The sequence below is a fragment of the Streptomyces sp. NPDC000075 genome, from assembly GCF_040301925.1.
GTDB lineage: Bacteria > Actinomycetota > Actinomycetes > Streptomycetales > Streptomycetaceae > Streptomyces > Streptomyces polychromogenes.
In genome coordinates, this window is record NZ_JBEPFL010000013.1 from 1 (window position 1) to 189820 (window position 189820).

Genomic DNA, 189820 nt, shown 5'->3' on the forward strand with positions numbered 1-189820 from the left:
GGGGACGCGCAGGTGGAGCACGCCATCATCTCCGGAGTCGCTCACGACGTCTCCGAAGCCAAGATCACGGTCGTCGGCGTCCCGGACAAGCCGGGTGAGGCCGCGGCGATCTTCCGCGCCATCGCGGATGCCGAGATCAACATCGACATGATCGTCCAGAACGTGTCGGCGGCCTCCACGGGCCTCACCGACATCTCCTTCACCCTCCCGAAGGCCGAGGGCCACAAGGCCATCGACGCCCTGGAGAAGGCGAAGGGGCAGATCGGCTTCGACTCCCTGCGCTACGACGACCAGATCGGCAAGATCTCCCTGGTCGGCGCGGGTATGAAGACGAACCCGGGCGTCACCGCCTCCTTCTTCCAGGCGCTGTCCGACGCGGGCGTCAACATCGAGCTGATCTCCACCTCGGAGATCCGGATCTCGGTCGTGACCCGCCAGGACGACGTGAACGCGGCCGTCATCGCGGTCCACACGGCCTTCGGCCTCGACTCCGACAGCGACGAGGCCGTCGTCTACGGAGGCACCGGACGATGAGTCCGCACCGGTCGGCCCCGGCCCCGGCGCTCGCCGTGGTCGGGGCGACCGGGGCGGTCGGATCGATCCTGCTCCAGATCCTGTCCCAGCGGGCGGACGTCTGGGGCGCCATACGCCTGATCGCCTCCCCGCGCTCGGCCGGCCGTGTGCTGGCCGTGCGCGGTGAGGAGACCGAGGTGCTCGCCCTCACCGAGGACGCCTTCGAGGGCCTCGGCGCGGGCGACGTCGTGCTCTTCCTGACCCCGGCCGAGGTGTCGGCGCGCTGGGTTCCCGTCGCCACCGCGCGCGGGGCCGCCGTGGTGGACCAGTCCGCCGCCTTCCGGGAGGACCCCGAGGTGCCGCTGGTGGTGCCCGAGGTCAACGCCCACGCCGTACGCAGCCGCCCGCGCGGGATCGTCGCGGGGCCCGACTGCGTGACCGCCGCGATGATCGCCGCCCTGGGCGCGCTGCACGCCGAGTACGGGCTGGCCGAGCTGGCCGTCTCCTCGTACCAGGCCGCGAGCCGGTCCGGCCGGGCCGGCGCGGAGGCGCTGCGCCGCCAGCTGTCCCTGGTCGCCGGGAGCCCGCTGGGCGAGCAGCCCGGGGACGTGCGCCGGGCCGTCGGCGAGGACACCGGGCCGTTCGCCGCACCGCTCGCGCTGAACGTGGTGCCCTGGTCCGGTGAGCTGCGCGCGGACGGCTGGTCCTCGCACGAGCTGGCCGTACGGGCGGAGACCCGGCGGATCCTGGGCCTGGAGGCCCTGCCCGTCTCGGTGACCTGCGTCCAGGTCCCCGTGGTGACCGGGCACTCCCTGACCGTACGGGCCCGCTTCGAGCGGGAGGTCTCGGCGGCGCACGCCCGGGAGATCCTGGAGACGGCCCCCGGGGTGGTCCTCGTGGACGATCCGGCGGCGGGGGAGTGGCCGACGCCGGCGGACGCGGCCGGTACGGACCCGGCCTGGGTGGGCCGGCTGCGGGGCTCGCTCGACGACGCCAGGGCCCTGGAGTTCTTCGTGTGCGCGGACAATCTCCGCAAGGGTGCCGCGCTCAACGCCGCCCAGATCTCGGAACTGATCGCGGGTGAATCCGCGTAATTCGCTTTGTAGGATCGGGTTCGATCCCTTGATCAAGGTGATGGCCCGACTGCCGCCTGGATAAATGGGGCAATCGGGAAGAGCGGGTACGCATGAAGGCAATGGGGAAATTGCTGAATACTCTGCCTCGCGCGTACAACCCTGACGGGGGGACGCGTGTCCAACGGGCGTGGCAGAGGCACTCTTGGACTTCGCCGTCGTACCGGCGCGCTCGGGGATCGTTCCCCCGCGCCGGCGCACCGGCGCATACGGCGGCTTTCCTGTGATCGTGCCCGTTCCGCAGGCAGGCCCTCCCGCCGCCGCGCCGCCCGTCGGGGCGATTCCGGGCGGCCGCGTGCCCTCGCCCCGCGATAGCGCGGAGCCGGTCGCCGCGCCCGGTCCCACCGCAGGCGGTCCCGCCGTCTCCGTGCCCGCCGCCGTGCCTGCCGGGGCCGTGCCCGCTGCCGCCGTGCCCGCCGTCTCCGTGCCCGCCGTCGGTGAGGCCGACGCGCCGCCGGTCGTGGCCGGGACCACCGTCGACCACCTCACCGAGACCTACCGGGCCCACTACCGCTCGCTCCTCGGCCTGGCGGCCCTCCTCCTCGACGACACCGCCTCCTGCGAAGACGTGGTCCAGGAGGCCTTCATCCGCGTCCACTCCGCCCGCAACCGGGTGCGCGACCGCGACAAGACCCTGGCCTATCTCCGCCAGACCGTCGTGAACCTCTCGCGCTCGGCGCTGCGCCGCCGCATCCTCGGCCTCAAGCTGCTGTCGAAGCCGATGCCGGACATGGCCAGCGCGGAGGAGGGGGCGTACGACCAGCTCGAACGGGACGACCTGATCAAGGCCATGCGCGGACTCCAGCGCCGCCAGCGCGAGGTGCTGGTGCTGCGCTATTTCGCGGACATGACGGAGGCCCAGGTCGCCGAGACGCTCGGCATATCACTCGGCTCGGTCAAGGCGTACGGATCGCGGGGCATTGCCGCGCTGAGGGTGGCGATGGAGGCTGCGCAGTCATGAGGGACGACCACGGGAACCTGCCGGGTGCCGCCGCTCCGGCACCCGGCGACGAGCAGGTGCTGCGCAGTCTGCTCGCCGGGGCCGTACAGGGCCTGGAGCCCTCCGAAGGGGCCCTGGAACGGCTGCGCCACGCGGTGCCCGCCCGCCGGGCCCGTAAACGGCAGGCCCTCGTCGGGGCGGCCGTGGCGGTAATCCTGGCCGGTACCGCGATCCCGGCGGCGCTGCACCTGGGCGACGAGGACGAAGGCGGTACCGCCGCCGGGCACTCGGCGATGGCCGGCCACGGCGAGGCCCCCGGCGCCCGCCCGGACGACGTGCACCACGGCGGCGCCGACGGCGGGACCCGCCCGCAGCCGGCGCGGCCCCCGGGCAAGGGGCAGACGCCCGGCGGCCCGGGGGAGCGGCCCTCCCCGCAGCCCGGCGGTTCCCCGTCCGGCGGTGTGTCGGCCGGCCCCTCCGGCAACGGAGTGCCCACCGCCGCCGTAGGCAACGGCCCCCAGCCTCCGGCCGGGGCGGCCGCGCTGGTCCCCGAATGCACCGCCGACCAGCTCGGAGTCGCCGGCAGCGCCCGCTCCCCCGAGGCCGACGGCAAGGTGTACGGCGGCTTCAAGGTCACCAACGTCTCCGCCCGGGGCTGCACCGTCACCGGCCCCGACACCGTGACGGCCGCCTCGGTGGCCCACGGCCCGCCGCCCGCACAGCCCCGGGGGGTGACCGTGACGGGGCATACGGCCGGAGACCCGGCCAGCGGGCTGCCCGACCCGTCGGCGGAGGCTCCCGAGGTGCTGCTCCAGCCGAAGCAGGCGTACGAGGTCCTCTTCGCCTGGGTGCCCTCCGCGCAGTCCTGTCCGGCGGCGCCCGCCCCCACGGCCACGACGCGGCAGCAGGACGGCGCGGCGCAGCGGCCGGCGGACCAGCCCGGCGGAAGCCCGGCGAACACCCCGGCCGGCACGGCCGCGGACGCACCGGCGGGGACCGGGGACACGGCGGGCGGAGCGAAACTGCCGGGCGGACAGGCCGACCCGGACCCGGCCGGAGTGGCCGTCTCCCACGCCCCGGCCACCGCCACGGGAGCCCCCGTCACCCAGGCCACCATCCCGCAGGCCTGCGGCGGCACGGTCTACCGGACGGGCCTCATTCCGCAGCCGGCGCCGTAGCGGAGGCGGCCGGGGCGGGAGCCGCCTGCTCCCCGGTCCCGGGCGCACCCGCCGGGGCCGCGGCGGGCAGCAGCCCGGCCTCGGCGTCGCGCAGGGTCTCCACCTCGCGCCGGTAGAGCCGGAACCACATGAAGAGCACGAAGGCGACGAAGACGAACCACTCGCCGGTGTAGCCGAGGTTCTGGAAGGCCTTCAGGTCGAGCCCGGTGTTGCTCGGCGCCCGCGCCGGGACGGGAACCATCCCGTCGGCCGGGGTCTGGACCGTCAGCCAGGCGTCGTAGAGGGGGTCCTGCACCAGGTTGACCAGCGTGGCCGACCCGATCACCCCGAGCTGCCCCGCCGGCAGCCCGCCCTGCGCGTGCACGCCCTTGGTGCCGGCGTTCTCCGAGGCCTGCAGGGCCCCGGTCACCTCGACGCGCCCGGCCGGCGGGGCCGGGGCCTTCGCCGCGTCGGCCGTGCCCGGAAGCCAGCCCCGGACCACCGGGACCGTCTTGCCGGAGTCGGTGCGCAGCAGGGTCAGCACGTAGAAACCGCGCTTGCCGTCGAGGTCCCGCTCGGGCACCAGCAGCTGCCGCCCGTACTCACCGGCCGCGGAGGCCAGCCGTCCGGAGGTCCTGGTGTCCACCGGCAGCAGCGAGTCCAGCGGCGCGGCCGCCTGCTCGGCGGGCCGCCCGGCGCTCGCCTCCTTGTGGCTGCCGACGCGGTCCTCGAACCGGCCGAGCTGCCAGGTCCCCATGAACAGGCAGAAGGGGATGGAGAGCGCGACGAAGACGTTGATCCCCCACCAGCGCGGGGTCAGGAGAAACCGGTGCACCCCACCAACGGTACGGGGGGCGCACCGGGAGCCCGGTGCCGGGTCAGCGCGGGAGACCCTGAGGCAGGTGCTTGAGGGCGAACTCCAGCTCCATCCGGACCTGCTTGATCCGCTCCTCCACCACCAGCGATCCGTGGCCCGCGTCATAGCGGTACACCTCGTGGACCGCGCCGCGCGCCACGAGCCGGTCGACGTAGTTGTCGATCTGCCGGATCGGGCAGCGCGGGTCGTTCACCCCCGCCGCGATGTGCACGGGCGCCTTCACCGCGTCCACGTAGGTCAGCGGAGAGGAGGCCTCGAAGCGCTCCGGGACCTCCTCCGGAGTGCCGCCGAAGAGGGTGCGGTCCAGGGACTTCAGCGCCTCCATCTCGTCGTGGTACGCCGTCACGTAGTCCGCCACCGGTACGGCGGCCAGCCCCACCGCCCAGTCGTCGGGACGCATCCCGATGCCCAGCAGGGTCAGGTAGCCGCCCCACGAGCCGCCGGAGAGCACCAGCCGCGCCGGGTCCGCGAGGCCGGAGGAGACGGCCCACTCGCGGACCGCCGAGATGTCCTCCAGCTCGATCAGGCCGACCCGGTGCTTGAGGGCGTCGGTCCACTCGCGGCCGTAACCCGTCGAGCCCCGGTAGTTGACCCGGACCACCGCGAAGCCGTGGTCCAGCCAGGCCGCCGGGGCCGCCGCGAAGGCGTCGGAGTCGTGCCAGGTGGGCCCGCCGTGGATCTCGAAGACCGTCGGGAACGGGCCCTCGCCGTGGCCCGCCGGCCGCTGCGCGAGCGCGTGGATCCGCCCGCCCGGGCCCTCCACCCACACGTCCTCCACCGGTACCGAGCCGGGCGGCCGGAACCCCGGCGGGTCCAGCACCACCCCGCCCGCGGTGGACCGTACGGAGGCCGGCTCGGCGGCCGAGGACCACTGGTACTCCACCGTCCCGTCGGGGCGCGCCGTGGCACCCGAGACCGATCCCGGGGGAGTGTCCACCCGTACGAGTTCCCGCGCGGCCAGGTCGTAGCGCCACAGCTCGTCGCGGGCCTCGTGGCTGTGCTCGATGAGCAGCGCCGTCCCGTCCGGGTACCACTCGGCGCTCACGTCGCCCGGGAGGTCGATCGCGAGGTCCTCCTGGGTGCCGGCCGCGACGTCCCACACCATCGGCTCCCAGCGGCCGCGCCGCTGGTGGCCGACCAACAGCCGGGTGTCCCCCTCGACGGGGGCGAAGCCGAGCACCTCCAGGCCCAGCTCCTCGGTGCCGCCGCGCGAGTCGTCCAGCTCGGCGACGGTGGCCCCGTCGAGGGTGACCACGCGCAGCGCCGAGTGCATCGCGTCGCCGTGCTCGGTGTGCTCGATCGCGATCAGCGTCCCGTCACGGGAGAGGTCGCCGACGCCCGCCGACTCGCGGTGCCGGTAGATCACCTCCGGGGCGCCGCCGGGCCTCAGGACGTGGATCGTCGAGCCGTCCTCGTCGGTGGACCGGCCGACGACGGCCGTCCCGTCGCGGCCGATGGCCAGCCCGGCGGGGTAGGAGGGGTCCAGTCCCGGCGTGGCGGGCTCGTCGGGGCCGCCCGCGAACGGCTGGCGGACCCAGGTGCCGAACTCGTCCCCGTCGGTGTCGGAGAACCACCAGATCCACTCGCCGTCGGGGGAGAGGGTGCCCTCGGTCGTGCCGTTGGGGCGGTCGGTGGCCTGGCGCTGCGTGCCGGTGGCGCGGTCCCAGGCGTAGAGCTCGTAGGTCCCGGTGGCGTTCGAGACGAAGAGCGAGCGGTCCGGGGCGTCCTCGGCCCATTCGGGGAGTCCCACGCGCGGGGCCCGGAACCGCTTCTCCCAGTCGGGCATCTCGGAAGCGGGCGTCCCGCCCGGGGTCAGATCGCTGTCGCTGCTGGTCATGCCCTCCATTCTTGCCCGACGTGCCGCCGGGATGCCGACGGCCGCGAACGGGCGCATGGTGGAGGACGTACGCCGAACGCTCCCCGAGAAGGTGTTGATCATGGCCAAGAAGGCCCGTACCGGCCACCACAGCCATCAGGACTCCGAGCAGGCGATGGCGAAGAACACGGCGGCCGAGGCACGCGCCAAGGCCGCGGGCAGGGACGCCCAGTCCCTCTCGGCGAAGACGCGCGGCATGCACCAGAAGGCACAGGCCAAGCGCGGCTGAGCCACGGCACCGGGCCAGAGTCCGTGTCGCACGCGAGCTGTGTTTCACGTGAGCTGTGTTTCACGTGAAACAGGGCCCGCGTGCGCCTAGCCTGGCGGCATGCGGATGATCGTCCGGGGCGCCCGGCTGCTGCACGAGCACGGTCTGCACGACGTGGAGGTCTCCGAGGACGGACGCATCGCGCGCGTCCTCCCGTACGACGACCAGAAGGAGCCGCCCGCGACGGGGGTCCTCATCGAGGCCCACGGCGGACTGCTCAGCGCCCCTTTCGTCGAGCCCCACATCTACCTGGACACCGCCCTGACCGCAGGGCAGCCCCGGCCGAACGCCTCCGGCACCCTGTGGGAGGGCATCGCCTGCTGGAGCGAACGCAAGCGGACCCTCACCCGTGAGGACGTGATCGCGCGGGCCACCGAGGTACTGCGCTGGCAGGCGGCCCAGGGCGTCCTCCACGTCCGCACGCACTGCGACGTCACCGACCCTTCGCTGACGGCCCTCGACGCCCTGCTGGAGGTCCGCGACCGGATCCGGGACGTGATGACCCTCCAGATCACGGCCTTCCCGCAGGAGGGCGTGGTCTCCTTCCCCGACGGGGAGGCGCTGCTGCGCGAGGCCGTCGCGCGCGGCGCGGACGTCGTCGGAGCGATCCCGCACTTCGAGGACACCCGCGAGGACGGGATCGCCTCCCTGCGGACGGCCTTCGCGCTGGCCGAGGAGCACGGGCTGCGGGTCGACGCCCACTGCGACGAGATCGACGACGAACAGTCCCGCTTCGTGGAGGTGCTCGCCACCCTCGCCCTGCGCACGGGCCTGCGCGAGCGGGCCACCGCCTCCCACACGACGGCCATGGGCTCCTACAACGGCGCCTACAGCCTCAAACTCCAGCGGCTCCTGTCCCGTTCGGGCGTCAACCTGGTCTCCAACCCCTTCGCCAACCTCAACCTCCAGGGCCGCTTCGACGCCTATCCCAAGCGGCGCGGCCTCACCCAGGTGAAGGAGATGCTGGCCGCCGGGGTCAACGTGGCCTTCGGCCACGACGACGTGATGGACCCCTGGAACGCGCTCGGCACCGCCAACCCCCTCCAGACCGCCCTCGTCGGCCTGTACGCGGCCCAGCTCACCGGGGCCGAGGAGATCCCGCTCGCCTTCTCGATGGTGACGGAGCGTGCGGCCCGCGTGCTCGGCCTGGGCGCGGACGAGTACGGGGTGGTGGAGGGCGCCCCGGCGTCCTTCGTCCTCCTCCCCGCGCCGACCCCCGAGGAGGCCGTCCGCCGCCAGGTCCGCCCCCGGTACGTGGTCGCGCGCGGCAGCGTCCTCGCCGAGACCCCGCCCGCACCGACGCGGCTGTGGTGGCCGGGGCAACAGGACCCGTCCGACGTGGACTTCACCCCGCCCCTTTAGGGTGCGGGGCATGACGTGGACCCTGCACAACCTTGACTCCGCCGCCGCCCGCCGCGCCTTCGAGATCGCCTCGGAGTACGCGGACGCCGCCCTGCTCAACCACTCCGTCCGCTCCTACGCCTTCGGCGCCGAGTACGCGCGCCGGCACGGCCTCTCCTACGACGCCGAGCTCTTCTACGTCAGCGCCCTGCTCCACGACCTCGGCCTGACCGCGCCGTTCGACAGCCACACCCTGCCCTTCGAGGAGGCCGGCGGCCACGTGGCGCGGCTCTTCACGGCGGGCCTGGGCTGGGACGCGGCCCGCCGGGCGCGGGCGGAGGAGGTGATCGTCCTGCACATGCGGGACGACGTCACCGCCGCCGAGGACGTCGAGAGCCACCTCCTCCAGGTGGGCACGAGCGCGGACGTCTCGGGCCTGCGCGTCCCCGACTTCGACCCCGCCTTCCGCACCACCCTCCTGACCGCCTACCCCCGCCTCGGCTTCGGCCCCGCCTTCCTCTCCCTCGTCGAGGACCAGGCGGCCCGCAAGCCCGACTGCGCGGCGGCCGCGTACGTCGCGGGCGGCGCGGCGAAGCGCATCGCGGCGAACCCCCTGGACGCGTAACCCGGCCCGGCCGCCACCCCGAAGGGTCCGCACCACCGGCCGGGGCCCCGCACCGTCCGACGGGGCGCGCGAGGTCGAGGACCTGGCCGCCGCCATGGCCGAACTGGAGGGCGCCGTCCGGGTGATGGGCATGTCCTCCGGCGCCGTCCTGGTCCCTGGAGGCCGCGGCCGGCGGCCTGCTCGTCATGGAAATGGCCTTGTACGGGCCGCCGTTCGTCGTAGAGGACAGCCGCCCACCGGTCCCCGACGGCTACATCGAGCGGCTGGACGCCCTGCTGGCCGCAGGCCGCCGTGAGGAGACCGTCGCCTACATGCTCACCACGGCCGTCGCCCACACCCCCGCCCACGCCGCCCGCGTGGTCGGCGACACCATGAAGGGCCGCTGCCGGCGGACCCCCGGGCGTCGGTCGCCACCCTTGCCCTCGCGGGCGCCCGGGCCCCCGCCGGCCCGCTGCCCGCCGGCACCCACCACACACGCTGGAAGGCCAGACCCACGGCGCGGACCCGGCCGTCCTCGCCCCCCGCGCTCGCGGAGTTCTTCGGCCGGGATCAGGTCCGCTGACCGGCGGGCTCCGCCGGCTCCCGGCGGACCCGCCCCACGGGCAGCAGCTCGGCGGTGACCAGACCGGCGACGGTCGCCAGGATCACCACCGGCGTCATCGACGGGCTGCCGATCAGCAGCAGCGCCATCACCGCGCTGCTGACCGGCAGGCGCAGCACGCTGGCACCCGCCGCGGCCAGCCCCGCCGCCACGGCCGGCACCACACCCAGGCCCGGCAGTGGTGACGCCAGCACCCCGGCGGCGGCCCCCAGGAACAGGGCCGGGAAGATCGGGCCGCCGCGTAGGGCGCCCAGGCACAGCGCGTACGCCGCCGTCTTGCACAGCAGGACGGCCACCAGCACCCCGATGCCCCAGGCGTGCGGATGCCCGACGAGCGAGGCCATCATGGCCTGCCCGGAGGAGGCCACCTCCTCCGGGGACCGCCCCGTGACCAGGGCGTAGACCGCCGCACACACCCCGGCGCCGAGCGCGCAGAGCGCCGTACGGACCACGGTCCGCCTGGTCACGAACGCCGCCACGGCCTGCCCCGCGCCCACCGTCAGCCGCAGCACCACCGCCACGGCCACGGCCAGCAGCAGCCCCCAGCCCACGTCCGCCGCGTCCAGCCGGGGCACCTCGTCGGGGATCTTGACGGTCAGGCCGCCGGTCTTCAGCCCGGTCCATCGCCCGAACCCGGTGAACACCAGCGCCCCCAGCCCGCTGGACAGCAGCGCGGGCAGCATGACGGCGACCAGCTGCGGCCCGCCCACGCCCACCACCTCGATCAGCAGCACCGCCGCGATCAGCGGGCTGCCGAAGATCGCCGCGATGGCGGCGGCCGCCCCCGCCACCCCCATCAGCACGCTGGCCTGCGGGGTCCCCGGCCCGCGCGCCAGGTCCCGCAGCAGCAGCGCGAGCCCGCCGCCCAGCGCGATCAGCGGCGCCTCGGGACCCAGCACCGCACCCAGCGGCAGGCTCGCGGTCGCGGCGAGCACCACCCCGGGCAGCGCCGAGGTCGACGCCCCGCCCACGGCCAGCCCGGCCGCCGGGACGTGCCCGCCCGCACCGGGCAGCCGGGACGCCACCCAGCCCACGACCGCCCCCGCGACCAGCAGCAACGGCAGCGGCCACCACCACGGCGGCGCGTCCCAGCCCAGCCCGTGCGGCAGGCTCTCCCACAGCAGGTGCTCCAGCTCGTGCAGCCCGGCCAGGAACCAGAAGCACACGAGCGACACCGGGATGCCGACCAGCGCGCACATCACCAGCGTCTTCCGGTACGCCGGCGTCTTCAGGAGCCCCCGCAGCAGTTCGGCCTCCGCCGGCTGGGTCGCCGTCATGGCCCGCTCCTTTCGGGCTGCCGGGACAGCCCGGTCTGGACCGCGCCCAGGAGCACCTTGGCGACGAGTCCCACCACGATCAGATCGGCCACCATCTGCACGGTGGTCAGCGCCCGCGCGGCCCCGTCGGCCGGCGCGATGTCCCCGAAACCCACGGTCGCGAACACCGTCACCGCGAAGTACAGGGCATCGGTCCGGCTCAGGGGCTCCGAGAACGAAGCGGGACGGTCCCGCGAGAGCAGGACGTACGTCGACGCGAACAGCACCAGGAACAACGGCACCGCCGCCGCCATCGCCTCCATGGCCCGCAGCCGCGGATGGACCGACCGGGCGATCGCGCCGACCTGCCGCAGGACCAGCCACCCGAAGAGCACCAGCCCCCCGGCCAGCGCCACGACGGCGACGGCCCCGAAGCCGTAGTCGAGCGGAGCCAGGTAGTACAGCCAGGTGATCAGCGCCATCACCCCACAGGCCCGCAGCAGGTGCCCCAGCACCAGAGCGCGCGAGGAGCCGCCGTACCCCATGCCCGCTCCTCCTCGCCGGCCGCCGACCCCCCTCCGGGCATTGCAGCACCCCGGGCCCCCACCCGCACCTCACGCGCGGCCACCCCGGTACCCCGGCCACGTGGGGGAACGCACAACAGCGAAGGGCCTGATCCACTGATGTGGATCAGGCCCTTCGCCGCAGCTCGTCAGCGCTGCAAGTGGTCGGCCCATGCCGTCTTGATCCGTTCCCCCTGATCTGCCGTGATGACGCCGACATCCAGTGCCACCGACACAAGATCCGCTCCGACCGCCAGCTTCACACTGGTGAAGGCGTCGTTCATGCGGTCCACGTTTCGAGGTGTGCCCACGTGCCCCATATCAAGGTCGCCAGGAAGGAAGTTGGCCACCTCGCCGTCGTGGTTCTCGAACGCGGCCGTGTCCATCCGCACATGGACCCGCTTCGTGCCAATGGTGACGACGGTCCCGTGAGACCCATGGTGAAACAGGGGCCTGTCGCTCGGCGCCCTGACCGTGACCTTGTCTCCGACCTTGAAGTTGCTCAGGGTCTTACCGCTACCGAACACGTACGTCCTCCCTTGGGCGTGTGCCTCACTTGACAGGTTTCGTGCCGCATGAGCTCAGGCGCCAGTTTTGCGGTAGTGCGCCTTGCAGAACTCGACCAGATCATCCGCGTGGATCGCGCCGTACTCTTCGGGGCGCAGCTTCTCGACAGCGTCGATGATCTGGTGAGCTGAGGCCGATCGGAGGCCTCTCGCACTGGCGTCATCACTGAGCGAGACACCCCAGTACTTCACGAGGACCGGACTCTCCTGAAAGCTGCGACAGGTCTGCGTATCACGTAGATCGCGGTCAGTGATCTCTACGTTCAGCCCCTCGGAGAGCGCCTCACGGGCGTACTCCAGAGCGGCCTCCAGATCGAGCGTGTAGAGGGTCAGCGGGCGCCCGTTGGGCTCACGAGGTATGGCCATGCCTGCACTCTACGAACCTCCTCAGGCAGGCGAAGTGGCTTCGGTGGAAGATCGCGATCTCCGCTCCACTGCCCTATGACCTGCCGTCACCAACTCGACCGCCGTCCGTCCCCTTGGCGATCGCCTAGCGATCGATTGATCAAGCGACTGCCGGGATGACGATGCCCTCCGTCTCCATGGGCTGCCCTGGTCGCTGTGGCACATCCGCCGGGTGTGGGTCACGACGGAAACCTTCTGGATTCCGAGAAGCGACGCTTCTTCGGCGCTCGCGTTCCGCGGCTCCGGCTGCTCGACGGCATGGCTGACGGTGACGCCCATCTCTCCCAGGTGGTCACGACTCCGACCCCTGGGTCCGGCCCACCTTCGGAAGCACAGACATGGGCGAGGAGCCACCCGATCCGGCGGGTGATCACGGCCGTCGACGGGATCGAGGCGAAGGAGTGGACGCCGCGCGAGCTGCCGCACAGCTTCGTGTCCCTGCTGTCTGATGAAGAGGCCCGCTCGAAAGGATCTCGCGGTTCGTCGGGCACTCTGGCGCGGCGGTCAGGGAGGCGGTCTACCGGAAGCAGCTCCACCCGGTGATCCAGAAGCGGGCGACGATCATGGACGGCATCTTCAGGGGCGATCCACAGATGTAGTCACTCAGTCAGACACTCAGCAAAAACAGGTGAGGCACCTAGCGAAATGGTAGGCGCCTCACCTGGTCTTACTCTGTCGGGGTGGCGGGATTTGAACCCACGACCTCTTCGTCCCGAACGAAGCGCGCTGCCAAGCTGCGCTACACCCCGATCGTCACCCTCGGCGTTTCCGCCTGGCGACATCGATTACTTTAGCGGACCCGGCGCCGGAGACGAAATCCGGTTTTCACAGGGGGCCGGCGGCGGTCCCCCGGCCGGTCCTAGGCCTTCGGGGCCAGGGTCAGGAGGGTCGCCTCCGGGGGGCAGGCGAAGCGGACCGGGGTGAAGCGGTTGGTGCCGCAGCCCGCCGAGACGTGCAGGTAGGAGCGCTCGCCCCCGGTCTCGTACGTGGACAGGCCCTTCACGCGCTTCGTGTCGAGGTCGCAGTTGGTGACCAGGGCCCCGTAGAAGGGGACGCACAGCTGCCCGCCGTGCGTGTGCCCGGCGAGGATCAGCGGGTAGCGGTCGGCCGTGAAGGACTCCAGCACCCGCAGGTACGGGGCGTGCACGACGGCGATCGACAGGTCGGCGTCCGCCTCCGGGCCGCCCGCGACCCGCTCGTAGCGGTCGCGCTTGATGTGCGGGTCGTCCAGGCCGGTGAACGCCAGCTCCATGCCGTTCAGCTTCAGCCGCCCCCGGGTGTTGGTCAGGTTCAGCCAGCCCGCCGCGTCGAAGGCGTCCCGCATCCCCTCCCACGGGTTGTGGACCGCGCCGACGACCGGCTTGTTGCCGTTGAGGCCGTGCCGGCCCTGGGCCTTCTCGATCAGGTAGCGGCCGGGGTTGCGCAGCCGGGGCCCGTAGTAGTCGTTCGAGCCGAAGACGTACACGCCGGGGAACTCCATCAGCGGGCCGAGCGCGTCGAGGAGCTCCGGCACCCCCTCGGTGTCGGAGAGGTTGTCGCCCGTGTTGACGACGAAGTCGGGGCGCAGCCCCGCCAGGGACTGGAGCCAGGCGCGCTTCTTGCGCTGCCCGCCGACCATGTGGATGTCCGACACCTGGAGCACGCGCAGCGGACGGGCCCCGGCGGGGAGCACGGGGACGGTGACCCGGCGCAGCCGGAAGGAGCGGGCCTCGAATCCGGCGGCATAGGCCACTCCCGCGGCCCCCACCGCCGCGATTCCGGCGGTGACCTTCAGGGGTACTCCGTAACGCGCGCGCATGGCCCCATGGTCGCAGACGCGGAAAACCGATGGGCGCCACAGCCCCCGTACCTGGCAGACTCAAGGGCATGACCACGCTCAAGGCCAAGCTCCAGGAAGACCTCACCACCGCCATCAAGGCGCGCGACGAACTCGGTTCGTCCACGCTGCGCCTGACCCTCGCCGCCATCACCAAGGAGGAGGTCGCGGGCAAGGAGGCACGCGTGCTCTCCGACGACGAGGTCCTCAAGGTGATCGCGAAGGAGGCGAAGAAGCGCCGCGAGGCCGCGGAGGCCTTCGCCCAGGGCGGCCGCGACGAGCAGGCCGCGCGCGAGACCGCGGAGGGCGAGTTCCTCGACGCCTACCTGCCCAAGCAGCTCGGTGACGACGAGCTCGACGCGATCGTGGCGCAGGCGGTCGAGGAGGCCAGGGCCGCGGGTGCCGAGGGGCCGCGGGCCATGGGCGCCGTCATGAAGATCGTGAACCCGAAGGTGGCGGGTCTGGCGGAGGGCGGCCGCGTCGCCGCCGCCGTGAAGAAGCAGCTGTCGTAACGCTCTCGTACGCGCTCCCGTAGCCAGGAGCGGACGGAGAACGGGGGAGGCCCCGGCCGGATGATCCGGCCGGGGCCTCCCCCGTCGCGCTCCTACTGGGTCTCGTTGCCGCCGATCAGGCCCGGGTCGGCGGGGAGCCCGGGGATCGGGTTGGTCGGCGGGTTGACCGGGGTGCCGCCCGCGCCGCCGGCCGCGGTACCGGGGCGGGTGTCGCCCGGCTTGCCGTCGCCGCCGGGCTTGCCGGGCTTCCCGGGCTTGCGCGGGACCGTCGGCTGGTTCGGGGTGTTGCCCCGGCCGCCTCCGCCGTTGTTCCCGCCGTTCCCGTTCCCGTTGCCGCCGCCGCCCGCGACCGAGGGGTCGGGGATGTGGACGTTCGCGAACGGCGGGGCCTCGCGGCCGGCCAGCGCGCCCGAGACCGCGTCCTTCCAGATCGGGCCAGGCAGGCCACCGCCGAAGACCTTCGGGTAGTACTGACCGCCGATGGTGATGTCCTCCATCGTGATCTTCTTCGCGCCGCCCGAGCCGACCCACACCGCGCCGGACATGTTCGGCGTGTAGCCGACGAACCAGGCGTTGTAGCGGCCGTCGGTGGTACCGGTCTTGCCCGCGTTGTCGCGGTCGCTCAGGCCGGCCTTCTCACCGGTACCGGAGTCGACCACACCGCGCAGCAGGTTGTTGATCGTGTCGGCCGTGTCCTGGGACATCGCCCGGTCGCACTTGCTCTTCGGCACCGCGAGCGCCTTGCCGTGGGCGTCGGTGATCGACTCCAGGGCGATCGGGGTGCAGTACACGCCCCGGTTGGCGAAGGTGGCGTAGGCGTTGGCCATCGTCAGCGGGGACATCTCGGCGGAGCCGAGCGCGATGGACGGCTCCTCGGGCAGCTTCACGCCGCTGGCCGGGACCACGCCGAGCTTCTGCGTCATCTCCGTCACCGGGCAGAGGCCGATGTCGGAGATCATCTGCACGAAGTAGGTGTTGATGGACTTCTCCATCGCCGTCTTCAGTGCGTACGGGCCGACCTCGTCCGCCGTCTCGTTCTCGGCGGTCTGCATCTTCCCGCCGGCCAGCGGCAGGTTCTGCCAGGGCGGCGAGCCCTCGCAGCGGGCCACCGGGCTCGGGTACTCCATCTTGTTCGGCGCCGAGTAGACCTTCGTCGGCTCCATGCCCTTCTCTATGGCCGCGGCCGCGATGAAGGGCTTGAAGGTGGAGCCGACCTGGAAGCCGAAGTTGGAGCCGCCCATCCGCTTGTCGACGGAGTAGTTGATCTGCGTCTCGTTCTTCCCGAAGCCGTACGGCTTGGACTGGCCCATGGCCAGGACGCGGCCGGTGCCCGGCTGGACCATGGTCACGGCCGTGGCGATCGAGTCGTCCTGGTTGACGTGGTCCCGGATCGAGTTGTTCGCGGCGTCCTGGGACTGCGGGTCCAGGGTGGTGCGGATCGTCAGGCCGCCCTGGTTCCAGATCTTCGCCCGCTCCTCGCGGGTCTTGCCGAAGACCGTGTCCGACAGGAAGGTGTTGCGCACGTAGTCGCAGAAGAAGCCCGCGCCCTTGACCGCGGTGATGCAGCCGTTCTTCGGGCGGGTCACCTTCAGGGTGACCGGCAGCTTCTTCGCCTCGTCCGCCTCGGCCTGCGAGATGTCCTTCACGTCGGCCATCCGCTGGAGGACGACGTTGCGGCGCTTCATCGCCTCCTGGGCGTCGTTCACCGGGTCGAACCGGCTCGGCGACTGGACGACGCCGGCCAGCAGCGCCGACTCGTCCAGGGTCAGGTCCTTGGCCGGCTTGCTGAAGTAGCGCTGCGCCGCGGACTCGATCCCGTAGGCCGCCTGCCCGAAGTAGGTGATGTTGAGGTAGTTCTCGAGGATCTTCTTCTTTCCGAGCTCCTCCTCGACCTGGATCGAGTACTTCAGCTCGCGGATCTTGCGGCCCAGGCTCTTCTGCTGCGCCTCGGCGACCTTGGCCGGGTCGTCGCCGGCCTCCTCGACGAAGACGTTCTTCACGTACTGCTGCGTCAGCGTGGAGGCGCCCTGTGCGGCGCCGCCCTCCTGCGCGTTGCGGTTGACCGCGCGCAGGATGCCCTTGAGGTCTACGGCGCCGTGCTCGTAGAAACGGGAGTCCTCGATCGCGACGATCGCCTTCTGCATGTACGGCGAGATGGCCGTGAGCGGGACCACCTGCCGGTCCCGCGAATAGACCGTGGCGATCAGGCCACCCTCGGCGTCCAGAATGGTGGTCCGCTGGCTCAGCGGAGGCGTCTTGAGATTGGCCGGGATCTCATCGAAGCCCTCGACGGTGCCCTTGGCGGCGAGACCCAGCGCACCGGCGCCCGGGATCGCGATGCCGGCGAGAACGACTCCGGAGAGAACCGACAAACCGAGGAACCTGGTGGCCTGCTGTGGCCCCGTGAGCCCTGCGCCCGAGCGCTTCTTTCCCATAGAGGGCAGCCTACGTTCTCATTCGCCGGACACGCGCGAATGCCTTGGCCTAAGCTGTCCCCAACTGTCACAGCAGTGCGGTGCGACATCAACCCTTCGGCTTGATTTTCACCCTTCCCGAATGGGGTGGACGCATGTCCGAATCTCGTCCTTCGCTCTGACGGCCGCTCACCGGCGCTTCCCTGATTTCACCCGAATCGCCGGAATGGCCGGGCATGTCGCCGGATCACTCCGTCGGGTGATCTGCCGCTTACCCATAGTCCGTTCGGACCATTCAAGATTGGGCCCGTCGGGGGTGTTGCACCGTCCCCGCCTTCCGTAACGTCCTCAACTGGCAGCGGTGAATATGCCGCTACCGCCGTGGGGGAGCCTCGATTCGGGAGAGGACGGCACCGGGATGGGCTGGGTAACCGACTGGAGTGCGCAGGCAGCCTGCCGCACTACCGATCCGGATGAACTGTTCGTTCAAGGAGCGGCACAGAACAGGGCCAAGGCGGTGTGCACCGGATGCCCGGTGCGGACCGAGTGCCTGGCCGACGCGCTCGACAATCGTGTGGAGTTCGGCGTGTGGGGCGGAATGACCGAGCGGGAACGCCGCGCCTTGTTGCGCAGGCGTCCCACCGTCACCTCGTGGCGACGGCTGCTCGAAACCGCTCGCACGGAGTACGAGCGCAGTACCGGCATCCTCACCGTGGATGTCGGCGCGGAGATCGACGTGGCGTACGAGACCTACGCGGCAGCCGGGTAACCACCCCGGCGCCGCGCCGGCTCCCTCGTACGTACGCTCAAGCTCCGGCCGGAACCCCGGCCGCGAGTCGCTCACCGATGGCCCGCAGCCCGGCGAGGTCGTGCACATCGCCGGGCAGGGCGGCCACTTCGGCCACCGCCACCTCGGGATGCAGCGAGGTGAAGCGGTCGCGCGTGCGCTGTTCCCGCGCGATCACCTGCATCCGCTCCGCGTGCAGGCGCAGCAGCCCCGCGGTGATCGCGTCAGCATCACCGGGACCACTCACACCCTCCGCGACTCCCGCGCCGTCCACCGCGCTTTCCACGACGGCGTCTTGCGCGTTCTGTACGTCCTGCGCGTTCGGTACGTCCTGTACATCGTGCACGTCTTGCGCGTCGTCCACGGCGGGGGAGCCGTCGTCGGCGGCGTCACGAAGTCCAGCTTTCCCGGACTCCTGATCGACAATGCCGCCTTCTTCAAGATTCTCTGCGGCCGCCAGCGCCCGCTCCGCCGACAGCTGCCGCGCGTCGCTCCCGTGCACCCGGTTCAGCACCAGGCCCGCCAGCGGCATCTTCTCCGCGGCCAGCCGCTCCACGAAGTACGCCGCCTCGCGCAGCGCGTCCGGCTCGGGCGCCGCGACCACCAGGAAGGCCGTGCCCGGCGCCTGGAGCAGGCGGAACGTCGCGTCCGCGCGGGTGCGGAACCCGCCGAACATCGTGTCCATCGCCGCCACGAACGTCTGCACGTCCTTCAGCAGCGAGGCCCCCATCAGCTTGCTCAGCGTGCCGGTCATCATCGACATGCCGACGTTCAGGAACTTCATCCCCGCCCGCCCGCCGACCTTCGCCGGAGCCATCAGCACCCTGATGAACTTCCCGTCCAGGAAGGACCCGAGGCGCTTGGGCGCGTCGAGGAAGTCCAGCGCGGACCGGCTCGGCGGGGTGTCCACGACGATCAGGTCCCAGTCGTCCTTCGACCGCAGCTGGCCCAGCTTCTCCATCGCCATGTATTCCTGCGTGCCCGCGAAACCGGCCGACAGGGACTGGTAGAAGGGGTTCGCCAGGATCGCCCGCGCCCGCTCGCCGTCGGCGTGCGCCTCGACGATCTCGTCGAAGGTCCGCTTCATGTCCAGCATCATGGCGTGCAGTTCACCGCCGTCGCCGTCCACGCCCTCGACCCTGCGCGGGGTGTTGTCCAGCGAGTCGATGCCCATCGACTGCGCCAGCCGGCGCGCCGGGTCGATGGTCAGCACCACCGCCTTGCGCCCGCGCTCGGCGGCGCGCACGCCCAGGGCCGCGGCCGTCGTGGTCTTGCCGACCCCGCCCGCGCCGCAGCACACGATGATCCGGGTCTTCGGGTCGTCCAGCAGCGCGTCGACCGCCAGCCGCTGCGGCGTGTCCAGCCCCATGGTGTTCCCGCCCTCACTCATTCGGCGTCCGCCTGTTTGCGCAGCTCCGTCGCCAGCTCGTACAGCCCGGCCAGCTCCATCCCCGAGCCGAGCAGGGGGAGTTCGTACGTCGGTACGTCCAGCCCCGCCAGCACCGCGCGCTGCTCCCGTTCCAGCTCCACCCGGCTCGCGTGCTCGGCGGCCTGCGCCAGCAGCGGCTCCACCAGCCGTTCCGCCAGCCCGCCCCGGCGCGCCCCGCCGAGCCCGGCCCGGGACAGGGCCTTGGCGATCTCGGGCCGCCGGCCCTCCGCGGCCGCGCGCAGGGTGTCCTCGTCCAGGTGGTGCGGGCGCACCATGTTGACGATGACGCGCCCGAACGGAAGTCCGGCCGCGCGCAGTTCGTCGATCCCGTCGGAGGTCTCCTGGACGGGCATCTCCTCCAGCAGGGTCACCAGGTGCACGGCGGTGTCCGGGGACTTGAGCACCTTCATGACGGCCTGCGCCTGGTTGTGGATCGGCCCGAACCGGGCCAGCCCCGCCACCTCGTCGTTGACGTTCAGGAAGCGGGTGATCCGCCCGGTCGGCGGCGCGTCCATGATCACGTGGTCGTAGACGAACCGTCCGGCCTTGTCCTTGCGCCGCACCGCCTCGCACGCCTTGCCGGTCAGCAGGACGTCCCGCAGACCGGGTGCGATGGTGGTCGCGAAGTCGATGGCCCCGAGCTTCTTCAGGGCGCGCCCGGCCGACCCGAGCTTGTAGAACATCTGGAGGTAGTCCAGCAGCGCCCGTTCCGCGTCGATGGCGAGCGCGTACACCTCACCGCCGCCCCCGCCGGGCGCGACCGCGATCTTCCGCTCCTCGTAGGGGAGCGCTTCCGTGCCGAATAGCTGTGCGATGCCCTGCCTGCCCTCGACCTCCACGAGTAGAGTCCGCCTGCCCTCGCGCGCGAGGGCCAGCGCGAGTGCGGCGGCGACCGTGGTCTTGCCGGTGCCGCCCTTGCCGCTGACCACCTGGAGCCTGCTCACAACCTCCGAGCCTAACCACTCCCGCTCAGGCGTTACGCTCGCCCCCATGACCAAGAAGTTCGAATACGCGACGGTCCCCCTGCTGGTCCACGCCACCAAGCAGATCCTGGACACCTGGGGCGAGGACGGCTGGGAGCTCGTCCAGGTCGTGCCCGGCCCGAACAACCCCGAGCAGCTCGTGGCCTACCTCAAGCGGGAGAAGGCATGAGCGGCGCCGTCGACGCCCGGCTCGCCGAGCTCGGCCTGACCCTCCCCGAGGTCGTCCCGCCGCTGGCCACGTACCAGCCGGCGGTGCGCTCGGGCGCGTACGTGTACACCGCGGGCCAGCTCCCGATGGTGCAGGGCAAGCTCCCGCTGACCGGCAAGGTCGGCGCGGAGGTCTCGCCGGAGCAGGCCAAGGAGCTGGCCGCGACGTGCGCGCTGAACGCGCTGGCCGCCGTGAAGTCCGTGGTCGGTGACCTGGACCGGATCGCCCGCGTGGTGAAGGTCGTCGGCTTCGTCGCCTCGGCCCCCGACTTCACGGGGCAGCCCGGCGTGCTGAACGGCGCCAGCGAGCTGCTGGGCGAGATCCTCGGCGAGAAGGGCGTGCACGCCCGCAGCGCGGTCGGCGTGGCGGTCCTCCCGCTGGACGCGCCGGTCGAGGTCGAGATCCAGGTGGAACTCACCCCGGACGCCTGACCGGGCACCGGCGGGGCCGTGACCGGCCCCGCCGGCGTCTGAGGCGCGGGGACCGGGCGGAGCCCCCGGGAAACAGGGGCCCCTCCCAGCGGCCCCGGCCGGGAGGGCCTCGAACATCGGGCCGGATGGTCGTAGCATCCGGCCATGCCGAATGGTCAGCACGGTCAGCCCTCGCCCGAGCCCCCCGCCGGAGGCCAGTGGTACCCCCCGGAGTGGCCCGCCCGCATCCGCGCCCTCGCGGAAGGCGCCCTCACCCCGGCGGAGCCCAGGCGCGCCGCCACGGTGATGCTGCTCCGCGACACCCCCGCCGGCCCCGCCGTGCACATGCTGCGCCGCCGCGCCTCCATGGCCTTCGCCGGCGGCGCCTACGCCTACCCCGGCGGCGGGGTCGACCCCCGCGACGAGGACCACCGCATCGGCTGGGCCGGCCCGGACCAGGAGGCGTGGGCGGCCCGCCTCGGGACCGACGCCGCCACCGCCCAGGCGATCGTCTGCGGCGCGGTCCGCGAGACCTTCGAGGAGGCCGGCGTCCTCCTCGCCGGGAAGACCCCCGACACCGTCGTCGGCGACACCACCGGGGACGACTGGGAGGCCGACCGGGAGGCCCTCGTCGGCCGCGAGCTGTCCTTCGCCGAGTTCCTCGACCGCCGCGGCCTGCTGCTGCGCTCCGACCTGCTCGGGGCGTGGGCGCGCTGGATCACCCCCGAGTTCGAGCCCCGCCGCTACGACACCTGGTTCTTCGTCGCCGCCCTCCCGGAGGGCCAGCGCACCCGCAACGCCTCCACCGAGGCCGACCGGACCGTCTGGATCCGCCCCCAGGACGCCGCCGCCGGCTATGACGCCGGCGAGCTGCTGATGATGCCGCCCACCATCTCCACCCTGCGCTCCCTGGAGCCGTACGGGGCCGCCGCCGACGCCCTCGCGGCGGCCGGCGCCCAGGACCTCACGCCGGTCCTGGCCGAGGCCGCGCTGGAGGACGGCGTGGTCGTCCTCAGCTGGCCGGGACACGACGAGTTCACCAAGCGCGTCACCCTCGGAGGAGGCCCCGCATGACCGACGCAGCCGCCCTGCCCGGCCAGCCCCGTGGAACGGTCGTCTCCGGACCGGCGACCGCCCGCGCGGTCAACGTCCTGGCGCCCAACCCGTCGGCCATGACCCTGGACGGCACCAACACCTGGCTGGTCTCCGAGCCCGGCTCCGAGCTCGCCGTCGTCATCGACCCGGGCCCCCTCGACGAGGCCCACCTGCGCGCCGTCATCGCCACCGCCGAGCAGGCCGGCAAGCGCGTCGCGCTCACCCTGCTCACCCACGGCCACCCCGACCACGCCGAGGGCGCCGGCCGCTTCGCCGAGCTGACCGGCACCAAGGTGCGCGCCCTGGACCCCGCGCTGCGCCTGGGCGACGAGGGCCTGGCCGCCGGGGACGTGATCCGCACCGGAGGCCTGGAACTGCGCGTCGTGCCCACCCCCGGGCACACCTCGGACTCCCTGTGCTTCCACCTGCCGGCCGACCGGGCCGTGCTCACCGGCGACACGATCCTGGGCCGCGGTACGACGGTCGTCGCGCACCCCGACGGCCGCCTGGGCGACTACCTGGACTCCCTGCGCCGCCTGCGCTCCCTCACCGTCGACGACGGGGTCCACACCGTGCTGCCGGGCCACGGGCCGGTCCTGGAGGACGCCCAGGGCGCCGTGGAGTACTACCTGGCCCACCGCGCCCACCGGCTCGCCCAGGTCGAGACGGCGGTGGAGGACGGCCTCCTGACCCCCGAGGCCGTCGTCGCCCACGTCTACGCGGACGTGGACCGCTCCCTGTGGCCCGCCGCCGAATGGTCCGTCCGCGCCCAGCTCGAGTACCTTCGAGATCACGGACTGATCCCGGGGGGACCTGAATGAACACGCTCTACGTCCTGCTGGCCCTGCTCGCCGCAGCGGGGTGGATCACCTCGACCGTGACGCTGCGGATGCGGGCCCTCCAGGACCGGGCGGACCGGCTGGAGCGGCGGCTCGGCCTGGTCCTGGACCACCTGGGCATCGAGGAGCCGGAGCCGGCCGGGCTGGACGCCGTACGCGCGCTGATGCGCGAGGGCCGGACCGTCTCGGCGATCAAGGCCTACCGCGAGATCACCGGCGCGGGCCTGGCGGAGGCCAAGAAGGCCGTCGAGTCCCTCGACCTCAAGGTCTAAGCCTCCGGGCGCGGGGCCTTCGTGCCGTGCCGGGCCCCGTACTCGGCGGCCAGCCACGGCCCGAGGTCGTCCAGGTACCGGCGCGCCACGGCCGGGTCGTCGACCGGGGCCAGGGCCACGGCGGCCGCCTCCCGCAGCTGCGCGGCCCGCTCCGGGTGGTAGCGGCCGAAGACCTCGGCGGACTCGGTGAGGTCGCTCGTCCAGCCGCCCCACTCGGGCATGACCATGGTGAAGGCGGTCCGCACCAGGTGCCGGGAGAAGAACCGGTTCATCCGGCGGAACTCGGCCGGCTCCGAGGCGGCCTCGAACCGGGCCCGCCACCGGGGCAGCAGGGCGGCCAGGTCGCCGTTGGTCTCGCGGGCGAGCAGGCCGTCGGGACGGTACCGGGGCAGGTGCTCGGCCAGGTCGGGGCCGAGCAGCGGGGTGCACAGGCAGGCCAGGAACCAGCCCAGGTCGTATCGTTCCCGCTCGCTCAGCAGCCGTTCCTTGCCGTACAGCAGGATCCCGACGCCGTCGATCTGCGGGAAGTCCTGGTCGAGCCCGCGGCCCAGCACCTCGGCCGTGTCCCGGTCCTCGGCGGCGGGCTCCCGGTGCAGGGCGATCAGCAGGTCGAGGTCCGAGCGCCCGGGCCGGGCGGTGCCGCGCGGCACGGAGCCGTACAGGTAGGCGCTGTGCAGCCGGTTGCCGTACGCCTCCACGAGGCGGCCCCGCGCGGCGGCGACGAGGTCCGCGAAGCCGGGCTGGATCCGCCCGAGGGAACCCTCCCGCTCGATGTACCCGTCCGCGTCCAGCCCTCTGTGGTCCATGGGCCCCACTCTGCACGCCGTACGCCCCCGGTCCCACGCATTTACCGCCGGCGCCGCACAACGCGCCGAGGGGCCCCGTCCGGCAGCCGGACGGGACCCCTCGGTGAAACTCCGTGCCGCGTCAGCGCGAGCGCTTGGCGAGCCGCTCCACGTCCAGCAGGATCACGGCGCGCGCCTCCAGGCGCAGCCAGCCGCGGCCCGCGAAGTCGGCGAGGGCCTTGTTCACGGTCTCGCGGGAGGCGCCGACGAGCTGGGCCAGCTCCTCCTGCGTCAGGTCGTGGACGACGTGGATGCCCTCCTCCGACTGCACGCCGAAGCGGCGCGACAGGTCGAGGAGCGCACGGGCCACACGGCCCGGGACGTCGGAGAAGACCAGGTCGGACATCTGGTCGTTGGTCTTGCGCAGGCGCCGGGCGACGGCGCGCAGCAGCGCGGTCGCGACCTCGGGGCGGGCGTTCAGCCACGGCTGGAGGTCGCTGTGGCCCAGGCCGAGGAGCTTGACCTCGGTCAGGGCGGTGGCGGTGGCGGTGCGCGGGCCCGGGTCGAAGAGCGACAGCTCGCCGATCAGCTCGCCGGGGCCGAGGACGGCCAGCATGTTCTCGCGGCCGTCGGGGGAGGTGCGGTGCAGCTTCACCTTGCCCTCGGTCACGACGTACAGCCGGTCACCGGGGTCGCCCTCGTGGAACAGGGCGTCACCGCGTGCGAGGGTCACCTCGCCCATGGAGGCGCGGAGCTCCGCGGCCTGCTCGTCATCGAGCGCCGCGAAGAGCGGGGCGCGCCGCAGAACGTCGTCCACGAGTCTCTCTCCTATGTCGACCGGCCAGTGGGGACCGTTCCCCATTTTGCCGGACGGCTCAAACAGTGCGATCAATCACAAGGATGCCGGACGGAGGGGCGTGCTGTGCGGCGAGAGGCCGATCGGAGTGGTGTTACCCGAGGTCCGGGCGGGGTGTCAGGCCCCGGCCTTAGGCTGGCCGGGTGTCCAATATGCCGGTGAGAGCACAGGCCAAGGGGTCCGCGGGAGTGACGGCGGCCCAGAATTCAGCCGTGGGCGAACAAGCCCCCGCGGCGGTGCCCGAAAAGGGCCGACCTGCCCCCCAGGGCAAAGGTTCGGCCAAGAAACCGCGGGCCGTGAAGACGGCCGGGACCGACGGGGCCGCCGCGCCCGCGAAGCCCGCCACGCCCGCGAAAGCGTCCAAGGCGGCCAAGGCGTCCAAGGCGGCGGCCGGGGCGCCCCGGGCGGCGAAGCCGGAGTCCCGCCTCGCCATGATCCGCCGGGCCCGCCGCATCAACCGCGAGCTCGCCGAGGTGTACCCGTACGCCCATCCGGAGCTGGACTTCCGCAACCCCTTCGAGCTGCTGGTCGCCACCGTCCTCTCCGCGCAGACCACCGACCTGCGGGTGAACCAGACGACCCCGGCCCTCTTCGCCGCCTACCCGACCCCCGAGGACATGGCGGCGGCCGTGCCGGAGGAACTGGAGGAGATCATTCGGCCGACCGGGTTCTTCCGGGCCAAGGCGAAGTCCCTCCTCGGCCTCTCGCAGGCCCTGCGCGACGATTTCGGCGGTGAGGTGCCGGGCCGGATAGAGGACCTGGTGAAGCTGCCGGGAGTGGGCCGCAAGACGGCGAACGTCGTCCTCGGCAACGCCTTCGGGGTCCCCGGGATCACCGTCGACACCCACTTCGGACGGCTGGTGCGCCGGTTCAAGTGGACCGAACAGGAGGACCCGGAGAAGGTCGAGGCGGAGATCTGCGCGATCTTCCCCAAGAGCGAGTGGACGATGCTCTCGCACCGCGTCGTCTTCCACGGCCGCCGGATCTGCCACGCCCGCAGGCCCGCCTGCGGCGCCTGCCCCATCGCCCCGCTCTGCCCGGCCTACGGGGAGGGCGAGACCGACCCGGAGAAGGCGAAGAAGCTGCTGAAGTACGAGAAGGGCGGCCAGCCGGGCCAGCGGCTCTCCCCGCCCCCGGACTACCCGGGCCTCCCGGCCGCGCCCCTGGGGGCCCGTACGGAGCCCTGAGCGGGGCACGGGTGCCGCCCGGGGCGCGCGGCCGCGCCGCCGCGCGCCCCGGACGGAACGAATCGGTACCCGGGCCGCGTTCAGCGGACGGGGAGAACACGGACAGGGGTTGCCCATGACGCGCGGTACGCAGGACGACACGACGGCCGAGGCGGACCGGTGGGCCGCAGGCCCGGCCCTCACGACCGCCGGGCTGCCCGGCTGGCTCGACCCCGTCGTCGAGGCGGCCCGGACGGTCCGGCCCCGCCAGCTCAGCCGTTTCCTGCCGCCCGAGGACGGCGGGGGCCGCCAGTCCGCCGTGCTGATCCTCTTCGGGGAGGGGCCGCGCGGCCCCGAGATCCTGCTCCAGGAGCGTGCCGGCACTCTCCGCTCGCACGCGGGCCAGCCCTCCTTCCCCGGCGGCGCCCTCGACCCGGAGGACGGAGACCCGCACACCACCGGGCCGCTGCGCGCCGCGCTGCGCGAGGCCGAGGAGGAGACCGGCCTGGACCCGGCGGGCGTACAGCTCTTCGGCGTCCTGCCCCGGCTCTACATCCCGGTCAGCGAGTTCGTCGTGACCCCGGTCCTCGGCTGGTGGCGCGTGCCCTCGCCGGTCGGGCCCGTGGACCCGGCGGAGACCGCCCGGGTCTTCACGGTGCCCGTGGCGGATCTCACGGACCCCGCGCACCGGGTCACCGTGGTCCACCCGAGGGGCCATCAGGGGCCCGCGTTCACCGTGGAATCGGCTCTGGTCTGGGGTTTCACCGCCGGAGTCATCGACCGGATCCTGCACTACGCGGGCTGGGAACACCCGTGGGACCGCTCACGTCAGGTCCCGCTCGACTGGCACGCATGAGACGGTGACCCTCGTGAACGTGCTGGACATCCTGTTGCTGCTCGCGGCCGTGTGGTTCGCGATCGTCGGCTACCGCCAGGGCTTCGTCGTCGGCATCCTGTCGGTGATCGGGTTCCTGGGCGGTGGTCTCATCGCCGTGTCGCTGCTGCCGCTGATCTGGGACCGGGTGACGGACAACGGCACCCAGGTGTCCACCACGGTCGTGGTGATCGCCGTCGTGGTCATCATCATCTGCGCCTCGATCGGCCAGGCGCTGACCACGCATCTGGGCAACCGCCTCAGACGCCACATCACCTGGTCGCCGGCGCGCGCGCTCGACGCGACCGGCGGCGCGCTCGTCAACGTGGTCGCGATGCTGCTGGTGGCCTGGCTGATCGGCTCGGCCCTCGCCGGGACCTCGCTGCCCACGCTGGGCAAGGAGGTCCGCAACTCCAAGGTGCTGCTCGGCGTGTCCAGGGTGCTGCCCGACCAGGCCAACACCTGGTTCTCGGACTTCAGCTCCACCCTCGCCCGCAACGGCCTCCCGCAGGTCTTCAGCCCCTTCTCGAACGAGCCCATCGCCGAGGTGAAGCCGCCCGACCCGGCGCTCGCCGGCAGCGTGGTGGCCCAGCAGGCCAGGCTCTCCATCGTGAAGGTCGTCGGCACGGCGCCCAGCTGCAGCAAGGTCCTGGAGGGCACCGGCTTCGTCTTCGCCCCCGGCAAGGTGATGACCAACGCCCATGTCGTCGGCGGTGTCGTCGAGCCCACCGTGCAGGTCGGCGGCGAGGGCAAGCTCTACGACGGCAAGGTCGTGCTCTACGACTGGGAGCGCGACATCGCCGTCCTGGACGTGCCCAAGCTGCGCGCCCCGGCCCTGGAGTTCACTGAGAAGGGCGCGACGAGCAGCAGCGACGCGATCGTCGCCGGCTTCCCGGAGAACGGCGGCTACGACGTCCGCGCGGCGCGCGTCCGCGGCCGGATCAACGCCAACGGCCCGGACATCTACCACCGGGGCACGGTCCGCCGCGACGTCTACTCGCTCTACGCGACCGTCCGCCAGGGCAACTCCGGCGGCCCGCTGCTCACGCCCGAGGGCCGGGTGTACGGGGTCGTCTTCGCGAAGTCCCTCGACGACCCGAACACCGGGTACGCCCTGACGGCGGACGAGATCCGCGACGACGTCCGGATCGGCAGGATCGCCGACCGGCGGGTCGACACCCAGGGCTGCGCCCTCTGACCCCGGCCGCCCCCTCCCGTCCCGGGTCCGGCCCGGGGCAGGGGGAGAGCGGTGCGCCGCTACACCCGTGGATGGCGCAGGCGCGCCGACACCCAGCGGGCGCGGCGGCGCAGGATGCGCGGAATCCCGAGCCGGGGGTCGTGGCCTTCCCGGCCGGCCCCCCTGTCGTGCGTGCCCGGCACCGTGGCCGAGCGGCGTTCGCGTGCGGTGTCACCGTGGTCGTGCGTCCAGCCCATACAACGAGCTGTGCCCGGCCTCCAAGGTCGGTAACCCCGTCCGGGGCGGCCAATTGGCCTATGCGCCGGGCAATTGAACGACCGTAAGACGGTCGTACGAATAAACTACGGGCCCGTCAGAAACCGGTCACCGGCCCGTAAGGTACTGGCCAAAGCCCCGTCAGGGCCGGTCGGGCTCCGGGTCCTTGAGCCAGCTCACCAGCTCGGCGGAGAAGGCGGCCGGGTCCTCCTCGTGGGGGAAGTGCCCGAGGCCGTCGAAGAGCCGCCAGCGGTAGGGGGCCTCGACGTACTCACCGGATCCGGCGGCGCTGCGGGTCCGCATCACCGGGTCCAGCGAACCGTGCAGGTGCAGCGTGGGCACCCGTACCGGCCGCTTCATCCGGCGGTAGAACTGGAGCCCGTCCGGGCGGGCCATCGACCGCATCATCCAGCGGTAGGGCTCGATCGAGCAGTGCGCCGTGGACGGGATGCACATCGCCCGCCGGTACACGGCGAGCGCCTCCTCGTCCGCGCCGTCCTCCTGGAGCCGGGGCCCGGACCACTCGCGGATCAGCTCGCCCACTAGGGCCCCGTCGTCGGCGACCAGCTGCCGCTCGGGGATGAACGGCCGCTGGAAGCCCCAGATGTGGGAGCTCGCCCGGGTCTGGCCGAGGTCGCCCATCATGGCCGAGCGCCAGCGGCGCGGGTGCGGCATGGAGGAGACGACCAGCCGGCGCACCAGCTTGGGCCGCATCACGGCGGCCGTCCAGGCGAGGTAGCCGCCGAGGTCGTGCCCGACGAGGGCGGCGTCCGGTTCGCCGAGGGACCGGATGACCCCGGTGACGTCCAGCGCGAGGTTCGCCGGGTCGTAGCCGCGCGGGGTGCGGTCGCTGCCGCCCACTCCGCGCAGGTCCATCGCGACCGCCCGGTACCCGGCGTCCGCGAGGGCGGTCAGCTGGTGCCGCCAGGTCCACCAGAACTGCGGGAAGCCGTGCAGCAGGAGGACCAGCGGCCCGTCGCCGAGCTCCGCGACGTGGAACCGGGCGCCGTTGGCGGCGACGTCCCGGTGGGTCACCGCCCTGCCGTCCGGCAGGTCGATCCGTACCGCCGTGGCGGCGGTGGGCGGAGTGCTGGAGTCCGGCGAGGGGGCTGTCATGAGGACGAGCGTGCCACACCCACGGCCTGGTCACTCAACGGCCGCGGATGCGGCTTGACGGTTCCCACCAGCGCCGCCGTCTGCTTGACGGAGTCCATCGTCTTCACCGGCGGCTTGATCTTCTTGAACTTCGCCACCGCGAGCAGCCCGACCAGGCCCGCCAGCAGCCAGAACGCGCCGCCGACGATGAGGAAGGACCAGGCGAGCCCCAGACCGAGGTTGTGGATGCCGTAGGCCGCGGCGAAACTCAGTACGGGGAGGGAGAAGAGCACGAGCACGCCGGCCGCGATCGCGGCGCCGCTGCCGATGCCCGCGCGCTTGACGTCCTGCTTGATCTCCACCTTGGCGAGCGCGATCTCGTCGTGCACCAGGGCGGACATCTCGGCGGTGGCCGCGGCGACGAGCTGGCCCAGGGTGCGCTCGGCCCCCGGAGCCCCTTGGTCCACTGCGCTCATCTCTGTCTCCCTCTGTCGTCGTCTGCCGGCGGCTGTCCTCCGTCGTCAGTCAGATCATGCCGGACGGTCGGCCCGTGTGCTGGACCCGCCCGTGGCTTCGTCCGCGCCGTCGTGCGGCTCCGGGCCCGCGGCCAGGGCGGTGGCGGCGGCCCGGCGGCGGTGCTCGGCGGCCTTCTCCTCGTGGATCCGCGCCATCCGCAGGTGGTACTCCGGGTTGCCCTCCTCGTAGATGTCCGGGATCCCGTCGCGGTCCTCGTCGCGCTCCTCCGCCTCGGTCAGGGCGCGGTACTTGCGGTTGCGCAGCTTGAGCATGATGCCCGCGACGACCGCCGCGATGAGCGAGCCGAGCAGGACGGCGGCCTTGACCTCGTCGGTGAGGACGGGGTCCTCGGTGAAGGCGAGTTCGCCGATCAGGAGGGAGACGGTGAAGCCGATGCCGGCGAGCGAGGCCACGGCCAGCACGTCGGGCCAGGCGAGGTCCTCGCTCAGCTCGGCCCGGGTGAAGCGGGCGGCCAGCCAGGTGCCGCCGAAGATGCCCACCGTCTTGCCGACGACCAGGCCGAGGACCACACCGAGGGTCTCCGGGCGGGTGAAGACCTGCGCGATCGCGTGGTCCGAGAGGGAGACCCCGGCGGAGAACAGGGCGAAGAGGGGCACGGCCAGGCCGGCCGACAGGGGCCGGACCAGGTGCTCGATGTGCTCGCCGGGGGAGTGGTGCTCCCCTTCCCGGCGGGTGCAGCGCAGCATCAGGCCCATGGCGACGCCGGCGATGGTGGCGTGGACCCCGCTGTTGTACATCAGGCCCCAGATGACCAGGGCGAGCGGGACGTAGACGTACCAGCCGCGCACGCCGGAGCGCAGCAGGAACCAGAAGAGGACCAGGCCCGCCACGGCGCCGCCCAGTGCCGCGAAGTCGATGCTGCCGGTGAAGAACACCGCGATGATCAGGATGGCGAAGAGGTCGTCGACGACGGCGAGGGTCAGCAGGAAGGCGCGCAACGCGGAGGGCAGCGAGGTGCCGATGACCGCGAGGACGGCGAGGGCGAAGGCGATGTCGGTGGCGGTGGGGACCGCCCAGCCGTCGGTGGAGCCGCCGCCGAGGGTGTTGACCAGCAGGTAGACCAGGGCCGGTACGGCCATGCCGCACAGGGCGGCGATGACGGGGAGCGCGGCGGCCTTGGCGTCGCTCAGGTCGCCCGCGACGAGTTCGCGTTTGAGCTCGATGCCGGCGACGAAGAAGAAGACGGCGAGCAGTCCGTCGGCCGCCCAGTGCTGGAGCGAGAGGTCCAGGCCGAGGGCGGCGGGGCCTATGTGGAAGGACCGGACGCTGTCGTAGCCGTCCGACAGGGCAGGGATGTTCGCCCACAGGAGGGCGGCGATCGCCGCCACCAGCAGCAGCACGCCGCCGACGGTCTCGGTGCGCAGCGCGTCCGCGACGAAGCGGCGCTCGGGGAGGGAGAGACGTCCGAGGAGCTTGCGGCGGGGTGCGGGCGTGGCGGCCACGGGGGAACCTCCGGTCGGTCGACGGCATGACACATGCAGTTGCCGACCAGACTTCCCGGCGCACCCAGAGACGTGGAGACTTTTAGAGCGTCAAATCTTGACGCTTCTCATATTTTACAGGGTCCGTTCGGTCGTATCGGGTGATCTTCACCTTAAACGGACGGAGGGCGTCCGGCGCGCTGTGCGCCAGACGCCCTCCAGGGCGGTTCGAGCCCGCCGCGGGTCAGTCCTCGTCGGAGGCGCTGGGCAGCTTCGTCTGGATGAGGTCCATCACCGAGGAGTCGGCGAGCGTGGTGACGTCACCGACCTCGCGGTTCTCCGCCACGTCGCGCAGCAGACGCCGCATGATCTTGCCGGAGCGGGTCTTCGGCAGCTCCTGCACCGGCAGGATCCGCTTCGGCTTGGCGATCGGCCCGAGCGTGGCGCCCACGTGGTTGCGCAGCTCCGCGACCAGTCCGTCCGTCTCCGAGGCGCTGCCGCGCAGGATGACGAAGGCCACGATCGCCTGGCCGGTGGTCTCGTCGGCCGCACCGACCACGGCGGCCTCGGCGACCGCGGGGTGGGAGACGAGCGCCGACTCCACCTCGGTGGTGGAGATGTTGTGGCCCGACACCAGCATCACGTCGTCGACGCGGCCCAGGAGCCAGATGTCGCCGTCGTCGTCCTTCTTGGCGCCGTCGCCCGCGAAGTAGCGGCCCTCGAAGCGGGACCAGTAGGTGTCGATGAACCGCTGGTCGTCGCCCCAGATGGTGCGCAGCATCGACGGCCACGGCTCGGTGAGGACCAGGTAGCCGCCTCCGCCGTTCGGGACCTCGTGCCCCTCGTCGTCGACGACGGTGGCGCCGATGCCGGGCAGGGCGCGCTGGGCCGAGCCCGGCTTGGTGGCGGTGACGCCCGGGAGCGGGGAGATCATCATCGCGCCGGTCTCGGTCTGCCACCAGGTGTCCACGATCGGGCAGCGGTCGCCGCCGATGTGCTTGCGGTACCAGACCCAGGCCTCGGGGTTGATCGGCTCGCCGACCGAGCCGAGCACGCGCAGGCTCGACAGGTCGAACTTGGCGGGGATGTCGTCGCCCCACTTCATGAACGTGCGGATCGCGGTGGGCGCGGTGTAGAGGATCGTGACGCCGTACTTCTGCACGACCTCCCAGAACCGGCCCTGGTGCGGGGTGTCCGGCGTGCCCTCGTACATCACCTGCGTGGCGCCGTTGGCCAGCGGGCCGTAGACGATGTAGGAGTGCCCGGTGACCCAGCCGATGTCGGCGGTGCACCAGTAGACGTCGCTCTCCGGCTTCAGGTCGAAGACGGCGTGGTGGGTGTACGAGGCCTGCGTGAGGTAGCCGCCGGAGGTGTGCAGGATGCCCTTGGGCTTACCCGTGGTCCCCGAGGTGTAGAGGATGAAGAGCGGGTGCTCGGCGTCGAAGGCCTGCGGGGTGTGCTCGGTGGACTGGCGGCCGACGAGCTCGTGCCACCACAGGTCGCGGCCCTCGGTGAAGGCGGTGTCCTGGCCCGTGCGGCGGACGACGAGGACGTGCTCGACCTGCGGACACTTGGCGACGGCCTCGTCGATGGCGGGCTTGAGCGCGCTGGGCTTGCCGCGGCGGTAGCCGCCGTCGGCGGTGATGACCAGCTTGGCGTCGGCGTCCTGGATGCGGGAGGCGACGGCGTCGGCGGAGAAGCCGCCGAAGACCACCGAGTGCGCGGCGCCGACGCGGGCGCACGCGAGCATCGCGACGACCGCCTCGGGGATCATCGGCAGGTAGACGGCGACCCGGTCGCCCGCCTGGACGCCGAGCTCGGTGAGGGCGTTCGCGGCCTGCGAGACCTCGTCCTTGAGCTGGGCGTAGGTGATCGAGCGGCTGTCGCCGGGCTCGCCCTCGAAGTGGATGGCGACGCGCTCGCCGTTGCCGGCCGCCACGTGCCGGTCCACGCAGTTGTACGCGACGTTCAGCTTGCCGTCGGCGAACCACTTCGCGAAGGGCGGGTTGCTCCAGTCGAGGGTCTCGGTGGGCTCGGTGTCCCAGGAAAGCCGTCGGGCCTGCTCGGCCCAGAAGCCCAGCCGGTCCGCGTCGGCCCGCGCGTACGCGGCCTCGGTCACATTCGCGGTGGCGGCCAGCTCGGCGGGCGGTGCGAACCGCCGCTCCTCTTTCAGCAGGTTGGCCAGGCTTTCGTTGCTCACGACATCTCCCTTTCCCAGGGTGTCCGTTGTCCCCCGGGCATAGCTGAGTCCCCGGGGACAGCTCATCAGTCAGACGCCCAGGTGACAAGGGGTTGCCGAAAATTGGTTTAGACCTATACCACGACTGGGCCCGTGCCGGCCGCCGCGCGCACGGCGCGCCGGCGCCGGCCTGCGGCGTGCGGACGGCCCCTTCCGCGACTGGTGCGGGAAGGGGCCGACAGCTTGCACGGATACGGGAGGGTATCGGTTCGGGAGGGCCTCTGGTCAGGCGTTCTGGCCGACGGTGTCGAAAACCCGACAGTCGAAGAAGTCCTCCCCGGCGGACAGGAGATAGGCCTGGGCCTCCCCCACGTGGAAGTACATCCCGTGCAGTTCGAGCGTCCCTTCGGCGAGTCGCCGGGCCACCGACTCGTGGGCCCGCAGGTGCTCCAGCTGCTGCACCACGTTGGTCAGGCAGAGCTGCTCCACGGCGTCGGCCGGCAGCCGCCCCGAGATCCGGGCCCAGGCGTGGTGCCTGCTGCCCATCCGCTCCAGGCTGGGCAGGCCGTGCCTGAGCCAGCGGGTCAGCGGGGTGATCGGAGCACCCGGACGTGAGTTGAGCAGGGCCTGCATGGCCCCGCAGCCCGAGTGCCCGCACACGGTGATGCTGGCGACCTGGAGCACGTCCACGGCGTACTCGATGGCCGCCGCGACGGAGTCGTCGCCGGACTCCGCGCCGGGCAGCGGGACGAGGTTGCCCACGTTGCGCACGGTGAACAGGTCGCCCGGGCCGCTGGCGGTGATCATGCTGGTGACCAGGCGGGAGTCCGCACACGTCAGGAAGAGCTGCGAGGGCCGCTGCCCCTCGCGCGCCAGCCGGGCCAGCTCCTCGCGCACGTGCGGGGCCGTGTCCCGCTGGAAGGCGCCGATCCCGCTCGCGAGTTGCCCCGCCCCGGGCCGCACGGCGGCGGCCGCCGCGCCGCCGGGAGCCCCGGCCGCGCCGGGAATCGTACGGGCGACCGCGCCCTCGGCCCCGGCGGCGCCGCCCTCCTCCGCCCGGGCGGTGAGCGTGGCCGCGGCGGCCCGGTGGTCGCAGTGGTTCTGCCACGGCGTCCAGGGGCGGCAGCACTGGTGCGACCCCCGGCCCGCCTCGGCCCGGTGGCCGCCGGACGCCGTGCCCTCCCGCGCGCCGGGGCCCCCGTCCCCGCCGGGAGCGAGGCCGCCCGCCGCCTCCGGGGCTCCGCCGGAGAACGCCGCGCCGCCCCGGCCGGTCAGTTCGAGCGAACCCCCGTGCGCCAGGTGCGACTCCTGCCAGTCGTGCAGGGTCTCGTAGGCCGCGTGGTCCATGAACGAGCCGTCCAGCTCGACCACCGCGTGCCCGCCGTGCGGCACCTGGTTCAGCACCCGGCTCAGCCGGGGGACCGCCAGGAAGGTCAGCTGCCCGCGCGCGGTGATCCGGTGGACGCCCCCGGCCTCCTCCATCGAGATCCGGGTCCGGGTCAGCCGTCGCAGCGCCAGGGCCACGGCCACCGCGATCCCGACGGCCACGCCCTCCAGCACCCCGCCCAGCACCACGGCGGCGATCGTGGTCGCGTAGACCAGGACCTCGCGGTGCCGGGTGACCGTCCGCAGATGGGTGATGCTGACCATCTGGACGCCGACGAACATCACCAGCGCGGCCAGGGCGGCGAGCGGGATCAGGTCTAGCACCGGGACGAGCAGCCCGGCCGCGAGCACCACCCAGAGTCCGTGGAACATGGCTGATTTCCGGCTGACGGCGCCCGACTTCACGTTCGCCACGCTGCGCACGGCCACACCCGTGACGGGCAGTCCGCCCAGCAGCCCGGAGACGATGTTCGCCGCGCCCTGGCCGCGCAGTTCGCGGTCGAGGTCGGCGCGGGGCGGGCGGCCTCGCGTATCGCGCTCGGCGGCGATCAGCTTGTCGGTGGCGACCGAGGAGAGCAGGGACTCCACGCTGCCGACCAGGGTGATCGTGAGCACGGCGGCGATCAGCCCGAGCACCGGCCCCCGGGGCGGCTCGGGCAGCGCGTGGCTGCTCCAGGAGGGCAGGTCGACCCGGGGCAGGGCGAGCCCGGCCAGGGCGGCGAACGCCGTGGCCGAGGCGACGGCGGCCAGCGCGGCCGGCACCTTGCGCAGGGCCCGGCCCACCCGGCCGGGCAGCCGGTTCCAGCCGAGCAGGACGCACAGCGTCAGCGCGCTCACCGCCAGCGCGGCCGGATGGGGATGGGACAACTGGGCTGGCAGACCCGCCACATTGGCCACGGCCGAGCTCTGCGGGGTGCCGCCGAGCACGATGTGCAGCTGGGCCAGCGCGATGGTCACGCCGATGCCCGCGAGCATCCCGTGGACGATGGCGGGGCTCACCATGAGCGCGGACCGCGCGGTGCGCAGGAAGGCGAGCCCGAGCTGGCAGCAGCCCGCGAGGACGGTGATGGCGCAGGTGGTGCGCCACCCGTAACGCTGGATCAACTCGGCGGTCACGACCGTGAGTCCGGCGGCGGGGCCGCTCACCTGGAGGGGTGCGCCGCCGAGCCGCCCGGCCACGATCCCGCCCGCCGCCGCGGCCACCAGCCCCGCCTGGAGGGGGGCGCCGGTGGCCAGTGCGATGCCGAGGGAGAGCGGCAGGGCGATCAGGAAGACGGCCGCGGAAGCGGACAGGTCGGCCGGGAGGTCCTTGCGGAAGTTCCTCGCACCCGGTCGCTGCCGGGCGGCGGATGGGGCTGATGCGGTGGCTGTCATGGGGTCCCGTCTCCTCTGCGGAGGGATGAAGCGGCGGGAGTCTCAACACTCGGTAAATGGATGGTAATGGAGAGTAAAGAAGGGTGGGAGGGAATACGGGCAAACGGCCTAGAAACCCACCCTTGAGAGTGATTAAGCATTTTGTCTGGCTTGTCACACCTTCCTAAAACCGCACCGCATGGGACGTTGCCTCGCGAACGTCCTGCATCGGTACTGCGAGGGAGAGGTGTGCGGATGATGGCCGCCACGAAGAAGATCGCCGGCGGGCTGGTCGCCACGGCCCTGGTCCTGTGCGCCGCCGGGTGCAGCGGCTCGGGCTCCGCCGGGCGCGGGGCCCCCGGCTCGCCGAACGGGAGGAAGGGCGCCGCCGCCCCCGAGGCGCCCGGCAGTGTCAACCGGCCCATCGGCGACGGCTCGACCGCCTACACCGGTCCGCAGCCGAACGTGAGCAAGCCGCAGAAGCTGAAGCCCGGTGAGAAGCCGCCGCAGTTCGTGGTGTTCTCGTGGGACGGGGCCGGCGAGGACAGTCAGAAGCTCTTCTCGCACTTCCGTGAGGTCGGCAAGGAGTACAACGCGCGGATGACCTACTTCCTCAGCGGCGTGTACATGCTGCCGGAGGAGAAGCGTTCCCTCTACACCGCGCCGCAGCACTCGCCGGGCCGCTCGGACATCGGTTTCGGCGACCTCCAGGGCATCAAGGACACCGCCACCCAGGTCCGCGCGGCCTGGCTGGAGGGCAACGAGATCGGCACCCACTTCAACGGCCACTTCTGCGGCCCGGACGGCGGCGTCGGCACCTGGTCCGTCGAGGAGTGGAAGAGCGAGATCAACCAGGCCAAGTCCTTCGTCAAGAACTGGAAGACGAACGCCGGCCTGAAGGAGATGGACCCGCTCCCCTTCGACTACGACAAGGAGCTCATCGGCGCCCGCACCCCCTGCCTCGAGGGCCAGAAGAACTTCATGCTGGCGGCCAAGGACATGGGCTTCCGCTACGACTCCAGCGGGATCAGCAAGCAGGTCTGGCCCAAGAAGACGGACGGGCTGTGGGACCTGCCGCTCCAGCTGGTGCCGATGCCCGGCCGGGCCTTCGACACGCTGAGCATGGACTACAACTACATGGTCAACCAGTCCGGTACGACCACCCAGGGCGACCCCTCCCAGCACCAGTACTGGGGCGACCAGATGCGCGACGGCCTCAAGCAGGCCTTCGACCGGGCCTACCAGGGCAACCGCGCACCGCTGATCATCGGCAACCACTTCGAGTCGTGGAACGGCGGCACCTACATGCGCGCCGTCGAGGAGTCCATCAAGAGCATGTGCGGCCAGCCGGAGGTCCGCTGCGTGCCCTTCCGCGAACTGGCCGACTGGCTGGACGCCCAGGACCCGAAGACGCTCGACTGGCTGCGCGGCCTGGAGGTAGGCCAGGCGCCCAAGGAGGGCTGGACGAAGTTCCTCACCGCGGGGCCGCCGGCCGCCCCGGCCGCCCCGGCGGCGGGCAGGGTCAAGCCGGCTGAGGGGCCGGCCGGAGAGCCTGACGAGGGCTGACCAGGCCCTCGTGGAGGACGAAGCCGGGATCGACCTGCTCCGCCAGGTCGATCCCGGTCTTGGCGTTGCCCCAGCTCTCCGCGTTGCGCAGGTGGAAGTGGACCATCTGCTCGGTGTACTTGCCCCAGTCGCGGCCGGAGTAGGAGTCCTGCGCCGCTTCCCGGAGGGCCTGCAGGGCGATCCGGTTGGTCGCCTCCAGCAGCCCGAACGGGGCCGGCCGGCCCCGCTCCATCGCCCGCACCCAGTCCGAGTGCCCGAAGGTGACCAGCAGGTCCTCGCCCACCTCGTCCTGGAGGAACTCGATGTCCTCCGGCCCCTGCACCTTGTTGCCGACGACCCGCAGGGACACCCCGAAGTCCCGGGCGTACTCCTTGTACTGGCGGTAGACCGAGACGCCCTTGCGGGTCGGCTCGGCGACCAGGAAGGTCATGTCGAAGCGGGTGAACATGCCCGAGGCGAAGGAGTCGGACCCGGCCGTCATGTCGACGACGACGTACTCGTCCGGCCCGTCGACCAGGTGGTTGAGGCAGAGCTCGACCGCCCCGACCTTGGAGTGGTAGCAGGCCACCCCCAGGTCCGACTCGGTGAAGGGGCCCGTCGCCATCAGCCGCACGGGGTCACCGTCCAGCAGCACCGTCCGCGCGCAGGCCTCGTAGACGGGGTTGTCCTCGTCGACCCGCAGCAGGCGCGAACCGGTCCCGGGCGGCGTCGTCTTGATCATGCTGTCGGCCGAGGAGATCCGCGGGTTCGAGCCGCGCAGGTACTCCTTGATCAGGGGGAGGTGCGCGCCCAGCGCGGGCAGCGCGGCGGCCTCCTCCTCGGTGAGCCCGAGGGCCGCCCCGAGGTGCTGGTTGATGTCGGCGTCCACCGCGACGACGGGGGCTCCACTGGCTGCGAGGTGGCGGATGAAGAGGGAGGACAGCGTCGTCTTGCCGCTGCCGCCCTTTCCCACGAAAGCGATCTTCATGTTCACCAAGCGTAGTGGTTCGACAGCGGGGTGTGGTCAAGGTGAGTGAAGAAGACCACTCCAAGGAGGGGTCGGTGCTATGGGCCCGCAGTGCGTAGGCTCCCTACTTATGAGTAGCGCTTCCGACCCGCTGGCGGCCCTGGGTGCCCTCCCGGGCGTCGCCGAGTCCGTGGAATCCGTACGCAACGCCGTGGACCGGGTCTACGGGCACCGGGTCATGCGCCGGCGCGGCGGGGAGATCACCTCGGAGGCCGCGCTGCGCGGCGCCCGGGGCAGTGCGGCGCTGTCGGGGGCCGACTGGGCGCTGGAGGAGGTGCGCCGGCGGACCGACTTCGGCGCGGACCCGGAGGCGCTGACGGTCGGCGCGGCGCTGCGTCTGACGGCGGAGGGCGGCCAGCTGCTGAGCATCTGGCGGCAGTCCCCGATGCGCGTGCTCGCCCGGCTGCACCTGGTCGCGTCCGGCAGGGCCGAGGCGGGGGACGTGGTGGGCCGTCCGAGGCTGGCCGGTGAACCGGTGGACGAGCCCCTGGTGGACCTCCCGCTCCCGGACGCCGACGAGGTGGCGGGCCGGCTCGACGGGCTGTCCCGGGTGGTCATCGCGGGCGGGTCGGCACCGGCCCTGGTGACGGCGGCGGTGGTGCACGGCGAACTGCTGGCGCTGCGGCCCTTCGCCTCGTACAACGGCCTGGTGGCGCGGGCCGCGGAGCGGATCGTGCTGATCAACAGCGGCCTGGACCCGAAGGCGATCTGCCCGGCGGAGGTCGGTCACGCCGAACAGGGGGCGCAGGCCTACCTGGAGGCGTTCAAGGGCTACGTGTCCGGCAGCGCGGAGGGGATGGCGGCCTGGATCGCGCACTGCGGCCGCGCGGTCGAGCTCGGCGCACGCGAGTCGACGGCGGTGTGCGAGGCGCTCCAGCGCGGAGCGGCATAGGCCCGGCCGGTAGGGCCGGCGCGGCCCGTACGGCCGGTACGGGCCCGGACAAAGGGTTGCGGCGACACCGTACTGCTCTGGTGTCGCCGCTGGCATTCACGCCCAGTTACCAAGCGTCCTCGATGTTGCCCATCAGGCCGGGTACTTTGCCCGTGGCCTGGTGCGGCTGGCCCGTAATCGACGGGTCGACGTCGCGTGGGTGCTCGGCGTTCCTGCTTCGGTCCGTGGGCCTTACTGCGTTTTAAAGATGATCCTCTCGGATGTTCTTTGGTCTCGCGGGCCGTGACTCCTTTGTACCTCGCTTCGGAGCGGAGTGAAACCCCTGGCCCGGGTTCTTTACTTTCCGGGGCGATCCAGGGCTATTCGGACACCCCGTATCGCCCCAGGTCGGGGCAAGTCTCCTGCGGCTCAGGCCGATGCGAGAGCGGTCGCCCGCCGGCGGCTCGCGTACCAGACCAGCCCGGCGGTGGCGGCGGCGGCACCGACCGCCACGGCGGCGACGAGCGCGGGCCGCGCGGGCACGGACAGGCCGGGCAGCCGCTGCTTCAGCCGTACCGGCTTGCTGAACACCAGTACCGGCCACTCCCGCGCGACCGCCTCGCGCCTCAGGGCCCGGTCGGGATTGACCGCGTGCGGATGCCCGACGGCCTCCAGCATCGGTACGTCGGTGATGGAGTCGCTGTACGCGTAGCACCGCGCGAGGTCGTAGCCCTCGGACTCGGCGAGCTCCCGCACGGCCTCCGCCTTCGTCGGGCCGTAGGCGTAGTACTCGATCTCCCCGGTGAAGCAGCCGTCCTCGCCGACCACCATGCGGGTGGCGACGACCCGGTCCGCGCCGAGCATCTCGCCGATGGGCTCGACGACTTCGGCGCCGGAGCTGGACACGATCACCACGTCACGGCCTGCGGTGTGGTGGGCCTCGATGAGGGAGGCGGCCTCGTCGTAGATGATCGGGTCGATGAGGTCGTGCAGCGCTTCGGCGACGATCTCCCGCACCTGCCGGACGTTCCACCCCTTGCAGAGGGCGGACAGGTACTCGCGCATCCGCTCCATCTGGTCGTGGTCGGCGCCGCCGGCCAGGAAGATGAACTGGGTGTACGCGGTCCGCAGAACGGCCCGCCGGTTGATCAGGCCGCCCTGGTAGAAGGACTTGCTGAACGTCAGGGCGCTGGACTTCGCAATGACCGTCTTGTCCAGGTCGAAGAAGGCGGCGGTCCGAGGCGAGGAGTGCGGCAAGGGCTGATTTTCCACGCACCGAGCATATGCGCCCACCATTCGGCGTAAGGTGTGGCGCGTGGGTTTGCCTGAGAAGGCTCTCGGGTACACCATGGAAGTCACGGATCGTTCGCGACCGTGCTAACCCGGTCTGACTCCTCCCCCCCCCGAGTCGGACCGTGGGGACGACCCCCGCTCTCCCCCCCGGCGGGGGTCGTCGCATGTCCGGACGCGGTTTGCGCCCCCCATCCCGGTGCTCCGACGGACATCTTCCCGGCCCTTCCTCTTCGGCGGGCCCGCACGGCGCAGGCCCTCACCCCCTCCGACGCGTAACGCTGCGTAGTCGTTCCGCCGCACTCCGGAACTCACCCGGCTGGGTGGCGAAGATATTCACAGGCGCCTTCTCGTCCACAGTTTTCCAGCAAGATCCACTTCTTTTTCCGGATGCCTCCACCGTGATTCCAGCCGCGAAGTCCGCGGCGTGTGGATTTGCAGGGAGAAGGGGGCGGAGATCGTGGCTGGATCGAAGTCGTGTGAAGCGCTGGGGCCCGTCGTGGCGGGTGGGAGCGGGCCTGCCGCCCGTGCCGCGGGGGCGGGGGCCGGTGGCGGGCGGCCGCTGATCATCACCGAGGACCCGCTGCTCCTGGACGACCTGCTGCGGCTGTGTGCCGCCGCGGGCGCCGAGCCGCACGTGCACCACGCGGTGCCGGAGCAAAGCGGAGCCGGTGGTGACTCCGGTGGCGGGGGTGACGCCGGCGTCGCCGGCTCTCGGGCGGGCGTCGGCTGGGACACCGCCCCGCTCGTCCTCGTCGGGGACGACGCCGCCCGCCGGGTGCGCGGGGCGCCGCGGCGGGACGGGGTGTTCCTCGTCGGCCGGGACCTCGACGACCCCTTCGTCTGGCAGCGTGCGGTGGGGATCGGCGCCGAGGAGGTGCTGCGGCTGCCCGAAGCCGAGAACCGGCTCGTGGACCGCCTCGCCGACGTGGTCGAAGGGGCGGGACGGCCCGCCCTCACCGTCGGGGTCATCGGGGGCAGCGGCGGCGCCGGGGCCTCCACCCTCGCCTGCGCCCTCGCGCTCCGCGCCGCCCGCGCCGGGGAGCGCACCGTCCTCATCGACGGAGACCCCCTCGGCGGCGGCATGGACGTCCTGCTCGGCGGTGAGGGCGCCGAGGGGCTGCGCTGGCCGGACTTCGCCGCCTCGCGCGGCCGGGTTGGGGCCGGGGCGCTGGAGGAGTCCCTGCCCGAACTGCACGCACTGCGGGTGCTGAGCTGGGACCGGGGCGACCGGGTGGTGGTCCCGCCCGCCGCGATGCGGTCCGTCGTGGCCGCCGCCCGGCGCAGGGGCGGGGTGGTCGTGGTGGACCTGCCCCGGCGGGTCGACGAGGCCGTGGCGGAGGTGCTGGCCCAGCTGGACCTCGTCCTGCTCGTGGTCCCGGGCGAGCTGCGGTCCGTGGCCGCGGCGGGCCGGGTCGCCGCCGGAGTGCGGATGGTGGCCCGGGACGTCCGCGTCGTCGTGCGGGGCCGCTGCCGCCAGGGACTCGACGCCGACGCCGTCGCGGGGCTGCTGGGGGCGCCGCTGGCCGGCGAGGTGCCGGTGGAGGTGGGGCTCCCGGGGCGAGTGGCCGAAGGGGAACCGCCGGGTGCGCGGGGCGCGTTGGCCCGGTTCTGCGACGGGTTCTGGCAGCGGGCCCTCGGCCCGGCGCAGGGGGTGCCGGCATGAGCGCGGTTCTGCTCGACGCCGTGCGCCGGCGGCTGGCCGAGAGCGGCGCGGAGCCCACGCCGGCCCGGGTCGCGGCGGCCCTGCGGGCGCAGGGCCGACTGCTCGGGGACGCGGAAGTACTGGGCGCGGCCGCCGAATTGAGGTCCGAACTGGTCGGTGCGGGCCCGCTGGAGCGGCTGCTCGACGACCCCGGCGTCACCGATGTGCTGGTGGCCGCCCCGGACCGGGTGTGGGTGGACCGGGGCGGCGGGCTGGAGTTGACGGCGGTGACCTTCGCCGACGCCGATGCCGTGCGCAGGCTGGCCCAGCGGCTGGCCGCCGTCGCGGGGCGGCGGCTGGACGACGCCCGGCCCTGGGTGGACGCCCGCATGCCGGACGGCACCCGGCTGCACGCCGTCCTCCCGCCGGTGGCCGTCGGGTCGGCGTGCCTGTCGCTGCGGGTGGTGCGGCCCAAGGCGTTCACGCTCGACGAGCTGGTCGCCGCCGGGACCCTGCCGCCGGGCGGGCAGCGGCTGCTGCGGGCGATGGTCGAGGCCCGGCTGTCCTTCCTCGTCTCGGGTGGCACGGGCACGGGCAAGACCACCCTCCTCAGCGCCCTGCTCGGCCTGGTCGGTCCCGCCGAACGGATCGTGCTGGCCGAGGACTCCGCCGAACTGAGGCCGGACCACCCCCATGTGGTGCGGCTGGAGACCCGGCCCGCGAACCAGGAGGGCGCGGGGCTGGTCACCCTGGCCGACCTGGTCCGCCAGGCCCTGCGGATGCGCCCCGACCGGCTGGTCGTCGGCGAGGTGCGGGGCGCCGAGGTGGCTGACCTGCTGGCCGCCCTGAACACCGGCCACGAAGGGGGCTGCGGCACCGTGCACGCCAACGCCGCCGAGCACGTGCCCGCCCGGCTGGAGGCGCTCGGCACCGCCGCCGGACTCGACCGGGCCGCCCTGCACAGCCAGTTAGCGGCGGCGCTGACCCTCGTGGTCCATCTGGCCCGGGACCGGTCGGGGCGCCGGAAGGTGGCCGAGGTCCATGTCCTGGAGCGGGATCCGGCGGGGCTCGTCGTGACCGTGCCCGCGCTGCGCTGGGGCGCGCGCGGTTTCGTACGGGAGCGGGGCTGGGAGCGGCTCGGCCCGCTACTGCGGGGTGCGCGGTGAACGCCGGGGCGCTCGGGTCGGTGCCGGTGTTCGCCGGGGTGCTCTGCGCCGGGGCGGCCGCCTGGGGGCTGGCCGGGGGAGACGGGGCGGCCCGCCGGGCCCGGCTGGTGCTGGCCGGGGGAGTCCCCGTCGAGCGTGCCGGGCCGTCGCCCGGGTGGCGGCTGGCGGCCGGGGTGCGGGCGCGGGCCTCGCGGTGGCGGGAGTGGGCCGGTCTCGCGGCCGGTCTGGTGGTCGCCCTACTGGGCGGGTCGGTGATTCCGCTGGTGCTGGGGGCGGCCTCGGTGCCGCTGCTGCGCCGGTGGCTGCGGGCCCGGGAGCGCGAGCGGGCGCGGGAGGCCCGGGCCGCCGGGGTGGTGGCGCTGTGCGGGGCCGTGGTCGGCGAGTTGCGGGCCGGTGCGCAGCCCGGGCAGGCGCTGACGGCCGCGATACGGCGTACGGCGGACGCCCCCGGGGGCCCGGGCCCGGGCCCGGCGGAGGCGGCCGTGCTGGCCGCCGCCACCTTCGGCGGCGACGTGGCCGCCGCCCTCCATGAGGCGGCGCGGGAGCCGGGCGCGGAGGGGCTGGCCGGGATGGCGGCCTGCTGGCGGGTCTCGGTGGACGGAGGCGCCGGCCTGGCGGCCGGGCTGGACCGGCTGGAAGGCGCCCTGCGGGCCGAGCGGGACCGGAAGGAGTCGCTGCGCGCCCAGCTGGCGGGGGCGCGGTCGACGACGGTGGTGCTCGCGCTGCTGCCGCTGGTGGGGCTGCTGATGGGGACCGCGCTCGGCGCGGATCCGCTGAAGGTGCTGCTGCACTCCCCCGTGGGGTGGGGCTGCCTGGCGGCGGGCGGGGTGCTGGAGGCACTGGGGCTGCTGTGGTGCCGGCGGATCGTACGGACGGGGGAGCGGTGATGAGCGGGCCGGCGGTCCACAGGCTGGGGACGGTGCTCTGCCTGGCGGCGGCGGTCTGGTGCCTGGCGTCGGCGGTCGCGGCGCGACTGGGGCGGCGGGCCGCCCGGCGCAGGCTCGCGGCGGTCTTCGGGCCGGCGGGGCCGGCGCGGGGCGGGCCGGTACGGAGCCACCGGGTGCGGGCGGCGGTCGTCGCCTGGGCGGGGCCGGCCGGGGCGCTGCTGGCGGGCTGGGTGCTGATCGGCGGTGTGCCGGGGCTGTCGGCCGGGTGCGCCGCCGCGGCCGGGGTGAGGTGGTGGTCGGCCCGGCACAGGCCGGCCGCCGGGGTCGATCCGCGGGAGGCCGAGCGGCAGTTGCCGTTCGCGGGGGACCTGCTGGCCGCCTGTCTGGCGGCGGGGGCGGGCCCGGTGGAGGCGGCCGAGGTGGTGGGGGAGTCGCTGGGCGGGCCGGTGGGGGAGCGGCTGGCTCTCGCCGGGGCGGAGCTGCGGCTCGGCGGTGAACCGGGCGCGGCGTGGGGGAGGTTGGCGGGCATACCCGGGGCCCGGGGGCTGGCGGAGTGTCTGGAGCGCGCCGCGCGGACGGGGGCGCCGGCGGCGGAACCGGTCTCCCGGCTGGCGGCGGCCCTGCGGGCGGACCGCTCCCGTCGGGCCCAGGCCCGGGCGCAACGGGCCGCGGTGCTCGTCACCGCGCCGGTGGGGCTGTGCTTCCTGCCCGCGTTCCTCGCGGTGGGGGTGGCGCCCGTGGTGATCGGAATGGCCTCGGGTCTGCTGTCGGCCGGCTGAAAGCCCGGAGTCCTCCGGGCCGCGTTACGGAGTTCCGGAATCAAAACCTGAAATCACATCAAGAACGTAATCCCACAGGAGGTTGTCATGAGGATCATCTGGTTTCGGCTGCGGGCGGCCGTGAGCGGTCGCGGGGGCGACGCGGGAATGTCGACCTCGGAATACGCCATGGGCACCATCGCGGCCTGTGCGTTCGCCGCCGTTCTGTACAAGGTGGTGACGAGTGACGTGGTCTCCGCGGCCCTTCAGTCGACCATCGGGAAGGCGCTCGATGCGCCCTTCTGAGCGAAAGTCCCCGGCGATCGCGGACCGGGGCTATGTGACGGCCGAGGCGGCACTCGTCATTCCGGCCCTGGTGCTGTTCGCTGCGCTGCTGGTGTGGGCGCTGATGGCGGCGGCCGCGCAGATCCGGTGTGTGGACGCCGCCCGGGCCGGTGCCCGGGCGGCGGCCCGGTCGGAGCCGGCGGGGGCGGTGCTGGCGGCCGCCCGGCAGGCCGCCCCGCCGGGGGCGGAGGTGGAGGTGGAGCGGTCCGGCGACCTGTGGCGGGTGCGGGTGGCGGCGCCCGCCCCCGGGCCGGCCGGGCTGCCGGTGCGGATCGGGGCGCGGGCGGTGGCCCTGGCCGAGGACAGCGTGGGGCCGCCGCCGTGAGCCGGGACCGGGGTTCCGCGACGGTGTGGGCCGCCGTGGTGGCCACGGCGCTGGTGGCCGTGTTCGGGGGCGTGCTGCTGCTCGGGCAGGCGGTGGTGGCCCGGCACCGGGCGGGTGCCGCAGCGGACCTGGCGGCCCTCGCGGCGGCCGCCACCTGGGCGCACGGCCCGCAGGCCGCCTGTGCGGCGGCCGGGCGGGTGGCGGCGGCCCAGGGGGCGGTGGTGGCCCGGTGCGGCGTCGGGGGCGAGGTGGCCGAGGTCACGGCGGCCGTCCGGGCCGGGCCCTTCGCCCCAGCGGTCCGGTCCCGCGCCGGCCCGCCGGCCGCACCACGGCACAGCCCGCCGCCGGACGGCCCGGCACCGGCGCCGACGGCCCCGGCACCGGCGGCTCCGGCGACCGCGCCGATGGGCGGCCCGGGCCCGCCGGCGGGAGACACGTCGGCAGCGGGCACGTGGGCCGCAGGTACGTCTGCCGCCGGTCTGCCGGCTGCGGGTCGCCTCTTGGCGCCCGCGTCTCCCGGCGCCGCGCCGCCGGGGCCGGGGGTCAGGGGGGTGGGGTCAGGAGGCGGGTGAGGAGGCGGATCGCGCCGCGTTTGTGGAGGGGGTCGTTGCCGTTGCCGCACTTGGGGGACTGGATGCAGGAGGGGCAGCCCGCCTCGCACTCGCAGGCGGCGATGGCGTCCCGGGTGGCCGTCAGCCACTCCCGGGCCGTCTGGAAGGCCCGCTCCGCGAAGCCCGCGCCGCCCGGGTGGCCGTCGTACACGAACACCGTGGGCAGCAGGGTGTCCGGGTGCAGCGGGACGGAGACCCCGCCGATGTCCCAGCGGTCGCAGGTGGCGAACAGCGGGAGCAGGCCGATGGAGGCGTGCTCGGCGGCGTGCAGGGCGCCGCCGAGGATCTCCGGGTTGATCCGGGCCTGGTCGAGCTGGTCCTCGGTGACCGTCCACCACACGGCCCGGGTGCGCAGGGTGCGGGGCGGCAGGTCCAGCTTGGCCTCGCCGAGGACCTCGCCGGTGATCAGCTTGCGGCGCAGGTAGGACACGACCTGGTTGGTGACCTCGACCGAGCCGTAGCAGAGCCGGGCCGCACCCCAGGGGACCTCGGTCTCGGTCTCCAGGATGGAGATCGAGGTGGTGTCGCGGGCCGTCGTGGAGAAGGGCGGGTCGGCCTCCTCGACCAGGGCCACGGACTCCTCCAGGTCCAGGTGGCGCACCAGGTAGGTGCGGCCCTGGTGGAGGTGGACGGCGCCGTCGTGGACGGCGGTGTGGGAGGCGGACTCGTCGACGGTGCCCAGCAGCCGGCCGGTCCCGGCCTCGACGATCTGCACCGGGCGGCCCCCGCCGCCGCGGATGTCGGCCAGGTCCGAGGCCCGCTCCCGGCGGGTCCAGTGCCAGGCGGCGGTCCGCCGCCGCAGCAGCTTCGCCGCCTCCAGCTGGGGCATCAGCCCCGCCGCCGACGGGCCGAAGAGATCCAGGTCGGCTTCGGTCAGGGGCAGCTCGGCGGCGGCCGCGCACAGGTGCGGGGCCAGGACGTAGGGGTTGTCGGGATCGAGCACGGTGGCCTCCACCGGCTGCCGGAAGAGGGCCTCGGGGTGGTGGACGAGGTAGGTGTCCAGCGGGTCGTCGCGGGCGATCAGCACCGCCAGGGCCCCCTGCCCCGAGCGGCCGGCGCGCCCGGCCTGCTGCCACAGCGAGGACCGGGTGCCGGGATAGCCGGTGATCAGGACGGCGTCCAGGCCGGACACGTCCACGCCGAGCTCCAGGGCCGTGGTGGCGGCCAGCCCGAGCAGCTCCCCGGAGTGCAGGGCCCGCTCCAGGGCGCGGCGCTCCTCGGGCAGGTAGCCGCCCCGGTAGGCCGCGACCCGCCGGGGCAGGGACCGGTCGACCTCGGCCAGCCGCTCCTGGGCGATCACGGAGATCAGCTCCGCGCCGCGCCGGGAGCGGACGAAGGCCACTGTGCGGACTCCCTGGACCACCAGGTCGGTCAGCAGGTCGGCGGTCTCCGCCGTCGCCGTGCGGCGCACCGGGGCGCCCTTCTCGCCCTTCAGGTCGGTCAGCGGCGGCTCCCACAGGGCGAAGACGACCTCGCCGCGCGGGGAGGCGTCGTCGGTGATCCCGGTCACGGGGACCCCGGTCAGCCGGGAGGCGGCGGTCGCCGGGTCGCCGGCCGTCGCCGAGGCCAGCAGGAACACCGGCTCGGAGCCGTAGCGGGCGCACAGCCGGCGCAGCCGCCGCAGCACCTGGGCGACGTGGGAGCCGAAGACCCCCCGGTAGCTGTGGCACTCGTCGACGACCACGTAGCGCAGGGCCTTCAGGAAGGAGGACCAGCGGGGATGGGAGGGCAGGATGCCGCGGTGGAGCATGTCGGGGTTGGTCAGCACGTAGTTGGCGTACTGGCGCACCCACTCGCGTTCCTCGACGGGCGTGTCCCCGTCGTACACGGCCGGTCGCACGGCGTTCCCGAGGGGGGCGGCCAGCTCCCGCACGGCCCGCCGCTGGTCGGCGGCCAGAGCCTTGGTCGGAGCCAGGTAGAGGGCGGTCGCACCCCGGCCGTTCGGCGCCTCGGCGCCGTCGGCGAGGGCGGAGAGCACGGGGGCCAGGTACGCCAGGGACTTGCCCGAGGCGGTTCCGGTGGCGATCACCACGGACTCGCCGTCCAGGGCGTGCTCGGCGGCCGCGGCCTGGTGTGCCCAGGGATGTTCGATCCCGGCGGCCCGGATCGCGGCCACCACATCCGTTCGGACCCGGTGCGGCCAGACCGCATGACGGCCCTCCCGAGGGGGCAAGTGCTCCGTATGGGTGATGCGCGCAGCCCGGGAAGGCCCCCGTGACAGGCGGTCCAGAACGGTGCCGGGGGTGGGTCGTGGGTCCGCCGGTGCCGTGGCCGGACCGGGGCGATGAGTGTTGGCCATTGGAACCGAGTGTGTCACCGGCGTGCGGGACAATGGGCTCAAGGCGTCGTGCGCGCCTGCCGGTAAGTGATTGAATGCCATCGCGGCAGCCGATCCCTCCCCTACCTTCGGGTGGGAGGCCCCTGGGGGGCGCCGCTCGATAGCAAGGTGCTGGAGGATCCGTGGACCTGTCCCTGTCGACTCGCACTGTCGGCGACCGCACGGTCGTAGAGGTCGGTGGCGAGATTGATGTGTATACCGCGCCCAAGCTGCGCGAGCAGTTGGTGGAGTTGGTGAACGACGGCAGCTACCACCTGGTCGTCGACATGGAGCGAGTGGACTTCCTCGACTCCACCGGCCTCGGTGTGCTCGTGGGAGGCCTCAAGCGCGTCCGCGCGCACGAGGGCTCGCTGCGTCTGGTCTGCAACCAGGAGCGCATCCTGAAGATCTTCCGGATCACCGGTCTGACGAAGGTGTTCCCGATCCACACCTCTGTGGACGACGCCGTCAGCGCCACCGACTGACGGCTCCCGGCGAGCGCCGCCCGGCGGCGCGGGAGCCGATGAGGAGCAGGGGGTACCGGACCACGCGGTGGTCCGGGCCCCTGTCAAGGCATGCCTGTAGTCCGAGGGGGACGCACATGGCCACCGTTGAACTGCGATTCAGCGCCCAGCCCGAACACGTCCGCACGGCCCGCCTCGTCGCCGCCGCCGTGGCGCGCCGGGCGGGGGTGGAGGAAGCCGTCCTCGACGAGGTCCGCCTCGCCGTGGGAGAGGCCTGTTCGCGTGCCGTCGGACTGCACCGCAGCAACGGGCTGACCGCGCCCGTCAGGGTGGTGCTGACCGAGGAGGAGAAGCTGTTCTCCATCGAGGTCGGCGACGAGGTGCCCGGACCGGCCGGCGGCTCCTCCGAGCCGGTGCCCGGCATGGACGCGGCCCTGGACCCGGATGCCGACGGCGAGGACGAGATGGGCCTCGCCGTGATCAGCGGGCTCGTCGACGACGTCTCCGTGACCAGTGGGGAATCGGGCGGAACGATCCGGATGCGGTGGCCCGTCACCGGGGTCTCCGATCTTCCGTAAGCCCGCGCCCGTCCTATCTTCCGATCTTTATCAAGGCCCTGCTGAGCAGGGCCTTTTCCATTTCCCGGGAAATCCTCTAGATCGCTGATCAACCGTCAATGCCTTTGTCCCATTACTTCTTTCGGGGGTAAAGGAGTGACGTGATCTATTGCTGAGGAGCAAGAGCGCGCCAATTCCGTTTCACGCCCACTGTTTTGATCAGGGCGCGCTCCCTACAATCCGTCCACATCTTGAGCTCATCACGTCAAGGAGGACGAATGACGGGGCTCTTCACCCCCAATGCCGCGGATCACGCCGGTGATCTGGCGGCCGCAGTACTCACGGATGACAACCGGCTCATCGTGTTCGTCATCGCGGGCATCGCACTGGCCGCACTCGTCGTCGCGCAGATCCTGGTCCGCCAGGTCCTCGCGGCCGACGAGGGCACCAGCAGCATGAAGAAGATCGCCGCGGCGGTGCAGGAGGGCGCGAACGCCTATCTGGGCCGCCAGTTGCGCACCCTCGGCATCTTCGCCGTCGTGGTCTTCTTCCTGCTCTTCCTGCTCCCCGCCGACGACTGGACGCAGCGCTCCGGGCGCTCCGCCTTCTTCCTGGTCGGCGCCCTCTTCTCGGCCACCACCGGCTACATCGGCATGCGCCTCGCGGTCCGTGCCAACGTCCGCGTCGCGGCGGCCGCCCGCGAGGCCACCCCCGCCGAGGGCGAACCCGCCAAGGACCTGACCGACGTCGCCCACAAGGCCATGAAGATCGCCTTCCGCACGGGCGGCGTGGTCGGCATGTTCACCGTCGGCCTCGGCCTGCTCGGCGCCTCCTGCGTCGTGCTCGTCTACGCCGCCGACGCCCCCAAGGTGCTGGAGGGCTTCGGCCTCGGCGCCGCGCTCATCGCGATGTTCATGCGCGTGGGCGGCGGCATCTTCACCAAGGCCGCCGACGTGGGCGCCGACCTGGTCGGCAAGGTCGAGCAGGGCATTCCGGAGGACGATCCGCGCAATGCCGCGACCATCGCCGACAATGTGGGCGACAACGTCGGCGACTGCGCGGGGATGGCGGCCGACCTCTTCGAGTCCTACGCCGTCACCCTGGTGGCCGCCCTCATCCTCGGCAAGGCCGCCTTCGGCGACCTCGGCCTCGCCTTCCCGCTGATCGTGCCCGCCATCGGCGTCATCACCGCCATGATCGGCATCTTCGCGGTGGCCCCCCGCCGCTCCGACCGCAGCGGGATGACGGCGATCAACCGCGGCTTCTTCATCTCCGCCGTGATCTCCCTGGTGCTCGTCGGCGTCGCCGTCTACGCCTACCTCCCGGCCACCTACAAGGAGCTCACCGGGGTCGAGGACGCGACGATCCTGGGCCACGACGGGGACCCGCGCATCCTGGCCGTGGTCGCCGTCGCCATCGGCATCGTGCTCGCGGCCCTGATCCAGCAGCTGACCGGCTACTTCACCGAGACCAACCGCCGCCCCGTCCGGGACATCGGCAAGACCTCGCTGACCGGCCCCGCCACCGTCGTCCTCGCCGGCATCTCCGTCGGCCTGGAGTCCGCCGTCTACACGGCGCTGCTCATCGGCCTCGGCGTCTACGGGGCCTTCCTGCTCGGCGGCACGTCCATCATGCTCGCGCTCTTCGCGGTGGCCCTGGCCGGCACCGGCCTGCTCACCACCGTCGGCGTCATCGTCGCGATGGACACCTTCGGCCCGGTCTCCGACAACGCCCAGGGCATCGCCGAGATGTCCGGCGACGTCGAGGGCGCCGGCGCCCAGGTCCTCACCGACCTCGACGCCGTCGGCAACACCACCAAGGCCATCACCAAGGGCATCGCCATCGCCACCGCCGTCCTGGCCGCCGCCGCGCTCTTCGGCTCGTACAACGACGCCATCACCAACGCGGTCAAGACGGTCGGCGCCAAGGCCGGCGAGATGAACCTCAGCCTCGCCATCGCCCAGCCCAACAACCTGGTCGGCCTGATCCTCGGCGCGGCCGTCGTGTTCCTGTTCTCGGGCCTGGCCATCAACGCCGTGTCCCGCTCCGCGGGCGCCGTCGTGTACGAGGTGCGCCGCCAGTTCCGCGAGCACCCCGGGATCATGGACTACACCGAGCAGCCCGAGTACGGGCGCGTCGTGGACATCTGCACCAAGGACGCCCTGCGCGAGCTGGCCACCCCCGGCCTGCTCGCCGTGCTCACCCCGATCGCGGTCGGCTTCACCCTCGGCGTCGGCGCGCTCGGCTCCTTCCTCGCGGGCGCCATCGGCTGCGGCACCCTGATGGCGGTCTTCCTCGCCAACTCCGGCGGCGCGTGGGACAACGCGAAGAAGCTCGTCGAGGACGGCCACCACGGCGGCAAGGGCAGCGAGGCGCACGCCGCGGTCGTCATCGGCGACACCGTCGGCGACCCGTTCAAGGACACCGCCGGCCCGGCCATCAACCCGCTGCTGAAGGTCATGAACCTGGTGGCCCTGCTGATCGCCCCGGCCGTCGTGCAGTTCAGCTACGGAGCGGACACCAGCGCCACCGTACGCGCCGTGGTCGCGGCGATCGCGCTGCTCGTCATCGTCGGCGCGGTGTACGTCTCCAAGCGCCGCGGCATCGCCGTCGGCGACGACGAGGCGGGGGACGCGGCCGCGGAGCGCGTGGCCCAGTCCGCGGACCCGGCGGTCGTCTCCTGACCTCGCGGAGCCCGTGAGGACGGGCCGCGGCCCCGGGGGCGACCGGCCCGGGGATGCGCCCGAACGGCGGACGGGCGGCGCGTACTGACGCGCCGTCCGTCCGCCTTTGTGTGTGCTCGGAAGGCGGGCGTGTATCTTCCGGCCGAGAGCCTTCGAAGGGACCAATCCGGTGAACAAGAAGCTTGCGGCCGCGGTGTCCTGCGGTGCGGTACTGATGCTCGTGCTGTCCGGCTGCGGCGGTGACGACGACGGCGACAAGAAGGCTGACGCCTGGGCCAAGAAGGTCTGCGACAAGTGGGAGCCCCAGCTCACGAAGATCAAGGACACCAACGACGAGCTGAAGCGGGTCGCCTCGCAGAGCAGCAAGCCGGAGGAGGTCCAGAAGACCGACTCGGCCGCGTTCCAGACGCTTTCGGACTCCTACAAGAGCATGGCCGGCTCCCTGACGGCGGCCGGTGAGGCCCCGGTCAAGGACGGCAAGGCCGCCCAGGACGCCGTCGTGAAGAGCTACGGCGAGATCTCCAAGGGCTACACCGACCTCAAGACGAAGATCGACGCGCTCGACCCCAAGGACCAGGGGAAGTTCGCCGACGGGCTCCAGCAGGTCGCCGGCGGGCTCACCGAGGTCGCGGCCAACGAGACCGCGAGCAAGGAGAAGCTCAACTCGACGGGCCTGAAGGTGATCTACACCCAGAAGGGCTGCCAGGTCTCCGCGCCCAAGTGACCCCCGCCGCGCGCGGGGCGGGCGGGCGTACGCCGTCCGGGGCGGCCGCGACCCCGGACGGCCCCGGCGGCCCCGTCGCGCCCCGGCGGTCGTACGGATCGGCGGTGCCAGCGGCCACAATGGACGTGTGAGTACCACCAGCCTCCCCAAGCCCGACCGTGCCGCCGAGCTCCGCGAAGCCTTCCTCGCCGCCGGATTCACCGCCGACGGGCTGCTCGACCTGCTCGGCGCCCCCGCCTACGCCGCGCTCGCCCGCAGCGAGACGGTCCCCGCCCTGCGCGCCACCCGCAGCCACGGCGACGGCCCCCTGGCCACCCTGGTCCGGCTGTTCCTGCTCCAGTGCCCCGTGCCCCACGTGCACGCCGCCGAGGCCCTGCCCGTCGGGGCCGCGCTCGACGACGGCTGGCTGCGCCGTGAGGGCGACGAGGTGCACGCCACCGTCGACGTACGCCCGTACGGCGGCCCCGACGGCGAGGACTGGTTCATCGTCTCGGACCTCGGCTGCGCCGTCGGCGGGGCCGGCGGCATCGGGAGCCGCGAGGAGGGGGTCGTCCTCGGCGTCGGCGGGGCCTCCACCACCCTGGCCGGGATCACCGTCCGCGTCCCCGTCGGCACGGCCCTCGACCTGGGCACCGGATCCGGGATCCAGGCCCTGCACGCCGCCCAGCACGCCACCCGGGTCACCGCCACCGACGTCAACCCGCGGGCCCTGGAATTCACCCGGCTGACGCTGGCGCTCTCCGGGGCGCCGGAGGCCGAGCTGCTCACCGGGTCCCTGTTCGAGCCCGTCGGCGACGCCACGTACGACCTGATCGTGTCGAACCCGCCCTTCGTCATCTCCCCCGGCGCCCGGCTCACGTACCGCGACGGCGGGATGGGCGGCGACGACCTGTGCCGGACCCTGGTCCGGCAGGCGGGGGAGCACCTGAACCCCGGCGGGTTCGCGCAGTTCCTCGGCAACTGGCAGCACGTCGAGGGCGAGGACTGGCACGACCGGGTCCGCTCCTGGGTCCCGGCCGGATGTGACGCGTGGATCGTGCAGCGTGACGTACAGGACGTGACCCAGTACGCCGAGCTGTGGCTGCGCGACGCGGGCGACCACCGCACCGACCCGGCCGAGTACGCGGCGCGTTACGAGGACTGGCTCGACGAGTTCGAGTCCCGGAAGACCAAGGCCGTCGGCTTCGGCTGGATCACGCTGCGCCGCACCGACGTGGCCGAGCCCTCGATCGTCGTCGAGGAGTGGCCGCACACGGTGGAACAGCCGCTCGGCGAGACCGTCCTGGCCCACTTCGCCCGCCAGGACTACCTGCGCGAGCACGACGACGCCGCGCTGCTGGCCGGGTACTTCCAGCTGACCGAGGAGGTCGTCCAGGAGCAGGTCGGCGCGCCCGGCGCGGAGGACCCCGAGCACGTGGTGCTCCGGCAGAACCGCGGTATGCGGCGGGCCACGAAGGTCGACACGGTCGGCGCGGGCTTCGCCGGGGTGTGCGACGGCTCGCTCAGCGCGGGCCGGATCCTCGACGCGATCGCCCAGCTGGTCGAGGAGGACCCGGTCCTGCTGCGGGACCGGACCCCCGAGGCGATCCGGATGCTGGTCGAGCAGGGCTTCCTGGAGCCCGTCCAGGGGCCGGGCCGGTAGCCCCTCCCGGGCCCCGGCCGCGGGCGAACCCGTGATGTAACCCGGGGTTCGCCCGCCGTATCCCCACGGGTGGCAGGCTCCGGGCAGCGGGGGATCCGGGGGGGTCCCCCGAGCGGCCCGGGGGCAGAGGGGGAACGGTATGGAACGCGGTCCGGCGGTCTTCGCGGCGGGCGTGTTCCTGCTGTTCGGCACGGCACTCCTGGTCTGGACGGGGGCGCGCGCCGGCCGCCGCGCGCCGGTGGCGGAAGGCGTGCGCCCGGCCGTGGCCGTACCGCTGGCGCTGCTCGCCGGCGCGGGGTCGCTGGCGCTGGGAGTCTGGTGCCTCCAGCGGTTCTGAGGCGCGGACCGGCGATGATCTCCACCGGTGTGTGAAACCCGACGTCGCGACGGGTGCGGGGGCGGGGCCAGACGGCCCCCGGGCCACCCGGCCCGGTGACCGGGAGGGGCCCGGCGCGGCATCCGGGCGGCAGAAATGGCACTTGTCGGGTTACCGTTCGAGTGGCCGTTGCGGGCTTGTGCCGTTTGACACGGGGGCGGGTTGTACCGTCACACTCCGCAGCGTCGCCGTACCGCGACCGAGTGCCGACCGGAGAGAAGAGCCAAGTTGTCCCCGACTAGCGAGACCGCAAAGGGCGGCCGCCGACTCGTCATCGTCGAGTCCCCTGCCAAGGCGAAGACGATCAAGGGCTACCTCGGCCCGGGATACGTCGTCGAGGCGAGCGTCGGGCACATCCGCGACCTCCCGAACGGCGCGGCCGAGGTCCCCGACAAGTACACCGGCGAGGTGCGCCGCCTCGGCGTGGACGTCGAGCACGACTTCGCGCCGATCTACGTCGTCAACGCCGACAAGAAGGCCCAGGTCAGGAAGCTCAAGGACCTGCTGGCCGAGTCCGACGAACTCTTCCTCGCCACCGATGAGGACCGCGAGGGCGAAGCCATCGCGTGGCACCTCCAGGAAGTCCTCAAGCCCAAGGTCCCGGTCCACCGGATGGTCTTCCACGAGATCACCAAGGACGCCATCCGGGACGCCGTCGCCAACCCGCGCGAGCTGAACCAGCGCATGGTCGACGCCCAGGAGACCCGCCGCATCCTCGACCGCCTCTACGGCTACGAGGTCTCGCCGGTCCTGTGGAAGAAGGTCATGCCGCGGCTGTCGGCCGGCCGCGTCCAGTCCGTCGCCACCCGTCTCGTCGTCGAGCGCGAGCGCGAGCGCATCGCCTTCCGCTCCGCCGAGTACTGGGACCTCACCGGCACCTTCGGCACCGGCCGCGCCGGTGACGCGTCCGACCCGTCCTCCCTGGTCGCCCGCCTGAACACGGTGGACGGCAAGCGCGTCGCACAGGGCCGCGACTTCGGGCCGAACGGGCAGCTCAAGGGCGAGGTGCTGCACCTCGACGAGGCGAACGCGCGGGCGCTCGCCGCCGCGCTCCAGGGCGCCGACTTCGCCGTCCGCTCGGTCGAGTCCAAGCCGTACCGCCGCTCCCCGTACGCCCCGTTCCGCACGACGACCCTCCAGCAGGAGGCCTCGCGCAAGCTGGGCTTCGGCGCGAAGGCGACGATGCAGGTGGCGCAGAAGCTGTACGAGAACGGCTTCATCACGTACATGCGTACGGACTCCACCACGCTCTCCGACACCGCGGTGGCGGCGGCCCGGGCGCAGGTCACCCAGCTCTACGGGGCCGACTACCTGCCCGAGAAGCCGCGCGTCTACGCCGGCAAGGTCAAGAACGCGCAGGAGGCGCACGAGGCGATCCGGCCTTCGGGTGATCGTTTCCGCACCCCCGCCGAGACGGGTCTGACCGGCGACCAGTTCCGCCTGTACGAGCTGATCTGGAAGCGGACCGTCGCCTCCCAGATGAAGGACGCGACCGGCAACTCGGTCACCGTGAAGATCGGCGGCCGGGCGGCCGACGGGCGCGACGCCGAGTTCAGCGCCTCCGGCAAGACGATCACCTTCCACGGCTTCATGAAGGCCTACGTCGAGGGCGCGGACGACCCGAACGCCGAGCTCGACGACCGTGAGCGCCGGCTGCCGCAGGTCGTCGAGGGCGACGCGCTGACGGCCGAGGAGATCACCGCCGACGGCCACGCGACCAAGCCCCCGGCCCGCTACACCGAGGCCTCGCTGGTCAAGGAGCTGGAGGAGCGAGAGATCGGCCGCCCGTCGACGTACGCGTCGATCATCGGCACGATCCTCGACCGCGGCTACGTCTTCAAGAAGGGCACGGCGCTCGTCCCGTCCTTCCTGTCCTTCGCCGTCGTGAACCTGCTGGAGACCCACTTCGGCCGGCTCGTCGACTACGACTTCACCGCCAAGATGGAGGACGACCTCGACCGCATCGCGCGGGGCGAGGCCCAGTCCGTGCCGTGGCTGAAGCGGTTCTACTTCGGCTCCGAGGACGCCTCCGAGGTCGTCCCGGCCGACGGGGACCACCTCGGCGGCCTGAAGGAGCTGGTCACGGACCTCGGCGCGATCGACGCCCGGGAGATCTCCTCCTTCCCGGTCGGCGACGGCATCGTGCTGCGCGTCGGCCGCTTCGGGCCGTACGTGGAGAAGGGCGAGAAGGGCGAGGAGGGTCACCAGCGGGCCGACGTCCCCGAGGACCTGGCCCCCGACGAGCTGACCCTGGAGCACGCGCAGGAGCTGCTCGCCGCGCCGAGCGGGGACTTCCAGCTCGGCAAGGACCCCGTCAGCGGCAACGAGATCGTCGCCAAGGCCGGCCGCTACGGGCCGTACGTGACGGAGATCCTGCCGGAGGGCACCCCGAAGACGGGCAAGAACGCGGTCAAGCCGCGGACGGCCTCGCTGTTCAAGACCATGTCCCTGGACACGGTCACCCTCGACGACGCCCTGCGGCTGATGTCGCTGCCGCGCGTCGTCGGCGCGGACGCCGAGGGCGTGGAGATCACGGCCCAGAACGGCCGCTACGGCCCGTACCTGAAGAAGGGCACGGACTCGCGGTCGCTGGAGACCGAGGACCAGCTCTTCTCGATCACCCTGGACGAGGCCCTCGCGATCTACGCCCAGCCCAAGCAGCGGGGCCGCGCCGCGGCCAAGCCGCCGCTGAAGGAGCTGGGCACGGACCCGGTCAGCGAGAAGCCGGTGGTCGTCAAGGACGGCCGCTTCGGCCCGTACGTGACGGACGGCGAGACGAACGCGACGCTGCGGCGGGACGACGACGTCGAGACGATCACGCCGGAACGGGGCTACGAGCTGCTCGCGGAGAAGCGGGCGAAGGCGCCGGCGAAGAAGACGGCGAAGAAGGCCCCGGCGAAGAAGGCCACCGCGGCGAAGAAGGCCCCGGCCAAGAAGGCCACGGCCACGGCGGCGAAGAAGACGGCCGCCGCCAAGAAGACGACCACCGCGAAGAAGACGGTGGCGAAGAAGACGACGGCCGCCGCGAAGAAGGCGGCGGCAGCCGCCCCGGCGGACGAGTAGCGGTCAGGGGCGGGGCCGGATCCGTCCGGCCCCGCCGCGATCGAACCGATGCGGGCGGGGTCACACGGGGCCCTGTCCACAGGCCACGGCAACGGCCCGGCGCAGCGGATAGGCTGGGCGGATGACGCGAGCCGAGCAGCCGACGGTCGTGACCGACTCCGAGAACCCCACCTACGACGAAGCCCTGGCCGCGGACTCCCGCGAGCGAGCGGTGCGCGCCCTGGTGCGCACGCCCGGGCTGCGCCGGCTGTGGAGCGCCCAGCTGGTGAGCGGCATCGGCGACGCCCTCGCCCTGCTGGTCCTCGTCCTGCTGACGCTCCAGGCGACCGTCACCACCGCCTCCGGAGGCCTCTTCGGCGGCGGGTACCGGGGCGCCGCCTTCGCCGTCGCCGCCGTGTTCGCGGTGCGCGTCCTCGTCACCGTCCTGTTCGGCGCCGTCCTGCTCGGCCCGCTGGCCCGGCTCACCGCCCCCGGCGGCAGGCTGGACCGCCGCTGGACGATGGTCGGCGCCGACGGGCTGCGGATCGTGCTGTTCGTCGTCGCCCCGCTGTGGCTCGACTGGATCCCGGCGCACGCCACGACCGCCCTGCTGGCCACCGTCTTCGTCTCCGGCGCCGCCGAGCGGGTGTGGACCCTGGCCAAGGAGAGCGCGGCGCCCGCGCTGCTGCCCGCCCCGCCGCCGGAGGGGGCGACCGTACGCCCGCTCCCGGACCACCTCGACGCGCTGCGCCGTCTCAGCCTGCGCACGGCCTTCGCGGCGATGCCCGTGGCGGCCGCCGCGCTGCTCGTCGCGACCCTGACGGGGCGGGCCCTCGGCCTGGGCGTGGGCTGGTTCGCCGCCAACCAGTCGGCGCTCGGCTCGTACGTCGCCGCCGGCCTGTTCGCCGCGTCCGTCTCCCTGCTGCTGCCGCTGACGCTGCCCGCCGTGAAGACCCCGCGGCCGCGTTCCCCGCTGGAGGGGCTGCGGGCCCCCCGGGCGGGCGACCGGCCCGAGAAGGGCCGTACGGGCGCGATCCCGCTGCTCGTGCTGGCCTGCGCCGCCGTCGCCGGAGCCGTGGCCTGCGCCGCCTCCGTCGGTGTGCTGCAGGCCTTCGACCTGGGCGGCGGACCGTCCTCGTACGCCCTGCTGGTGCTCGCCCTCGTCGGCGGCACCGCCGCCGGGATCCGCGCCAACCAGGCCGGCAAGGTGCTGCCCGGGCTGTCCCGGCGGCGGCTGCTCGCGCTGGCCATGGCGGTCGCCGGGCTGGCGCTGCTGCTGACCGGGCTGGTCCGGGACACGGCGACCGTGCTGTTCCTGGCGCTGCTCGCGGGCACCGCCGCCGGTGTCGCCGCCAACACCGGCCACACCCTGCTCGACCAGGAGACCGAGGAGTTCCGCCGGGCCCGGGTCACCGAGCACCTCCAGGCCGTGGTCCGGGTGGCCGTGGCCGTCGGGGCGGTGGCCGCCCCGCTGCTGGCCGCCGCGATCGGCCCGCACCGGCTGGCGGGCGGCGGAGTCGTCCTCTCGCACGGCGGCGCCGCCTACACCCTCATGCTGGCCGGCGCGCTGCTGCTGCCCGCCGCCGTGGTGGTCCTCACCAAGGCCGACGACCGCGGGGGCGTACCGCTGCGCCGCGACCTGCGCGAGGCGCTGCGCGGCGGGGACCCCGTACAGGCCCCGTCCGCGACCGGGTTCTTCATCGCCCTGGAGGGCGGCGACGGCGCCGGCAAGTCCACCCAGGCCGAGGCCCTGGCCGACTGGATACGGGGCAAGGGCCACGAGGTCGTCGTGACCCGGGAGCCCGGTGCCACCCCGGTCGGCAAGCGGCTCCGTTCGATCCTGCTCGACGTCTCCTCCGCCGGGCTGTCCAACCGCGCCGAGGCCCTGCTGTACGCCGCCGACCGCGCGGAGCACGTCGACACCGTCGTCCGGCCCGCCCTGGAGCGGGGCGCCGTGGTCATCTCCGACCGCTACATCGACTCCTCGGTGGCCTACCAGGGCGCCGGGCGCGACCTGTCGCCGACCGAGATCGCCCGGATCTCCCGCTGGGCCACGGACGGCCTGGTGCCGAACCTGACCGTACTGCTGGACGTCTCCCCGGAGACCGCGCGCGAGCGGTTCACGGAGGCACCCGACCGGCTGGAGTCCGAGCCGACCGAGTTCCACCAGCGGGTGCGGGCCGGCTTCCTGACCCTCGCCGCCGCCGACCCCGGCCGCTACCTGGTGGTCGACGCCGGCCAGGACCCCGGCTCCGTGACCACCGTGGTGCGCCACCGCCTGGACCGCATGCTCCCCCTGTCGCAGGCCGAGGTCGCCGCGCAGCTGGAGGCCCGCCGGCTCGCCGAGGAGGAGGCCCGGCGCAAGGCCGAGGAGGAGGCCGCGCGCAGGGCGGAGGAAGCCCGGCTGAAGGCCGAGGAGGAGGCCCGGCTGGCCCGGGAGGCCGAGGAGGCGCGGCTGAAGGCCGAGCGTGAGGCCGAGGAAGCCCGGATCAAGGCCGAGCGCGAGGCCGCGGAGGCCCGCCGGCTGGCCGAGGAGGAGGCCGCCCGCAGGGCGGAGGAGGCCCGGCGCAAGGCGGAGGAGCAGCGGCGCAAGGCCGAGGAGGAGGCCCGGGAGCGGGCCGAGGCCGAGCGGCTGCGCGTGGAGGCCGAGGAGCGGGCCCTGGCCGCCGAGCGGGAGCGGATCCGGCTCCAGGAGGCGGAGGAGGCCCGGCTGCGCGCCGAGGCGGAGGAGCGCCGGCTGGAGAAGCAACGGCGTGCGGAGGAGGCCCTGCTGAGGGCGGAGGAGGCGCGCAAGCTCGCGGAGGCCTCGGCTGCCGCCGCGGCGGCGGCAGCCGCTCCGAAGGCCCCCGGGGCGCCCGCGCCCAAGGTCGTGATGAGCAAGGACCCGCTCCCGGCGGACGAGGCCGTCACGGTGGAGACGCCGGTGGTGCGCCGGGTCGTCCGGCCCGACGACGTCACCCAGACCGTCCCGGTGCCCAAGATCGACCCCGCCCGCGAGGCGCGCGCGTCGGACGAGACGGCGGTCCTGCCCGCGGTACGGCCCGAGGGCCGGGCCCCCGAGCGGACCCGTCCGGCGGAGCGTCCGACGGCCCCGCACACGCAGGAGCCCCCGGCCGACCGGGTGCCGCCGGGGATCTTCCGCGACTCGGCGAACGACGTGACCCGTGAGCTGCCCGTCTTCGACGAGGACGGCCGGCCGCGCCGGGCCCCCTCCGACTGGGCCGAGGCGACCCCGATGGACGACCTGCCGACGCTGGCCGACGAACTCCTGGGCCCGCACCGGGACGACCGGGACGACCGGGACGACCGCGGTGATCGCGGTGACGAGGGCGGCCGGGGCCGCCGCCGCTGACCTGAGGCGGGCGGGCGCTCCCCGGGCCGGGGACGGATTGTCGGTGGCGCGCGCCACAATGTGAGCAGGCGGGTGCGGAGCATCCCCGGACGGTGAAAGGCGGTGGGCGGGATGCCCGTGTGGGACGACCTGGTGGGACAGGAGCGTGTGCACGCGCAGCTGGCCGCCGCCGCCCGTGACGCCGACGCCCTGGTCACGGCCGCCGCCGAGGGCCAACCGCTGCCGCCCGGCTCCAAGATGACCCATGCCTGGCTGTTCACCGGCCCGCCCGGCTCCGGCCGGGCCACCGCCGCCCGCGCCTTCGCGGCCGCCCTGCAGTGCGTCAGCCCGGACCGCGCGCTGGGCGGCGAACCGGGCTGCGGGTTCTGCGACGGCTGCCACACCACGATGGCCGGGACGCACGCCGACGTGGAGATCGTCCGCACCGACCTCCTGTCGATCGGCGTCAAGGAGACCCGCGACCTGGTCCGCCGCGCCCAGCTCTCGCCCGCCGTGGGCCGCTGGCAGGTCATCGTCCTGGAGGACGCCGACCGGCTCACCGAGGGCGCGGGCAACGTCCTGCTGAAGGCCGTGGAGGAGCCCGCCCCGCGCACGGTGTGGCTGCTGTGCGCGCCCTCCCTGGAGGACGTGCTGCCCACCATCCGCTCCCGCTGCCGCCACCTCACCCTGACCACCCCGTCCGTGGCGGCGGTGGCCGAGGTGCTGGTGCGGCGCGACGGCGTCGAGCCGGCCGCCGCCGCGGCCGCCGCCCGCGCCACCCAGGGCCACATCGACCGGGCCCGCCGGCTCGCCACCGACGAGGCCGCCCGCTCCCGCCGCGCCGCCGTGCTGAAGCTCCCCCTGCGGGTGGACGACGTGGGCGGCTGCCTGAAGGCCGCCCAGGAGCTCGTCGACGCCGCCGCGGAGGACGCCAAGCAGGTCGCCGAGGAGATCGACGCCAAGGAGACCGAGGAGCTGAGGGCCGCGCTCGGCGCCGGAGCGGGAGCCGGAGGCCGGCTGCCGCGCGGCACGGCCGGGGTGATGAAGGAGCTCGAGGACCGCCAGAAGCGCCGCCGCACCCGTACCCAGCGCGACAGCCTCGACCTGGCCCTCACCGACCTGACGGGCTTCTACCGGGACGTCCTGGCGCTCCAGCTCGGCTCCTCCCTGGCCATCGCCAACGAGGACCTGCGGCCCGACCTCGACCGGATCGCCCGCGCCTCGGGCCCCGAGCGGACGCTGCGCCGGATCGAGGCGATCATCGCCTGCCGCGGCGCCCTCGACCGCAACGTGGCCCCGCTCCTGGCGGTGGAGGCCATGACGATGGCCCTGCGGGCGGGCTGACGGGTTCACCCGTACGAGCGGTCCCGGGCCGCGCGCGCGGAACACCGTACGGTCGCCGGGCGCAGGACCTTCCCCGGCCGGCGGGCGGCCGGGCGGGCGGCGGCCGACGGACAGGCGTCCCGGCAGGACGTACGCTCGCCGCATGGACACCAGGCGAGTGCTGCGTACCACCGGGACCGTGATCGCCGCCGCCGGGCTGCTGCTCTCCGGCTGCACATCCGGGAGCCCGGACGTGGCCTCGGCCTCGGCCGAGCCGTCCGCGGTCCCGGCCGGACTGCGCCCGTACTACGAGCAGAAGCTGAGCTGGCGCGACTGCGGTGTCCAGGGTTTCCAGTGCTCCACGATGAAGGCGCCGCTGGACTACGCGAACCCGGGCTCCGGCCAGGACGTGGACATCGCGGTGGCCCGCCGCTCGGCCACCGGTCCCGGCAAGAAGCTCGGCTCCCTGGTGGTCAACCCGGGCGGCCCGGGCGGTTCCGGCATCGGCTACCTCCAGGCGTACGCCGGCATCGGCTACCCCGCGCCCGTGCGCGCCCGCTACGACATGGTCTCCTTCGACCCGCGCGGGGTCTCGCGCAGCAGCCCCGTGGAGTGCCTGACCGGCCCGGCGATGGACCGGTTCACCCAGGTGGACCAGACGCCGGACGACCAGGAGGAACGGGCCAAGCTCGTAGCGGCGTTCAAGGAGTTCGCGGCGGCCTGCGAGCAGCGCTCGGCGCGGATCCTGCCGCACGTGTCCACCGTGGACGCCGCCCGCGACATGGACCTGCTCCGGGCGGTCCTGGGCGACGAGAAGCTGAACTACGTCGGCGCCTCCTACGGCACCTTCCTCGGCGCGACGTACGCGGAGCTCTTCCCGGGCCGGGTGGGCCGGCTGGTCCTGGACGGGGCGATGGACCCCTCACGGCCGGCGCTCGAACTCAACCGTGACCAGACGGCGGGCTTCGACACGGCCTTCCGCTCCTTCGCGAAGGACTGCGCGAAGCAGCCCGACTGCCCGCTGGGGCAGGGCACCCCGGAGGCGCAGGGGCAGCGGCTGAAGGATTTCTTCCGCAAGCTGGACGCCCAGCCGGTCCCCTCCGGCGACCCGGCCCGCCCGCTGGGCGAGTCCCTCGCGACGACCGGGGTGATCGCGGCGCTGTACGACGAGAGCGCCTGGCCGCACCTGCGCCAGGCCCTCACGGACGCGATGAACGGGGACGGTGCCGGCCTGCTGTCCCTGGCCGACAGCTACTACGAGCGCGAGGCGGACGGCAAGTACGCCAACCTCATGTTCGCCAACGCCGCCGTGAACTGCCTCGACCAGCCCCCGGCCTTCAGCGGCCCGCAGGCCGTGGACGCCGCCCTGCCCTCCTTCGAGAAGGCCTCGCCGGTCTTCGGCGCGGGCCTGGCCTGGGCCTCGCTGAACTGCACGTACTGGCCGGTGAAGGCCACGGGCACGGCCGGGCCGCTGAAGGCCCGGGGCGCGGCCCCGATCGTGGTGGTCGGCACGACCCGCGACCCGGCGACCCCGTACAAGTGGGCCCAGGCCCTGGCGGGGCAGCTGGACTCGGGCACCCTCCTCACGTACGACGGCGACGGCCACACGGCGTACGGCCGCGGCAGCGACTGCATCGACTCCGCGATCAACCGCTACCTCCTGGAGGGCCAGGCCCCACCCGCCGGAAAGCGCTGCTGAGGCCTCCGGCCGGACCTGGTTCGGGGCATCGGGTTTAACCCTGTAGACTTGGCGACGCTGCTGATGAGAGGCTCCCCACGGGGATTTTTCTCGTCTTCCCAGCGGTGCCGCCTTAGCTCAGTTGGCCAGAGCAACGCACTCGTAATGCGTAGGTCTCGGGTTCGAATCCCGAAGGCGGCTCTGTAGAAGCCCCAGGACTCACTCGCCGTGACCTGGGGCTTTTGCTTTTCCGCTCCGTGCGCGGGGCGGGGCGGAGGGGGTGCTGGAGGGCGAAGGCCCGGGCTGTCTCGGCCGGTGTCGGGGCGGCGTCGGGCCTCACGGGTGCCTCCGTGAGCCTTCAGGGGCGTTCACGGTCAGCCGGATCCGCGAACCACCGGGCGCGTCGGTCGTCCACGCGGTGAAGGACACCGACTGCGCCAGCACGATGAGGGCCTGCCCCGGGTGTTCGCCGACCGGCTTCCAGTACGCCATGCGGTAGGGCGTGCGGGTCTCCAGGCGGTATGCGCGGTCCTCCCAGAACCCCGGCTCCGGCGGTTCCGGGAAGTCCGGCGCGTCCCAGGCGCCGTTCCAGACCGCGGGACCCAGCACGCTCTCGGCCGCCTTGAGGAACGCGGGCCACTCGTCGGCCGCGCGGACCAGGAGAGCGGGGTTCTCGGACGCCTCGTCCGCTTTGAGGTGCCACGCCCAGTGGGTCAGCCGGCGTACGGGATGCCAGTTGCCGCCCGCTTCGAAGGTCCACCTGCCGCCGGCCCCGCTGCGCACCGCCAGATTGCGGTCGGCCGTCAGCGGCTCCCAGCCGTAGCGCTCGCACCACGTGCGGCATGCCGGGGAGCCGCCCTGCGGCGGACCCGCCCAGACGGACGGCCAGTCCACCCCCCGCAGGCCCTCCAGCTCGGCGGCCAGGTCCCGGGCCGTGCGGCCTGATGTCTCCGTCGGCATCGTCTCAAGCTCCTCGCGTGTTGTGCGTGCGGCATCATGACATGCCGTCAGGACGGGGCGGACCCCCGTATCAGCAGGCAGACGGCGACCCGGGCGGGCGGCCTTCTCGGCTTGCGCGAACCCGGTTGAAACATTCCAGGACCGCCATCGCGTCGAAGGGGTGAGACGGACGCGAGGGGGAGTAGATGCGGCAGGGTCGCAGGGACGGGTTCCGGGAGTTCGCGGCGGGCCGGTCGGGGCCTTTGTACCGGTCGGCGTGCCTGCTGGCGAGCGGTGACGTGCACCTCGCGGAGGACCTGGTGCAGGAGACCCTGGGGCGGATGTACCTGCTCTGGGGCCGGATCTCCCGTATCGACAATCCGGCCGCGTACGCGCAGACGGTGCTCGTACGGGCCTTCCTGACGCACCAGCGGCGCCGCTCGGCGGGGGAGCGGCCGGTCGGGGAGTTCCCCGAGTCGGGCGCCCCGCAGGCCGGCGGCCCCGACCCGGAGCTGCGGGTGACCCTGCTCCAGGCGCTGGGGCAGCTGGCGCCGAAGGACCGGGCGGTGCTGGTGCTGCGGTACTGGGAGGACCGCAGCGTCGAGGAGACCGCCGAGGCGATGAACGTCAGCCCGGCGGCGGTCCGTACCCGCAGCACGCGGGCGCTGGCGCGGCTGCGCGGGCTGCTGGGCGGCTCGCTGTCCGAGCTGGCCGCCCGCTGAGCGTGGGGGACCTCTCCGCGTCGTTCGCGTCGTCCGCGTCGTCCTCGTCGTCCTCTCCCGATTCGATGTCATTCCTCGTTCCCCCTCGCTACTGAGTGGAAGGTCTGGGTGCGCATGTCCTTTGAAGATGAGCTCGGTGAAGCCCTGCGGCAGGCGGGGGACGGTTTCACGCCCGACCGGCAGGCCCTCGTCGCCGGCGGTGAGCGGCGCGGGCGGAGGCTGCTGGTCCGCCGCCGGGCCGCCGTGATCGGCGGATCGGTGCTGGGGCTGGCACTGGTCGGTACCGCCGGCGTCTACGCGGGCGGCCTGCTGGGCGGCTCGGGCGGCTCGGGGGGTGTGGACGGCGCGCGGACGCCGAACGTCGCGGCTCCGCCGGCCCTGTCGAGCACCCCGCCCGCGAAGGGGGGGCCGGGGTCCGGCACCGGTGCCGTCTCCGACGCGCAGATGGTCGCCTGGCTCAGGCAGCTGCTGCCCGGCGGTCAGCTGTCCGAGGCCAAGGGGCATGGGACGGGCGGCGGATCCGGGGGGATCCCGGGGGCCTTCGGCGTGTACGACGACGGCAAGGGCCAGGCGGCCATCGGGGTCAGCCTGAACCGGGTGGACCCGAAGGGCGCGAGCACGGCCGAGCTGATCACTTGCCCCGACAAGAACAAGTTCGCCTACGACGGCTGCACGTCCGAGACGCTGGCGGACGGGTCGAAGGTCATGGTCTACCAGGGTTACGAATACCCCGACCGCCGCGAACCCACGAAGTCGTGGCGGGCCACGCTGGTGACCCCGCAGGGCTACATGGTGGACGCACAGGAGTGGAACGCCGCCGCGGAGAAGGGCGAGCCCGTCTCGCGGCCCAACCCCCCGCTGGACCCGGACCGGCTGAAGGCCCTCGTCCTCGCGCCGCAGTGGCGCCCGGCGCTGGAGGACCTGCCGCCGGCCCACCCGGAGTCGCCGCGCACGCCCCCGCGTCCGGGCGGCTCGGCCGCGCCGGTCCTGGACGGCCTGCTGGCCGGGTACGGCATTCCGGTGGTCGCCAAGGGGGGTGAGGGCGATAGCGCGTACGTCGTCCTCGACGACGGTGAGGGCAAGTCGATGGTCACCGTGGAGGTCCAGTCGGGCGGCATGGCCGGCCCCGTGGCCAGCCTGTTCACGGGTGCCACGGCGATGCCGGACGGCACGAAGGTGGTGCTCCGCCAGACGCCGGGGGAGAAGGGCGGCAAGAACGTCGTCTGGTGGAACGTGGACACGCTCCGGACGGACGGCACCCGCGTGATCGTCTCGGCCTTCAACTCCAAGAACCAGGAGACCGACGCGACCCGCAGGAACCCGGCGCTGACGATGGCGCAGCTGAAGGAGATGGCGACGAGCGAGGTGTGGGCGCGGTACGGCAAGTAGCCGGGCGGGCGGGGCGGGGGAGTGCGGGTCACGGGGGCCTGCACTCCCGCCGCCGGTTTCGGCGGGCGGGTGTCAGCCCGGATCGGCGTGCTTCCTCGCGGCGCGGGCGAGCCAGATCCAGCGGGCCAGTCCGCCGATGGCGAGGGAGATGAGGATCGCGCCCCAGTCGATCACGTGGGGCAGGCCGGGGAAGAAGGCGAAGAACGCGAACGAGGCGGCGGTGCCGATGAGGAAGGGCCCGACGCCGGCACGGCCGCGCTTCGCCTCCCCGGCGGGCCGCTCGGGGGTGGGCTGGGTGGTCATGTGCGGCTCACTTCGTGATGTGGTGGCACTGGCCCGCCCGGCGGACGCCGTTGACGTTGAGGTTGTGCTCTGAAGGCCGGAACTTCTCATCGTCGGTGCAGGGTGCTGCCGGGCCCGGCAGTCCACTGTGAAGAGTGATCAACGGGCCGGCCGGCTGACGGCATGGGGAAACCCCAGGTCGTACAGCTCGTGACCTGGGGTTTTCCGTGTCGGTGGGGCCGTCAGCGGGCGCCCGGGTCGTACTTCGACAGGGAGGCCTTCACCTCGCGGGCGTGCTGGCCCTCCCACCAGGGGATCGTTTCCACCAGGACCGGCTTGGTGCCCGACGCCAGGACCAGGGCGCGGCCCGGGGGCATGGAGCCGAGGTCGGAGACCTCGAGGACGCGCTCCCGGCGCACCGACTGGTTCACCGTGCGGTTGCCGGACCAGCCGCCGAACTCCGACTCCTGGGTCGCGGAGAACTCGCGGAGGTCGTACTCGCCCGCCAGCTCCGAGAGGTCGCCGAGGAACTTGGTGTCGGAGACACCGCCGCCGTAGACGCGGACGTTCGCGGCGGACCAGAGCTTCTCCATGCCCCGGTCGCCCCACACCTCGACGCCCTGGGCCCAGGACTGGAGGATCGTCATCAGGATGATGCCGCGCGAGCCGTAGTGCGAGTACAGGTCGGGCAGGGCGCGCCAGCGGCAGACGTTCGCCGCCTCGTCCAGGACGCCGACCATCGGCAGTGAGAGGCGGCCGCCGCGCTGGGAGGTGGCGTACTCCTCGGCCGCCTCGACGACGGCCACGGTCAGGGCCGTCACCAGCGGGCCGGCCGAGTCGCTGCCCTCACGGGAGAGCGAGTAGAGCGTCGAGCGGGTGCGGACGAACTCGTGCGGGTCGAACTCTGGGCGGTCGTCGGTCGGTCCGAGCGGGCTCACCCACTTGTTGACCTCGGGGTTGATCAGGCAGGACGCCATCTGCTGGGCGACGCCGTAGATGCCGCTGCGCTGCTTGTCGGGGGCGGTGATGACGCCGTTCAGGGCGTCGGCGGGCATGTGGTGCCCGGCACCGCGCAGGATGCGCTCCGGGGTGTCGTCCTTGGGGTTGGACAGCCAGGTGTAGATCTGGGTGACCGCCATCTTGGCGGTGGCCGCCGCGAGCAGCAGGTTGGCGAGGAGGTCCTGGCCCGCCGGGTCGAAGAACGCGTCGGTGGAGGCGTCGGCGTCGCGGGAGCCCGAGGCGAAGTGGTCCGCCAGCTTGCGGGCCTTGGCCACGTCGGTGACGTAGGAGAGCGGGTTCCACCACCAGGCCGGGGCCTCCTGGGCCACCTGCTGCGGGTCGAAGACCCATACCTGCCCGAGGGCCTGGCGGGGGCCGCGGGTGGCGTCGACGATGTCCCGCTTGTTGGAGGTGACGAGGACCGCCCCGGGACCGTCGAGGATCGCCGGGATGGCGCGCCGGGTCGTCTTGCCGGTACGCGGGCCCCAGATGTCGACGTGCATGTCCTCGAAGGAGCCGAACAGGGGCTGGCGGCCCTTCACCGAGCGGCCGATGAACACGCCGGGCACCTGGGCCTGCACCCCGAGACGCTCCGCGGTCGCGGCCGCGCCCTTCATGGTGAGCTTGCCGAGGTCCGTCCCGTCGACCATGTGCTTGGCCGCCCGGTCCACGTCCGGCTTGTTGCGCAGCCGCTGGCGTATCCGGTACCCGGCGGTGATCAGGCCGGCGAGGAGCAGCGCCTCGGCGGCGGCGATCGCGCTGGCGGCGCCGCCGGGCCAGGAGTAGTCGCCCTTGGCCAGGGCGATGGCGAAGGAGAAGGGGTTGCCCGGGGGCTCCGGCTGGTCGGTGAACGCCGCGCCGAGGCGGGCCGCGAGCCAGGCGGCGGACAGGAGGGCCAGGACGCTGACGACGAGGAGGACGATCTCGATCGTCCAGTCGTCCTCGGCGCGCGGCTTCTTCTGTGGTTCTTGGGCCATGGTCAGGGCGTTCCTTCCGCCGTGCCCGGGGTGGACTGCGGCATCTCGTTCTGTCGGTGGTCTCGGGCGCCGTGCGCGCCGCTGGTCTAGGGCCTGTCGTCACACTCCCGTCGTCGCCCGGAGGGCGGCGGGAGTGTGACGGCCAGGCCCTAGGGGAAGCTCCCGGCCGTGGGCACCCGGTAGACGCCCGTGATCTGGCCCTGCCATTCCCAGTTGCTGAACTCGACGTTCTTGCCGGGGCGCGGGGCGTGCAGGATCGTGTGCTTGGCCGGGTCCCAGACGATGCCGACGTGTTCCGAACCCGCCGCGCTGGGATGGAAGAAGATCACGTCGCCCGGTTTGGACTGGCTCAGGTCGACCTTGTACTTCGAGAGGTTGGGCTGCTGGTCGTAGGTGCTGTACCCGATGTTGATCTTGCCGCCGCTGGCTTGGTAGTACATCCACTGCGTGAAGCTGGAGCAGTCGAAGGACGTCGGGTTGTCGCCCTGGAGACGCGTGGCGCCCCACACGTAGGGCTTCCCGATGCCGCGCTGGGCCCAGCCGAGCGCCGCCCGGACGACCGTGTCGTCGACGTCGGGCAGAGGACCGGTCGCGCCGGCGCCGTCCGGTGGGACGCCCGTGCCCTTGCCGTTGGCGGCGCAGTTGCGGTAGTCGGCGTCCTTGCCGTTGCCGGTGCCGCCGGGCACGCCGCCGTAGTCGGGGCTGGCCGTGATCTTCCCGGCCAGCCACGCCTCCGGGTCGATCTCGCCGGGGCCGTTGTCCTGGCCACTGCGGAAGGGGTCGTCGACGCCGGGCATCAGCACCTCCCAGTGGAGGTGCGGGCCGAAGGCATTGCCCGTTTCACCGACCGCGCCGATCTGGTCGCCGCGCTTGACGGTGTCGCCCATCTTCACGGCGACGCTGCTCTGGTGGGCGTACAGGGTGATGACGCCGTTCGCGTGCTCGAGACGGGTCTCGTTGCCGTACGCGCCGCCGCTGCCAACCTTGACGACCTTCCCGTCGGCCGGGGCGTAGATCGGGGTCCCGCTGGACGCTCGCAGGTCGAGCCCGGTGTGGTAGCCGAGGCTCCAGTGCACGCCCTCCGCGTGGTACTTGGTGCCGAGCGTGTACGTGTCCTGCTTCAGGGGCCACTGCCAGTTCTTGCCGTCCGCCGCGGGCTTGTCGTCCGCCGCGGGCTTGTCGGCCGGGCGGCGGGTGTCGGCCACCGGCGTCGTGGTGCCCTGTCCGCCGCCGCCTCCGCCGCCGAGGGGCGGGGTGGACCAGCTGTGGGGGCCCTTGGACTGGATGCTCAGCGCCTCGCTCGGCTGGGCGTCGCTGCCGACCGGCTCGGGGATGTCCGCCGTCTGGCCCAGGACCGGGAAGGAAGGATTCTTCTCGACGGTGGTCTTCAGGTGTGCGTACCAGCGGTTGATGAGGTCCTTGTCACCGGTGAGGGTGCCGCGGTAGCGGGCAGCCTGGGTGAGGACCACGCGGGGGTAGACGGTGTTGGTCTCGACGGAGCCGGAGTAGTCGAGCAGCGCCTTCCAGGCGTTGGTCTCCGCCTTGAGGGCGTGCATGTAGTTGGCCGCGGAGAAGGCCAAGTCATCGATGCCGTAGCGGTCCTTCTGGCCGTCGCCGTTGCCGTCCTCGCCGAATTGGCCCCAGGCCCAGTCACCGAACTGCAGCAGGCCCTTGTAGCCGAGGCCGTTGTCGCCACCGGGGGCCGCGGACTTGTCCTGGCCGTACCTCGTCTCCTGGTACATCTGCCCGGCGATGATCGTCCAGTCGAGGCCGTCGTAGCGCGCGGCCGCGCGCATCGAGGCGAGGATCATCTTCGGGGGTATCTCGTCGCGGGCGGTGTCGCTGGGCATGTACATCTTGCCGGCGGGCATGATCGGGTTCGTGGCCGCCTTGTCGCTGGTGTTGCCGGCGCCCGCGTTCTCCCCGTAGTTGCCGCAGGCGGCCTGGGCGGCGCCGCCGCCCACTCCGCCCACCAGGGCGACGATCAGGATGACGATGACGAAGATGATGCCGAACGTCGGCATCGAGCCGACGGCACCGATGAGCAGCACCCATTTGAGGTTGTTCTTCTTCTTGCCGCCACCTCCACCGCCCTGTCCCGAGGCGAGCTGAGCCGCGCCCTTGGCGGCTTTCGCCACTTTGGCGGCCTTCGACGCGGCCGCCAGTACGGCAGGAGCCACCACGGGTGCCTCACCCTCCCTTCGGCTCGGGCGCGCCCACGTTGCCCAGGCCGTATATGTCGAAGCCGGTCACCTGCCAGCCGCCGCCACCCTTGTGGGCGCTCACCAGCCAGGTGTTGGTCTCGGTCTCGGTCTTGCCGCCCTCGCCGGAGCGGGTCGCGGTCACTTCCACCACGCTGGAGATGGACTGGCCGCTGCCGCGCGAGAGTTCATCGGCGATCAACGCGTCCCGGCGCACGAAGGCCTTTCCGGTGGACGAGCACTTGGTCTGCTGGCAGACGGCCCAGGCCTTTTCCGTCGGCAGCACGGTCCGCTTCTTCATCGTCTCGCCGCCGTCCGTGAGAGCCAGCAGACGCGGCGACCAGGAGGCGGTGTTGTCGGTGTACTTGAAGGTGGTCACGCCCGCCATGTAGTCGGCCATCGCCCGGTGCGCCTTGGCCAGGTCATCCGGCTGGACGATCAGAGGCACCCCGTCGGCTGCCCCTGCCTGCGGTGTCCCCGACCGCGGCGCGGCCGCGCCGGCGGCGGAACCCCCGCCGGGTCCCGGATTCCGTGTGGGCGTGGTGGTCTTGGGCTTGGCGTCGGCCGCAGGGTCGTCCTCGCCGTTGAAGAGGGTGAGGACGACCAGGCTGCCGACCAGTAGGGCACCGAGCAGTGCCAGGGCCAGTACGGCACTTCGCTTGTTCTCGGCAGGTGAATCCACCGTCCCGGGCCTCCCTCAGTCTGGTCGCCGAGCCACCGTAGGTGGCGGGACGGCCGGGGGAGCGCGGGTTTTCCCCGCGGGGAAAACAGAGGAAAACATGGAGGCCGGGCGAGGAAAAACACCTGGCGGGCGGGTGGTTGACGGATGTGGGGAAACGGTGAGGGACGCCGCGTGCGCCCTCACCGATCCCTCACAACGGCTGTGCCTCGGGGTCGTACTCCTCCAGCGGGAGCGGGTCGAAGGGGTACGCCGTGTGCCCACCCGTCTTGGGGGAGCAGGCCGCGAAGGGGCCGAGGTCGGTGTCCATCAGCACGCGCAGGTGCGGGTCGGCGTGGTGCAGCCACCACGTCGACAGGCCGAGCGTGGGCTCCAGGCGCAGCTGTTCCCAGGCCAGCCAGAGCGCGGAGAGCCGTGCGCCGGCCTCGGGGTGCTCCCACCAGCGGGGGCACCAGGTGGCGGAGGAGCCGTTCAGGCGGCGGCGGACGGTCGGGGCCAGGAAGTCGCTGACGAAGGCGAAGACGTCCGGGAAGAAGAGTTCGACCTCTTCGCCGGGGGCGGGTATCTCTGCGGGGCCGGTCACTGGTCGATCTCCGGGGCCTTGGGGGCGGCCTCGACCGCCGGGTTCATCACGCCGTGCGTACTCGCGACGGCGGGGGCGGGGCGGGGCGGCACGGTGAGGGTCCGGGGGACGGTCGACCCGGGGAGGAAGGAGGCACCGTGCACGGGGACCCTGGGTTCGGGCTGGGCGGGCGTCGCGGGTACGGACGCCGGCTGGTCCGACGCCGGTTCGGCGAGCTCGGGATCCTGGAACCTGGGGTGGCTCCCTGGCTGCAAGGTCTCGGGCTCGGTGAGCTCGGGGCCGGCGGCCTCTGCCGCAGGGCCGGTCAGACCGGCGTAATCCGGTGCGGTGTTCAGCTGCGCGACCGCTGCTGTCCGCGCCGGCCGCAGGTGTTCGGGGAGGTCGAAGGCGGCCAGCTTGGCGGCGAACTGCTGGGGGGTCGTGTGCTCCGGGTCGTAGTGCTCCCTGCGCAGCACGGCGCGCACGGCGGGATCCGCGAGCAGGTCGCGCATGTCCGCCGGCAGGTGGGACGGGTGGGGGAACTCGATCGGGAACTGGAGCCCGTCCTTGCCGACGAGCTCGTTGTCCATGACGACGGGGAGCTCGGTCCCGCCCAGGATGGACTTCTCTCCGATCTCGGCCGCGAAGACGGCGACGGTTCCCCGGGCTTCGCCGATGTAGCGGGCCGAGACACCGTCCCAGGCCTTGTCGGCGCTCGCCTTCACGTCGTCGAGCTTCATGCCGTAGGACCGCACGAGCGTGTTGCGCACCTGGTCGTCGCCGAGCCAGTAGCCGTCCAGCTGCTGTCCGGCCGGGGAGTCCTCCAGCACCTGGTACCCGCGCGTCCGGCCGCAGGCCTGGGCCAGGTAGCGGTGGGGTATCTCCCGGTCCGCGCCCTCGGGCTGGGACCTCCAGGACCAGAGCGCGCGTACGTCTCCCCGGTCCTCGTTGGTGACACCGGCGTCCTTGGCGACCGCCTCGACGTACTCCAGCAGACTCCCGGGGTTCGGGGTCGACTCCTCCAGCCCCTTGCGCGCGTGCCAGTCCGCGTAGATCTGGCTGATGACCTTCCGGGCCTCGGCCGCGCTTCCCGGCTGTCTTCCGAGGTGCTCCGCCTGGAGCCGCTTCGCCAGCTCGATCTCTTCGAGGGTGGGGCGCAACGCCTCGCTCACTGGTCACCCGACAGGGGCTCGACCGGGGCGAAGACGTCCACGGAGATGGCCGAACCGCCGGGCTCGGCAGCGGTCCAGGCCTGGAACGACAGCGATTGCTGCAGCACGACGAAGGGCTGTCCGGGTACCTGCCCATCGGGTGCCCAGTAGGCGAGCCGGTACGGGCTCCGCGTCTCCATCCGGTCTTCCCGACCCTCCCAGAAGTCGGGGCGGGGCGGTTCCGGGAAATCGGCGGCGTCCCAGCCCCCGGACCAGGTCGGGGCTCCCAGAACGTCCTCGGCCGCCTTCAGGTACGCGGGCCACACCTCGGCGGCCGCGGTGTGCACCGCGCCGTTCTCCTCGCCGGACTCCGCCAGCACCTGCCACGCGTAGTGGTTGAGGACTCCGATGGGGTTCCAGAAGGCACCCTTCGCCGCGAAGAAGCTCCATTCCCCTCCGCTGCGGGTACGGAGTTCCAGGGTCCGCTCGGTCGTCAGCGGCTCCCAGCCGTAGCGCGCGCACCAGGCGTCGAACTCCCGGGTCCCGCCCTGGGGCGGGCCCGACCACACCGACGGCCAGTCGTCGACGGCCTTGAGGCCCGCCAGTTCGGCGGCAAGGTCCTGAGGCGTCCGGCCGGTTGTCTCCGTCAGCATGCTGGTCTCCCTCGTCCGTGGTGGGTTTGACCGTATCCGGTCAGGAAAGCAAGATCCCCAATCCGAAGACGATGATCACGATCGCGCCCATGGCGAGGCGGACCTTCGGGTCCTCGCGCTCCCACAGTTCGTGGACCGCGGCCCAGCCGGTCAGGCGTGCCGCACGGCCGTTGTGGATGGTCCGGTCCTCTGCCGGTTCATCGGGTTGCGCGTGGTCGTCGGCCTCGTCGGTCTCGGCCTCGTACAGGTCGTCCCCCGTCACCCCCTGCTGCTCCTGCGCGACCACCACCAGGCCCTCCAAGAGGTCCGGCATGGTGTGCGGGGTCAGGGGGTACGCGACCGTGCCGTGCGGGGTGCGCAGGCAGAGCTTGGACTGCCAGGGGTTTCCCGGCTCGTAGCCCGCGATCCAGGCGTGCTCGGCCTCCACCAACGGGGGTTCGGGGACCTCGGGGGCGGTGCCCGCGTCCTGCCACGGGTGAAGCTTCTGCTCGCTCAACTCTCGTCCTTCGGGGGGTCGGGGACGGCTCCGCGCCCGCGACTGGGGCACAACCCGGCATTGTGGCGGAGCCGCGGGCAGGTCACCGTGTCGGCGGGCCCTCGGTTTTCCTCACAGGGATTCCTTATTTTTTCCTCACCTCCTCTCGCGAGGAAAAGCGGGAGGGGAATGTCAGCTCGATTTGCCACACTGCGGTCCGCACCTGGTCTCGCCAGGGCCCGCCGCACGCCCGACCGGCGGACGGGGAACACACGCGGGGAGAGAGCCGACTCGATGACGGACCACAGCAGTTCTGCGGACGGGGTCGGCGAGGGCCGGCCCGCCGGGCATCCCGCGCAGCAGGCGCCGGGTCCGTACGAGTCCCCGGCCGCGCCCCAGCTCTCCGCCGAGGCGGCCCGCAGTCAGGTGGCCGCAGCGTGGGTGCGCGTGGCTCCGCAGTCCAACGTCCCGCCGGGCCAGGCCGCCGTGCCGAGCCTTCCGCCGCGCGCCGACGGGCCCGCTCCCGAGTCGAAGAAGGACAAGCGGGAGCAGGCGAAGGCCGAGCGGAAGGCCGAGTACGAACGCAAGAAGGCGGCCCGCAAGGCCGAGTACGAGAGCAAGAAGGCCGCGCGTGACGCCCGCAAGGGCGGCGGGAAGGCGGCCTCCGTCCAGACGCCGGCCGCCGTAGCCGCCCCCGCTGCCGGCGCGGAACCGTCTGCCGCCGTGACCACCCCCGCTCCCGCGCAGAGCGGTGCCAAGGGACCGGACGCCCGGTTCGACGTGCCGCGCCCCGGAGGCCGGCTGCCCTCCAACGGCAAGAGCACGCACGTGGCCCTGCGCGCCACGCTCCTGATCACCACCTGCGTCTTCGCCCTGGGATCCTGCGGTGTCACGGGCCTGGTCATCGGCAGGTCGTCCGTCACCGTGAAGCCCGCCGCCCTCGACGGCCAGGACCTGACCCGCTACCGGCTCACCGACTTCCCCGTCCAGGCCGCGGCCGTCTTCGCCGAGGAGTACGCCTCCCTCTGCATGACGTACTCGCCGGAGACCGCCGACAAGCGCCGCGAGTCCCTGTCCCGCTACGTCTCGGCCGGTGTCGACCGCGACTGCGGCTGGAACGGGAAGGGCAAGCAGCAGGTCAAGCAGGCGAACTGGGACGGGACCGTCGAAGACCTCCCCGAGTACGGGAAGAACGGCCGGTACCTCAACATCCAGGTCACCTACACGGGCGGCCGCACCACCACCCTCTCCGTACCGGTGTACGTCAAGGACCTCGCCGGAGCCTCTGGGCTGCGGGTCGTCGGCAACGTCGGCGAGATGCCGCTGCCGATCCGCGACACCGCGCCGGCGCTGGAGAAGGGCGGAGAGGTCGTCGACCAGGAGCTCTCCAACCAGCTCAGGGACCAGGTCCTGGCGGGGTACTTCAAGGCGTGGGCCGCGTCCGACACCACCGCGCTGACCCGCTTCACCACCCCCGACGCCACACCTGCGGCGGTTTCCGGTCTGGCCGGCGCGCTGACCGCACCGGTGGTCCAGGAGGTCCAGGCACTGGCCCCCGAGGGCACCGAGTCGGGCAAGAAGGTCACGTACAGCCAGGGCCAGGCGGTCCCGGCCCGCGTGACGGTCGTCTGGGGCGGCGGAGGGCCCGATGACGCGAAGGCGGACGTGACGCTGAAGCGCTCGTACCGGGTGACCGTGGTGAACACGGCGCAGGGCTGGTTCATCAAGGACATCCGCGGCGGCGTCATGGACCCGACGGGCGGCCGGGCGGACACGCCGGGCCAGGCCACGGCCTCACCCAGCCCCTCCCCGGCCACCGGGCCGAGCGGCTCGCCCGCCCCGGCCGGTTCGCCTTCTCCCTCCGGCGCGGCCTCACCCGGGCCCTCGCCATCGCCCAAGCCGGAAGCCTCCAAGTCCCACTGACGCGTCATCGCGGAGGCGGCGTACCGGCCGCCCCGCCACGACGCGTCACCCATCCGTACGCCCCTCACAACGAAGGACAGACACATCATGATCCTGGCAGCGACGACCCTCGACGGCATGTTCAAGTCGGTCCAGACCATCCTGGCCGGCCTGGGCGGCACGGTCGCGGCCTGTGCCCTCCTGATCCTCGGCATCCGGATGCTGCTGTCGATGAAGCGCGGCGACGGCATGCGCGAGGCCTTCCAGGGCTTCGGCATGATCGCGCTGGCCGCGTTCATCATCGGTGGCGCCGCCGGTCTCGCCGGCATGCTCATCAGCCTCGGTGAGCAGATCGGCGGCAAGGGCTGAACCCGGGGACGGGCCGCGACGGACGGAACGCGGCCCGCGACGGTAGACGTGCCGCCCGCGACGCGCCGCACGCAATCACGCCAGAGAGGGGGACCGACTCATGACGCAGGAAACGCCGGACGCACCGGCGCCCATGGTCGCCTACGACCACACGGACCTGCTGAACCGGCCCAAGCGCATCTGGAACTGGGGCAACATCCCGCTTCCCGGTCTGCTCCTGCCCGCCCTAGGCGCCGCCTTCGGGTTCGGTGTGCTGTGGCTCGTGCTGCTGCTGACGCTGTCGGCCTTCCTGCCCTTCCTCGGCCTGTCGCTCATCACGTCGGTCCTGTACCTGGGGCCGCCGGTCGGCGTCTACTTCGTCTGGGGCCGGCCGCTGCCCTCCGCCCTCACCCTCAGCCAGCAGGTGGTGGTGTGGGCCGACTACTGGGTCCAGCCCAAGCGCCTCCAGGGACTGGGCGCGGACCGCGAGCCGGAGGAACTGCGCTGGCAGGTCATCCTCTGGCAGCCGAAGGCGGACCGCTGGCACATGCGGTACGACGCGGCGCTCGCGACGGCGGTGCGGCACGGCTCCTCGTACGCCGCCTCCGCCCCGTACCCGAGCGTGTCCTCGCCGAGCGCAATCGCCGAGACCGCAGACTCCGAGACCGCAGGATGACTCCTCCATGTTCGTGCTGATCTTTTTTGGCGGGGCGGTCGCCTTCTTCCTGATCGCGATGCTCCTCGCGTCCACTTCCTCCAAGAAGAACGCCGGCTCCAAGAACGGCGGCGCCAAGAACGGCGGCTCCGGCGGTTCGGGGAAGTCGGGCGGCTCCTCCTCTTCGTCCTCCCGCGGCCAGGCCATCCAGCCCAAGCGCCGTGAGGAGATGCGGCTGCCCTACCGGTACGCCGACGACATGATCTTCGTCCACGGCGACTCCGTCTGGACGGGCATCGCCCTGCCCACGGCCATCGACGAGTACCTCAACGCCGTCGAGCTCCAGGCCATGGCCGAGGCCCCGGCCCGCGCGCTGCTCAACCTCGCGCGCGGTGACCGCAACGTCGAATGCCACTACCGCAAGGTGTACCGGCCGATCACCGCCCAGGAATGGGCCGAGGAGCTCAACGCCGTGGCCTGGGATCCGACGGAGAACTACAAGGCGTACAACTTCCGCAAGGCCGAGTACCAGGAGCGCATCGGCGCGCAGCGCGAGCGCAACGTCCTGCTGGTGAAGCTGGGCTCGATGAAGCGGAAGTCCGGCGACAGCGGCGTGCTCCCCGGCGGCGACGACCCGGTCGAGGAGTCGGGCGTCACGCGCTCGGTGCGGGACGCCGCCGACGCGGCCGCGGCCGGTGCCACGGGCGTGCACGACGAGCACCTGTCCCCGGAGCTGCTGGCCCAGTGGACGCAGGTCGCGCGCGAGGTGCACGAGAGCCTCGAAGGTCTCGGCGGCACCCCGCTGAGCCGCGAGGAACTGGTGTGGCTGATCCGCAAGCCGCTCCACGGCGACCTGCCGGTCCCCGCCGAGCCGGTGCTCGGCAGCCGGGCCTGGGGCCCCGACCAGTTCGACCTGGTCGTCGACTTCTCCGGTGAGAACCGCAAGACGCACATCGTGCTGCACCAGTACGACGAACTGACCGGTGAGCGGCACACCAGCTACACGACCACCCTCGTCGCGGCGAGCTGGCCCACCGAGACCCGCTTCCGGCAGTCCACCGCCTGGGCCCGCTACGCGGCCCAGCACGTGGACTTCCCGGTCGAGATCGACATGCGGTTCACCCTCATCCCGTACCTGAAGTTCCAGGACCGGGCGAAGAAGATCAGCGGCAACCTCGTCGACGAGATGAACGACATGGCCAACTCCGGCCGTGCCCCCGGCACCCAGCTCGCCGCGCAGGTCAGCCGTGCCCAGAACCTCGTCGACGACGTGGAAGAGCACAAGATGCCGGGCATGGAGGCGCAGATACGCTTCACCATCTCGGCCCCCGACCTCGCCGAGCTGGAGCGGCGCCGTCGCGTCCTGGAGATGCAGTTCAAGCAGGACCTGAAGGTCACCCTGCTGCGCCCGAGCCGCCAGCAGTGGCGTCTGCTCCAGTCGCAGCTGCCGGGTGACGCGCCCAAGCTGCCCATCGCGCCGTACCTGCGCCTCCAGGAGGTCGAGCAGCTCGGCGCCGGGCTGCCCACGGCCGGTACCGAGCTGGGCGACAATCCGGAGCGCCGGTCGGGCAAGCAGCTCGGCTGGGTCGGCAACCTGGTCGGCTGGGCCGGCAAGACCCCGGTCCACTACTCGCTGCACGTCGGCCCCGCCCGCAACGACGGCGGTGGCGTGGCCATCGTCGGCGCGTCCGGCGGTGGCAAGTCCTCGCTGGCCCTGCAGAAGTTCTACGAGGAGTCGGAGTCGGGCGTGCGCTGCCTGGTCATCGACCCCAAGACCGACTTCGCCCAGCTCTGCTACTACCTGGCCTTCGGGTCCCAGGTGAACGACCCCGAGTTCCCCCTCGACGCCGAGGCGGGCCTGCTCGGGACCCCGCAGAGCCGGTTCCAGCCGGTCAACCCGGAGTTCTGGGCCGAGACCGAGGTCGTCGACCTCCTCAAGGGCCAGGCCGGCGTGCTCGACCCGTGGGTGGTCGCCCGCGACGTGCCCTCCGGACGACTGCTCGCCGAAACGATGCTGCGTGGCTTCCTCGGCGACGAGGACTACCAGCGGGTGCGCCTGCCCGTCATCGAGGCGATGGCCACGGTGGTCGGCTGGTACAACTCGGCGATCCGCCAGGCCACCGAGCAGGGCCTGAGCGCGCGCGACGCCGAGCGGCAGGTGCCGCGGCCGACGCTGTGGCAGGTCGTCGACGAGGTGGCACGGGCCTACGACGAGGCCCTCGCCAGCGGCGACCGCGAAGCGGTGAAGGACCTCAAGCTCGCCCAGATGCTGCTCACCGAGCTGCGCACCCTGCCGTACGCGCGACTCGCCTTCGCGGAGAAGCCGCAGACGCTGTCCGCGATGCGCAAGCGCCGCACGGTGATCACCCTGCGCGGTTTCCAGACCCCGGCCTCCTCCGACCCGCGCAGCTGGAACCCGGCCGAGCGGCTGGCCGCGACCGCGCTGATGGCGGTCGTGGAGCTGGGCAGCCAGATGCTCGACGTCGGCTACGAGAAGAACCCGGTGACGGGCGAGGTCGGCCTGCGGCCCAAGGCGCTGTTCGTCGACGAGGCGTACGTGGTCACCGCGACCGAGAGCGGTCGCGACCTGATGCGGCGCGCGCTCAAGCAGGGCCGCTCGTACCTGGCCGTCATCGTCCTGATCACGCAGCAGGCCATCGACCTCGTCCAGATCGAGGACTCCGAGGCCCGCAGCGGTGGTGCCAACCAGATCCACACGGTTTTCGCCTTCAAGCAGAAGTCCGCCCAGGAGGCCTCGCTGGTGGCCCCGCTGCTCGGCCGTCCGGAGAGCGACACGAAGGTGTCCAACTCCCTTCAGGAGCTGCGGACGGGTGTCTGCCTCCAGCGGGACGTCGACAAGCGGGTCGGCACGGTCGCGGTGGACCTGGTGTTCCAGGAGATCCTCGCCGCCACGGACACCAACGGCACCACCCGCCCCGGCCGCCAGTCCGTCGACCCGCCGCTCAGCGTGTGGGACTGGACCTTCATGCAGGAGGCCGCCCGGGACGACCGGCCGGCCGAGCCGGTGGCGTCCTAGCGGCGCCCGCCCGCCAGGCGCAGATCCTCAACCCCGTCCTTCAGGAGATACACCGTGCGATTGACCAAGACTCTTGCCGTAGTGACCACGGTCGCCGCCCTCACCGCTCTGACCGGCTGCGGAAGCGACGGTGACGCGCTGTCCGGCCTGCCGAAGGCGGACGACATGGCCACCCTGGAGAAGCTCATCAACGCGCACAGCACCTGCCGCGAGCTCCAGGCGGGTACGGCCCGCCTCGGTGACGCGGGCACGAAGATGGTCAAGGACCCCGCCTTCGCCGTGAAGGAGGCCGCGACCTGCAAGGCGGCGGACGGCGACAAGGTCCGGCTGTTCCTGGTGTCCGACATGAAGAAGTTCCAGGAAGCGAACAAGAAGGCCCAGGACGCCGACGCGAGCTTCGACTCGGCGTACATGATCGGTCAGAACTTCGCCGTCGTGCCGGGCAGCAACGACGCCAAGGAGCTCAAGCCCGCGGGCTTCGCCATGATGACGTGCAACCCCGCGAACAAGGCGAAGATCCCCAGCGGGTACAAGGTGGACGAACCCCTGGTCAAGGGCTGCATCGTCACCGACTACTTCCCCGGTTAGGCGCCACGTCCGCCGCCGTCCCCCTTGTTCATTGCGGAAACTCCGAAGGAAGCCGATGTTCTTGCGCCGTAGCGCCAAGCCACGCGGAACTGCCAAAGACGGCCCGCCGTCGCTCCGCAACCGGGTGAAGGGAGTGGGACGGGCGGCCAGGGCGGGGGCGTTCGTCGTCCTCGCGCTGATCGCCCTGACCCTGGCGACGCCCGGGACGGCGTCCGCGGACTTCGCCTGTCAGTTCACCGGCGATGACGCCTACGAGCTGGACACGCCGGGTGCCAATGGCGAATCCGTCTTCCCCGCTGTCAACCAGTGGGAGGACAAGGGACAGCGCGCCAAGAACCTCAACGACACCACGGGCATGGTCACCGGGGCGGTGAACATGCCCCGGCCCGCGAACGAGTACACCCTGTACGAGATGAACGGCGTGCGGGGGCTGTACTGGTCCGGCACGCAGCGCGACCGGGGCGATGCCTCCCAGACCGACAGCTGGTGGGACGCCAGCGGCGCCGACGACTGCCGCATCATGGACTTCGTCAACAACGGCATAGCCAACGTCGTCTTCGACGGCACCAAGATCCTGACGCGCATCGCGATCTCCATCAAGGAGTTCGCCTCCAACCCGAGCCCGCTCAGCGGCCTGTACAAGTCGCGCGACAGCGTGGTGGACAGGCTGAGGGAGAACGTCTTCGTTCCCGCGGTGCCGGTGATGATCACGCTCACCGGAATCTGGGTCTTCGGCAAATGGCGCAAGGAGCAGATGCGTGAAGCCTGGTCCGGCGTCGGCTGGGCCGCGCTGACGACGGTTGCCGTCGTGGTCCTCCTCACCGGAGGCAACTACGACAAGTTCATCAACGAAGCGGACTCCGGCATCGCCCAGGCCAACGCGCTGCTCACCGAAAAGGTGCTCGGTGCCATGTCGGGTGAGATCCAGTCGCCGTGCGACCTGCCGACCAACGCGCCCAACCGGGGCGTCCGCATCTCGAGTTGTGCCATGTACGACACGCTGGCGTTCCGCCCGTGGGCGCTGGGACAGTTCGGCGAGGGTGGCACCGACTGCATCTTCAAGAACAAGGACAAGGGCGGCGGCCGCGTCGAAGGTGGCGTCTGCCACCCGGCGGACCCCGGCAGAGAGTGCAAGATGTACGGCACGGGTGCCCGCTGTGAGGACCTGCGCGTTCGCCAGGTGGTCTCCCAGTCCATGACGAACAAGGACGTCACCGCCAAGACCGAGGAGAGGAGCAAGTACAAGGAGGAGTGGTACTCCATCCGTCAGGACATCGCGGGTGGCAAGGGCAATGACGAAGACGCACCCGACCGGGCGATCTACCCCGTCTCGTTCACCGAATGGGCCGGAAAGGGCGCCGGGAACCGGATCGGGCTCGCCGTCTATTCGCTGATCGCCGCCCTGATCGTCGGCATCATGGTCATCGTGCTCAGCGCGCTCACCCTGCTGTGGCACGCCGTCACCCTGATCATGATCATCATGCTGCCGCTGATCGCCTCGATCGGCATCCACCCGTCCCAGCAGAAGCTGCTCAAGGGCTGGCTCCAGACCTTCATCCACAGCTTCGTGCTGCGGGCCGGATTCGGCGTCATCCTGACCGTGCTCCTGGTGCTCTACCAGATGATCCTGCCCGCCAAGATCTCCCTCGGCATGCAGCTGCTGATGCTGCTGCTGGTCACCGTCGCCGTCGTGATGATGCTGAAGAAGCTGCTCTCGGGCGCCTACAGCCCGCAGATCGCCGGGGCGCAGGACGCCCTCGGCGTCGGGGACATGGCGAACACGGTGAGCGGCAAGCTGGGCCAGTACGCCTCCGGTGCGGCGACCGGCGCCGCGAAGAAGACGGGCCGTGTCGTCGCCGCTGGCACGGCGAAGGCGGGCAAGAAGGGCACGCTGGGCGCTCTGCGGGCCTACGACAACAAGGCGAACGACGGCCGGTGGCAGAAGGAAGGCAAGCTTTCCACCCCCCAGCCCTCCAAGCGTGAACAGCGTAAGACCCAGTACCAGACCGCAGAGGTCCAGAAGGACCAGCTCGAGGAGCAGTACAAGACGCTTGAGGCCAAACGGGAGCGGCAGGCCGCGGCAGCTGAGCAGGACCAGATCACCGGCCGTCTCGTGGGCGGTGGTACGTTGTCGGCCCACGTGCATCGGCCGCGGCCCGCACCGCCCCTGCCGGCAGCGGCTTCCACGCCCGCTGTTCCCGCGCAGCAGGAGCCCCGGACCCCCACGGGCCGGACCAGCGCGCCCGAGCCCGGGCCGGTGCGGCGGCAGCCGCAGGCGCCGGTGCCCGACCCGCGGCGCGCGCCGACGCAGCCGAGCCAGCCGCAGCCGCAGACCCCGCCCCCCGCGCAGCGGGACGGCGAGGGCGGCCATGGCCGGGTGTCGGAGTAGGAAGGCCTGAGTCATGGCAAGCGTCATCGCCGACCACCCGCCGCAGGAGCTCGCCGCCGAGCTGGCCGGGCTCCTGCGGGTGGACTGGCGTGCCGTGTGGCCCGGGGTGCCGGACGGTGGGGCCGGGCGGGAGGAGTGGTGCGCGGGGTTCGGGTGGCGGCCGCTGTGGTCCCAGTCGGGGCTGTGGGTGCGGACGCCGCAGGGCGGCCGGCTGCACCTGGCCGCCTCGCCCGGCCCCGGCCGGCCCGTCACGCGGGCGTCGTACGTCGTCTGGAAGGCCGCGGCCGGTGCGGCCTCCGACGGGGAGGCCGTGCTGGCCGCCGGCCTCGACCGCTACGCCGCCCACCTCGCCCGGATGACGGCCGCGCTGGGCGCGCCGGGCTGGGAGGGTGCCTGGGACGGCCCGGACTTCCCGGATCCGCCCGCGCCCGGCCGGTGGGGTGACGCCGACGAGCGGCGGGAGTTGCGGGCCCCGTACCGGCTCGCGCAGTGGAGGTATCCGCATCCGCTCGCCCCGGTGATCGTGCTCGCGCTGGAGTGCCGGGACGCGGGGTACGCGGCGGGTGGGACGATCACTCTGACCTTCCACGGACCGCCCGACCCGAACCCGCTGGGCGGCCCCGGCTGGCTGCTGTGACGTCCGCCGTGACGTAACGAGACGCGAGAAAGAGAGAGCACGACATGGGCACGCCCTTCGAACCGCCGGTGGACCGCACCCCGCAGGAGCTCGTCACCGAGCTGCGGGGGCTGGCCGACGTCCACTGGGAGACCGTGTGGAACGGCCCGCCGCTGCCCGGCCAGGGGCTGGACGAGTGGTGCGCGCAGTTCGGGTGGACGCCCACGCAGTTCGAGTACGTGCTGAACGTGGTCACGCGGACGGGGGGTGAGATGACCCTGGACGCGGTCGGAGGCAGCTGGGCGCCCGTGGAGAGCCTGTCGTACTGGGTGTGGGGCGAGTCGACGGTCGATCCGGAGGACAACCACCTCGTCCTGGCCGAAGCCGACCGGGTGTGGCCCCTCTACCGTGACGCCGTGTCCTCGGTGCTCGGCGCGCCGGCCTGGGACGGAGCCTGGGACTCGGATGCCTTTCCCGCCGAACTCGGAGCGTTCGCCGTGCCCCGTGCGGAGGCCCGCCTCAAGCAGAAGCGCCCCTATCGCATCGCCTACTGGGAGCTCGCCGCCCCGGGCGGCGCCCTCGCCAGCCTGACCATCGCCCCCGGCACGGGCACGGCCGACGGATCACGTCGCGGAGTGGTCAACATGACCCTCCGCGTGTATCCCCGTCCGCTGGAGGCCGGCCGACGGTGAGTTCGGAACCGATACCGCAGGACATCGAGACGGGCGCGCTGGCTCGGGCGCGCGCCCGGCACCTGAAATCCCTCGAAGCCAAGAGCGACCCTGACGCCGTGGTGGAGCGCATCGCCGCCGCCGCCATCGCGGCAGGGCTTGAGGACAAGCCCGCACCGGACGGCAAATCGATCCTGTCCAAGGAGAGGCAGTACATCGACGCCCTCGTCCGGGACAAGGCGAAGCTCACCCCGCCCGACGGGACCAAGCCGATCAGCGCCTTCTGGACGTTCGGCATCGAGCACCCGGAGGCACCGGAGAACGACTGGGGCGTTCCCTTCCTGTCCCAGCGGTTCATCGCGGAGGAATGGGCCGTCCAGCAGAACCTGGTCGAGGACGGCACCGCGCAGACTCTGGAGACGACCCGGGGCGGCCAGGAGCTGGACGACATGTGCCTGTTCGAGCCGGAAGTCATCCAGGCCCTCGGTGGTGCCGAGTGGGGCTTCCCTCCGGGCTACGCCAAGGCCGTCTGGGGGGAGATCTCCAAGACCTACGGCGGGGTCGCCGAAGGCCGGGTGATCGTCTTCGGGCAGACCGCCGACACCCGGTCGATCCTCCAGCAGCAGGAACTCGGCGAACTCTGCGCCAACCCCAACGTCGGCCTGCACAACATCAACTTCGTCTACGAAGCCCCCCAGTCCTGGCCCGAGATCACCCGCGCCGAGGCCGGTACCAACGCCGTCCGGGCCGTCGCGCAGTTCGACAACAAGGACCAGCCCCGCTACATCGACCCCCACGCCTTCGCCGCCGACAGCCCCGAGGCACGCAAGGCGAAGGTCGAGGCCGTCCTGGAGGCGCTCGCCCCGGCGCAGGCGCAGGCCCCGGCCGTCGCGGCGCCCGAGGGGCAGGCCTCGCCGAAGCGGGTGCCCAACCCGCTGTGGCAGATGGGGTTCCGGCAGCCGGGCACCGTGACCCGGCCCAAGGATCCGGGGCCGGTGCTCGGTGCCGGCTCCGCAGGGGCCGCGGCCCTCGCTCCCACATCCCCCGCTAAAGGTATGGACGGTCCGGCATGACCCCTCGTCCCACCCTCGACTCCCTTCGCCGGCTGCTCCGTCAGGAGCGGGACGACGCCTGGGCCGTGCGCTTGCTGCCCCGGCTCGTCCTCGGGCTGGCGGCCGCGTACACGGTGTTCGTGCTGGCTTCCGCCGGCATGGCCTCCTTCATCACCGTGTGCGTCCTGATCGCCTTCGCCGGGGGCGTCTGGCTGCTGCGCCGTCGCGGCCAGCTGCTGCTCGCGCTCGGGTCGACGGTCGTCACGGCCGCCATGACCGGCTACCTGGCCGCCGCCGGCGACATCGCGCGCGGGTCGGCCGGCGGGCTGCTCAGCGGGCAGGCCGTGTTCGGGTACTGGGCGCTGGGCGGGATGGCGCTGCTGGGGGCCTGGATGCTCAAGCGGCCGCGCGGCCGACGGGGTGTCACCGTCGTGCTGGCCGATGTGCTCCTCATCGGCGCGTCCGGGGTGGGAATGCTCGCTCCGGCCTGGGGTGTTCCCCTTGGATTCCTCTGCGTCGTCGGGGTTCTGGCCGTGCGCGGCGGGTCCTTTCATCGCGTGAGCAAGCGCGAACGGGGTGTGCGGAGCCGAGTGTTCCGCAGGTTCATGTCAGCCGCTGACACGGATGCGCGGTGAAGTGGTGGCGCGTCAGTTTCGTTGTGTAATAAACGGTGCACAACACATGGGACGGCTTTGCCGTTGCCAATTCGCCTGTTCTAGAGTCCCCGTTGGTTACAGAAAACATCGGGGGACTTCTTCCATGGCGAAGACAGCACTGAGAACCCGGCCGGCATCCCAGCTGCCGGCCACCACGACGCTTCTGCCCTGCCAGCGGCGGCCCGACATCTTCGCGGAGCCGCTCCTGGAACACCCGCCCGCGGGTGCGCCCGAACTGCCGTTCCGGACGCGCAGGAGCCAGGCCCTCACTCATGCCGCCCGGCAGCTCTGTTTCTCCTGCCCCGTGTGGGCCGAATGCCTCCAGGACTCCGTCGTCCGGTCCGATCCGGGCGGTTACGCCGCCGCCACCACCGAGCAGGACCGGCGCTGGATCCGCCGGTTCCTGCACATCGGCGACGGCCGGGGGCGGCTGACCTCACCCGCTTCCGCCGGCGGCGGGCGCGGGGAGGCGGTCGAGGCGGCCGCCGTGCTCGACGCCTTCGGTGCCCTCCAGGAGCACCGGACGCGCCGGTCGTTCGGCTATGGACGGGGGCCGGTGCCCGCCCCGCGGCAGGATCCGGCGCCGCTCTTCCCCCCCAACCGCCGACAGCGCGCCGACACGGACGAGGTAACGAAGATGGGTGCTGCGGCCCTGTCGGGAGAACGGATCACCTACTCGCTCGGTGATCCGGCACTGGCCATACAGAAGACCGTGCTCGGTCCGCTGGCGCGCGCCACGCTCCTCATACTCAAGGTCGCCGAGCAGCTCGCCGGCATGCTCGCGCTCACCCCGTCCGCCGCCCCCGCGCCCGAGCTCGTCGCCGCCGTCCGCCGCACCCGCCTGAGCCTGGAGGCCTGGCGCGAGGCCGCCGACGACGAGGGACCGTACGCGGTCGGCGACGGAGACGAACTGACCGGGTCCGTGAGCGTCGAGCTCGCCACCTGCGACCCCGTCGCCGCCCTGCGCCAGGACATCTTCGAACCCCTGCTGCGCCGCCTGGCCGACTCCCTGCACCGGGTCGAGGCCATCACCGGACTCCTCGTCCCCGCCGCCGAAACCGAGGCCGAGGCCGAGGCCGCAGCCGGAGCCGCAGCCGAGGCCGAATCCGCCGTCCCGCACGCCCGGGAGCTGGCGGCCGTACGGGAGGCGGTGCGCGAGCTCGCGGCCCAGCTGGAGCGGTACGAGCCGCTCGTCCCCCGCGCCCAGGAGCACGGCGGCGCCCACGAGGTCCCGCGCGACGCCCACCCCCGGTCCTTCGCCGCCGCCCCCGCGGGCGCCACCAGCCTGCGCCGGGCCGTGGAGGCGGCGGTGGCCTCCTTCCCCGGCCACTTCACCGGCCGCGACGTGGTGCGGGCGCTGCCCCCGGGCGCGTACCCGGACGCGGGCAAGTCCGTCAGCAACGCGCTGTCCGCCATGGTCAAGTCGGGCCGGCTGCTGCGGGTCTCGCGCGGCACCTACACCGCCGGCCCGCGGTCCGGCGGCGAAGCCGCCCCGAACTCCTGAAAGGCAGTCGCCGTGCAGCCCACCTCCCCCGCCGCCGAGGTCCGCGTCTTCTCCCACCACGCGGGCCTCATCGACGGTGTCCCCGTGACGGCCCCGCCGTTCGGGAACATCCAGGACGTCGTCATCGGCATCCTCCAGCAGCGCGCCCAGCAGCTCGGCGCCCCGACCCAGGCGGTCGTCACCGACGACCGCTACGGCGGTGCGGTGCGCCTCCTGATCCACCCCGACGGCAGGGCCGAGCAGCTGCCCGAGCCGGAGCCGGGGCAGCGGTGAGCTGAGGGGTGGGCCCGGGTCGCACACGGCGGCCCGGGCCTTCCCGTGTCCGCCCGGCCGGCGCCGGCGCGGCGGCGCCGCGGCGGCGGTGCGGTGGCGGGCTCCGGTCGCCTGGGGTGGGGGCGCGGGCTACGTTGGGTGGGAGGTTCGTGGAGGCCGGGGGCCTGGGCGTCGGTGGCAGGAGGCCGGGCGATGAGGGCACGGTGGCGCGGTGCGGCGGCCGGGGCGGCCGCGGTGGGGCTGGTGGTGGTTCCCCTGGGGTTCGGGGCGGGGCACACGGGGGACACGGGGGCGCCGCCCGCCGTATCGGCACCGGCGGCGGCCACTCCGTCCGCCGACGGGTTCCCGCAGCTCACGCCCGCCGTGGCGGAGCGGCTGGACCGGGCCGTGCGGCAGGTCCTCGACGAGGCCGGGGTGCCCGGGGTGACCGTCTCGCTCTCGGCGCCCGGCAAGGGCGAGTACGTACGGGCCTTCGGGGTCGCCGACAAGGCGACCGGCGCGCCGATGAAGACCGACCTGAACATGCGGATCGGGAGCGTGACCAAGACCTTCACCGTCACCGCGCTGCTGAGGCTGGTCGACGCGGGCAAGGCCGGGCTGGACGACCCCATCGGCAGGTACGTGAGCGGGGTGCCGAACGGGGACCGGATCACCCTGCGCCAGCTCGCGGAGATGCGCAGCGGGCTCTACAACTACTCCGAGGACGAGGGGTTCTTCAAGGCCCTCACGGCCAACCCGCGGCGGCCGTTCACCCCGAGGGAGCTGCTCGCGTACTCCTTCAAGCACCCCGTGCAGTTCGCGCCGGGGGCGAAGTTCGACTACTGCAACACCAATCTGATCCTGCTGGGGCTGGTGGTGGAGAAGGTGAGCGGGCAGCCGCTCGGCCGGTACGTCACCGAGCAGGTGATCAAACCCGCCGGGCTGCGGCACACGCTCTTCCCCACCGGCGCGCAGTTCCCGCGTCCGCACGCCCAGGGGTACACCGACCAGACGGCGAACGGGAAGGTCGAGGACGCCGCCGACTGGGACCCCTCCTGGGGCTGGGCCGCCGGCGCGATGGTCTCCGACCTGGCCGACATGCGCAGCTGGGCCGTGACCCTGGCCACCGGCACCCTCCTGAAGCCCGCCACCCAGGCCCAGCGGCTGAAGGTGATCGACGCCGTGCGGGACGCCGGGTACGGGCTGGGGATCTTCAACGTCGCCGGCTGGATCGGGCACAACGGCTCGCTGCCCGGCTACGAGGCGCTGGTCGTCTACCTGCCGGAGGCGAAGGCCACGCTGGTGGTCCTGCTCAACACCGACATCTCGTACAAGGGGTCCGAGCCCAGTACGGCCTTCGGTGAGGCGATCACCCGGATCGTCACCCCGCGGCACGTCTTCGAGCTGCCCGCCCAGCCCGTCACCGGGCACTGAGACGGCGGTGGTGCCGGCGCCCGCTCGCGCGCACAATGGACGGCCAAGTCCGAGTGATCAAGGAGCGTCGATGAGCGAGCAGGGTGGGGTAGTGGTGCGGGCCGCCGGGGAGGCGGACCTGGACGTGGCCGCCGAACTGTTCCGGGGGTACCTCGACTTCTACGAGGTGGCCGTCGAAGACCCGGGCCGGCCCCGGGAGTTCCTCGCCGAGCGGATCGCCAAGGACGAGTCGCTGGTGCTGCTCGCCGACGTGGAGGGTGCGGGGACGGTCGGGTTCGCGCAGGTCTACCGGGGCTTCTCGTCGCTCGCGCTGCGGCCGGCCTGGGTGCTCAACGACCTCTACGTCTCCCCGTCCGGCCGCCGCACCGGCGCCGGGCGGGCGCTGCTGCGCGAGGTGCTGGAGCGGGCGCGGCGGGCGGGGGTCGCCGGGGTGCAGCTGGAGACCGCGTACGACAACCACGTCGCGCAGGGGCTCTACGAGTCGGAGGGGTTCGTCCGGGAGGGGTTCCACGTCTACTTCCACGACCTGGGCTGACGAAGGCCGCTGAGGGCGGCTACTTCGCGTCCGCGTAGCACTCCACGACCGCCGTCGTGAACGGGAAGCGGACCGGGGTGTCGCCGAAGGCGATCCGGCCCGCGCGGTCGCCCGCCTCCCGGACGGCGGCGGCGACGGCCTCCGCCTCCTCGGCCGGGCAGTGCACTATCACCTCGTCGTGCTGGAAGAACACCAGCTCCGCCCGCATCCCGGCGGTGGCCTGGCGCAGCGCCGCGAGCATCAGCAGCGCCCAGTCGGCGGCGCTGCCCTGGACGACGAAGTTGCGGGTGAAGCGGCCCCGGGCCCGGGTGTCGGTCGAGGCGTAGGACGGGGGCCGGCCGGAGGTCTCGTCCTCGCGGTCCTGCGGGATGCCCGCCTCCCCGTCCTCGGCGGCCCCGGCCGGGGGAGGGCAGGTGCGGCCCAGCCAGGTGCGCACCAGGCGGCCCTCCTCCCCGGCCCGGGCCGCGTCGTCCACGTAGGCCACGGCCTGGGGGAAGCGGCGGCGCAGGGCGGCGAGGTTCTTGAGGCCGTCGCCGGAGGTCTGCCCGTAGACGGCGCCCAGTACGGCGATCTTGGCCTTCTCCCGGTCGCCGGAGAAGGACTGGCGGGAGACGGCCGTGTAGAGGTCCTCCGGGCGGCCGGCCACCTCCATGAAGGCCGGGTCGCGGGAGATCGCGGCGAGGACGCGCGGCTCCATCTGGTCGGCGTCGGCGACGACGAGCCGCCAGCCCGGGTCGGCGACGACCGCCCGCCGGATCACCTTGGGGATCTGCAGGGCCCCGCCGCCGTGGGTGACCCAGCGGCCGGTGAGGGTCCCGGCGGGGACGAACTCGGGGCGGAAGCGGCCGTCGCGGACCCAGTCCGCGAGCCAGGTCCAGCCGTGGGCGGTGTAGATCCGGTAGAGCTTCTTGTACGCGAGGAGCGGGGCGACGGCGGGGTGGTCGACCTCCTGGAGCTCCCAGCGGCGGGTCGAGCGGAGCCGGATCCCGGCCCCGGCGAAGGCCTTGACCACGTCGGCGGGCAGGTCGGGGCGGACCCGGCGGCCGAACGCGGCGGAGACCTCGTCCGCCAGCTGCGCCAGCCGGCGGGGCTCGCCGCGTCCGGCGTAGCGCTCGCCGAGCAGCTCGGTCAGCAGGGCGCGGTGCACGTCGGCCCGCCAGGGCATCCCGGTGTGGTGCATCTCGGCGGCGATGAGGAACGCGGCCGACTCGGCGGCGGTCAGCAGGCGGAGCCGGTCGGGGTGGGCGGTGGCGGCGTGCCGGCGGGCCTGGTCGGCGTGGACGGCGAGGAGGGCGTCGAGGGGGAGGGGGGCGGCCGGGCGCTGGTGCGGATCCTGGAGGCCGGCGGCCTCGAAGAGGGAGTCCTGGGCGCGGGGGGCGGCGGCGTGGGCGGTGCGCTGCGGGGGGTCCGGGGGGACGGGGGCGTCGGTGAGGCGGGCCCAGGCGGCGGCGGCCGAGCGGGGTTCGCCCGAGCGGCCCTCGTGGCCGAGGAGGAGCTGCTCGGCGTCCTCGACGTCGTAGCACCGGTCCACGCGGACGCCTTCGGCGAGCAGGCGGGGGTAGACGGCCTGGGTGGAGCGCCAGATCCAGCGGGTGGCGGGGGGTGCGGAGCGGATCGCCTCCGCGGGGGTGGCGAAGGTGAGGGGGGCCGCGACCCGGCCGGCCGGGGGCAGAGGCGTGGCGTGCCATAGGCCGTCGGGGGCTTCGGTCAGGGCCCAGGGGGTGGGGTGGTCGCTCACGAGTGCGAGTGTCCCACCGGGGGCTGACAGGGGGGCCGCCTCGATCGCCGGCGGGGCCGTCGCGTGGCCATGACACCCTGAAGGGGTGAGTGAGATCGCTGAGCTCGTCGACCGGGCCTTCGCCGCCGCCTTGTACGCCCAGGACGATGCCGGGCTCGACGTCGGGGCCTCCGTGCTGGCCGCCGACGCGGGGGCGTGGGGCGGGGTCGGGCGGGAGCTGCTGCGGCGCGGGGAGGGGTACGCGCGGCGGGCCTGGGAGCGGGGGTGGCGGCCGGCGGACGTCCTGCGGCTGGTGCGGCGGGACCTCGGCGAGACGCACCTGCGGCTCGCCGGGGACGTGATCGCCGCCGAGGCGCGGCGGTACGCGCGGCCGCCCGAGGGCTGGGGCGCCGGGGAGGTGTGGTGGTCCGGGGACGAGGCGTACGCGCAGGAACTCGCGCGGCGCGAGCGGGCCGACCGGTTCACCCTGGCCACCGCCGTCCTGGAGCTGTACCGGCTGCTGGTGCGGCTGCCGTCGATCGAGCCGGTGGGACCGGTCCCCGGCGACCCGGCCGCCGACGCCCTGGAGCACGCGCACATCGAGCCGCGGATGCTCGGACGGATCAGGGCGCTGCTGGCGAAGGCCGAGGCGACCACCTACCCGGAGGAGGCGGAGGCGCTCAGCGCCAAGGCCCAGGAGCTGATGGCCCGGCACACCGTGGACGAGGCACTGCTCGCGGCGCGCGGCGGCGGCCCGGCGCGGGTGCCGGGGGCCTGCCGGATCGGGGTGGAGCCCCCGTACGAGGAGGCCAAGGCGGTCCTGCTGGACGCGGTGGCCACCGCCAACCGCTGCCGGGCGGTGTGGAACGGTGCCTTCGAGTTCTCGACCGTGGTCGGGTTCGAGAGCGATCTGGAGGCCGTGGAGCTGCTGTACACCTCGCTGCTCGTGCAGGGGACGGCCGCCATGACGCGGGCCGAGGCCGCCCAGCGGGCCGGCGGGCGCAAGCGCACCAAAACCTTCCGGCAGTCGTTCCTGCTGGCGTACGCCAGCAGGCTCGGCCGCAGGCTCGCCGAGACCGCCGAGCACACGGCGACCGAGGCGCCCGGAAACCTGCCGGCCCTGGTCGCCCGGGACGTGGCGGTCACCTCCCGGGCCGAGGAGATGTTCCCGCGCACCACCACGACCCGGCTGCGCGGGGCCACCGACCACGCGGGGTGGGAGGACGGGACGGCCGCAGCCGACGCGGCCCACATGGGCGGCAAGCGTCCCTCCCTGCCGTAGGGCCCGCTTCTAGGCGGCGTCCTGGCCGGTGTTCTCGGAGCGCATCGCGCGGGCCTCCGACTTCAGGATGCGGGCCGACTTGCCGAGCGAGCGGGCCATGTCGGGCAGCTTCTTCGAACCGAACAGCATCAGGCAGACCACCAGGACGATGATCAGGTGCCAGGGCTCCAGGCCGTTGCGGAGCATGGGGTACCTACTTTTCGGTCGAGGGACTACGGGTGATGATCCGGGCCGCCGGACAGCGGGACAAGGGTCGCGGACAAACCTGAAGAAATCCTGAAAACGGCTACGCTCGGCGTCATGGGCTGGCTCCGCGCGCTGAAGGACACCGCACGCGCGGCCATGACCGTCGAGCGGCGCCGGCTGGAGCCGCTGGTGGCGCTGCGGGCCGCCGCCGGGCTGGCGGTGGTCATCGGGGCCGGGCTGGCCTTCCTGGGGCCGGGCGCGGCCGCGAGCTCCGCGTTCGGGGCGTTCATGGCCGCCGTCGCCACCTTCCAGCAGAGCTGGCGCCCCAGGCCCGTGCTCGCCCTGGCCTCCGGGCTGACCCTGGCCGTCTCCACCTTCCTCGGCTACCTGGTGGGCTCCGCCGACCTGGGGCTCTTCCTGCCGATGCTCGCCCTGTGGGCCTTCGGGGCGGGGCTGCTGTGGGCGGCGGGGCCGACCGCCGGGATGATCGCCTCCGGCAACGTCGCGGTCATGCTGGTCACCGTCACCCTGCCCACCACCGTCGCGCAGGCCGCCGGGCACGCCGCGATGATCGCCGCCGGCGGGGTGGTCCAGGCCCTGCTGATCGTGCTCTTCCCCGTCCGCCGCTGGGGCGCCCAGCGCGACGCCCTGGCCGACGCCCTCGCCGCCGAGGCCGACTACGCCCGCCGGCTGCGCCACGACCCCGTCAGCGCCTTCGACCCGGCGCCCCTGATGCGGGCCCGGGACGCCGCCGCCGTCACACCCCGCCAGGCCCGGCGGCGCCCCGCCGAGCTGCACGGGGCGCGGGGGCTCGCCGAGCGGATCCGGCCCGTGCTGGCCTCGCTCGCCGACCCGGCCGTCGGGGCCCCCGCCGAGGGGCCGGGGCGGGACCGGGTGCGGGCCCTGCTGGACGCGGCCGGGACCGTACTGGACGCCGCCGCGCACGCCATCCGCCACGGCGACCCCGTACGGCTCCCCGGGCCGGCCCTGGAGGTGCTGAAGGCCCCCGATCTGCCGGAGGTGTTCCGGGGGGCGCCGCTGCGGGCCGTGCGCCGGCTCGCGGCGCTGCTGGACGACGTACTGGAGACGGCCGAACCGGGCTCCGGGCGCACCGCCGACCCCGGGGAGGCCCGGCTGCGGCCCACGGCGGCGGCCCTGGTCCCGCTGGTGCTGAGGGCCGTACGGGCCGAGCTGCGCCCGGGGTCACCCGTTCTGCGGCACGCCGTACGGGTGACGGGGGCGGCGTGCGCGGGGTACCTGCTCGGGCAGGTGCTGCCGTTCGGGCACGGCTACTGGGCGCCCATGGCCTCCGTGATGGTGATGCGGCCCGACTTCACCCAGACCTGGTCCCGGGCCGTCGCCCGGTTCGGCGGCACCCTGGTGGGGGTGGGCGCGGCCACCGGGATCGTGCAGCTCGCGCGGCCCGGGATGTACCTGTCGGGGCTGCTCGCCGTGGTCAGTGCCGGGCTGATGTACGCGCTGATGCGCACCGGGTACGCCGTCTCGCAGGTGTTCGTCTCCGCCTACGTCGTATTCCTGCTCGGCATGGGCGGCGTCCGCTGGGACCAGACCGTCCCCGACCGGATCGCCCTCACCCTCGTCGGCGGGCTCCTCGCGATGCTGGCCTACGCCGTGTACCCGGCCTGGGAGACCCCGAGGCTGCGCACCCGGCTCGCCGACTGGCTCGCCGCCGACGGACGGTACGCGGCCGCCGTGCTCGGGCAGTACGCCGATCCGGCCGGGGCCCGGCGCGCGGACGTGCGCGAGGCGCTGCTGGCGGCGCGCGACGCCCGCATCGCCTGGCTGGAGGCCCTGGAACGGGCGGAGGGGGAGCCGGTGCGCCACCGGGGCCTGTCCCGGGCGGCCGCCGACGGCGCCGGGGAGGCGGTGGCCGCGTTCGGCCGGGGCGCCATGCTGCTGGAGGCCCACCTGCCCGACCGGGACCGGGAGCCCGTACCGGGGGCGGCCGAGCTCGCCGAGGCGCTGCGCGGGGCGACGGGGGCGGGGGCGAAGGCGGTGCGGGAGCGCCGGGTTCCGGATTGGGAGCCGGTGCGCGCCCTGCTGGACGGCGGGAACCGCGTGCCCCCGTCGGGCGTCGTACGCCGGGCGGCGGAGCGTCTGCTGGGCTCGCTGGACGAGGTCTCGCAGGCACTCCGCCCCTGACAGTGATCATCGCGGCACCGCGCGTGCACGTGCATCTGCCCATGCATGCGCTGGTGAACACAGCTATGATCCGGTGGAGTTGACATCTGCACTATCGGGGGCTTCCTGTGGACCACGCGTACAACGGGACGGCAGCTGCAGAACTCACTTCCCTGTATGAGCTGACCTGGCAGAAGAGCAGACACAGCAACTCGCAGGGATCCTGCGTGGAGTTCGCCAAACTGCCCGGCGGCGACGTCGCCATGCGCAACTCGCGCTTCCCCGACGGTCCGGCGCTCGTCTACACGCCGGCCGAGATAGAGGCGCTGCTGCTCGGCGTCAAGGACGGCGAGTTCGACCATCTGATCGGCTGAACGAACGGCGCGAAGGATCAGGCCATGCACGTGCACCGGCCGGGACTGATCGCAAGGATCAGGCCCGGCCGGTCGTGTGTGTCGTCAGCCCCCGGGGGCGCGGTCAGCCGTGGAGCAGGAACAGCGCCCAGACCACCTTGCCGGTGAGCCGTCCCGCGAGCGGGTGCCAGCCCCAGCTGTCGCTGTAGGCGTCCACCAGGAACAGCCCGCGCCCCGATTCCAGGTCGCAGTTCCGGTCCGTGCGCTCCGGCGCGAACGAGCCCCCCGGCCGGTCCTCGCTCGGATCCCGCACCGCGCACACCAGCCGCGTGCTCCACCGCATCAGGTGCAGCCGCACCGCCGCCGACTCCGGCTGTTCACCGCCGCAGGGCCGCGCCTCGTCGGGGAGGGCGTGCCGCAGCGCGTTGGTGACGAGCTCGGAGACCACCAGCGCGACGTCGTCGAAGCGGTCGTCCAGGCCCCACTGGGACAAGGTCGATCTGGTGAAGGAGCGGGCGCCCCGCACCGCTTCGAAGCGGGCCGGCAGGGCACAGGAGGCGGACCCGGAGACGGCCGTGGGATCGACCGGGGGCAGCCCCTGCCGTAACGGCTCGAGCATGACCGATCCAATCGTCCCCATGCGAGGCACTCCCGGGATTCGCGGACGAAGCGGTCGGCTTCGGCCAAAGAGAACTGCGGGGTGGGTCCGGCGCCGGCGCGAAGAGCACGCAGGTGCGCGGCACCATCGTTCCGAATGCCGAAGCCGGATGCAAGGGCAGATGCACGTGCACGCGCCGGACCTGTCCACTCCCGTGACGGTTCTTGCTCATTTCTTCCTACGCATACTTACGGACTTCTTTTCCGGGGCGCCGGATTCCGTTACAGAACGAGTACGGGCCGATGCGTTTTGGTGGCAGACTGCGGCACCGGGGATACGGGGGCCCCGACGAGGCACGCGCACACCACGCGCACACCATTGCGATGGGGAGGGCAGGACTAGTGACCGCAGAAGCCAGCGGTTCTGTGGTGCGCCGCATCCTCCTGGGCTCACAGCTCAGGCGACTCCGAGAATCCCGCGGCATCACCCGTGAGGCGGCCGGCTACTCGATCCGCGCATCCGAATCGAAGATCAGCCGCTTGGAGTTGGGAAGGGTGAGCTTCAAGGCCAGGGACGTCGAAGACCTGCTGACCCTCTACGGCGTCACGGACGGGGCCGAGCGGGAGTCCCTGCTGGGACTGGTCCGCGAGGCCAACGCGGCCGGATGGTGGCACAGCTACGGGGACGTGCTCCCCGGGTGGTTCCAGACCTACGTCGGCCTGGAGGGCGCGGCCTCCCTCATCCGCATCTACGAGGTCCAGTTCGTCCACGGCCTCCTCCAGACCGAGGCCTACGCGCAGGCCGTCGTCAAGCGGGGCATGCCGAACGCCTCCGCCGCCGAGATCGACCGCCGCGTGGCGCTGCGGCTGGAGCGCCAGAAGGTCCTCGTCTCCGAGAACGCGCCCGTCTTCCACGCCGTCCTCGACGAGGCCGCGCTGCGCCGCCCCTACGGCGACCGCGACGTGATGCGCGGGCAGTTGGAACACCTGATCGAGATCAGCCAGCGGCCCAACGTGCGGCTCCAGGTGATGCCCTTCTCCTTCGGCGGCCACGCCGGCGAGAGCGGAGCCTTCACCCTGCTGCGCTTCCCCGAGTCCGACCTCCAGGACATCGTCTACCTGGAACAGCTCACCAGTGCCCTCTACCTGGACAAGGAAGAGGAAGTGGCCCAGTACGCGCGGGCGATGGAGCGGCTCCAGGCCGACTGCCCCGACCCCGACTCGACCCGGGATCTCCTGCGTGGACTACTCCAACTGTCTTGAACCGCACGTACTATGACGTCTGATCAGTGCTCGACGAAGAACGATCGGTCTCCGGTGCAGCGCAAGGGTGCGCGCTCGCAGTAAGGGATGGCATGTCCATATTCACCGACCTGGCTCACCAGTACATAGACGGCGAATGGCTGGCCGGCACCGGTTCGTGGGACATCATCGACGTCAATCCCTACAACGGGGAGAAGCTCGCGGCCGTCACGGTGGCCACCGTCGAGCAGGTCGACCGGGCCTACCGGGCGGCCGAGCGGGCCCAGCGCGACTGGGCCGCCACCAGCCCCTACGCCAGACGCGCCGTCCTGGAGCGCGCCCTGCGGATCACCGAGGAGCGCCGCAAGGAGCTCGTCGAGGTGATGATCGACGAGCTCGGCGGCACCCGCCCCAAGGCCGAGTACGAGGTCCACCTCGCGATGGAGTTCCTGCGCGAGGCGGTCCAGCTGGCCGTCCGCCCCGAGGGCCGCATCCTGCCCTCGCCGGTGCCGGGCAAGGAGAACCGCGTCCAGCGCCTGCCCGTCGGCGTCGTCGCCGTGATCAGCCCCTTCAACTTCCCCTTCCTCGTCACCCTGAAGTCCGTCGCCCCGGCGCTGGCGCTCGGCAACGCGGTGGTGATCAAGCCCAACCAGAACGCCCCGGTCTCCGGCGGCGGGATCATCGCCAAGATCTTCGAGGACGCGGGGCTGCCCTCCGGCCTGCTGAACGTGCTGGTCACGGACATCGCCGAGATCGGCGACGCGATCCTCACGCACCCCGTCCCGAAGGTCATCTCCTTCGCCGGCTCCGACCGCACCGGACGGCACGTGGGCGCGGTCGCCGCCCGCCACTTCAAGCGGACCGTCCTGGAGCTCAGCGGCAACAGCGCCCTGGTCGTCCTCGACGACGCCGACGTGGACTACGCGGTGGACGCGGCCGTCTTCAGCCGCTTCGTCTACCAGGGCCAGGTCTGCATGGCCGCCAACCGGATCCTCGTTGACGCCCGTGTCGCCGAGGAGTTCACCGAGAAGTTCACCGCCCGGGTCCGGGCCCTGAAGACCGGCGACCCGCGCGAGGCCGACACCCACATCGGCCCCCTGATCAACTCCTTCCAGGCCGACGCCCTGACCGCCCTCGTGGACCGCGCCGTCGAGTCCGGGGCGCGGGCCCTCGTACGCGGCTCTACGCGCGGCAACCTGGTCGAGCCGACCGTCCTGGCCGGGCTCCCCGAGGACTCCCCGCTGCTGGGCCAGGAGATCTTCGGTCCCGTCGCCCTGCTGGTGGTCTTCGACGGCGAGGAGGAGGCCGTGCGCCTGGCCAACGCCACCCCGTACGGGCTCAGCGGCGCGGTGCACACCCGCGACGTGGAACGCGGGGTCCGCTTCGCGCAGCGGGTGGAGACCGGGATGATCCACGTCAACGACTCCACCATCGGCGACGAACCGCTGGCCGCCTTCGGCGGGGAGAAGGCCTCGGGGCTGGGCCGCCTCGGCGGTGAGGCCACCGTGGAGGCCTTCACCACCCAGAAGTGGATCTCCATCCAGCACGGCCGGACGACTTTTCCGTTCTAGGCGCGGATCAAGGACAGAGGCTGACCGCAAGGCTTCGTAACGTGGTGGGTGTCGGCGGGGGAACACCCCGCACACCACCACGGAAGAAGGCGGTCGGTCATGGCACACCCCACCCAGGAAGTCGCGGGAGACGAGCGCGCCACCCTGCTCCTCTTCGTCGAGGACCAGCGCGAGGCGCTGCGCCGGGCCGCGGCCGGTCTGACGGCGGAGCAGACCGCGAGCCGTCCCACCGCGAGCGAGCTGTCCCTGGCCGGGCTGATCAAGCACGTGGCCGAGGTGGAGCTCAACTGGCTCCGCATGGCCCAGCAGAAGCCGAACGAGCACCGGCGCGCGCCCGAGGAGTGGCACGAGGGCTTCCGGCTGGCCGAGGGGGAGACCCTGGAGTCCGCCCTCGCCTTCTGGGACACGGTCAAGGAGGAGACGACCGGCTTCATCGAGTCGCTCCCCAGCCTGGACGACGACTTCCCGCTGCCGCCGGCCCCCTGGTTCCCCAAGGACGCCACGGTCTCGATGCGCTGGATGCTGCTGCACCTGGTCCGCGAGTTCGCCCGGCACGCGGGCCACGCGGACATCATCCGCGAGACCCTGGACGGCACGAAGGCCATGGGCTGAGCCCGCCTCCCCGAGCACCGGGCTTGCACCTCACGTGGCGTGAGGAACCACAGTGGAGGGCGTACCCAACCGAAGGAGCGGAAGCGATGGGCTACTCCGTGGGCCAGGTCGCCGGTTTCGCCGGAGTGACGGTGCGCACCCTGCACCACTACGACGAGATCGGCCTGCTCTCCCCGAGCGGCCGCAGCGGCGCGGGCCACCGGCGTTACGACGACGCCGACCTGGACCGCTTGCAGCGGATCCTGTTCTACCGGGAGCTCGGCTTCCCGCTCGACGAGGTCGCGGTCCTGCTGGACGACCCGGAATCGGACCCGAGGGAGCACCTGCGCCGGCAGCACGCCCTCCTGACCGACCGGATCGCCCGGCTCCAGCAGATGGCCAAGGCCGTGGAGCACGCCATGGAGGCGAAGAAGATGGGCATCAACCTCACGCCCGAGGAGAGGTTCGAGGTCTTCGGGGACAAGGACCCGGAGCAGTACGCGGAGGAGGCCGAGCGCCGCTGGGGCGGCACCGAGGCCTACGCCGAGTCGCAGCGCCGGGCCGCCGCCTACACCAAGGCCGACTGGCAGCGGATCCAGGACGAGGTCGCCGACTGGGGCGGCCGGTACGCGGCCCTGGTGGCGGCCGGCGAGCCCGCCGACGGCGAGGCGGCCATGGACCTGGCCGAGGAGCACCGCCGGCACATCTGCGACCGGTACTACGAGTGCGGCTACGAGATGCACGTCTGCCTCGGCGAGATGTACGTCGCCGACGAGCGGTTCAAGGCGTTCTACGACGGCATGGGCGCGGGCGTGGCCGAGCACCTGCGGGACTCGATCACCGCCAACGCCGTGCGCAAGGCGTAGCGGACCCCTCACCCGAACCGCCCCCTCCGGTCCCTGGAACCCGGTGGGGGCGGTGTGCGTTCATAATTGAGACCGCCTGCATCGTCGCGTCCCCCACCGCAGACGTCCCCCTGCTGATCCAGGAGAGCCCGGAAACGTGGAACCCCTCTACACGCTTGCCCTCGGCCCTGAGTGGCTGTCCCCGGACTATCTGATCGGGCAGTTCGGCCTGATCGGCATCCTGGTCATCGTCTTCGCGGAATCGGGCCTCTTCGCCTTCCTTCCGGGTGACTCCCTGCTGTTCACCGCGGGTCTGTTCACGGCCGCCGGCACCATCAAGCAGCCGCTGTGGCTGGTGTGCACGCTGATCGCGGCCTCCGCGATCATCGGCGACCAGGTGGGCTACCTGATCGGCAAGTTCTTCGGGCCGAAGCTGTTCAACCGCCCGAACAGCAAGGTCTTCAAGCGGGAGAACCTGGACGCGGCGCACGACTTCATGGACAAGCACGGCCCCAAGGCCATCGTGCTCGCCCGCTTCGTGCCCATCATCCGCACCTTCGCCCCGATGGTCGCGGGCGCCGGCGCGATGAAGTACCGGGTCTTCCTCACGTACAACGTCATCGGCGGCATCGCGTGGGGCGCGGGCGTCACCGTCCTCGGCTACCAGCTCGGCCGCTTCGAGTTCATCAAGACCAACATCGAGGCGATCTTCATCGTCATCGTGCTGATCTCCGTCATCCCGGTGATCTTCGAGGTGCTGAAGGCCCGCAAGGCCAAGAAGGCCGCCCCGCCCGCCCCGGCGCAGCCCGGGTACCCGATGGAGGAGCAGCCGCCGGCCCCCGGCCAGCGCGGCCGCCACGCCAAGCGCTGACCCCCCCCGGGCCGGCAGGGGCGCGCAGACGCCCCCGCGAGCCCCGAGAACCCTCGTGCGCCCCGCAGACGCCCCGTCTGCGGGGCGCACGTGCGTCCGGGGCCGGGAGGCGCCCGTGTGGCGCCCTCCGGACCGTCCGGGCGCCTCCCGGCCCCGCGGGGGCCTCAGAAGCCGCGGGTCCGCTTCGCCGCCGCCCGGCGCTTGGCCGCGCTGCGGGCCCCGGGGATCCGCATGAACAGCCGCGAGCCCTCCGAGCCCAGGTTCACCCCGATCGCGATCGCGAGTGCGATCGCGGCGGCGTTGGTGAGCGAGGCCAGCCCCTTGTCGAGCCGGTTCTCGGCGATCGACAGCAGCCCGAAGTACGTCGCCGAGCCCGGCAGCAGGGGGCCGATGGCGGCCGTCACGTACGGCAGCGCCGAGGCGAACCGGTACCGGGAGAAGAGCTGCCCGAACAGGCCGACCAGCCCGGCCGCGATCGCCGTCGACGGCACCGGCGGCAGCTCTGCGGCGCGCAGGGCGCCGAAGGTCACCCAGGCGACCCCGCCGTTCAGGGTCACGATCCACACCGTGGAGCGCTCCTGCTGGAGCAGGATCGCGAACGTGAACACCAGCACCATGGAGGCCAGGGTCTGCAGCAGCGGCCGGTGGGGGATCTGGAGGACCTCGTCGGGGTTGGGCGAGGCACCGAACTGGAGGCCCACGTAGATCACGACGAGCACGCCGATGATGATCCCGATGAAGAGGTACATGACCTCCAGGAGCCGGGCCGAGGCGGTGATGTAGTAGCCGGTCAGGCCGTCCTGCACGGCCGCGACCAGGGCCCGTCCGGGCAGCAGGGCGAAGAGGCCGCCGGTGATCACGGCGGAGGCGCGGACGTCGAACTCGGCGAGCTTGAGGGCCACCCCGATCGCGGCCGGGGGCATCGCCGCGACCACGAACTGGTAGAACTCCGGCAGCCCGCGGTCGGCGAAGTACCAGGCCAGCCGGTCGCCGAGGACGGCGCCGAGGGCGGCGCAGAAGAACACCGTCACCCCGCCGCCGACGAGGACGGAGGCGGCCCCCGCGAGCAGCCCGGCCGCGGCGGTGAGCACCCAGGTGGGGTACGGGTGGCGGTTGCGGCGGATCACGGCGAGGCGCCGGTAGGCCTCCTCCAGGGAGGTCTCGGTCTCGGGCGCGCTGATGTCGTCCACCAGCCGGAAGACGGCGGCGAGGCGGGTGTAGTCGGTGCCGCGGCGGCGCACCGTGCGGCTCGCGGAGACCGGGTTGCCGACCAGCGAGGGATGGTAGGTGATCGACAGCATGGTGAACGTGACGGTCGGCTCGGCCCGGTCGAGCCCGTAGGAGCGGGCCACGGCGAACATCGCGGCCTCCACGTCCTCCGCGCCCTCGCCGCCGGCCAGCAGCAGCTCGCCGATGCGCAGGGTGAGGTCGAGGACGCGGCCCACGGGCGGGCCCGCCTCGCTCTGCCGCTGCGCCGCCTCGGGCACCGGGCGGACGTCCACCGGCATGCGCAGCATGGTGCGCATGCGGTCCTGCCAGGGCGAGGAGGCCGGGAAGGCGGGGGCCGGGGTGTGGGCGGGCGGGGAGTGCTGGGCGCTGTAGGTGGCCGGGGCGGCGAAGGCGGAGCCCTCGGGCCCGGCGGGGACGGCCGGCACCCCCTCCGGGCGGGCGAACTCGGAGGTGGGCTGGTCCTCGTCCGGGACACCCGGCGCCGTCCCGGGGGGCGGGGTGAAGGCGCTGTGCGCCTCGTCGGACTTCGGCTTCCGGTCCTCGGGACCGGGCCCTTCGGCCTCCGCCACACATCCTCCCACCCTTGATCACCGGCGGTATCAGTATGCGGAATCGTTTCCTCCGTGGCGAAACAAGCCGCCGGGGGATCCCGGAGAACCGAAACGGCGGGCGGCGTCCCCGGTGTGGGGATGCCGCCCGCCGTCCTCTAGCGGTTACCGAGCGGAGCTCAGTGGTGGCCGCCCTGGGCCTCGAGGCGCTTGTAGGAGGCCTCGATCTCGGCCTCGGCCTCGGCGCGGCCGACCCAGTTGGCGCCCTCGACCGACTTGCCCGGCTCCAGGTCCTTGTAGACCTCGAAGAAGTGCTGGATCTCCAGGCGGTCGAACTCGGAGATGTGGTGGATGTCGCGCAGGTGCTCGACACGCGGGTCGGAGGCCGGGACGCAGAGCAGCTTGGCGTCGCCGCCCGCCTCGTCCGTCATGTTGAACATGCCGATCGCGCGGCACTTGATCAGGCAGCCCGGGAAGGTGGGCTCGTCCAGGATGACCAGCGCGTCCAGCGGGTCGCCGTCCTCGCCGAGGGTGTTCTCGACGAAGCCGTAGTCCGTCGGGTAGCTGGTCGAGGTGAAGAGGCGACGGTCCAGACGGATCCGGCCGGTCTCGTGGTCCACCTCGTACTTGTTCCGCGAACCCTTGGGGATCTCGATGGTGACGTCGAACTCCACGTCCTGCTCCTCCATGATCAGCTCCGGCCCGGTGCCGAAGCTTGACTGCTTCGAGACGGCTTTGATTCAAATACGTGCGCGTCCGGCCCATCCCTGGGGTGGGGTGCCATGCTCGCGGCAAGACGCAGTGGTTAAGTGTCCCTCACGCATATGTGTGATCGCGAAAGGGGCTGGTCCGAGGTGCCATTGGTCAAGACGTGGCAGCTCATCGCGGGGTCGGCCGTGGCGGGCCTCGCCCTGTCGGCGGCGGCCGTGGCCTCCGCGGGCCCCTGGGACTCCGGCCAGCGTAAGGCCGAGCGGGACCGGGCCGCCTCCTGGAGCCGGACGGGTGGCGCAGATCACGCGGCAGGATCCCTCCCGCAGGCCGCCCCGAGCGCCCCCGGGGTGCTCCAGGGCGTCGCCCCGCGCTCCTCCGGCGCGCCCTCCGCCGCCCTCGCCGGGGTGCTCGGGCCGCTCCTCGCCGACTCCTCGCTCGGGACCGTGCGCGCCGCCGCCGTGGTCGACGCCGCCACCGGACGGGTGCTGTACGAGTCCGGGGCGGCCGAGGCCATGACCCCCGCCTCCACCGTCAAGATCGCCACCGCGAGCGCCGCGCTGACCGCCCTCGGCCCCGAGCACCGCATCCGCACCACCGTCGCCCCCGGCGCCGGCCCGGGCCAGATCGTCCTGGTCGGCGGCGGCGACCCCTCCCTGACCGCCAAGAAGAAGAGCCCGGCCGGCTCCGGCGGCAGCCTCGTGGCCCTCGCCGCCGACACCGCCCAGGCCCTCAAGGCGGCCGGCACCGACACCGTCGCCCTCGGCTACGACGACACGCTCTACTCGGGCCCCGTCCGCCACCCCATCGGCCGCAACGACAACCTCGCGCCCGTCACCGCCCTCACCGCCGACGAGGGACGCCCCGACGACTCCACCGCCGGACCCGTCACACGCACCGAGGACCCCTCCGGCGACACCGCCCGCGCCTTCGCCGGCCTGCTGCGCGACCGGGGCATCAAGGTCACCGGCGAGCCCGCCCCCGCCAAGCCCGCCCCCGACGCCCGCCCGCTGGCCACCACCCTCTCCACCCCCCTCGCCGGGCTCGTCGAGCGGATGCTGACCAACAGCGACAACGACATCGCCGAGGCCCTCGCCCGCCAGACCGCCCTGGCCTCCGGTAAGCCCGCCAGCTTCGAGGGCGGCGAGAAGGCCGTCTCCGAACGGCTCGCCTCCCTCGGCGTCGACCTCACCGGCACCCGCTTCGCCGACGGCAGCGGCCTCAACCGGGCCGACAAGGTCAGCGCCCGCCTCCTGACGGCCCTCCTCGCCAAGGCCGCCGGCCCCGGCCACCCCGAGCTGCGGCCCGTCCTCACCGGACTGCCCGTCGCCGGCTTCACCGGGACCCTGCGCACCCGCAACGCCGGCACCTCCCCGGCCGCCGGGCTGCTCCGGGCCAAGACGGGCACCCTGACCGGTGTGAACTCCCTCGCCGGGACCGTCGTCGACCCGTCCGGGCGACTCCTGGCCTTCGCCTTCCTGACCGCGAACGCCGCCGACGGCTCCGCCGCCGAGAAGGGCCTCGACAAGCTGGCCGCCGCCGTCGCCTCCACCCCCTGACGCGGCGGCGCGGGTCCACGTACCGTTGACGCATGACGAGCATCGGTGGTGCGGAGATGGTCGACTGGAACCTCGCGGTGGCGACCGCGACCCGGCTCGTACGGCCGGGTCCCGAGGTCAGCCGCGACGAGGCCCGGGCCGTGGTGGCGGAGCTCCGGCGGCACGCGCGGACCTCCGAGGAGCACGTGCGCGCGTTCACCCGGATGATGCCCGAGGGCGCCCCCCTCCCCGACACGCCCGTCCTCGTCGTCGACCGGGCCGGCTGGGTCCGGGCCAACGTCGCCGGTTTCCGCGAACTGCTCGGCCCGCTGCTCGCCAAGATGCAGGACCGCCGGGGCGCCGCCCCCGCCGGAGCCGTCCTCGGAGCCGTCGGCGGCAAGGTCACCGGCGTCGAGCTCGGCATGCTGCTCAGCTTCCTGGCCTCCCGCGTCCTCGGCCAGTACGAGACCTTCGCGCCCGTCGGCCCCGACCTGCCCGGCAGCCCCGCCACCGGCGGCCGGCTGCTGCTCGTCGCCCCCAACATCGTCCACGTGGAACGCGAGCTGGAGGTCAGCCCGCACGACTTCCGGCTCTGGGTCTGCCTCCACGAGGAGACGCACCGCACCCAGTTCACCGCCGTCCCCTGGCTGCGCGCCCACCTGGAGGGCGAGATCCAGGCCTTCCTCGGCGCCACCGAGATGGAGCCCGGAGCCCTCCTGGAGCGGCTGCGCGAGGCCGTCCAGTCCTTCGCCGGGGCCCGGCCCGACGGGGAGCGCGGGGACGAGGCCCACTCCTTCGTCGAACTCGTCCAGAGCCCCGAACAGCGCGAGATCCTCGGCCGGCTCACCGCCGTCATGTCCCTGCTGGAAGGCCACGCCGACTACGTCATGGACGGGGTCGGCCCCGACGTGGTCCCCACCGTCGCCGAGATCCGCGAGAAGTTCCAGCAGCGCCGGGCCAGCGGCGCCGGCCGCCTGGACGCCGCCCTGCGCAAGCTCCTCGGCCTCGACGCCAAGCTCCGCCAGTACCGCGACGGCGAGCGGTTCGTCCGCGCCGTCGTCGGCGAGGTCGGGATGGACGGCTTCAACCGGGTGTGGACCTCGCCGAACACCCTGCCGACCAAATCGGAGATCGCCAGGCCCGCGGACTGGGTGGCGCGCGTACACCGCAAGGGGGGCCCGGGACGCGAAGAGGGGTGATGCGTGAGGTGTGAACTTGTCCCACTGGGGGAAACAGCATCACCCTTCCGAGGGACCGTGGAGCGTTGAAGGGCGTGCGATGCTCGGGAAACGGCTCACTTCTGTCACCATCAACGCACTCTGAGTGACCAATCGCGCGCAACACCCCGAAGCCTCCGAGCATCCGAACTCCACGAAGGGCACCGGACATGGGTCCCCATCCTGCGGTCGCGGCGATACGCCTGGCGGTCCGCCGCGTACTCCACGACGTCCTCACCGACCTCACCGACCTCCCCCGGACCCCGTCCGCGGGTCCCACCGTCGCGCCCCCCCGCGCCGCGTCCGGCACCCAGCCGGTGGTCCTCGTCGCCTGCTCCGGCGGCGCCGACTCCATGGCCCTCGCCTCCGCCCTCGCCTTCGAAGCCCCCAAGCTCGGCATCCGGGCCGGCGGCATCACCATCGACCACGGCCTCCAGCCCGGCTCCGACCTGCGCGCCGCGGAGGTCGTCAGCCGCATGACCGCGCTCCGCCTCGACCCGGTGGAGTCCGTCGCCGTGCGCGTCGGCCGCGACGGCGGACCCGAGGCCGCCGCCCGCGACGCCCGCTACGCCGCCCTGGACGAGGCGGCGGACCGGCTCGGCGCCGCCGCCGTGCTGCTCGGCCACACCCGCGACGACCAGGCGGAAACCGTCCTGCTGGGCCTCGCCCGCGGCTCCGGCATCCGCTCCCTGTCCGGCATGGCCGAGGTCTCCGGAGGCCCCGGCCGCACCAAGCGCTACCGGCGCCCCTTCCTCCACATCGACCGGCAGACCGCCCGCAAGGCCTGCATGGTCCAGTCCCTCCCCGTCTGGGACGACCCGCACAACATCGACCCCGCCTACACCCGCTCCCGGCTGCGCCACGAGGGACTGCCCGCCCTGGAGAAGGCGCTCGGCAAGGGGGTCGTGGAGGCACTCGCCCGCACCGCCCAGCTCTCCCGCGACGACGCCGACGCCCTCGACGCCTGGGCCGCCGACGCCGAGGCCGGCGTGCGCGACGAGGACGGCCGCCTGGAGTGCGCCAAGCTGTACGCCCTGCCGCCCGCCGTACGCCGCCGGGTGCTGCGCCGCGCCGTGGTCGCGGCGGGCTCACCCGCCGGCTCCCTCTTCGCCCGCCACATCGAGGAAGTCGACCGGCTCATCACCGGATGGCGCGGCCAGGGGGCCATCAACCTGCCCGGCCGCGTCGAGGCCCAGCGGCAGGGTGGCAGACTTGTCATCCGGCAGGGCTGATTGGTGCTGAAACACGGCTGAGTCCTCCGGGGACGCCCTCCGGAGCCCCGGCCGACAACGAAAGTGATGCGGGTGGACGAGAAGGACATGGGCAACGACCTCCAGTCGGTGCTCATCACCAAGGAAGAGATCGACGCGAAGCTGGCCGAGCTGGCCGCGAAGATCGACGCGGAGTACGCGGGCAAGGACCTGCTCATCGTCGGTGTGCTCAAGGGCGCCGTGATGGTGATGGCGGACCTGGCGCGCGCCTTGTCCACCCCGCTCACCATGGACTGGATGGCGGTGTCCTCCTACGGCGCCGGAACCCAGTCCTCGGGCGTGGTGCGGATCCTCAAGGACCTGGACACCGACATCAAGGACAAGCACGTCCTGATCGTCGAGGACATCATCGACTCGGGCCTGACCCTGTCCTGGCTGCTGTCGAACCTGGGCTCCCGCCAGCCGGCCTCCCTCAAGGTCGTCACGCTGCTGCGCAAGCCCGAGGCCGCCAAGGTCGCCATCGACGTCGAGTGGGTCGGCTTCGACATCCCCAACGAGTTCGTCGTCGGCTACGGCCTCGACTACGCGGAGAAGTACCGCAACCTGCCGTTCGTCGGGACGCTCGCCCCGCACGTGTACGGCGGCTGAACCCCCGCCGTCACCGCGATCGCCCCCGGGGGAACCCGGGGGCGATTCCCGCCGTTGGAGGAGAAGGCGGGTCTGTCAGCCGTCCCACGGGGCGGCGGGTGACAATACAGGGGTACATTCCGAAGAACAGTCTTTACTCACAGCAGCATTTACCTACGGGCAGGAGGGACGGGGTGCCCGGCACCCCGTATGGATGGACGTGAAGCGATACTTCCGTGGGCCGGTCATGTGGATCGTGCTGGCCGTCCTCGCCGTGGTCGTGTTGATGAACGTCGTCGGCTCCGGCGGCGGCTACAAGTCGGTGGAGACCAGCGAGGTCATCAAGGCGATCAACAGTGGCCAGGTCGACAGCGCCAAGCTGACCACCGGCGACAGCCAGATGATCAAGATCGAGCTGAAAAAGGGCCAGAAGCTCGGCAACAACAGCGGCACCAAGTTCCAGGCCAACTACATCGGGGACCAGGGCGTCCAGCTCGCCCAGAACCTCCAGACCAAGTTCGAAGCCGGTCAGATCCCGGACGGCTACTCCGTCACGCCGGACAAGACCAGCCCGTTCCTGAGCGTGCTGCTCTCGCTCCTGCCCTTCGTCCTCATCGTCGTCGTCTTCCTGTTCCTGATGAACCAGATGCAGGGCGGCGGCTCCCGGGTCATGAACTTCGGCAAGTCCAAGGCGAAGCTCATCACCAAGGACACCCCGAAGACGACGTTCGCCGACGTCGCGGGCTCGGACGAGGCCGTCGAGGAGCTCCACGAGATCAAGGAGTTCCTCCAGGAGCCGGCGAAGTTCCAGGCCGTCGGCGCCAAGATCCCCAAGGGTGTGCTGCTCTACGGCCCGCCCGGCACCGGCAAGACCCTGCTCGCGCGCGCCGTCGCGGGCGAGGCCGGGGTCCCGTTCTACTCGATCTCCGGTTCCGACTTCGTCGAGATGTTCGTCGGCGTCGGCGCCTCGCGTGTGCGTGACCTCTTCGAGCAGGCCAAGGCGAACGCCCCGGCGATCGTCTTCGTCGACGAGATCGACGCCGTCGGCCGGCACCGCGGCGCGGGCCTCGGCGGCGGTCACGACGAGCGTGAGCAGACCCTCAACCAGCTGCTCGTCGAGATGGACGGCTTCGACGTGAAGGGCGGCGTCATCCTGATCGCCGCCACGAACCGCCCCGACATCCTCGACCCGGCGCTGCTGCGCCCGGGCCGCTTCGACCGCCAGATCGCGGTCGACCGGCCGGACATGCAGGGCCGTCTGGAGATCCTCAAGGTCCACCAGAAGGGCAAGCCGGTCGCACCGGACGTCGACCTCTCGGCCGTCGCCCGCCGCACCCCCGGCTTCACGGGCGCCGACCTGTCGAACGTCCTGAACGAGGCCGCGCTCCTCACGGCCCGCTCGGACAAGAAGCTGATCGACAACTCGATGCTGGACGAGGCGATCGACCGCGTCGTGGCGGGCCCGCAGAAGCGGACCCGGATCATGTCCGACAAGGAGAAGAAGATCACCGCGTACCACGAGGGCGGACACGCCCTGGTCGCGGCGGCCTCCCCGAACTCCGACCCGGTACACAAGATCACGATCCTGTCCCGCGGCCGGGCCCTGGGCTACACCATGGTCCTGCCCGACGAGGACAAGTACTCGACCACCCGCAACGAGATGCTCGACCAGCTCGCGTACATGCTGGGCGGCCGCGCGGCCGAGGAACTGGTCTTCCACGACCCGACCACGGGCGCCGCGAACGACATCGAGAAGGCCACGGCGACGGCCCGCGCGATGGTCACGCAGTACGGCATGACCGAGCGCCTCGGCGCGATCAAGTTCGGCGGGGACAACACCGAGCCGTTCCTGGGCCGCGAGATGTCGCACCCGCGGGACTACTCGGAAGAGGTCGCGGCGCTGGTCGACGAAGAGGTCAAGAAGCTCATCGAGACCGCGCACAACGAGGCCTGGGAGATCCTGGTCGAGAACCGGGACGTCCTGGACAACCTGGTCCTCGCCCTGCTGGAGAAGGAGACCCTGGGCAAGGAGGAGATCGCCGAGATCTTCTCCACGATCGTGAAGCGTCCGGCCCGCCCGGCGTGGACCGGCTCGGCCCGGCGCACGCCCTCCACCCGTCCGCCGGTGCTCTCTCCCAAGGAGCTCCAGCTGACGAACGCCGCCAACGGCACCTCGGCCTCGGCCCAGACCGCCGTGTCGGTGGAGAAGTCCCCGGAGTCCTCCCAGGAGGACCGCCCGGAGGCCTGATCAGGTCCGGAATGGATGCCGCGCCCCCCAGGTTCTAGCCTGGGGGGCGCGGCACGTTTGTGCGCCGTGCGTGCACACAGGAAGAGGATGAGATGACCGACCCAGTGACCCTGACCGGTGACGAGGGCACGATCGGCGAGTTCGACGAGAAGCGCGCCGAGGCGGCGGTCCGCGAGCTCCTGATCGCGGTCGGCGAGGACCCGGACCGCGAGGGCCTCCTGGAGACCCCGGCGCGGGTGGCGCGGGCGTACAAGGAGATATTCGCCGGCCTCTACCAGAAGCCCGAGGACGTCCTGACGACGACGTTCGACCTCGGCCACGACGAGATGGTCCTGGTGAAGGACATCGAAGTGATGTCCAGCTGTGAACATCACCTGGTCCCCTTCCACGGCGTGGCCCACGTCGGCTACATCCCGTCCGCCGACGGCAAGATCACCGGCCTGTCGAAGCTGGCCCGCCTGGTCGACGTGTTCGCCCGCCGCCCTCAGGTGCAGGAGCGGCTGACCACGCAGATCGCCGACTCCCTGATGGAGATCCTCGACCCGCGCGGCTGCATCGTGGTCATCGAGTGCGAGCACATGTGCATGACGATGCGCGGCGTCCGCAAGCCCGGCGCGAAGACCATCACCTCGGCGGTCCGCGGCCAGCTCCGCGACCCCGCGACCCGCAACGAGGCCATGAGCCTCATCATGGCGCGCTGACCCGGTGGCGGAGCCGGCCGTCTGGCAGCCGCTGAGCGAGGACGTCCGGCGGACGCTGGAGCTGCTGCTCGACGGCCCGTCCGACGTCCACCGGGCGCTGCGGACGCAGATCCCGTGCGCCGAGATGCGCGACAGCGGCTGCTCCTGCCCCTGCGTGTACCTGAGGGTGGTCACGGAGGCCCTGGAGGCCGCCCCGACGGGCCCGGGGCTCGGGCCGGTGGCGAGCGCCCCCCTGCTGGCCGCGGACGGCGGCTACGACGGCGAGGCGACGCTGTTCGCGTACGACGGTGTCCTGGAGGACCTCCAGTTCTGCGACTGGGAGGACCACGGGCCCGGGCCGCGCCCGCTCTGGGAGTGGCTGGGCCCCCGCCCCGCCTGAACCCGGCTTCCGGCGGCCCGGCCCCCTGTGCCGCCGCGTCAGGCCGCCGCGTGGGCCTTGTGGGGGTCCTCGTCGTCCGGGAGTTTCAGGACGTGTTCCAGGAAGAGGGCGGCCGCGATGACCGCGGCGCCCGCCAGGACCGAGCCGCCCGCGTACCAGGTCTGGTCGCGGCGGGCCGGGACGTCCAGGGAGTCCGTCAGCAGGAAGACGCCGACGCCGCCGTACATGCCGGAGACCAGGGCCGCGACGAGGGCGCTGGCCTGCCCGAAGACCACCGCGCGGGCCGCCATCAGCGGCTCCACGCCCTTGGCCCCCGGACGGCGCTCGCGCTGGGCCTTCAGGCGGCCGCGCAGCGACAGGGCCGTGGCGAACAGCACCACGGCGATGACCGCCAGCACGACCGGCGCGGCCAGCGGGACGCCCGGCAGGGTGCCGTAGGCGTTCCACAGGCGGGCGCCGGCCCAGGACAGCACCCCGGCGATCACGAAGATGCCCGCCAGGACCGCCGGCCTCAGTTGCTTCACGTTGCCCGTCCCCTGTTCAGTGCGGTGTCGGCTACCTGAACACGCTAACGGCTATTCCGGGAGACGGAGTTCCAGGTCGGTCCGCGCCGTGACCCCGCTCATGCCGATCGCCGCCAGCAGGCCGGCCACCGGGCCGCGGCCGGCCAGCCGGGCCTCGGGGTCGATGTCGTTCCAGGGGGCCAGCACGAAGGCGCGCAGGTGCGCCCGGGGGTGCGGGAGGGTGAGGACGGGGTCGTCGGAGACCACGTCCGCGTACGCGACGATGTCCACGTCGATCGTGCGCGGTCCCCAGCGCTCCTCGCGGACCCGGTCGAAGGCCTCCTCGACGGCGTGCGCCCGCTCCAGGAGCGAGGACGGCGGCAGGGTGGTCTTCAGCGCGATGACCGCGTTGAGGTACGAGGGCTGCGAGCCCGGCTCGACGCCCCAGGGCTCGGTCTCGTAGACCGGCGAGACGGCCTTGACCCGCAGGCCGGGGGTGTCCCCGAGGGCGTCGATGGCGCCCTGGAGGGTCTCCAGCCGGTTGCCGAGGTTGGCGCCGAGGGCGATCACGGCCCATTTGGGGTTGGAGAGGGTGGTGTCGGCCGCGTCGACCGTCTCGACGACGGACGCGGGGACGGGCTGGACCGTGGGGTCGCTCTGGGCGTTCAGGCCGTTGTTCACACGCGGCTCCGGGTGATCGTGATGGTCACGTCGTCGAAGGGGACGGTGATCGGCGCGTCCGGCTTGTGGACGACGACCTCCACCTGGGCCACGGCCTCGTGCTTGAGGCACTGCTGGGCGATCCGCTCGGCCAGGGTCTCGATCAGGTCCACGGGCTCACCCTGGACGACGTCGACGACCTCCTCGGCCACGACCCCGTAGTGCACGGTCTTGGCCAGGTCGTCACCGGCCGCGGCCGGGCGGGTGTCCAGGTGCAGCACGAGGTCGACGATGAAGGTCTGGCCTTCTTCGCGTTCCCGGGGGAAGACGCCGTGGTGCCCGCGAGCCTTGAGGCCGCGCAGCGCGACACGATCCACGCGAATCACTCCTGCTTTCGTAGGTGCTTCCGGTCCCGGGACTCCCCGGGCCCTTGGGCCTACGCCGAGTGCGGTCGGCGTCGTCCACCTTCGAATTTACCTGCGATAAACCTTCGCCCCCGCCCTTGGGGTCAGTCGGAGGCCTCTTCTTCCTCGTCATCGGAGTCCGTGAGGACCGGAGAACCGTGGTGGGACCAGAGGCGCCAGCCCTCCGGTGTGCGTCGGAACACATTCGTGGCGACCACCAGCTGGCCGACGAGCGGACCGAGTTCCCCGGCCTCTTCGGCGGGTCCGCCGCTGAGGATGTTCTCGGTGCAGGTGACCAGGGCGGTGTCGCCTATGAGGGCCACCTTGGTGTCGGTCAGGAAGAACTGGATGTACTCGGTGTGCGACATGATCAGCGCGTACGAGCGCAGCACCTCGCCCCGCCCGGAGAGCACCGGCCAGCCGGGGTGGACGCAGGAGATCTCGTCGTCGAGCCAGAGCGCCGACAGGGTGTCGAAGTCCCCCCGCTCCATGGCCTCGTAGAAGGCCGCGTTGACCTCTTCGACGGCTTCGATGTCGGTACGGCTCACCGTTCCCCTTCCCTGTGCGTCCGGTCGGGCCGGTCGGTCCGGCGGGTCACAGAGCCCCTTCCACGGCGCGGGCCACCCGAACCGCGTCGGCGGTCGCCCGTACCTCGTGCACCCGTACGGCCCAGGCGCCCTGGTGGGCGGCGATGGCCGAGACGGCGGCGGTGGCGGCGTCCCGCTCGCGGGCGGGCGGCGGGGCGGCGTCGGCGGCGCCGGCCAGGACCCGGCCGAGGAAGCGCTTGCGGGAGGCGGCGACGAGGAGGGGGAAGCCGAGGGCGCGCAGCTCGGGGAGGCGGGCGACGAGGGCCAGGTCGTGCTCGGCGTTCTTGGCGAAGCCCAGGCCCGGGTCGACGACGATCCGCTCGGGGGCGATGCCGCCGGAGACGACGGCGTCGATGCGGGCGCGGAGCTCGGCGGTGACCTCGCCGAGGACGTCGTCGTAGACGGCGAGGCTGTTCATGTTGTCGCTGAAGCCGCGCCAGTGCATGACGACGAAGGGCACGTCGGTGGCGGCGACGGCGGGGATCATGCGGGGGTCGGCGAGGCCGCCGCTGACGTCGTTGACGAGGCGGGCGCCGGCGGCGACCGCCTGTTCGGCGACGGTCGCGCGCATGGTGTCGACGGAGACGGCCACGCCCTCGGAGGCCAGGCCGCGGACGACGGGGACGACCCGGCGCAGCTCCTCCTCGGCGTCGACGCGGGTGGCGCCGGGGCGGGTGGACTCGCCGCCGACGTCGACGAGGTCGGCGCCCTGGGCGACGAGGTCGAGCCCGCGCTTGACGGCGGCGGTGGTGTCGAACCAGCGGCCGCCGTCGGAGAAGGAGTCGGGGGTGACGTTGACGACGCCCATGACCGCGCAGCGGTCCCAGTCGGGGAGCCCGGCCACTTGGCCCCGGGGGGCGGGGCCGCGGGTGGTGTTCATGGGGTCCAGGGTAGATCCCGTACAGCGGAACGCCCCCGGGCCCTGGCGGGCACGGGGGCGTCGGGAGCGGCGGCGGTTACGCGGCCTGGACCTCGCGGTCCTGCTGGGCCGGGATGTCCGTCTCCTGGTGGGCGCAGGTGCGGACCGGCTTCGGGCGGCGGCGGCTCTCGAAGAGGCGGGGGAGGGCCAGCGTCACGAAGCCCTCGGCCTGCATCACGGCGAAGCCGATGCGGGGCAGGTCGCGGTGGTGGCGGTAGACCATGAAGCGCGGCTCCCAGCGGGGGCGGAACTTCTCGTTGAACTTGTACAGCGACTCGATCTGGAACCAGCGCGAGAGGAAGACGAGCAGGCTGCGCCAGGCGCGCAGGACCGGGCCGGCGCCGATCTTCTCGCCGCGGGCGAGGGCCGCGCGGAACATGGCGAAGTTCAGCGAGACCTTCTCGATCTTCAGTTCGGGGGCCTGCTGGAGGGCGGCGACGATCAGCAGCTCGTTCATGCCGGGGTCGGCGCCGCGGTCGCGGCGCATCATCTCCAGCGACATGCCGTCCTTGCCCCACGGCACGAAGTGCTGGATGGCCTTCAGGTCGCCGTAGGGGCTGCTGTCGCCCTCCTCGATCCGGTGGGCGGTGGCGATGATGCAGTCGCCGTCGCCCGGGTCGCCGATGCGGCCCAGGGCCATGGAGAAGCCGCGCTCGGTGTCGGTGCCGCGCCAGGCCTCGGCCGCGCCGCGCACCTGGGACAGCTCGAACTCGTTCAGCTCGCTGACCCGGCGGACCTTGGTGGTGTAGCCGTTGCGCTCGATGCGCTTGACCATCTGGCGGACGTTGCGCATGGGGCGTCCGGCGAGGGAGAAGTCTTTGACGTCGACGATGGCCTCGTCGCCGAGCTCCAGGGCGTCCAGCCCCGTCTCGCGGGTCCAGACCTCGCCGCCGGTCTCGCTGCAGCCCACGACGGCCGGGGTCCAGGAGTGGGCCTTGGCCTCCTCCATGAACCGCTCGATGGCGCCGGGCCAGGCCTCGACGTCGCCGACGGGGTCGCCGGACGCGAGCATGACACCGGAGACCACGCGGTAGGTGACGGCGGCCTTGCCGCTGGGGGAGAAGACGACGGCCTTGTCGCGGCGGAGCGCGAAGTGGCCGAGCGAGTCGCGGCCGCCGTGCTTGGCGAGCAGCTCGCGCAGCTTCTGCTCGTCGTCCGCGGTGAGCCGGGCGGCCGGGTGCTCGGGGCGGAAGGCGAGGTAGATGGTGGTGACGGCGGTCAGCATGCCGAGGGCGCCGAGGGAGTAGCCGACGGTCCAGCTCACCCGGCCGGCGTAGTCGACGGGGCCCTCGAAGCCGAAGAGGCCGTAGACCACGTGGGTGATCTGCTCGTAGAGGCTGGGGTGTCCGACGACCTTGTTCGGGTGGACGTTGACGATGACCAGGCCCAGGCCGATGGAGCCGGCGCTCATCAGGACGAAGTTCGCGAGCGCCTTCCAGCGGCTGCGCGGGTCGGGGAGGGCCTTGAATTCACTCTGGTGGCGTACGAGCAGTGCGAGGAGCACCGCCGAGATGACCACGCTGATGAACGAGTGCCGGTAGGCGAACTGTGCGACGGCGCCGGCCGGCAGCAGGATGACCGAGGCCCTCCAGGCACGCCGCTTGCGCCGCTTGAGGCCGTGCGCGAGCAGCAGGATCAGGACGCCCGCGCTGATGGAGAGGGCCGCGGCGAAGGGGCCCAGGGAGCCGGGCAGCACCTCGGTGACCGCGTGGATCCGGCTGTGGCGGAATCGCGGGAAGACGCCCGCCGCGATGTCCAGAAGGCCGACGATCATGACGGCCGTACCTACGAGACCGGGCACCGACTCCGGCCTGGGTCCGCGGAAGATTCGCCGGACCTTACTCGGAACCTGTCCCGACTTATCGCCATCTATCCTGCTAGACATCGCTTCCCGTTGCTCCGCGAGAGATCATGTGGCCGAAGGCCGCGACAGCCTCCGGGGTGTGGTGCGTCCACTAGGACGACATCGAGGAGGAGCGGGTTCACTCTTCCGTCGGAAAAATCCAGTCCTGCCATCAGAAAGTCGACTGACTGCTCATGGGTCTCACCAGTAATGCCGTTCTGGTCCTGGCCATCATCGCGGGTGTAGCGCTGTTCGCGGTGACGGTCTGGCTCTGGCCGAAGCTTTCGGGCCGCTCCTGGCGGTCGGTCCTCGGCCGGGTCGGCCTCCTGCTCGCGACCCAGCTGGCGCTGTTCTCGGCAGTCGGTCTCGCCGCCAACAAGTCGTTCCTCTTCTACGGTTCCTGGGCCGACCTGTTCGGCCAGCAGACGTCCATCGGCAAGGTCGTCGACCACTCGATGAGCAGCAAGGACATCAAGGTCCTCGACAAGCAGAAGCTGGACGTTCCCGGCGGCGGCCAGCCCCAGGTCGGTGGTCAGATACTGAAGGTCGCCATCACCGGGGAGAAGTCGAAGATAACGAGTCCCGGCTACGTCTGGCTCCCGCCGGAGTACTTCCAGCCGCAGCACAAGGACAAGAACTTTCCGGCCTCCATCGTCCTGACGGGTTACCCCGGTACCGCGGAAAACCTGATCAAAGGGCTGAACTACCCCATGACGGCCTTCAAGCAGGCCAAGCAGGGCAAGATGAAGCCGATGATCCTGGTCATGCTGCGTCCGACCATCGCGCCGCCGCGCGACACCGAGTGCGTGGACATACCGGGCGGCCCGCAGACGGAGACCTTCTTCGCGCAGGACCTTCCGCAGGCCATCCAGGGCACCTTCCGGGTCGGCAAGAAGCCGCAGAACATGGGCTTCATCGGCAACTCCACGGGCGGCTACTGCGCCCTGAAGATCGCCGCGCACCACCCGCAGACCTTCGGCGCCGCCGCGGGTCTGTCCGCGTACTACAAGGCCGCGGACGACCCGACGACCGGTGACCTCTTCCACGGCGACGAGAAGCTGAAGAAGGCCGCCGACGTGCTGTGGAGCGTGGAGAACAAGAAGCCCACCGGCACCTCCTTCCTCGTCACCACGAGCGAGAAGGGCGAGGACAACCTGAACGACACCAAGAAGTTCATCAAGCTGGTCAAGGGCCCGGACCGGGTCTCCTCGATCATCCTCGACAGCGGCGGCCACAACTTCAACACCTGGCGCCGCGAGATCCCGCCCATGCTGGTGTGGATGAGCAGCCGGATGCAGGCCTGAGGCCGCGAGCAGTACCGGGCGGTTCCCGCCCGCGCACCATCAGGGCCCGACGGCAGTCGGGCCCTTCGTCATGCCGCGGGCGGTTCGGCCCGGCGCAGCGCCCGGTGGACGCCCTCCGGGGTCAGGACGCCGACCAGCGCGCCGGAGTCCGGGTCGGTGACCCCGATCCGCCCCGCGTCCTCCTGGAGCAGGGCGGAGAGGGCCTCGCGCAGCGACGCCCCCAGCGTCACCGTGCCGGCCGGGACCTCGCCGTCCCGGGCTTCCGCCAGGTCGGCCTCGCCGACGGGGGTGACCGCGAGCCGCTTCAGGCCCCGGTCGGCGCCGACGAAGGAGGCCACGTAGTCGGTGGCCGGCGCGCCGAGGACCGCCGCCGGGCGGGCGAACTGCTCGATGGTGCCCTCCCCGTAGACCGCGATCCGGTCGCCGAGCCGGACGGCCTCCTCCAGGTCGTGCGTGACCAGCAGGATCGTCTTGCGGACCGTCCTCTGGAGGGTGAGGAACTCGTTCTGGAGGCGCTCGCGGACCACCGGGTCCACCGCGCCGAAGGGCTCGTCCATCAGCAGCACCGGCGGGTCGGCCGCGAGCGCCCGGGCGACCCCGACGCGCTGGCGCTGCCCGCCCGACAGCTGCTCGGGGTAGCGGCCGCCGAACACGGCCGGGTCCAGGCCGACGAGTTCGAGGAGCTCGGCCGCCCGGGCACGGGCCCTGGCCTTCGGGGTGCCGGTCAGCTGGGGCACGGTGGCCGTGTTCTCCAGCACCGTCTTGTGGGGGAAGAGCCCGACCTGCTGGATGACGTACCCGATGCGGCGGCGCAGCTCGACCGGGTCGGCGGCGGCGATGTCCTCGCCGTTCAGCAGGATCCGGCCCGAGGTGGGCTCGATGAGCCGGTTGACCATCTTCATCGTGGTCGTCTTGCCGCAGCCGGACGGGCCCACCAGCGTGACCAGCTCGCCCTCGGCCACCTCGAACGACAGGTCCTCGACGGCCGTCGTCCCGTCGGGGTAGCGCTTGGTCACATGCTCGAATCGGATCACCCCGCCATCCTCCCCCACCGGTGCGCACGGATGGGCGAAGGCTTTGTCAGGGGAGTGTTGCGGGTGTGCGAATGAATCAGGCCAGGGCGGGCACCGGGGGTTATGGTCGCACTGGCCGGGTCTTCCGGCGCGCGTGTGCGGGGATTGAAGGGGGTGAGCGGTGTGGCGGTCCGGAACTGCCTGGTGACGAACGACTGGGTCTGCTGGGACTACGTCACCTCCCGAGCGCCCGAACTCGCCGACGCCACGCTCGAACACGTCTGGATCACGGCGGTCTCGGTGCTCATCGGGGTCGCCGTCGCCGTCCCCCTCGCGCTCCTGGCCCGCAGGGGCCGCCGCTGGGCGGCCCCCGTCCTCGGCCTGACCACCCTCCTCTACACGATCCCCTCGCTCGCCATGTTCTCGCTGCTGCTGCCCTTCTTCGGGCTCTCGGCGTCGCTCGTGGTGACCGGCCTGGTGCTGTACTCGCTGACCATCCTGGTCCGCAACGTGCTGGCCGGGCTGGAGGCCGTCCCCGAGGAGGTGCGGGAGGCCGCGCGCGGGATGGGCTACGGGCCGGCCCGGCTGCTGTGGCAGGTCGAACTGCCGCTGGCGCTGCCCGCGCTGCTCGCCGGGGTGCGGATCGCGACCGTCTCCACCGTCGCGCTGACCACCGTCGGTTCCATCGTCGGCAAGGGCGGGCTGGGCAACCTGATCGCCCCGGCCGTCAACAGCTCGTTCAAGGCCCAGGTGCTCACCGCCTCCGTGCTGTGCGTCCTGCTCGCGCTGGTCGCGGACCTGCTGCTGCTCGGCCTCCAGCGGCTGCTGACCCCGTGGACCCGCGCCGGGCGGCCCGCGCGGGTGAAGGGGGCCTGAGGCCGTGGGAGTCGTGGGGAAGGCCTTCGGCTGGCTGGCCGACGGGGCCAACTGGTCCGGCGAGAGCGGCGTCTGGCACCGGCTCGCCGAGCACCTCCTGGTGAGCGGGATCGCCCTCGGCGTCGCCTGCGCGGTGGCCCTTCCGGTGGGGCTGTGGCTCGGCCACGTCGGCCGGGGCGGGGCGCTCGCGGTCAACGTCTCCAACGTGGGGCGGGCCGTACCGGTGTTCGCCGTGCTGGCCCTGTTCATGGTCTCGCCGCTGCGCAGCGCCGGCTACCTGCCGACCGTGGTCGCGCTGGTGCTGTTCGCCGTACCGCCGCTGCTGACCAACGCCTACGTCGGCATGCGTGAGGTGGACCGCTCGGTGGTCGAGGCGGCCCGGGGCATGGGCATGTCCGGCCGGCAGCTGTTCTGGCGGGTGGAACTGCCGCTGGCCCGGGGGCTGGTGATGACCGGGCTGCGCTCGGGCGCCGTGCAGGTCATCGCCACCGCCACGATCGCCGCGATGGTCGGCCAGGGCGGCCTGGGCCGGATCATCACCGCCGGTTTCAACACGTACAACACTCCGCAGGTGGTGGCGGGCGCCCTGCTGGTCGCGCTGCTGGCCCTGCTGGTGGAGGGCCTGCTGGTGGCGGCGGACCGGCTGCTGTCGCGCCGCGGCCGTCCGGCGCCGCGCTGAGCCGACCCGTTCCTCCCTTTTTCCCCTGATCTCCGATCTCCAAGGAGCATGATGAGCAAGTCCACGCGCATCCTCGGCGCGACCCTGGGCGCGGTGGCCCTGACCGTTTCGCTCAGCGCGTGCGGGGGCGACAGCCTGGAGAAGGCCAAGGACGGCGGCTCCTCCTCGTCCTCCTCCTCGTCCTCCGGGGCCAAGGGCAAGCTGGTGGTCGGCGCGGCCGGGTTCACCGAGTCCAACGTGCTGGCCGAGCTGTACGCGCGGCTCCTCGCGGACGCGGGCTACGACACCTCGATCACCACGGTCAACAACCGCGAGCTGTACGAGCCTTCGCTGGAGAAGGGCGAGATCGACGTCGTCCCGGAGTACGCGGCCACCCTCGCGGAGTTCCTCAACGCCAAGGTGAACGGCCCGAACGCGCCGAAGGAGAAGCCGGTCGCCTCCAGCGACCCGGCCGCGACCGTCGCGGCGCTGGAGAAGCTCGCGGCGCCGCTCGGGCTCAAGGCGCTCCCGGCGGGCGCCGCCGTCGACCAGAACGCCTTCGCGGTGAGCAGGGAATTCGCGCAGAAGAACAACCTCAAGACCCTTTCCGATCTTGGAAAGTCGGGCCAGAAGGTGAAGATCGCCGCGGGCGACGAATGCTCCGTCCGGCCCTTCTGCGCCCCGGGGTTGGAGAAGACGTACGGAATCCAGGTTTCCGGTATCGACCCCAAGGGCGTGGGCACCCCGCAGGCCAAGCAGGCCGTCAAGGACGGGGTGGACCAGCTCGTGCTGACCACCACCACCGACGCCACCCTGGACGGCTTCGGTCTGGTCCTGCTGGAGGACGACAAGAAGCTCCAGAACGCCGACAACGTGCTCCCGGTGGTCAACGCCAAGGACGCCGGAGCCCCGGAGGTCGCGGCCGCGCTGGAGCGTCTGACGAAGGTGCTCACCACCGCCGACCTCGTCGAACTGAACCGCAAGGTGGACGCGGAGCGGGCCAAGCCGGCGGACGTCGCCAAGGCCTATCTGGAGTCGAAGGGCCTGCTGAAGAAGTAGCGGTTACACGCTTGATGGCCGAATGTGGGGTAACCGCGCGGGAAGAGATTGCCGGGCGGGTACCCCACGCGAGGCCCACGCCCTGTAAATTTCAGGCCATGCCCCGTGGACGTCACCGCAATCCCGAGCCCCTGCACCGACTTCTCACGCCGACGGCCGTCGGCGGGGTTTCCGTCGCCAGCGCCGGCGCGGCCTGGCTCCTCGCGGAACCCCTCGCGCTGCGCCTGCTGGTGGCCCTCACGGCGGCCGCGGGCGTCGGCGGCGCCGTCCTGATGCGCTCCTGGGACCGGGCGGCGGGCCGCCGGGTGGCGGAGTTGGCCCGCGAGCGGGTCAAGGACGAGTGGAAGACGGACGAGCGGATAGCCGAGCTCGAATCCGACCTGGAGGAGGCCCGCGTCCTGCGCGCCAAGCTGGACGCGAAGCTGCGCGCCAAGCGGGTCGAACTCGCGGGCCTGCGCGGGGAGCACGCGGCGCTGCTGCGCCGTTACGCCACCGCCGAGACCGAGCGGGCCAGCGCGCTGGAGAAGCGGCGGCTGCTGGCCCTGGAGAACGCGGGCACGCCCAAGGAGCTGCCGGCCGTCTCGGAGGAGCGGACCTCCAGCGGGGCGCCGACCGCCGTCGGCTACGCGCGGGCCAACGCGGCGATGGTCGCGCTGCTGAAGAAGTCCGAGGCCCGGGCGGCCGCTGCCGCCGCCCCGAAGGAGCTGGCCCCGGCGGCCGGCCCCGTCCACACCCGTACGGAGGCCCCCGCGGCCCCCGCCGTCCCCGCCGTCCCCGCTCCGACGGTCCCGGCGCGGCGGCAGGCGGCGCCGGTGGCCCCGTACGCGGCCCAGCGGCGCTCCGCCTCGCGCGTCGAGGGAGGCTTCGACTTCTTCGGCACGAAGAACACCGCGCAGGCGCGTGCCGCGATCGAGTCCGTGCAGAACGAGGACCTGGCGGACGTGGTGGGGGCGGAGGCGCTCGCCGCGCACAAGGCCGAGTCGGTGCAGGACGAGGCCGGAGCGGAGTTCAAGCCGGCCACGGAGGAGCAGCGGGCGGTGGGCCAGGTGATCGACCTGACGGCCCACGACGAGACCGAGCCGATCGACGTGGTCCGCCTCCGTACGGCCATCTCCTAGTCCGGCCGTCTCCTGGTCCGGCCGTCTCCCAGTCCGGCCGTCTCCTGGTCCGGCCGTCTCCTGGTCCGGCCGTCTCCTGGTCCGGCCGCCTCCCGGTCCGGCCGTCTCCTGGTCCGGCCGCCTCCCGGTCCGGCCGTCTCCTGGTCCGGCCGTCTCCCGTCAGGCGGTGTAGGAGGCCACCAGGCGGGACAGGTGGCGGCCCGCCAGCAGGAGCGGGGTGCGGGACCGGGTGACCTGGGCGGTCATCTCGGCGCCCTCCAGGGCGGCGATCACCGTCACCGCCAGGTCGCGGGAGTCCTCCTCGCCGATGCCGGAGGCCCGCAGCTTCGCCGCCACCAGCTCCTGCCAGTTCACGAAGGACCGCGCGCACGCCTCCTGGAGCTCGGGCAGCCGTCCGACCGCCTCCAGGGCCGTGGCGGTCACCGGGCAGCCGTCGCGCCAGTCCGAGGCCGCGAGGGCGTCGGCCAGCACTGCGGCGGCCGCCTCTATCGCCCGTGCCGCGTCGGGGTCGGAGTCCAGGGCCGCGCCGAGCATCCCGGCGAACTCCCCGTCCCCGTGGCCGATCGCGGCGACCGCGAGCTCCTGCTTGCCGCCCGGGAAGAAGTGGTAGAGCGAGCCCAGTGTGGCCTCCGCCTCGCGGGCCAGCTGCTTGACCGGGGTGCTCTCGTAGCCGCCGTGCTGCATGAGGCGGGAGGCGGTGCGCACCAGCCGGTCGCGGGTGCCCGGCTCCGCCTGCTTCTTCCGCTTCGCCGCCGGTGCCGTCGCCGTCGGCGTCGCCGCCGTCTCCGTACCTGTCGCTGCCATGCGGGGAGTCTACCCCGGGAATTGGATAGAGCGCTCGTTCTAGTCCCGTGCTACGTTCGTCCCGAGCGCTGGATAGAGCGTTCGTTCTAGACCGATCCTCGTGGGGAGAACTCCGTCATGAACCAGGTTTCGATCATCGGCCTCGGTCCCATGGGCCGGGCCATGGCCTTCGCCTACCTCGACGCCGGCTACGCCGTCACCGTCTGGAACCGCAGCCCCGGCAAGGACGACGACCTGCTGGCCCGGGGGGCCCGGCGGGCCGGCAGCGCCGCCGAGGCCGTCGCCGCGAGCCCGCTGAGCGTCGTCAGCCTCATCGACGTGGACGCCGTCTACACCGCCCTCGGCGAGGCCGACCTCGACGGCCGGGTCCTGGCCAACCTCTCCTCCGACGTCCCGGAGAAGGCGCGGGCCGCCTCCGCCTGGGCGCGGGAGCGCGGCGCGGCGTACCTCACCGGCGGGGTCAACGTGCCGCCGGCCGGCATCGGGCGGGAGGGCGCCTCGATCTTCGTCAGCGGCCCCCGGGAGGTGTACGAGGAGCAGCGCGCGGCGCTCGACGTCCTCGCCGCCACCGACTACCGGGGCGCCGACCCCGGCCACGCGCAGCTGTACTACCAGCTCAACATGATCATGTTCTGGACCGCGTACACCGGCTGGTACCAGGCGCTCGCCGTCGCCCGCGCCAACGGCCTGACGGCGGCCGACATCCTCCCGTACGCGGGCTACACCGCCGACAGCATGCGCGGCTTCTACGAGGGCTCCGCGCCGCTCGCCGACGCCGACGACCACGACGGCACCCACGCCCGCCTCGCGATGTGCGCGGCGAGCCTGGAGCACGTCCTGCACACGGCCGCCGGCTCCGGCGTGGACACGGGCATCCTCGCCGCCCACGCCGAGCTGTACCGCCGCGGGGTCGAAGCGGGCTTCGGCGCCGACGGCACCACCCGCCTGCTGGGCCTGCTGGGCGCGCCGACGGCGGCCGCGGCCGCGGCCTGAGCGGGCACCCCGCCGGGGCGCCGCGTCAGAACAGGGGGAGCTGTCCCGGGTGGGGGCCCAGGGTGAAGCCGTCCAGCGTCGGGGCGGAGGCGCCGAGCACCACGCGCGCCCGTGAGCCGGGGCAGGAGACCAGGCCGGCGCGCCGCCCCGCCGGAGGGTCGTGGCGGGCGATCCGGCCGGCCGTCACCGCGCAGTCGCGGCCGCAGGACGGGCAGGCCCGTCGGGGGGAAGCGGACATGCCCCAAGTCTGCCCTGCCGCACCGACATCGACCTCGCCGGCCTACTTGTCGATGTCGCCGACGACGAAGAACAGCGAGCCCAGGATCGACACCATGTCCGCGACCAGCTGTCCCGGCAGCAGCACCGCCAGGGCCTGGATGTTGTTGAAGGAGGCGCTGCGCAGCTTCAGCCGGTACGGGGTCTTCTCGCCCTTGGAGACCAGGTAGTAGCCGTTGATGCCGAGCGGGTTCTCCGTCCAGGCGTACGTGCTGCCCTCGGGCGCCTTCAGCACCTTCGGCAGCCGCTGGTTGACCGGCCCGGGCGGCAGCTCCGCCATCCGGTCCAGGCAGGCCACCGCCAGGTCCAGGGCGTTGTGCGTCTGGTCGAGGAGCACCTCGAAGCGGGCCAGGCAGTCGCCCTCGGTGCGGGTGACCACCTTCAGGACGTCCTGGAGCTCCCCGTACGCCAGGTACGGCTCGTCGCGGCGCAGGTCGAAGTCCACGCCCGAGGCGCGGGCGATCGGGCCGGAGACCCCGTACGCGTGCACCGCCTCGGCGGACAGGACGCCGACGCCGCGCGTGCGGCCGCGGAAGATCTCGTTGCCGTGGACGAGCTTGTCGTAGACGTCCATCCGGGTGCGGACGTCGGCGATGGCGGCCCGGGCCCGGCCGAGCCAGCCCGCCGGGAGGTCCTCCTTGAGGCCGCCGACCCGGTTGAACATGTAGTGCATCCGGCCGCCGGAGATCTCCTCCATCACGGCCTGGAGCTCCTCGCGCTCGCGGAACGCGTGGAAGATCGGGGTGATCCCGCCCAGTTCGAGGGGGTACGACCCGAGGAACATCAGGTGGTTGAGGACCCGGTTCAGCTCGGCGAGGAGCGTGCGCATCCACACCGCGCGTTCGGGGACCTCCATGCCGAGCATCCGCTCGACGGCCATGACCACGCCGAGCTCGTTGGAGAAGGCCGACAGCCAGTCGTGGCGGTTGGCCAGCATCACGATCTGCCGGTAGTCACGGGCCTCGAACAGCTTCTCCGCGCCACGGTGCATGTAGCCGACCACGGGCTCCGCGCTGGCGATGCGCTCGCCGTCCAGGACGAGCCGCAGCCGCAGCACGCCGTGGGTGGAAGGGTGCTGCGGTCCGATGTTGAGCACCATGTCGGTGCTCTCCGCCGCGCCGCCGATGCCGACCGTGGTCTCCGTCATGGGCGCATTGTCGCAGTCCTAGGGTGGGGGCATGGAAACGGGGACGACGGGTGAGACGGACCGACCCGAATGGGCCGGACTGCCGGGCGGGCTGCTGTCCCTCCGGCGGCTGCTGCTGGTGGTGTGGACGGTCCTCCTGACGGCGGCGACCGCCCTCCCGCTGGGGCTGCTCGCCGGAGCGGGCTGGGCCGCCCTCGGCGGCATATGGCTGCTGCCGCTGGTCTGGGGGTGGGTGGTGCTCGGGCGGAACTGGCGGTCCTGGCGGTACGCGGAACGCGCCGACGACCTGCTGATCGCCCGGGGGGTGCTGTGGAGCCGGGAGACGGTGGTCCCCTACGGGCGGATGCAGCTGGTGGAGGTGACCTCCGGCCCGCTGGAGCGGCGCTTCGGGCTGGCCTCCGTCCAGCTCCACACGGCCGCCGCGGCCACCGACGCCAAGATCCCGGGCCTGGCCCCGGAGGAGGCGGAACGGCTCCGCGACCGGCTGACCGAGCTCGGCGAGGCCCGATCGGCCGGCCTGTGACCGGCCCCGCCGTCCCCGCGCCCCCGTCCGCCGGGGGCACCGAGCGGCGGCTCCACGCCCTGACCCCGCTGCGCCGCGCCTGGGTGCCGATCGCCGCCACCGCCGGCGTGGTCGCCCAGCAGGGCGAACGGGCCCAGGAGTGGGCGCTGGCCCTGCCCGCGTGGCTGCGGCTGCTCGTCCTCGCCGGGGCGGTCCTCGTCTTCGGCGCGTACGGCTTCCTCAGCTGGTGGTTCACCCACTACGCCGTCACCGACACCGAGCTGCGCATCCGCACCGGCCTGCTCTTCCGCCGCACCGCCCACATCCGCCTCGACCGGGTCCAGGCCATCGACGTCACCCGCCCCCTGCTCGCCCGGGTGGCCGGGGCGGCCGCGCTGCGCATCGACGTCATCGGCACCGAGGACAAGGACGAACTGGCCTTCCTCGCCGAACGGGACGCCGTCGCGCTGCGCGCCGAACTGCTGGCCCGGGCCGCCGGGTTCGCCCCCGCCGAGGCCACCGCGCTCGGCGAGGCCCCCGACCGGGAGCTGCTGCGGGTCTCCGTACGGGACCTGGTGGTCTCCCTGCTGCTCAGCCTCGGCACCCTGGCCGCCCTCGCCGCGGGAATCGCCGGCCCGGTGCTCGTGTGGGCGCTCAGCTCCAGCCCCTGGGCGGCCCTGGTCACCCTGCTGCCGCTGCTGGGCGCGGTCTGGAAGGGCAGCGCGGCCCGGTTCCTCAGCGGCTACGACTGGCGGGTCGCCGAGTCCCCCGACGGACTGCGCCTGGACCACGGGCTGCTGGACCGGGCCCACGAGACCGTTCCGCCGGGCCGCGTGCAGACCGTGCGGATCGTGGAGCCGCTGCTGTGGCGGCGGCGCGGGTGGGTGCGGGTGGAGCTGGCCGTGGCGGGCTCGAAGAACGGGGTCCTGGTCCCGGTCGCCACCCGGGACGCCGCCCACGCCCTGATCGCCCGTGTCCTGCCCGGCGCGGACCCGGCGGCGCTGGAGTTCGTTCCGGCCGCGCGCCGGGGCTCGCGGTGGGTGGCCCCGGTGTGGTGGAGGGGGTACGGGCTGGCCGTGTCGGCGGAGCTGTTCGCGGCCCGGCGCGGGCTGCTGTGCCGGCGCACGGAGATCGTTCCGCATGCGAAGGTGCAGAGCGTGCGGCGTACGCAGGGGCCCTGGGAACGCGTCTGCGGGGTGGCTGACCTGCACGTGGACACCGGTGCCGGAAACGTGGTCACCGCCGGGCTCCGGGCGCGGGACGAGGCCACCGCACTCCTCTACGCCCAGGCGGCCCGTTCCCGTACCTCCCGGGCGTCGGCCCGCCCCGACCGGTGGATGACCTGAGCCCCGCCGGGGCCGGCGCGGGGCGGGCCGGGTGGGAGAACCCCGCCACCCTCCTCACCCGCCCGCGCACGGCCGTACCCCCGCTGCCGTAGGCCGGGCGGGGTAACTCCGCGATGAACATACGAATCTGACGGTCGCTCCGGGTAGAGCCGGACGGGACGGACCCTCGATCCGGTCCTCGCCCGCAACCGAAGGACAGCCCGATGCACCTCTTCCGACCGGCCCGCCTCGCCGCCCCCGCCCTGGCCGCGCTCGCCCTCACCACGGTCCTCGCGGGGCAGGCCTCCGCCGCCCCCGCGGTCGTCTCGCGCGACAACAACCAGGTGGTCTACACCGCGCAGCCCGGGGAGACGAACACCGTCACCTTCAGCACCCCCGGCGGCTGGCTCCAAGTGGAGGACAAGACCAGCAGGATGGTCCCGGGTTCCGGCTGCTCCCGGTTCAACAACGACCCGCACATCATCCGCTGCGGGCACTCGGCGGCCGTCACCCGCATCCAGGCCTCCCTGGGCGACCGGGACGACGTCGTCAGGAACGAGACGTCCATCCCCGGCGACCTCACCGGCGGGCCGGGCGACGACATGCTCATCGGCGGCAGCGGCCCCGACCGGCTCATCGACTCCGACGGCTGGAACGCGGCGCCCGGCTCCAACACCTTCGAGGGGCGCGGCGGCAACGACACGATCATCAGCCGCAACGGCGGCTTCGACCGGATCGACTGCGGCGAGAGCCTCGCCGACGCCGACATCCTCCTGGCCGACGCGGCCACCCTGGACCACCTCGTCCCGAACACCTGCGAGTACGTCCAGCGCGGCTGAGCCGCCGGGTTACAGCTGCGGGCCGCCCCCGGCCCGCACCAGCCCCGTCTCGTAGGCCAGCACCACCACCTGCACCCGGTCGCGCAGCCCCAGCTTCGTCAGGATGCGGCCCACGTGCGTCTTGACCGTGGCCTCCGACAGCACCAGCCGCCCCGCGATCTCCCCGTTCGACAGGCCCTGTGCCACCAGCAGCATGACCTCCCGCTCCCGCTCGGTGAGCCGCTCGATCTCCTTGTGCTCCGGCTCCTGGGTGGTCGTCGGCAGCATCGGCGCGAACCGGTCCAGCAGCCGGCGCGTCGTCGACGGGGCCACCACCGCGTCCCCGCTGTGCACCGACCGGATCGCCGCCAGCAGCTCCGCCGGCGGGACGTCCTTCAGCATGAAGCCGCTGGCCCCGGCCTTCAGCCCGGAGAAGGCGTACTCGTCCAGGTCGAAGGTGGTCAGGATGATCACCTTCGGGTGCTCCTCCGGCTCACAGATCCGCCGCGTCGCCTCCACCCCGTCGAGCCGGGGCATGCGCACGTCCATCAGCACCACGTCCACCTTGGTGGCCCGCAGCACCTCCAGCGCCTCCAGGCCGTCCCCGGCCTCCGCGACGACCTCCATGTCCGGCTGGGCGGCGAGCACCATCCGGAAGCCCGTGCGCAGCAGCACCTGATCGTCGACCAGCATCACTCGGATGGACATCAATCACCTTTTCTTGAGCGGGAGCAGGGCACTGATCCGGAAGCCGCCGCCGGGCCGGGGGCCCGCGTCCAGGGTGCCTCCGACCATACCGATGCGTTCCCGCATGCCGATCAGTCCGTGCCCGGCGCCGTCGGCGCCGCCGTCCTCGTACAGTTCGTGCGCGGCGCCCCGCCCGTCGTCCTCGACGAGCAGGCCCAGCCCGTCGTCGAAGTAGACCAGCCGTACGCTCGCCCTCGCGTCCGGGCCGCCGTGCTTGCGCGTGTTCGTCAGCGCCTCCTGCACGATCCGGTACGCGGTCAGTTCCACCCCGCTGGGCAGCTTGCGCGGGGCGCCCTCCACCTCGAAGTCCACCGTCAGCCCGGCCGCCCGCACCTGCTCGATCAGCACCTCGATCTGCTCCACGTCCGGCTGCGGCACGTAGTCCTCGGACTCCTGCGGCTCGCCCGTGCGCAGGACGCCCAGCAGCCGCCGCATCTCCGCGAGCGCCTGCCGGCCCGTACCGGAGATGGTCTGGAGGGCCTCCTTGGCCTGCTCCGGCGCCACGTCCATGACGTACGCCGCCCCGTCCGCCTGGACCACCATCACCGACACGTTGTGCGCGACGACGTCGTGCAGCTCGCGGGCGATCCGGGCGCGCTCGGCGGCCACCGCCACCTTGGCCTGCGCCTCCCGCTCCTTCTCCAGCCGCTGGTTGCGCTCCACGAGCTGGGCGTAATAGGCGCGGCGGGTGCGCAGGGAGTCGCCCATCACCCAGGCCAGCGCGAAGGGCACCATCATGAAGACGACGAACAGGGCCTCCTGCGGCGCGCTCGCGTTCTTGTCGACGCCGAACCGCAGGGAGTAGAGCGGGGCCGCCAGCAGTCCGGTCCCCAGCGCGGTGCGCGAGAGCCAGCGCGGGACGTCACCGGAGGCGGCGACCGTGAAGAGGATCACCAGCATCGCGAGGTCGCAGGTCTGCACGGGCGACCCGATGGCCAGCTGCCAGACGCCCGCGCCCACCGCCAGCCAGAACATCTGGCGCGTCCACCTGCGGCGCAGCGCGAGGACGGCGGTCAGCGCGGCCACGACCGGAACCGTCGCCAGCCGCAGGGCGACGCTCGACCCGCCCATGTCGGCGACGTTCAGCATCGAGAACCCGAAGAGGAGGACGGCCCAGAAGCTGTCGACGCCCGTCGGGTGTCTGCGGATGAAGTCGTAGAGGCGCTGCACGTAACCCAGAGTAGGGAAGGGGGATAGGTGCTGGAGTCAACCACAGGTGCGATCCCTGTGGCGGGGGAGTACTCCCCAAGGTGGAGGGTGACCTTAACCTGGGCGGGATGAACGCTCAGGGTGGTGTCGGGGACCGGACCGGGGGCCCGGCGGGGGATCCGGCGGGGGAGCCGGTCCGGTGGCGGGTGGCCATGGAGGCCGCGCTGTACGGGCCCGGCGGCTTCTACGTGCGCCCGGGCGGGCCCGGGCCGGCCGGGCACTTCCGCACCTCCGTCCACGCCTCCCCGCTGTACGCGGGGGCCGTGGCCCGGCTGCTGGCCTCGGTGGACGCCGCGCTCGGGCATCCGGAGCGGCTCGGCCTGGTGGACGTGGGCGCCGGACGGGGCGAACTGCTGGCCGGGGTGCTCGCCGCGCTGCCGGCGGCGACGGCGGAGCGCGTGGTCCCGTACGCCGTCGAGCGCGCGGCCGCCCCGGAGGGGCTGGACCCCCGGATCCGCTGGGTGGACGCGCCGCCCGCGGGGACGACGGGCCTGCTGTTCGCGAACGAGTGGCTGGACAACGTGCCGCTGGAGATCGCCGAGGACGGACGGTACGTCCTGGTCGCCCCCGACGGTACGGAGACTCCCGGCGGCCCCCTGGACGCGGCCGACCGGGCCTGGCTGGAGCGGTGGTGGCCCGGCGGGGAACGCGAGGGCCGGGCGGAGATCGGCCGGGCCCGCGACGAGGCCTGGGCGGCGGCCGTCGCCACCCTGGACCGGGGCCTGGCGGTGGCGGTGGACTACTCCCACACCCGGGAGGCCCGCCCCCCGTACGGCACCCTTACCGGCTTCCGCGAGGGCCGCGAGGTCGCCCCCGTCCCGGACGGCGGCCGCGATGTCACCGCGCACGTCGCCCTGGACTCCTGCGCGGGCCCGGGCGCGGCCCTGCTCACCCAGCGCGAGGCCCTGACCGCCCTCGGAGTCTCCGGCGGCCGCCCCCCGCTGGCCCTGGCCTCCACCGACCCGGCGGGCTACGTCCGCGCCCTCGCCTCGGCGGGCGAGGCGGCCGAGCTCACCGCGCGCGGGGGACTGGGCGACTTCGGCTGGCTGCTCCAGCCCGTCGGCATCCCGCTCCCGGTCCTCGGCTAGAGCCGCTTCACGCTGCGCAGGGTCGTCGCGTAGTAGCCGTTGCCGTCGAGGCGCGAGGTGCCGCCCTTGTCGCCGATGGTGGGGCCGTTGGCCTCCTCGCGACTGGAGATGAAGATCCGGTGGCCGTCGGTGTCGGTGCCCAGGTAGATGCCCGTGTGGTCCAGGCGGTCCTTCGTCCGGGCGTCGAGCTTGAAGAACAGCAGGTCACCGGGCTGGATCAGGTCGATCGACGCGGGCCGGAACTGCGCCCCCACCCCCTTGAGCGGGATGACGTCCGCGCCCAGCGCGGAGCGGGCGATGCCGTTCGCGGTGCGCGGCAGGCCGGCGCCGGGGGTGTCGTCGGGCATCAGCGGGTAGCGGGCCCGGTAGCCGAAGACGGTGCGGACGAAGCCCGAGCAGTCCATCGACCGGTAGCGGGCGCTCTGCGGCTGCTTCTTCACGCCGTTGCGGAAGGTGTACGGGGTGCCCAGGTAGTCGAAGAAGTCCGACTGCTCCAGCCGCAGGTCGTTGCCCTCGGAGCCGGTGGGGTTGAGCGGGCCGAAGGCGGCGTCGCCCGCGTACGAGACGCCCTGCGCGTCCTTCTTCACCGGGGCCTGGTCGCCGTACTGGAAGGCGATCGCGAAGATGTCGTCCTCCTGGCTCCCGAAGTACTTCTTGAACCACTCCTTGAACCACGGCGTGCCCTCCGCGCCCTGCTTCCACGGCTCGGGCATCAGCCGCACCCAGTTCTCGGTGACGACCTTGGTGGCGGTGTTGGCGGGCTCGGTGAAGGTGCGGCTGGGCCCGGTGAGGGTGGCCGTGCGGGCGCCGTCGGTGAAGGTGGCCAGGACCTGCCCGGTGGCGTCGCGCAGCACCGACCGGTTCGGGCTCTGGAGCCGCTCCCACTTCTGGCCGCCGGCGTCGCCGCCCTTGAGGGCCGCGGTGATGTTCTTGTCCTGCACCATCTGCACGGAGGGTGCCGTGGCCTGCTCCCGCGCGCGCAGCGCGTAGGTGAAGTACGCGCTGCCGGCCAGCAGCGCGAGCACGGTGAGCGCGTGCAGCACCGGGCGGGTGCGGCGGCGGCTCTTCGGCTTGGCGGTCATGGGGGCTCCGGGGGTGGGGGTGGTGCGGGGTCAGGCGGTGGGCATGACGCCGAGCAGGATCCCGGCGGTCAGGACGACGTACGTCATGAGCGTGGCGCTGCCGGTGGCGAGCAGGGTGGCGCCCTTCGGCTGGCGGACCAGCTGGTACGCGATCAGGCCGGGGACGATGAACCCGAGGGTCTGGTTCGCGTAGAGGAGCGGGAACTCCAGCTGGAGCACGATCACCACGGTGGCCTGGAGCAGCACGCCGATCAGGACGACGGCGGCGAACAGGCGCTTGCCGTAGAGGATCACGAACCGCTGCGTGAGCAGGGTCAGCAGGTACGTCATGACGGTGATGCCGACGACCAGGGCCGCGCGCTGGAGGTCCTCGACGAGGGTGAGGGCCAGCCAGCCGGGGGTGATCATGCCGCCGGGGGAGAGGTTGGTGGTGAGGTAGCAGAGCAGGGAGAACAGCAGCCCCAGCGCGATGCCGATCGCGGCGATCTCCGGGGTGAGGACGGCGGGGATCAACGGGGCTCTCCTGGGATGTACGGGTACTGCGGCTGCGGCTGCGGCTGCGGCCAGGCCGGGACGGGGGTGGCGGCGGCGATCCCGTATGGGTCGGCGGCCGGCTGCGGCGGCGGGGGCGCGGGCTGCCGCGGGTGGGGGTCGGGGTGGGGCTGCGGGTTCCCGTACGCGTAGGGGTCCGGCGCGGGCGCGGCCTGGGCGTGGGGGGCCTCGGCGTACGGGGTCTGTGCGTACGGGGCCTCGGCGTGCGGGCCTTGGGCGTACGGGGCCTGGGCGTACGGGGTCTGTGCGTACGGGGCCTCGGCGTGCGGGCCTTGGGCGTACGGGGCCTCGGCGTACGGGCCCTGTGCGTAGGGGGTCTGCCCGTACGGGCCCTGGGCGTACGGGGTTTGCGCCTGCTCCGGGTGTGCGTGGGGGCCGGTGCCCGTCGGGTAGGCCGCGTACGGGTCCGGGGCGTCCGCGTAGGGGTCGAAGGGGCGGGCGAACGACGGGGCCGGCTGGTCCGCGCCGGCCGGCGGGGCGTCCTCCGCCTCGTCCGGCGGCAGCTCCGCGAGGTGCTCCAGCAGCACTTCGCCCTGCCCGTGGATGTTGCCGATGGCCACCAGCGAGGAGCTCTCGCCGAGGTACCCGAGCAGCTCGTGCATGAACGCCTCGCCGTCGCGCTGCTCACCGCCCAGGTCCACCGCGCGGTCGCGCCATTCGGCCGGGATCGCGTCGATGGCGCTCTTCGCCGGGTGCCCGATCACGAACACCCGGTCCGGCCGCAGGTCGGGAACGATCGCGCCCATCTGCCCGTTGCGCTCGACCCGGTCGGGCCGGCAGTTGATCACCACGTTCAGCGGGCGGTCCACCGCGCCCAGGTCCAGCAGCTGGTTGATGTTCATCAGCGTCGACTCGGGGTCGTTCGCCGCGAACACGTTCGCGAACCGCAGCCGCTTGCCGTCCGGGGCCAGGTACCGCTCCACCGACAGCACGCCCGGGTCCGGCGGGGCCTCGTACATGCCCTTCAGGGCCGTGGCCCGGTCCACGCCCAGGAGTTCGGCCACGGTCAGCGCGATGGCCACGTTCTCCTTGAACGTGAACCAGCTGAACCCGCGCAGCTCCTCGTCCGAGACCGTCTCCGGGTCGGCGTAGACGAGCCTGCAGTCCCGTGCGTCCGCCTCCTCCTGGAGCACGTCGAAGCGCTCCTTCTCGGCGGTGACGCAGATCCCCCCGTACGGCATCGACCGCGACAGCGAGCGTGCGATGTCGTCCAGGGTCGGGCCCATTTCGGCGACGTGGTCCTCGCGGACGTTGCACAGCACGCCGATGGTCGACTGGATCAGCTTGGACTGGTTGATCTCCTGGAGCGCCGGCATGACCGCCATGCACTCCATGACCAGCGCGTCCGGCCGGTAGGCGGCCGCGCGCCGCACGATGCCGATCTGCTCGACGACGTTGGCGATGCCGAACTTGCGGTAGACCGGCTCCTCGGTGGCGTCCGGGTGGATGAACCGGGCGGCGGTGCCGGTGGTCTTGGCGACCGTCGTCAGACCGCCGCCGCGCAGCGCCCCCGCGCACAGCCGGGTGATGGAGCTCTTGCCGCGGATGCCGTTGACCAGCACCCGGTTGGGTATCCGCTCCAGGTTGGCGAAGTGGCGCCGCTGCTCGACGATGCCGGCGACCAGCATGATCAGACAGCTGACGAGCAGCACGCAGTAGAGGAAGAGCACGGGGGATCAGTTCCTTCCGGCCGTGGTGGCGGAGGGGGCTCCCGCTCCCCCGGTGTCGGTCGTCGTCCGCTGCCGCCCGCCGCGCCGGCCGCCCTGCTGGAGCTGCTGGCGGATGATCTCCAGGCTGCGGGTCACGGCGCCGACCTCGTCGTGGTGGCGCGGGTAGAGCACGGTGCGGCGGTCGCCGTCGGCGAGGGCCTCGGCGCGGCGGGCGAGTTCGCGCAGCGGGGCGACCACGATGATCTGGAGCCAGCCCAGGCACGCCGCGCCGACGGCGAAGCCGAGGAGCCCGGCGAGGACGGTGCGGTTCTGGAGGCTGTACTCGCTGATGGCCAGGCCCTTGGCGGACTGCCAGCTGACCACGCTCCACTTCAGGTCGCCGGCCGCGCCGCCGCCCGAGAAGGGCGCGGCCGCCGCGATGACGTGGTCGCCGCCGCTGCGGTAGAGGACGCCGCCGGGCTTGGGGGCCGCGCCGACCTTGAGGGAGGAGCCCTGGACGAGGGCGTCGAGGCGGTCGTCGCCCAGGCGCTGGAAGGCCCGGTAGCCGCTGTTGGAGCCGATGGTCCGGTGCTTGGCGTCCACGACCCGGATCTCGCCGAGGCCGGGCCGCTTGAGGAGGGCGTTGAGGAAGTCGATGCGGAACTCCCCGACGACGGCCGTGCCGGTTCGGCCGGGGATCTCGGCCGTCGCGATGATGACGGGTTCCTTGGCGCCGTCGTAGAGGGCGACGGGCTCCTTGCGGGGGCCCTTGCCGAAGGGCGCCCGGGGGTGTCCGCCCGCCTGGGCGAGGGCCTTGCCGGAGCCGTCGAGGACGTACAGGGAGGCGTAGCGCGTGTGCTCGCGCAGGGTGTGTTCCAGGACGTCGGACATGCGCTCGGGGCCGGCGTCGGGACCCATCAGCGTGCCCACGGACGCCAGGTCGGCCTGGCCCTCGTTGAGGGCGCGGCGCACCCGGTCGTTGAGGGTGTCGGTGCGCTCGCGCTGGTCGTTGACGAGCTGCTGCGGCACGACCACGGAGTCGCCGGCCCGGTTGACGAGCAGGCCCAGCGGCAGGCACCAGGCCAGGAGCAGCACCGCGCAGACCGCGACGAGCGTACGGGCGCCCGTACGCCTCTTGTCCCGGCCGCGGGCTCCGGGCGCGGCCGGGGCGCCGCCGCCGTCGAGGTCGAGGTCGCGGAGCTGGCCGCGCAGCCGGTCGAGCGCGAGGGCGATCCGCGCGGCCTCGCCGCCGCGGGGGATGGTCACGGGGCGGGTGAGGTCGCCGCGGGTCAGCCGGCGGCTCTCCAGGAACAGGCTGATCAGCGGCCGTTGCACGGTGGCGACGAGCAGGGCGACGACGAGCGCGCCGACCAGGAGCAGCGTTCCGGCCAGGACCAGTCCGGCGAAGGCGTCGGTGGCGCGGGACGGGTTCTGGGCGATGTCGGTCATCGCGACGACGGTCAGGTCCAGGCTGGTGGCGCTGGTGCCGACGCCCGGTTCGGGTCCGGAGAGCCGGGCGTACCCGGCGGCGGCCCGTTCACCGCTGGTCACCCCGCCGGTCAGACTGCCGCTGACGCCGGGGAAGCCGCCGGAGCCGGGTTCCTTGACGGTCAGGGGGTTGGCCCGGGTCTTCCTGGCGGCCGTCTTGGCGAAGGAGGCGAGCTGCTTGGTGTCCCGTTTGACGTCGGCGCGCCGGTCGTCGCTGAGGAGCATCTCGGGCTCGGGGATGCCGTCGGTGCTCAGGACGGTCCCGTCGGCGCCGACGACGGCGATGCTGCGGAGGTGGCCGAGGCTGATGCCGGGGAAGCGCAGGCTGCTGGAGGCGACCAGCAACTGCTGGGGCTGGTCCTTCCAGGTGAGCAGGGCCAGGGTGAGCAGACGGGTCTCGCCGTTGGCGAGGGTGACCATGCGGGGGGCGAGGCCGCCCTCGCCGGACAGCTTGGTCCGGTCGACGGCCGTCAGCGGGAGGTTCTCGCCGCGTGCGGCGAGCAGGCGGCCCGAGCCGATCTCGACGACGGCGGTGCCGCGCCACTTCTGGTAGACGCTGCCGATCCGGTCGAGCACGGCGTCGGGGGCGACGGGCTTGCCGGCGGAGAACAGGGCCGCGGCCCGGTCGAGGTCGGTGACGCTCTCGTCCAGGGAGGCGCGCAGGGCGATGGCGCCGTCCTCGGCGAAGTGCTGCTGGGAGGTGAGCACGGCCTGGGGCAGCCGGTCCTCGCGGACGCTGCCCAGGCTCATCGCCGTGAACCCCGCCAGGGCGAGCAGCAGGACCGACAGGACGGTGATCGGGGGCCTGATGCCGCCGAGCAGGGACATGTCGGCCCTGCGGCGGGCCTTGCGCCGTCGCTTGGGAGGCGAAGCGGCCACAGCGGGGGTCCTTCCTGGCGGGGAGGCCGTGCGCCCGGGTGGGGTGGGGGTCCGGGCGGGCTCGGGGGGTCGTACGGGCTGACGGGCTTACGGGCTGGGCGGCTCAAGGGCGGGCGGGTGCCGGGCCGGGTGCCGGGCGGGGTCAGTCGGGCAGCTCCCGCAGCGGGCGGAGCCCGTCCTTGCCGGCGCCGCGGTTGAGCAGGGTGCCCCGGGTGCGTTCGAAGGCCAGGCGGTAGCGGGCGCGCTGCTCGGGCAGCAGCTCCTTGCCGTCCGGGGCCGTACCGGAGGCGAGGGAGGCGGCGACGTCGACCAGCCGGTGGTCGCGTACGGGGGCGGGGGCGGCGCCCGGCAGGTCGGTGCCCGGGGTGCTCTCGGGGTCGGGCGGGATGTCGGTGTAGGTCGGCACGAAGCGGGCCTGGACCTCCCACTTCCCGTTCTTCTCGGTGAAGTCGAACCAGCCGATGACGCCCTCTTCGGTGAGGCCGCTGGGCACGTCGTGGCGGGCGAGCTGGTTGCCGAGCCCGTAGGCGACCCAGGTGCCGCCGATCTTCTCCATCGGCTGGACGACGTGGGCGTGGTGGCCGATGACCAGGTCGACCCCGGTCCCCTCGGCGATCTTGCGGGCCAGTTCCAGCTGTGGGCCGCTGGGGTCCGGCTGGTGCTCGCGGCCCCAGTGGACGGAGAGGATCACCACCTCGGCACCGGCCGCGCGGGCCCGCTTCTCGGCGGCGGCGACGGCCTTGACGCTGACGAGGTTGGCCAGCCAGGGCTTGTCCCCGGGCACCTCACGGCCGTTGAAGCCGGAGGCGAACGAGATCTGGGCGACCTTGACACCCTTGACGTCCAGGATGTTCGGCTTGTCGGCCTCCTGCTGGCTGCGGGCGGAGCCGGTGTGCTTCAGGCCCTCGCGGTCCAGGGTGTCGAGGGTGCGGTAGACGCCCTCGGGCCCGTGGTCGAGGGTGTGGTTGGAGGCCGTGGAGCAGGTGTCGTAGCCGATGCTCTTGACCGTCCTGGCGATCTGCGGCGGGACGAGGAAGTCCGGGTAGGTCTGGAAGGGGCCGTTCGGCTCGCCCAGGACCGGCTCCAGGTGGCAGATGCCGAGGTCGGCCTTGCTGATGACCGGCTTGACCCCCGCCATGATCCGGTCGAAGTCGTACCCGGTGTGCCCGGCCGCCCGCGCGTCCCGGGCGGCCTGGTCGGTGAGCTGGGGGTGGATGAGGATGTCGCCGGCCGCGGCGACCGAGAAGGAGCGGCCGCCGCCCTTGCCGCCGCCACCGCCGCCCGCACCGCTTCCACCGTTCCCGCCGTTCCCGCCGCTCGCGCCGAGCAGGCCGCATCCCGCGAGGGCGAGGCTCAGCGGCGCGGAGAGGAGCGCGGTGAGGGCCCGGGGGGAGACCAGACGGGTGGGGCGGAGGTTCATTCGGTTATTTTCAGCCAGTGACGAAGGTGAAACTGACGAAAAACATAACGATCCCTGTGATCATTTGTTCAATGATCGCGATGATCGTCGGTTATGTCGCTTTTCGCCCTATCCATTCGACCGAAAAGGCGGAGACGTCCGTTCCGTCGCCCGTGGCGCAGGCCACCGATCTGCTCACCCGGGTGACCCGATTCACCTCCGAATTCGGAGTGCGGGGCGGTTACCGCGCCCCCACGGAGGCGGAGAGGTCCGTCTTGCTGGAGGGTGTTTCCTCCCTTTTCGACGGTGATGTCGAAAAGGCCCGGACCCGCCTCGCCGACGTGGACTACCGCCTCGACGTCTTCACGGACGGCCCTGACGGCCGCCGCTACGCGGAGGTCGCGGACGCAGCGGCCCGCTCCGGTTCCGCGAACCGGGGCTGGGGCCGGGTCTACCTCGACCTCGGCGCCCCGGTGCGCTGGTCGGTACAGGTCCCGCACCCGATCGCCGACCAGGACACCGAACGGCTCGGGGTCGCCGTACTGCGCGGGACACCCGGCGGGGTGATGGTCCTCGCGGGGGCCCACCGCAAGGCGGCCGACGGCCCGGGCGGGGGCGGCGGCGAGGGCGAGGGGGAGGGTGACGACGGGACCGGCGACGGAAACGCGACCGGGAGCGGGAGCGGGAGCGGGAGCGCGGGCGCGGGCGGAACCGGGGAGGCCGACATGGCCCACCGCACCGACTCGGCGTTCCACACCGTCATCGCCGAGCTGACCCGGCGGGGCCTGCCCGGCATCCAGCTGCACGGCTTCGCCGACTCCACCGTCCCCGGCGCGGGCGCGGTCGTATCCACCGGCGCGGGCGACGCGGCGGCCGCCGACGCCGCCCTCCTCGCCACCGAACTGGCCGCCCGGGGCGTCCGCCCCTGCCGGGCGTGGAGCGCCGGCTGCCGGATGTCCGGCCGCGGCAACGCGCAGGGCCGGCTGGCCGCCGAGCGCGGCACGCGCTTCCTCCACCTGGAACTCGCCCGCTCCGTCCGGGCGGACCCCGCCCGGCTGGACGGGGTCGCGCGCTCGATCGCGTACGTCACGCGGGGGTGGGCGGGGGCGTAACCCGGCGGGGGCGGGGGCAAGGACGGGCGCACGGCGAAGGGGTCGGCATCCCCCCTGTGGATGCCGACCCCGACGTGGCGCGGGCTGTCCCGCTACTCGGCCGCCTCGTGGTCGTGGCCCGGGCGCAGACCGCCGCCGTTGCCGGAGCCGGTGGTCGGCTTCGAGACGACCGGCTGCGACAGCGGGGCCAGGTCGTAGGCGTAGTGGCCGACCGCGTTCGCGATCACGTCGACGTTGATGTCGAGCGCCTTCTGGTCGATGTTGGTGATGTCGTCGCCCTTGCCGTGGTAGTTCACGTCGTAGGCGACCCCGGCCTGACCGCCGAACTTCGCGGCCTGCGCCGGCGTCTTGATGCCCTCGGCGCCGGTGTCCGTACCGCCGGAGGGGATGCCCGCCTCGATGAACGGGCCGTAGTCCGAGCGGCCGGTGAAGTCGCTGCCCTCGTGCGGGATCTGCTGCGCGTCGAGGAAGTCGGTGATCTGCTTCTCCAGCTGCGCCGAGCCCTCCGGGCCGGGGCCCGAGCCGACCTTGTCGGAGTCGTCGCCGTCGTAGACGAAGTAGGCGGCGTTCGGCGAGGCGATCATGTCGAAGTTCAGGTAGAGCTTGATCTGCTTCTTCTGCTCCGGAGTCAGCGAGGCCACGTACGCCTCCGAGCCGAGCAGGCCGAACTCCTCCGCCGACCACCAGGCGAACTTGACCTTGTTCTTGATCTTCTTCTGCTCGCTCGCGAGCCGCTGCGCGACCTGGAGGATGCCGGCCGAGCCGGAGCCGTTGTCGTTGATGCCCGGGCCCGCGGCGACCGAGTCCAGGTGGGCGCCGAGGAAGACGGTGTTCGCCGGGTCGCCGCCCTTGGTCTCGGCGACGACGTTGTAGGTCTTGCGGTTCTCGCGGAACTGGCGGACGTCGAGGGTGACGTTCACCGGCCCGGCGGCGGCCTCGGCGGCCAGCTTCTCGCCGTCGGCCTGGCTGATGCCGCCGGTGGGGACCTTGCCCGCGTTCGGGTCGCCGAGGGTGCCGTTCAGGGCGCCCGCCGTGTTGTTGTAGATGACGGCGCCGACCGCGCCGGCCGCCGCCGCGTTCGCCTGCTTCGCGGCGAAGGTGCAGCCTCCGCGCTTGATCAGGGCGATCTTCCCGGTGAAGGCGCCGGGCGCGAAGTCGGCGGCGTCGCAGCCGTTGGAGCCGTCCGCGTCGACCGGTACGACGGCGACCGGGGCGGTCACCCCGCCCTCCGGGCCGCTCGCCGTGTAGGACATCAGCTTGAGCGGGACGTCGCGGCCGTTCGCGCCGTTCACCTTCAGCGTCTCGGCGATCGTCTCGACGTACACGAAGTCGAACTCGTGGCGCGAGACCTCGTACCCGGCCGCCTTCAGCACGCCCTCGACGTACTTGGCCGACTGCTCGTGCCCCTTCGAACCCGCCACCCGGGTGCCGTTGTTGTAGTCGGCGATCGACTGGAAGACCTTCAGGTGGTTGTTGGCGCCCTTCCCGGTCGCCTCCTTGACCAGCTTCCTGGCCAGGGCGTCGCCCCGGGCGGCGTCGCTCTGCGGGCTCGACGCACCGGCGGGCGCGGCGAGGAGCAGCGGGGAGACGAGGGCCGCGGCCGCCATGGCGGCGGTGGCTGCGGCTATACGGCGAGAAGGCATGGGGATCCTTTCACTTCACTGCATCACGGCAAGGAGCGACTGCGGGGCGAGCGGTGGGGGCACGTTAGGCAGCAACGCGGCGCCGTCGCCAGGGTTTTCACTGCTTCCGGTTTGTGAAATCCGGATATCGGTACGTCCGCGCCGACGGGGAACGGCGAAAACCGGCCACCGTCCGGAGGGCGGATCGGGGGCGCATCGGGGGCGGATCGGGGGCGCATCGGGGGCGGATCGGGGGGGATCGGGGGTGGATCAGCGCCGTCCGGCGCTCACTTCAGCGGAGGATGCCCTCGATGAGGTCCGGGCCTATCCGGGCCACCACGGCGAGGTCCAGCTGGTGCTGCACGTAGCGCCCCTGACGGCGCGTGTGTATCAGCCCGGCCCGCTTCAGCACCGCCAGGTGCCGGGACACCTCCGGCGCCGTTATCCCGTACACCCGGGCCAGCTCGCTCGTCGTGTACGGGGCCCGCGCCAGGCTGCGGCAGAGCCGCATCCGCATGGGGTGCGCCAGCGCCTCCATCCGGCGCTGGACCTGCTCCACCGAGGGCGGCTCGGCCGGCAGCTCGGGGGACTCCAGGGGGTAGTGGACCACCGGCATCCAGCCGGGCGCGTGCAGCACGAGCAGGTGCGGCCAGCCGAAGTTCGTCGGGATGAACAGGAGCCCCGGCCCGACCTCCGGATCGGTCGCGGTGGCCTGGCCGTTGACCATCTTGTCGGCGGTGATCACGGTGTGCGCCTCGTCCACGCTCAGCGCCGAGGACACCTCCTTCAGCACGGCCGGCAGGCCCCGGTGGCGCAGCACCTCCGTCTTGTGCCGGACGTCCGCGGTCTGCCGGGGCTCGATCCGCCGCCAGGTCTCGGCGAAGAAGGCCTCGTCGCAGTCCTCCAGCAGCCGCCGCAGCCAGACCCGCACGGCGCGGGGGTCGTCCAGCAGCCGCCGGGTGAACTCCAGCCGCGCCGGACCGCGCGCCGCCGCCGTCTCCAGCGCCTTGACCCGGGCGGCGGGGTCGGTCAGCGGGGACGGGGCGCCGCCCTCGTTGTAGAGGGCCAGCCAGCAGTGCTCCAGCGCGGCCAGCACGAACCGCTCGTCGTCCATCCGGTCGAGGACGTCCAGCTCCTCGGCCAGCGTCGCCCCGGGGCGGCCGCTGCCGCCGGGGATGCCGGCGAAAGCCATGAAGATGTCGGAGAAAGAACTCCGCCACATGAAATCGGCCTCGAGGAGGCGCTCGGCCAAGCAGGGGTCGAGCGAGGCCGTAGTGGTCCTCGTCCAGGAATGCAGCCCGGGGTGGTGGGCGGGCTGCGAGAGCGCGTGCAGCGTCATGCAGAGCTCGGCGAGCGGGGAGGGCGCGAAGGCGATCCGCTCCACGGGGAGCCCGGCGATGTCGATGGTCACGCTCATCGCCCCATTCTGTCCGCCGCCGCCTCCGTCCGGACCCCCGGGGCCGGGGTGGGAACGCCGCCCGGCCCGCGTCCGTCCGAGGGGTCCGGCGGGGGCTCCGCCGCAGGTGGGAGCCGTCGATTGACGCCTCTCGTCAATCGACGAGCGGACTGCGGCCGACGGGGTGAGGGTGGATGCATGACCGCGATAGAGCAGTACATGATCGACACCTACCGGGCCTCCCAGCACGGCACGCCCGTGCCCCCGCCCCCGGGCCGCGACGACGTGGCCACGCTGCGCGCACTGCGCACGGCGGCCCAGTTCGATGCCGCCGTGGCGGGCGCCCCCACCACCCACCCCTGGCGCCACGCCCTGAACCGCTTCCTCCACCGGCCCCGGGCCTGCTGAGGGGGTGGCGCGGGGGCGGGGTCCCGGCGGGATCGGCTAGCGGTGGCAGAAGAAGTCGATCGCCTTGTCGAAGGCGGCGGAGTAGGCGTTCTTGTAGGCCGCTTCCGCCTTCTTCTGGCCCTCCGAGTCGGGCGCGAGACCGTGGAGGTTCGGGGTCGGGGGCTGCGCCTCGGCGTCACACGCGCCGGACTTGGCCAGCTTCTTGCCCTGGGCCCAGCCCTCGTTCGTGCCACGAGTCTGCTCGGAGAGGATCAGTTTCTGGTTGACGACGTCCTGGGCCTCCTGCCCACCCACGCACTTCACGCGGGGACCCGCGTGCTGGAAGGCCACGTACGTGCCCGCCGGCACCTCGCCGGACGTGAACGTGCCGTCGTCGCGCACGGTGGCGGGGGTGCCGCCGCCGTCGCCGTCGGTCTGGTCGAGGAAGACCTTGCCCTTGGCCTTGTCGAATCCTCCGCCGGTGATCGTCGCCTTCGTCGCATCGCCCGCTTTGGCCTCGACGAAGCATTCCGATCCGGAAGGGCCCGCCGCCGGTGCGTGGACGGCCCACGCCGCGGCGGCCGGCCCGGCGGCGAGGGAACAGACCATGACGGAGGTGCACAGAGTTCTGCGGGTTCGCTGGTTCATCAGTAGTCCTCACCTGTGGGGGAGGGCCGGCCCTGAAGGAATCCTCACCTTCATGCTCTCCCGCCCGTCCGGGCGTGTCGACCGGGGCCCCCCGCCCGCTACACCCGCGCCAGGAACCCCGCCAGAGCCGTCCGGACGTCCTGGGGGGCCCACCCCAGGCCCGGCCGCGTCACCGTGACCTCCGTCATCGACAGGCCCGGCGCGACGCCCTCCGCGCCCCAGCGGCCGAACAGGACCGTGCCCTCCTCCTCCGCCAGCCGGGTGCCCGCCTCGATCAGCCGTTCCGGGTCGTACGGGAGCCACACCTGGAACTGGTGCGTGTGCGGCACCCCGGGGTTGACGCGGAACCACGGCACCCCGGCCGCCTCGAAGCCCTCGCGCAGCTCCGCCGCGACCATCCGGGCCTGCTCGACGTACGCCGGGAGCAGGGGCAGCTCCCGTTCCAGCCCGGCCAGGGCCGACAGGGCCTGGGGGAACTGGCGGAAGATCCGGCCCCCGTACCGGTGGCGCCACACCCGGGCCTCCTCCACGAAGCCGCCGGACCCCGCCAGGCAGGCCCCGCTCAGGCCGCCGAGGGACTTGTAGAAGGACACGTAGACGGAGTCGGCCAGCCCGGCGATCTCCTCCAGGGGGCGGCCGAAGTGGACGGTGGACTCCCACAGGCGGGCCCCGTCGAAGTGGACCACCGCGTCCCGTTCCCGGGCGGCGTCCACGAGCCCCGTCAGCTCCTCCCACGAGGGCAGCAGGAAGCCGGCGTCGCGCAGCGGCAGCTCCAGCATCAGGGTGCCGAAGGGCTCGGGGTGGTCGCGGACCTCCTCCGGCGTCGGCTGGCGCGGGTCCTCCACCGGGTGGACGGTGCGCAGCCCCGACACCGTCGACAGCGCGCCGCCCTCCCACCGCTCGGGGTGGCCCAGGGGGTGCATGGCCACCACCGGGTTGCCGGTGCGGCCCGCCCAGCAGCGCAGGGCGATCTGCTGGGCCATCGTGCCCGAGGGGAAGAAGGCCGCGTCCTCGGTGCCGAGCAGGGCGGCGACCCGCCGCTCCAGTTCTCCGACGACCCCGTCGCCGTAGAGGTCGCCGGGGGCGTCCATGTCGTACGGGGCGTCGGCCAGCTGCGCCAGCAGCTCCCCGACGGTCGCCTCCCGGGGGCTGTGGGTCAGCTTGCGGGCGGCTCCCCGCCACGCCGCCACGACCCGCTTCGTCCGCTCCTCGTCATCAGTCATGGTCCCGATGATCGCCGACGTGTACGGCCCGGCCGCGGGATTTTCCGGCCGGGGCCGGGGCGCGGCCGGAGGGGGGCGGGCTGACCGGCGGCACCCGGGTCCGAGGGCCTAGCATGGCGACGTATCGTCCGGTACCCCCCGCGGACTGGAACGGAAGGCATTCCCCGCGTGAACGCACCCCATCAGACGGAGCCCCGGGATCCGTCCGGCCGCCCCGCCCGGCTCTCCGTCGGCGTCGTCGGCGCCGGCCGCGTCGGGCCCGCGCTGGCCCGCGCCCTGCGGCAGGCCGGGCACCGCCCCGTCGCCGTCTCCGGCGTCTCCGACACCTCCCGCCGCCGGGCCGAGCGGATGCTGCCCGACGTCCCGCTGGTCAGCCCCGCGCAGGTGCTGGAGCGGGCCGAGCTGGTGCTGCTGACCGTCCCGGACGACGCCCTGCCCGGGCTCGTCGAGGGGCTGGCCGAGACCGGGGCCGTACGCCCCGGCCAGCTCCTCGTGCACACCTCGGGCCGGTACGGGACCGCCGTGCTGGACCCCGCGCGCCGTGCGGGCGCGCTGCCGCTGGCCCTGCACCCGGCGATGACCTTCACCGGTACCGAGGTGGACGTGCAGCGCCTGGCCGGCTGCTCCTTCGGCGTGACCGCCCCCGAGGAGCTGCGCCTCGCCGCGGAGGCCCTGGTCATCGAGATGGGCGGCGAGCCCGAGTGGATCGCGGAGGAGAGCCGGCCGCTCTACCACGCGGCCCTCGCCCTGGGCGCGAACCACCTGGTCACCCTGGTCGCCCAGGCCATGGAGCTGCTGCGCACCGCCGGTGTCGGGCACCCCGACCGGATGCTCGGCCCCCTCCTCGGCGCCGCCCTGGACAACGCCCTGCGCTCCGGCGACGCCGCCCTCACCGGCCCCGTCGCCCGCGGGGACGCCGGCACGGTCGCCGCGCACGTCTCCGAGCTGCGCAAGCACGCCCCCGCCACCGTCGCCGGGTACCTCGCGATGGCCCGCACCACCGCCGACCGGGCCCTCGCGCACGGCCTGCTCAAGCCCGAGCTCGCCGAGGACCTGCTCGGCGTGCTCGCCGACGACCAGGGCGACGACGGCACCCACGGCAACCCCGACGCCGCCGATCCGAAGGGTGGGGAGCGATGACCGGCCCGCTCCAGCTGCTGAACACCGCCGAAGAGCTCCACAAACTGCCGCGCACCGGCCGCCGTGCCGTCGTGATGACGATGGGCGCCCTGCACGAGGGCCACGCGACCCTCGTGCGCACGGCCCGCGAGCAGGCCGGCCCGGACGGGCAGGTGGTGGTCACCGTCTTCGTCAACCCCCTCCAGTTCGGGGCGAACGAGGACCTCGACCGCTACCCCCGCACCCTCGACGCCGACCTGGCGATCGCCGAGGAGGCGGGCGCCGACGCCGTGTTCGCGCCCTCCGTCGACGAGGTGTACCCGGGCGGCGACCCGCAGGTGCGGATCACCGCCGGGCCGATGGGCGAGCGGCTGGAGGGCGCCACCCGCCCCGGCCACTTCGACGGGATGCTCACCGTCGTCGCCAAGCTGCTCCACCTCACCCGCCCCGACCTGGCCCTCTTCGGCCAGAAGGACGCCCAGCAACTGGCCCTGATCCGGCGCATGGTGACCGACCTCAACTTCCCGGTCGAGGTGGCCGGCGTCCCCACCGTCCGCGAGGACGACGGGCTCGCCCTGTCCTCCCGCAACCGCTACCTCTCCCCGCTCGAACGGCACACCGCCCTCGCCCTCTCCCGCGCCCTGTTCGCCGGCCGCGACCGGCTCGCGGCGCAGGCCGCGCTGCGCGCCCGCGCCGAGGCCGCGCCCGCCAGCGACGAGCGGGCCACGGCCCTGGCCCGGCTCGGCGAGATCCGCGCCTCCGCCGACGCCCACGCGGTGTCGGCGGCCGCCACCGGCGCCGCCGGCCTGCCGGACGCCGTACGGGCCGCGGCGCGGCACGTCCTGGAGGAGGCGGGGCGCCACGAGCCGCCGCTGGTCCTGGACTACCTGGCACTGGTGGACCCGAAGGACTTCACCGACGTCGGACCCGACTTCACCGGGCAGGCCGTACTGGCCGTCGCGGCGAAGGTCGGCACGACCCGGCTGATCGACAACATCCCATTGGAGTTCGGAGCACACGCGTGAGCACCACAGGCAACCCAGGCACCCCGGGCGCCGACGCCGGCACCCGCATACGGCTGCACGCCCCCGCCCCCGGCTGGGCCGTCGAAGCGGACGTCGTGGTGGTCGGATCCGGCGTCGCGGGCCTGACCGCCGCGCTGCGCTGCGCCGCCGCGGGCCGCCGTACGGTCGTGGTCACCAAGGCACGCCTCGACGACGGCTCGACCCGCTGGGCCCAGGGCGGCATCGCGGCCGCGCTCGGCGAGGGCGACACCCCCGAGCAGCACCTGGACGACACCCTGGTCGCCGGTGCGGGCCTGTGCGACGAGAACGCGGTACGGCTGCTGGTCACCGAGGGTCCGGACGCGGTCCGCCGGCTCATCGAGACCGGCGCCGTCTTCGACACCTCCGCCGAGACCGGCGAGATAGAGCTGACCCGCGAGGGCGGCCACCACCGCCGCCGGATCGCGCACGCGGGCGGCGACGCCACCGGCGCCGAGATCTCCCGCGCCCTCGTCGAGGCCGTCCACGCCGCCGGCATAGAGACGGTCGAGAACGCGCTGGTCCTGGACCTGCTCCAGGACGCCGAGGGCCGCACGGCCGGGGTCACCCTGCACGTCATGGGCGAGGGCCAGCACGATGGCGTCGGCGCCGTCCACGCCCCCGCCGTGATCCTCGCGACCGGCGGCATGGGCCAGGTCTTCTCCGCGACGACCAACCCGTCCGTCTCCACCGGCGACGGCGTCGCCCTCGCGCTGCGCGCCGGCGCGGAGGTCTCCGACCTGGAGTTCGTCCAGTTCCACCCGACCGTCCTGTTCCTGGGCCCGGACGCCGAGGGGCAGCAGCCCCTGGTGTCGGAGGCCGTACGGGGCGAGGGCGCCCACCTCGTCGACGCCGACGGGGTCCGCTTCATGCTCGGCCAGCACGAGCTCGCCGAGCTCGCCCCGCGCGACATCGTCGCCAAGGCCATCACGCGCCGCATGCAGGAGCAGGGCACGCTCCACATGTACCTGGACGGCCGGCACTTCGGCGCCGAGATGTGGGAGAACCGCTTCCCCACGATCCTCGCCGCCTGCCGCAGCCACGGCATCGACCCGGTGACCGAGCCCGTCCCGGTCGCGCCGGCCGCGCACTACGCCTCCGGCGGCGTCCGCACCGACCTGCACGGCCGCACCACCGTCCCGGGCCTGTACGCCTGCGGGGAGGTCGCCTGCACCGGCGTGCACGGCGCGAACCGCCTGGCCTCCAACTCCCTCCTGGAGGGCCTGGTCTTCGCCGAGCGGATCGCCGAGGACATCGTCTCCCGCGCCCCCGAGGGCAGCGGCCCGGGCATCCCCGTGCCCGCGACCGGCCCGCTCCAGCCCGCGACGGCCCGTTACGAGATCCAGCGGATCATGACGCGGGGGGCGGGCGTGCTGCGCTCCGCCGAGTCCCTGAGCGCCGCCGCCGAGGCGCTGGAGACCCTGTACACGACGGCCCTGGGCGAGCTGGAGACCCACGGCAAGACCGCCGAACCGGGTGTGGACACCTGGGAGGCGACCAACCTGCTCTGCGTGGCCCGCGTCCTGGTGGCCGCCGCCCAGCGGCGCGCCGAGACCCGCGGCTGCCACTGGCGCGAGGACCACCCCGGCCGGGACGACGAGGCCTGGCGCCGCCACCTGGTGGTGCGGCTCTCGGCGACGGAGCGGCGGGCCCTGGTCGTCACCCCCACCGACTCGGCGGACTTCCCGCCCGTGGACGCGGACGCCTCCTCCGGCGCCCCCCGCCCGTAGACGTTCCCCACACCCCTCAAGCCAGGAGCACTGACCGTGAGCACCCCCGAACTCCCCCTGATCGAGCAGAACGAAGGCGGCTGCGGCGACGACTGCGGCTGCGGCGACGGCGAGGAGAGCGGCCTCGACCCGGCGCTGGCCCAGCTCCTCGTGGACGCGGGCCTCGACCCGATCGAGGTCGAGGACATCGCGCACATGGCGCTGTCCGAGGACCTGGACGGCGGGGTCGACGTCACCACCGTCGCCACCGTCCCCGAAGAGGCCGAGGCCGTCGCCGACTTCGTGGCCCGCGAGGCCGGCGTCGTGGCCGGCCTGCGCATCGCCGAGGCGGTGTTCTCCGTGGTGTGCACGGAGGCCTTCGAGGTCGAGCGGCACGCCGAGGACGGCGACCGCGTGGAGGCCGGGCAGCTGCTGCTGTCGGTCCGCTCCCGCACCCGCGACCTGCTGACGGCCGAGCGCAGCGCCCTGAACATCCTGTGCCGCCTCTCCGGCATCGCCACGGCCACCCGCCGCTGGGCGGACGTCCTGGAGGGCACGAAGGCCAAGGTCCGCGACACCCGCAAGACCACTCCCGGCCTGCGCTCGCTGGAGAAGTACGCGGTCCGCTGCGGCGGCGGCGTCAACCACCGCATGTCCCTGTCGGACGCCGCGCTGGTCAAGGACAACCACGTGGTCGCGGCCGGTGGCGTCGCGCAGGCCTTCAAGGCCGTCCGCGAGGCCTTCCCGGACGTGCCGGTGGAGGTCGAGGTCGACACGATGCACCAGGTCCGCGAGGTCGTGGACGCGGGCGCCGACCTGATCCTGCTGGACAACTTCACCGTCCCGGAGACCGAGGAGGCCGTCACGATCGTGGCCGGCCGCGCCGTCCTGGAGTCCTCGGGCCGCCTCACCCTGGAGACCGCCCGCGCCTACGCCGAGACCGGCGTGGACTACCTGGCGGTGGGGGCGCTCACGCACTCCTCGCCGATCCTGGACATCGGCCTCGACCTGCGCGAGGCGGTGTAGTCCGTGCTGCTCACCATCGACGTGGGCAACACCCACACCGTCATGGGCCTGTTCGACGGCGAGGAGATCGTCGAGCACTGGCGGGTCTCGACCGACCCGCGCCGTACGGCCGACGAGATGGCCGTCCTGCTCCAGGGCCTGATGGGGATGCACCCGATGCTCGGCAGCGAGCTGGGCGACGGGATCCACGGCATCGCGATCTGCTCGACGGTGCCGTCCGTCCTGCACGAGCTGCGCGATGTCACCCGGCGCTACTACGGCGACGTGCCGGCGATCGTGGTGGAGCCCGGCGTGAAGACGGGCGTGCCGATCCTGATGGACAACCCGAAGGAGGTCGGCGCGGACCGCATCGTCAACGCGGCCGCCGCCGTCGAGCTGTACGGGGGTCCGGCGATCGTCGTCGACCTCGGTACGGCGACGACCTTCGACGCGGTCTCCGCGCGCGGCGAGTACGTGGGCGGGGTGATCTCGCCGGGCATCGAGATCTCGATGGAGGCGCTCGGGATGCGCGGCGCCCTGCTGCGCAAGATCGAGCTGGCCCGGCCGCGCAACGTGATCGGCAAGTCGACGGTCGAGGCGATGCAGTCGGGCGTGGTCTACGGGTTCGCGGGCCAGGTCGACGGGATCGTGCACCGCATCGCCCGGGACCTGGTGGGCCCGGACGGCGATCCGGACGACGTCCGCGTCATCGCGACGGGCGGGCTGGCCCCGGTCATCCTCGGGGAGACCACGGTGATCGACGAGCACGAGCCGTGGCTGACCCTGATCGGCCTGCGGCTGGTGTACGAGCGCAACGCGCCCAACTTCGACTGAGCGCACGGCACTTCCTCCGCCCGCCCGCCCCGCCCGGGGCGCGGCGGGCGGCGTGCGCTGCGGATCCGGCCGCCCGACTGGGCTGCCCCGTAAGGCCGTTCCGTACCCACCGTCATCCCGAGTCCTCAGGTTCAAGCTGATCGGTTAGCTTGTCGGCGTCGGACGCACGCGCTCCAGGGCGGCAGGGTCGAGACGGTAGAGGACGGATCGGATGCCCCGTAAATCACCGTACTTGCAGGTGGTCGAATCGCTCCGGGCCCGCATCGAGGCGGGAGAGTGGAAGATCGGGGACCGGCTCCCCTCCCGCGCCCGCTTCGCGGAGGAGTACGAGGTCGGCCAGGGCGTCACCCAGCGGGCGATGGAACAGCTGATCATCGAGGGCTTCCTCGAAGGCCGCGCCGGCTCCGGCACCTACGTGCGCACCCCGCGCCGCCGCATGCGGATGCTGCGCACCCGCCGCCGGGTCCCCGGCTCCGGCAACACCTTCCGCTCCGAGGCCGCCGCGCACGGCATCGCCGCCTCCTGGGACTCCCGGACCCACCCCCAGCTGCCCGCCCCCGAGCGGATCGCCGCCCGCCTGGCCATCGAGCCGGGCGCCCCGTGCGTGATGACCCGCTACGAGTTCATGGCCGACGGCAGCCCCGCCGAGCTCTCCGAGTCCTGGGAGCCCCTCGCCATCACCTCCGGGACCCCGATCGTCCTCCCCGAGGCCGGCGAGATGCGCGGCGCCGGGGTCGTGGCGCGGATGCGCTCCATCGGCATCACCGTCACCTCCGTGGTGGAGGTCCCGCGCCCCTCCCGCGCCACCCAGGACCAGGCCAACCTGCTGGGGATCAGCCTCGGCGCGATGATCACCCGGATCGAGCGGACCTACCTCGATTCCGGCGGCCGTCCCGTCGAGACGGCGGACCTGGTGATCCCCGACTCCCGCTACGAGATCGCGTACGCCTTCCCGGTCGAATGAGCCGTGTGACGGGCGCATGACGGCGAAGTGATATTTTTCGGCGGCGTTTTTTTACGGGAAGTGGCCGGAGTGTGACTCTCGCGGAGGTAGCGTCCCGCTGGAGAGGCAACGTGGCCTCGTCCACGACGGAGGAGACACCATGACGAACGCCCCGACCGACTGGCGCAAATCGTCGTACTGCGGTGAAGGAGAGGCCTGTGTCTACGTGGCCGCCGCCCCCGGCACCCTCGTACGGGTGGCGGACCGGGCCGACCCCGCGCACTTCGTGATGGCCACGACCCACGCCGCCTGGGCCGACTTCGTCGAGGCAGTGAAGCAGACCGGCTGATTCCGGCGGTGCGCGGCACGCGGGTGCGCCGCGCCGCAGGTCCCCGTCATCAGGGGATTTTGTCCGATTAGCGCGTATCTTCGGCCCATGCCCACGCCCTACGGATCCCGCGGCGGCATGGCCTTCAGCGCCGCCGAGCTGCACGTGCTCAGGCGTAGCCTCGCCCACGCCCTCCAGTCCTCCACGGCCCCCCTGACGACCGCCGAGGTCCAGGACTGCCTGCGCCTCGCGGCGTCGGTGGACGAAGCGGTCCGGGAGGCGGGCCGGCTCAGAACCTTCCTGCTCGACGACCTCGCCCGCTACCGCGGCGCCCTGCCCGGGAGCCTCTCCGGCTACCTGGAGCTGCTCCAGGACGCCCTCGCCGCCGGCTACGAGCCCGCCCCCGACGACCTCTGCGCCCTGCGCGCGCTGCGGGCCAACCCGGTCGCCGCGGCCCTCCTGGAGCGGGCCCAGGCGGTCGCGGAGCGCTCCGTGCGCCGCCGGCTCGCGGCCGCCGCCCCCGCACCGCGCACCCGCCTGCTGGCCCTGCCCGGCGGACGCGGGGAACCGCGCGCGGCGGCCCCCGGCCCCGAGGCCCCGCGCCCGCAGACCCCGGGCCCCGAGCGGCCCCGCCCCGAGCCCGCCCCGAAGGAGCCCCCGCGCCCCGGACGGCCCGTCCCCACCCCGGGTGAGGTCTTCCCGCCGCGCCGCAAGCCCGCCCCGCCCCCGGCGGCGGGCCTGGAGGCGGTGTAGCTACGCTGGGGGGCATGGACTACGTTTCCGCGCTCGTGCCCCCCATCGTGATGGCCACGTTCTTCATCTTCCTCGTGAGGACGATCGTGAAGAGCCAGGGCGGCGCCAACAAGGCCAAGGAAGACGCGGCCGTCGACGCCGTGCTCGCCCGCGCGGAAGCCGCGACGCAGCAGAAGTAGCGCCGCCGCCCGGGTATTGGCCGCGCGTTGTCCGACGAATAGTCGGGCAATTCAGCCCATTCCGCACTATCGTGCTGCTGTGCCTCGCCCCTTGGGAGAACTCGAAGACGCAGTCATGACGCGGGTGTGGCAGTGGAACCGCCCGGTCACCGTTCGGGAAGTCCTGGAAGACCTCCAGCAGGAACGGTCCATCGCGTACACCACGGTCATGACCGTTATGGACAATCTCCATCAGAAGGGCTGGGTCCGCCGGGAAGCGGAAGGCCGCGCCTATCGATATACGGCGGTCTCCACCCGCGCCGCCTACTCGGCCGCACTGATGAACGAAGCCTGGTCGACCAGTGACAACCCCGCGGCCGCGCTCGTCGCCTTCTTCGGCATGATGTCCCCGGAACAGCGAGAGGCCCTCCGCGACGCCGTGCGCATCGTCCAGCACGACGAGCCCGAGCCCCAGAGCGGAACGGACGCCACCGCCGTCGGCCCGGGCGCCTCCCGGGCCCCCCAAGCGGAAGAGGGGGACTCCGGCGCGCGCCGGAGCGAGCCGGGGCGATAGCGTCCGGCCTATGGGAGACCTTTCCGCCTCAGACGCGAAAACAGTGACCATCCGCCGCGCGCGCACCGGAGATGTTCCGGCGCTGCGCCGCCTGCTGGACCAGTACGTGCAGCAGCGGATCCTCCTCGACAAAGCCCCGGTCGCCCTTTACGAGGGCATCCAGGAGTTCTGGGTCGCGGAACGCGACTCCGACGGCCAGGTGGTGGGCTGCGGAGCTCTCCACGTCATGTGGGAAGACCTCGCCGAAGTACGCACCCTCGCGGTGGACCGCGACCTGAAGGGCGCCGGAGTCGGCCACCTCGTGCTCGCCAAGTTGTTGGAGACCGCCCGCCGGGTCGGGGTGAGCCGGGTATTCTGCCTGACCTTCGAAGTCGACTTCTTCGCGAAGCACGGCTTCGTCGAGATCGGTGAGACCCCGGTGGAGACCGATGTCTACATGGAGCTCCTGCGTTCCTATGACGAGGGAGTCGCCGAGTTCCTCGGTCTCGAACGAGTGAAGCCGAACACCTTGGGCAACAGCCGGATGCTGCTGCACCTCTGATCGACGCGAGGGCTATTCCAGGCCGCAGCTGCCGGTGGCCTATGTCCGAATCGCGTACGTTTCCCGCCTTGTTGAGCTCCTGAACCTCTCCCCGGGGGTTTGTGTTTTCCAGGCAAAAGCGGTTTCCTTTCCGCGTACTGCATTTTCGATGAAAGGAAATCCGGTGGCACAGAAGGTTCAGGTCCTTCTTGTCGACGACCTCGACGGTGGCGAGGCGGACGAGACCGTGACGTTCGCTCTGGATGGCAAGACCTACGAGATCGACCTCACCACCGCCAACGCTGAAAAGCTCCGCGGGCTGCTCGACCCGTACACCAAGGGCGGCCGCCGCACCGGCGGGCGCGCCTCCGCCGGGCGCGCCAAGGGCCGGGCCGCGACCTCGGCCGGCAGCCCCGACACCGCCGAGATCCGCGCCTGGGCCAAGGCCCAGGGGCTCAGCGTCAACGACCGAGGCCGCGTCCCGGCCGAGATCCGCGAGGCCTACGAGAACGCCAAGGGCTGATCCGTACGCCGCCACAGGCGGGCGCGGTGGCATTCCGTCGCCGCCGCGGCCACCAGGCGTACGAGATCGGGCCCGCGGCCCCGCTCCGGACCGGGCAGGGCCGGCAGAGAGGCCTCGCACCCCGGCTCGGGGGGCCGCAGCCAGACGGCGGCCCCCTGAGGGTTTCCACCCGGCCCGCGCCCGGGCGGCACGGGGGCGGTGATCCCGCCCCCCGCACCCAGGGCGGCGAGCTCCAGCTCCACACCGCCCCACTCCAGCCAGTCGAGCAGCCCGTCCAGCTCCTCGGCGGCCCCCGGGGCGACCAGGAAGCGCATCCTGCGCCCCGCGAGCGCCACCGGACCGGTGGCGAGGCCGGGACGGCGCAGCAGCCCGGCCCCGGCGTCCGCCGGCAGCTCCAGCACGTCGAACCGGATCCCGGTGACCAGCCGCACGGGCGGCCCGGCCGCCACGGTCCATCCGAGCACCCGCTCGTACCAGGTACGGACGTCCGGCCCGGACGGAACACGGAGCGGGGGAACGGCGTTCACGACGTTGACGACGGCCATGAACGGATGAACTCCGAGGGCCGCCGCCGGGTTACGCAGTGCACTCGGTTCAATGCGGAACGTAAACATCCGCGGAGCGGAGTCCCACATTCGGGACACAAGCGTGTTCGCCCGTAGCGGAGGGAACCGTGCTGACCGGCATGGAGTGTCAGTCCTTACGGGTAAGACATTCCTAGTGGATCGGGGCGACACGCTGATTTGAGCGGCTTCCGTTCGCCATCGGCGTACTCGTGTGACGGGTATCTGCCTGGCCTGCGGGAACATCGTCTCGCACCATCGGGTTGGAGCAGTAGTCGGCTCTTACAGCCGGTTTTCCTCACCGACGTGGGGGTGAGCCGTGGACGGATGTCGGCAGTTGGAATGAGCTGTCCCGTCCCGCGGGACTAGCATGCGGAAGGACAGGGCGGGGACCGACCCCGAACTGCCCGACCGCTCTGAGGAGCGATAAACGATGTTCGAGAGGTTCACCGACCGCGCGCGGCGGGTTGTCGTCCTGGCTCAGGAAGAAGCCCGGATGCTCAACCACAACTACATCGGCACCGAGCACATCCTCCTGGGCTTGATCCACGAGGGTGAGGGTGTCGCCGCTAAGGCCCTGGAGAGCCTCGGGATTTCGCTCGAGGCTGTTCGCCAGCAGGTTGAGGAGATCATCGGTCAGGGCCAGCAGGCCCCGTCCGGCCACATCCCCTTCACGCCGCGGGCGAAGAAGGTCCTGGAGCTTTCGCTCCGAGAGGCCCTCCAGCTCGGCCACAACTACATCGGCACCGAGCACATCCTGCTCGGCCTGATCCGCGAGGGCGAGGGCGTCGCCGCCCAGGTCCTCGTGAAGCTGGGCGCCGATCTGAACAGGGTCCGGCAGCAGGTCATCCAGCTGCTCTCCGGCTACACCGGGGGCGGCAAGGAGTCGGCCACCGCAGGCGGCCCGGCCGAGGGCACCCCCTCGACCTCGCTGGTCCTCGACCAGTTCGGCCGCAACCTCACCCAGGCTGCCCGCGAATCCAAGCTCGACCCGGTCATCGGGCGCGAGAAGGAGATCGAGCGGGTCATGCAGGTGCTGTCCCGCCGGACCAAGAACAACCCGGTCCTCATCGGCGAGCCCGGCGTCGGCAAGACCGCCGTCGTCGAGGGGCTGGCCCAGGCCATCGTCAAGGGCGAGGTGCCCGAGACCCTCAAGGACAAGCACCTGTACACCCTGGACCTGGGTGCACTGGTCGCCGGTTCCCGCTACCGCGGTGACTTCGAGGAGCGCCTGAAGAAGGTCCTCAAGGAGATCCGCACCCGCGGCGACATCATCCTGTTCATCGACGAGCTCCACACGCTGGTCGGTGCGGGTGCCGCCGAGGGCGCGATCGACGCGGCTTCGATCCTGAAGCCCATGCTGGCCCGTGGTGAGCTCCAGACCATCGGCGCCACGACGCTCGACGAGTACCGCAAGCACCTGGAGAAGGACGCCGCGCTGGAGCGCCGCTTCCAGCCCATCCAGGTCGCCGAGCCGTCGCTCCCGCACACGATCGAGATCCTCAAGGGTCTCCGTGACCGGTACGAGGCCCACCACCGCGTCTCGATCACGGACGAGGCCCTCGTGCAGGCGGCCACCCTGGCCGACCGGTACATCTCGGACCGCTTCCTGCCGGACAAGGCGATCGACCTGATCGACGAGGCCGGCTCCCGGATGCGCATCCGCCGGATGACCGCGCCGCCGGACCTCCGCGAGTTCGACGAGAAGATCGCGGCCGTGCGCCGGGACAAGGAGTCGGCCATCGACTCCCAGGACTTCGAGAAGGCGGCTTCGCTCCGTGATTCGGAGAAGCAGCTGCTCGCCGCGAAGTCCAAGCGCGAGAAGGAATGGAAGGCCGGCGACATGGACGTCGTCGCCGAGGTCGACGGCGAGCTCATCGCCGAGGTCCTGGCGACCGCGACCGGCATTCCCGTCTTCAAGCTGACCGAGGAGGAGTCGAGCCGACTGCTCCGCATGGAGGACGAGCTCCACAAGCGCGTCATCGGTCAGAAGGACGCCATCAAGGCCCTTTCGCAGGCGATCCGCCGTACGCGGGCCGGCCTGAAGGACCCGAAGCGCCCCGGTGGCTCGTTCATCTTCGCCGGTCCGTCCGGTGTCGGTAAGACCGAGCTGTCCAAGACGCTCGCCGAATTCCTCTTCGGCGACGAGGACGCGCTGATCTCCCTCGACATGTCGGAGTTCAGCGAGAAGCACACGGTTTCGCGTCTCTTCGGTTCGCCCCCCGGCTACGTGGGCTACGAAGAGGGCGGCCAGCTGACCGAGAAGGTCCGCCGGAAGCCGTTCTCCGTCGTCCTCTTCGACGAGGTCGAGAAGGCGCACCCGGATATCTTCAATTCGCTGCTCCAGATCCTGGAGGACGGTCGCCTGACCGACTCCCAGGGCCGGGTCGTCGACTTCAAGAACACGGTCATCATCATGACGACCAACCTGGGTACGCGGGACATCTCCAAGGGCTTCAACCTGGGCTTCGCGGCGCAGGGTGACGTCAAGACCGGTTACGACCGGATGAAGGCGAAGGTCAACGAAGAGCTCAAGCAGCACTTCCGGCCCGAGTTCCTCAACCGTGTCGACGACACGGTCGTCTTCCACCAGCTCAGCCAGGAAGACATCATCCAGATCGTCGACCTGATGATCGCCAAGGTGGACGAGCGCCTCAAGGACCGCGACATGGGCATCGAGCTCAGCGGTGACGCGAAGCTGCTCCTGGCCAAGCGCGGCTACGACCCGATCATGGGCGCCCGCCCGCTGCGCCGGACCATCCAGCGCGAGATCGAGGACCTGCTGTCGGAGAAGATCCTCTTCGGCGAGCTGCGTCCCGGTCACATCGTGGTGGTCGGTGTCGAGGGTGAGGGTGACGAAGCCAAGTTCACCTTCCGCGGCGAGGAGAAGTCGGCCCTGCCCGACCTCCCCCCGATCGAGGCCACGGGCTCGGGCCCGGACCTGTCGAAGGGCGCGTAAGCGGTAGCACGCGCGTAAGCGGTAGAGGGGCGGCCCCGGGACTCCAGAAGTCCCGGGGCCGCCCCTTTTCACGCCTCCCCGGGCGTGGGGCGGTGACAAGCCGCACAGAACAAAACGGACCTACTAGGTCGTGCCGTAGGGGTGGGCGTCCCTTTTGTCCACCCGTTGGGGCTGGGTGGGGGCGTCAACGGGGGGACGGGAAGGCGGGGCGGCTACGAGGGGGCGTAGTAAATCGGGCGTTTGGGGAAGGGTGGGGGCGCGGGTTACCAAGGTGGGGCAAGCCCGGCAGTCGCGGCACAGGCCGCAGTGCCGGGATCTTTCTTGCCCGATTCCTGTCCCCGGCCCCGGAGGTCCCCGCATGTCCGCGAAGCGCGTCAGCACCCGTCGTACCCGTACCGCCCTCGCCGCCACCGCCCTCGGTGCGGCGCTGGCCCTCGGGGCCGGGACGACCGCCGCCTTCGCCGACGAGGCCCCCTCCGCCGTGTCCGCCACCGCCGAGCTGACCGCCGTCCAGGCGCAGGCCCAGGCCCAGGCTCAGGCCGCCCAGGCCGCCGCCGCGAAGGGCGGGCTGTGGGACAAGCCCGTCGAGGGCTACACGCTCTCCGCGACCTTCGGCAAGGGCGGCAGCATGTGGGCCCACAAGCACTCCGGCCAGGACTTCGCCGTCCCCGTCGGCACCCCCGTCCACGCCGCCTCCGCCGGCACCGTCGTCAAGGCCGGCCCCAACGGCGGCGGCGACGGCCCGGCCTACGGCAACGCCATCGTGATCAAGCACGCGGACAACACGTACTCCCAGTACGCGCACCTGTCGCAGATCCTGGTCAAGGTCGGCCAGAAGGTCGCCCTCGACCAGAAGATCGCCCTGTCCGGCAACACCGGCAACTCCAGCGGTCCGCACCTGCACTTCGAGATCCGCACGACCCCGAACTACGGCTCCGCGATCAACCCCGTGGCCTTCCTGCGGAACGTCGGCGTCACCGTCTGATCCCCGTCTGATCCCCGCCGGCTCAGACGAGCCAGGCGTGGACCGGCTTGAGCTTGCCGGGCTTGTTGTTCTTCAGGGCCGTGATCTGCTCCTGGTTGATGGCCTGGTCGAAGATCCGGATGTGGTCGAGTGCCCCCTCCCACGAGGCGCTCCAGATCCCGTGGTGGCGGGCCCGGCCGAGCTGGACCGGGCCGGGGCCCGGCCAGATGCCGGCGATCTGCGCCTGGCCGGCCAGCTTGTCGTCCACCCAGAGGGCGATGGTCTTCTTCTCCGCGTCGTAGGTGCCGGTGAGCAGCGCCCACTTCTTCACGGTGTCCACGTTGTCCACGACGATCTGCTGGGCCGTCGCCGCCTGGCCCTTGTCACCGGTCTGCACCCGGAACACCCAGGCCTTCTTGCCGTTCACGACCTCGAAGCCCAGCTCGAAGGAGTACGAGTCCCCGTCGCCCTGGCTGACCGCCATGTGCGAGCCGCCCTCGGTCGTGTTGTAGGCGCGGGTGGAGACGCTGAAGCTCCGCGTGACGTCCACGGCCGCCTCGGCGCCCTGGGCGTAGGAGTCCGGCGCGCCCTTGAAGCGGACCTCGGTGCGCATGGACAGCTCGCCCAGCGAGGCGCCCGGGCCCAGGGCGATGCCCGTCTTGCCGTTGTAGTCGCGCAGGACGTTCGGCTCGCCGGGGAGGGTCGGGTAGTCGTCGTCGGGGTTCCTGGACGGGGACTTCGCCCCGCCCGAGGGGGTGGGGGAGCCCGAGGAGGAGGCCGTCGGCTTGCCGTCCGGCTGGTCGCCGCCGCTCATGAGGAAATACGTCGTGCCACCCGCCACCAGGAGCACGGCGAGCACCCCGCCGGCGATGGTGAGCATCCGGCGCTTCTTGCGCTGCGACTCGGAGGCGTCGGCCATCGCCTGCCAGTCCGGGGTGGGGCCGGGGGTGAAGGTCTCCGGTATCGGGGGCGGGAACGATTCAGCCGCCGTGGGCGGCGGCCCGAAGCCCTGTCCGGGCTGCCCCGTCGCGGGCTCCGGCTGGTAGGGGTTGGACGGCCCGGGCTGGGGGTAGCCGTACCCGCCGGAGGCGGGGCCGGGCTGGGGGCTGTCAGGGCGATCCGTACCGTCAGTCATGGCACGGATGCTAGAACATCACCGTGAAGCAGGAAGCCCCCGGACCGATACCTCCCGGGGGTCAGCCCGGGAGCTGGACGATCGGGAAGCTGCCCGTCGTCGTCGGGGCGTGCTCCGGGAGCCACAGGACGGCCACCGCGCCCGCCGCCGCGCCCTCGTTCTCCGCGCCGCCCGGGGCTGCCACGTTGCGGAAGGTGAGGCGGGCGCCCAGGACGCGGGCCTGGCCCTCCGCGATGGTCAGCCCGAGCCCGTGCCCGACGCCCGCCCGGTCCGTGGAGCCCGTACGGAAGCGGCTCGGGCCCTCCCGCAGCAGGGCCTCGGGGAAGCCCGGCCCGTGGTCCCGTACGCGTACGACCCGGCCCTCGACGTCGACCTGGATCGGGGCCTGCCCGTACCGGGCGGCGTTGGCGAGCAGGTTGCCGAGGATCCGCTCCAGCCGGCGCGGGTCGGTGCTGACGATCTCGTCCGCGACGACCCGTACCGAGGCCTCCGGCATCAGCGCCGTGACCCGGCGGCTCACGAACTCGCCCAGCGCCACGTCCTGGAGCTCGGCCCGCTCGGACGCGCCGTCCAGGCGGGCCACCTCCAGGACGTCCTCGACCAGCGCCCGCATCGCCTGCGCGCGGTCGCGCACGAGCTCGGTGGGCCGGCCCGGGGGCAGCAGCTCGGCGGCCGTGAGCAGGCCCGTCACGGGGGTGCGCAGCTCGTGCGCGATGTCGGCGGTGACCCGCCGCTCGGCCTCCAGCCGCTGCTGGAGGGCGTCGGCCATGGCGTCCACCGCCCGGGCGAGGTCGTCCGTCTCGTCGCGTACGACGCCGCCGACCGCGTCCCGTACGCGGACCTCGGGGTCCCCGTGCGCGACCCGCTGGGCGGCGGCCGCGGCCTTGCGCAGGCGGCTGGAGATCTGCCCGCCGATGAGCACGCCGAGGGCCGAGCCGCCGATCACGACGGCGAGGGAGCCGATGACCAGGGCCCGGTCCAGGTCGCGCACCATGTTGGCGCTCTCGCGGAACTGGTGGTGCATGGACAGCACCTGTCCGTTGCCGAGCGGTACGGCCGCCCACACCTCCGGGGCCCGCTTGGGGCTCTCCTGGATGTAGGTGCCGCGCCGCCCCGAGCGGGCCTTCTCGCGCAGTTCGGCGGGGAGCTCGGGGTCGTTGACCTTGGCGCCCCAGATGGGCTTGCGGCCGGCGTCGGGGGTGCGGGCGATGTACTGGACCCGCTCCAGTTCCGAGTCGCGGGCGCTCTCCAGCATCGACACGCGGGCGGCGCTGTGCACCACCAGGCTCAGGGCGAGCGCGGTGAGGGCGCCGACGGCGGCGATGGCGAGCGTGATCTTCCAGCGGATCCCCGTGCGCAGGGTGAAACGCCTCATGCTGTGGTTCTCATGCCTTGAGCTTGTATCCGAAGCCGCGGACCGTCTCGATCCGGTCCTGGCCGATCTTGGTGCGCAGCCGCTGGACGTGGACGTCCACGACGCGGGTGTCGCCGCCCCAGTCGTAGTCCCACACCCGCTCCAGGAGCCGGTCGCGGGACAGGACGGTGCCGGGCGCGGAGGAGAACTCCAGCAGCAGCCGCATCTCGGTGGGGGTCAGGGCGACAGGGTTGCCGGCGCGGCGGACCTCCATGCCCTCGGTGTCGACCTCCAGGTCGCCGAAGGACAGCACCCCGCGCTCGTCGGAGTCGTCCGCGTCGGCGGAGCCGTGGGCGCCGTTCTGCGTGCCGCCCGCGTGTCCGAAGCGGCGGAGCACCGCGCGGATCCGGGCGACGAGGACGGAGCCGTCGAAGGGCTTGGTGACGTAGTCGTCCGCGCCCGCCTCCAGGCCGAGGACCACGTCGATGGAGTCGGCCCGCGCCGAGAGCATGATGACGGGGACGGTGGACTCGTCGCGGATGCGCCGGCACAGGCTCACCCCGTCCATGCCGGGGACCATCACGTCCAGCAGCGCGATGTCCGGCCGGTTCGCACGGAAGGACTCCAGTCCGGACAGGCCGTCGGGCATGGCGGTGACCACGAACCCGTCGCGCTCCAGCGCCAGGGTCGTGGCCTCGCGGATGACGTCGTCGTCCTCCACGAACAGCACGTGGGTCTCGGCCATGCCCAGCCTCACTCCGGTCGCTCGCGTCTGCTTGTTCGGTCAGTTCTTCTGGCTGACGGCCGGGGCCGGCTGGGCCCCGCCGTCGCCGACGTTGCTGTACTCCGAGTGGACCCGGTCCTGCTCGGCGAACTTCTCGCCGTTCCAGCGGTACGTGATCACGTCCTCGCCGGAGGGGTAGGAGACGGCGTCGCTCTTGCCGTAGACCGGCTTGCTGACCACCAGGTCGCCCCGGTCGATCTCGGCGTAGACGGGGGGCTGCTCGTCGGCGAAGACATTCTCGTACTTCCCGCCGTCCGACCGGTACACGTACGAGCCGCGGCCCAGGGCGTCGGCGCAGGACAGGACGTTGACGACGATGTCGACGACGGAGCTCCCGGTGATCTTCCCGTAGCTGACGTCGACGGGGTACTCCTTGCCCGTGCAGGGCTTGAGGTCCCTCTTGATCTCGGCGCTGACCTTGGGGTCCGCCTTGAGGAGGGCCACCGGGTCGACCTTCTTGAGGGGGTTCGCCGTGCCGGCGGCGGGGGAGTGGCCCGGGGCCACCGGGCCGCTGGGGGCGGTGGTCGGCTGGGTGTTGCGGGCCACCGAGTCGGTGCGGGCGGGGCCGCCGTCGCGCAGGCCGGTGCCGCCGGTGGAACAGCCGGCCGCGAACAGCACTGTGCCGACGAGGACGACCGTCCCCGCCGACGTCAGTACCAGCGAGCTTCTGCCGCTCAGGCTTTGGCCGTTCAGGCCGCGCACCGCTCCCGCCCCTCGTCACGCGTGGTGTGGTCACCGCGTTCGAGCGCACGCATGTCCAGGTCCCGGCTCTCCAGCTCCTGGCGGAGCCGGGCCAGTGCGCGGTGCAGTGTGCTCTTCACGGTTCCCGCCGACATTCCGAGCGCCGCGGCCGTCTCCTCGGTGCTCATCTGCTCCCAGTGTCGCAGCACCACGACACTGCGCTGCTTGGGCGCGAGCACCTTGAGGATGTCCATGAGCAGGGCGCGGTCGGCGCGCTGGTCGGAGCCGTCCTCGACGGAGGCGTCCGGGAGCTGCTCGGTGGGGACCTCGTCGAGCTTGCGGGCCCGCCACCACTCGGTCCGCGTGTTGATCATGACGCGGCGCAGGTAGGCGTCCGCCAGGGACTTGTCGGCGATGCCGTCCCAGCGGCCGTAGGTGCGGACGAGGGCGGTCTGGAGGAGGTCCTGCGCGTCCGTCGGGTCCGGGACCAGGCGCCGGGCGCTGCGCAGCAGGGCGTCCTGCCGGGTGCGTACGTACTCCTCGAACTCGAGTACATCTCCGTGCGCCATCTAGACCGCCTCCGCTGCCGTCCCCGTCACCCGCTGCGTCACCCGCTGCCTTACGGATCCGAAGGTACGGACGGGTTGTCACGGCACTGTGCGGGTCAGCCTGCGGTGGGCGCACGGACACCCGTAGGTTGTGTAACAGTGCCCGTGAGCTGGGGTTTCCCGGACCGAAACGGAATGTGTCCGTCAGCTTCGGGCCGCCGGGGCGGCCCCCCGGCGGACCTGCGGATTCCGGGGGCCGGCCGCTACGGATTCCGCCGCCGGCCCTCTCCGGGAGGCAGGTTTAGGCCTGCGGCAGGCGGTACATCCCCCGCGCGAGCGGTTCCACCAGCCCGTCGGACACCAGCCCGTCCAGGGCCCTGGCCCGCTGCACCGGCTCGTCCCACACCGCGTCCAGCTGCGCCTGGGCCACCGGACCCGACGCCTCGCGGAGCACGGCCAGCAGCCGGCCGCGCACCTGCCGGTCGGTCCCGGCGTACGTCTGCCCGCGCCGCGGCGGCCCGTCGTGCGCGGGCTTCCCGGCCAGCCGCCAGGCGCACAGCCCCGCCACCGGGCAGCGCGCGCAGTCCGGGCTCTTGGCCGTGCAGACCAGCGCGCCCAGCTCCATCGAGGCCGCCGCCCAGCGGGCCGCCGTGGCCTCGTCCCCGGGCAGCAGGGCCCGGGCCAGGCGCCGCTCGGCGGCGGTGGTCGCGTTCGGCGGGTACTCCACACCGGTGGAGGTGCGCGCGAAGACCCGGCGCACGTTGGTGTCGAGCACCGCGTGCCGCTGCCCGTACGCGAAGGAGGCCACCGCGGCGGCCGTGTACTCGCCGATGCCGGGCAGTGCGAGCAGCTGCGCGTGGTCGCGCGGCACGTCGCCGCCGTGGCGTTCCGTTATCGCCGAGGCCGCGCCGTGCAGGCGCAGGGCCCGGCGGGGATAGCCGAGCCGCCCCCAGGCCCGTACGGCCTCGCCCGGCGCCTCGGCGGCCAGGTCGGCGGGCCGGGGCCAGCGGGCGAGCCACTGCTCGTACACGGGCAGGACCCGGCTGACGGGGGTCTGCTGGAGCATGAACTCGCTGACCATCACCCCCCAGGGGCCGGCCTCGGGGCGGCGCCAGGGCAGGTCGCGGGCGTGCTCGTCGAACCACGCGATGACGGGTTCGTGCAGCGGGGACGGCTGGGACGGCGGGGACGATGCGGCGGATTCGGCGGATGCAGTCATGTCAGGGGCATCCTGGCACGTTCTAGGGGTGGCGTGCGGGGCCCGGACCGGTGAACCAGACGGCCGCGCGGATCCCGCTCCCCTGTACGGCCGCGACCACCCGGCTCAGCGGGCCGGTCAGCAGGGCCACGGCCAGCGCGCCCAGCGAGGCGCCGAGCAGCAGGCCCATCCCCACGTCGTGCGGGTAGTGCGCCCCGACGAACACCCGGGAGAAGGCCATCAGCACCGCCATCGGCAGGGTCAGCACCGCCAGGCGCGGCACCGCCAGAGCCAGGCCGACGGCGGCGGCTCCCGCGATGGCGGAGTGGTTGCTGGGGAAGGACCAGTCCCCGTAGGGCGGGCACGGCACCAGCGAGGCGGCCGCCCCGGCCACCGCCCGGCAGGGCCGCTCCTCGTTGACGGTCGACTTCACCAGCTCCGAGGCGACGTACGCGAGCGCGGTGACCAGCGGCGCGAGCACCGCCCGCGACACCGCCCGGGGATCGCCCTGTCCGCGCGCACGCCACCAGACGGCTATGTAGAGGAGCCCGAAGAGCAGCAGTCCGTATTCGGTCCAGACCTCGAAGGCGGACTGCACCCAGAGGGGAGTGCCGTGGGCGAAGTCGGTGATGTCGCGGTAGAGGGCGGAGGTGTCCATGGTGACTGACCGTACTCAACCCCTGGTCGGCGTCACATCAGACCCTGGCCTGAACCCATCGCCGCGAGGTCGTTCCGCAAGATGATCATCGGCAAAACCCGCCGGATGCGCGGCATGTGGGGCGCTGATCGCGGCGCGAGTTCTCGTAAGGTTCGGTACGTGGGATCTCTGCGCAATCCGGTCGGGCCGCTTCCCTCCTCCATTTACTGGCGGCGGAGGGCTGTTCTGGCGTCCGCGGCGGCGCTCGCCGCGCTGCTCGCCGTATGGTTCGTCAGTTCCGGTGGGGGCGGCACGAGTACGAACGGCAAGGGCGGCGGCGACGGCTCCGGCCCGGTCCGCACGATCACCCCCGGCCCCTCCGGCTCCGGCCCGGCGATCAGTCAGGCCCCGGGCGGACGGGCCGAGTCGGGCGCCGGCGGGGGCTCCGCCGCCGGCCCGGGCGGCGCGGCGCCCAAGAACCCCGACCAGGGCGGCGGCGCCAACTCCGGTTCCTCCGGCGGCGGTACGGGCGCCTCCCAGGCCGTCCCGGCGGACTCCCCCCTGCCCACCTGCGCGGCGAGCGCGGTGCAGTGGGAGGTCAAGAGCGTGAAGAACGAGTACGAGACGAACGAGAAGCCGCGCCTCGAACTCCTCGTCCGCAACGTCTCGGGCAGCACCTGCAAGTTCGGGCTCGGCCCGAAGCAGGCGGTCGTGACGATCTTCCAGACGACCGGCGCCAAGCAGGTCTGGTCCTCGGCGGACTGCCCGTCGGGCCCGGGCACCGCGTTCTTCCGGCTGCCGGCGCAGGGAGAGGCGAAGCAGTCGCTGGAGTGGGACCGCAAGCTGAGCGCGGCGGACCAGTGCCAGTCGCCTCCGGCGGGCACCCCGGCCCCGGACACCTACGTCGTGGAAGCCCGCACCCCGGGCCTCCCGGTGGCCCGTACGTCCTTCGTCCTGAAGCAGGACTGACCCACCGCTCCCGGTGGCTCCGCCCCGGGAGCGGTCAGACGTACCGCTCCAGGATCGAGGACTCCGCGAGCCGCGAGAGGCCCTCACGCACGCTGCGGGCACGGGCCTCGCCGACCCCGTCCACGGTCTGCAGGTCGTCCACGCTGGCGGCGAGCAGCTTCTGGAGCCCCCCGAAATGCTCCACCAGCCGCTCGATGATGGCCCCCGGCAGCCGCGGCACCTTCGCCAGCAGCCGGTACCCGCGGGGCGAGACCGCCGAGTCCAGGGTCTCCGGCGACCCCGTGTACCCCAGCGCCTTCGCCACGATCGCCAGCTCCAGCAGTTCCGGATGCGACAGCGCGTCCAGCGCCGGCAGCGCCTCCTCCACCGTGCGGGAACGCTTCGCCGTGGGTTCCGGAACGTAGTCGCGGATCACCAGCTCCCGCTCCTGCTCGATGCCCACCGTCAGCTCGTCCAGCTGGAGCGACAGGAGTCGCCCGTCCGTGCCCAGTTCGACCACGTACTCGGCGATCTCGGTCGCGATCCGGCGGACCATTTCCAGCCGCTGCGCGACCGCCGTCACGTCGCGCACCGTGACCAGGTCCTCGATCTCCAGGGCCGAGAGCGTCCCCGCGACCTCGTCCAGCCGCAGCTTGTACCGCTCCAGCGTGGCGAGGGCCTGGTTCGCGCGGGACAGGATCGCCCCGGACTCCTCCAGGACGCGCCGCTCCCCGTCCACGTACAGGGCGATCAGCCGCATCGACTGCGACACCGACACCACCGGGAACCCGCACTGCTTCGACACCCGGTCCGCCGTGCGGTGGCGGGTGCCCGTCTCCTCCGTCGGGATCGACGCGTCCGGCACCAGCTGCACGCCGGCCCGCAGGATCTTCGTCAGGTCCTTGTCGAGGATGAGGGCGCCGTCGAGCTTGCACAGCTCCCGCAGCCGGGTCGCGGTGAACTCCACGTCCAGGACGAAGCCGCCGGTACACATGGCCTCGACCGTCTTGTCCATACCGAGGACGATGAGCCCGCCCGTGTTGCCGCGGACGATCCGCTCCAGACCGTCACGCAGCGGCTGACCAGGGGCGACCGCGCTCAGCGAGGCGCGCATCAGCGCCTCGTGCTTGGAGCTCGCGCCCGACTTGCCGGATGCTGCTGCCCCGTCCTTGGCTGCCACTGCACTCCTCCGGTCGCGGGTTGCGCCGCCTGTAGGGCCGGGCGGACCAGCACAAAGTCTACCGGCGCCGCCTGTGCGCCCGCCGGGCGTTAACCCGCGGCGCCGTGGCGGCAGCCCGTACGGCCCCGCTGACCTGCGCCCACGCCCACCGGGCGGAGCATCTCATTCCGCCGGCGCGGAGCGGTGCGCTCCGGGGTCACTCCGCCGGGGCGGCCCCCGCGCGTTCCCTGGCCGGCGTACGGGACCGCCCGCGCGGCAGGACCCGTAGCGCGTCGCCCACGTCCGCGACCTCGGTCACCTTCATCCCGGCCGGGACCTTCCCCGGATCCGCCGGGACCAGCGCGTGCGTGAACCCGAGCCGGTGCGCCTCCGCGAGGCGCCGCTGCACGCCCGTCACCCGCCGCACCTCGCCGGCGAGGCCGACCTCCCCGATGGCGACCAGGTTCTTCGGCAGCGGCACGTCACTCGCGGCGGAGGCCAGCGCCAGCGCGATCGCCAGGTCGGCGGCCGGCTCCGTCAGCTTCACCCCGCCGACGGTCGCGCTGTAGATGTCCCGCTTGCCCAGGGCGGTGATCCGGCCGCGCTGCTCCAGCACCGCCAGCATCATCGAGACGCGCGAGGTCTCCAGGCCGGAGGTGGTGCGGCGGGGGGAGGGGATCTGGGAGTCGACGGTGAGCGCCTGCACCTCGGCGACCAGGGGGCGCTTGCCCTCCAGGGTCACGGTCAGGCAGGTGCCCGGCACCGCCTCGGCGCGCCGGGTCAGGAACAGCCCGCTGGGGTCGGCGAGCCCGGTGATGCCCTCGTCGTGCAGCTCGAAGCAGCCGACCTCGTCGGTCGCCCCGTACCGGTTCTTCACCCCGCGCACCAGCCGCAGCCGGGCGTGCCGGTCGCCCTCGAAGCTCAGCACCACGTCCACCAGGTGCTCCAGCAGCCGGGGGCCGGCGATGGCGCCGTCCTTGGTGACGTGGCCGACGAGGAGGGTGGCCATGCCCCGCTCCTTGGAGGCGCGGATCAGCGCCCCCGCCACCTCCCGCACCTGGGCCATGCCGCCCGGCGCGCCGTCGATCTCGGGGGAGGCGATGGTCTGTACGGAGTCCAGGACGAGGAGGGAGGGCCGTACGGCGTCGAGATGGCCGAGGACGGCGGACAGATCGGTCTCGGCGGCGAGGTAGAGGTGGTCGTTCAGGGCGTTGATCCGGTCGGCCCGCAGCCGCACCTGGCTCGCCGACTCCTCACCGGTGACGTACAGGGTGCGGTGGTCGCCGGTGGCCGCCTTCGCCGCGACGTCGAGCAGCAGCGTGGACTTGCCGACGCCCGGCTCGCCCGCGAGGAGGACCACCGCGCCGGGGACGAGGCCGCCGCCCAGGACGCGGTCCAGCTCGTCGACGCCGGTGCTGCGGGCGGTCGCCGTCTTGCCGTCGACCTGCGCGATCGGCAGCGCGGCCGAGGTGACCCGGCCGGCCGCGGTGGTGCGCACGGCGGGCGCGCCCATCTCCTCCACGGTGCCCCACGCCTGGCACTCCGGGCAGCGGCCGAGCCACTTCACGGTCGTCCAGCCGCATTCGGTGCAGCGGAAGGACGGACGGTCCTTGGCGGATGAGCGGGAGGTTCGGGCAGCCATGCCGCCCACGGTAACCGGCGCCGCCGACAACGCGGCGCGGGCGGCGGCGCGGGCCGGGGCGCCGCCGGGTTTTGCCGAGCGTCAGGGGAGCGGTCAGCGCGATGGCGATCTGTTCACCCGTAAGGGCTAAAACCGGTGAAGGCTTCCGGGGCGTCACCGGCGTGCCGCCTACCTTCGCCAGGTGAACAGCAGCGACCAGGGAGACCCCGCATCACGCACCGGCGCACACCGGGCGCACAGGCGCACACCCCGAGCGGGGGCGCACGACCCGGCCGAGCCGGCACCGACGTCGGCGTTTCCCGCAGCGCCCGGGACGGCCGGGGTGGATGGGGTGGATGGGACTGCCGGGATGGCCGGGACTGCCGGGACTGCCGGGACTGCCGGGATGGCCGGGGTGGATGGGGCGGATGGGACTGCCGGGACGGTAGGGGCCGCGCGGCCGGGGTCCCCCGGGGGGCCGGCGGGCGCGCGGAGCGGAGACCCCGCGCCGCCGCCCTTCCGGCACGAGCCCTACCTCGACGGGCTGTTCACCTACTGCCTGTCCGTCCTGTGCGACCACGACGCCGCCACCGAGGCGCTCGGAGACGTCCTCGCCGTCGCCGACCGGCACCCCGGCCGATGTCCCGACGAGGGCGACCGGCGGGCCTGGCTCTACGCCCTCGCCCGCTGGGCCTGCCTGCGCCGCCTCGCCGAGCAGCGGCGCGCCCGCCAGGGGGCGCATTCCGCCCGGCGCACGCCGGAGCACACCGGCCCCGATCGTGCGCCCCAGGTGCCCCCCGCGCTCGACGTCAGCGCCTACCGCCGCACCGAGCTCGCCCGCCTCGCCTGGCCCGAGGCCGCCGGCACCACCCCCGAGCAGCGCGAGGCCCTCGAACTCGCCGTCCGCCACCGCCTCGGCGTCACCGAACTCGCCTCCGTCCTCGGCACCGCCCCGGCCACCGCCCGTGAACTGCTGTCCGCCGCCGCCTGCGAAGTGGAACGCACCCGCGCCGCCCTCGCCGTCGTCGAGACCGGCAACTGCCCGGCCGTCTCCCGCCTCACCGGCGACGACGACGACCGCGACGTCCTGCTCTCCAGCACCCTGCGCGCCGAGCTCGTCCGCCACGTCGACGACTGCCCGCGCTGCCGCCGCGTCGCCGAACGCGTCGGCGCCGCCGCGCCCTGGCCCGGCTCCGGCGGCCTGCACGCCGCGCTCCCGCTCGTCGCCGCCCCGCGCGGCGCCGTCCGCGCCGCCATGCTGCGCTCCGGGCGGCGCCGGGGCGGCCGGCCCGGCCCGCGCTTCGACCGCACCGGCTTCCCCATGGACCCCAAGGACCGGGCCGCCCGACGCGACCGGCTCCGGGCCCGGGCCGTGACCACCACCGTCGTCGCCACCGTCGTCGCCGCCCCCGTCATCGCCCTGTGGGCCGCCTACCGGGGCGCCCCCGCCACCGGCGAACCCGTCGGCGACGGCACCCGTATCTCCGCCAGCGAATCGAAGATCCCGCCCCCGCTCGCCGAGGGGCGCCCGCTCACCGCCTACGAGAACACCGGCAACACCGCCCGCACCACCGGCGAGCCCGGCTTCGCCTCCGGCAGCGCGGCCCCCGACGTCTCCGTCGAGGTCATCAGCTCCGGCGCCCCCGCCACCCCCGACGCCGCCGGCCCCGGCGCCCCCGGCCGCCTCACCGTCTCCGCCACCACCCGCGGCGGCACCACCCTGCTCACCCTGACCGCGTCCGGCGGCAGCCCCGTCGACTGGCGGCTGTGGTCCGACGCGCCGTGGCTGCGCGCGAGCCGGACGGCGGGCACCCTCGCACCCGGAGAATCGGTCACCCTGCGGATCACCGTCGACGCCGAGACCCAGCCCGTCGGCGCCTGGAGCGCCCGCGTGGGCGTCGACCCGGGCGGAGCCGTCGTCTCCCTCACGGGCCGCGGCCGGCCGGTACCGCCCACCGACCCGACCCCGCCGGCCCCGGACCCCACCCCGACGCCCACCCCCACGCCGACGCCGACCCCGACGCCCACACCGACCCCCACCCCGACGCCGACGCCGACGCCCACTCCGACCCCGACCCCGACCCCGACGCAGCCCACGGAGCCGGCCCCGTCGGGCGGGGGAGGAGGAACGGTTTCCCCGGGGCCCGCGAGCCCTGCGGGCTGAGGGAGCGGGAGCGGGGGCGGGGGGCCGAAAGGCGGGGTACTACGTCGGGTCCGCCGGGTGGGGAGCCATCGGGAGCAGGGAGGCCAGGCGGGCCTCGCACAGCTTCACCAGCTCCGCGTACGCCTCCGGGCCCATCAGCTCCGTCAGCTCCGGACGGTACGACACGTACACCGGCTCACCGGCCCCGTGCGCCGAGGTCGCCGACGTGCACCACCAGTGCAGGTCGTGCCCGCCCGGCCCCCAGCCGCGCCGGTCGTACTCCCCGATCGACACCTGGAGCACCCGCGTGTCGTCCGGCCGGTCGATCCATTCGTACGTCCGCCGGATCGGCAGCTGCCAGCACACGTCCGGCTTCGTCTCCAGCGGCTCCTGCCCGCTCTTCAGCGCCAGGATGTGCAGCGAGCAGCCCGCACCGGCGGGGAAGCCGGGCCGGTTCAGGAAGATGCACGCCCCGTCCCAGCGGCGGGTCTGCTTCTCCCCGTCGTCGTCGAGCTGCGTCCAGCCGCTCTCGCCGCCGACGTCGTGGAACTGCCACAGCTCCGGCGTCAGCCGCGCCACGTGCTCGGCGACCCGCTTCTCGTCGTCCTCGTCGGAGAAGTGCGCGCCCAGCGTGCAGCAGCCGTCGGAGGCCCGGCCCGCCTGGATGCCCTGGCAGCCGCTGCCGAAAATGCACGTCCAGCGGGAGGTGAGCCAGGTCAGGTCACAGCGGAAGACCTGCTCCTCGTCGGCGGGATCGGGGAACTCCACCCAGGCCCGGGGGAAGTCGAGACCCTTCTCGTCCGCCACTTCGTCCTTGCTCTTCTTCGACTGGTTCTTGCTGGCCTTCTTCGTATTTGGCACAAAGCCAAGCGTAAGCGCCCCTTACTCCACCGCCCCGCGTCCGGCCCAGTAGCGTTTCCCGTATGAGACTCGGTGTCCTGGATGTGGGTTCGAACACGGTTCATCTGCTGGTGGTGGACGCGCACCCCGGCGCGCGCCCGCTGCCCGCGCACTCCCACAAGGAGCAGCTGCGGCTCGCGGAGCTGCTCGACGAGCACGGCGCGATCACCCCGGAGGGCGTCGAGCGCCTGGTCTCCGTCATCGGCGAGGCCGTCCAGGCCGCCGAGGACAAGGGCTGCGAGGACGTCCTCCCCTTCGCGACGAGTGCGGTGCGCGAGGCCCCCAACGCCGACGAGGTCCTGGCCCGGGTCAAGGCCGAGACGGGCGTCGAGCTCCCGGTGCTGAGTGGTGAGGACGAGGCCCGGCTGACCTTCCTCGCCGTCCGGCGCTGGTTCGGCTGGTCGGCGGGCAAGCTGCTGGTCCTCGACATCGGGGGCGGCTCGCTGGAGGTCGCGTACGGCATCGACGAGGACCCCGACGCCGCCGTCTCCCTCCCCCTCGGCGCCGGACGCCTCACCTCGGCCTGGCTCCCGGGCGACCCGCCGGACCCGGCCGACGTGAAGGCGCTGCGGCGGCACGTACGGGCGCAGATCGCCCGCACGGTCGGCGAATTCAGCCGCTTCGGGGCGCCGGACCACGTGGTGGCCACCTCGAAGACCTTCAAGCAGCTGGCCCGCATCGCCGGCGCGGCCCGCGAGGCGGACGGCCTGTACGTACAGCGCGAGCTGACGCGGAAGTCCCTGGAGGAGTGGGTCCCGCGCCTGGCGGCGATGACGACGGCGGAACGTTCCACCCTCCCGGGCGTCTCGGAGGGCCGGTCCTCCCAGCTCCTGGCGGGCGCGCTGGTGGCGGAGGCGGCGATGGACCTCTTCGGGGTGGACACGCTGGAGATCTGCCCGTGGGCGCTGCGCGAGGGCGTCATCCTGCGCCGCCTGGACCACTTGCCGTAGGGGGCGTTACGGGGGCTCGCGGTGCGGGCCCGCTATCTCCCCCGCGAGGGGTCGGGGGCCGGGCGGTGGTTGCCCACCCGCCTCCCCGTCTGCGGGGCGGTGGTGTGGGGGGCGGGGTGCCGGCCAGGCGGTCTCAGGGAGGGGCGGGGGTTTCCCGCCAGTCCCACTGTCCTTCCGGTTCGGGCCGGCCTGTCAAGGGCGCTCCCTTCGGTCGCGTCGCTTCGCGATGGCCTCCGGCCACCCTTGACAGCCCGTCCCGCCCCGGAAAGACAAGGACTGCCGGGAAGCCCCCGAAGGAACGGGACGGTCCAGGGTCGGGCATCCGGCCCCCTCAGCGACCAGGCGGGGTGCCGGGGGCCGGACCAACGCACGCGTCAGATCGCTACGCGCTTCTCCCGGCTCGGCGTCCGCCGCCCGTCTGGGGCTGGGATGCCCTGCCGGTTGTCTGAGTCATCGGTTGCCTACCGGCTTGCCCGGGTCGTCCAACCATGCGTACTGGTGGGAGTCGACGCTGATGCCGAAGCGGGTGATGTGCGGGCGGTTCTGGCTCTCGTACCAGCCGAACGCGTCTGTCACCTCGGCCCACAGGTCGCGTGGGCCCCATGAGGTGACGGCGTCCTTCTCCCACCAGTCTTCGTAGCGGACGATCGTGGCCGAGGTGCCCGCCTCGTCGACGAACTGGACCCTTCGGTCGCGGGCCGTGCCGCGATGGGAGTAGGAGACGTCCGGGACCTGGAGTCCGATGGCGAAGTCCTGGAGATACCCGCCGGAGAGGACCTGCGCCGGATCGATCGGTGAGCGTCGTCTCGTCGGCTTCTCCGGGACGCGGAGTTCCACGGTCGGGCGGTCGGAACGTACCCACATGTATGCGGAGGAGCCGATGAAGCGGCCTTGGGCCTGGTGGCCGTCGACCGTGAGGCCCAGCAGACCCGTGTTGCTGTATGCCGTGCCGAAGGGCGTCAGGATTTTGCCGGTGTCATGCGTCTGCTCCACCCAGGCATGCGGGATCCGGCGCACTGCGGCTGTGCTGATCACCCGGTCGAAGGGGGCGTGCTCGGGGGCGCCGAAGAGGCCGTCCCCTGTGATCATCGTCGGTTCGTAGCCCTGTGATGTGAGGGTGACGGCGGCTGTCGTGGCGAGTGTTTCGTCGACTTCGACCGTGGTCACCCGCTGCGCTCCGACGCGTTCGCTGAGCAGGGCGGTGTGGTAGCCCGAGCCGGTGCCGATCTCCAGGACGGTGTGTTGGGGGTCCAGTTGGAGGGCGGTGAGTTTGCGCATGACGATGTCGAGGGCCGATACGGAGGACGTGAAGTCCCCGGTGTTCGGGCCCGGAGGCGTGTGGCCGTCGTTGAGCTGGGTTACCACCGACTGGTGAGGGTTCCAGACAGCCCGGAGCCAGGCGTCCGGATCCGCCTCGCGGTCCACGAAGCTCCAGCGGCCTTCCTCGTCGGCCACAGGGAGCCATACGGTCTGCGGGACGAAGGCTTCACGGTCGACGGTGTCGAAGGCCTGCGCCAGCCATGGCGGACGGAGTAACCCTGCGGTGCGCAGGGCCTCGCGGCAGATTTCCCGGTTCACTTCTTGCCCGGCGGCGGAGGAGGAGGTGAGGACGGCTGGGGGGACGGCCGGCTGCCGTCCGGGCTGCCTCCGGTCGGGGGCGGCGTCCACGGCTTGTCGTCGGGGGGACCGGCGTGCTTGCCCATGGGGTTCTCCTGTCGGGGCGTGGGGAGTCGTCGGCTGCAGGAAGGGGAGTGCACTACCGCCCCGCCTTCGGGGCCGCCGAGGGGCAGGGGTTCGGCGCCGCAGTGCGGGCAGGTGGGGAGGGGGCCGGTCCATCTGCCGGTGTGGTATGTCGGCGGAGTCGTCACCGGCCCTCCTCCTCGACGGCCCAGCCGTATCCGCAGAGGCGGCAGTCGGCCATGGGGCCGCCGTACCTGAAGGTGATCGGGGAGGGCAGCGTGCAGCCGGGACACTCGGCGTGGGCGGTGGCCGGGTCCTCGCGGTGGCCGACAACGGGTGTGGTCGGCAGGCCGTTGACGGAGAGCTTGAGTGCCGTTTGCCGCAGCGTCTCCAGTTGGCTGTGGCTGAAGGGTTTGACGCTCGGTTGTGTCGCCATGCGGAGCACGCTAGGTGACGGGGAGAGCTTGGAAGGGGCGTGATTCTCGATGATTCTCGTCAGTGCATCCGCGATTCTCCGGTCTTCTCACCTGCGGTCGAGCTGTGCGTGTGCGCGGGCGATCAGTCTGTGTGCGGCGGGTCCGTATGCTGCCGACCTCCGCAGCGTGTCCCACACCCTGCCGTACACGGCGATGCTGTCTGCGTCATCGAGCCACAGCTCGGCGTGCCAGTCCTCGGCGATCACGAGGCGCTCGTCGTAGATCCAGAATCCGTTGGCGGGTGGGATGCCGACGGTTGCGCTGAGTGGCACGATGCCGAGTCGCACCGTGTCGAGGCCGACGATCATGGCCAGTCGGTCCAACTGGGCCGCGAGGATCGGGGGCGGGCATACGGCTGCATGGAGGGCCGCCTCCCACATCAGGATGTCGAACCGTCTGCCCGGCTGGTGGAGCAACTCCTGGCGCCGCATGCGGGCGCGGACGGCGTCGTCTATGTCTCGGACGGACTGGTGCAGTTCGGCGTACCGGGCGAAGACGTGGCGAGCGTAGTCGGCCGTCTGGAGCATGCCGACGACCATGGCCCCTTCCCAGGCACGCAGATGCGCAGACCGTTCGTACTCGACCGTGAGCGCGTCCTGGACAGGACGGTGCCCGGCCCGTAGCTGCCGACGCCAGGAGCGGGTGTGGGATTCGAGCCCTTCGAGGCGGGCGCGCAGCTCGTCGGCTGCTTCCGGGCTTCCGGTGGCGGCAGCCCAGGCGTCCAGGTCGGCGGGTGTGGCTGTTTGACGTCCGGTCTCCAACTTGGACACCTTGGACTGAGGCCACCCGAGCCGTGCGGCCAGGTCCCGGCCGGTGGTCTCGGCCCGCAACTCTCGCAGTCGCGCGCCGAGGGCTACCCGTGCCTGCTGGAAGTCGGTGCTCACCTTTCGGACGGTACCGGCTCCCGGCGCGCGCTACTGGGGCGTCGCGTGGTGCCAGGCGGCTTCCCGGGCCTGGCAGTACCGCAGTACGTCGACCGGATTGGTGATGAGCTCCACGTCGGTCATTCGGTCGTCGTCATCGAAATGGAGGAGGGCCACCACCCGCGAGTCGAAGATCCAGAAATCCTCGTCGGGGAGTCGCAGCGTGTACGCCCGGTCGCGCGTGAGGGTGCGGATGTCCTCGCCGACGGCCCGGTTGCGGCGGGCGTTGTCCAGCAGGTACCGCTGCCCCTCGGTGGGTGGCTCGTCGAGGATCCGGACGCGTTCGAACCTTTTGCCCAATGCAACCTGTTCGCGTCGCTCGGTACACCACGGGTCGGTGAGGTCCCATTCGACCGGGTGGCCGGCGGCGAACTGGCGGTACGTGTCAGTGGCCTCGTCGGACGCGTATCGGCGTCGGCTCTCCAGGCGCCAGGCGGAGTGGGCCAGGGTGGAGAACATCCCGTCGAACTCGTCGAAGGTGATGAACTGCGGCACGTGTACGGGGTCCTTCGGGCCGAAGTTGGCAAGCAGTTCCCGAGGGACGGTCACTGCGGCCTCATTGGGTGTCAGATTGTCGAGCTGGTCGAGCTCGGCGGGGTCTTCCACTCGCTCGCCCTGGACCACGTAGTTGCCGGTTTTCGGGTGCACGTACAGGGTCGGGCATCCATTGTTGCCGCTGTTGGTGCCGACCTTCAGGAGTCGTCGGGTCATGCGGCCCCCTCGCTTTCCGGTGATTCCGTGCGACGCACCGTAGCGGCGTGGCGACAGACGCAACAGAGCGCGTGGAAGTGCTGCAGATCGCCCCCGGGTCCGCCCTCGCTAGGCGCTGTCCGTCCGCGACGGCTCGCGGCGGTGTTGCAGCCAGGTGCGGCTCAGGTCGTCCCAGATCGTCTGGTAGCGCGCGAACACCTCCCCCAGCTGATCGAACGTGAGCTCGTCGGCGGGGGTCGACGCCACGAGGTACTCGAGGTCGTCGGCGAGCCGGCGGAAGCGGTACTGGGCTTCCTCCATCAGCACCGAACGGGACCGCCAGTTGAAGAACGGCTCGACGGCTGCCAGCAGTGTCACCAGCGCCACGCACGCCAGGGCCAGGCCGGTCCACGCGTTGAGGTTCTGCAGGCCCAGGACGACGGTGGAGGCGGCCGACAGGACGAGGGCCGTCACTTTGACGGCGGCGGCGCTCCGGCCGAAACGTCTCTTCCTCGCCCGGGCGTAGACGTTGCCCTCACGGATCTTGGCCAGCAGCAGGGCCGCCGTGGCGCCCGGGCTCAGCCCCGCACCGAGTCCGTTCTCCGCATGCATCCCGACCAGCCCCCAAGTTCCCGCCGCCGCGTTGATGTGAAAAGTATGACGAGAGTCGGTTTGTGTACCGGGCCGCGGGCGGGTGGCCCGTAATCTGGCTCCGTGGTCCGTAATCCGAGCAGCAGCGCCCCGAAAGTCGCCCTGTCCACCGCCTCCGTCTACCCGGAGTCCACGGCGACGGCCTTCGAGATCGCCGCCCGCCTCGGCTACGACGGCGTCGAGGTCATGGTCTGGACGGACCCGGTCAGTCAGGACATCGAGGCCCTGCGCCGGCTGTCGGACCACCATCAGGTGCCGATCCTCGCCGTGCACGCGCCCTGCCTGCTGATCACCCAGCGGGTGTGGTCCACCGACCCCTGGACCAAGCTCCAGCGGGCCCAGGCCGCCGCCGAGAAGCTGGGGGCGTCCACCGTCGTCGTGCACCCGCCGTTCCGCTGGCAGCGCCAGTACGCGCGGGACTTCGTCAGCGGGATCTGGCGGATGGCGGACGAGACCGACGTCCGGTTCGCCGTCGAGAACATGTACCCCTGGCGCTACCGCGACCGCGAGATGCTCGCCTACGCGCCCGAGTGGGACGTGACCAAGGACGACTACCGGCACTTCACCGTCGACCTGTCGCACACCGCCACCGCCCGCACCGACGCCTCCGCCATGATCGACCGGATGGGGGAGCGGCTGGCGCACATCCACCTCGCCGACGGCAACGGAAGCGCGAAGGACGAGCACCTCGTTCCCGGGCGCGGTACGCAGCCCTGCGCCGAGCTGCTGGCCGGGCTGGCCCGCACCTCCTTCGACGGGCACATCGTCATCGAGGTCAACACGCGGCGCGCCATGTCCTCCGCCGAGCGTGAGGCCGATCTCGCCGAGGCCCTGGCCTTCACCCGCCACCACCTCGCCGCCCCGGCCGGGGACCGGCGGTGACCGAGCCCGTCCGGCGGCGGCGCGGCCCCGGGCGGCCCCGCCAGGACGAGGCCGAGGAGGGCCCCGGCACCCAGGAGCGGATCCGCCTCGCCGCCCGCGAGGTGTTCGCGGAACGCGGGTACGACAAGACGTCCGTGCGCGGCGTCGCGAAGGTGGCCGGGGTGGACCCGGCGCTGGTGCACCACTACTTCGGCAGCAAGGACGACCTGTTCGCCGCCGCCATCGAGGTCACCATGGAACCCGCCCTGGTCGTCCCCGCCGTCGTCGGCGAGGGCCCGGACGGCATCGGGGAGCGGCTGGCCCGCTACTTCCTGGGGGTGTGGGAGAACCCGGCGACGCGCGCCCCGCTGCTCGCCGTGATCCGCTCCGCGCTCACCCACGAGGCGGCCGCGAAGGTGCTGCGCACCCTGATCCTGCGCCGGGTCCTGGAGCGGGTCGCCGCCGACCTCGACGTCCCGGAGCCCACCTTCCGCGCCGAGCTGGCGGCCTCGCACCTGATCGGGATCGCCTTCGTGCGGTACGTGGTCCAGGTGGAGCCCCTCGCGTCCGCGGACCCGGAGGAGATCGTGGCGCTGGTGGCCCCGACCCTCCAGCGCTACCTCACCGAGGCGTGAGGGGCACGGTGACCGAGGAGCGACCCCGCCGTCCCGGCATCCGGACCGCGCGTCCGGATCGCGGGCGGTGGGCGTAGCCTCGTAACCGAGCCATATCCACATTCGCGGCTGACCGTACAGCCGCACCCATGGGGAGTGAAACCGCATGCCCGAGCTGAGGTCCCGCACCGTCACCCACGGCCGCAACATGGCAGGCGCTCGTGCGCTGATGCGCGCGTCGGGCGTAGCGAGCGAGGACATCGGCAAGCCGATCATCGCGGTCGCCAACTCCTTCACCGAGTTCGTCCCCGGCCACACCCACCTGGCCCCGGTCGGCCGCATCGTCTCCGACGCCATCCGTGCCGCCGGCGCCATCCCGCGCGAGTTCAACACGATCGCCGTCGACGACGGCATCGCCATGGGCCACGCGGGCATGCTGTACTCCCTGCCCTCCCGCGACCTGATCGCGGACAGCGTCGAGTACATGGTCGAGGCGCACTGCGCCGACGCGCTGATCTGCATCTCCAACTGCGACAAGATCACCCCGGGCATGCTGATGGCCGCGATGCGCCTCAACATCCCCGTCGTGTTCGTCTCCGGCGGCCCGATGGAGGCCGGCCAGGCCACCCTGGTCGACGGCACCGTCCGTAAGCTCGACCTGATCGACGCCATGGTCGACGCCTCCAACGAGAACGTCTCGGACGCGGACATCCTGCGCATCGAGGAGAACGCCTGTCCGACCTGCGGCTCGTGTTCCGGCATGTTCACCGCCAACTCGATGAACTGCCTCGCCGAGGCCATCGGCCTGGCCCTCCCCGGCAACGGCTCGGTCCTCGCCACGCACACCGCCCGCCGCGCCCTGTACGAGGACGCCGGCCGCACGGTCGTGGAGATCACCAAGCGCTACTACGAGGACGGCGACGAGTCCGTCCTGCCGCGCAACATCGCCACCCGCGAGGCCTTCGAGAACGCCATGGCCCTGGACATCGCCATGGGCGGCTCGACCAACACGATCCTGCACCTGCTGGCCGCCGCGCAGGAGGCCGGCCTGGACTACGACCTCAAGGACATCGACGCCGTCTCGCGCCGCGTCCCCTGCCTGGCCAAGGTCGCCCCGAACGTCGCCCCCGGCGGCACGTACTACATGGAGGACGTGCACCGCGCCGGCGGCATCCCCGCCATCCTCGGCGAGCTGCACCGCGGCGGGCTCCTCAACAAGGACGTCACCACCGTCCACTCCCAGGGCCTGGAGGACTGGCTCGCGAAGTGGGACGCCCGTTCCGGCACGGCGTCCGAGGAGGCCATGGAGCTGTGGCACGCGGCCCCCGGCTGCAAGCGCTCCGCCACCGCCTTCTCCCAGTCCGAGCGCTGGGAGACCCTCGACCTCGACGCCGAGGGCGGCTGCATCCGCTCCGTGGAGCACGCCTACTCCAAGGACGGCGGCCTCGCGGTCCTGCGCGGCAACATCGCCGCCGACGGCTGCGTCGTCAAGACGGCCGGCGTCGACGAGTCGATCTGGACCTTCGAGGGCCCGGCCGTGGTCTGCGAGTCCCAGGACGAGGCCGTCGACAAGATCCTCCGCAAGGAGATCCAGCCCGGTGACGTCGTCGTCATCCGCTACGAGGGCCCGCGCGGCGGCCCCGGCATGCAGGAGATGCTCTACCCGACCTCCTTCCTCAAGGGCCGCGGCCTCGGCAAGGTCTGCGCGCTGGTGACGGACGGCCGCTTCTCCGGCGGCACCTCCGGCCTGTCCATCGGCCACGCCTCCCCGGAGGCGGCCTCGGGCGGCGACATCGCCGTCGTCGAGGACGGCGACCGGATCCGCATCGACATCCCGAACCGCTCGATCGAGCTCCTGGTCGACGAGGCCACGCTGGCCGCCCGCCACGCGGCCCTCGGCGGCGTCTACGCCCCGAAGACCCGCGAGCGCACGGTCTCCGCGGCGCTGCGCGCGTACGCGGCGATGGCCACCAGCGCCGACAAGGGCGCGGTCCGCGACGTGTCGAAGCTGGGCTGAATCCCGACGGAACCGGACCCCGCCGGGCGCTTCACCACCCGGCGGGGTTCCGCGCGTCCTGGGCGAACACCGTGCCGTCGGGGGCGGAGGCGTACACCCGGCCGTCGGCCACGACGGGGGCCGGGAGGGTGGCGCTGAAGGTGCCCGGGGTGGCGGCCATGCGCGGCTTGGTCTGGCCGACGAGCCTGCCCGCGCCGGCGTCGACGGCGAGGAGGCGGCCGTCCGAGGCGGCCAGGTAGAGCCGTCCGTCCGCGAACACCGGCCGGGAGGCGAACGACGCGCCCGTCTCCAGCCGCCACAGCTCCTTCTCCCCGCCGATCGCCACGAGGCCGCCGCGCGTGCCGAAGGCGTACACCGTCCCGTCGGGGGCCACGGTCGCCTCCACCTCGTACAGGGGGGCCGACAGCTGGACCCGGCGCATGGCGTGGGTGACCGTGTCCACCCGTACGATCCCGGCCGTCCTGACGACGGCGGCGTTGTCGAGCAGGTACAGCGCGCCGCGGGCCACGCCGATCGGCCGCAGGTCTCCGGAGGCCCGGGTCTGCCAGCGCACGGCACCGGTGGCCGGATCGATCTCGGTGAGCTGTGTCGCACCGCCGTCGGCGTCCGTCGTCGCGGTGTAGAGCACGGGCGCGCCCGCCGCTCCGGCCCCGCCCCACCACTCCGACCCGGCGCCGGCGATGTGGCGGCTCCACTTCTGGGCCCCGCCGGCTCCGTCGAGGGCGGTGACCGTGCCGTCCGCCGCCACCATGATCACGTACGGGTCCGCCGTCACCACGCGCGTGCCGCCGGGCAGCTTCCGCTGCCAGCGCTCGGCGCCGGTGCCCGGCTCCAGCGCCTGGAGCAGCTGGCTGCCGGGTGCCACCACCACGACCGCTCCCGCCGCGTACGACGGGGCGGTGCTGCTGGACACGCCGAAGGAGGGAACGTTCGCGCGTACGGCCCAGGCCGTCGCTCCGTCGGCCCGGCCGAGCCGGGCGGCCGCCAGCCCGGGCCCCGAGCAGAACAGGCCGTCGCCCGCCGCCGAGCAGGACACCGGGGGCGTGCCCGGTGAGACCGACCACGGGGTGAACGCCGTGTCCGGTTTCGCCGGGGCGTGGGCGGCGGGCCGGCCGGGCCCGTCCGGGCCGCCGGCCCACCACAGGTACCCGCCGACGGCCCCCGCCGTGAGCAGGGCGGCGAGCCCGGCCGCCGGCAGCGCCGGCCGGATCCGGCGCCGGCGCGCGGCGGGCGGCTCCTCCGTCGCGATCTGCCGCCGCTGGTGGGTCGGTTCCTCGTCCGCCTCCGGCCGCCGGGGCTGCGGTATGAACGCCTGGGTGTCCTCGCCCGTCGGGTACGCCACGGCGCGCATCTCCGCGATCAGCGCCTCGGCGGTCGGCCGCTCGGCCGGGTCCTTGGCCAGGCACCGTGCCACGATCGGCACCAGCCGGGCCGGCAGTCCCGTCAGGTCCGGCTCGCTGTGCACGACCTGGTACGCCACGAGGTAGTGGCTGTCGGAGTCGAAGGGCCCGCGCCCGGTCGCCGCGTGCACCAGCACCGCACCCAGCGCGAACACGTCCGCCGCCGTCCCCACCTCGCGCGGCCGCTGGAACTGCTCCGGCGCCATGAAGGGCGGGGTCCCGATCAGCTTGCCGGTCTCGGTCCGCAGGTCGCTGTCCGCCGGGCGCGAGATGCCGAAGTCGATGACCCGCACCCCGTCGGGCGCCATCAGCACGTTGCTCGGCTTCAGGTCCCGGTGCACCACCCCGGCCCGGTGGATGTCCCGCAGCGCCTCCGCCAGCCCGGCCGCGAGCCGGGTCAGCTCACCGGCGTCGAGCACGCGCTCCCGTACCCGCTCGGAGAGGGTCGGCGCGTCGATGAACAGGGTGGCCATCCACGGCCGCTCGGCATCCGGGTCGGCGTCGACGACGGGAGCGGTGAAGGCCCCGCTCACCCGCCGCGCGGCCGCGACCTCCTGCCGGAACCGCGCCCGGAACTCCGGGTCCACGGCGTGCTGCGCGTGCACGACCTTGACGGCGAGTTTCAGCCCCGAACTGGAGGCGGCCAGGTGGACGACGCCCATGCCACCGGAGCCGAGCACGGATTCGAGCCGGTACTGCCCGGCGTACTCCGGAAACCCGGCGTAGTCCGCGCGCCGCGACTGCACCGCTCACCACCCCCGACGGAGCCTAGCCGATGGCCCATGGCAACATCCAAGGGCTTGCTACCCTGCGCGCGTTGCGCAGTGCAACACCCATGGGGGGAGACTTCACATGTCCGTAGAGAACGAATCAAGCCAAGTCCAGAGCCTCTCCGGCGACGCCGGCCCGACCTTCCCGACCGCGCCCGGCTACCGGGTCAACGTGCGCAGCGGACCGGGCACCAACTACTCGATCATCGACTCCATCCCGGCCGGCGGTTACGTGACGATCCGCTGCCAGTGCTCCGGCACGACCGTCTCGGGCCCGTACGGGACCACGGACCTCTGGGACTGCGTCGGCAACGGCCGCTTCGTCTCGGACGCCTACGTCCACACCGGCTCCGACGGCTACGTCGCCCCCCACTGCGGCTGAGCCGTCCACCGTTCTGCCAGGTGAGACACCCCCGGCCGACCGGCTTGGCCGGGAGATAATCGGGGGTGTGAGCGAAGAGCAGCGAGACCAGAGCCAGAGCCCCGCCGCGCCGGCCGAACCGCCCGCCGGGCCGCGGCCCGAGCCGATCCGGTTCTTCGGCACCAGCTGGGTGGACCACGACAACGGCTACGCCCTGCGCCGCGCAGCCCTCGCCGCGGGCTCGCTCCTCGCCGCCGCCGGCGGCGCCTACCTCCTGCGCCTCGCCTACGAGGGCCTGGAGATCGGCAACGTCGGCCCCTTCCTCAGCATCTCCGTGATCGTGCTGTTCGCGATCGCCACCGCCATCGCCTTCGCCAAGACCTGGGAGTCCTTCGGCCGCCGTCCCGCCCCGTCCTCGGACGAGGCCGCCCTCAAGGGCCTGAAGACGATCGGCTTCATCGGCTCCCTCCTCGCGTACTTCCTGCGCAGCCTCACCGAGGCCCCCGGCGAGAAGCTCCACCGCGCCGAGTACGAGCGCGCCGCCGCCGAGTACGACCGCCGCCGCAGCACCCGTACGGGCAACCCGGCCGCCCGCCGCCGCCCCAAGCGCAAGAAGTAACCCCCACCCCGGAAACGTCCGGCCGATTGACGCCCAGGCACCGCCGGGAGCATTATTCATCGCATGGTGAATAATCCGCCGGAGGGGCCGCCTCCCGCCATCCACGCCCACGACCTCACCGTCCGCCGCGGCACCGGCCGCGCCCCCCGCACCGTCCTCGACCGCATCGCCTTCGACGTCCCACGCGGCCGCATCACCGGCCTCCTCGGCCCCTCCGGCTGCGGCAAATCCACCCTCATGCGCACCGTCGTCGGCACCCAGGCCCACGTCACCGGCACCCTCGACGTCCTCGGCCGCCCCGCCGGCCACCCGGAACTCCGCTCCCGCGTCGGCTACGTCACCCAGGCCCCCTCCGTCTACGACGACCTCACCGTCCGGCAGAACCTCGACTACTTCGCCGCCGTCCTCGACCCCGGCCGCGCCGCCGCCGACCGCCGCCGTGCCGCCGTCGAACGGGCCATCGCCGACGTCGACCTCACCAGCCGCACCACCGCCCTCGCCGGAAACCTCTCCGGGGGCCAGCGCAGCCGCGTCTCCCTCGCCGTCGCCCTCCTCGGCACCCCCGAACTGCTCGTCCTCGACGAACCCACCGTCGGCCTCGACCCCGTCCTGCGCCGCGACCTCTGGAACCTCTTCCACGAGATCACCGCCGGCCGCGGCGTCACGATCCTCGTTTCCTCCCACGTCATGGACGAGGCCGAGCGCTGCCACGACCTGCTCCTCATGCGCGAAGGCCGCATCCTCGCCCAGGACACCCCCGAAGCCCTCCGCACCCGCACCCGCAGCGCCACCGTCGAAGAAGGCTTCCTCCGCCTCGTCGACGAAGCCGACGGACGAGTTGACGCACGAGCCGACGCCCAGACCGGCACCCTCGAAACGGAGACCCAGCGATGAACGGCGCCCGCACCCTCGCCACCGCCGCCCGCGTCCTGCGCCAGCTGCGCCACGACCCGCGCTCCATCGCCCTGATGCTGCTGGTCCCCGTCCTGATGCTGACCCTGCTCCGCTACGTCTTCGACGGCAGCCCGCGCACCTTCGACAGCATCGGCGCGTCCCTCCTCGGGATCTTCCCCCTCATCACGATGTTCCTCGTGACCTCCATCGCCACCCTCCGCGAACGCACCTCCGGCACCCTCGAACGCCTCCTCGCCATGCCGCTCGGCAAGGGCGACCTCATCGCCGGCTACGCCCTCGCCTTCGGCGCCGTCGCCGTCGTCCAGTCCCTCCTCGCCACCGGCCTCGCCCTCTGGCTCCTCGGCCTCGACGTCACCGGCTCCCCCTGGCTGCTCCTCCTCGTCGCACTGCTCGACGCCCTCCTCGGCACCGCCCTCGGCCTGTTCGTCTCCGCCTTCGCCGCCTCCGAGTTCCAGGCCGTCCAGTTCATGCCGGCCGTGATCTTCCCGCAGCTGCTCCTGTGCGGACTCTTCGCGGCCCGCGACACCATGCAGCCCGTCCTTTCCGCCCTCTCCGACGTCCTGCCCATGTCCTACGCCGTCGACGGCATGACCCAGGTCCTCACCCACACCGACATGACCGCAGACTTCGTCCGCGACACCGTCGTCGTCGCCGCCTGCGCCCTGCTCGTCCTCGCCCTCGGCGCCGCCACCCTCCGCCGCCGCACGCCCTGACCACGGAGCGGACACCCCCTCACCCCCACGCGGACGGGTGCAAGGATGAGGGCGTACGTCTCCACGCGTTCCGCGTTCGTTCGGCGAGGTGAATCGGGCATGACCCAGACAGTCGCAGTCCTCGGTACCGGCAAGATCGGCGAGGCCCTGCTCAGCGGGATGATCCGCGGCGGCTGGCCGGCGGCCAAACTGCTCGTCACCGCCCGCCGGCCCGAACGCGCCGCCGAGCTCCACACCCGCTACGGCGTCGAGGCCGTCAGCAACGCCGAAGCCGCAAAGCGCGCCGACACCCTCATCCTCACCGTCAAGCCGCAGGACATGGGCAAGCTCCTCGAAGAACTCGCCCCCCACGTCCCCGCCGACCGCCTCGTCATCAGCGGCGCCGCCGGCATCCCCACCGCCTTCTTCGAGGAACGGCTCGCCCCCGGCACCCCCGTCGTCCGCGTCATGACGAACACCCCCGCCCTCGTCGACGAGGCCATGTCCGTCATCTCGGCCGGCAGCCACGCCACCGCCGCGCACCTCGCCCACGCCGAGGAGATCTTCGGCGGCGTCGGCAAGACCCTGCGCGTCCCCGAGTCCCAGCAGGACGCGGCCACCGCCCTCTCCGGCTCCGGCCCCGCCTACTTCTACTTCCTCGTCGAGGCCATGACCGACGCGGGCATCCTCCTCGGACTGCCCCGCGCCCAGGCCCACGACCTCATCGTCCAGGCCGCCATCGGCGCCGCCGTGATGCTCCGCGACAGCGGCGAGCACCCGGTCAAGCTCCGCGAGGCCGTCACCTCCCCGGCCGGTACGACGATCAACGCCATCGTGGAGCTGGAGAAGCACGGCGTACGGGCGGCCCTCATCGCCGCCCTCGAAGCGGCCCGCGACCGCAGCCGCGAACTCGCCACCGGCAACAGCTGAGACGGGGGAGGGGCCCCGGCCGCGGGGCCCCTCCCTCCCCCTTCATGCCGGCAGCAGCCCGATGGCCTCGTACGCCCGGTCCACCACGGGTCGCGCGATGCCCCGCGCCCGCTCGGCCCCCTCCCGCAGCACCCGCTCCACCTCGCCCGGGTCGGCCGCCAGCACGGCGTGCCGCTCCCGCAGCGGCCGCAGCAGCTCCACCACCGCTTCGGCGACGTCCCGCTTCAGCGGCCCGTACTGCGCGTACCCCCCGGCCAGCTTCTCCGGATCCCCGCCCGTACAGGCGGCCAGCACGTCCAGCAGGTTCGCCACCCCGGGCCGCGCCGCCCGGTTGTAGACGACCCCGCCCTCGCCGCTGTCCGTCACGGCCCGCATCACCTTCTTGGTGATCACGGCCGGCTCGTCGAGGAGATAGACGATGCCCGCCGTGTTCTCACTGGACTTCCCCATCTTCGACGTCGGGTCCTGGAGGTCCATCACCCGCGCGCCCACGGTGGGGAGCGTCGCCTTCGGCACGGTGAAGGTGTGCCCGTACCGCTGGTTGAACCGCACCGCCAGGTCCCGGGTCAGCTCCACGTGCTGCCGCTGGTCCTCGCCCACCGGCACCTCGTCCGCCGCGTAGGCCAGGATGTCGGCGGCCATCAGCACGGGATACGTCAGCAGCGACAGCCGTACGCCCTGCCCGGCGGCCTCCGCCTTCGCCGCCTTCTCCCGGTACTGGATCATCCGCCGGAGCTCCCCGTCGGTGGCGGTGCACTCCAGCAGGTAGGACAGCCGGGTGTGCTCGGCGACATGGCTCTGGACGAAGAGGGTGCACCGCCGTGGATCCAGCCCGGCGGCGAGGAACAGCGTGGCGTTCTGCCGGGTGAGCCGCCGCAACCGCGCCGGATCGTGCTCCACGGTCAGGGCGTGCAGGTCGACGACGCAGAACAGCGCGTCGGAGGGAGTGTGCTCGGCCTCGACCCACTGGCGCAGGGCCCCCAGGTAGTTGCCCAGCGTCAGGTGCCCGGACGGGGTGATCCCGCTGAAGATCCTCGTCATGTCCTGTCTCTCCCTCATGTCCTGCGGTGTGGTGTGAGTCGCCGGGCCGCCGCGTCGGGCGGCCGGGTCACTCCCAGGAGGGGGAGGAAAACGAAACGGCCGCCGTAGCGGCGGCCGTGAGCGCATGCGTGCTCGTGTCGGAGGTCGGCCGCCGTCAGGCGGGCCACCAACGAAGGCTGAGCTTGGGTGCATGCGTGGTCATGGGAAGCAGCGTAGCCCTCAGGGCGTGAGGACGAGGTGAGTTTCGGGGGACTGGCGGGACTGCCGGCCGGGGTTGACACGTACGTTCCAGATCCGTAAGGTTCTTCGAGTTGTCCGAAGTGAGCGCCGACTCCGGTCGGTCCCCGGACAGCCATCCCGCACTACTCATTCGAACGAACGACGCACTCCGTCGTCTCGTTTTCATGCGTATTTGCGAATGAGGAATCCGCGTTCCAGGACGCAGCCGCCGATTGGCTTCGGGGGCAAGGAATCCGCTACTGTCTCACTCGCCGGAAGGGCCCAACCGCCCGGAAAGCACACCCCGCTGACTGGGAGTCAGGCCCGAAAGGATCTGATAGAGTCGGAACCGCCGGAAAGGGAAAGCGCGAAAGCGAAGGACCTGGAAAGCAAGCGAGAAAGACTCTGATAGAGTCTGAATCGCAAGAACGAAAGCCCGGAGGAAAGCCCGAGAGGGTGAGTACAAAGGAAGCGTCCGTTCCTTGAGAACTCAACAGCGTGCCAAAAATCAACGCCAGAAGTTGATACCCCGTCCACTCCGGTGGAT

At 72.7% G+C, this 189820-nt stretch carries 176 protein-coding genes, 2 tRNA genes and 3 pseudogenes; 106 read left to right on the forward strand and 75 right to left on the reverse strand.

Annotation, left to right across the window (positions count from 1 at the left end):
- From ABT403_RS17075 to ABT403_RS17090, 4 genes are all read left to right on the forward strand, one after another.
- A partial coding sequence (locus ABT403_RS17075; protein WP_351649201.1) for an ACT domain-containing protein occupies positions 1 to 534 on the forward strand: 534 nt, incomplete at its 5' end.
- Positions 531 to 1607, forward strand: a complete 1077-nt coding sequence (locus ABT403_RS17080) for an aspartate-semialdehyde dehydrogenase (protein WP_344169401.1) — start codon at positions 531 to 533, stop codon at positions 1605 to 1607. The genes ABT403_RS17075 and ABT403_RS17080, both read left to right, overlap by 4 nt.
- Before the next feature lie 448 nt (positions 1608 to 2055).
- Complete coding sequence (locus ABT403_RS17085) at positions 2056 to 2607, forward strand: SigE family RNA polymerase sigma factor (protein ID WP_344169891.1); 552 nt, start codon at positions 2056 to 2058, stop codon at positions 2605 to 2607.
- Positions 2604 to 3764 carry a hypothetical protein gene (locus tag ABT403_RS17090; RefSeq protein ID WP_344169404.1) on the forward strand — a complete coding sequence of 387 codons (1161 nt, stop codon included), beginning with the start codon at positions 2604 to 2606 and terminating at the stop codon, positions 3762 to 3764. Before ABT403_RS17085 ends, ABT403_RS17090 begins: the two co-directional genes overlap by 4 nt.
- On the opposite strand, the gene ABT403_RS17095 is transcribed toward ABT403_RS17090, so the two are convergent.
- Together ABT403_RS17095 and ABT403_RS17100 are read right to left on the reverse strand one after the other, a co-directional pair.
- Complete coding sequence (locus ABT403_RS17095) at positions 3742 to 4578, reverse strand: SURF1 family protein (protein WP_344169407.1); 837 nt, start codon at positions 4576 to 4578, stop codon at positions 3742 to 3744. The two genes, ABT403_RS17090 and ABT403_RS17095, sit on opposite strands and share 23 nt — an antisense overlap.
- Positions 4579 to 4621: 43 nt before the next feature.
- Positions 4622 to 6466 (reverse strand): S9 family peptidase, encoded by a 1845-nt coding sequence (locus ABT403_RS17100; RefSeq protein ID WP_344169410.1) that lies wholly within the window; start codon positions 6464 to 6466, stop codon positions 4622 to 4624.
- Between ABT403_RS17100 and ABT403_RS17105 the strand changes: the two genes are divergently transcribed.
- The 3 genes from ABT403_RS17105 (at position 6456) to ABT403_RS17115 (ending at position 8730) form a co-directional block, all read left to right on the forward strand.
- Entirely contained in the window at positions 6456 to 6725 is a 270-nt protein-coding gene (locus ABT403_RS17105; protein ID WP_344169413.1) for a hypothetical protein, read from the forward strand. The two genes, ABT403_RS17100 and ABT403_RS17105, sit on opposite strands and share 11 nt — an antisense overlap.
- Positions 6726 to 6824: 99 nt before the next feature.
- A complete protein-coding gene (gene codA, locus ABT403_RS17110) occupies positions 6825 to 8126 on the forward strand; it encodes a cytosine deaminase (protein WP_344169416.1) in 1302 nt (433 codons plus the stop codon).
- 10 nt (positions 8127 to 8136) lie between these two features.
- Complete coding sequence (locus ABT403_RS17115) at positions 8137 to 8730, forward strand: HD domain-containing protein (protein WP_344169419.1); 594 nt, start codon at positions 8137 to 8139, stop codon at positions 8728 to 8730.
- Between the two features lie 549 nt (positions 8731 to 9279).
- Here ABT403_RS17115 and ABT403_RS17120 read toward each other — a convergent pair.
- The 5 genes and pseudogenes from ABT403_RS17120 to ABT403_RS17140 form a co-directional block, all read right to left on the reverse strand.
- Complete coding sequence (locus ABT403_RS17120; RefSeq protein ID WP_344169422.1) at positions 9280 to 10608, reverse strand: chloride channel protein; 1329 nt, start codon at positions 10606 to 10608, stop codon at positions 9280 to 9282.
- Positions 10605 to 11132, reverse strand: coding sequence for a potassium channel family protein (locus tag ABT403_RS17125; protein WP_344169425.1), 528 nt, complete (start codon positions 11130 to 11132; stop codon positions 10605 to 10607). Before ABT403_RS17125 ends, ABT403_RS17120 begins: the two co-directional genes overlap by 4 nt.
- A gap of 167 nt (positions 11133 to 11299) precedes the next feature.
- Positions 11300 to 11677: a hypothetical protein gene (locus tag ABT403_RS17130; RefSeq protein WP_344169428.1), complete on the reverse strand. Its 378-nt coding sequence runs from the start codon at positions 11675 to 11677 to the stop codon at positions 11300 to 11302.
- A gap of 54 nt (positions 11678 to 11731) precedes the next feature.
- The gene (locus tag ABT403_RS17135) at positions 11732 to 12082 is read right to left on the reverse strand and encodes a hypothetical protein (RefSeq protein WP_344169431.1); all 351 of its coding nucleotides are present in this window, start codon (positions 12080 to 12082) and stop codon (positions 11732 to 11734) included.
- A 139-nt stretch (positions 12083 to 12221) separates the two neighbouring features.
- Positions 12222 to 12459: pseudogene (locus ABT403_RS17140) on the reverse strand (UTRA domain-containing protein); the annotation flags it as partial.
- A 37-nt stretch (positions 12460 to 12496) separates the two neighbouring features.
- Between ABT403_RS17140 and ABT403_RS39035 the strand changes: the two are divergent.
- A pseudogene (locus tag ABT403_RS39035) lies at positions 12497 to 12720 on the forward strand (site-specific integrase); the annotation flags it as partial.
- A gap of 76 nt (positions 12721 to 12796) precedes the next feature.
- Here ABT403_RS39035 and ABT403_RS17145 read toward each other — a convergent pair.
- Positions 12797 to 12870: transfer RNA gene (locus ABT403_RS17145), tRNA-Pro, on the reverse strand.
- Between the two features lie 110 nt (positions 12871 to 12980).
- Positions 12981 to 13919 (reverse strand): metallophosphoesterase, encoded by a 939-nt coding sequence (locus ABT403_RS17150; RefSeq protein WP_344169434.1) that lies wholly within the window; start codon positions 13917 to 13919, stop codon positions 12981 to 12983.
- Positions 13920 to 13987: 68 nt separating this feature from the next.
- Here ABT403_RS17150 and ABT403_RS17155 point away from each other — a divergent pair, with 68 nt between their 5' ends.
- Complete coding sequence (locus tag ABT403_RS17155) at positions 13988 to 14449, forward strand: GatB/YqeY domain-containing protein (RefSeq protein ID WP_344169437.1); 462 nt, start codon at positions 13988 to 13990, stop codon at positions 14447 to 14449.
- A 92-nt stretch (positions 14450 to 14541) separates the two neighbouring features.
- Here ABT403_RS17155 and ABT403_RS17160 read toward each other — a convergent pair whose 3' ends face one another.
- Positions 14542 to 16884 (reverse strand): transglycosylase domain-containing protein, encoded by a 2343-nt coding sequence (locus tag ABT403_RS17160; protein ID WP_344169440.1) that lies wholly within the window; start codon positions 16882 to 16884, stop codon positions 14542 to 14544.
- 397 nt (positions 16885 to 17281) lie between these two features.
- On the opposite strand from ABT403_RS17160, the gene ABT403_RS17165 reads away from it, so the two are divergent.
- Positions 17282 to 17632, forward strand: coding sequence for a WhiB family transcriptional regulator (locus ABT403_RS17165; protein WP_052713450.1), 351 nt, complete (start codon positions 17282 to 17284; stop codon positions 17630 to 17632).
- A gap of 37 nt (positions 17633 to 17669) precedes the next feature.
- On the opposite strand, the gene bagB is transcribed toward ABT403_RS17165, so the two are convergent.
- Both bagB and bagA read right to left on the reverse strand, forming a co-directional pair.
- Positions 17670 to 19019, reverse strand: coding sequence for an ATPase BagB (bagB, locus tag ABT403_RS17170; RefSeq protein WP_425580347.1), 1350 nt, complete (start codon positions 19017 to 19019; stop codon positions 17670 to 17672).
- Between the two features lie 17 nt (positions 19020 to 19036).
- A complete protein-coding gene (bagA, locus tag ABT403_RS17175) occupies positions 19037 to 20023 on the reverse strand; it encodes an ATPase BagA (protein WP_344169448.1) in 987 nt (328 codons plus the stop codon).
- 46 nt (positions 20024 to 20069) lie between these two features.
- Between bagA and sp36 the strand changes: the two genes are divergently transcribed.
- The 5 genes from sp36 (at position 20070) to ABT403_RS17200 (ending at position 22886) form a co-directional block, all read left to right on the forward strand.
- Entirely contained in the window at positions 20070 to 20231 is a 162-nt protein-coding gene (sp36, locus tag ABT403_RS17180; protein WP_007264966.1) for a Sp36 family protein, read from the forward strand.
- A complete protein-coding gene (locus ABT403_RS17185) occupies positions 20228 to 20701 on the forward strand; it encodes a RidA family protein (protein WP_344169453.1) in 474 nt (157 codons plus the stop codon). Before sp36 ends, ABT403_RS17185 begins: the two co-directional genes overlap by 4 nt.
- A 144-nt stretch (positions 20702 to 20845) precedes the next feature.
- Positions 20846 to 21754, forward strand: a complete 909-nt coding sequence (locus ABT403_RS17190; RefSeq protein WP_344169456.1) for an NUDIX hydrolase — start codon at positions 20846 to 20848, stop codon at positions 21752 to 21754.
- On the forward strand, positions 21751 to 22596 hold the full coding sequence (locus ABT403_RS17195; RefSeq protein ID WP_344169459.1) for an MBL fold metallo-hydrolase: 846 nt from the start codon (positions 21751 to 21753) through the stop codon (positions 22594 to 22596). Before ABT403_RS17190 ends, ABT403_RS17195 begins: the two co-directional genes overlap by 4 nt.
- Positions 22593 to 22886, forward strand: a complete 294-nt coding sequence (locus tag ABT403_RS17200; RefSeq protein WP_344169462.1) for a ribosomal protein L7/L12 — start codon at positions 22593 to 22595, stop codon at positions 22884 to 22886. The genes ABT403_RS17195 and ABT403_RS17200 overlap by 4 nt, the downstream gene beginning before the upstream one ends.
- Here the strand turns inward: ABT403_RS17200 and ABT403_RS17205 are convergent.
- Both ABT403_RS17205 and ABT403_RS17210 read right to left on the reverse strand, forming a co-directional pair.
- Positions 22883 to 23692: a nucleotidyltransferase domain-containing protein gene (locus ABT403_RS17205; protein WP_344169465.1), complete on the reverse strand. Its 810-nt coding sequence runs from the start codon at positions 23690 to 23692 to the stop codon at positions 22883 to 22885. The two genes, ABT403_RS17200 and ABT403_RS17205, sit on opposite strands and share 4 nt — an antisense overlap.
- Before the next feature lie 121 nt (positions 23693 to 23813).
- Positions 23814 to 24488: a Crp/Fnr family transcriptional regulator gene (locus ABT403_RS17210; RefSeq protein ID WP_042811540.1), complete on the reverse strand. Its 675-nt coding sequence runs from the start codon at positions 24486 to 24488 to the stop codon at positions 23814 to 23816.
- 191 nt (positions 24489 to 24679) lie between these two features.
- Here ABT403_RS17210 and nth point away from each other — a divergent pair, with 191 nt between their 5' ends.
- From nth to ABT403_RS17225, 3 genes are all read left to right on the forward strand, one after another.
- Positions 24680 to 25714 (forward strand): endonuclease III, encoded by a 1035-nt coding sequence (gene nth / locus ABT403_RS17215; protein ID WP_425580348.1) that lies wholly within the window; start codon positions 24680 to 24682, stop codon positions 25712 to 25714.
- A gap of 115 nt (positions 25715 to 25829) precedes the next feature.
- Positions 25830 to 26549 carry an NUDIX hydrolase gene (locus ABT403_RS17220; protein ID WP_344169472.1) on the forward strand — a complete coding sequence of 240 codons (720 nt, stop codon included), beginning with the start codon at positions 25830 to 25832 and terminating at the stop codon, positions 26547 to 26549.
- A 13-nt stretch (positions 26550 to 26562) separates the two neighbouring features.
- Positions 26563 to 27765, forward strand: coding sequence for a MarP family serine protease (locus ABT403_RS17225; RefSeq protein WP_344169894.1), 1203 nt, complete (start codon positions 26563 to 26565; stop codon positions 27763 to 27765).
- Positions 27766 to 28161: 396 nt separating this feature from the next.
- On the opposite strand, the gene ABT403_RS17230 is transcribed toward ABT403_RS17225, so the two are convergent.
- The 5 genes from ABT403_RS17230 to ABT403_RS17250 form a co-directional block, all read right to left on the reverse strand.
- Positions 28162 to 29136, reverse strand: coding sequence for an alpha/beta fold hydrolase (locus ABT403_RS17230; protein WP_344169475.1), 975 nt, complete (start codon positions 29134 to 29136; stop codon positions 28162 to 28164).
- Positions 29133 to 29591, reverse strand: a complete 459-nt coding sequence (locus ABT403_RS17235) for a phage holin family protein (RefSeq protein WP_344169478.1) — start codon at positions 29589 to 29591, stop codon at positions 29133 to 29135. The genes ABT403_RS17230 and ABT403_RS17235 overlap by 4 nt, the downstream gene beginning before the upstream one ends.
- 54 nt (positions 29592 to 29645) lie before the next feature.
- On the reverse strand, positions 29646 to 31094 hold the full coding sequence (nhaA, locus tag ABT403_RS17240) for a Na+/H+ antiporter NhaA (RefSeq protein ID WP_344169481.1): 1449 nt from the start codon (positions 31092 to 31094) through the stop codon (positions 29646 to 29648).
- Positions 31095 to 31317: 223 nt separating this feature from the next.
- Positions 31318 to 33273: an acetate--CoA ligase gene (acs, locus tag ABT403_RS17245; protein WP_344169484.1), complete on the reverse strand. Its 1956-nt coding sequence runs from the start codon at positions 33271 to 33273 to the stop codon at positions 31318 to 31320.
- Positions 33274 to 33537: 264 nt separating this feature from the next.
- Complete coding sequence (locus ABT403_RS17250) at positions 33538 to 36012, reverse strand: bifunctional SulP family inorganic anion transporter/carbonic anhydrase (RefSeq protein WP_344169487.1); 2475 nt, start codon at positions 36010 to 36012, stop codon at positions 33538 to 33540.
- Positions 36013 to 36246: 234 nt separating this feature from the next.
- Here ABT403_RS17250 and ABT403_RS17255 point away from each other — a divergent pair, with 234 nt between their 5' ends.
- Positions 36247 to 37557 carry a polysaccharide deacetylase family protein gene (locus ABT403_RS17255; protein ID WP_344169491.1) on the forward strand — a complete coding sequence of 437 codons (1311 nt, stop codon included), beginning with the start codon at positions 36247 to 36249 and terminating at the stop codon, positions 37555 to 37557.
- Here the strand turns inward: ABT403_RS17255 and ABT403_RS17260 are convergent.
- Positions 37514 to 38524 (reverse strand): ATP-binding protein, encoded by a 1011-nt coding sequence (locus tag ABT403_RS17260; RefSeq protein WP_344169494.1) that lies wholly within the window; start codon positions 38522 to 38524, stop codon positions 37514 to 37516. The genes ABT403_RS17255 and ABT403_RS17260 overlap by 44 nt on opposite strands.
- Before the next feature lie 109 nt (positions 38525 to 38633).
- Between ABT403_RS17260 and ABT403_RS17265 the strand changes: the two genes are divergently transcribed.
- Positions 38634 to 39455, forward strand: coding sequence for a Fic family protein (locus ABT403_RS17265; RefSeq protein ID WP_344169497.1), 822 nt, complete (start codon positions 38634 to 38636; stop codon positions 39453 to 39455).
- Between the two features lie 408 nt (positions 39456 to 39863).
- On the opposite strand, the gene ABT403_RS17270 is transcribed toward ABT403_RS17265, so the two are convergent.
- The gene (locus tag ABT403_RS17270; protein WP_344169500.1) at positions 39864 to 40730 is read right to left on the reverse strand and encodes an HAD family hydrolase; all 867 of its coding nucleotides are present in this window, start codon (positions 40728 to 40730) and stop codon (positions 39864 to 39866) included.
- 493 nt (positions 40731 to 41223) lie between these two features.
- On the opposite strand from ABT403_RS17270, the gene ssd reads away from it, so the two are divergent.
- The 7 genes from ssd to ABT403_RS39040 all read left to right on the forward strand — a co-directional run bounded on the left by ssd (position 41224) and on the right by ABT403_RS39040 (position 46422).
- Complete coding sequence (ssd, locus tag ABT403_RS17275; RefSeq protein ID WP_344169897.1) at positions 41224 to 42390, forward strand: septum site-determining protein Ssd; 1167 nt, start codon at positions 41224 to 41226, stop codon at positions 42388 to 42390.
- Positions 42387 to 43535, forward strand: coding sequence for a TadA family conjugal transfer-associated ATPase (locus ABT403_RS17280; protein WP_344169503.1), 1149 nt, complete (start codon positions 42387 to 42389; stop codon positions 43533 to 43535). The genes ssd and ABT403_RS17280 overlap by 4 nt, the downstream gene beginning before the upstream one ends.
- Positions 43532 to 44422 (forward strand): type II secretion system F family protein, encoded by an 891-nt coding sequence (locus ABT403_RS17285; protein ID WP_344169506.1) that lies wholly within the window; start codon positions 43532 to 43534, stop codon positions 44420 to 44422. The genes ABT403_RS17280 and ABT403_RS17285 overlap by 4 nt, the downstream gene beginning before the upstream one ends.
- Entirely contained in the window at positions 44422 to 45201 is a 780-nt protein-coding gene (locus tag ABT403_RS17290; RefSeq protein WP_344169509.1) for a type II secretion system F family protein, read from the forward strand. The genes ABT403_RS17285 and ABT403_RS17290 overlap by 1 nt, the downstream gene beginning before the upstream one ends.
- Positions 45202 to 45288: 87 nt before the next feature.
- A complete protein-coding gene (locus ABT403_RS17295) occupies positions 45289 to 45486 on the forward strand; it encodes a DUF4244 domain-containing protein (protein WP_344169512.1) in 198 nt (65 codons plus the stop codon).
- Complete coding sequence (locus tag ABT403_RS17300; RefSeq protein ID WP_344169515.1) at positions 45473 to 45850, forward strand: TadE family type IV pilus minor pilin; 378 nt, start codon at positions 45473 to 45475, stop codon at positions 45848 to 45850. Before ABT403_RS17295 ends, ABT403_RS17300 begins: the two co-directional genes overlap by 14 nt.
- Positions 45847 to 46422, forward strand: a complete 576-nt coding sequence (locus ABT403_RS39040; RefSeq protein ID WP_425580341.1) for an Rv3654c family TadE-like protein — start codon at positions 45847 to 45849, stop codon at positions 46420 to 46422. The genes ABT403_RS17300 and ABT403_RS39040 overlap by 4 nt, the downstream gene beginning before the upstream one ends.
- Here ABT403_RS39040 and ABT403_RS17310 read toward each other — a convergent pair.
- Positions 46394 to 48841: a DEAD/DEAH box helicase gene (locus ABT403_RS17310; protein ID WP_344169518.1), complete on the reverse strand. Its 2448-nt coding sequence runs from the start codon at positions 48839 to 48841 to the stop codon at positions 46394 to 46396. The genes ABT403_RS39040 and ABT403_RS17310 overlap by 29 nt on opposite strands.
- An 80-nt stretch (positions 48842 to 48921) precedes the next feature.
- Between ABT403_RS17310 and bldG the strand changes: the two genes are divergently transcribed.
- The 11 genes from bldG (at position 48922) to ABT403_RS17365 (ending at position 64800) form a co-directional block, all read left to right on the forward strand.
- Positions 48922 to 49263, forward strand: coding sequence for an anti-sigma factor antagonist BldG (bldG, locus tag ABT403_RS17315; RefSeq protein WP_049716377.1), 342 nt, complete (start codon positions 48922 to 48924; stop codon positions 49261 to 49263).
- 116 nt (positions 49264 to 49379) lie between these two features.
- A complete protein-coding gene (locus ABT403_RS17320) occupies positions 49380 to 49820 on the forward strand; it encodes an ATP-binding protein (RefSeq protein WP_344169521.1) in 441 nt (146 codons plus the stop codon).
- Between the two features lie 257 nt (positions 49821 to 50077).
- Positions 50078 to 52483, forward strand: a complete 2406-nt coding sequence (locus ABT403_RS17325) for a sodium-translocating pyrophosphatase (RefSeq protein WP_344169524.1) — start codon at positions 50078 to 50080, stop codon at positions 52481 to 52483.
- 169 nt (positions 52484 to 52652) lie between these two features.
- On the forward strand, positions 52653 to 53207 hold the full coding sequence (locus ABT403_RS17330; protein ID WP_344169527.1) for a small secreted protein: 555 nt from the start codon (positions 52653 to 52655) through the stop codon (positions 53205 to 53207).
- A 127-nt stretch (positions 53208 to 53334) separates the two neighbouring features.
- The gene (locus ABT403_RS17335; protein ID WP_344169530.1) at positions 53335 to 54849 is read left to right on the forward strand and encodes a DUF7059 domain-containing protein; all 1515 of its coding nucleotides are present in this window, start codon (positions 53335 to 53337) and stop codon (positions 54847 to 54849) included.
- A 139-nt stretch (positions 54850 to 54988) separates the two neighbouring features.
- Positions 54989 to 55186 carry a hypothetical protein gene (locus ABT403_RS17340; protein WP_045945854.1) on the forward strand — a complete coding sequence of 66 codons (198 nt, stop codon included), beginning with the start codon at positions 54989 to 54991 and terminating at the stop codon, positions 55184 to 55186.
- 267 nt (positions 55187 to 55453) lie between these two features.
- Positions 55454 to 58288 carry a type I DNA topoisomerase gene (gene topA / locus ABT403_RS17345; RefSeq protein WP_344169535.1) on the forward strand — a complete coding sequence of 945 codons (2835 nt, stop codon included), beginning with the start codon at positions 55454 to 55456 and terminating at the stop codon, positions 58286 to 58288.
- Between the two features lie 121 nt (positions 58289 to 58409).
- Positions 58410 to 61619 carry a dTMP kinase gene (tmk, locus tag ABT403_RS17350; protein ID WP_344169538.1) on the forward strand — a complete coding sequence of 1070 codons (3210 nt, stop codon included), beginning with the start codon at positions 58410 to 58412 and terminating at the stop codon, positions 61617 to 61619.
- Between the two features lie 111 nt (positions 61620 to 61730).
- Positions 61731 to 62942: a DNA polymerase III subunit delta' gene (locus ABT403_RS17355; protein WP_344169542.1), complete on the forward strand. Its 1212-nt coding sequence runs from the start codon at positions 61731 to 61733 to the stop codon at positions 62940 to 62942.
- Between the two features lie 142 nt (positions 62943 to 63084).
- Positions 63085 to 64620, forward strand: coding sequence for an alpha/beta hydrolase (locus ABT403_RS17360; protein ID WP_344169545.1), 1536 nt, complete (start codon positions 63085 to 63087; stop codon positions 64618 to 64620).
- Between the two features lie 106 nt (positions 64621 to 64726).
- Positions 64727 to 64800: transfer RNA gene (locus ABT403_RS17365), tRNA-Thr, on the forward strand.
- Between the two features lie 135 nt (positions 64801 to 64935).
- Here ABT403_RS17365 and ABT403_RS17370 read toward each other — a convergent pair.
- Positions 64936 to 65559: a hypothetical protein gene (locus ABT403_RS17370; RefSeq protein WP_344169548.1), complete on the reverse strand. Its 624-nt coding sequence runs from the start codon at positions 65557 to 65559 to the stop codon at positions 64936 to 64938.
- A 185-nt stretch (positions 65560 to 65744) separates the two neighbouring features.
- On the opposite strand from ABT403_RS17370, the gene ABT403_RS17375 reads away from it, so the two are divergent.
- Positions 65745 to 66260 (forward strand): SigE family RNA polymerase sigma factor, encoded by a 516-nt coding sequence (locus ABT403_RS17375; RefSeq protein ID WP_344169551.1) that lies wholly within the window; start codon positions 65745 to 65747, stop codon positions 66258 to 66260.
- Positions 66261 to 66374: 114 nt separating this feature from the next.
- The gene (locus ABT403_RS17380) at positions 66375 to 67649 is read left to right on the forward strand and encodes a hypothetical protein (protein WP_344169554.1); all 1275 of its coding nucleotides are present in this window, start codon (positions 66375 to 66377) and stop codon (positions 67647 to 67649) included.
- Between the two features lie 72 nt (positions 67650 to 67721).
- Here the strand turns inward: ABT403_RS17380 and ABT403_RS17385 are convergent, their stop codons facing one another.
- The 8 genes from ABT403_RS17385 to ABT403_RS17420 all read right to left on the reverse strand — a co-directional run bounded on the left by ABT403_RS17385 (position 67722) and on the right by ABT403_RS17420 (position 75649).
- Positions 67722 to 67952 carry a hypothetical protein gene (locus ABT403_RS17385; RefSeq protein ID WP_344169557.1) on the reverse strand — a complete coding sequence of 77 codons (231 nt, stop codon included), beginning with the start codon at positions 67950 to 67952 and terminating at the stop codon, positions 67722 to 67724.
- Positions 67953 to 68173: 221 nt separating this feature from the next.
- Positions 68174 to 69907: a type IV secretory system conjugative DNA transfer family protein gene (locus ABT403_RS17390; protein ID WP_344169560.1), complete on the reverse strand. Its 1734-nt coding sequence runs from the start codon at positions 69905 to 69907 to the stop codon at positions 68174 to 68176.
- A 149-nt stretch (positions 69908 to 70056) separates the two neighbouring features.
- Positions 70057 to 72090 carry a peptidoglycan DD-metalloendopeptidase family protein gene (locus tag ABT403_RS17395; RefSeq protein WP_344169564.1) on the reverse strand — a complete coding sequence of 678 codons (2034 nt, stop codon included), beginning with the start codon at positions 72088 to 72090 and terminating at the stop codon, positions 70057 to 70059.
- Between the two features lie 7 nt (positions 72091 to 72097).
- A complete protein-coding gene (locus tag ABT403_RS17400) occupies positions 72098 to 72790 on the reverse strand; it encodes a hypothetical protein (RefSeq protein ID WP_344169567.1) in 693 nt (230 codons plus the stop codon).
- 190 nt (positions 72791 to 72980) lie between these two features.
- A complete protein-coding gene (locus tag ABT403_RS17405) occupies positions 72981 to 73370 on the reverse strand; it encodes a DUF4913 domain-containing protein (protein WP_344169570.1) in 390 nt (129 codons plus the stop codon).
- Positions 73367 to 74521 carry a hypothetical protein gene (locus ABT403_RS17410; protein WP_344169573.1) on the reverse strand — a complete coding sequence of 385 codons (1155 nt, stop codon included), beginning with the start codon at positions 74519 to 74521 and terminating at the stop codon, positions 73367 to 73369. Before ABT403_RS17410 ends, ABT403_RS17405 begins: the two co-directional genes overlap by 4 nt.
- Positions 74518 to 75153: a hypothetical protein gene (locus ABT403_RS17415; RefSeq protein ID WP_344169576.1), complete on the reverse strand. Its 636-nt coding sequence runs from the start codon at positions 75151 to 75153 to the stop codon at positions 74518 to 74520. The genes ABT403_RS17410 and ABT403_RS17415 overlap by 4 nt, the downstream gene beginning before the upstream one ends.
- Positions 75154 to 75193: 40 nt before the next feature.
- Positions 75194 to 75649: a hypothetical protein gene (locus tag ABT403_RS17420; RefSeq protein ID WP_344169579.1), complete on the reverse strand. Its 456-nt coding sequence runs from the start codon at positions 75647 to 75649 to the stop codon at positions 75194 to 75196.
- Between the two features lie 273 nt (positions 75650 to 75922).
- On the opposite strand from ABT403_RS17420, the gene ABT403_RS17425 reads away from it, so the two are divergent.
- The 14 genes from ABT403_RS17425 to ABT403_RS17490 all read left to right on the forward strand — a co-directional run bounded on the left by ABT403_RS17425 (position 75923) and on the right by ABT403_RS17490 (position 91267).
- On the forward strand, positions 75923 to 77551 hold the full coding sequence (locus ABT403_RS17425) for a conjugal transfer protein (protein ID WP_344169582.1): 1629 nt from the start codon (positions 75923 to 75925) through the stop codon (positions 77549 to 77551).
- 87 nt (positions 77552 to 77638) lie between these two features.
- A complete protein-coding gene (locus ABT403_RS17430; RefSeq protein ID WP_344169585.1) occupies positions 77639 to 77899 on the forward strand; it encodes a hypothetical protein in 261 nt (86 codons plus the stop codon).
- A 100-nt stretch (positions 77900 to 77999) separates the two neighbouring features.
- A complete protein-coding gene (locus tag ABT403_RS17435; protein WP_344169588.1) occupies positions 78000 to 78554 on the forward strand; it encodes a hypothetical protein in 555 nt (184 codons plus the stop codon).
- 7 nt (positions 78555 to 78561) lie between these two features.
- Positions 78562 to 81570: an ATP-binding protein gene (locus tag ABT403_RS17440; protein ID WP_344169591.1), complete on the forward strand. Its 3009-nt coding sequence runs from the start codon at positions 78562 to 78564 to the stop codon at positions 81568 to 81570.
- A gap of 60 nt (positions 81571 to 81630) precedes the next feature.
- Positions 81631 to 82158, forward strand: a complete 528-nt coding sequence (locus ABT403_RS17445; RefSeq protein ID WP_344169594.1) for a hypothetical protein — start codon at positions 81631 to 81633, stop codon at positions 82156 to 82158.
- Positions 82159 to 82291: 133 nt separating this feature from the next.
- Positions 82292 to 84547: a hypothetical protein gene (locus tag ABT403_RS17450; RefSeq protein WP_344169597.1), complete on the forward strand. Its 2256-nt coding sequence runs from the start codon at positions 82292 to 82294 to the stop codon at positions 84545 to 84547.
- Between the two features lie 13 nt (positions 84548 to 84560).
- Positions 84561 to 85184: a hypothetical protein gene (locus tag ABT403_RS17455; RefSeq protein WP_344169600.1), complete on the forward strand. Its 624-nt coding sequence runs from the start codon at positions 84561 to 84563 to the stop codon at positions 85182 to 85184.
- A gap of 44 nt (positions 85185 to 85228) precedes the next feature.
- Positions 85229 to 85855 carry a hypothetical protein gene (locus ABT403_RS17460; RefSeq protein WP_344169603.1) on the forward strand — a complete coding sequence of 209 codons (627 nt, stop codon included), beginning with the start codon at positions 85229 to 85231 and terminating at the stop codon, positions 85853 to 85855.
- Complete coding sequence (locus ABT403_RS17465) at positions 85852 to 86907, forward strand: hypothetical protein (protein ID WP_344169606.1); 1056 nt, start codon at positions 85852 to 85854, stop codon at positions 86905 to 86907. Before ABT403_RS17460 ends, ABT403_RS17465 begins: the two co-directional genes overlap by 4 nt.
- Positions 86904 to 87521, forward strand: coding sequence for a hypothetical protein (locus ABT403_RS17470; protein ID WP_344169609.1), 618 nt, complete (start codon positions 86904 to 86906; stop codon positions 87519 to 87521). Before ABT403_RS17465 ends, ABT403_RS17470 begins: the two co-directional genes overlap by 4 nt.
- 124 nt (positions 87522 to 87645) lie before the next feature.
- On the forward strand, positions 87646 to 89046 hold the full coding sequence (locus ABT403_RS17475; protein ID WP_344169612.1) for a WhiB family transcriptional regulator: 1401 nt from the start codon (positions 87646 to 87648) through the stop codon (positions 89044 to 89046).
- A 12-nt stretch (positions 89047 to 89058) separates the two neighbouring features.
- Entirely contained in the window at positions 89059 to 89319 is a 261-nt protein-coding gene (locus tag ABT403_RS17480; protein WP_344169615.1) for a hypothetical protein, read from the forward strand.
- Positions 89320 to 89511: 192 nt separating this feature from the next.
- Positions 89512 to 90732: a serine hydrolase domain-containing protein gene (locus ABT403_RS17485; RefSeq protein ID WP_344169618.1), complete on the forward strand. Its 1221-nt coding sequence runs from the start codon at positions 89512 to 89514 to the stop codon at positions 90730 to 90732.
- A 70-nt stretch (positions 90733 to 90802) separates the two neighbouring features.
- Entirely contained in the window at positions 90803 to 91267 is a 465-nt protein-coding gene (locus ABT403_RS17490) for a GNAT family N-acetyltransferase (protein ID WP_344169621.1), read from the forward strand.
- Between the two features lie 19 nt (positions 91268 to 91286).
- On the opposite strand, the gene ABT403_RS17495 is transcribed toward ABT403_RS17490, so the two are convergent.
- The gene (locus tag ABT403_RS17495; protein WP_425580342.1) at positions 91287 to 93005 is read right to left on the reverse strand and encodes a bifunctional 3'-5' exonuclease/DNA polymerase; all 1719 of its coding nucleotides are present in this window, start codon (positions 93003 to 93005) and stop codon (positions 91287 to 91289) included.
- Positions 93006 to 93090: 85 nt separating this feature from the next.
- On the opposite strand from ABT403_RS17495, the gene ABT403_RS17500 reads away from it, so the two are divergent.
- On the forward strand, positions 93091 to 94266 hold the full coding sequence (locus ABT403_RS17500) for a DUF2786 domain-containing protein (RefSeq protein WP_425580343.1): 1176 nt from the start codon (positions 93091 to 93093) through the stop codon (positions 94264 to 94266).
- A gap of 9 nt (positions 94267 to 94275) precedes the next feature.
- On the opposite strand, the gene tatA is transcribed toward ABT403_RS17500, so the two are convergent.
- Positions 94276 to 94452 carry a Sec-independent protein translocase subunit TatA gene (gene tatA, locus ABT403_RS17505; protein ID WP_344169624.1) on the reverse strand — a complete coding sequence of 59 codons (177 nt, stop codon included), beginning with the start codon at positions 94450 to 94452 and terminating at the stop codon, positions 94276 to 94278.
- 114 nt (positions 94453 to 94566) lie between these two features.
- On the opposite strand from tatA, the gene ABT403_RS17510 reads away from it, so the two are divergent.
- Both ABT403_RS17510 and ABT403_RS17515 read left to right on the forward strand, forming a co-directional pair.
- Complete coding sequence (locus ABT403_RS17510; protein ID WP_344169627.1) at positions 94567 to 96615, forward strand: FUSC family protein; 2049 nt, start codon at positions 94567 to 94569, stop codon at positions 96613 to 96615.
- A 107-nt stretch (positions 96616 to 96722) separates the two neighbouring features.
- Complete coding sequence (locus ABT403_RS17515; RefSeq protein WP_045946130.1) at positions 96723 to 96968, forward strand: DUF397 domain-containing protein; 246 nt, start codon at positions 96723 to 96725, stop codon at positions 96966 to 96968.
- Positions 96969 to 97071: 103 nt separating this feature from the next.
- On the opposite strand, the gene ABT403_RS17520 is transcribed toward ABT403_RS17515, so the two are convergent.
- Complete coding sequence (locus tag ABT403_RS17520; RefSeq protein WP_344169634.1) at positions 97072 to 97566, reverse strand: ATP-binding protein; 495 nt, start codon at positions 97564 to 97566, stop codon at positions 97072 to 97074.
- A gap of 362 nt (positions 97567 to 97928) precedes the next feature.
- Between ABT403_RS17520 and ABT403_RS17525 the strand changes: the two genes are divergently transcribed.
- The 5 genes and pseudogenes from ABT403_RS17525 (at position 97929) to ABT403_RS17545 (ending at position 102899) form a co-directional block, all read left to right on the forward strand.
- Positions 97929 to 98807: a Sco1979 family transcriptional regulator gene (locus ABT403_RS17525; RefSeq protein WP_344169637.1), complete on the forward strand. Its 879-nt coding sequence runs from the start codon at positions 97929 to 97931 to the stop codon at positions 98805 to 98807.
- A 92-nt stretch (positions 98808 to 98899) separates the two neighbouring features.
- A complete protein-coding gene (locus ABT403_RS17530) occupies positions 98900 to 100357 on the forward strand; it encodes an aldehyde dehydrogenase family protein (protein WP_344169640.1) in 1458 nt (485 codons plus the stop codon).
- 99 nt (positions 100358 to 100456) lie between these two features.
- On the forward strand, positions 100457 to 100969 hold the full coding sequence (locus tag ABT403_RS17535) for a DinB family protein (protein ID WP_344169643.1): 513 nt from the start codon (positions 100457 to 100459) through the stop codon (positions 100967 to 100969).
- A gap of 86 nt (positions 100970 to 101055) precedes the next feature.
- Positions 101056 to 101814: a MerR family transcriptional regulator gene (locus tag ABT403_RS17540; protein WP_344169646.1), complete on the forward strand. Its 759-nt coding sequence runs from the start codon at positions 101056 to 101058 to the stop codon at positions 101812 to 101814.
- A 136-nt stretch (positions 101815 to 101950) separates the two neighbouring features.
- Positions 101951 to 102899 (forward strand): annotated as a pseudogene (locus tag ABT403_RS17545) (DedA family protein).
- On the opposite strand, the gene ABT403_RS17550 reads toward ABT403_RS17545, so the two are convergent.
- Both ABT403_RS17550 and ABT403_RS17555 read right to left on the reverse strand, forming a co-directional pair.
- Entirely contained in the window at positions 102829 to 104463 is a 1635-nt protein-coding gene (locus ABT403_RS17550) for a threonine/serine exporter family protein (protein ID WP_344169649.1), read from the reverse strand. The pseudogene ABT403_RS17545 and the gene ABT403_RS17550 sit on opposite strands and share 71 nt — an antisense overlap.
- Positions 104464 to 104621: 158 nt before the next feature.
- Positions 104622 to 105116: an inorganic diphosphatase gene (locus ABT403_RS17555; protein WP_042818871.1), complete on the reverse strand. Its 495-nt coding sequence runs from the start codon at positions 105114 to 105116 to the stop codon at positions 104622 to 104624.
- A gap of 150 nt (positions 105117 to 105266) precedes the next feature.
- Here ABT403_RS17555 and dacB point away from each other — a divergent pair, with 150 nt between their 5' ends.
- The 7 genes from dacB (at position 105267) to ABT403_RS17590 (ending at position 113071) form a co-directional block, all read left to right on the forward strand.
- On the forward strand, positions 105267 to 106709 hold the full coding sequence (gene dacB, locus ABT403_RS17560; RefSeq protein ID WP_344169652.1) for a D-alanyl-D-alanine carboxypeptidase/D-alanyl-D-alanine endopeptidase: 1443 nt from the start codon (positions 105267 to 105269) through the stop codon (positions 106707 to 106709).
- 32 nt (positions 106710 to 106741) lie between these two features.
- On the forward strand, positions 106742 to 107887 hold the full coding sequence (locus ABT403_RS17565) for an Rv3626c family coenzyme F420 biosynthesis-associated protein (protein WP_344169655.1): 1146 nt from the start codon (positions 106742 to 106744) through the stop codon (positions 107885 to 107887).
- 188 nt (positions 107888 to 108075) lie between these two features.
- Complete coding sequence (tilS, locus tag ABT403_RS17570) at positions 108076 to 109137, forward strand: tRNA lysidine(34) synthetase TilS (protein WP_344169658.1); 1062 nt, start codon at positions 108076 to 108078, stop codon at positions 109135 to 109137.
- A gap of 66 nt (positions 109138 to 109203) precedes the next feature.
- On the forward strand, positions 109204 to 109764 hold the full coding sequence (gene hpt, locus ABT403_RS17575) for a hypoxanthine phosphoribosyltransferase (protein WP_007264874.1): 561 nt from the start codon (positions 109204 to 109206) through the stop codon (positions 109762 to 109764).
- 193 nt (positions 109765 to 109957) lie between these two features.
- A complete protein-coding gene (ftsH, locus tag ABT403_RS17580) occupies positions 109958 to 111991 on the forward strand; it encodes an ATP-dependent zinc metalloprotease FtsH (protein WP_344169667.1) in 2034 nt (677 codons plus the stop codon).
- Positions 111992 to 112083: 92 nt separating this feature from the next.
- Positions 112084 to 112692, forward strand: a complete 609-nt coding sequence (gene folE, locus ABT403_RS17585) for a GTP cyclohydrolase I FolE (RefSeq protein ID WP_045946141.1) — start codon at positions 112084 to 112086, stop codon at positions 112690 to 112692.
- A gap of 4 nt (positions 112693 to 112696) precedes the next feature.
- A complete protein-coding gene (locus ABT403_RS17590) occupies positions 112697 to 113071 on the forward strand; it encodes a hypothetical protein (RefSeq protein WP_344169672.1) in 375 nt (124 codons plus the stop codon).
- Positions 113072 to 113109: 38 nt separating this feature from the next.
- On the opposite strand, the gene ABT403_RS17595 is transcribed toward ABT403_RS17590, so the two are convergent.
- The 6 genes from ABT403_RS17595 to ABT403_RS17620 all read right to left on the reverse strand — a co-directional run bounded on the left by ABT403_RS17595 (position 113110) and on the right by ABT403_RS17620 (position 118029).
- On the reverse strand, positions 113110 to 113595 hold the full coding sequence (locus ABT403_RS17595) for a DUF3180 domain-containing protein (protein WP_344169675.1): 486 nt from the start codon (positions 113593 to 113595) through the stop codon (positions 113110 to 113112).
- 51 nt (positions 113596 to 113646) lie between these two features.
- The gene (gene folK / locus ABT403_RS17600; protein WP_344169678.1) at positions 113647 to 114255 is read right to left on the reverse strand and encodes a 2-amino-4-hydroxy-6-hydroxymethyldihydropteridine diphosphokinase; all 609 of its coding nucleotides are present in this window, start codon (positions 114253 to 114255) and stop codon (positions 113647 to 113649) included.
- Positions 114252 to 114611, reverse strand: a complete 360-nt coding sequence (gene folB / locus ABT403_RS17605) for a dihydroneopterin aldolase (RefSeq protein WP_042809414.1) — start codon at positions 114609 to 114611, stop codon at positions 114252 to 114254. Before folB ends, folK begins: the two co-directional genes overlap by 4 nt.
- Positions 114612 to 114742: 131 nt before the next feature.
- Positions 114743 to 115186, reverse strand: a complete 444-nt coding sequence (locus tag ABT403_RS17610) for a nuclear transport factor 2 family protein (RefSeq protein WP_344169683.1) — start codon at positions 115184 to 115186, stop codon at positions 114743 to 114745.
- Between the two features lie 46 nt (positions 115187 to 115232).
- The gene (gene folP / locus ABT403_RS17615; RefSeq protein WP_344169686.1) at positions 115233 to 116105 is read right to left on the reverse strand and encodes a dihydropteroate synthase; all 873 of its coding nucleotides are present in this window, start codon (positions 116103 to 116105) and stop codon (positions 115233 to 115235) included.
- Positions 116106 to 116181: 76 nt separating this feature from the next.
- Positions 116182 to 118029 carry a phosphatidylglycerol lysyltransferase domain-containing protein gene (locus tag ABT403_RS17620; RefSeq protein ID WP_344169689.1) on the reverse strand — a complete coding sequence of 616 codons (1848 nt, stop codon included), beginning with the start codon at positions 118027 to 118029 and terminating at the stop codon, positions 116182 to 116184.
- A gap of 152 nt (positions 118030 to 118181) precedes the next feature.
- On the opposite strand from ABT403_RS17620, the gene ABT403_RS17625 reads away from it, so the two are divergent.
- Positions 118182 to 119291 (forward strand): alpha/beta hydrolase, encoded by a 1110-nt coding sequence (locus tag ABT403_RS17625; RefSeq protein WP_344169692.1) that lies wholly within the window; start codon positions 118182 to 118184, stop codon positions 119289 to 119291.
- Positions 119292 to 119359: 68 nt separating this feature from the next.
- Here ABT403_RS17625 and ABT403_RS17630 read toward each other — a convergent pair whose 3' ends face one another.
- On the reverse strand, positions 119360 to 120325 hold the full coding sequence (locus ABT403_RS17630; protein WP_344169695.1) for an ABC transporter ATP-binding protein: 966 nt from the start codon (positions 120323 to 120325) through the stop codon (positions 119360 to 119362).
- 162 nt (positions 120326 to 120487) lie between these two features.
- Here ABT403_RS17630 and ABT403_RS17635 point away from each other — a divergent pair, with 162 nt between their 5' ends.
- The 4 genes from ABT403_RS17635 (at position 120488) to ABT403_RS17650 (ending at position 124015) form a co-directional block, all read left to right on the forward strand.
- The gene (locus tag ABT403_RS17635) at positions 120488 to 121180 is read left to right on the forward strand and encodes an ABC transporter permease (RefSeq protein WP_344169908.1); all 693 of its coding nucleotides are present in this window, start codon (positions 120488 to 120490) and stop codon (positions 121178 to 121180) included.
- A gap of 4 nt (positions 121181 to 121184) precedes the next feature.
- Positions 121185 to 121859: an ABC transporter permease gene (locus tag ABT403_RS17640; RefSeq protein ID WP_344169698.1), complete on the forward strand. Its 675-nt coding sequence runs from the start codon at positions 121185 to 121187 to the stop codon at positions 121857 to 121859.
- A gap of 51 nt (positions 121860 to 121910) precedes the next feature.
- The gene (locus ABT403_RS17645) at positions 121911 to 122897 is read left to right on the forward strand and encodes an ABC transporter substrate-binding protein (RefSeq protein ID WP_344169701.1); all 987 of its coding nucleotides are present in this window, start codon (positions 121911 to 121913) and stop codon (positions 122895 to 122897) included.
- A 98-nt stretch (positions 122898 to 122995) separates the two neighbouring features.
- Positions 122996 to 124015: a hypothetical protein gene (locus ABT403_RS17650; RefSeq protein WP_344169704.1), complete on the forward strand. Its 1020-nt coding sequence runs from the start codon at positions 122996 to 122998 to the stop codon at positions 124013 to 124015.
- A gap of 159 nt (positions 124016 to 124174) precedes the next feature.
- Here ABT403_RS17650 and ABT403_RS17655 read toward each other — a convergent pair whose 3' ends face one another.
- Positions 124175 to 124819, reverse strand: coding sequence for a TetR/AcrR family transcriptional regulator (locus ABT403_RS17655; protein WP_344169707.1), 645 nt, complete (start codon positions 124817 to 124819; stop codon positions 124175 to 124177).
- A 117-nt stretch (positions 124820 to 124936) separates the two neighbouring features.
- Between ABT403_RS17655 and ABT403_RS17660 the strand changes: the two genes are divergently transcribed.
- Entirely contained in the window at positions 124937 to 125812 is an 876-nt protein-coding gene (locus ABT403_RS17660) for an NAD(P)-dependent oxidoreductase (RefSeq protein ID WP_344169711.1), read from the forward strand.
- Positions 125813 to 125837: 25 nt separating this feature from the next.
- On the opposite strand, the gene ABT403_RS17665 is transcribed toward ABT403_RS17660, so the two are convergent.
- Both ABT403_RS17665 and ABT403_RS17670 read right to left on the reverse strand, forming a co-directional pair.
- Positions 125838 to 126050: a hypothetical protein gene (locus ABT403_RS17665; RefSeq protein WP_344169714.1), complete on the reverse strand. Its 213-nt coding sequence runs from the start codon at positions 126048 to 126050 to the stop codon at positions 125838 to 125840.
- Positions 126051 to 126092: 42 nt separating this feature from the next.
- Positions 126093 to 127235, reverse strand: a complete 1143-nt coding sequence (locus tag ABT403_RS17670) for an NADH-quinone oxidoreductase subunit D (protein WP_045946160.1) — start codon at positions 127233 to 127235, stop codon at positions 126093 to 126095.
- A gap of 31 nt (positions 127236 to 127266) precedes the next feature.
- On the opposite strand from ABT403_RS17670, the gene ABT403_RS17675 reads away from it, so the two are divergent.
- The 3 genes from ABT403_RS17675 to ABT403_RS17685 all read left to right on the forward strand — a co-directional run bounded on the left by ABT403_RS17675 (position 127267) and on the right by ABT403_RS17685 (position 129901).
- Positions 127267 to 127758, forward strand: coding sequence for a PH domain-containing protein (locus ABT403_RS17675; protein WP_344169720.1), 492 nt, complete (start codon positions 127267 to 127269; stop codon positions 127756 to 127758).
- The gene (locus tag ABT403_RS17680) at positions 127755 to 129083 is read left to right on the forward strand and encodes a PH domain-containing protein (RefSeq protein WP_344169723.1); all 1329 of its coding nucleotides are present in this window, start codon (positions 127755 to 127757) and stop codon (positions 129081 to 129083) included. The genes ABT403_RS17675 and ABT403_RS17680 overlap by 4 nt, the downstream gene beginning before the upstream one ends.
- A 203-nt stretch (positions 129084 to 129286) precedes the next feature.
- Positions 129287 to 129901, forward strand: a complete 615-nt coding sequence (locus ABT403_RS17685; RefSeq protein ID WP_344169726.1) for a hypothetical protein — start codon at positions 129287 to 129289, stop codon at positions 129899 to 129901.
- A gap of 9 nt (positions 129902 to 129910) precedes the next feature.
- Here the strand turns inward: ABT403_RS17685 and ABT403_RS17690 are convergent, their stop codons facing one another.
- Together ABT403_RS17690 and ABT403_RS17695 are read right to left on the reverse strand one after the other, a co-directional pair.
- Positions 129911 to 130588, reverse strand: a complete 678-nt coding sequence (locus tag ABT403_RS17690; protein ID WP_344169729.1) for a response regulator transcription factor — start codon at positions 130586 to 130588, stop codon at positions 129911 to 129913.
- Positions 130589 to 130591: 3 nt separating this feature from the next.
- Positions 130592 to 131797 (reverse strand): sensor histidine kinase, encoded by a 1206-nt coding sequence (locus ABT403_RS17695; protein WP_344169732.1) that lies wholly within the window; start codon positions 131795 to 131797, stop codon positions 130592 to 130594.
- A gap of 191 nt (positions 131798 to 131988) precedes the next feature.
- Here ABT403_RS17695 and ABT403_RS17700 point away from each other — a divergent pair, with 191 nt between their 5' ends.
- Complete coding sequence (locus ABT403_RS17700) at positions 131989 to 132924, forward strand: SAM-dependent methyltransferase (RefSeq protein ID WP_344169911.1); 936 nt, start codon at positions 131989 to 131991, stop codon at positions 132922 to 132924.
- Here the strand turns inward: ABT403_RS17700 and ABT403_RS17705 are convergent.
- The 5 genes from ABT403_RS17705 to ABT403_RS17725 all read right to left on the reverse strand — a co-directional run bounded on the left by ABT403_RS17705 (position 132921) and on the right by ABT403_RS17725 (position 139994).
- Positions 132921 to 134006 carry an NlpC/P60 family protein gene (locus tag ABT403_RS17705; RefSeq protein WP_344169735.1) on the reverse strand — a complete coding sequence of 362 codons (1086 nt, stop codon included), beginning with the start codon at positions 134004 to 134006 and terminating at the stop codon, positions 132921 to 132923. The genes ABT403_RS17700 and ABT403_RS17705 overlap by 4 nt on opposite strands.
- Before the next feature lie 30 nt (positions 134007 to 134036).
- Positions 134037 to 134519 carry a poly-gamma-glutamate biosynthesis protein PgsC/CapC gene (locus ABT403_RS17710; protein WP_344169739.1) on the reverse strand — a complete coding sequence of 161 codons (483 nt, stop codon included), beginning with the start codon at positions 134517 to 134519 and terminating at the stop codon, positions 134037 to 134039.
- The gene (gene pgsB, locus ABT403_RS17715; RefSeq protein WP_344169742.1) at positions 134516 to 136228 is read right to left on the reverse strand and encodes a poly-gamma-glutamate synthase PgsB; all 1713 of its coding nucleotides are present in this window, start codon (positions 136226 to 136228) and stop codon (positions 134516 to 134518) included. Before pgsB ends, ABT403_RS17710 begins: the two co-directional genes overlap by 4 nt.
- Positions 136229 to 136234: 6 nt before the next feature.
- Positions 136235 to 138523, reverse strand: a complete 2289-nt coding sequence (locus ABT403_RS17720; RefSeq protein ID WP_425580349.1) for a HAMP domain-containing protein — start codon at positions 138521 to 138523, stop codon at positions 136235 to 136237.
- A gap of 193 nt (positions 138524 to 138716) precedes the next feature.
- Positions 138717 to 139994 carry a CapA family protein gene (locus ABT403_RS17725; RefSeq protein ID WP_344169748.1) on the reverse strand — a complete coding sequence of 426 codons (1278 nt, stop codon included), beginning with the start codon at positions 139992 to 139994 and terminating at the stop codon, positions 138717 to 138719.
- Positions 139995 to 140248: 254 nt separating this feature from the next.
- Between ABT403_RS17725 and ABT403_RS17730 the strand changes: the two genes are divergently transcribed.
- The gene (locus tag ABT403_RS17730; protein ID WP_344169751.1) at positions 140249 to 141085 is read left to right on the forward strand and encodes a hypothetical protein; all 837 of its coding nucleotides are present in this window, start codon (positions 140249 to 140251) and stop codon (positions 141083 to 141085) included.
- 92 nt (positions 141086 to 141177) lie between these two features.
- Here ABT403_RS17730 and ABT403_RS17735 read toward each other — a convergent pair whose 3' ends face one another.
- The gene (locus ABT403_RS17735) at positions 141178 to 142728 is read right to left on the reverse strand and encodes a M28 family metallopeptidase (RefSeq protein ID WP_344169754.1); all 1551 of its coding nucleotides are present in this window, start codon (positions 142726 to 142728) and stop codon (positions 141178 to 141180) included.
- A gap of 271 nt (positions 142729 to 142999) precedes the next feature.
- On the reverse strand, positions 143000 to 144124 hold the full coding sequence (locus ABT403_RS17740) for a DUF5937 family protein (RefSeq protein ID WP_344169757.1): 1125 nt from the start codon (positions 144122 to 144124) through the stop codon (positions 143000 to 143002).
- Between the two features lie 177 nt (positions 144125 to 144301).
- Between ABT403_RS17740 and ABT403_RS17745 the strand changes: the two genes are divergently transcribed.
- Complete coding sequence (locus tag ABT403_RS17745; protein ID WP_344169760.1) at positions 144302 to 144511, forward strand: hypothetical protein; 210 nt, start codon at positions 144302 to 144304, stop codon at positions 144509 to 144511.
- A gap of 36 nt (positions 144512 to 144547) precedes the next feature.
- Here the strand turns inward: ABT403_RS17745 and ABT403_RS17750 are convergent, their stop codons facing one another.
- Positions 144548 to 145138 carry a hypothetical protein gene (locus ABT403_RS17750; RefSeq protein WP_344169763.1) on the reverse strand — a complete coding sequence of 197 codons (591 nt, stop codon included), beginning with the start codon at positions 145136 to 145138 and terminating at the stop codon, positions 144548 to 144550.
- A 98-nt stretch (positions 145139 to 145236) separates the two neighbouring features.
- Complete coding sequence (locus ABT403_RS17755; RefSeq protein ID WP_344169766.1) at positions 145237 to 146361, reverse strand: threonine aldolase family protein; 1125 nt, start codon at positions 146359 to 146361, stop codon at positions 145237 to 145239.
- Positions 146362 to 146529: 168 nt separating this feature from the next.
- Between ABT403_RS17755 and ABT403_RS17760 the strand changes: the two genes are divergently transcribed.
- From ABT403_RS17760 to ABT403_RS17815, 12 genes are all read left to right on the forward strand, one after another.
- Positions 146530 to 147501, forward strand: a complete 972-nt coding sequence (locus tag ABT403_RS17760; RefSeq protein ID WP_344169769.1) for a Rossmann-like and DUF2520 domain-containing protein — start codon at positions 146530 to 146532, stop codon at positions 147499 to 147501.
- On the forward strand, positions 147498 to 148505 hold the full coding sequence (gene panC / locus ABT403_RS17765; RefSeq protein ID WP_344169772.1) for a pantoate--beta-alanine ligase: 1008 nt from the start codon (positions 147498 to 147500) through the stop codon (positions 148503 to 148505). The genes ABT403_RS17760 and panC overlap by 4 nt, the downstream gene beginning before the upstream one ends.
- Complete coding sequence (locus ABT403_RS17770) at positions 148502 to 150253, forward strand: L-aspartate oxidase (protein ID WP_344169775.1); 1752 nt, start codon at positions 148502 to 148504, stop codon at positions 150251 to 150253. The genes panC and ABT403_RS17770 overlap by 4 nt, the downstream gene beginning before the upstream one ends.
- Before the next feature lie 36 nt (positions 150254 to 150289).
- Positions 150290 to 151258 carry a carboxylating nicotinate-nucleotide diphosphorylase gene (gene nadC, locus ABT403_RS17775; RefSeq protein ID WP_344169778.1) on the forward strand — a complete coding sequence of 323 codons (969 nt, stop codon included), beginning with the start codon at positions 150290 to 150292 and terminating at the stop codon, positions 151256 to 151258.
- A 3-nt stretch (positions 151259 to 151261) separates the two neighbouring features.
- Positions 151262 to 152071, forward strand: coding sequence for a type III pantothenate kinase (locus ABT403_RS17780; protein WP_344169780.1), 810 nt, complete (start codon positions 151262 to 151264; stop codon positions 152069 to 152071).
- Between the two features lie 211 nt (positions 152072 to 152282).
- Positions 152283 to 153035 (forward strand): GntR family transcriptional regulator, encoded by a 753-nt coding sequence (locus ABT403_RS17785; RefSeq protein ID WP_344169783.1) that lies wholly within the window; start codon positions 152283 to 152285, stop codon positions 153033 to 153035.
- A gap of 139 nt (positions 153036 to 153174) precedes the next feature.
- Complete coding sequence (locus ABT403_RS17790; RefSeq protein WP_344169786.1) at positions 153175 to 153363, forward strand: DUF397 domain-containing protein; 189 nt, start codon at positions 153175 to 153177, stop codon at positions 153361 to 153363.
- 87 nt (positions 153364 to 153450) lie between these two features.
- Entirely contained in the window at positions 153451 to 154095 is a 645-nt protein-coding gene (locus ABT403_RS17795; RefSeq protein ID WP_344169789.1) for a hypothetical protein, read from the forward strand.
- Positions 154096 to 154109: 14 nt separating this feature from the next.
- Positions 154110 to 154274, forward strand: coding sequence for a hypothetical protein (locus tag ABT403_RS17800; protein WP_344169792.1), 165 nt, complete (start codon positions 154110 to 154112; stop codon positions 154272 to 154274).
- Positions 154275 to 154353: 79 nt separating this feature from the next.
- Positions 154354 to 154827, forward strand: a complete 474-nt coding sequence (locus ABT403_RS17805) for a BlaI/MecI/CopY family transcriptional regulator (RefSeq protein ID WP_344169795.1) — start codon at positions 154354 to 154356, stop codon at positions 154825 to 154827.
- Positions 154828 to 154837: 10 nt separating this feature from the next.
- Positions 154838 to 155368 (forward strand): amino-acid N-acetyltransferase, encoded by a 531-nt coding sequence (locus ABT403_RS17810; protein WP_344169798.1) that lies wholly within the window; start codon positions 154838 to 154840, stop codon positions 155366 to 155368.
- 163 nt (positions 155369 to 155531) lie between these two features.
- Positions 155532 to 155870, forward strand: coding sequence for a histone-like nucleoid-structuring protein Lsr2 (locus ABT403_RS17815; RefSeq protein ID WP_344169801.1), 339 nt, complete (start codon positions 155532 to 155534; stop codon positions 155868 to 155870).
- Here ABT403_RS17815 and ABT403_RS17820 read toward each other — a convergent pair.
- Positions 155849 to 156415 (reverse strand): SCO3374 family protein, encoded by a 567-nt coding sequence (locus ABT403_RS17820; RefSeq protein WP_344169804.1) that lies wholly within the window; start codon positions 156413 to 156415, stop codon positions 155849 to 155851. The two genes, ABT403_RS17815 and ABT403_RS17820, sit on opposite strands and share 22 nt — an antisense overlap.
- A gap of 451 nt (positions 156416 to 156866) precedes the next feature.
- On the opposite strand from ABT403_RS17820, the gene ABT403_RS17825 reads away from it, so the two are divergent.
- Entirely contained in the window at positions 156867 to 159392 is a 2526-nt protein-coding gene (locus ABT403_RS17825) for an ATP-dependent Clp protease ATP-binding subunit (RefSeq protein WP_045949250.1), read from the forward strand.
- Positions 159393 to 159750: 358 nt separating this feature from the next.
- Complete coding sequence (locus ABT403_RS17830; protein ID WP_344169813.1) at positions 159751 to 160377, forward strand: M23 family metallopeptidase; 627 nt, start codon at positions 159751 to 159753, stop codon at positions 160375 to 160377.
- Positions 160378 to 160399: 22 nt separating this feature from the next.
- Here the strand turns inward: ABT403_RS17830 and ABT403_RS17835 are convergent, their stop codons facing one another.
- The 7 genes from ABT403_RS17835 to ABT403_RS17865 form a co-directional block, all read right to left on the reverse strand.
- Positions 160400 to 161491 carry a LamG-like jellyroll fold domain-containing protein gene (locus tag ABT403_RS17835; protein ID WP_344169816.1) on the reverse strand — a complete coding sequence of 364 codons (1092 nt, stop codon included), beginning with the start codon at positions 161489 to 161491 and terminating at the stop codon, positions 160400 to 160402.
- 61 nt (positions 161492 to 161552) lie between these two features.
- A complete protein-coding gene (cseC, locus tag ABT403_RS17840) occupies positions 161553 to 162866 on the reverse strand; it encodes a two-component system sensor histidine kinase CseC (protein ID WP_344169819.1) in 1314 nt (437 codons plus the stop codon).
- Between the two features lie 10 nt (positions 162867 to 162876).
- The gene (gene cseB / locus ABT403_RS17845) at positions 162877 to 163590 is read right to left on the reverse strand and encodes a two-component system response regulator CseB (protein ID WP_344169822.1); all 714 of its coding nucleotides are present in this window, start codon (positions 163588 to 163590) and stop codon (positions 162877 to 162879) included.
- A 39-nt stretch (positions 163591 to 163629) separates the two neighbouring features.
- Positions 163630 to 164331 carry a hypothetical protein gene (locus tag ABT403_RS17850; protein ID WP_425580344.1) on the reverse strand — a complete coding sequence of 234 codons (702 nt, stop codon included), beginning with the start codon at positions 164329 to 164331 and terminating at the stop codon, positions 163630 to 163632.
- A complete protein-coding gene (locus tag ABT403_RS17855) occupies positions 164319 to 164879 on the reverse strand; it encodes a SigE family RNA polymerase sigma factor (RefSeq protein ID WP_344169826.1) in 561 nt (186 codons plus the stop codon). Before ABT403_RS17855 ends, ABT403_RS17850 begins: the two co-directional genes overlap by 13 nt.
- 280 nt (positions 164880 to 165159) lie before the next feature.
- Complete coding sequence (locus ABT403_RS17860) at positions 165160 to 166077, reverse strand: iron-sulfur binding domain-containing protein (protein WP_344169829.1); 918 nt, start codon at positions 166075 to 166077, stop codon at positions 165160 to 165162.
- A gap of 22 nt (positions 166078 to 166099) precedes the next feature.
- Complete coding sequence (locus tag ABT403_RS17865) at positions 166100 to 166714, reverse strand: phosphatase PAP2 family protein (protein ID WP_344169832.1); 615 nt, start codon at positions 166712 to 166714, stop codon at positions 166100 to 166102.
- Between the two features lie 159 nt (positions 166715 to 166873).
- On the opposite strand from ABT403_RS17865, the gene ABT403_RS17870 reads away from it, so the two are divergent.
- Positions 166874 to 167662, forward strand: a complete 789-nt coding sequence (locus ABT403_RS17870; protein WP_344169835.1) for a hypothetical protein — start codon at positions 166874 to 166876, stop codon at positions 167660 to 167662.
- Positions 167663 to 167696: 34 nt separating this feature from the next.
- Here ABT403_RS17870 and disA read toward each other — a convergent pair whose 3' ends face one another.
- Both disA and radA read right to left on the reverse strand, forming a co-directional pair.
- The gene (gene disA / locus ABT403_RS17875; RefSeq protein WP_344169838.1) at positions 167697 to 168821 is read right to left on the reverse strand and encodes a DNA integrity scanning diadenylate cyclase DisA; all 1125 of its coding nucleotides are present in this window, start codon (positions 168819 to 168821) and stop codon (positions 167697 to 167699) included.
- A gap of 196 nt (positions 168822 to 169017) precedes the next feature.
- Positions 169018 to 170442, reverse strand: a complete 1425-nt coding sequence (gene radA / locus ABT403_RS17880) for a DNA repair protein RadA (protein ID WP_344169841.1) — start codon at positions 170440 to 170442, stop codon at positions 169018 to 169020.
- A 385-nt stretch (positions 170443 to 170827) separates the two neighbouring features.
- Here radA and ABT403_RS17885 point away from each other — a divergent pair, with 385 nt between their 5' ends.
- A complete protein-coding gene (locus tag ABT403_RS17885; RefSeq protein WP_425580345.1) occupies positions 170828 to 172585 on the forward strand; it encodes a BACON domain-containing protein in 1758 nt (585 codons plus the stop codon).
- 39 nt (positions 172586 to 172624) lie between these two features.
- On the opposite strand, the gene ABT403_RS17890 is transcribed toward ABT403_RS17885, so the two are convergent.
- Entirely contained in the window at positions 172625 to 173425 is an 801-nt protein-coding gene (locus ABT403_RS17890; RefSeq protein WP_344169844.1) for a DUF3109 family protein, read from the reverse strand.
- A gap of 62 nt (positions 173426 to 173487) precedes the next feature.
- Here ABT403_RS17890 and ABT403_RS17895 point away from each other — a divergent pair, with 62 nt between their 5' ends.
- Positions 173488 to 174414 (forward strand): Ppx/GppA family phosphatase, encoded by a 927-nt coding sequence (locus ABT403_RS17895; RefSeq protein ID WP_344169847.1) that lies wholly within the window; start codon positions 173488 to 173490, stop codon positions 174412 to 174414.
- A gap of 450 nt (positions 174415 to 174864) precedes the next feature.
- Here the strand turns inward: ABT403_RS17895 and ABT403_RS17900 are convergent, their stop codons facing one another.
- From ABT403_RS17900 to ABT403_RS17920, 5 genes are all read right to left on the reverse strand, one after another.
- A complete protein-coding gene (locus ABT403_RS17900; RefSeq protein WP_344169850.1) occupies positions 174865 to 176082 on the reverse strand; it encodes a protein-L-isoaspartate O-methyltransferase family protein in 1218 nt (405 codons plus the stop codon).
- Positions 176083 to 176278: 196 nt separating this feature from the next.
- Entirely contained in the window at positions 176279 to 176530 is a 252-nt protein-coding gene (locus tag ABT403_RS17905) for a hypothetical protein (RefSeq protein WP_344169853.1), read from the reverse strand.
- 87 nt (positions 176531 to 176617) lie between these two features.
- Positions 176618 to 177454 (reverse strand): helix-turn-helix domain-containing protein, encoded by an 837-nt coding sequence (locus ABT403_RS17910; RefSeq protein WP_344169856.1) that lies wholly within the window; start codon positions 177452 to 177454, stop codon positions 176618 to 176620.
- 30 nt (positions 177455 to 177484) lie between these two features.
- Positions 177485 to 178204: a DUF6879 family protein gene (locus tag ABT403_RS17915; protein WP_344169859.1), complete on the reverse strand. Its 720-nt coding sequence runs from the start codon at positions 178202 to 178204 to the stop codon at positions 177485 to 177487.
- A gap of 108 nt (positions 178205 to 178312) precedes the next feature.
- Positions 178313 to 178795, reverse strand: a complete 483-nt coding sequence (locus ABT403_RS17920; RefSeq protein WP_344169861.1) for an SLATT domain-containing protein — start codon at positions 178793 to 178795, stop codon at positions 178313 to 178315.
- Between the two features lie 102 nt (positions 178796 to 178897).
- On the opposite strand from ABT403_RS17920, the gene ABT403_RS17925 reads away from it, so the two are divergent.
- From ABT403_RS17925 to ilvD, 3 genes are all read left to right on the forward strand, one after another.
- The gene (locus ABT403_RS17925; RefSeq protein WP_344169864.1) at positions 178898 to 179716 is read left to right on the forward strand and encodes a sugar phosphate isomerase/epimerase family protein; all 819 of its coding nucleotides are present in this window, start codon (positions 178898 to 178900) and stop codon (positions 179714 to 179716) included.
- Positions 179713 to 180330: a TetR/AcrR family transcriptional regulator gene (locus tag ABT403_RS17930; protein WP_344169867.1), complete on the forward strand. Its 618-nt coding sequence runs from the start codon at positions 179713 to 179715 to the stop codon at positions 180328 to 180330. Before ABT403_RS17925 ends, ABT403_RS17930 begins: the two co-directional genes overlap by 4 nt.
- Positions 180331 to 180475: 145 nt before the next feature.
- Positions 180476 to 182326: a dihydroxy-acid dehydratase gene (gene ilvD, locus ABT403_RS17935; protein ID WP_425580346.1), complete on the forward strand. Its 1851-nt coding sequence runs from the start codon at positions 180476 to 180478 to the stop codon at positions 182324 to 182326.
- A gap of 31 nt (positions 182327 to 182357) precedes the next feature.
- Here the strand turns inward: ilvD and ABT403_RS17940 are convergent, their stop codons facing one another.
- Entirely contained in the window at positions 182358 to 184472 is a 2115-nt protein-coding gene (locus ABT403_RS17940; RefSeq protein ID WP_344169870.1) for a serine/threonine-protein kinase, read from the reverse strand.
- 106 nt (positions 184473 to 184578) lie between these two features.
- Here ABT403_RS17940 and ABT403_RS17945 point away from each other — a divergent pair, with 106 nt between their 5' ends.
- The 5 genes from ABT403_RS17945 (at position 184579) to proC (ending at position 188013) form a co-directional block, all read left to right on the forward strand.
- Positions 184579 to 184878, forward strand: a complete 300-nt coding sequence (locus ABT403_RS17945; protein WP_344169873.1) for an SH3 domain-containing protein — start codon at positions 184579 to 184581, stop codon at positions 184876 to 184878.
- A 67-nt stretch (positions 184879 to 184945) separates the two neighbouring features.
- Positions 184946 to 185476, forward strand: a complete 531-nt coding sequence (locus tag ABT403_RS17950; protein WP_344169876.1) for a hypothetical protein — start codon at positions 184946 to 184948, stop codon at positions 185474 to 185476.
- 63 nt (positions 185477 to 185539) lie between these two features.
- Positions 185540 to 186370, forward strand: a complete 831-nt coding sequence (locus tag ABT403_RS17955) for an ABC transporter ATP-binding protein (RefSeq protein ID WP_344169879.1) — start codon at positions 185540 to 185542, stop codon at positions 186368 to 186370.
- A complete protein-coding gene (locus ABT403_RS17960) occupies positions 186367 to 187104 on the forward strand; it encodes an ABC transporter permease (RefSeq protein ID WP_344169882.1) in 738 nt (245 codons plus the stop codon). The genes ABT403_RS17955 and ABT403_RS17960 overlap by 4 nt, the downstream gene beginning before the upstream one ends.
- Before the next feature lie 99 nt (positions 187105 to 187203).
- Positions 187204 to 188013, forward strand: coding sequence for a pyrroline-5-carboxylate reductase (gene proC, locus ABT403_RS17965; RefSeq protein WP_344169885.1), 810 nt, complete (start codon positions 187204 to 187206; stop codon positions 188011 to 188013).
- 42 nt (positions 188014 to 188055) lie between these two features.
- Here the strand turns inward: proC and trpS are convergent, their stop codons facing one another.
- On the reverse strand, positions 188056 to 189054 hold the full coding sequence (trpS, locus tag ABT403_RS17970) for a tryptophan--tRNA ligase (RefSeq protein ID WP_344169888.1): 999 nt from the start codon (positions 189052 to 189054) through the stop codon (positions 188056 to 188058).
- Positions 189055 to 189820 lie beyond the last annotated feature (766 nt).

Bases quoted from the DNA above. Each gene is read 5' to 3' on its own strand.
- ABT403_RS17080 (WP_344169401.1), top strand. From the start codon at position 531: ATGAGTCCGCACCGGTCGGCCCCGGCCCCGGCGCTCGCCGTGGTCGGG.
- ABT403_RS17090 (WP_344169404.1), top strand. From the start codon at position 2,604: ATGAGGGACGACCACGGGAACCTGCCGGGTGCCGCCGCTCCGGCACCC.
- ABT403_RS17105 (WP_344169413.1), top strand. From the start codon at position 6,456: ATGCCCTCCATTCTTGCCCGACGTGCCGCCGGGATGCCGACGGCCGCG.
- ABT403_RS17100 (WP_344169410.1), bottom strand. From the start codon at position 6,466: ATGGAGGGCATGACCAGCAGCGACAGCGATCTGACCCCGGGCGGGACG.
- codA (WP_344169416.1), top strand. From the start codon at position 6,825: ATGCGGATGATCGTCCGGGGCGCCCGGCTGCTGCACGAGCACGGTCTG.
- ABT403_RS17115 (WP_344169419.1), top strand. From the start codon at position 8,137: ATGACGTGGACCCTGCACAACCTTGACTCCGCCGCCGCCCGCCGCGCC.
- ABT403_RS17120 (WP_344169422.1), bottom strand. From the start codon at position 10,608: ATGACGGCGACCCAGCCGGCGGAGGCCGAACTGCTGCGGGGGCTCCTG.
- ABT403_RS17125 (WP_344169425.1), bottom strand. From the start codon at position 11,132: ATGGGGTACGGCGGCTCCTCGCGCGCTCTGGTGCTGGGGCACCTGCTG.
- ABT403_RS17135 (WP_344169431.1), bottom strand. From the start codon at position 12,082: ATGGCCATACCTCGTGAGCCCAACGGGCGCCCGCTGACCCTCTACACG.
- ABT403_RS17150 (WP_344169434.1), bottom strand. From the start codon at position 13,919: ATGCGCGCGCGTTACGGAGTACCCCTGAAGGTCACCGCCGGAATCGCG.
- ABT403_RS17155 (WP_344169437.1), top strand. From the start codon at position 13,988: ATGACCACGCTCAAGGCCAAGCTCCAGGAAGACCTCACCACCGCCATC.
- ABT403_RS17160 (WP_344169440.1), bottom strand. From the start codon at position 16,884: ATGGGAAAGAAGCGCTCGGGCGCAGGGCTCACGGGGCCACAGCAGGCC.
- ABT403_RS17165 (WP_052713450.1), top strand. From the start codon at position 17,282: ATGGGCTGGGTAACCGACTGGAGTGCGCAGGCAGCCTGCCGCACTACC.
- bagB (WP_425580347.1), bottom strand. From the start codon at position 19,019: ATGGGGCTGGACACGCCGCAGCGGCTGGCGGTCGACGCGCTGCTGGAC.
- sp36 (WP_007264966.1), top strand. From the start codon at position 20,070: ATGACCAAGAAGTTCGAATACGCGACGGTCCCCCTGCTGGTCCACGCC.
- ABT403_RS17185 (WP_344169453.1), top strand. From the start codon at position 20,228: ATGAGCGGCGCCGTCGACGCCCGGCTCGCCGAGCTCGGCCTGACCCTC.
- ABT403_RS17190 (WP_344169456.1), top strand. From the start codon at position 20,846: ATGCCGAATGGTCAGCACGGTCAGCCCTCGCCCGAGCCCCCCGCCGGA.
- ABT403_RS17195 (WP_344169459.1), top strand. From the start codon at position 21,751: ATGACCGACGCAGCCGCCCTGCCCGGCCAGCCCCGTGGAACGGTCGTC.
- ABT403_RS17200 (WP_344169462.1), top strand. From the start codon at position 22,593: ATGAACACGCTCTACGTCCTGCTGGCCCTGCTCGCCGCAGCGGGGTGG.
- ABT403_RS17205 (WP_344169465.1), bottom strand. From the start codon at position 23,692: ATGGACCACAGAGGGCTGGACGCGGACGGGTACATCGAGCGGGAGGGT.
- nth (WP_425580348.1), top strand. From the start codon at position 24,680: ATGCCGGTGAGAGCACAGGCCAAGGGGTCCGCGGGAGTGACGGCGGCC.
- ABT403_RS17220 (WP_344169472.1), top strand. From the start codon at position 25,830: ATGACGCGCGGTACGCAGGACGACACGACGGCCGAGGCGGACCGGTGG.
- ABT403_RS17230 (WP_344169475.1), bottom strand. From the start codon at position 29,136: ATGACAGCCCCCTCGCCGGACTCCAGCACTCCGCCCACCGCCGCCACG.
- ABT403_RS17235 (WP_344169478.1), bottom strand. From the start codon at position 29,591: ATGAGCGCAGTGGACCAAGGGGCTCCGGGGGCCGAGCGCACCCTGGGC.
- ABT403_RS17250 (WP_344169487.1), bottom strand. From the start codon at position 36,012: ATGACAGCCACCGCATCAGCCCCATCCGCCGCCCGGCAGCGACCGGGT.
- ABT403_RS17255 (WP_344169491.1), top strand. From the start codon at position 36,247: ATGATGGCCGCCACGAAGAAGATCGCCGGCGGGCTGGTCGCCACGGCC.
- ABT403_RS17260 (WP_344169494.1), bottom strand. From the start codon at position 38,524: ATGAAGATCGCTTTCGTGGGAAAGGGCGGCAGCGGCAAGACGACGCTG.
- ABT403_RS17265 (WP_344169497.1), top strand. From the start codon at position 38,634: ATGAGTAGCGCTTCCGACCCGCTGGCGGCCCTGGGTGCCCTCCCGGGC.
- ABT403_RS17270 (WP_344169500.1), bottom strand. From the start codon at position 40,730: ATGGTGGGCGCATATGCTCGGTGCGTGGAAAATCAGCCCTTGCCGCAC.
- ABT403_RS17280 (WP_344169503.1), top strand. From the start codon at position 42,387: ATGAGCGCGGTTCTGCTCGACGCCGTGCGCCGGCGGCTGGCCGAGAGC.
- ABT403_RS17290 (WP_344169509.1), top strand. From the start codon at position 44,422: ATGAGCGGGCCGGCGGTCCACAGGCTGGGGACGGTGCTCTGCCTGGCG.
- ABT403_RS17295 (WP_344169512.1), top strand. From the start codon at position 45,289: ATGAGGATCATCTGGTTTCGGCTGCGGGCGGCCGTGAGCGGTCGCGGG.
- ABT403_RS17300 (WP_344169515.1), top strand. From the start codon at position 45,473: ATGCGCCCTTCTGAGCGAAAGTCCCCGGCGATCGCGGACCGGGGCTAT.
- ABT403_RS17310 (WP_344169518.1), bottom strand. From the start codon at position 48,841: ATGGCATTCAATCACTTACCGGCAGGCGCGCACGACGCCTTGAGCCCA.
- ABT403_RS17320 (WP_344169521.1), top strand. From the start codon at position 49,380: ATGGCCACCGTTGAACTGCGATTCAGCGCCCAGCCCGAACACGTCCGC.
- ABT403_RS17325 (WP_344169524.1), top strand. From the start codon at position 50,078: ATGACGGGGCTCTTCACCCCCAATGCCGCGGATCACGCCGGTGATCTG.
- ABT403_RS17340 (WP_045945854.1), top strand. From the start codon at position 54,989: ATGGAACGCGGTCCGGCGGTCTTCGCGGCGGGCGTGTTCCTGCTGTTC.
- tmk (WP_344169538.1), top strand. From the start codon at position 58,410: ATGACGCGAGCCGAGCAGCCGACGGTCGTGACCGACTCCGAGAACCCC.
- ABT403_RS17355 (WP_344169542.1), top strand. From the start codon at position 61,731: ATGCCCGTGTGGGACGACCTGGTGGGACAGGAGCGTGTGCACGCGCAG.
- ABT403_RS17360 (WP_344169545.1), top strand. From the start codon at position 63,085: ATGGACACCAGGCGAGTGCTGCGTACCACCGGGACCGTGATCGCCGCC.
- ABT403_RS17370 (WP_344169548.1), bottom strand. From the start codon at position 65,559: ATGCCGACGGAGACATCAGGCCGCACGGCCCGGGACCTGGCCGCCGAG.
- ABT403_RS17375 (WP_344169551.1), top strand. From the start codon at position 65,745: ATGCGGCAGGGTCGCAGGGACGGGTTCCGGGAGTTCGCGGCGGGCCGG.
- ABT403_RS17380 (WP_344169554.1), top strand. From the start codon at position 66,375: ATGTCCTTTGAAGATGAGCTCGGTGAAGCCCTGCGGCAGGCGGGGGAC.
- ABT403_RS17385 (WP_344169557.1), bottom strand. From the start codon at position 67,952: ATGACCACCCAGCCCACCCCCGAGCGGCCCGCCGGGGAGGCGAAGCGC.
- ABT403_RS17390 (WP_344169560.1), bottom strand. From the start codon at position 69,907: ATGGCCCAAGAACCACAGAAGAAGCCGCGCGCCGAGGACGACTGGACG.
- ABT403_RS17415 (WP_344169576.1), bottom strand. From the start codon at position 75,153: ATGCTGACGGAGACAACCGGCCGGACGCCTCAGGACCTTGCCGCCGAA.
- ABT403_RS17425 (WP_344169582.1), top strand. From the start codon at position 75,923: ATGACGGACCACAGCAGTTCTGCGGACGGGGTCGGCGAGGGCCGGCCC.
- ABT403_RS17430 (WP_344169585.1), top strand. From the start codon at position 77,639: ATGATCCTGGCAGCGACGACCCTCGACGGCATGTTCAAGTCGGTCCAG.
- ABT403_RS17435 (WP_344169588.1), top strand. From the start codon at position 78,000: ATGACGCAGGAAACGCCGGACGCACCGGCGCCCATGGTCGCCTACGAC.
- ABT403_RS17440 (WP_344169591.1), top strand. From the start codon at position 78,562: ATGTTCGTGCTGATCTTTTTTGGCGGGGCGGTCGCCTTCTTCCTGATC.
- ABT403_RS17455 (WP_344169600.1), top strand. From the start codon at position 84,561: ATGGCAAGCGTCATCGCCGACCACCCGCCGCAGGAGCTCGCCGCCGAG.
- ABT403_RS17460 (WP_344169603.1), top strand. From the start codon at position 85,229: ATGGGCACGCCCTTCGAACCGCCGGTGGACCGCACCCCGCAGGAGCTC.
- ABT403_RS17470 (WP_344169609.1), top strand. From the start codon at position 86,904: ATGACCCCTCGTCCCACCCTCGACTCCCTTCGCCGGCTGCTCCGTCAG.
- ABT403_RS17475 (WP_344169612.1), top strand. From the start codon at position 87,646: ATGGCGAAGACAGCACTGAGAACCCGGCCGGCATCCCAGCTGCCGGCC.
- ABT403_RS17485 (WP_344169618.1), top strand. From the start codon at position 89,512: ATGAGGGCACGGTGGCGCGGTGCGGCGGCCGGGGCGGCCGCGGTGGGG.
- ABT403_RS17490 (WP_344169621.1), top strand. From the start codon at position 90,803: ATGAGCGAGCAGGGTGGGGTAGTGGTGCGGGCCGCCGGGGAGGCGGAC.
- tatA (WP_344169624.1), bottom strand. From the start codon at position 94,452: ATGCTCCGCAACGGCCTGGAGCCCTGGCACCTGATCATCGTCCTGGTG.
- ABT403_RS17510 (WP_344169627.1), top strand. From the start codon at position 94,567: ATGGGCTGGCTCCGCGCGCTGAAGGACACCGCACGCGCGGCCATGACC.
- ABT403_RS17520 (WP_344169634.1), bottom strand. From the start codon at position 97,566: ATGCTCGAGCCGTTACGGCAGGGGCTGCCCCCGGTCGATCCCACGGCC.
- ABT403_RS17525 (WP_344169637.1), top strand. From the start codon at position 97,929: ATGGGGAGGGCAGGACTAGTGACCGCAGAAGCCAGCGGTTCTGTGGTG.
- ABT403_RS17530 (WP_344169640.1), top strand. From the start codon at position 98,900: ATGTCCATATTCACCGACCTGGCTCACCAGTACATAGACGGCGAATGG.
- ABT403_RS17535 (WP_344169643.1), top strand. From the start codon at position 100,457: ATGGCACACCCCACCCAGGAAGTCGCGGGAGACGAGCGCGCCACCCTG.
- ABT403_RS17540 (WP_344169646.1), top strand. From the start codon at position 101,056: ATGGGCTACTCCGTGGGCCAGGTCGCCGGTTTCGCCGGAGTGACGGTG.
- dacB (WP_344169652.1), top strand. From the start codon at position 105,267: ATGTGTGATCGCGAAAGGGGCTGGTCCGAGGTGCCATTGGTCAAGACG.
- ABT403_RS17565 (WP_344169655.1), top strand. From the start codon at position 106,742: ATGACGAGCATCGGTGGTGCGGAGATGGTCGACTGGAACCTCGCGGTG.
- tilS (WP_344169658.1), top strand. From the start codon at position 108,076: ATGGGTCCCCATCCTGCGGTCGCGGCGATACGCCTGGCGGTCCGCCGC.
- hpt (WP_007264874.1), top strand. From the start codon at position 109,204: ATGCGGGTGGACGAGAAGGACATGGGCAACGACCTCCAGTCGGTGCTC.
- ftsH (WP_344169667.1), top strand. From the start codon at position 109,958: ATGGACGTGAAGCGATACTTCCGTGGGCCGGTCATGTGGATCGTGCTG.
- folE (WP_045946141.1), top strand. From the start codon at position 112,084: ATGACCGACCCAGTGACCCTGACCGGTGACGAGGGCACGATCGGCGAG.
- folP (WP_344169686.1), bottom strand. From the start codon at position 116,105: ATGAACACCACCCGCGGCCCCGCCCCCCGGGGCCAAGTGGCCGGGCTC.
- ABT403_RS17620 (WP_344169689.1), bottom strand. From the start codon at position 118,029: ATGTCTAGCAGGATAGATGGCGATAAGTCGGGACAGGTTCCGAGTAAG.
- ABT403_RS17625 (WP_344169692.1), top strand. From the start codon at position 118,182: ATGGGTCTCACCAGTAATGCCGTTCTGGTCCTGGCCATCATCGCGGGT.
- ABT403_RS17645 (WP_344169701.1), top strand. From the start codon at position 121,911: ATGAGCAAGTCCACGCGCATCCTCGGCGCGACCCTGGGCGCGGTGGCC.
- ABT403_RS17650 (WP_344169704.1), top strand. From the start codon at position 122,996: ATGCCCCGTGGACGTCACCGCAATCCCGAGCCCCTGCACCGACTTCTC.
- ABT403_RS17655 (WP_344169707.1), bottom strand. From the start codon at position 124,819: ATGGCAGCGACAGGTACGGAGACGGCGGCGACGCCGACGGCGACGGCA.
- ABT403_RS17660 (WP_344169711.1), top strand. From the start codon at position 124,937: ATGAACCAGGTTTCGATCATCGGCCTCGGTCCCATGGGCCGGGCCATG.
- ABT403_RS17665 (WP_344169714.1), bottom strand. From the start codon at position 126,050: ATGTCCGCTTCCCCCCGACGGGCCTGCCCGTCCTGCGGCCGCGACTGC.
- ABT403_RS17670 (WP_045946160.1), bottom strand. From the start codon at position 127,235: ATGACGGAGACCACGGTCGGCATCGGCGGCGCGGCGGAGAGCACCGAC.
- ABT403_RS17675 (WP_344169720.1), top strand. From the start codon at position 127,267: ATGGAAACGGGGACGACGGGTGAGACGGACCGACCCGAATGGGCCGGA.
- ABT403_RS17685 (WP_344169726.1), top strand. From the start codon at position 129,287: ATGCACCTCTTCCGACCGGCCCGCCTCGCCGCCCCCGCCCTGGCCGCG.
- ABT403_RS17690 (WP_344169729.1), bottom strand. From the start codon at position 130,588: ATGTCCATCCGAGTGATGCTGGTCGACGATCAGGTGCTGCTGCGCACG.
- ABT403_RS17700 (WP_344169911.1), top strand. From the start codon at position 131,989: ATGGAGGCCGCGCTGTACGGGCCCGGCGGCTTCTACGTGCGCCCGGGC.
- ABT403_RS17705 (WP_344169735.1), bottom strand. From the start codon at position 134,006: ATGACCGCCAAGCCGAAGAGCCGCCGCCGCACCCGCCCGGTGCTGCAC.
- ABT403_RS17720 (WP_425580349.1), bottom strand. From the start codon at position 138,523: ATGTCCCTGCTCGGCGGCATCAGGCCCCCGATCACCGTCCTGTCGGTC.
- ABT403_RS17725 (WP_344169748.1), bottom strand. From the start codon at position 139,994: ATGAACCTCCGCCCCACCCGTCTGGTCTCCCCCCGGGCCCTCACCGCG.
- ABT403_RS17735 (WP_344169754.1), bottom strand. From the start codon at position 142,728: ATGCCTTCTCGCCGTATAGCCGCAGCCACCGCCGCCATGGCGGCCGCG.
- ABT403_RS17740 (WP_344169757.1), bottom strand. From the start codon at position 144,124: ATGAGCGTGACCATCGACATCGCCGGGCTCCCCGTGGAGCGGATCGCC.
- ABT403_RS17745 (WP_344169760.1), top strand. From the start codon at position 144,302: ATGACCGCGATAGAGCAGTACATGATCGACACCTACCGGGCCTCCCAG.
- ABT403_RS17750 (WP_344169763.1), bottom strand. From the start codon at position 145,138: ATGAACCAGCGAACCCGCAGAACTCTGTGCACCTCCGTCATGGTCTGT.
- ABT403_RS17755 (WP_344169766.1), bottom strand. From the start codon at position 146,361: ATGACTGATGACGAGGAGCGGACGAAGCGGGTCGTGGCGGCGTGGCGG.
- panC (WP_344169772.1), top strand. From the start codon at position 147,498: ATGACCGGCCCGCTCCAGCTGCTGAACACCGCCGAAGAGCTCCACAAA.
- ABT403_RS17785 (WP_344169783.1), top strand. From the start codon at position 152,283: ATGCCCCGTAAATCACCGTACTTGCAGGTGGTCGAATCGCTCCGGGCC.
- ABT403_RS17790 (WP_344169786.1), top strand. From the start codon at position 153,175: ATGACGAACGCCCCGACCGACTGGCGCAAATCGTCGTACTGCGGTGAA.
- ABT403_RS17795 (WP_344169789.1), top strand. From the start codon at position 153,451: ATGCCCACGCCCTACGGATCCCGCGGCGGCATGGCCTTCAGCGCCGCC.
- ABT403_RS17800 (WP_344169792.1), top strand. From the start codon at position 154,110: ATGGACTACGTTTCCGCGCTCGTGCCCCCCATCGTGATGGCCACGTTC.
- ABT403_RS17810 (WP_344169798.1), top strand. From the start codon at position 154,838: ATGGGAGACCTTTCCGCCTCAGACGCGAAAACAGTGACCATCCGCCGC.
- ABT403_RS17820 (WP_344169804.1), bottom strand. From the start codon at position 156,415: ATGGCCGTCGTCAACGTCGTGAACGCCGTTCCCCCGCTCCGTGTTCCG.
- ABT403_RS17825 (WP_045949250.1), top strand. From the start codon at position 156,867: ATGTTCGAGAGGTTCACCGACCGCGCGCGGCGGGTTGTCGTCCTGGCT.
- ABT403_RS17830 (WP_344169813.1), top strand. From the start codon at position 159,751: ATGTCCGCGAAGCGCGTCAGCACCCGTCGTACCCGTACCGCCCTCGCC.
- ABT403_RS17835 (WP_344169816.1), bottom strand. From the start codon at position 161,491: ATGACTGACGGTACGGATCGCCCTGACAGCCCCCAGCCCGGCCCCGCC.
- cseC (WP_344169819.1), bottom strand. From the start codon at position 162,866: ATGAGGCGTTTCACCCTGCGCACGGGGATCCGCTGGAAGATCACGCTC.
- cseB (WP_344169822.1), bottom strand. From the start codon at position 163,590: ATGGCCGAGACCCACGTGCTGTTCGTGGAGGACGACGACGTCATCCGC.
- ABT403_RS17855 (WP_344169826.1), bottom strand. From the start codon at position 164,879: ATGGCGCACGGAGATGTACTCGAGTTCGAGGAGTACGTACGCACCCGG.
- ABT403_RS17860 (WP_344169829.1), bottom strand. From the start codon at position 166,077: ATGACTGCATCCGCCGAATCCGCCGCATCGTCCCCGCCGTCCCAGCCG.
- ABT403_RS17865 (WP_344169832.1), bottom strand. From the start codon at position 166,714: ATGGACACCTCCGCCCTCTACCGCGACATCACCGACTTCGCCCACGGC.
- radA (WP_344169841.1), bottom strand. From the start codon at position 170,442: ATGGCTGCCCGAACCTCCCGCTCATCCGCCAAGGACCGTCCGTCCTTC.
- ABT403_RS17885 (WP_425580345.1), top strand. From the start codon at position 170,828: ATGGCCGGGGTGGATGGGGCGGATGGGACTGCCGGGACGGTAGGGGCC.
- ABT403_RS17895 (WP_344169847.1), top strand. From the start codon at position 173,488: ATGAGACTCGGTGTCCTGGATGTGGGTTCGAACACGGTTCATCTGCTG.
- ABT403_RS17905 (WP_344169853.1), bottom strand. From the start codon at position 176,530: ATGGCGACACAACCGAGCGTCAAACCCTTCAGCCACAGCCAACTGGAG.
- ABT403_RS17915 (WP_344169859.1), bottom strand. From the start codon at position 178,204: ATGACCCGACGACTCCTGAAGGTCGGCACCAACAGCGGCAACAATGGA.
- ABT403_RS17920 (WP_344169861.1), bottom strand. From the start codon at position 178,795: ATGCATGCGGAGAACGGACTCGGTGCGGGGCTGAGCCCGGGCGCCACG.
- ilvD (WP_425580346.1), top strand. From the start codon at position 180,476: ATGCCCGAGCTGAGGTCCCGCACCGTCACCCACGGCCGCAACATGGCA.
- ABT403_RS17945 (WP_344169873.1), top strand. From the start codon at position 184,579: ATGTCCGTAGAGAACGAATCAAGCCAAGTCCAGAGCCTCTCCGGCGAC.
- ABT403_RS17955 (WP_344169879.1), top strand. From the start codon at position 185,540: ATGGTGAATAATCCGCCGGAGGGGCCGCCTCCCGCCATCCACGCCCAC.
- ABT403_RS17960 (WP_344169882.1), top strand. From the start codon at position 186,367: ATGAACGGCGCCCGCACCCTCGCCACCGCCGCCCGCGTCCTGCGCCAG.
- proC (WP_344169885.1), top strand. From the start codon at position 187,204: ATGACCCAGACAGTCGCAGTCCTCGGTACCGGCAAGATCGGCGAGGCC.
- trpS (WP_344169888.1), bottom strand. From the start codon at position 189,054: ATGACGAGGATCTTCAGCGGGATCACCCCGTCCGGGCACCTGACGCTG.